This is a genomic window from Bacillus sp. SA1-12, assembly GCF_000981385.1.
Lineage (GTDB): Bacteria > Bacillota > Bacilli > Bacillales > Bacillaceae > Metabacillus.
This window is the reverse complement of record NZ_LATZ01000119.1, coordinates 1-230,686: the sequence shown is the minus strand read 5'-3', so window position 1 is coordinate 230,686 and position 230,686 is coordinate 1. Positions and strand designations below refer to the sequence as shown.

Sequence of the window (230,686 nt, the reverse complement as noted above, 5' to 3'; positions counted from 1 at the left end):
GCCTGTAATTCTATAGCTGGATCTACTTTTTCTGAATCAATATAGTGATGTGCCCCAAGTTGACGTACCAATTCTTCTTTATCACTACCGCGTGAAATGGCAACGGTGCGATATCCTGCTTTCTTTGCGTACTGAACAGCTAGGTGTCCAAGTCCGCCAATGCCTTGGATGGCTACAAGATCGCCAGGCCGAGCTTTGCTGTTTCTTAGCGCACTATACGTTGTTTCACCCGCACACATAAGTGGTGCTGCTTCTAAAGAAGATAATTCATGAGGAATGCTTGACAAACGATCCTCATAGGCCACCATATATTCAGCGTAACCACCGTCCATTGTCAGACCTGTTACATGGTTGTCCCCTCCATGATATCCAATGCCGACACGTTCACCAATTTTCCATTTCGTCGAACCAGTGCCAAGTTTTTCAACGATACCAATGACTTCATGACCAGGAATGCGGGGATATTCTGGAGCTCCCCCTTTAATGGTCCCCGAATCTCCGTTACATACTCCGCATGCTTCTACGCGAATCAGCACTTGTCCTTCTCCCGGCTGGGGCACCGGAATCTCTACTAGTTTCATCTTTTCTCCCTTGGACGAAATTTGCATAGCTTTCATCATTTTCATCATATCCTGCCTCCACATCATTATTTAATAGTATTGAAAATATGTGTCATAAAGGCTTATTATTTAAATGAATGATTTCAAAAACTGCCTGTTCAGCTGACTGAAGTGCACCTTCAAGATGTCCGCCAAATTGTGAATTCGTCTCTGAACCAGAAAAAAACATTTTCCTTTCCCATCCCCCTGCGATTGGTGGTTGACCATAACTCGGAAAATCTCTAAGCGGATCCAGATCTTCCTCAACAGCTGTTTCGGAATCATTGGCCCAATCCTTGTAAAGGATCGCACGTACGTTTTGAGCCGAGGGGCCAAAAAGCCTGACCAATTGGTCAATGACCAATTCTAAAACCTTATCTTCTCCCAGTTCTCGGCGCATTTTTGCTGGCATTCCGAAGAAACCAAATAATGCACCAGAACCTATTTCAGGAGAAGCATCGTGGATTTCCTGCAAGGGTCCAACCCAGCTCGATACGAATCCAGAGAGTCCTGATTTCCTCCAAAAGGGACGATCATAGATGGCAACTGCCTTGGCCTGTCCCGCCATCCATGTCGGTTTGTTTACAAGATCAGTCATAAGATCTGTAGGGAGAGAAGGAGAGAATTCAATATGACGCGCCGCAATTCGCGGCGGCAATGCAAGGATTACAGCACTTGCAGGAACTTTTTCTATCTTTCCATCAGCACGGCCTGCTTCAAGTGTGATAGCACCAGCCTTATCTAGTCGAATTGCTGTTACTCGCGTTTCTAGCTCAACTATGCCTGGCGGAAGAGTATTTGCAACAGCATCGATAAGGGATTGCACACCTCCTCTGAATCGCACCGACCTTGCAACAGAGTTTTCTGGTAGTACATAACGCTCTGGCGGTTCCTTGTGGTATCGCTCTGAAAGCATTGCGCCTTCGGTGTACTGGTCAAAAGTTCCTACATTCAGTTTTTTGACAAGATTAGCAATCGTCCTCTCATACTGAGGCCAGAACCATGTAGGCCCGAGATCAAATTTACCCAAGTCAGGCCTGTTTGGACTTAGAGTGCTCAATACTCTTCCTCCAATCCTATCTCTAGCCTCCAGCACCCTACATTTGATGCCTTGTTCAGTAAGCAGAGACGCAGCATGAAGACCACTTAAACCAGCGCCAACAATAACTACAGGATTGTTCATATTCTTACCTCCTTCTTATCGTGTGTGTAGGCTTTCTAAATGTGCTTACGAAAGAGTTCTTCCTCTTAGTATTAGCCAGTTAAATTGACTCATCGAATGCAATTAATGCATTTACTCCATGTGCAAGGGCAGATCCTGCTTTTAGTGCAGTAGCAACCATTATAGATTCAGCTACTTCTTCCTTCGTCGCTTTTGCTTTTTTAGCTCCTTTAGTGTGAATATCGATGCAATAAGGACACCCTGTTGTATGTGCTACGGCTATTGCGATAAGCTCTTTTTCCTTAACAGTAAGTTCTCCTGCTTTCATTGCTTGTTGATCAAATGCAATAAATGCTTTAAAAGTGTCTCCGTTTAACTGAGAAAATTCTTTTAATCGATTAAAATAAGCTGCTCTATACAATTCATCATCATCAGTTTTATCATAAGCATTAAGAGCGTTAACTCCATGAGCAAGTGCCGAACCTGCCTTAAGGGCAGTGGCAATCATCACTGCTTCAGCCATTTCCTCTTTTGATGCTTCCTTGTTTTTTGCCTGCTTGACATGAAGTTCTATACAATAAGGACACCCTGTTGTATGTGCTACAGCTATTGCAATAAGCTCTTTTAACTTCGAGCTTAATTTCCCCTCACCAAGCGCCTTCTTGTCAAAGGTTACAAAAGCTTGAAATACATCAGGAGACAATTTACTAAATTCACCTAAACGTTTAATATTTGATTTTTTATACAGACTATCTTTATTCATTATCATTTCTTCTGCCTTTATCTAAATATTCAGAAAATTATCTACCTACCGGTCAGTACAAAAAGATTTATAATAAACTTTAAAAATTTATAAATGAAAAATGCATGTCAGTAAGAAAGGTAGCACATTTTATAAATCACATCGATGATAAAATGTATTATAAAATTTGTCTTTTCAAATATAAACTACTAAAAATGCATTATTTATTACTTTGTCCATTCTTACTGACATTATAAAGCAATATTTTTGTCTTTATCGTGTATCGAGACTCGCTATTACCCAAGTTGTGAATACAATTTGCAATGTTTTTTGTAAAATCAATAAAATACAAATTGAAAGCATATGAAAGTTCATAAGCTATAGTGCATGTAGTCATGAAATATCTATTAATGTTTTTGTTCCAGATACTTCTGCCATTCATGAATACTTTCTGCCATACGGTAAGCCATAAACCCTTGCTCTTTCATTTTTTGCGCAGCAATAGCAGAAAAAGCACAGAACTGCCCTCTACAATAAGCTACAACTTCTTTATCTCTCTGTAATTGTTGAAGATATAAATCTAACTTTTCCATAGGAACAGAGACCGCACCTTCTATATGCCCAGCGTTATATTCTTCTGCTGGACGCAAGTCTAGGAGGACAACATCTCCGCTATTTAACTTTTCGTACACTTGATCCATCGTAAGTGTATATAAACCTTCCATACCACCTAAGAAATCTTCTTTAATCCTAGTGATATCTGAAAGTTGATTTTCCCCAATATGCCATAAGGAAAATAATAACTCAACAACAGATGGATCAGCCAATGAATAAATAGCATATGTTCCCTTTTTAGTAAACTTAACTAACCTTGAATCATTTAGAACTTGAAGATGACGAGAAACATTAGCCAAATTCATACCTGTATCCTGCGTCAACTTTTCAACTGTTTTTGGACCTTGAGCCAGTAAATTTAATATCTCAAGGCGTTTGTCACTCGATAAACATTTTCCAATTCTTGCTAGTTGTTTATACAATTCATCTTTATAATCTTTTGCAGAAGAAATGAGCTCTTCCATACTAATCATCCTTTATTATTCAATTATTTACATTGTTGATGATACTATAGTTGAAGTAAAAATAACAAAATAATAATTTTATTTGCTCATACTCATCTGCAAGAGAAAGCTATGTGTTAAAGAAATGATTATAGAGATTGCTTTCCTTATGCAGGTTAGCCGGAATTAACAATATCATCGTTTACAATATAGATCCATTGATATTACTGTTTCTAAATTATTATGGTTAGATACAAGGGTACTGATTAAAATGTAGAAAACTTATTACCACTTTTTTATGATTGCTCCTTTTTTATCATTATCTTAATCTAGCTGTAACTCCACCATCAAGTGGCATAATAACACCTGTAATCCATGACGATGAATCATCCGCAAGGAATAAAACTGCATTTGCTACATCGTCTGGAGTACCATTGCGCCCAATAGGATGAAACGCATTAAAAGTTGGTAATACTTCTGCTACCTGTTCTTCTGACATAAAAGTATTATAAATTGGTGTTTCAACAACTGCAGGTGCTACTGCATTTACTCGAATGTGATCACCAGCAAATTCTACGGCTAAATTTCTTGTTAACGCATGTCTACCTGCCATTGCAGCAGAGTATGCAGATGAAGGAGTTGCTTCCACTGCTTGAATTGCCCACATAGAACCAGTATTTACAATTGCTCCACCCCCACGTTTTTTCATTTCTGGGATAACTGCTTGAGAAGGATAGAATGTTCCTTTAACGATTGTATCTAAATAGGATTGTAGATCGTCCTCTGTGTGGTCAAGGAATGGTGTTGGATTAAATTTCCCTGTATTATTAACTAATATATCTACACCACCAAACACTTCTACTGCTTTTTCAACCAAATTCTCCGAAGTTTCTTTTTTACTGATGTCACCGGCTACATATAAAACTTTTTTGCCAGTTGGGTCAATTTCTAAAGCCGTTTCCTTTAACACATTTTCTCTGCGTCCATTAATAACCACATTTGCTCCTTCTTCAAAAAACCTTTTTGCAGTGGCTTTCCCAATCCCGGTACCTCCACCAGTTACGATTACAGTTTTGTTTTCAAATCTCATTATCATTCATCTCCATTTTTATTATTTCGTTCAGTTGATGCATCAATCACATTATTTACTGTTTTTAGTTACCAATTACTAATTCATTTACAATAGGTAACTCTATTAACTACCTACTAAAGGTTGATTTAATTTAAAACATTTATTTCCAATTTGTGATTAGACAGCCCTATGTTCATCTTGAAAAATTCATGTGATTCAAATCTAATTATTCAATTGATTAATTGAATAAGAGCATAAGAATTCCAACTAGTCTATCAAATTTATTTACCTAATAAGAATAAAGCTTATTTCTTCTACAATTGGAATTGAACTTTACATGGCCCCGCACCAAGGAGCCCGGAAATCATCCAATGTCACGCCTGAACCTGGTTTTGAAATGTCTCTTTTATCAGTTTTTTTATTGCCCCTATAGAAATAACCTCCTCTATTTTTCTACTATTATTAATGAGATACAACTAATTATCATAAATATAATAATCAATTGATTAATTGAATAATACAATTAAAAATGCTTTTCGTCAACCCAAATAAAAAGTTGTCTTTTAATAAAGGAAAAAGTATTAACGTCTATAACTATCTAACTAAATAAAAAACCACAAAGGCTTATAAGATGTAGATGTTATAATAATGATTACGATAAAACACAAAAAAGCGATTCTATAAGCAATCGCTTTGCAACATTGAGTTATTAAGTTATATGGCGAACAATAATCAACATAAGGAAATGGATATAACATATAAAACTGGAGCACAAGACATTATTTCTCTGGGGTGTCTTTCTCGATCAAACTGACAACTCTGAATTATAAAAGAGTTGTTTCTTTTTCTAATTCGCGATGCAATACTTCTCCCATACGCTTCATACCTTCAATGATTTTCTCGTTAGACATGTTTGAGTAATTTAAACGAAATGTACTTTTTTGTGTACCATTTGGAAAAAATGGCGCACCAGGAACACAAGCAACATTATTTTTCAAGCACTCGTTAAATATATGCGTTGAATCAACGCCCTCAGAAAGCTCAACCCAAATAAATAATCCGCCTTCTGGCTTACTGTAAGACAAATTCTTTGGGAAAAATTCTTCAATACAAGTTAACATAGTTGTACATCTTTCTTTATAAACAGCTTTGATTTTCTTAATATGCTCTTCGATATCATAAATTTCCATATACTTCGCTGCCATTCTTTGAGCAAAGCTGTCAGTATGTAAGTCAGCTGTTTGCTTAAAAGCAACGTATTTATGAATGAAAGATTTGTCTGCACAAATCCATCCAAGCCGAAGACCGGGAGAAAAAATTTTCGAGAAAGTGCTTATATAAATGACTCGACTCTCTGTGTCAAAATGTTTCACGGGCGGGAGTTCCTCACCGGCAAACCTTACAGTTCCATAAGGATTATCCTCTACAATCAGCACATCATATTGATTAGCAAGCTCAATCATTCTTATCCGTCTTTCGAGTTTTAGTGTGCGGCCTGTAGGGTTTTGGAAATCTGGAATTGTATAGATAAGTTTTGTGTTAGGATGCTCTTGAAGTTTTTTCTCTAGCTCTTCCATCACCATTCCATCATCATCCATAGCTACTTCAACAAATTTGGCATTATATGACTTGAATGCGTTAATTGCTGCAAGGTAGGTTGGGCTTTCACAAATAATCGTATCTCCCTCATTGATAAATAATCTTCCTGTAAGGTCTATTGCTTGCTGGGATCCTGATGTAATAAGAACATTTTCTATAGTAGAGTTTATTCCAATACTTTTCATCCTTTGACAAATAGCTTCTCTTAATGGAATATATCCTTCTGTCGTACTATATTGAAGAGAAGCCGCACCTTCTTCATTCAATACAGCATTACATACTTCCTTAAGTGCTTCTACAGGAAACAACTCTGGAGCTGGCAGTCCTCCCGCAAATGAGATGATTTCTGGTCTTTCTGTTACTTTTAGTATTTCTCTTGTCTCAGAAGATTTTATGAAACGAGCTCTCTCAGCAAATTTATTTTCCATATATAAACCTTCCTTTTTTTATTTTTTATACTGTTTAGAATTTATTTTATAAGTTTAGTAGGCTGCCCTTACTCTATTAAAATGTCGAATTTTCAGTTACTTCTATTTTTTCAATCCTAGTCTTTTTTCTAGTGGCATAAATAATAATTGGAATAAGCAGTAATGAGAGTACAGCACCAGCAATGGAAAGTGCTCCATAACTAGAATGTGCTACAACGATTCCTGATAAGCCTCCACCTAATGCTCCTGACAAAGCAATCCAAACATCGACAGAACCCTGCGTCTTAGCCCTAGTAGATGGCGGAGTTGCATCAACTAGGATTGCTGTGCCGCTAATTAAACCAAAATTCCAGCCAAGCCCAAGTAAAACAAGTGCTGTAATGAGGACGACCATCGAATCAGCAGGTCCCATAGCAGCTAAAATGCCTGAAGCAAGTAGCGTAACAGCTGAAGCAATGGCCATAGCAGAACGGCCAATTTTATCAACAAGAAAACCAGTTACTAATGAAGGCAAAAACATAGCACCAATATGAAATCCAATAACAAGCCCTACTTCATTCAAACCATGTCCATGGTGTCCCATATGAATAGGTGTCATCGTCATAATTGCCGTCATTACAAATTGAGTAAGAACCATTACTGATGCACCTGCAAAAATTCCTCGTCTGTTTATTGATAACATAGTAGATTTTTCTTCTAATAGGCTGTTTTTACTTTGAGTATCTGATATTGCTTTTGCAACAATAAAGGGATCAGGACGAAGAAAAATTAACAGAACCAAACCAGCAAGTATATAAGCTGTGGCAGCTAATATAAATGGACCAGCTAAAGAAGGAATTCCTATGGATTTGGCAAACCCACCCATTACATCCACCAGGTTTGGGCCTGCAACTGCACCGAATGTGGTGGAAACCATAGCCATACTAATAGCCTTTGCCCTTTGTGTGGAGTTTGCCAAGTCAGTTCCTGCGTAGCGTGCTTGTAAGTTTGTTGCTGATCCAGCTCCATAGATAAGCAGTGAAATAAATAAAAGGAGAATGCTATTTGTTAATGCTGAAATGACTACGCCAATGGCACCAATGCCTCCAGCCAAAAATCCTGTCGCAAGTCCGGAACGACGTCCAAATCGCTGAGAAAGACGTCCCACAAGCAGTGCAGCCCCTGCTGACCCTAAAGTGAATAATGTCGTAGGAATTCCTGTTACACTATCTGTACCTAACATGTCTTGGGCTAAAAGTGCCCCCACTGTTATTCCTGCTGCAAGTCCTGCACCTCCAAAGATTTGGGAAATGATCACAACTATTAATGTTCTTTTATATAGTTGTTTTTGTTTTTCTGAGGAACGAATGTAGACTTGTAACCAATCTGATTGAACATCTGACTTTTTTACGCTACCTTGTAACACGATCTAACCTACCTTTCTAGAAAATTAATTTTATTTTATTTAATCCTTCAACTAGATTTTAAACATCTTATCACTATTAAAAAAGCCACACAATATTATAATTGTATGGCAAACAATTTTTTAACAATCTTTGAAAAAATAACCATTATTGTTATGAAGTGAGACTTCCATCCGACAATAACCATTGTAATCTCTAAATATGGTAGCACACAAAAAAACCATACAATTCTATAATTGTATGGAAAACAACATTGTAAATATACGGAAAATAATATTAGGTAAGATCGTTTAGTAAACGCTTAAGGATCATCAATCCTTGCTCAAGCTCCTCAAGCGTTTCTGGTGCACAGACAGCAACCCTTACAGCCCGCTCTGGACAACTATTTCCAACGACAAAACGTTCTGCCGCATACACTTGTACCCCATGTTTTGCAGCTAATCTTTCAAATTCAGCGCCTGAGATTTTGCCTGGTAATAGTAACCAGCGAAAGATACCTGTATCAGAACCTAAACAGCTATAGTCTGCCAAATATCGATTTACCACTTGATTTCTTCGACTGGTTTGTTCCCGATGAACATCAATGATCGTTTCAAATTGATTGGAAACAATCGTACGTGCAGCCAGTTCTGCTAGTAATTGGGAAACGGATATATTTAGATTATAAAGTGCCTTTGAAATAGGCTCCTTAAATCGACTCGGTACTGCAACATAGGCTAATCGTAACCCCGGTGCTATTGATTTCGATAAACTCGCAATATAGATAACCTGTTCAGGTGCAAATGCTGCAACTGCTGGAAGTGGTTTTTCGTTGAGTAGATGATACGTCGCATCTTCAATAATGAACTGATTATACTTTTTGGCAATTGCTGCAATCGATTTGCGATTCTCAACAGACATACAAGAAGCTGTAGGGTTATGATAATCTGGAATCAAGTAAATACCTTTTATATTGTCATTTTTACACGCATATTCAAAGGCAGCTGGACTCATTTCATTGTTCTCTGATTTTATCGGTACTATTTTCACACTAAGCATCGCTGCAACAGTTTTTAAACCAGGGTATGTATGATCATTAGCACCAATACGGTCTCCAGGCTTACAAAGACTTGCTAGTGTTGCAGCCATCGCATTTTGGCCCCCATTAGCAAATAAAATGTGATCAACGGTTGTTTCAAAACCACCTCTTCGGATTAACTTTATTGCCGCATCCTTCAGCCAAAGGCTTTCACCTGCCCGACCATAACCAAACCATCTTTCATAATCTGGCTCTTGCAGCATACTTTTTAGTTGCAGCAGCAATGGCTCATAAGAAGCATTATCTGGAAGTGTTGCCCCCATTTCAATTAATTGCTTTGGCTTTGTATCTTCAAGTAAATATGCATTCGATAACGCATCATACGATACAAATGTCCCACTTCCTACCGATGCACTTAACAACCCCTTTAACTCACACACTTTAAACGCTTTTGAAATGGTACTCAGATTTAAATCTAAATAATCGGCCAGTTCTCGCTGTGGGGGAAGTTTTGTTCCTGGTAATAAAACTCCGTTTAAAATATCCTGTTCCAATTGCCCTGCGATTGCTTGATAAATTGGCTTTTTCGTTTTATCAATCGATGGTTTCCAGCTCATCGGATAGTTTTCAAAAGAATTAATCGGCATAATACGCATCCTTTTTCATACAATTATATGATTGTGTGGTTTATAAAACAATTATAATTTTCTTTAATATTAATGCCCTTAATGAATTTCAAAGTAGCGATTGTTTTTACTTAATGGTTTCGAAAATAACAAAAGCTAAAACTAAGTATTTGGATAGAATGAATTTACTCTTCAAGATAGAAACTGTGAAAGGCTAGGAGGGTAAACTCATGTCAATAGAGGAGATATTAGCTCTTGGCAACCCTGCTGCCTTAAAACCTACGATTGTTGGAATCTTAGAAGCAATTAATCCTGGTGTCATGCCTGCTAAATTAACCGCATCATTAAAAACTGTTGTTGTGATCCATCCCTTACTTGTTACCCTCATTTTCTAAGGAAGCATTGCATAGCCTCCACCAAGCAATAACCATGCAAAGTGCTAAAGAAAACGGTGCCTTATCAATTAATGCAATTTTTAACTCAACATACACAAACAAAGCGAAAGTTGCTCGGCTACCTAAGAATTCTAATTCAACATATGGGTTTTCTTAAAAGTTAGAAAGCACCCCAAGATATAAGTTTAATCAAAAATGTAGGAGGTAATGTTGCAGCAATAACTCCACTTTAACCAGATGGCTGATAAGGATGGCTGCATTTACTGCTATAGCACCTGTATTGTCCCTGTAATGGCAAAAACATCTTTGAGATTCTAACTTTTCACCCATTTTTTTATGAACCACTTCTTTTTTAATTAATGGAACCATGACATAACCACCACTAGAAGTAACAGGTCCTATCATGAAAAAGACCAAAAAATTAAGAGACTTTTTTCAATTCTCCCTTCATATAAATTCCTTCTTTCTTAGTTTGTTTAGATTTGTTTACTTTATTGTATCTGCATTTACAATAGGACTGCAGATTCGTAAGGTAAATTAACAAATGCATAGGTAATAACAGATAGTTATACGAATTTAACATACCTGACAAGTAGGATTTGAACATTTACTCTCAACATATAAAAAGCTCCAACTCTTCTATTCAAAGAGTTGAAGCATTCAGTGAAATAATATAAAAACTTGGGTCATAACACTCTCAAATTATCTTGTCTGCATAGAAAAAATTATCAGGGGGTTGGAATGTTGCCTCTCCGCCATCAACATTCTAAATTCAAAATAACTTTTCCCGTCTTAAGTAAACTGCTTCGTTCGTGTAATAAAAAACCGATCCTCCATGATAGAAGCAACCCACCAGTTAGTTGAAGAAAATCCAGAAGGGTACGAGGTTCCTTCTATACCCTTGCTTTTTTGTTAGATTTTTATTGTTTTTGTAGCAATTGTCTTTTGGAAAGTATGATCATGTTCTACAAAAACCATAGTGGGATTAAATGTTTGGATAAGCTCTTCAATTTGCATACGAGAGTATATATCAATAAAATTTAATGGTTCATCCCAAATATATAGGTGAGCATTTTCACATAAACTCTTAGCGATAAGTAACTTTTTCTTCTGTCCACCTGAATAATAGGATATATCTTTTTCAAACTGTATTCGATCAAAATCCATTTTTCTTAAAATCGACTTAAATAACGTTTCATCAATCTGATATTCCTCGATAAAATCAGTTAGCATCCCCTTTAAATGAGAGGTATCTTGTTGAACATAAGAAATTATGAGATTTGAACTTGTATTTAGCGTACCTGTATGCTGAATTGGATTGCCTAAGATTAATTTTAAAATACTACTTTTTCCACTGCCGTTCTTACCATCAAGTACAATTCTATCTCCTTGTTCAACATTAAAACTTATTGGTTTGTTAATAATTTGACCATCATATGTTACAGACACATCAGTTAATTGAATGAGCATCTTAGATTTAAATTCCAATGGTTCTAACTGTAAGGATTCCGTTTTTTCAACGTTTTTTAAAAGCTTCGATTTTTCTTCAATCGCTTTTTGCTGTCTAGCCTCAAGGTTTTTAGAGCGTTTCATCATTTTTGCAGCTTTATGCCCTACAAAACCTTTATCCAATTTAGAACCTGAATTCGTTGTTCCATTTTTAGTAGCTTCGACTTGATTAGACCAACCTGCTGAACGTTTTGAAGCTTGTTTTAACCTTCCAATATCCTTTTGTAGACGTTCATTTGTTGCTTCTTCATGTTCCTGTTGGCGGTCAAAATTCATTTTCCAAGTAGAATAATTTCCACTTTGAACTTCTATATTTGCTCTATTTATTGACAAGATATGATCAACGCAACCATCTAAAAAGTTACGGTCATGAGAAATTAAAATAAATCCTTTCTTCTTCCTCAAATAATTTGAGACCATCTTACGAGCTTCAGTGTCTAAATGATTCGTTGGTTCATCAATTAATAAAAATTGTCCTTCGTTTAAAAATAAAGCGGCAAGTAGTACTTTTGTTTGTTCACCGTTTGATAAGGTTTCAAATGGACGGTACATTGCTTCCGCATCGACATTTAAGTAAGCTATTTCTCGAAGAAATTCCCAATCTTCTGCTTGAGGGCATATTTCTTCTAGAATTTCATGAGTATACTTACTTTTATCTTTTACTGGAAAAGGGAAATAATTAAAATCAACCGAAGATATAATTTTACCGCTGTATTCGTATTTCCCTAATAATAAATTAAAAAAAGTTGTTTTCCCTCGGCCGTTTCTGCCTATGAAACCTAGCTTCCAATCTGTATCAATCTGAAAGCTTACTTTTTCAAAAATATTATCAAAACTACTCGGATAAGAGAAAGTTAAATTTCGAACTTGTATCATTGACATATTAATTCCTCCTTTGTATTTCATGCTTTCTTTAAATACAAAGTCGGTATATCCATCTCGTTTACTTTACTCCGTATAAGTTTGATGGAGTATAACGACTTATACGGAGCAATTCATGTGTAACATCCAATTCTAAAGACATGTTATCTCTCCTTTTCATTAGAATGCAGTTAAAGGTTTATGAATTATATTCTTTTATAAAAGAAAATAAATATCCTTCCAAAAAATTTGGAAGGATTAATCATATCTCATATTTAAAAGCCCCTAATATACCAATACCATTTAGCACATTAGGTTTCACAATTGAATTATAAAAATGATCAGACTAATCCTATTCCTTAATGTTTGAAACTATTTAATTAAATAGGTTATGGATTAGTGAATCATTATTATAAGTTCAGTCCTTTTATTTTGTTTATAAAAATATGCCCTACGTTCTTTTAGAAAAGGGAAATTTATAAATACGTTTCAATTGACGCTGCTTTTTTCAACTCGAGAACAAAGGCTTTATCTTTCTCTGCTCGCTTTTCTTATTCAAGGATAACACGAAAGTATTTCTTTTGCATATCCCCTTTTAAGGTGATTTTTGGTGTTCGTGTTCAACCTTTCTTTGAATACACTATTTTACAATTCCATGGATTACTTGCACATGGTACACCATTTAATACCTATCCTGTTCCGCTATTCCGTCTTATATCTTTATTATGTTCGTTCAAATTAAGTAACATAGTTAAAGATAAAAAAGCCTCCTGCCATTTTGACAGAAGTGCTTCACCAATTAATTGTCTATTCCCTATTGGTCTGCCAAAGTGGTTTGTAATGCCTCAATAGCCAGCTTGGAATCATGTCCTTTTGCATATAATTTAAGGCTTCCTAAAAAATCATGAAGCTCGCTAGTGCTTAAATAGCTTTTAGCATTTAATGTCTTCTTTCCAAACTCAATTAAGATATAGCTATCAAATTGGTTTGCTTTAGAAACAATTCGAATAATTTTTTTGTGATCGATTTTTTTATTCAGTAAACAATTTACAGCTGCAATCAAATTAATCCCTCCTACGTTAATTTTTAAAATTTCATATGGAGCAATTAAAAAAGGAAAATATTTTTGTGTTAAGAGTTGAAATGAGGGACATTATTTTGCAAGCTCCATATGACATCATTTATTGTATTTTTAGCTTACAGAAAAATTTTACCAATGGCTATTTTTTTGTTATGTTTCATGACGTACATTTTATTTAGAAGGAAAATTTCCGTGACAAAACATTACATTCTAGCAGTTATTGTTTATAAAAAAAGAGGCTGCTTCAAAAGTTCACACTTTTTGAAGAGCCTCTCTCATTTTTAGTGGCAATATTGCTCAGCAATCGCCTTGATTCTGTTGATTCCATCCCATAAACTCCCCGGACCATCATAAACTAATGTAATCGGGCCTTTGTAACCACTGGATGCTACCAAGTCTAACGATTTTTTGTATTCGGATTCATCAATTTGCCCTGACTTGTCATAATTCGCTTTTGCATGAACAGATTCTGCATAAGGCATAAGGGTTTCAATAGAGTGATATTTCTCTTGGGGTGAAAAATTCCCAAAATCCACTGTTAATCCAAGCTGCTCTTTATTTGAGTTGAGAAGTTCCAGACAATTTTCTTTTGTGGAAGCAAGTTGTTTAAAGTTTTCGGTTACAATCATTATTCCTTTAGGTTTAGCGTATTCTGCAAGTTGTTGAAAACCATTCTTTGCGAGTTGGATCGCTTCTTTGTTATGTGGATTCGCCTCACCTGCAATGACACGGACACTTTTTGCCCCTGCAATTGCAGCGACATCAATCCATTTTTTAATAAATTCAATATCAGAGCTTCGTCTTTGAGAATCTGCATTGCTAATATCTCCATAGTCAACTAACAGACATTGAAAAGTAATACCAGATTTCGCAAGGACATCATTAAGCTTATGTAAATATTCAGGTTCTGTGCTCGGAAAATGGAAATGGCATATTTCTAATGAACGAAAATTTTGCTTCGATAATTCATGAGGTAAATCCAAAAGGGCCATATTTTCAGGTTGTTCTTCAATTCTAGTTTTTTGAATGCTTTCGTTTTCATCCCAGTATGTCCATTTTAATGGACCAAGTTCTCTATGAAGACTCCAAGTTGTTAGAGATAGATGCGGCATGTTGCTAACCTCCTTTTTAACGTTATATGTAAATTCAACAGATCTAACGGTTGTTCCTTCTTTTCTCTCAAAAAGAAAAACGAGCAAATGAAAAAAGATTGTCTCAGTTTAAGGCCATTTTGAGACAACCTTTACTATAGAGATTTTATTCAATTTTTCAAAAGAAATTTTTCACCATTTCGTAAGTATGATCGCAATTTAAACAATGGTAATAAATTGACATATTATCCTCAGTAATTTCATGCTTAGTTTCTTTCCCGCACTTTTCACAAACCTTTTGTTCATAAACTTCCATTGTACACACTCCTTTCTTGATGGTGATATGGTGTAATACTTGTTCCCGGATAATAAAACTGAAGAATTTCCTTATACGTTTTTCCATTCTCCCCCATTATACTTGCTCCCCACTGACTCATTCCTACACCATGGCCATACCCTTTACCTTTCACCGTGTAAACTCCTTTTTTTACTTGTAAGGAATCAATTAAATAGCTTTTGAATACATTACCGCCAATCATTGAGCGGATGGTCTTTAGTTTTACGTCAACAAGATCAACAGATTCATACAAAATGGTACCATCAATTAACCGATGCAAAAATTCAATGGTTATAGAACCATTCTCAGTTCGTTTCGACTGAAGCTGTTGGTTTGATAGCTTTAAACGAGGAATGGATAGGATTTTAATATCACCAGGAAATCCGTTTTTTTGCAGCCATAATTTTATTGTCGCCGTTATTTCTTCATCCTGCTCTTTCAACCGGTTCCACCAATTAGGATGATCCCAGTTTATCTTACCGATATTTATTTGTGTTTGGTGTAATGTAAATGTCCAAGGATAGCCTGGATCATAAGGGTCCAGCTTTATTGGAAAATAAGATATTGGTTTCCCTCCCCATACATGTGCATTATTTTCCGTGACTCCTCCATTACTTGCAGAATATAGAGCGTCAATAAGATGGCGGTGAAAAGTAATCACTTCATCGGTTGTTTCATCAACGGCTTTGATGGTTCTTTTATTCCAAGTATATCCGCCGTAAACCTGATAAAAAATTGTATCGTCCAATACCTCGTTTATATGTGAATAGGTATATGTACGCGCAGCCAGAGCCTGTGCTTTCAATGTTTCCATATTCCAGGAAGGATACACTTCAAAAGGGACAACACCTTTTAAATAATCCTCTACAGCTAATTGGTTGATTGGACGAATCACCTTATTTTTTTCTAAACGGAATTCCATAGAACCTAAATATGGACGGCCATTTACATATATTTGATGTTTTCGATCATAAATACCTGGAATAATGATCAGATTTTCTTTCAGTTGATAATGCTTACCATTACCTTTTAAATGGATCTGTCCCTTTTGTACACTTATACGATAATTAACATTTTCCTTTAACGAAAGAGCAGGATCCAGTGTAATATAATCACCTTTAAGAGCGATATCTAATTCCTGTGTATCCCCAATATAGTTTATTAATTTTACTTTAACCATTTCTTCTGCATTTATTTGTTTTGGTATTATGATGATGAATAACAGTATAAGCAAATATCTCATAGTTTTATCATGCCGATGAAAGTATAGGATTATTCATTAGCAACCTTCATCCAAAAAAGAAGGGGACAGTCCCACAGCACAATATCATGAACCTATTGTGCTGTGGGACTGTCCCCTAGATAAAACACGTTTATTAAATTTAGACCAGAATTATTGAAGTTTTTTTGCTACTTCATGGTCTGGTGACGTTCTATTGCCAGACGAAGCCTCATAACCAACCTGATAAGTACCTTTTTTCGATTGTTTTACAGCTTCCGGCATTTTGTATTGCTCCAAATCATCTTGAAATTGTCTTGCACTAGGTTCTTTTTGCATGATTTACCCCTCCAGCTTTTTTATTCGCTATTATTGAATAGGAGATCCAGTTGAGGTGTGCTGTACCACCCATTCACGGGTTGTTTCAGCAACATTTTGCCAATTTGGAATCATCGTTTGATGTTCTTGAATCCAGCTCATGCAAAATTGCGGATCAATGCTATGCTGTTCACATTCTGCTAAAAATGACTGAACTGTTGATTCATTACAGTTCTCCCATGTCCCACACGTTTTCTGCCATATCTGTTCCATTTTCCCTTGGACAGAACTATCGATTGATGTACGATAACCATTTTGATCAGTCATGTGAATACCTCCTGATTTCATGATGCATTCATAAAAGTACATCTTCATTTTGTCCCAATTTATTAAAAAACATGTGGTTAAAATAGGAAACACAAAATGAGATTGCAATCGATATAAAACAAGAATATTTGGAGCTTGTTAGAGCATATTACTTACAAACAAGCTGCTTTGTAAATCACTTTCAGATTTTTCATCACTGCTTCTTATCCACTTATCAAAAAGTTGGGCCAATCCTCCAAATCCCAAAGTCATGCTGCTTAAGAATTTCAGATTTTGTTAACTTACCAGAGCTTACTAAACCGATTTCATTAAAAATCCTTTTTCCAACTTCCTCAACAGTTTCTTTACCTTCGATAATGGTCCCCGCGTTTAAGTCCATATTTTCCTCCATTCTTTCAAACATTGGTGTATTTGTAGAGATTTTAATTACTGGAACAATTGGAGAACCGGTCGGGGTACCTCTGCCACTTGTAAACAATACAACCTGTGCACCACCGGCAATCATACCCGTTAGCTGCTCGATATCATGGCCTGGCGTATCCATCCAGACAAGCCCCTTCTCTGTTGGCTCCTCTGCATAATCAATTATTTCCTTTAAGATACTTTTACCAGCTTTATTTGCTGCACCAAGGGACTTTTCTTCTAATGAACTAAGCCCCCCTGCAATATTTCCCGGACTTGGGTTGCCTGTTCGAATATCTACTCCCATAAGAATGGAGCGATTTTCCATCGCATTTATGATTTCATATACTCGTTTTGCCACCTTGTCATTAGCCGCACGGTTAGCAAGTAAATGTTCTGCCCCAATCAATTCTGTTGTTTCGGCAAGAATAGACGTACCGCCTAATTCAACAATCATATCGCTAACAGCACCCACAGCAGGATTTGCAGATAATCCAGAACACGCATCAGAACCTCCGCATTCAGTTCCAATGATAAGTTCACTGAAATCACACCACTCTTTTGCTTGAGCAGAAGCTTCTTGCACAAGCTTAGCAGCGGCCTTTGCACCTTCTGCTATTGTTGATAAAGTTCCTCCATGGTCTTGAATCGATATCGTCACAACTGGTTTCCCTGACTTAGCAATTTCTCCAGCAACACTTCTGGCCTGGTGAGTTTCACAGCCAAGACCTAAAACTACAACCCCATAAACATTTGGATTTTTCCCTAACCCAACATATGTACGAAACGTCTGTTCATAATCCACGCCAACCTGTGCACATCCATGCTGATGGATGAACGTAACTGTACCATGCACTAGCTCTGTTATTCGCTGTGCGGTTTGTGTCGCACACGTTATGGTCGGTAGGATTAATACATGATTGCGCACACCTACTTTACCATCTCGACGTCGATATCCTAAAAACTTACTCTCATTCGTTTGTACCAACTTTGTCACCTCTTCCTCTTGTTCCTTCTAAATTATGAACATGAACATGTTCACCTTTCTGGATATCTCTTGTTGCTCTGCCAATCACTTCCCCATACTTTAAAATATCAGAGCCCTTTTTTATGTTTGTTACCGCGAATTTATGCCCAAAAGCTATTTTACTGTAAAGCGTAATTCTGGCAGTTTGTTCTTTAGAAACATTAACAACCACCTCTGTCCCTGAAGGAATATCTTCAAGAGCTACGGCAACATCATCCATTGGTTTCATCATAATCGTTCGATAACTATCTTTACTCAAAGTCTATCATCTCCCTTTGTTGATCAATGCCCTTCACACAACAAAAAACGAAATATAGCGTTTTAACTAGAATGATATAGTTGGTCCACTTTTGGTTCGGCAGTACTAAAATAATTGAACACCAACTCTTTCGGTTTAATGCAAATACTTTTTTTAAAACGCTTACAAAATTTAAAATTGGTTCAGACCATCAAGCAGCGTGATATAGAAACGGTAAAAACCCATTGACCTTAACTTTACGAGGGCTAAACAATTTTATGGAATGGTGAACGAAACATGTTTATTCAGCAAAGGCTGTCTCAAGGGTCGTATCTTTTCCGACATTGAGACAACCTTAACTTGTTAAGAACCTTTAACAAAAACTGTTTTTATGGAAGTGAAGAATTCAATTGCAGCCTGGCCTTGTTCACGGGAATGCGAACTTGATTGTTTCATCCCACCAAATGGCGCTTGCAATTCGACACCTGCACTTTCTGCATTAATTCTAACAAGTCCGGCATCCATACCTTCAATAAAATGAAGCATTTTTTGAATATTAGTTGTAAAGATCGAGGCGCTTAAACCGAACTTAACATCGTTAGCGACATTTAATGCCTCTTCCATTGATTCCACCTTAATCAATGCAAGAACAGGTCCAAATATTTCTTCTTGGGCAATTGTCATCTGATTATCAACTTCATCAAAAACTGTTGGTTCAACATAGAATCCATTTGCACAATCCTTATCTAAATAGCGGTTCCCGCCAAGAAGCAGTTTTGCTCCTTCTTCCTTCCCTTTTTCGATATAAGATAAGACAGTGTTAAGTTGGTTTTCACTTGCGCATGGTCCCATCCATACGCCTTCCTCTAAACCATTGCCAACCTTTATTTCTTTGACTTTCGCTACAAGCTTCTCTTTAAACACGTCATAAACATCACGATGAATAATAACACGACTTGTAGCGGTGCATTTCTGTCCAGTTGAACGGAGACCTCCACTAATGGTACCCTCTACTGCTAAATCTAAATCCGCATCCTCTGCAACGATTACGGGGTTTTTACCACCCATCTCAAGTTGGTATTTAGCCCCGCGTGCTAAGGCTCCCTGTCCAACCAGCTTACCAACTGCGTCCGATCCAGTAAAGGTGATACCATTGATCCCTTGATGCTCTACAAGCCCTTGGCCGATCACCGTACCTGAACCTGTCACCATGTTGACGACTCCAGCAGGCAGTTGTGCTTCTTCAAAGCATTCAATCACTTTTGCTGCGGTTACAGCTGCTTCCTGTGCAGGCTTTAATACAACTGTATTGCCATAAATCAGTGCAGGTGCCATTTTCCAAATAGGAATAGCAACAGGGAAATTCCAAGGTGTGATTACTCCAACCACACCAAGCGGCGTTCGAGAAGTAAACATAAGGGCTCCTGCATCTGAGGAGGGAATCACTTCGCCAACCTTTCTCATCCCTTCTCCTGCATAATATCGCAAAATCGCGACGCCACGAGCGGTTTCTCCTTTAGCCTCTGGAAGTGTTTTTCCCATTTCACGAGTCATTGTTTTTGCAATTTCATCGATCCGTGATTCAAGAATATCTGCTACTTTAAATAAGTAATTTCCTCGCTCAGCACCAGACAGTTTTCTCCATCTTTTTTGTGCTTCTGTTGCGGCCTCAACTGCTTCATTTAAATCCTCTTGTGTTGATTTTTGCACATATCCCACAACCTCATTGTAATCTGCCGGATTTATGCTTGCGTCAACTTCTGAATTGGAGGCTTTCACCCATTCACCATTCACAAAATTAAAATATGTTTTTACTTCCGTTTTCGTTGCCACTTCTCCATTCCTCCTCTATTTATTTGGCTGTCTCATTTCAACAGCAAGAACTTTTTGTTATGAATTATTTACTACTGCTGAGACTTGACTTTTCACTGGATTACGTAAAACACCGATGCCTGAAATTTCGATTTCAATGTGATCCCCATCCTTTAAAGTGAATTCATTCGGCGGAACTACACACGTACCGGTAAGCAAAACAGTTCCAGGAAAAATGATATTATCTTTCTTTAAAAAGCTAACAAGTTCATCAAATCTACGTTTTAACTGATTCGTGTTGGCCATCCCTTCAAATGCTAATTCTTCATTTCGATAAATCCTACAAGATATTTCAAATTGGTAAGGATCTTCCACACTTTCTGCAAGAAGAATGGCTGGGCCAATTGAACAAGAGTGTGACCACATTTTTGCTTGCGGCAAATAAAGAGGGTTTTCACCTTCTATATCACGGCAGCTCATATCGTTGCCGATTGTATATCCGATGATTTCGCCATCGCTACTAAGGACAAGACCTAATTCAGGTTCTGGTATTTGCCAGTTTGAGTCACTTCTAAGAAAAAGCTCACCTTTTGGACCAATCGTTCGGTCTTTTGTCGATTTAAAAAAGATTTCCGGTCTTTTTGCGTCATAAACTTTATCATAAAAGGTTGTTACATCAAGCTTTCCATTTGTTGCTTCATAATTGCGGGCTTCCTTACTTTTTAAATAAGTCACTCCAGATGCCCAAACCTCTGGTGCTTCGATTGGAACAAGAAGCTGTATATCTTCTAAACGTTCATTTAAAGGCAAGCTATCATCAATTAATTCATTAATTAATTCAACTGCAGTCACTTCTTTCTCTTTTGCATGCTCCGCTAATTCAATCGCATTTTCATAAGGGAGTGAGAAAAGTTTATTTTGGTTCGTTACTGCTGCTAGAATCACCTTTTTTTCCTTTTTAAACCGGATCAATCTCATATTTACCCCTCCGTTTGTTTTATTATATAAAACTAAGTTTTTATTAATGGATATAAGAATTTATGTAAAAATCCTATTTATCCATGCACCCATACCCTAACTTTTTTGACAATTCCTTTGCTTCTCTTTTTAATAGGTCAATATGCATCAAGATTTCTTCCTCATTAAAACGCATAAAAGGACTTGAAATACTGATTGCTGCAATTACTTTTTTAGAATAATCATAGATTGGAACAGCTACGCAATTAACTCCTGGTTCATTTTCTTGTTGATCACGTGAAAAGCCTTTTTCCCGAACCTCTTCTAGCTCCTCTAAAAAGCTTTGTTTGTTGGTGATGGTATGGTCAGTCCGCTTGACAAATTCATAGCCAGCTAGAATTTCCTCAATTTCTCCCATTGATTTAAATGCTATGAGCGCTTTTCCAACCGCACTGCAATGAATGGGAATCCTTCTGCCAATTTTCGAATAAAGTGCACTTGAGGTAGCCCCTTCTACTTTATCAATATAGACCCCTTCTTTCCCGTCAAGAATGACAAGATGAACGGTTTGAAGTGTTTCTTTTGAAAGGGTATCGAGATGGGGCTTCGCAAGGGGACGAAGATCCATACTTTGAATAACAAACTGGCCGCGCTCAAAAAGCTTCATTCCTAAACGGTACTTCCCATTTTCGGGATTTTGTTCAATATAATGGTGAGCCTGTAATGTCTTTAACAGAGAGTGAACAGTACTCTTATGTAGCTTTATTCGTTCACTTATTTCGGTTATTTTTAATTCAGTTTCATATTCATTAAATAAGTCTAATATTGTTAACGCTCGTTCGACAGATTGAATAATAGGCAACGGTATACCCCCTCATAAACATACGTTCCTTCATCAGATGATCTTGTTAACCTTTGCAATATCTATTAAAAGGAGTATACTAGTCAATATTTATCTATTATGTTGACTTGTTCGGCACCCCCTATCATCATGCATTGTTATACAAAGCTTTCATCAATGTGATGATGAAAAACACATTGCTGTTTTACATTATAAAACCTAGTTTATAAATGTCATCTACACTTGCATTATATTTGAAAACACTTACATAAGTCAACCAATTTGTCAGAATGTTCTTTGTATTTATCTAATTATTATCGCCCCTATAAACTCTTTTTATTTAATGAACAAAACAAATTATGAAAGACCGGAATGTATACTTCCGGCCTAAAAATGTTCAAGCATCCTCTAATGCTTTTTTTAAATCCTCAATTAGGTCTTCTGCATCCTCAAGACCTACAGAAATTCGGATTAACCCTTCTGTTATGCCTAGTTTTTTCCGTCGTTCTTCAGGAATGGAAGCATGTGTCATAAAAGCTGGTATTGATATAAGGCTTTCTACTGCTCCAAGGCTTTCGGCCAAAGTAAAAAATTTTATATTCGAGAGTAGTTTATTCGCATTTTCAGCACTGCCCACATCAAATGAAATCATGCCTCCATAGCCTCCAGCTTGTTTTTTTGCGATTTCATGACTTGGATGGGTTTCTATGCCAGGGTAATAAACTTTTGAAATTTTATGGTGATTTACCAAGAAAGCAACGATTTCCTTTGCATTTTTCTCGTGTTCTTCCATCCGAATACCCAGTGTCTTAATTCCACGTGTTAATAACCAGGAATCCTGGGGACCAAGTACGCCTCCTGTTGAGTTTTGAATAAAATGAAGCTTTTCGCCCAGAACTTCATCCTTAACAACAACAATTCCGGCTACGACATCACTATGTCCCCCCAAATACTTTGTTGCACTGTGAAGCACTAGATCTGCTCCTAATGTCAAGGGATTTTGCCAGTAAGGTGTACTAAAAGTGTTATCAACAATTGTTAATAGACCATTGGCTCTTGCAATATTTGCCGCACCTTTAATATCGGTGATTTTTAATAATGGATTAGTAGGCGACTCGAGGAAAATGGCCTTGGTGTTTTCTTTAATGCCTTCCGTTATGTTGTTTAGATCACTTGTATCAACAAACGTTGCCTCAAGGCCAAATCGGTTCAGCACTTTCGTCATCAGCCGGTATGAACCGCCATAAACATCATCAGTAAGTAAAATATGGTCTCCATGGTTAAACAACATCATGACTGCCGTCATCGCAGCCATACCAGAGCTAAAGGCAAGTCCTCGTTTCCCTCCTTCCAATTCTTTCATCAGCTCTTCTAAAGCATGCCGAGTAGGATTACCCGTCCTAGAATATTCATACCCACGATGATCTCCAGGCCCATCTTGCTTAAAAGTACTAACTTGATAGATAGGTGTGGACACTGCGCCTGTCTGTTTATCTCCAACAATGCCTGCATGAATCAGTTTTGTCTTTTTCTTCATACTACTGTCCTCCCTGGTAAATCGCTTTGCTTACATATCTCTCACTTGAATCTGGAAAGATCACGACTATATTGGTATCCATTTCTGCTTCTTCTGCTTCTTTTATTGCTGCACAAAATGCAGCACCTGATGAGCTCCCAACAAGCAAACCCTCTTTGACCGCTAATTGTCTAACCATTGAGAAAGCGGCATCGTCATCAATGGTATGGACAGAATCGAAATAGTTTTTATCCATATAAGATGGGAGAAATTCCATCCCGATACCCTCTGTTTTGTGGGGTCCAGATGGGCCGCCATTTAAGATGGAACCATTTGGTTCAACAATTACAGTTTTTATCCTCTGATTTTTTTCTTTTAAATACCTCGCTGTTCCCATAAATGTCCCTCCCGTACCTGCTCCAGCTACAAAAATATCAATCTTTCCATTTAGCTGCTGCCAGATTTCAGGAGCCAAGGTCTTATAGTAAGCAGCCGGGTTCGAAGGATTTTCAAATTGTTGAGCAAAGTAAACATCAGGAATTTCTTTTCCTACTTCTTTCGCCTTTTCAATTGCTCCTTCCATACCGAGCTCTGTAGGGGTATGGATAATGGTTGCGCCAAGTGCTCTCATTAATTCTTGTTTTTCAAAACTAAATTTTTGCGGAACACAGAAAATCACCTTTATTCCTTTGTTTATCGCTGCTATCGCTAAACCGATTCCAGTATTCCCGGCAGTAGCCTCAATAATGGTCCCGCCTTCTTTGAGTGCCCCGCTTTTTAATGCTTCCTGAAGCAGCTCTTGTCCCAGCCGATCCTTAATACTTCCGCCGGGATTAAAAAATTCTAATTTAGCAAAGATACGCACTCCTTTAGGAATTGGAAACTGTGTTATTTCAAGCATCGGGGTCTGACCAACTAATTCATGAATGCTGTGCACCACCTTCATGGAGTTCACCTCTTTTTAAAGATTTTTATTCCTCCTGAGGGATCATTCCTACTCACTTTCCCTATACTTTTAAAGCTTCTATAATCCAGACAAACCGATTACATCTATGGAATGAAACTTGAAAATCATTTATTTCAAGTATCTGTTGCAAGAAGGGAATGGTCGTATAATATTCCCTTTGTAAATCCTCAGCAAGTGTAAAAAATTTTTCTGTTTTCGCTTCTTTTATCGCTTTTTTATGATCGTCATTTGTTGTGAAAATCGTATCTGCAAATACCAATTTCCCTCCCGACTTTAACAGTCTGCCAAATGTATCAATTGCTTTGGTTTTTTCTTCATTTGTTAAATGATGGAATGCATACGTACTTACAATTGAATCAACATATTCAGGCTTTGGAAAATTCAAAAAATCACCATCAACTATTTTTACCTTCCCATTTAACTTTTCATTAGCAATTTTTCTCATAGCTTGTGATGGTTCGATCGCTGTAACCTCGTAACCTAATGTGAGTAACTTTTTTGTCAGATTTCCTGTTCCTGAACCAAACTCTAAAACATGACCATGCGAAAGTTCTGCAACTCTTTCTAGAATGTGATCGTAATTTTTAAATACTTCCCGATATTCAATCTCATTTCCTGTGACAGTATGATCATAAGTTGTTGACCATTCATCAAAAAGTTCGATAAATTCTCTTCCCATATTTATCACCTATTCAGCAAATATTAATTATTCATATAGGTATAGTATGTTTTAGTGGTTTAAACGGTTCTTCTTTTAGATAATAAGGATTTTTTCAATCTGATTTGCTTACTTTATAATTGAAAGAGGGATTTTTGACAAAAAAAGAAAGGGTTTATGTAAGAAAAAATATTATATGAGGAACAAGACTAACTCGAGTTAGCTATTTTGAGTTAGTCTTATGAAGGAAATATACACATGAAGTGCCATACTATAATTAGCTACCATTTATGTGTCTTAGTTTCTCGGTGTTTTTCTTTAAGGCAAATCGATATTTTTCGCCTTTCTCAATTTGAGTTACCTGGGAATCATGTACAGTGATTTGCACAGTACCATATTCAATGCTTTCCAATAACGAAATGATTTTATTAATAATTTCTTGGTCAATCTTATTTTTTGTAGACAATGATGATCTCCCCTTCCAATAAATGTTTTCTGTAAAATAGTGATTTTAAAGCATTGTATATTCGAGTGCATTTGAAATGTTATCTTTAACTAAAGATGAAAAAGGTTTTATCAATACAAGTGTTTTATATGAATTTTAATATACTATTCCGTTGGTGTAGGCCAAATTCTAACAACCAGCAAGACATACCCGCCTGCCTTTGAACCTTCTCATTTTTTCCCCATTTTAACTATTGAGTGAACCAGTCGACATGCCCTTTTATTAGTTTGAACTAAGATCAAATTTTAAGAATCATTGAATAAATGATTAAAAGATCAGTTTTCAAAGAAAAACCCTATAATACCAAGCAATTCGATGGGATATATTGGTTTTCACTAATCATATTATGTATTTATGGTTAAATCAACCACAAAAAATTTTTTCATTTTTTGAACAACATTTATTAGTACCGTACATATTACTTGACTAAGAGAGGTTATCTCAACACCTGAGGATAAATCCATCTGAGACAGCCTCTTTATTATAGGGCTTCAATTTTTTTTAAGTTCCTTTTCCCCAATAACTTGGACATATATATTATGGAGCTTGTTCATATTCGCTTTTGCAGTTTAAGGAATTGTTTGCAAATTAATTGACATAGAACTTTTCATAACTGTCTATAAATCAAATATTTTTTAAAACTAGTATGTGTTTCTTACATATAGGGGTTTCCTTCATCCCAAGATTTCTCATTTGCATGATTTGATTCAGATGGACTTGGAACCATATAGCAGCAGTTTATTAAACTATTAAATTGCAATAATATTAACTTTTCTCATCAATTTAGTCGGATTTTAACGGTCGTTTATTCATCTAAGAACATACCTTCTACCCTTGAAAGTAATTAATCAAGATCTTTCACAATGTAATCTGAATAATGGCCAAGAAAACAAAAATGATAAAATCTCAAGCACTACAATTAAATTATTGGCCTCGCATTAGGCATTCCCTATGAAACCTTGCTGCAACTAGCCTTTAAGTATGAACCTCTTTTTATTTTTTTCATTAAACTCTGCCAATTTTTCAAAAGTAGGCTAAAGTCATTTTTAAATCAAAGATGTCATTTATTAGAAATAATATCTGCATATCCGTTTTCTTTATAACGGAAATAGACGGATGTGAACTCCTTTAGTTTCATTGTCAGTCCGCCATGGCCAAATCTAATAAATTTTTGGGTGTCTAATTCAGCACTGTTTTCTTTTACAAATCCCAAAAATGCTAAAATGTAAATTCTTCTATAAACAACATGAATAATGCCGTATTCATAAAACCAGTTATCAATTGTGTTGTATACTCCTTTATTTATATGAAATTGCTGTTTGCATCTGTTATAAAAGGTTAAATCAGGCAAATTCAAATACTCATTTTCTAGCAAGCTTTTTTTCCTTCTGTGCTGAGGTATATCAAATATGCTAAAATGATTTTTAGCCATATGAAATGATCCTCCTTTGCGGATTTATGTAGTTAGTTAAAGTGGCGGTTGCTGCGGTTAAATGGTCTTTTCCTTTGTCCTTTCGTAAATGGCATACTTACCCATCTCAGTACACAATGAGAGAAAGAACACAGCTTTATTTAATGATTTTAACCAAGGTCTTTTGTTATCAATTTGGCTTTTTCCTTTTTATTTCATTGTGGTATTCTGTTTCAATTTCAGATAATGTTAATTCATAAAGATGGTGTTCTTCCTTTTTATAAATTCCTAAGGCTAATAGCTTTTGAATTAATTTTTCTTTTCTGCGAAAAACTGCTTCACGCAACTGGCTCATTGATTGTACCTCCCCTTAATAATCATGACTCTAAAATAAAAGAGACTTACAGTACATTTAACCTCGTTATCCAGTTGATTTCATTTCATGTATTATATAGAAAAACAGTTAACCTATCGTTATAAAACAACCTCATATTTTTTAATTGTATTGATAAATGAATCAAGACCTTTGTTTAATCTTTGAAGAGCTTCTTCATGAAGTGAGAATTGATTTTTATCAACACGTTCTATTTGATGATCAATTGTATATACACCATTTACAATGTGGTTAGCTCCTAATGTGGATAGGATGGGATTTAATGCATACTCAATTGTCAAGAGATGACCAAACGATCCTCCTAAAACTAGAGGGAGTACAATTTTATTTTCTAAGCCCTTCTGAGGAAGTAAATCAAGATAGGTTTTTAATATCCCTGAATACGATGCCTTATATACTGGTGTTAATATAATAACTCCTTCCGAATTTTCTACTTTCTTATTAGCATGAATTATTGCGTCACTATCAAACTTAGCCGTAATTAAATCTACTGCCGGCAAGGTATGCACCTTAATAATGTCAAATGAAATCTTTTCTTTTTCTAGTGCAGTAATTGCAAAATTCAATATTCCGTTTAAACGTGAATAATCATTTGGGGAACCTGTGATGATGGATACTTTTGCCAATTAAATCCTCTCCTCTATACATTTTAAGTATTTTTTTATTTATCACAATCTAATATTTTTTATCTAATCACTTCTTTAGCAACAAATATAAAGTGATATTGGTTAATTGATTCCTTGTTATCTTTCATTCCTTCTAATGTCACTGTAAGGGTGAACCGCACTCTTTTAGAACACTTCGATTATTCGGTATCAGCTAAAAAACGACCTGAAGCAATATTCTTTTTCAGATTAATTTCAATAGAAAAGCTGCTCATCTGCCTGCTGCCGAAGCATAATGGCTTTGCTTCACTTACGAATCTATAAACAACACCCTTTCCCCAGTATTTGCATTTGTAAAAAGACTCCCATTTTACGTAATAGGATTCACATAATCTGAGAGCCTCTAGCTTTCTAGTCGGCTTAGGAATCTAATTCAATTTTTTGATCTTTTTTACCGTTTCCTATTTTTAATAACACATATATAATACCTGTAATCCAGAGAATCGTTATTCCTATATAAACTGCAGGATAAACGGCAGGATCTTCAATCCATGTCTGTAGGATTGTTCTCGCATTTACTAAAATGATAAATCCGCCAACAAGGACACCCATTAATTGAGCATGTATTTTTTGTACGAGCCATGCTGCAATCGGAGCTGCAATAACTCCACCAACCATTAAGGCACCGACCCATAACCAATTTACTTCTTCCCAACCTAAAGAAATCAAAAAGCCTATAGTTGCAGAAACCGCTATAGCAAATTCACTTGTATCAACCGTACCAACGACTTTCCTAGGGCTCATTCCTTTTTGTGATAACAAGACAGGGGTGGCAATGGGGCCCCAGCCTCCGCCTCCTGTTGCATCGGCAAAACCTGCAATTAATCCTAATGGAATTGATTTTTTTCGTGTTAAAGTTGATCCTTCTTTTACTTCATTTGGACGAAACTTAAATAGAAATCTTATAAGTACATAAACACCTAATAATAGCAGAAAAATAGAAATATAAGGTTTTGCCAAATCCCCTGGTAAATTACTTAAAAAGGTAGCCCCCAAAAAGGCTCCGATTGATCCAGGAATGATGAGTCGATAGACCGTTTGTTTGTCAACATTTCCAAATTTAATATGCGACGCCCCAGAAGCGGCAGTTGTCACAACTTCTGCAAAATGAACAGAAGCAGAGGCTACTGCAGGTGCAATACCGAATGCCAGCAATAGCGAAGATGATGTGACGCCGTAGGCCATTCCTAAAGCACCATCAATAAATTGTGCAAGTAAACCGATTAAAGCAAAGATGATTAACTTTTTCATTTTTATACACCTCATTGTGTTGTTATCTGCTAGTAAATGAAATAAAAAAGGCCTAACCCTTTTGCAGAAAAAGAGTTAGGCCTTCGGTCTTCCGATCGGCTTCTTATTTCGTTACTAATTAATCAGATTATATATCCCATTAATCCTACCTGTCAACTCAATTTTAAAATAAATTCGAAGTTAATCTAAATTTACTTGCTCTATGTTCATTTTTTGTCACTACTGTTATGTATCAATTATTAATCAAGGACTCTTACCTTCACCGTTTTTCTTCCCCATTGGAGGGCAGTGTTTTCCGTCGGGAAAAAGACATCTATTTCATTACCTGTAATACCTCCGCCAATATCAGCTGCAATAGCAGTTCCATAACCTTCCACTTCAACAGTTGATCCTAAAGGTATAACATTTGGATCGACAGCAATTACCTTACCGTCTGGATATTTCTTTAAATCGACTCCCATCCTTGTTACTCCAGAGCAGCCATCACAGTATGCAGTATAGGCAGTACTTGTAACAGATAGTTCTTTAACAGGCTGATCGGCAGCAGATGCTTTTTGATTTAATTTACTAAATGTTTGCGGACCTGCTATGCCATCATCTGTTATGCCCGCTTTACGTTGAAATTGGGCAACAGCATTTTTTGTTCCATCCCCATAAATCCCATCAATAACTCCAGTATAAGAACTCCATACTTTTAGAAGCTGTTGAAGCTGAATTACCGGCTTCCCCATATCTCCTTTTCGGAGTACTTTTATTTTACCGATTGTTTGCGGACCAGCAATTCCATCTACTTGAATACTTTTTTCTGATTGAAATTCTCTTACAGCATCCTCTGTTATTTCACCATAATAACCTGTAGCAGTATGATAAGGAAATTCTCCTTTTGCTAATAAATACTCCTGCAATTCTTTTACATCACTATGTGCCATTCCCTTTGATAAGGTTCTGTCTCCCAAAGCTGCTTCACCTTTTTCGGGAAAAAACAATCCGAAACTCGTAAATGCAAGCAGCGTAAATCCCCATTTCTTTTTCATTCCAACCTAACCTCCTCGTTTCTTTCAATAAAATATACGGTGGAGTGGAAGAATTTTTAAGGTAAACAATAAATTTCACGAATTAAGACCTAAATAATATGAAATAAATGTCAAATTATGGTCAAGTTTTAGTGGGGAATAATGACAATTTTACCCAAAAACCAACATGATTTGGTGATCATTACAACATTAAATTCTCAAAAATGAGTTAATTCAACAACTTAACAAAAAAAGAAAAACTCTAAGAAAAGAGTCTTTCATTTTTGTCAGTTTCCGCAGAAGCACATAATTACATTAAGGTGGAGTTAGAAATCTAAGTGCTAACTAAAAAATTTTTAAAACATTTCATTCATTTCCCAAGATTCAACTGTTAAATAAGCGGTATGGGGATCCATTCCTTTTCCAATTAAATAGGTCATTGCTGCAACTTCCTGTAATGCATGTGGATATGATGTAGCTTTCGCTTCTTTTAATCCATATTTTACAAAAGGGTCAATGATATATAATACTTGTTGTTTTAAATGAGGGTACAGAGGTTTTTTGGTAAATTGCTCTGCCCATAATTCGGATTGAGGGAATTGCGGAAACTGGCTAGCATGCTGTTGTTGATAAGAAGACATGTGATATGGATATAAATGGCTCATTTTTTACTCCCCTTTCTTGATTATTTAGTCCATTCAAAAATATACTATGTTTTACAAATGTCCCAGGGGATAGGCATTTGCCTTGATCTTTAAAATTTGAACAGAGAAAGGGACTATCCCTCTTTGGATAGCCCCTTTATAATTCGTTTATTGGATTTTATTGTTCTTATTTACCATATTAGGAAAAACCTCTTCTCCAAATTCATTAGCAAAATTCATTTGATTTTGTATGGGTATCCTAGTATTATTTCGAAGGTTATTAAAGCCTTCTTGAATTTTTTGTCCCCAATTTGTATTTCGGCTTCCAATCACTCCAAGAGCTGTTAATCCAAGTAATGACCATACAAGCAATCTGCCATTATTTGTTCGCTTATTGCCAAATAGTTTCAATAATTGAACATTTCTTCTTCCTCCTAAAAATGAAAAAAGAGTGATTAAATTGTTCATTATGATTACCCCCTATTTCTATTTTGTAACATTTATATTCTGTATTTAATTAAAAGAAAATAATGTTGGTAATTTCTTATCATTTGTTTTTTGTATAAGATATAACAGGTGTGATTTTTTCCTAGGATCAGTAAAAAACTTGCCTGTTAGTTGTCGCTAAAGGTACTCATCTTAAGCGGGTGGTAAGGAGAGAAAATCAGCCGTTCCATTCAATGAGTGGCAAATTAACAATTGCTTTACAATTGCTTTATTAATGATAAAACCCAATCTTTTAAATCAACGATACGGGGATTTTTCGGCTTTACATCAGTACCTGTAACAATCATCGGAACAAGTGAATCTTGCTCATGCAATCCTCCGTGGCTAGCCCCTCCTACATGAGTTGGTGATGATTCTGCCAAAAATTCATATCCCGGCTTTGCATTAACAACAAGATAATCCCCTTCATGCGAATAAAATGTTGTATAAAGTCTTGCCAAGGCATCTGGATATGTTCCGTACTTAATATTTTTTTCCTTAATTGATAGGTCTAATATTTCTAGATCTCCTTCTATTGACCATTTTTGCCCATACTCATCTATAAAATTTCCTTCAGGACGAAAGATAATCTGTCCAGCTTGAATGCCAGAAATGACATAGATGCTATTACCTTTTTTCCAAGCGATAACATCGATCCTTTCATCATTTTGTAATGTCTTTGCAAGTTTTTCTAGAGATACACGATTAGAATCCAGTGTATAAATAAAAGTCATTCTTTCATTTGCACAAAGTATAACCTCATCTGATGAAGTAATTCTATCCCTTAATTTTGGTATTCGATATGTTTGTAGTAGTTTTCTTAAATCAATTAATGCTTTCTTACGGTCATTTTCAATCCATGCTTGACCATTATCCCCTAAAATAATCCAAATATTATTCGTTAATGCATCTTTCCAAGTAGGATATGTATTGAGTATGTCTTGAAGTTGCTTGTCAACTTTTTCAATTCCTTTACTATTCATCCTCCCTTTTTTATGTATACGCTGATCTAAATCTGGAAAGTATGCAATTGTAAATGCAGGGTGCATATCCTGTTGGATAAGATATTGCAATTCCTTTGCAGAAAATTTGTCATTAAACCCATATTTCTGCCAAAAAAAAGAGTGACTTTTCGATGGAGATAATTTAGCCATAGCCCCGTATGAAAACAAATAGGGAGCGTAAGCGAAAATTTTTCTTCTCATTCCTGTAAACATTGACATAAGAAAAGGAAATGTAATTTGTACAGGTTCGTTTCCCCTATACATTAAAGTATTGATCGACGCAGTCTGTAAATCTTGATCCTTTAAGATTTCATGAATCGTTTTATGCTTTTTGCTTAAATGGTTATGATTTAAATTGTAAAAAATATCTTCCATAGATTGTTTCAAGCCTAGTTTAAAGAGTTCTCTAACATTACCTCCATAATTAATAATTCTATTTTCATTTTTATTAAACCACACTAAACCAGGTACTTTATGTTGATCACTGTAGACACCCGTAAGCAATGAGCTGTCTACATTAACAGACATGGTTGGAAATGGGCTGACAAGGTTCGGGATTTTATAGCCATTTTCAATAAAAAATTGAAGTGCAGGTGCTTTTCCATTCTTTAACGCTTCTTGTAAAGTCACATCCATTAATGTATCAACTATTATCATAATGATTTTTTTCTTTTCTGGTGAAGTTAAAGTCATCGATATCTCGTCCTTTCAAATGATACATAAAAGATAATAGGAAAATTTCTCAATTATAATTACTAAAGAAAAATGACAAATTATTATTGAAAAGAGGAGGTAAGAAATATGCGCAGCTATTTACTTACATTTTGGAATATACTTGATCCTTTATATTTCCTATTAACAAGATTAAATTACATTGATCGTCATTCAAATATTTTCCGTGTACGAATAACCAAATATAAAGGAAAAGCTGTGGTCTTAAGTGATGGAACCATGATAAATAAAAATGATACATTGCTAAAAATTCATTTACACAATGTTAAACTTTTAAACGAGTTGAAAAACGTAAAATGTTCTGTAAGAAGAGGAAGAATCATTTTTCAGAAAGTACATATGTCGATGCCTCTTATTGCAGAATATATCCATAACCATAAAGACAGAAATGATATTAAAGGAGTCATCGGCATAACTATGCTGTATAAAGGGGCAGATAAACTTGGTTTTGAAACTGTTCGGCCAAACAGCTCACTTTACATTTTTTATAAATGGTTAACTCAAGCCCCTCTTTTTTTATTATCTGCAGAACGAGCAAATATCTTTAAAATACCTGATCCTTATTATTTATTTATGTCAAAGGAAAAACTCGAACAGACTTATAATAAAAAAAGGAATACAAATTGAATATTTATTAATTTTTCATTGGAATTAGTTAAACTTTCTCTTATTTTCACTTTAACCAGGTTTGTATTAACTAGAATGCTTCTAGCTAAATTCTATTCCTAGAAGCTTTCAGTATATTTTGGTTTTTCAACCTTCTTGGAAATTCCTTCAAAATTAGGTTATATAAAATCGAGTAAATTATACGTTATTTTTAGCATACCAAGCATAAAAGGAGATCGTTTTATGGAAATTAATGTTTTGACCTTTAATATTCATCATGGGGTGGGGATTGATAAACAAGCAGATCTATCGAGAATTGTTCAAGTAATTGAAAAAAGTCAAGCAGATATTATTGGCCTTAATGAGGTTGATAAACATTTTTCTAAGAGAAGTCTTTTTGAAGATCAGACTAAGTGGCTTGCAAAGCAATTAAATACTGAGTACTTTTTTAGTCCCTCTCTCTCATTTAAATCTAAAAACACCAATAAAGTGCGACAATATGGGAATGCTCTTCTGTCCCGATTTCCTATCCTTTCAAAAAAAAGCCATTCATTTAACTATATACCAGGACTAATTGAAGGAAGGTCATTGCTTGATGCCACTATTCAGATAGATAAAAAATTATATCAAATAATGGTCACTCACTTAAGCCTTAATCCCTTCCTTCATAGAAAGCAAATTAATTTTATCATAAACCAATTTCATAAATATCCCCATCCTATTATTATGATGGGTGATTGGAATATGAAGCCAGGAACAAGAGGTTGGAGAAAATTAACTGATAAAGTTATAGATTCTTGGCATGTTTCAGGAATGGGACAAGGTTACACATATCCAGCGTCTCTTCCAAAGATGAGATTGGATTACATATTTGTCAGTCCTGAGCTACAAGTTGTAAAATCAGAGGTCATAACACATTCACTTAACGCTTCAGATCATTTGCCTTTAAAAGCAACAATATCTTGGCATTGATACCTTTTTTCTTTAAATATAGTTCTTCTAATTCTTAAGATATGGTGTTAATTTGTTTAATACTTCATCTACTTTCATAGCATTTTTATGATACATTTGCTTTGTTTCCTTAGAATCTGTAGCCAAAGAGAATAACTCCAAATCCGCTTGACATTTCTTTATCATTGCTAACAGCAATGGTTTTTCTTGAGGTGTGGGTACTTTTAGTTTGTCATCAAATAAGTCGACTGTTAACTGGCCATAAGTGTCAACCTGAGCTAAATAGACATTTTCAATGCTTACATTCAACTTGTCCAACTCTGTTTCAAGCCAACGTCTGTTTCTCCCTGCATTTGCAAGCGGTTCGTCTAACACTTCACCGTCCATTATAACCGTTTGAGGTTCTTTTTCAGCAATAGCACTTAACCCAAGATCTTTAGCTGTAACAGGTCGATTTTCTTTTTTTAAAAGAACACTTAAATCACCAGTTGGTTCTAATACAGCAAATTCAACGTCTGCAACTTGGAATACATTTTTTCTCCGGAGAAGTTCAAGTAATTCATCAGCTGTATATCTTTCTTTCTTTAAATTATCTTCCATCACTTTACCATCTTTAATAAAGATTGTTCCTTTTCCTTCAACGTAGTCTCGGAATCTTTTGCTTTTTAGAGAAAGTATCCCTACTATGAACGGAACAGAACCAAAAATGAAAATAGAAACTACACCATTCCACATATTCCCGTCAAGTCCCATAATAACTTCCCCAGCAATGCTTCCGATAGTAATACCAGTCACATATTCAAAAAATGATAATTCAGTTAACTGCTTTTTCCCCAAAATTTTCGTAATTAAAAACAAAACGGCTAAAAAGAGAAAAGATCTTAAGATCACTTCCATCCATTCAGGCATCGATTATCACCTCTTGCAAGATTAAAATCCTTTATACTGATATTCTTCTCGTTCCAATTGTCCAACACGCATTTTTACATCCTCTTTCACTTCCTCCATTTTCATCATCATTTCATGAAAAACTCTTTTTGCCTCTTCATCTTGCGAGGTAATAGCAAGACTTGATAAGCTTGCCTCAATGCTTTTCAAAGTCGATAAACATTGTTTTACTTGTGAACCAACGGTCACAAAAACACCCCCCTTGCATTATCCTTTAGGTTTAAAGATTAAGGCTCCAATCAAGCCAAAAATAATCGCTGCTGAAATGCCTGAGCTAGTTACTTCAAACATCCCCGTAATAACCCCTACAAGTCCATGTTGCTCAGCCTCCTGCATGGCCCCATGCACTAAAGAATTCCCAAAGCTAGTAATTGGAATCGTTGCACCTGCTCCAGCAAATGCGATCAATGGTTCATATAAATTAAAACCGTCTAAAATTGCTCCAACTACTACTAACGTACTTAATGTATGTGCAGGAGTAAGTTTAAAAACATCAAACATGATTTGACCTATCATACAAATTAATCCGCCTATGATAAATGCCCAGAAAAAAATCATACTCATAAGCCTCCAAACTCAATCGAAACTGCATGTGCAATGCAAGGAATTGTTTCTTTTTGTTGAAATGTTAGAGGCGATAATAATGCACCAGTTGCAACAACGAGTAACCTATTAAATTCGCCCTTTTTCATCCGATTAAGTAAATGGCCGTATACGACAGTTGCAGAACATCCTGCACCACTGGCACCTGACAGAACCGGTTGTCCTTCACGGTAAATCATCAGTCCGCAATCCTGAAATTGTTCTTCTTTAATTGACAACCCATGCTTATTTAAAAGGTCGAGGGCAACTTCACGACCAATGTGTCCAAGGTCACCTGTTACAATTAAATCATAATACGACAAATCTACTCCTCTTTCTTTTAGGTGAATTTCAATCGTATCCACAGCCGCGGGTGCCATTGCACCGCCCATATTAAAAGGATCGGTTAATCCCATATCAATGACGCGGCCAATCGTAGCAGAGGTAACTCTTGGACCTTCCCCCTCATTCTTTAAAATGGCAACACCAGCACCTGTAACAGTCCATTGGGATGTCGGCGGTTTTTGCCCTCCATATTCCGTAGGGTATCGAAATTGCTTTTCTGTAGCAGCATTGTGACTTGAAGCGCCTGTCATCAGGCATGTTGCGCCTCCATAATTTACAATAAATGCTCCCAGTGCCAACCCTTCCATAGAAGTTGAACAAGCACCAAATAAACCTAAATAAGGGACTCCAAATGTTTTTATCGCAAAACTAGTAGGAGTAATTTGATTGATCAAATCCCCCCCAAGGAAAAATTGAACAGCTTCTTGTTGAACCTCTGCTTTTTCCATTGCCTTTTGGCAAGCTTCCTCAATTAAGACTTTTTGAGCCTTTTCAAATGAGTCTTGCCTTAACCAAATATCATCATGTAACAAATCAAAGTCTTCCGGAATTTTCCCTCGTGCTTCAAATGGTCCGCCTACTGTTCCAGTTGAAATAATAACAGGACCATTTTTAAACAACCATGTGCTATGTCCACTTAACATTACAAACCACCCAACCCAATTAAAATTGTTTTAATGGTTGCAATCACAAAAGCCGAAAACACACCAAACATAATAACTGATCCTGCTAATTTAAACATATTTCCTCCAACACCAAGGACATACCCTTCCGTTCGATGTTCAATTGCTGCTGAAATTACTGCGTTTCCAAACCCGGTAACCGGAACCGCTGAACCAGCACCACCAAATTGAGCAAGCCGATCATATACACCAAAGCCTGTTAAGAGCATTGAGAGAAAAATCATAACTGCAACCGTAGGATTTCCGGCAGTTTGTTCAGTGAAGTCGAAATTATAGATAAAAAAAGTTTGTATCGCTTGTCCAACTAAGCATATAACCCCGCCAACAAAAAATGCTTTTATACAATTTCTTATAATTGGACGTTTCACTTCGCGTTCTTCCTGAAATGACTGGTATTCCTGCTGGACAGGAGTTAAGTTTTTCTTTTTGTTATTTGACATTCATTCACCTTCTTTATGTAAGTTCCTCTGAAAGACTTTTGATTCTATTTAGCTCTTTTTTAAGTTTTTTTTTGCTGATGTTTGTTTTGTTGACTTGCTTTTCTAACTCACTGAGTTCGAGCAATATTTTTTTGTCAGTTGATAGGGTCACATGATGATTTGGGAAATGATCTTCGGCTAATTTTTTCAGTTTTTTCTCAATTTCTTTAATACGAAATCGATCCATCTGTTTAATTTGAGCAGCTATAAATAGCTCTTTGTCAGAATTGATTACTTTGACATCGCTAACCTCTTTTTGCTTCATTAATAATTGTATAACTTGATTCGACACACTCATATTCTTAGATTCACTAGTAACTTTTCTTATGTTTTGTTCATTCTTTTCATTGTCAATAGCAGCACCATTACATCCGGATCCTACAATGATTAACACTAATAAAATTTGTGTAATTATTGTTCTGCCATGTTTCATTTGAAACACCTCATTCTTTATTTGAAAAAAGGTTGGTTTAAAACCAACCCTTTGATCAAGCATTTACTGTTTATATTGTGGTTCTTCTTGTTCGATTTCACGAAGGCGAGGCTCGATACTATCAATGACCGACTGTGTTTGCTTTGCTGCATTTTCGTATAAAGTCTTAGCTTGCTTATTATCAGTTCCTAAAGCAAATGTTTCAAAACTAGCTTGTGCGCTTTTTAACCCTGCTAAAGTTGTTTTCACTTGATTTACCACTGTCATGATTTTCTCCTCCTAAAATTTGGTTAAGCACAATAATAGAATGCTTAATTGTTAAATATTTATTCGATTTTTTTCTAATAATTTTTCTGCAAAATGTAAGACGGAAATTCAAAGAAAAATCCTTATTTTCGATGAATTGTATATGTTTTTGCTTAGGTAAAGCTAAATTTAATAATTCTCCATGAATGTTTCAAATAATTAGTTATTATCGATCATGTTTTTTTGTAGTACTTTTATTATTGTTTCAGCTAAAACCTCATTTTCTATTGAGTTTAAATACTTGGCTACCTGTTTTAGGTGCCGATTCATACAGGTTTGAGAAGTTAAGTAAGCAAGGATTTGATCCTCTAACTCTTGATGATCATTTTCCAGCAGAAAAACGAGCTCATTGTTTTTTAAATTGCGCAAATTGATTTCTTCTTGACCTGGTAAGACAGAGTAAATAAATATTGGCAATCGTTTTCTTAATGTTTCACTAATTGTTACTCCTCCAGGTTTCGTTATGATCCCAGAAGCATCGGAATAAAGCGCATTCATTTCATGTTTGCATGTAATATATGGTAATGGAATGATATTATGGTTTTTAATTGATTGTACGAACTGAAACAACTTTTTATTTTTACCACATAAAACTATGTAATGAATCTTTCCTGATGGATTTAGTTTTTTTAACAGCTTTTTTATGTTGCCAGTACCGAGACTTCCGCCGGAAATAAGTAAATTTATCCTTTTATTTTCATTTGCTTTTTGTTGTAAATCATTCTTTAAATAAGAGGGGTGTACAGGAATTCCCGTTACAAGGATTTGATTGTTTTTCACTCCTTGATTACTAAGGAATTGTTTTACTTCTTGAGAAGGAGCAAAATGATAATCAATATGTGACAATCCCCAAAGTTGATTGACAAATAAATCCGTATAAACATTAATAACAGGAACTGTTTGACATGATTGCTGTTTCAGTTTATTTAATAAATATGATGGAAGGGCATGAGTACATATAATTAAATCTGGATTACACTCATTAAGCACCTTTTTCATAGATCGGAGAAATAATAATTCATATAGGAAATATCTTTTTGTTTCATATGTATCGTTGAAAGAAACTTTTCGGTATAACCAGCTGTAGAAAGCAGGACATACCATTATCGCTTTTAGGTACGTACCAGTAATAATCGTTTCTAAAAATCCCAAACTATAAGATAATAGTTCAACTTTTTCAAATTCCCATTCCAAATTACCTTCTTTTAAGGATTCCATAATACTGTCAGCGACCTGATGATGTCCAGAAGACATTCTTAACAAAGGCATAAATAAAATTTTTTGCATACTCTACCCTCAGTTCTGGATTTTTAAGCATAGTTTCTTTATTTTATTAAAAAATATAAGTGATTACGATGTTAACCATTACTTCCCACTATTCTTACCTTAACTCTCCTACTATACTTTTATATAGGAGGGGATACTTTTGATGTTTTTATTACTAGTTATTCTATTAATCGTCATTATTCCTGTTTTATATAAAGCAAATAATAATACAAAAGATATTTCTATAAAAAATATTTCTCTTAATGAAGAAGAGAAATTTCTAAATACACAACTAAAGATTCTTCATTTATCAGACTTACATTTAGAAAATATATCAATATCGCCTGAAGAACTCCATAAGCTCGTTGAAAATGATTCAATCGACTTAATTGCTATTACAGGAGATTTCTTAGATCGTAAACGGAGTATTCCAAAGCTAATTCCTTATTTAGAAGTTTTAAGAAAAATTGAACCTAGGTTTGGAATGTATGCGGTGTTCGGTAATCACGATTACGTCTTAAAAGGAAAGAATTTTGAACGTTTAAAGAAAACGATCGAGGAAAACGGTTGTATAACATTGCAAAATGAGCATCTTACAATCGATGTGGAAGGGAAAAAGCTTAATATTATCGGGATTGATGATTATAGTACGAAAAGAAGCAACCTTCTTAAATCGTATAAAGGGTTACAAAACGGCTATAATTTAGTCTTAACACATGATCCGAATATTGTGTTAGAAATGAAAGATTTTCACTTTGATTACCTCTTGTCAGGACATTTTCATGGGGGTCAAATCCATTGGCCCAAGCCATATCACTTAATCAAAATGGGGAAATTAGTTCGAATGAAAATGGTGAAAGGATTACATTATCACAATGATAAACCATTTTATATAAGTGAAGGTCTCGGACAAACAGGGGTAAATATTCGTATTGGAAGCAGACCTGAAATTACATTCCATAACCTTTCTTAAAGATATTGGATTGTATCAAACTATATGTAAAAACCCCCGCTTAGTTTTGGGGGTTATTTAATGGTTCTTACTAAACCGTGCCAACAGTATTGCACCGATTCGGCCTTTTTTGCAGCATATTGCAGTACCCAGCCAGATATATCCCGAATGCTCCTCTCCTCTTCTTTCAATGGTACAATTCCTCTTCCCATCTCCAGCATAATGAAAATAACAGGCTTTTCATGCATCTTCTCTAATTCGCAAATTTCATCAATTTGTTGGTAAAAGTGCTCCTTTACTTCATCTATAGTTGAATATAAATACAAATCCTTCTTAATCCAATCTTCCCATCCTTCTAATACAAGCATTGAGCTTGAACTAAATTTTATTTTCCAATCAGGCAACAGATCATTATGATACGCACTGTGCCATGATATTTCACCACATTGATCTCTTATTATTTTTCTTTTCCCTGAATAGGCACCTCCGACCACGAGTTGCAAACCCATTTCCCCCTTTGATGTTGAAATGACAAACAATAGGCTGTTCCATGTTTAACTTGTATATCCCAAAACGTCATGATTAACTTCAGGTGTTTCATTAATGCACGAATAACCCCGCCATGTGTTACGATCAAAATCTTGCTATTGGATGCGTTTTGGCGTGATTGTAATTCTGCAAGGAAAAAATTGATTCTGTCATTAAATTGCTGAAACGTTTCTCCATTTGGCGGTGCCTTCTTTTCAAAATCTGTTAACCAGGCCTGATACATGTGATCTCGTTTGAGATCCTCATATGTTAAACCTTCCCATTCACCAAAATGAATTTCCCTTAGCCTGGAATCTAAACAAACTAGTTCATTTGGTAGTAAATACTGAAATGTTTCTATACATCTCTTAAGATCACTGCAATAATAATAATCAAAAGGGATATTCTCAAGTGCTCTTCGCAATGGATATAATGTGTGAAGCTCTTGAGCTAACAATCGTTCATCAGAATGACCCATATATCTTTTTTCAATATTCCATCTCGTTATCCCATGACGAACAAAGTATACATCCATAGAATGAAAAGTCCCCATAATTCCCCTCCTTCGATCGAAGCACCGAGTATATCTCCATTAATTCCCTTAAAGTTTTTCAAAATCCATCTTCTGAAGAAGAAGAAATAGAGTAAATAAGAAAAGCAAATCAACAGCATGTTTGGTGAAAGCAGTGCAAATAATATGACAATTACAGTTCCAACGATAACTTCACGAACGGATAGATGCTGCTTCCAGTAATAAGCTAAACCCTCTTGTTTCATAACTGGTACAAAGTATAGTAAGAAAAGCGGGACTAATCGGCTGCATGCTGCGATCACGCATAGACCAACAAAAAGCTGCATAATTTGCCCATTAATCTGTAAAACGATTCCAAAAATAAAAGCCGTTTTCCATACGAGATGAAAAATGACCGTGAGAACGGCAAAACTTCCAACTTGAGGATCTTTCATTATTTGCAGTTTTTTTTCAATAGGAGCATTTGATCCAATTGCATCAGCTACATCCATTAATCCGTCTAAATGCAGTCCCCCTGTTAAAATCACCCATAGTGTTACAATAAATAGGGAAATCATCCATAAGGGAAATACAAGGTCTGTAATCGTATAGCCCAGTGTTAAAATTCCTCCGATAATGAAACCAATAATACCAAATGATGTAAGTGCTCCTTTTATAAATTGCTTTTCCCATGGACAATTAATTGGAATAGGAATACGGGTTAAAAACTGCAATGCTAAAATAATTCCAAGAACGAATTGCTTCATTCTGATCAGCCTTTCCATTGAATCGGATTGCCTGCGACAACTTGATAAACCGATTCTGCATTTGAAGTAATAAGTTGATGCACTTTTTCTAGATTGTAGATATATTGGTTTACAAACAAATTGTCACTAGGTATTCCTTCATTAACATCATTTGAGACAATGATTAATTGTAGCTGTTGCTGTTTCGAAAGATGGATACATTTTGAAACTTCTTTTAAAATCAGCATGATATCAGCGTTTGTCTTATACATGATGTTATTTATCCAAACAGTTAAGCAATCTAATACGATAACATCATGCTCATTTACGTTAAGTAATGCATTGGTTATATCCAAAGGAGCCTCAAGTGTATGCCAAACCGATTCTCGTTCTTTAATATGACGTTCAATACGTTTTTCCATTTCAGGATCCGTCCGTTCTGCTGTTGCGATATAAAGTAACTTTGCCTTTTTACTAGTCTTCATACCTTTATTGAATAGTTGAAGAGCATACGCTTCTGCAAACGAACTTTTTCCCGAACGGGCGCCGCCGGAAATAAACGTTAACATGTTTTTTCTCTCCAATTCCTTAAGGTTTCCAGTAAATATTTGTTTTCTTCAGCGCTGCGGACAGCCATCCGCAAATATTTACCATTAAGACCTTTAAAGGTATGAGTATGCCTAGGAATAATCTTATTATTTAGTAAAAATTCAAATAACTCTTCTGTATCTGTACGCTGCTCAAGATCTTTTAGCAGGTAAAAATTAACGCATGTTGGTGAATAATAGAAGCCAAGGTTAGTTAGCTCTGTTGTTAAAAGCTCCAGCTGCTCTTGCAGCCATGATTGCGTTGTTTCGATAAATACGTCTTGAGTAACTAAGCTTGGCAAAAATGAAGCGACAACCCCATTAATACTCCAAGGTATTTGGTTTTTCTTTAAATGTCCGATTACATTTGGTTTAGCAATCACATAACCTAGTCGCAAGCTTGGTATCGCATAAATCTTTGTCAACGATCGAAGTAAGATCAGATTTGTATATGTATCCATTAAATGTGTCAAATCAGTTATACCTGGTGGGAGAAAATGGATAAATGCCTCATCAACGATAATGGTGGTTTGGCACTCCAGCCCTTTTTCCAGCAATGCTTTCACATCTTCAATAGTAACCACCGTACCTGTTGGATTGTTAGGCCGGCATAAAAACACGACATCCACTTCTTCTAGATTGGATAATACCTTTTCAAGAGGAAACGAGAAATCATGATCAAGCCGAAGTGAAACATGAGATACTGAAAGCTGGTAAACTTGACACGCTCTTTCATATTCAGAAAAGGTAGGCTCAATAATCAAAGCCTTTTTACCAGAAAACAGCTGAGTAACAAGGAAGATCGCTTCAGAGCCGCCATTCGTTAACAATACTTCATCCCTATGTACCCCTGCATGAGCTGCGACCAGATTTGTCTCTTCATGATAGTCAGGGTCAGGGTATTTCTCGAATTGATCAAATGCTGTCAGCAAGTTCGCTTTTAGTTCATGTGGAGGACCAAGGGGATTAATATTGGCACTAAAGTCAAAAAAATTATGATCATTGGTTTTGCCTTTCAATGCAAATATTTTATTCGGCTGTCCTCCGTGTTCCGGCCACTTCATAACCATCACTCCTATCTTTCATTTCATGATATATTGATTGTAACGAGGAAAAGAAAAAGGATTAATATGATCCAAGTACCATGCATGTAAACAATCATTCTCTTAATATCATTTGGTTCTAGGCTCCGAATAGGATTCCCCATCTTTGCCCGATTTGAAACAACACCTTTGTAACGGTTTTGTCCGCCTAAGACAACGCCTAAAAGCCCTGCTCCCATTGCTTCAGGCCAGCCGCTATTTGGACTTGGATGTTTTTTGGCATCTCGCAATGTTACTTTATATGCATTTCGCTTAAACGAATAAGGAACAAACCAGGAGAATAACCACATGAGAAGTGCAGTTAATCTAGCTGGTATCCAATTGATAACATCGTCAAACCGTGCTGATGCCCAGCCAAATTTCTCAAATTTCTCATTTTTATACCCTACCATCGAGTCCAACGTATTTGCAGCACGATATGCCATTGCCATTGGCGCACCTCCAATAATTGCCCAGCATAATGGCGCAATTATGGCATCAACTGTATTTTCGGCAACTGTTTCAACCGCTCCGCGTGCCACTTCTTGCGGAGGCAAATCTTCTGTATCCCGCCCAACAATATAGCTCAACTTTTTCCGAGCTAGTTTAAGATCTCCTTTTAACAATGGGGCAGCAACTTCTTTTCCAGCAATATGTAAGCCCTTCATTGCAATCGTTGAGGAAATAAGATAGATTTCAATCACTAGCTTTGCAATTGGATGGATGAAATTGATAAGGGAAAGCAGGATAAAGGTGCAGCCATATGCTCCCCCAACAATAGTTACGGTTAACAAAACACCTTTTAGCTTTTTCTGTCTCCCTCTATTCCATTTACCTTCGAAAAAGCTAATCATTTTTCCTATGATTATGACAGGATGCGGAAACCATCTTGGATCTCCGATGAGTAAATCTAATAGAATGGCGGCTGATATAAGATAAAAGTGGAAAGCAAGTATACTCATAGCTGCTGTTCACTTCGTTTTTTATATTTTTGCAGAGCTTCTATCAATGCTTTATAAACAGTCCTGCCAATCGCCTTGCCGATTACGGTACCTGACCCTGCATAAGTTGTGGGCTCCCCGTTTTGTGTTGCGGCAACGAGTGTGCTGTCTGTAGATGTACCACTTGCAATGGTTCCCGTATCCTGATCTTTAATCTCTAGATCAACCATTGCCTTCGTCTTTGCTTCTGTTACTGATTGAATCGCATTTACTAACGCTCCGTCTGTCAGATGGGCATCGATAAATACCATAATATTCACTGTTCCAATACTAAAGCCTAAATCTATAGGCAATTTTGCTGTAATATCAACCGCATTTCCCACACCAGCAGTTAAGACAACTAAAATTGAAATATCTCCATACTTCTCTTCTATTATACTTCTGTCTTTCAGGTTAACAGCTGTCATCATTCCTGCAGTATCATATTCTGAAATCCCTGCTTCTCTTAACCAGTTCAAAATATCTTTTTTCGGAGATGAACAATTATAATTTTTATCAACATGAAAATTGCAAAAGTTCCTTTTCCATTGCAAGCCTTCACCCAAAACACAGTTTGAGATTGTCCTAAGCGGACCATTAAATTCAAGGTGAATATAATGATCTGTTTCCTTTAAATCATACTCTATGTCAGATACCTGCAGTTCCCGCTGATTTGGTATAACGGAAAGTTGTGGTTTTGGAAGGACAGGGTGATGATTGGTTTTTACTTCTACCTCATATATCCTGGTAAGCAATTCTTCATTCTGTAAGATAGACACATCACCTGTATCAACCAATTCCCCTTCATTTAACAGCCCAATCTGATCTGCAAACAGAGCTGCCGTATTCAAATCATGTAAAATAGCAACAATTGTAAGCTGACGTCTTTGCTGATATTCCTTTAGTTGTTGAAGCATTGTTACCGTATGCTTCATATCAAGGTGGTTTGTAGGTTCATCTAAAAAAAGAATCTTTGGCTCTTGAGCAAGGGCTTTAGCTAATAAAACGCGCTGTTTTTCTCCGCCGCTCAATTGCTTAAATGGTTGTTTGCGAAATTGATAGACATCCGTTTGCTTCATGATTTCTTCAACCACGAGATGGTCTCTTTTTGATGAATGCTTAAAAAAGCCTGTTTGATGCGGATATCTGCCAAGCATGACAATCTCTTCAACGAGAAAATCAAATTCGACTTGAACCTCCTGGGATAAAACCGCTATAATCTTTGCTCTTTCCAATGCTTGATAGGACTTTATTGATGTCTCAAAAAGGGTAATCGAACCTTCTTGAATCGGCAGCACACCAGTTATTAATTTAATGAGAGTTGTTTTCCCGCTCCCATTTGGGCCAATAAGTGCATAAAATTTACCTGTTTCGATGGTAAGTGTCAGATTCTTTATGATTGCTTTCTGCTGGTAGCCGCCGGTAACATTTTGTATGTCAATCATGCCGATCCCCTTCCAATTCGTTCTCTAATTAACAGCAATGCAAAGACTGGAGCACCGATTAATGAAGTAATAACGCCTATGGGCAATTCACTTGGAGCAATTATTGTTCTCGCCACCAGGTCTGCAAGAATCAAGTATCCTCCACCTACTAGCATCGATAAAGGCAGAACATGCCGATGATTTGGTCCGCATAATAACCGAATAAAATGAGGAATAACTAACCCGACAAAACCAATTGAACCAGATACAGAAACGGCAGCACCTGTTAAAAGAGAAGCACCGACTAAAATAATAAGCTTACTGCGCTGTATATCAACACCTAAATGCTCTGCTGATTCCTCCCCTAAAGCAAAAGCGTTTAATTCTCTTGAGCGTGATAGTAAGACAATTGCCCCAATTAATAAGAAGGGAATCATGAGTTTTACATGGCTCCAGCCTCTCATTCCAACGTTCCCCATTAACCAATATAAAATTTGCCGAACATCTTCTCTTTCACTTAAGGAAATAATGAGCGAAATAATAGCACTGATAAAGGAACTGACGATGATCCCTGCGAGAATAATCGTTTCGATTGAAAGCTGACGAGTAGATAAGTGGGTAACCCCAAAAACAATAAACATTGTAATAAAACCGCCAATAATAGCGATCACAGGTAATGTATAGCTCCCTAAAAACGGGATTGTCAGTTGAAAATACAAAACCATTACTGCGCCTAAGGAAGCACCTGAAGAAACTCCAATTGTATATGGGTCTGCAAGCGGATTTCGCAACAGCCCCTGAAAGGCAGCACCTGCAAGGGATAATGCAGCACCTACTAAAAATGCCAATAAAACACGAGGATAACGAATCTCCCAAATTATGGTCTCTGCTGTTTTTCCTCCTTCACTTTCAGAAAAAGATAGACCAAACAATTTTGTTGATAAAACATCTATGATCATAGCAATTGGATATTGAACACTGCTTATGAATAAACCAAGGAGTGCTGTACATACGACAAACACTCCGCTTAAAAGATACATACAACTTATTTTATTCGCCAAATACTTCCGGATAAATGAGCTTTGCAAGTGTCTCAACCCCATCAATTAATCGTGGTCCTGGTCTAGTTACAGTGTCATTATTCACATCAAAAACCTGCTTATTTTTAATTGCCGGCACTTCCTTCCATCCAGCTCGATTTAATACTCCCTCTTCTGGATTATCAACATAATATCCATATGTCGTGATAATAACGTCTGGATTTAATGTGACAATTTCTTCTTCAGTCATTTTTACCCAGCCAGTTTGTTCACCTGCAACATTTTCTGCATTTATAGCTTGGAGCATTTCATGCATAAATGTATCTTGTCCTGTTGTAAATATATCTGGAGCAGGTGAAACTTCAACCCAAACTTTTTTCTTTTCTGTAACAGCCTTTGCCTTTTCTTTGATCTCAGCTACTGAATCCTTCATTTCTTTCACGACCTTATCCGCCTCATCAACTGCACCTGTTACTTGACCGATCAGCTGGATCGTATTATACACATTTTCAAAAGATTCGGCACTACTTACAACAATAACATCAATACCAGCATCTTTAAATTTCTTTAAGATATCTGGATTGTTTTCATGTTGAAAATCCGTTACTAACGCTAGATCAGGCTTTAATGCTAAGATCTTTTCAACATTCAATTGCTGGTCTCCAATTTTTTCAATCTTCTCCACTTCAGGAGGATAGTTACTATAATTATCAACACCAATTAGCTTATCTCCTTGGCCTAAAGCAAAGGTTATTTCCGTATTACTTGGGATAACAGAGACGATCGTTTCCGGTTCCTTCTCAATAATTACTTCCTCACCAGTACCATCAACAACCGTCACTGGAAAAGCTGTATCCCCTTTTCCTTCTTCCTCGGTCTTTGTTTCAGCTGTATGATCTTTTTCAACTGTCCCTTTCTCTTCTGTCGCTCCGCAAGCAACTGTAAATACAGTTAACATGGTCAATACAAAGCTTAGAAAAAGCCATTTCTTCATATTTGTTTTCATTTTGACACTCTCCTTGATCTTTTTGCCCACAAAAAAACGCCTATTCACTTGGAAAAGGCGATAAATGCAGAATGAAATGATGATTCTAATAAAGACAGAAAACACCAGCATTAAAAAGCCATCCTTTTCCTCGAAGGATCGTTTATCTTAACAATAGGCAGGTCTCCTGGCTTACGCATCATCATGTACACTTTCCCTTCCCATATTAAAGAATACAGTGGGATCTATTAAGTGTCATTCTACGTTTACAGTGGCGGGACCGCGTTGGATTTTCACCAAACTTCCCTATTACCCTTAAGTACGATTACTTTAAGGACCTATTGTGAAATTATTCGTTTTTTTGTGACTCGCCTTATTATAAAAGAAGAATTTGGACCTGTAAATGAATATTTTCTATAATTTGTCCTATTGACTTTTGGTTGCTATGCCAGCAGATTGGAAGGTCGCCATTTCTTTCATCATTCGAGCAGCTGCCTCAACTAATGGAAATGAGAGAGCAGCCCCGGTTCCTTCTCCTAATCGGAGTTCCAGATTTAAAAGAGGTGATTTATTTAAAAAAGCTAGAGCATGGGCATGCCCCTGTTCATTAGATAAGTGACCAGCAATGAGATAATCACTCACTTTTTCTTCTAAAAGACATGCTAACAATGCGGCAGATGTACTAATAAATCCATCAAGCAGAACCGGTATTCTTTGTTCAGCAGCCCTAATGATGGCGCCAGTCATTCCACCGATTTCAAGTCCTCCTATTTTTGATAAGATATCCAAGGCGATCTTTGGATCAGGCTTTCTTTTCATCAATGCTTTTGAAAGAATGGAAACTTTCTTTTGCAAACTTTCATTCGTAAGCCCTGTTCCTTTACCAACTGCTTCTTCAATTGAACAGCCTGTTATAACTGAGGTAATTACACTTGCACTTGAGGTATTTCCAATCCCCATCTCACCAATGATAAGGCATCTTGCTCCTTCATCAATCAGTTGCTTAGCTGTCTCCATCCCAAATAAGATTGCTTGATTAGCTTCTTCTTCGGTCATCGCATTTTCAACGGCAAAGTTTTTTGTACCATACCTTACTTTTTTTTCAAGCAACTGTTCATGCTGCAGTTCGGCAGCTACTCCAATATCAACAATTTTGAGGATGGCATTAATTTGTCTTGAAAACACATTAATCGCTGCTCCTCCATTTAGAAAGTTGTAAACCATTTGTGTTGTCACTTCTTTTGGATAAGCTGAAACTCCCATATCACTGATTCCGTGATCTGCTGCAAATACAGCAACGCCGGGACGGCTGACAACTGGAAATACTTGATTCGTTATACCTGAAAGCTGAATCGCAAGTTCTTCTATTTTCCCTAAGCTGCCTATTGGTTTTGTTAACGTATTTACATATTCCCTTGCATGTTCCATTTTTTCTTGGCTAAGCGGTTGGATAGATTGTAAAACCTCTTGAATTTGTCCATTTGTATTCATCTGGTCTCTCTCTTTCTTAATGCAAATTGTTCTATTTTTTGATTCAGCTGGTTAACATCGATAGCCGCTCGTACATGCTCTGCTAAGCGGTTATATTCATTAGCTTGTCTTTCTTCATAAGATTCGCGGAGAGTGACAGGCTTGAGGCCTTTTCTAATCAAAAGATTATTTAGAAACGACCACCTGAACTCATCATTATGAAAAATCCCATGAAAATAAGTACCTATGCATGTTTCTTCTTGATTTTTACTGCCATCTACACCATTGGTTAGTTGAATCAAAGGGGATAGACCGGTTAAGCAGGTAGTCTTTCCCATATGAATTTCATATCCTGTCACATCAAGCTTTTCTCCACTTACTTCCACAGTACCCCTTGATCTTATTGTTGTCTTTTCTTTAGTTAATGTTGTGTGGATAGGGAGCAAACCTAAACCTTTTATCCTTTTAGTATTAGATTCCACATGATACGGATCCTCTATCATCTCGCCAAGCATCTGGTATCCACCGCAAATTCCAAAGATGACTGCCCCATTTCGATGGGCTTTGAGAATCGCCTGATCAAGCCCTTTTTCTTTTAAAAACATCAGATCCTCAATTGTATTTTTACTTCCGGGCAGAAGGATAACATCAGGCTTTTCTAGGTGACTGACATTTTCCACTAACCGAACATGACAATCAGATTCATAATCGAGAGGGTCGATATCTGTGAAATTAGAGATTCTAGGATAATGGATTACCGCAATATCCAGTTCTTTAGCTTGATCTTTGTGAGTATTGTAGTTACTTAAGCTTAAGGAATCTTCTGCCTCAATAACTAAATCATTTATAAATGGTATAACGCCTAATACAGGCTTTCCCGTGTATTCTTCAAACCATGCTAATCCTGGTTCAAGCAATGAGAGATCTCCGCGAAATTTGTTAATGATCACACCAATTATACGGTCTCGCTCCTCTTGGGATAGAAGCTGCAATGTACCAACGAGACTTGCAAAAACTCCGCCTTTATCAATATCGCCTACTAAAACAACTGGGGCATCTGCCATCTTAGCAATGCTCATGTTAACAAGCTCACGGTCATTTAAATTCACTTCAGCAGGACTCCCGGCACCTTCTATGACAATTCTTTCAAACGAAGAAGAAAGGTTTTGGTAAGACGTATTAATAATGGCTTTAGCTGTTTCATAATAATCACTGCGATAGCTTTTCGCTTCCATGTTTTTAAGAGGTTTCCCATGTACAACTACTTGGGATTCATGATCCCGGGTAGGTTTAATTAAAATGGGATTCATGTCTGTAGTCGCAATAACTCCTGCTGCCTCAGCTTGAATTCCTTGGGATCTGCCTATCTCTTTCCCATCAAGAGTAATATAAGAATTTAATGCCATATTTTGTGATTTAAAAGGTGCTGTATGATAGCCATCCTGAGCAAATATCCTACACAATGCAGTTACAAGAATACTTTTACCTGCGTCAGAATGCGTCCCTTGGATCATGATCGGAACCGCGGACTTAATTTTTGCCATTGTTTTTCACCTCCAAGCATTTTCGGATAAAATTTTCAACCAATTCTGGACATGAAGCGAAATGTAGATGGGTATAGCCCGCAATGACATTGTTTGTTAAGCAGCCATCAACTCCTTCGCTAAAGGATCCTTTAGTATGATAAGCAAAAGGTAAAGGCTCACTCTCATGATAAGAAGAATAGTGAAATTCATGTCCCCGAGCAGTAAACTTGTTAAGAAGCAAGTAATTATCATGATTGCCCGACACTTCTCTGTAGCCAAAGCCTGCAAGCTTTTTACCCATTTTTATTGTTCCAGGTATAACTCCTACCATTGGATAGACTGAACCGTCAATCGTTTCAATTGTTTTTGCCAAATACATATAGCCGCCGCATTCAGCTAATGTTGGAAGACCTTTAAGTATTCTCCTCTTGATCGAGTTCTTTACTTCAACTTGATTCGCAAGATCTGCAGCAAATTGCTCAGGGAAGCCTCCTCCTATGTATAATCCGTCCGCTTCATCAGGAATTGCTTCTCCACTCAAAGGGGAAAAGTAGATACACTCAGCTCCATATGCTTCAAGTAATTCAAGGTTTTCTTGATAGTAAAAATTAAACGCTCTGTCCTTCGCGATCGCCAGCTTCACATCTTTAAGTTTCCGTTTTTTGAAAATTGACTTTGCCGGATCTTTCTTTAATGGCTTTTGCTTGCTTAATTCTACAAGCAGATCTAAATCAATGGTTTCTTCAACTAAATTTGCTAATTGGTCAAAAAGGCTTGTTAAATCACCGTGTTCAATAGAAGGTATAAGCCCTAAATGCCGTTCTGGCATTTGAATGCTTGTATTCTCTAAAAGATAACCGCACACCGGGATGCCGCACTCCTGTTCAACCGCCTCCTTAATGATCTGGAAATGCCCCATACTTCCCACCTTGTTTGCAATAACACCGACAATATTTACGTCAGGCTCAAGTAGCTGAAAACCTTTCACCATAGCGGCAGCACTTCTTGCCATTTTGCTGCAATCAACAATTAAAATCGTTGGGCAATCAAGCAGCATACTTATTTCAGCTGTTGAACCTTGATTTGAGAGAGCCGTCTTGCCATCGTAAAAGCCCATAACCCCCTCGATAATCGAAATATCTGCACTATCACTACCATTTATAAAAACTTCCTTTAGCACATCTTTAGAAAACATCCAACTGTCCAGATTCCTTGACGGCCTTCCTGTAACAGCGGAGTGAAAGGTAGTATCTATGTAATCGGGACCACATTTAAATCCTTGAACATTCAAGCCTCTTTGTTTTAGAGCAGACAGTAAACCAATTGTGATCGTAGTCTTGCCCACACCGCTGGAAACTCCTGCAATCACTAGTCGCTGTGAAGTCATATCGCTCCCCCCTTAATTATGCTAGTATTCTATTCCTTTTACCGCTGGAATCCCTGTGTCATAATAATGCTTTTCAACATCGACAACAGAAACAAGATCAGCGAGCTCTTTGATTTCTGCTTTTGCATGTCTACCTGTTATAACTAAATGTACATGTGGGGGTCTTATATTAATCAGTTCCTTGACTTCATGAATTGGGAGAACATCATCAATTGGAAATGAATCGATTGCTAGTGCATTATTTAATTCGTCTAAGACAACAACATCATATTCCCCTGACATTACCGTTTCTTTTGCTGTCTTCCATGCTGATGCGAGTGCATTCCGGTGTACCTCAGGCGTTTTAGTCCATGTAAATCCCTCACCAAGTTGAACCATTTCAACACCTAACTTTTCTAACGATCTCTGTTCGCCATATGATCTGCCCTTTGACTTAATAAATTGCAGAATCTTTACAGACATTCCCTGCCCGATTGCACGTACACATAGGCCAATCGATGCGGTCGTCTTCCCTTTTCCATCACCAGTAAAAACAAGTGTTAACCCTTTTTGTTTTTTCATATGACTCCCTCCTTGTTTTCTGAAAATAAAAAACGCCTTCCATTATAAGGGAAGACGAGAGTTTAAAAGATTAAGAGAAAAAGTGTAGAAAATCCTGCATCACACAAGTACTCTTGTTCTTTCAAATTCCCTTTCCTCGAAGGTTACTTGAACCAAACAAATAGGCAGGTCTCCTGGCTTACACTTCCTTGCGAGCACAACTCCCTTCCCATAAGCATTTGGTTACAGTGGGTATCTGTCATGCAGCTCTGTGATTACAGTGGCGGGACCGCGCTGGATTTACACCAACTTCCCTATTATTCTTAATCTTGTTAAGAACCTATTTGCGAAATCGTTTTTAAGTTGAATCTACGTCATTATAAATGTAGGTTTAAGAGTTGTAAATATATCTAGAAGAAAAAAGACAGATAACTAAGATCCTTCTTTGTTAAATATTATGTAAAGTCACTATGTGTTGGTTGAACCGTAATACTTGAATCACGCAACAGGAACTGGAATAGGGAGACCAAAGCAGGCGGTGTACAGCGCACTTAGGATACTCCCTACCTTCCGCAAAGGAGAAACGCCTGCAGGTAATCAACAATTTTTTAAAAGAATCTTATTTTAAAAAACCACAAGCTAAGGAAAAATTTTTCGATAAAGAAAATAGAGGATTTATACCAGCCCCTTATATTCTCTTCTAATTTTTCTCAACAGCATGTCCGCCGAACTCATTTCGTAGTGCTGCAACAACTTTTCCTGTAAATGTATCGTTTTCTAATGATCGGTAGCGCATTAAGAGTGACAAGGCAATAACTGGTGTGGCGGTTTGCAGTTCTAATGCTGTTTCAATCGTCCATTTTCCTTCTCCGGAAGAATGCATGATTCCTTTAATATTTTCTAATTTTCCATCCTTGGCAAATGCGCTTTCTGTTAGCTCCATCAGCCATGAGCGAATGACCGAACCATTGCTCCAAACCCTTGCAACTCTTTCATAATCATAAGCAAAATCACTTTTTTCTAAAACCTCAAAGCCTTCTCCAATCGCTGCCATCATGCCATATTCAATTCCATTATGAACCATTTTTAAAAAGTGACCGCTGCCTGATTTACCTGTGTATAAATAACCATTCTCAACTGCTGTATCTCGGAAGATTGGTTCAACCTGCTCCCAAGCCTCTAAATCGCCACCAACCATATAATTTGCACCGTTTCGTGCACCTTCCGTTCCGCCTGACGTTCCCGCATCTAAAAAATACAAACCTTTTTTCTTGCATTCAGCATAGCGTCTAATTGATTCTTTATAGTAGGAATTTCCAGCTTCGATGACAATATCACCAGCATGCAACATCGGAGTAAGATCATTTAGTATTGAATCTACTACAATATGCGGCACCATGATCCAAAGTATTCTTGGTTTTGATAATGACCCAACAAGCTCCTTAATAGTTGACGCCCCGCCAGCCCCATATGTTTTTATATCATCTACTGCATCTGGATTGATATCAAACGCAACAACTTCATGATTGTGATCGATAAGATTTTTACTAATATTTAGGCCCATTTTACCTAACCCTATGACTCCGACTTTCATTCTGTACCTCCTCATGAACTCTTATAAGGTTCCATCATTGCCCAGATTTTAATGTTTCCGCTTCAAGAGTGTGTTTATCTAACCACCAGCCAAAGCCATTTTCTTCAAGTAATTTGTGTGAGGCAGCGGGTCCAAATGACCCAGAAGGATAAAAATGGAGCGGGATAAGATTGTCATCAAATGCTTCTAAAATCGGTTGTACCCACTCCCACGATTTTTCAACTTCACTCCAATGAGCAAAAAATGTAGAATCCCCTTGAAAGGCATCTAACAATAACAGCTCATATGCTTTTGGTACATCCACTTCATCTACCTTGAAATCGATAGTAATTGGTTCAATTTTTCCATCTTTTAAAGGATTTTTACTATTTAACTGCAACGAAATTCCTTCATTTGGATTGATTCCGATGACTAACAGATTTGGAGTAGGCTGTTCTTGATTTGGGTACAATTCCTTCAATGAGTTTTTGAATTCGATCACTATTCGGGTAGATTTTTGCTTCATTCTTTTCCCTGTTCTGATATAAAAAGGTACTCCTTTCCAAAAAGGATCGTCTATCCATAAACGAACTGCAACAAATGTATCTGTTGTAGAAGCAGGATCGACTCCAGGTTCTTCTCTATATCCAACTACATGCTTATCAATGATTTCACCTGATTGATATTGGCCTCGTATAACGTCTCTTCCTACGTCTGTTATTTTTAGCGGGCGGATTGATTCAATTATTTTCCTTTTTTCATTGCTAATATCTTCAGGTGTAATTCGTTTTGGCAAATGCATGCCCGTCATCATCAATAATTGAAGCATATGGTTTTGGAACATATCGCGAATGGCCCCTGCTTTGTCATAATAGCTTGCTCGGCTTTCGACACCAACGGTTTCACTGGCTGTTATTTGAATGTTGGCGATATGCTGGTTGTTCCATAATGTTTGAAAAATCGGATTAGCAAACTCTAATGCTTCAAGATTTTGCACCATAGGCTTTCCTAGATAATGATCGATTCGGAAAATTTCCTCTTCCTTAAATGCCGTGCTTAATTTTTTATTTAGCTCTTGAGCTGACTTCAGGTCGTGGCCGAAGGGCTTTTCAATAATTAAGCGCTTCCACCCCCTTGTTGTGCCTAACCCGCTATTTTTTATATGTAAGGCAATAACATCAAAGAATGCAGGGGCTACCGACATATAAAACATTCGATTTTCAGGAATATCACGTTCCTTTTCTTGTAAGCGAACAAGTTCAAGCAGTTTTTTGTACTCATCTTCTTTTGTAACATCTACCTTACAATAGCGAATGATTTCAAGAAAATGCTTCATTTTTTCATCGCATAAAGTTTCATCTGAAAATGTATGAATAGCTCGCCTAATATGTTGATGAAATTCATCATCCGATAAATCGGTCAGACTTGTGCCTATAAATGAAAACGCTGGAGGAAGCTTTTGTTCAACAAAAAGACTATATAAAGCTGGTATTATTTTTCTTTGAGCTAAATCACCTGTTGCGCCAAATAAAATAAAGGTTATTGCATCCATAAAATGTCCCTCCTGTTGATTGAAATAGCGGTTTTATCTGGAGTTTTTAGTTTGTCCAATAGCGCTTTAATTATTTTCCAGGCAAACAAGGATTTCACATAAATAAGCAGAGATACGCTATTCTTACCGTTTCCTACTTAAAGCGGAGAATCCCTAAAATAAGGAAATAACGCTGATAAATGATTGAAGTGCGTTAATAAAGTACTAAATGATGCAAAAACACCCAAAAACAAATAGAGCCCCAATAAGGTTTCAGGACTCAGAAATGATGATGTGTATGAGTTTTGAATGTTACATAGATAATGCTTTATTTGCCATTGTTATATCGTTTTTTAGAAGTTTTTTTAGATTATATGAAGGATAAAAACCTCTTTCATACATATAGTTATAAATTCTCGCATGGCATACGACAGCTAATTGCAATTGTTTTGCTAAAACATTTCTCAGTTCAGGTGTTGCCGTTTCAGTAATTGCTACTGCATAATTTCTAACTGCTGCTTTGGAAAATGCCAATAAATCCCCAGCATAAAAAGCCTTTTCCATATCCCGAAAATCACTTTCACCATCACGCGGTTGCGGTGCTAGTGCATAAAATTTCAATAATTCTCTAATATTCCCCTCTAACTCTTTGATGGATTGGATATAGATCGACTTTAAAGTAGGGCATTGAATGTCTTTTAATGCTTTTTTTAATTTCATTAACCCAATTGATGAAAATGCAACTAGCTCGTGAAGTTCCATTGTTTCATGCCAAGCAAGTTTTCTTGGGTGCTGCATTTGGGTTTGATATGGATTATGATGCATTGTACTCCTCCTAATTCATTAGTCTATACACTAATATTCAGAGAAAAGATGATCGTTAATTGTCCCTGAACAAATGGGCGAAATGATTGCTAATGGCTATTTTAAAGTTATATATAATAATATTATGTAAACTATAAACATAGACAAAAAGCCCGACTATGATGATACTAGAGTCGGGCTCAATTCCATATATGACCACCACAAACTGCTCGTTTAGTGGTGATTTAAAACTTTTTCATATTTTCGTTAAAATCTTCAACCAGATTTTAACCATTTAAAAAACCCGATAGTTCCCTTCCCTTCACATGAGGAACATGAAATGACACCTTCACCAGAACATGTTTTGCACTTGTGATTCCCGAAATCAAACCCTTCACCCGAACAGTTTTGACAGTTTATAAGTCTAGTTCCGTTACAGCCTTTACACTTCATGGGTTTCCCTCCTGCTTACTGTGATTAAGGAGCAGTATAAATCAAAAAAATAAAATAAATGGTTAGAATTTTGCTCCTATTACAGTATATTTGCATTTAGGAATTGATATGATTTCCCCAAGTTACAAATAAATTATATAATTATTACAATATTATAAAGCTCAAAGTGGTCCAGTTTAATCTCACAGGTTGACAATAACTGACGAATCTTTAGTCTATTGTCTATTTTTGCGCTTGCCTGGGAAATGTCAGTTTGAATCTCTCTCTTATCTTTTTTCAATTTTTAAGCAATCCAGAGCTTGCTTTGCTAATTTCTTCGCGTTATCAACTGTGTCTGAGGTTGAAAGGGCTACAGCCATTCTTCTTCCAGTCTTGGTTACCGGTTTTCCAAATATTCTAAGCTGAGTGTTCGGAACAGATAATGCTTGATCCGCTCCTTCGATTGTGTAATCATTCATTTCTCCTTGGGCTTTTAATGGACGACTTGCACCTGGTGCCAAAAGGGTAATTTCAGGAATCGGAAAGCCTAAAATTGCTCTAACATGGAGAGCAAACTCTGATAAATTTTGACTCACTAATGTAACTAACCCCGTATCATGCGGGCGCGGTGATACTTCACTGAAATATACTTTATCTTTTGCAAGGAAAAGTTCCACACCGAAAACACCATATCCGCCAAGTTCATCGGTTATCGCTTTGGCAATCACTTTTGCTTCTTGAAGTTGCTGTTCTGTTATATAATGTGGCTGCCATGATTCGATATAATCGCCATCTTTTTGTACATGACCTATTGGTTCACAAAACATAGTCCCGTTAACTGCTCGAACGGTTAATAGGGTGATTTCAGAGTCAAATGGAATAAATTCTTCGATGATGACTCGTCCATTTTGCACCCTTCCTCCTTCCATGGCAATTCTCCAGCACTCCGCAATCTCTTCTTCTGAGTGACATACACTCTGTCCCTTACCAGAAGAACTCATTAGTGGCTTAATGACACATGGAAAACCAATTCCTTTAGTACCTTGCACAAATTCCTCATAAGTATCCGCAAATTTGTATTTAGCAGTTGGAAGCTCAAGCTTTTCAGCAGCAAGACGGCGAATTCCTTCACGATCCATTGTCAGCTTTGCAGCACGTGCATTTGGTATGACCTGAAAACCCTCATCCTCTAATTTGATAAGTTCTGAGGTTGCAATGGCTTCGATTTCCGGAACGATTAAATCAGGCTTTTCTTTCTCAATAACTTCCCTAACTTCCTTTGGGTCAAGCATATCGATTACATAGCTGCGATGTGCTACTTGCATCGCAGGTGCGTTCTCATATGTGTCAACTGCAACAGTCTCTATGCCAAGACGTTGTGCTTCAATCATAACCTCTTTACCTAACTCGCCTGAGCCTAATAAAACGATTTTCTTTGTATGGTACATGATACCAATCCTCTCCTATCTAGATAAAGTTATTATAAACGAACGTTCTGTAAATAAAAAGAAGTTTTATTCGTATTTTCTTCCACAGACTATGTTTAAAAGATAAATTTCCTTTATTAATTTCAGATTAACCGTAAATTTAACACAATCCGTTAAAAGATAGAAAAGCAATCTGGAATTCACAGATTGCTTCTCCTCCCTTTTTACCATTATAAAAAGCAGACAGGCTCCTTCCCGTCTGCTTCATATATTTTTATATAAAAGTTAAAGTTGATGCTATCTTTAATAAATGTCCTTTATCTGCCCATAAAATAAAATATTGATAGGTTTCTTCATTAATTTTGATCGGCTGCGGATATGTGACAATCAATGCAGACTGCCCCTTCATTTCCTGTCGCTGATCACTAGAAGGATAAATAAAACATGCATTTTGATTCTGAATTTTAGCCTGATTTATTTTTGGCTGAGACCCATATGGCATTAATTGATGAAAAGCTTCATTATGGCAGACTTCATTAATTGAGGAGTCTGAAGCAATTGCAGAAATTTGGAAAAATCCGTTTAACCCTTCAAACCTTTCATCACTTACCTTTATCCAGCTAGCAGGATAAGTAAATTTTACTTTATAAGTATTGTTTATATATGTTTTCCATGTTTCAATAGATTTCCGCAGCGGTGACCATTGTAAAGATGTAATTTTCAAATCTTCAAGTAAGCGAATAGGCGCAGGATGTTTAATGTCAACAACCCACATTTCACTTGCTGTCCCTTGATCATTGCAGCCTGAAAGATAGGCAATTTTTCTTCCGTCAGGCGACCATGTGACAGGGGTAGCAAAACAATCAGAAATAGCCCACGTTCGATCGTTTTCCCCTATTCTTCCCGAAGAACGAATAAACGAATAATACCCTCTGTCTTCAAATGCAGTTGCACTATATGCGAGTTGCAGCGAATTTGGTGACCATTCTGGAAAGTAATTTTTCGCCAACGGTCCCCCGCTCACTTCGACAGTATTTCCAGTCGCTATTTCAATAGTGTGAATGATGGATATGCTTGCACCTGGAGTAGTATATAATGCATACGCTCCGTCTGGAGATAATCGCACATTATTTAGACGTCCCTCTGTATTTCTCGTTATAAGCCGCTTTTCTAACCTATTTGTATTGATCCTGTAAAGCTGGCTAAAACCTGCAGAATCCGGTGCTTGAAACAGCAATTCATCACCGTTAGGAAACCATTGGACATCAGTAGCCGCAGGCTCCCTTATCCTTTGTGCTTGATGGAGGATTATATCATATAAAACAATCTCACCATTCTCTGTGTAGGTAAGCTTTTGACTATTTGGCGACCAATCCAGGAAAACTCCGAGCCCTGTCTCAAACTGGTCGATTTTCGCCACATTTCCGTCATCTAAATCAACTACATAAAGGATGTTATTCCTTCCTACAAAAGCAATTTTTCGGAGATCACCAGACCAATAGGGTACTGAAAAACTGTCTGCTAAATGATTTGTTAACCTTACTTTCTTTCCACTGCTTGGGTAAAACAACCAAATATCATAACCATCTCCACGATTAGATGTATAAGCGATTATTCCACTTACGAAAGGTGGTGTATATGGTATTTTCAACTGCATGCCCGGGTAAATCACATTCGTTTGCAGCTGGTTTACAATCCTTATCGGTTCAGGGTTAATATATCCTCCTACAATGACATTGAAGCGTTTTGCAATCTGATAAAGGGTATCTCCTGGCTGAACCGTGTAGTAGGGAACACCTGGCGGAACGTTTAACAGATCACCTGCTTGAATGATATATGGCGGCTGAAGATTATTTTCTTCGATAATAATGGATTGAGGTATACCAAAATATTGTGAAAGTTTAAAAAGTGTATCACCTTCCTTTACTCGAATGGTTGTAACACCTGGCGGGATTGAGAGCTGATCCCCGATATAAATCGTATAGGGCGGAAGTAAATTATTTGCAGCTATAAGGGAATCGACCGGGAGCTCCCAACGTGTTGCAATTTGAAACAGTGTATCCCCTGAGTGCACAGTATAAAACACTTGCATGCTTATCCCCCCTTAGATCTTCAATTTATTAACTATTTTCATTATTTATGGAGTTCATCTATAAGGGAATATACTAGCTTAGGGAACCTACTAGCAGAAATCTATATCTTTAAAGTATATTCGTTAAGAAAGATGTCCTAAACCAAATTACTCAAAAATTGATTTAGGACATCTCTGCGGTTATAAGGGACATTTATCGAGCTCCCGAGGTTATTATTATTCTCCTGTAAAATTAGGAGGACGCTTTTCTTTAAAGGCGTCAAGGCCTTCTAACCGATCTTTAGTTGGAATCGTTCGTTCATAAGCACTTCTTTCAATTAAGAGTCCAGAATGTAAATCAACTTCAAATCCATTATCAATTGCAAATTTTGCTTGGGTAATGGCAATTGGTGCATTTTTAACAATTTGATTTGCAATCGATAAGACTTTATTTAGCAAAGATTCCGCCGGAGACACGTATTCAACTAATCCTATGTCCTTTGCTTCATTTGCATCTATCCTTCTTGCGGTATAAATCAATTCTTTTGCTTTTCCCTTTCCGACTAATCTTGGCAATCTTTGTGTTCCGCCTGCGCCAGGGATAATGCCAAGTGAAGTCTCAGTAAGAGCAAGCTTTGCTGTTTCTGAAGCAATACGAATATCGCAGGCCAAGGCCAATTCTGTTCCCCCGCCAAATGCTGATCCGTTTATAGCTGCAATCACTGGCTGCGGCAATGCTTCTAAAGCATTTATTGTTTCGCCTATTTTTGCAACAGCCATTTTGACTTGATTTAAATCCATTTCTGCTCGTTCCTTTAAGTCCGCCCCTGAACAAAACATCCTCTCACCTGCACCAGTAATGACCACACATCTAACCAAAGGGTTGAAATTTAATGAAGATATAACCTCTTGTAGTTTTTCTAATAGCTGAAGAGATAAAGAATTGCCTGCCTCAGGGCGATTTAACGTAATCATCACAATACCCTTGTTTAATTTCGTTATTATTAACGGTTTATTCATTCAATTCCTCCTAAGACATTATCCTACTATCTACTATCCTAATTTTCTGCTTATTCCAATCTAAACGGTTTGAAAAACCCCACATCAAGATTCGAGGAGTAAATCAGATGATAAGATGGTGTTAGCTGCCGTAAAGAACTGAAGATGGATTGATGTCCAAAAGATGCGAACGCTAACATATTGCCGCGGCAGTTAAGCGTGATAAGTTTGGTATATCATCAGCGGGGGATGAAGGACTGACTTCGCCACTCCATCGTCTAAGTTGCACTTGTAAAACCTGTCCTTCGAGAAAAACCCCACTGTTAGAAGTATCACTTAATAAATTGTTTTACAAAGGAGGTTGTTGTATTTCCAGACCTAAATTCAGGATGTTCAGCAATTCTTTGGAGCATCGGAATATTGGTTTTAATTCCTTGGATTTCATACTTTGCGAGCGCTGCTTGAAGTCTATCAATTGCCCTTTCACGGTCTTTCCCTTTTACAACAAGTTTTGCAATCATTGGATCATAAAAGGGGGTTACCATTGAGGAATCATGAATACCGAGCTCATGACGGATACCTGGTCCCTGAGGGATATTTAGCTTCGTTATTTTACCTGGTGATGGATAGAACGTTTTAGGGTCTTCTGCATAGATTCTTACTTCTATCGCATGACCATCTTTTTTAACATCTCCTTGTGTAATTGTTAAAACTTCCCCTGCTGCAATACGAAGCTGTTCAGCTACTAAATCTAATCCTGTTATTTCCTCCGTGACAGGATGCTCGACTTGAAGCCGGGTATTCATCTCCAGAAAATAAAAATGCTTCTGTTTATCGACCAAAAATTCAAACGTCCCAGCATTTTTATATCCAATGGTCTTTGCAGCAATTACCGCTGCCTCTCCCATTTTCTGACGGAGAGCCTCATCTAGAAAAGGTGATGGAGCTTCTTCCACCACTTTTTGGTGACGACGTTGGATTGAGCATTCACGTTCCCATAAGTAAATTGTATTTCCAGTTCCATCGGCAAGAATTTGTATTTCGATATGTCTTGGGTGATCAATATATTTTTCCACATACATCGATCCATCGCCAAAGAAATCTTTTGCCCGCTTTTGATTGCCTTCAAAGGCTTTTCGAATTTCATCATCACTTCTTACAATTTGCATTCCGATTCCACCGCCACCCGCTGACGCTTTGAGCATAACCGGGTAACCGATTTGTTTTCCGGCAGCAACAGCCTCCTCTGCATCTGCTAATGGGGAGGATATTCCTTGCACAATTGGAATACCAGCAGCTTCCATTGCCTTTCTTGCTTCAATTTTGCTTCCCATGAGTGCAATCACTTCATAGGATGGTCCGATGAAAACAATACCCAATTCCTCACAGCGTCTGGCAAATTCAGGATTTTCGGAAAGAAGCCCATAGCCAGGGTGAATAGCGTCAGCTTTTGTTCGTAATGCGATTTCGAGGACTTTATCAATATTTAAATAGCTCTCAGCAACTCGTGAACTGCCAAGTAAGCAGGCCTCATCAGCCAGTTTCACATGCGGGGCATCTGAATCAGCTTGTGAGTAAACACCAATCGAATAAATACCTAATGATTTGCACGTTCGCATAATTCGTACCGCAATTTCACCTCTATTAGCGATTAGTACTCTTTTAAACATCCATTCACTCCCTTTTTGCCTAACACCCTATTTGTTTGGCTATTACCATCCGCTGAACCTCAGACGTTCCTTCCCCGATTTCAAGCAGCTTGGCATCTCGGAAGAACCGTTCCACTTGATATTCCTTCATATAGCCGTAACCGCCATGAATTTGGACTGCTTGATCACATACCTTCATACACATTTCTGATGCAAATAATTTTGCAATCGCCGCTTCCTTTTTAAATTTTTTTCCTTGATCCTTTAACCATGCTGCTTTATAGACCATATTCCTGGCAAGTTCAATATTCATTGCCATATCGGCTAATTTAAATTGGATTGCTTGAAATGCAGAAATGCTTTTACCGAATTGTTTGCGATCCTTCGCATATTGAAGGGATTTTTCATAGGCACCCTGGGCGATGCCTACTGCCATAGCCCCAATACCAATTCTGCCTCCATCTAAAGTTGCTAAGAATTGTTTAAAACCATTCCCATTTGTTCCAAGAAGATTTTCTTTAGGAATCGTGACGCCTTCTAATATGAGTTCTGTGGTATTTGAGGAATGCAGTCCCATTTTCTCGTAATTATTTTTCACCTTAAATCCGCTTGCATCGGTTGGAATAATAAAAGCGCTAATTCCTTTTGTTTCATTTGCCAGGTCTGTTACAGCCGTAATGACCAGATTTTTTGCATAGCTCGCATTTGTAATAAAGCATTTTGACCCATTTATCACCCAATGATCTTCATGAAGAACGGCTTTTGTTTCTGTTCCTCCTGCATCAGAACCGGCATTAGGTTCTGTTAGACCAAATGCACCTAAATATTCTCCTTGGCAAAGCGGTGTTAAATATTTTTCCTTTTGATCAGCCGTCCCGAATAAATGAATTGGTGCTGCACCTAAGGAAATATGGGCTGAATAGGTAATACCTGTTGAAGCACAAACTCTGCTTAATTCTTCCGTTACTATGGCGAAGCTGATGGTATCTGCCCCGCTTCCTCCATATTCTTCAGGAAATGGGAGACCCATCATCCCTAGCTCTGCCAATTGCTCAAAGATCTTTTCAGGAAATGCGCCTGTTCGATCTCTTTCATCGGCTCCAGGGGCAACTTCCTCCTCAGCAAATTCATGAATCAAGTTGCGAATCATTTCTTGTTCATTTGTTAAATCAAAATTCATCGCGCTTCAATCCTTTCTTATTTGCGGTCAGATAAAAATCTGTTTCTATTTAACTAGAAAGCTCCAACCTTAGTCCGGTCGTCGATGATTAAATCCGGCTCCGTAACGGATTGAATATCTTTTACCGAATATCCCTTTGCCGTTTCAACAAGTCTTAAGCCTTCACTTGTTATATCAATCACAGCGCGTTCTGTAATAATTCGATTAACAACCCCTTTTCCTGTTAAGGGAAGTGTGCATTGTTTTACTATTTTTGCCTCACCTTGTTTTGTTGTATGATCCATAATGACGATAATTCGCTTTGCTCCATGAACAAGGTCCATTGCACCGCCCATACCTTTGATCATTTTTCCGGGAATCATCCAATTGGCAAGATCGCCATTTTCTGATACCTCCATGCCTCCTAATATCGCTACATCAATATGTCCGCCGCGAATCATGGCAAATGATTCAGCACTGTTAAAATAGCTCGCACCCTGGATGGCTGTCACCGTTTCTTTGCCTGCATTGATTAAATCTGGGTCCATCTCAACATTTTCTGGATAAGGTCCGATTCCTAGAAGACCATTTTCCGATTGCAGTACCACTTGCTTGTTAGAAGGAATATAGTTTGCCACAAGAGTGGGCATTCCGATCCCAAGATTTATATAAAAGCCAGCTTGAATCTCTTTTTCTGCCCTTCTAGCAATCTTTTCTCTACTATTTGCAGACATATTACACCGCCTTTACTTTATTTCCTTTTTTTATGTCGAATTGTTAATCGTTCAATCCTTTTTTCTTGTTTTCCAACAAGCAATTTTTGAACATATATTCCCGGTGTATGAATATGATTAGCCGGCAGCATTCCTTTATCCACCAAATTTTCGGCCTCAGCTATTGTCACTCTACCAGCAGCAGCAATCATCGGATTAAAGTTTTGCGCGGTTTTATTGTAGATAAGATTACCGCTTTTATCTGCTTTCCAGGCACGGACTAAACTGAAGTCTGCTGTCAGCGCTTCTTCCAGTAAATATTCCCTACCATGAAAAATCCGAGTTTCTCTTCCCTCCGCAATCGGTGTTCCTACACCTGCTGGCGTATAAAAGGCAGGAATTCCTGCACCACCGGCACGAATTTTTTCAGCCAATGTTCCTTGCGGGATAAGCTCAACTTCAAGCTCACCGTTCAATACCTGCCGTTCAAACTCCTTATTCTCTCCAACATAAGAGGAAATCATCTTTTTTATTTGTTTCGTTTTTAACAGCAAGCCAAGTCCCCAGTCATCAACACCGCAATTATTTGAAATAACGGTGAGGTTTTTGACACCGGTATGACAAAGGGCCTTGATTAAGTTTTCTGGAATACCGCAAAGCCCAAATCCGCCTACCATTATGGTTGCACCGTCTTTGATTTCACTCACTGCTTCCTTAAAAGACGATAATATAGGTTTCAATCTGATTTCGCTCCTTCTCTTTATAATGCTAAACAGGATATACAGGGTGTTTTCTCTGTGAAAAAGGGAGATATTTCGTCCGATAAGCCTCAAACCGTGTTAGAAGTTCTTTTCTTAGTGAGTTGGCTGGGATGATTCCATCAATAATCATTTCAGATGCAAGTCGATAAAGATCGATATCTTTTTTGTATTCTTCCCGCTTCTTTTCAATAAAAGCCTTTTGTTGATCTTTTGGCAATTCTGCAATCTTATTCGCATAAACTGCGTTTACAGCGGCCTCTGGTCCCATTACCGCAATAGATGCTGTCGGTAAAGCCAAGCAGCAATCTGGTTCAAATGCAGGGCCCGCCATTGCATAAAGCCCAGCCCCGTACGCCTTGCGAACAATAATTGATATTTTTGGAACGGTAGCTTCTGACATAGCGGAAATCATTTTCGCCCCATGACGAATGATTCCTGCTCGTTCCACCTTCGTTCCGATCATGAAACCTGGTATATCTGCCAAAAATAATAAAGGAATATTAAACGCATCACATAACGTAATAAACCTTGCCGCCTTATCTGCTGAATCATGGAAAAGGACACCGCCCTTTACTTTTGGCTGATTTGCTATAATCCCGATCGATTGACCATTTAACCGACAAAAACCTGTAATAAGTTCCGGAGCAAACAAAGCCTTGATTTCAAAGAATGAATGCTGATCGATAATTCGATCAATTAAATCCTTCATATTAAATGGCGCATTCTGATTTTTTGGAATGATTTCTTCTAATGATTGATCATGTGCTTTAGGAGGGATTGCGTCTATTACTGGTGGTCTTTCTGAAAAATTGGCAGGGATATAAGAGAGATATCTGCGTGCTAGAGAAATGGCTTCTTCTTCAGTATTGGCTAAAATGTCACCACAGCCTGAAACAGAGCAATGCATTCTCGCTCCTCCCATCTCTTCAAGCGAAACGCTTTCGCCAATGACCATTTCTGCCATACGCGGTGATCCTAAATACATGGATGCATTCCCATTTACCATGATCACAACATCACAAAAGGCAGGGATATAGGCTCCGCCAGCAGCAGATGGTCCAAATAAAATACAAAGTTGCGGTATTTTTCCTGATAGCTTTACTTGATTGTAGAATATTCGCCCTGCACCGCGTCTACCAGGAAACATCTCAATTTGATCTGTAATTCTTGCTCCAGCAGAATCAACCAAATAAATCAGTGGTACACTGAGTTTTTCCGCTGTTTCTTGGATTCGGATAATTTTCTCAACTGTTTTTGCCCCCCATGATCCGGCTTTAATGGTCGAATCATTAGCCATAACACAGACAGTTTGCCCATTTACTTTCCCGATTCCCGTGACAACACCATCTGCGGGTAAATGCTCTTCCATACAATTAGCGAGCAAAGCGTCTTCTAGTTGTAAACCATTGTCAAATAGTAATTCAATTCGTCTTCGTACAAAAAGCTTTCCCTTTTCCCCATTTTTGTCGTGGTATTTAGGTGCACCTCCTTTTTTTATAGTTTCCAGCTTTTCTTGCAATGCTTTTTCAAGTGACATAGCCGTTCCCTCCTAAAAAGTTCCATAGCATTTAGCATGTAAAGAATTTCATCTGCTGCTAGATGACCTTCTGACCAAAATCCCAATGTTAAATTGGGATTAAAAATAAAAGGAAGCGTTTTCATTATTTTTTTCTTTCGTAACATCGTACTTTCTTATATATGTCGTATGTTACATTAATTCAATTAACACATCACCATCGTCTACAAAGTCACCCTCATTTATTTTTATTTCTTTCACTTGGCCTTTCATATCCGCAGAAATTGGGATTTCCATTTTCATTGATTCAAGGATGATAACATCCTGACCTTCTTCAACTGTATCTCCAACTTCAACTAAGATTTTCCATACACTTCCCGCCATATTTGTCATAATCTGCATTCATTTTTAGCTCCCTTCATTTATGTTCAAAAACTTTTATAATTTAAAAATAACTGCCTAGTTATATACTATTCATGTAAAAGCTAGTTATAATCAACAATGAATTTTTGAATTATTTAAACTTTTTGAGCTAACCATTTAAAAAGAAAAAAGTCAACGTTTTACACGTTGACACTGTCAGCTAAGGCTAAAAAAAGTACCCTATTTATCTCGGCAATTTTTGCATACATTTAGCATTTGATTCCCTTCTTTTCTATATGGATATAATAATTTAATTCTCGTTCTTCCGCAAACCGGACACGTACCTCTGCCTTTAGACGGTAATTTTTTCAATGATTTTCCGCGATTTCTTTTCGCCATTCCCCTTCATCCTAACTGTTTTTAGTATCAATTTATTTAATGATAAAAGGAACTAAAAATTGTTAGGCATTTATTAGGGTTGGCCAAAAATACTTTTCTATTAAAACGTTTCTTGTTCTTTGCGTACTTCTAAGCCCCTTGAATTAATAGAAAGCTTGTAAATAGCATCTAATACCCTTGTCCCAATAAATTGACAAAGGAATGCGTAAATAATAATGTCCCATGAAACAACAAATCCTGTTATACCTAATAAAAGTGCATTAATCAAAAAAAGTGCTTTGCCTGGTGAAAATCCTAAAGTCTTTGAAAGAATTAGGGCTAAAATATCCATTCCGCCTGAGGAGGCTCCCATTCGGAACAATATTCCTAAACCTAAACCAAAGACAACTGATCCTAAAGCAATGTCAAATAACACATAAGATAATGGATTTTTTATCAGCGGGGAAATCAAATTAATTACTGCAGAGGTGACCGTTACACAGTACATTGTCCAAAGCGCGCTGCTTTTACCAAGCCATTTTACTGCTGCAAGTAACAACACGGCATTTAAAAACCAAAGTGAGTAAGCATAAGGAATATTCAATAGGACATTTAATAATACACCAACACTAGCAGCACCACCTGAGGGAATAAAGTGCGGAAATAAAAAAACGGCCATTGCTATGCCTTGTACAGTTGCGGCAATTCCAAGTATGATACATTTGACAAGTATATTCATTAGCAGATCTCCCAGCTGTCATTAAAAATTGAAAAATATAAGACAATTTATTTTAACATAAACAATAAATAGACGTACTCATCTTTTTGGTACATCCTTTCAATGATGAAGTTTAGTGTTTATGTCAGTAAAAACATTCTAATGAATAGAATATGTATTGCAAATTCTTTCATTAAACGTAAATTAAGATTAACTCTGTTTAGGATCTTTTGTAATAAGATTTAATTGTCATTCAGGATTTTATATCCTTGAAAATAAATGAAGTCGGTTAATTTTATTGGAGGCAGCTCATAACAAATGGATAAAAAAGCTCACGCTCACCTCATGTTAAATTGCCAAAATAATTATTATTTTTCCTTTCACTTACATTCTCTTTTAAACTAGCGCTTTAACTTTATGATAAATAGTTGATGAGACTTCAACAATCTTAGTAAAACTTAGCTGATTTGGATGTTTCAAAGAAATCGTATCCATATACTTTTTAAGAAAAGGATAAGAATGCAATTCTCCTTTATATTCTAATTGCAGCCGATCTGCTTGCATTAAATCTTGTGGTGTTACAAGTGATAGCGGCTTATCAACAAGGGATACCCTGCTCATTTTTAATATAGTCACCACAAATTGTGAACAAAAAAAAGCGTTTTTTCTTTCAATTACTTTATTGAATACAATTCCAAAGAGTCCAATGATGTTATATTTATAACAATGCTCATTTTGTTTAATTATTTGGATGTTAATTTTCAATTGATTATATTCACTTTCAGTTACCGAACAACTGTAAACGGCACATTTTGCCCCTTTAAATAAATCCGAATGAATATTTTCTTTCACAAAGCCTCCAATAAAAGGATTTTTCGGATTTTTACGTCCAAAGCTATACATTTCCTCTAATTCTTTATCCAATGCAATCGATGCATGATTTAATGAGTTTTTAGTATATAATTTGATCACTCTAGTAAATAATGTACCTGTATCAGTAAGAAAAATATAAACTTTTTTATTATTCATAAAACACCCTCCAGATGATATCTTGAAGGGATTTTTCATGGCTCAGTTAAACTTGCCTGTTAATTTCTGTGTCAGCTGTTCGCTATATAGTCTGCCGATAAGGAGCCTCATCACCCTCTTTATGTCTGTCGGGTCTCCCTTTGGCATGTTAGCTGCTACTCCATATAGGTTCCACTCAACTTAAACTCATGAACAAGCATGACATGTATTGGCCTGACATATATTCCCTTCCTTTTTATCTTAGCGAACTATTTTATTGAGCATAACAACCTTGAGCGTTAAACATGAGTAAGGCTTAAGACGTATACGGACTTAAGACCAAAAAAATAAGCTGCAACTTATAGGTGGCAGCTTAACCGATTAACAGAGGAAACCTCTTCTTATCCATTTACATACTTATTCTTACTATGTTTCAGGTGATGGCTATTGTTTGCTTTCTTTTCGATTTTATTGATGATGACAAATAACATACCTAATTCTGCCAACATACCAATTGATTGTGCTAAAGCACCGATCTTTCCGTTCCAGTATGGAAATAGACTTGAAGTAAGCAATAATATGAGAAAAGTAAACAATAAATTGGTTGACTGGGAAATAACCATAATTTTTGTTTGCTTCCTTACCATTAACAGTCCGTTACAATAATCGATAAACGGAAAAGCTAGTGTCATTAGCATAAACACTTTTAAACTATCCAAGCTTGCGGCAACTAGGCGTTCATTAGCACCTATTGCGTGCTCAATTATATATCCACCTATAGGTGTAAAGCAAAAAACAGCTAATATACAAGTTGGAATGAATCCAATCATTAACGTAAACCGCTGCACTTTTTGTGGATGATCCTTATAAAATGTTAAAACAATTTGATGAATATAACTAAAAAAACTTAAAAATAGCTGAGCGATACTTAAAGCAATTGCATATGAAGCAATCGCTAACTCGATTTCACTCGTTTTACCTAAATAAGCATTAATAATTGGTCCTACCATAACAATGATGAGGGATGAAAGAATCAGCGGATTGTAAAAATTAAAAATTTGCGACTTCTTCGTAATCGTATGTTGTTCATCATTGTCCACCATTTTTTTGACTAAAGTTCGCCCCTCAATAAAGCTTACCAGACATTCAACGATCATTCCTGATAAAAAGATGATAGCGCCTGTCTGAGCATTAATATTACCCGATCGGATAAACAGAAGGGATAATCCATACATAACAATTAACCGAATGATCATGCCAATTGTCAACCATTTAGTTTGTCTATTTAAGATAATTACCCCTTGAAATAAACAGCGAATCGCAGAAAAAAAAGTGACGATAATTAGAATTTGATAAACATCGACTATTTGAACGATCATATTGGAATCTGCAGCAAAAAAAGTTGAAAAAATCCACTTTCCTGCTGGAGTGTAAGCAATTGTCCCAGCCACAATCATTAAAGCAGCTACGACATATGCTGCAACAGCAGACATGACCTTAAACGATACCCTGTCTCTAACTAGTGCCGAGCATGCATTTCTCAATAATACACCGAGACGTTCTGTTATCCCAAATAAACTCATCGCGATGACATAGCTGGCAATGACAACCTCAGCGTTTTCTCCTCTTGTTAACGTTCCATTAATAATCATGTGAGAAAACGTTACTAAGCTAGCAGATAACCCTAAGGGGATAAAGAACCTTAGAATTTTCTTCGTCGACAGCCCATTTTCTATTTGATCAAATATTTTTCCCATCTCCCTTTTAATTAAAAAACTGGACAACCTTTTTCTTGTTTTTAATGATTTTATCAGATAATGAAAACGCATTCTATAATATTATCATTATTTTTTTCTTTTAGAACTTTATTTATCTATTTTCCCTCTCAAATAGATAAAGGGTGAGAATTACATCTCACCCTTCAGATCTAGATAATCGTTCAATAACGGTGGCTAATAATAATGTCCGCTCCACTAAACTCGGTATTTCCAAATATTCTTTTTCACTATGAGCATTTCCGCCAACAGGACCTAATCCATCAATGGTTGCTACACCAAGTGAAGATGTATACGAGGCATCAGAACCGCCACCAGTAGCTGTGTCTTCAATCTCGACCCCTAATTCTTCGCCAACATCTCTAATAATACTAAGCAACGCGCAGGTTTTTTTATTTTTTTCCATTGGCGGGCGATTCATTTCACCCTCAAGGATGATTTTTGTACCAGCAACATCAGATGATGAACAAATTTTTTCAAGGCGCTTTTCCAATAATTTCACTTGTTTCATTTCCTTAATACGTACATCAATATGGGCCTCAGCATGATCTGAAACGGTATTAACACTTGAACCGCCTTCAATCAATCCGACATTTACACTGATGCCTTTTTCATGGTCGGAAAGTTCATGTAATTGAATGATTTTATGGGCTAATTCTTCAATAGCACTTCTGCCTTTTTCAGGTTCAATCCCTGAATGTGCTGCTTTCCCTTCTACAATAAGCGTATAATTTCCTTTTCCTCTTCTGGCAGAAACAATTGAACCATCTTTTCTTGCCGGCTCTAAGACAAGAGCATATTTTTTTCCCTTTGCTTCTCTTTCAATAAGTTTTCGGGAAGAAGGTGAACCGATTTCTTCGTCACTATTAAAGACAATGCGAATGTCTTTATGGCCATGATACCCTTCATTAATCAATGCCTTTACTGCATATAAAAGAGCCGCATGACTTGCTTTCATATCAATCACACCTGGACCATATGCACGATTTCTTTGAATTCGAAATGGTCTTTCCACAGCCGTACCTTGTGGATATACAGTATCCATATGAGCGAGAATAATGATCTTTGGTTCTTTTGCATCTTTGTGCTCAATGATTAGGTGATTGCCATATTCTGCTTGCTTCTCTAAATAAACATTAAACCCAAGCTCCCGGTAGCATCTTTCTAAAATTTGTCCTATTGTATCGACACCTTTCTTGTGATAAGAGCCACTATCAATATTTACAAGTCTTTTGATGAATAGCAGCATTTCTTTTTGATGGTGTTCTATAAACGATTCCATGAAGCCATTGCCTTCTTTCTTTCCTGCAAATGAAATATAATTATATAGATTTTATCAGAATGAAGGTAAATAGGTAAGTGTTCAAGACTGAAATTTTTTAAAAATAAATGCTGTCACACTTTATTGAATTAAATTTTTTATGATTTACAAGATTTTTATAATGGATATTTTATTATTCATAATTTTATGATAAATTAAATTATACTATTTTGAGAGGAAGCAAAACTATGCCACAATTTAACAATATTACGATTGATAAAAAAGCAAATATTTACTTTGAGGGTAAGGTTACAAGCCGTACCATTTTATTTTCAGATGGTACTAGGAAAACATTAGGCATTATGCAACCAGGTGAATATGAATTTGCAACAAATGTAAAAGAAGAAATGGAAATTGTCTCAGGAAAGTTAGATTATAAGCTTAACGGCGAGGAATGGAAAACAATTGAAGGAAATGGTGTGTTCTACGTTCCTGCAAATGAAACATTTCAAGTAAGAGCAAATACAGTTGTTGATTATTGCTGTTCTTACATAAATAAATAAATCATGTAATGCGGATTTCTCAAAAGGTTCTGCCCCCTCTAACAAGCACTAAAAAGGAAGTTCCAGTTAACTAGAACCAATTATTGTGATAGAGGGGTCTGATCCCTTGTTTTTTAGATAATCCCTTTCTCTTCCTCCGCTGCTTCGACTAATCTAAAAAGAAAACGATAAATGATACACATTGCCTCACCTAAAGTGATCTCCTCGTTAAAACCTTGAAGACCTTCCAATGAAACATTCAAATCCCACATGCCATCCTTTTGATTGAACATTAGGTCAAATGAGCCATTTTTACAAATAGAATTTTTATTAAGATATTCTCGAATCACCTTTTCATGCTTTTTCTGAAGTTTAAGACCAAGCAAGGCATCATATGTTTTGAAAACATCATCTACCTCTAATGAAATCGCATCTACCCCAATTAGTTCAAGCCACCTTGATTCGATATAGATGAATTCATCCATATGCTCTTTTAAATAAATAATAGGCCGGGTTAAGAACGAGGATGTCTCAGTATCTATTACTTCTTCTGTCTCCTTTAACCCCCGTTCTATATATGCATCATCAAAACGAGTGATAGGCTTTTTCTCTCGAAAGGTAAAGGTATCTTTAAGTTCATCAATAAATGCATGTCTTTCTATAAAGTCTTGTTCCTCTTTGTAAATATCAATTATTGCGTCCTTTTCTTGGTTCCTTTGCATTTTTTCAATTTCTGTTTCGATAAATTGTTTTAACACATCTTTTAACAAAATTTTTATCCTCCAGCAAATATTTACTTTTTTTCCATCATTATACCCAATTACATCTCATTAAATGAAGGCTCAAGTTCAATGAATACCGGACAATGATCACTGCCGAAAACGTGACAATGTGCCTGAGAATCTTTTAAGTAGTTTGCCAATTTTCTTGATAGAATAAAATAGTCAATTCTCCAGCCGATATTTCGTTCCCTGACTTTGTTCATATAAGACCACCACGTATAGACATCCTGCTTGTCGGGATAAAGAAAACGAAAGCTATCAATAAAGCCGGCATCTAATAAAGAGGTCATCTTTCCCCTCTCTTCTATTGTAAATCCAGAATTTCCTTGATTCGATTTTGGATTTTTCAGATCAATTTCCTGGTGTGCGACATTAAGGTCACCGCAAAGTATGACGGGTTTAACCTTATCCAGATCAAGTAAATATTTGAGAATTTTGTCCTCCCATTGTAACCGGTCATCAAGCCTTGATAAATCTCGTTTAGCATTCGGTGTATAAACAGTGATTAAAAAAACATGTTCAAATTCTAAGGTAATGATTCTTCCTTCTGGTTCAGAATCTGCATCACCTATTCCGTAGGAAACAGATATCGGTTTATGCTTTGTAAAAACCGCGGTTCCTGAATACCCCTTACGTAAAGCATAATTCCAATATTGATAATACCCTTCTAGCTCTAAATCAATTTGGCCTTCCTGTAATTTTGACTCTTGGATACAAAAGATATCTGCATCAATTTCTTTAAAATAATCCAGAAAGCCTTTTTTTACACATGCGCGAATTCCGTTAACATTCCATGATACAAGTTTCATTAATAATTGCTCCCCGCTACCATTTTGTCCTATTATTATATATATTTAGTGGAAAAATTGCTATTTTTATATACTATATATAATAATAGTTAAGTTATTTTGTAACAGAGTTAAAACTTAAGCTAGTTACGAATACTATAATGAGGAGGGTTCCATACTGGAGGTTTACCCTACATCAAGATTGGATAAATACTCATATGATTTTTGGAAAAAATAATCAAAAGACAATAGGAGAACAAATATGATAGTACAGCCAAATTCATTTATCTTTAATTTAGCAGTTGCAACTATTTTATCTATTATTATCGGACTGGAACGCCAGTTAAAGAAAAAACCATTAGGTTTAAAAACATGCTTAGTTATCGGAATCGTCAGCTGCTTATTAACAACTGTTTCAATTGAAGCTTCCGAAAAATTTGCTGAATCCTATGTGAGACCAATGGATCCTTTGAGGCTTGCAGCTCAAATTGTTTCCGGAATTGGTTTTCTTGGAGCAGGTGTAATTTTAAGAAGGAACAATGATATGATTTCAGGTCTTACCACCGCTGCGATGGTTTGGGGTGCAGGCGGAATAGGAATAGCTTGTGGAGCAGGCTTTTGGTTTGAAGCAACGATCGCAACCATGCTGTTAATTGTCAGTGTAGAAATAATCCCGTTTATCTTTAAGTTTATTGGCCCGAAATCCCTTAGAGAAAGAGAATTAAAAGTAAAAATTATTGTCGATGAACACGATAAAATGACTGATATACTTAAGGAGCTTAAGCTTAAAAAAATGAAAGCGAAAAAAGTAAGGGTAAAGGATATAAAAGAAGGAGAGATGCAGCAATTAGAGCTGATCTTGAACGTTAATGAAAATATATATGTGACAGATGTCTATTATTCATTAAAACAAATCAAGCATGTCATTAATGTTGAAATGGAATCTCTCTAACATGAGCCCCCAGTGATTGATCTATCCACCTGGGGGCTCATGTTTATTTTGGTTGTTGCAAATGAACACCGCCAATCCACCAATCAATACCGATTAAATCAAGGCGATTTGCTTCCCCGGACAAAACAAGTTCGCCAAAGGAGGTGATGGTCAATGTAGGATTATATCGCTCTGACCCATACTTTGGCAGCAAACCATCGGTGCTTAATAATGCTTGATCACCCTTAATGAATTCATTTAACATTTCAGATAGTTGCAGATCACTTAAGCCTTCATCCTGTAAAGAAGGGGAAATATGTTGAAATAAATCCCGAAAAGATACAGATTTTGTTTTAATAGCTTTAAGAGCTATATACTCAATCTCGTTTGATCCTGTATTAACTGAAGGAAAATAGCTCTCAAGTCTCTTTAACACATCCAACAGAAAAGGCAATTCATGATCAAGGTTTGTTTCCCATTCTTTTACTTCCCCTCTTTCAGACGAAGCATAAGCACTCCACCCTGCTTGCCTGAGACGCTTTTTCTGCAATGAAATAGTTCCATTAACTGATTACTATGTAATTGACTTAATCCGTAAAAAGGAGTGATTCCTGGATAAGAATTAACGCTAACCAATCGATAAATTTTGGTGATGGCGATTCGCTAATTGTGTAAGAATGTACATGAGCATGGTTTGATCATAACGGTCATGCTCAAACCAGAGGACAACTTCCTCATCTTGTGTGATCTCATTCAACTGAGCTAATTGTTTGTAACAATTTGTAATAAATAATGACGATGGGATCTCTAGCTTTTCCTCAAAAAAATCGGCTCTCTTTTTAATCAACTCCTCATTTGACCATGACGAATGTAAGGGACCAAAATCATACATTTCTCTCCAATTAATAATTTTACCGCTTATTCCTTGTAACTTACTCGCCAGAATATCACCATTAACGATATGTATCATCTGTTTATCATCCCAAGTGTAATACTAACAGCTTACAAAACAATAGGGACAGTCCCCAATGAGGGGACATTCCCTAACTTAATTTTTTGTTTATTATTTTTCTATCGTTTCTTTTTTTAGTAAATCTGCTATCGTTAACCATTTTCTTGTTTCAGAGGAGCGTTCAACAGCTTCCAGAATAGCTTGATTTTTAACCCCATCCTCAAAATTAGGTGAAGGGCTGTAACCGTTGTGAATTCCGTTTAGCAATTCGACAATTAAATTAATAAACGTGTGCTCATACCCAATAATATGGGCAGAAGGCCAATAAGCACTAGCATAAGGGTGAACTTCTTCAGTACAATTGATCGATCTAAAACCTTGTAAACCTGGTTCATCGTCGTGGAAATAGACGTCCAAATTGTTCAAATTTTCGACATTCCAACGGATAGAACCTTTTTCCCCATTTATCTCAAACCGATTTCCATTTCGGTTTCCCGCAGCAAAACGAGTCGCTTCAAATGTGCCAATTGCCCCATTTTCAAAGCGGGCAATAAATACACTTGCATCATCAACATCAACTGCTCCCATCTTCTCAGCAGAAGCTTTTCCGCTCAATCCTGAACTTTCTTCAACAATTGGACGCTGTTTAATAAATGTTTCTAATATTCCATTAACCTCTTTAAATTCTCCAACTAAAAATCTGGCAAGGTCAATAATATGGGCCGCTAAGTCTCCATGTGAACCAGAACCGCAAGTTTCTTTGCTTAATCTCCAAACGAGAGGGAAACTCGGATCCATGATCCAATCCTGTAAATAAGCGGCGCGAATGTGATAAATTTTCCCAAGCCTTCCGCTTTCAATTAATTTTTTTGCATATTGTACAGCCGGGGCAAATCGGTAATTATGATTAATCATGTGAAGCACGTTATTTTTTTGGACTGCTTCAAGCATTCGCTTCGATTCTTCCAGTGTCATAGCCAATGGCTTTTCACAGTAGACATGCTTGCCTGCTTCGGCCGCGGCAATGGCAATCTCAGCATGGCTGTTGTTAGGGGTCACAATGTCGATGAGATCAATATCATCGCGTTTAATCAGCTCTCGCCAATCCGTTTCATAACTGTGCCATCCCATCTTTTCGGCTGCTTGCTTCACTCCTTCTTCATTCCGCCCGCAAATGGCCTGCATAACAGGTTCAGCCTTTGGATCAAAGAAGAAAGAAACATCTCTATAAGCATGTGAATGTGCCTTACCCATAAACTTATATCCGATCATTCCGATTCTTACTTGTTTTTTTGTTAAGCCCACCACAGCTCTTTTGCTCCTTCCTTAATTAGTTTATCTTGTAAGAATTCAACCGCTTTTGTGAAGCCCTCTTCAACGCTCATAAGCCCGTCTTCATGTTCGATGCTGATCGCGCCATCATATCCGATTGTTTGCAAGCTGCTAATGATTTCTCTCCACGTATCTTCACCATGACCATAGCCTACTGTGCGGAACACCCAAGAACGATTTGCGATATCCTTATAGCTTTTTGTATCTAACACACCGTTTAACGGATTGTTTTGTCCGTCGATTCTTGTATCTTTTGCATGGAAATGGAATAATGCATTTTCCTTACCAAGAGCCTTTATACATGCGACAGGATCCATCCCTTGCCAAAAGTAATGGCTTGGATCAAAATTAGCGCCAATTTGCTCACCGCATTCCTGTCTCAAACGAAGCAATGTTTCAGTATTATAAACGGCAAATCCCGGATGTGGCTCAACTGCAACACGAACATTGTGTTCTTCTAAAAATTCATGTTGCTCGCGCCAATAAGGAATGACCTTTTCCCGCCATTGCCAGTCAACAACCTCTGAAAAATCATTTGGCCATGGACATGTAATCCATACTGGATGCAAAGAAAAATCCGATTCTCCAGGGCAGCCAGAGAATGTTACAACATTTTCAATACCTAGTTTTGAGGCAAGTCGTACTGTATCTTGAAAAACTTGATGATGCTCTTTAGCAATTGCCTTATTCGGATGCAGCGGATTACCATGGCAGCTCAATGCACTAATCTGGATGCCGCGTGACTTGAATGCACCTCGAAACGTTGCCAGCTTTGCTTGATCAGCCAATAATTCTGCAGGATTGCAATGTGCATTGCCTACATATCCACCTGTACCTATTTCTACCATTTCAAGACCTGATTCCTTTATAAAATCTAATGCCTCATCTAACGACTTTTCTGAAAACAATACAGCAAAAACTCCAAGTTTCATCTTGATATCTCCCCTACCTTCATTGAAAATATTGTATATGCTATTTCCTATCTATTAAATTAATTCTTTCTTTATTTCTCAGATCCTGCTGTGATTCCGCTTACAATGTATTTTTGTAAAAGAATAAACATGATAATAATTGGTGCGGCAGCAATTGTTGACACTGCCATCAGACCGTCCCATTGTGTTCCATATTGACCAATAAATTTTGTCAGTCCCATTGTAAGCGGCCGAATTTTTTCATCCGTTGCAAGGGATAAGGCAAAAATCAAATCACCCCATGCAAATAAAAAGCTGAACGTACCAACAGTTAGTAATGTTGGCTTTGTTAACGGTAAAACAACTTTTACAAATGCTGTAAACCGATTACAACCATCTATGACGGCTGCATCCTCCAGCCCTTTTGGAATAGATAGGAAAAACGGTCTCATGATCAAAATTGCAAATGGCAATGCAAGTGTTGTATTTCCGATAATTAATGCTGCATAACTATTTAGCAAATTGAATTTACTAAACATGATAAATAGCGGCATCGCTGTCATAATCCCAGGCACCATTTGCGTTACCAGCAGAATGAGCAAAAAGATTTCGCTCCCCTTTAGGCGAAAACGCGCCATGGCATATGCTGCAGGCAAAGCGAGCAGAAGAGTAAGAACTGCTGTGCCAACTGCGATGATGAATGAATTTTTTAAGTATAATAAGATGCTTTGATCCTCAATGATATTTTTAATGTACGCATCAAACTGAACCGTCTCAGGAAAAATCATCGGAGGAGCAGCAAACACGTCTTGTATTGGTTTTACCGATGTTGTGATCATCCAATAAATTGGAAATAGAAACACTAGCGTTATGATCAATGCAATGAAAAACATCCCATATTGTCTTGCTGAATACTTCATCACAAGGACTCCTCCTTCCTGATCAAATATAAGTAAACAAGAGAAATGCAAGTTAAGATTAAGAGAATGACGGTCGCTACTGCACCGCTAAGTCCAAACTTAAAGTTTACAAATGCCAGCTCGTATCCCAAAAACGGTAATACTTGTGTAGCATTCACAGGCCCTCCCCCAGTCATGATCAGGATAATATCAAACACTTTAAATGTGTAAATGATCCCTAGAACGAGAATAACCAAGATTGCCGGTTTCAAAAGCGGAATTGTTATTTTAAAGAAGGACTGAAGCCTTGAAGCACCATCTATTTTTGCCGCCTCATACACATCATTTGGCAGCGCTTGCAATGCTGACAATAAGAGAATCATGTTAAAGGGAATACCTATCCAGATATTTGTAATAATAATCGCTAGCAGCGCAGTGCTTTGTTGCCCCAACCAGTTGATCGGCTCATTGATCAAGCCCATTTGGACAAGAAAATAGTTGAAGACACCATAATCTACATCATAAAGCCATTTAAATAACGTACCGGTTATGACTAGCGGCGTCATCCAAGCTAAAAGCAAAATCGAACGAAAAAAGTTACGGAGCGGAAATCTCTGATTAAAAAACAATGCTAATAAAAATCCTATCGAAAGCTGGAAAACGATACATGAAACGGTATAAATCACTGTGTTTTTCAATCCTGGGAAAAATCTTTCATCTTGAAAGATTTGCCTGTAATTTTCCAATCCTATAAACGGTTTTTCGCCTTTCAAATTATAGATCGTAAAGTCTTGAAAGCTAATAAATAGATTATAGAAAATTGGATAGAGCATAAAAATGACGACAAAAAGAAAGGCAGGTATAATAAATAGATATTTAGGCAGTGTTTTTTTTATAAATGGTCCGAACTGCCATTCAGTACCAACCCTTTTATTCGTTTCAATTCTTGTATCTGCTTCCATAGTTATGCCTCCTTTGCTTACTCCTTGTAAGATACTTTTATTTTTAAGCAATTAAAAACTTATTGTAATAAAGGCGCTATTTTCTCAGCAGATTCTTGCATTATGTTTTCAACATCCTCACCAGAGATTGATCGTTGAATCGCTTCCTGAACTACGGTTGAGATTTCAGGATATTTTGTTCCGTAAGCACGCGGTTTTGATGTTTTAATTTGTTGGACAAATACTTGCAATTGCTCATCTTTGTTCCACTCATATTGTTTATCTCCGGCAACATCTTCTCGATTTGGCAAACGACCGCCAAGTTCATGCATCGGTCCTAATACATCAGGCTGTTGAGACCAAGTGATAAAATCAAACGCCTCTTGTTTATGTTCTGAAGTAGCAGAAATAGCCCAGTTTTCACCTCCAAGGATCGAGGCAGATGTTTTTCCTATTGGCATAAGTGTGACATCCCAGTTTAAATCCTTCGATTCTTCTCTAAGCGTAGGTAACTGCCAGGGACCATTTACCATCATAGCTGCTTTACCAGTTTGAAATTGAACAAGAACATCTTGCTGATTCCAATTCACAATATTTTCTGACATTGAACCTTCCTTCACCATGTCCTGAATAAATTTCATTGCCGAGATTGCTTCTGGACTGTCCATGGAATTTAAATCTGCACCTGCCTGCCATAAGAAGGGAAGAAATTGAAATGTGCCTTCTTCGCTTTTGGTGGCCGCCATGGCTAAACCTTTTCTATCAGTAGTTGTTAGTTTTTTTGCGACATCTTTTAATTCATCCCATGTTTTAGGCGGTTCAGATATTCCCGCTTCTTTAAACAAATCTTTATTGTAAAAAAGGGCTAGAGCATTACTGTTATTAGGGATGCCATAATACTTTCCTTCTAACATCGTTGAAGCTTTTGGACCTTCAAAATATTGATCTGCCTGTCCCCATTCTGCCACTTCCTTTGAAATATCTGCAAATACCCCAGCTGATGCGAAGGCTTGATGATCAGGATTATCGATTAGCACGATATCTGGTAATTCACCACCGGCAATACCTTGAAGAAGCTTTGTTTTTAAATCCGCAAATGGAAAATACGTTCGCTCAAACTTAATATTCGGGTGGTTTTCTTCGTAAGTACGAAGCAATTCTAATTGCTCTTTTTCCGATGGAGAATCTGGGCTCAAATAATCCCAGACCCTTAATGTAATAACATCATGCTCACCCCTGTCATTACTTGCTTCATCGCTGCAACCAACAAGTGCAATGACCACTAATAATAAAAGACCGCTTAACATCTTCCATTGCGCCTTCATTAATAATGCCCCCTTTATTTTATTGCTTCAGTGCTTTTATTCTCCAAAACAACAACTTCTGCTCCTTTTTTAATCGACTTTAAAGCTCCGCCTACTATTGCAAAACTCTTAAGATTATCTTCAATATGTGTAATTGGCTTTCGATTTTCCTTTATTGCTTCAATCATCTCGTAGATGGAAAATGCCCGATCTGTATAGCGCATTTTTGGCAGTTTCAGCTCTGTTGTCATACCATCTTCAAGTGTGAGCATTGGTACATCATTTATGAGTTCTACGATTCCTTTACTGCCAACAAGACGAACCTCTCCGTTCCATGAAGTCTCATTTCCGCGAGTAACCCAGCTGCCAAAATAATTGATTAAGATATCATCAAACTTAATGATAGCGCTCGCAACCCCATTGCCGCCGAACCAGCTCCATGAAGGTTTCATGCTCTTTGCATAAATAGATGAAGGTTCTTTGCCTAAAATATGTCTTAATAAATCAAAGTGATGAATGCTCATATCCTCTATTAAAATCTCACTATATTGATCACGCCAGCCGCCAAATTTTGTCGCTCTTCTAAAATTCCATTCTCCGTATTCAACAGCTCCTATTGTTCCTGCTTGAATACAATTTTTGATCGCTTCAATTTCTGGTCTCCAACGGTAATTTTGGCTGATCATAATAAATTTCTCGTATTGTTTTGATTGATTTGCTAGCTCAATCGCTTCTTCAAAGGTGTGGGTAATAGGTTTTTCCATGAAAACATACATTCCTGCTTCTAATGCATCGATTGCTAACTGCTTATGGGTTTGCGGAGGAGTAATAATAATGGCAATATCTGCTTGAACCTGTTCAAAGGCTTCTAAATGATTTTGGAATTTGAGGACAGTTTCATCGTTTAGAGCTTTTATTGCATTTTGAATATTATTCTCATCAACATCCACTATGGCAACGAGCTCGATTTCGTCAAAATCCTTCAAAATGGTCAGCCAGGATTGTCCGAAACCGCCAACACCAATTTGGATCACTTTTAACTTGTTCATACAACTATCACTCTCCTAATTTAGTCATTCTATGAATCAATTAATCATGTTACGAAGTTTTGTTATGCACCACATCCTTTCAAGAAAAATTGATTATCGTACCTCATTTTTGTATAAAACTCTTTTCGCAAACTTTTTGCAAATTAGCAAGCAGTGCGGAAGGTTGATCTCCGTTTAAGAAGCAAGCTTACCGCAGGGAGGACGGAGAGCCTTCTAGGAGTAATCGCCTGCATCAGTCTCACCTGTCCATCTGCCTTTCAAGATTCTCGCAACCAGCTCCAATTTACATGAAACAGTTTCTCAAAGAGCCTTTTTAAAAACTGCAATCTCATAGAAAAGGCCTAGAATAAACATGGGATAGATCTTTTATTATGATCATTAAAGAGCAGCCTATATATTTTCGCTTATAAGGTACGATTATCAGTCATGAATATAATATTTCACATTACCCTTTGTAACGATTTCAAGCTTAACAATATCCTCAACTACCTTAATTGGTTCTTCCAGCATTAAATGATCAAAAGCCTTTCTGACTGCTAAAGCCCCTTGATATACCGGGTCTTGGCAGATCGTAGCTGTAATAACATCATTTAGGAGATAATGGTGAATTTCTTTATTCATATCATGGCCAATTAAAATTGGTTTCTTCGATAGTTTCATTTTCTCTATTTCGCGAGCCACTTCTGCAAGAGCACCTGTAGCAACATAAATACCATCAACTTGTTCTATGTCTTGCTTTAATTCCATAATCAAATTAGACAATTCAGTATTACTAATCTTTAAGGGCCGTATAGATTCCATTCCATTGCATTGTGTTAAGTAATCAATAAACCCAAGTACTTTTTGCTGCATTTGAAATGTATTCATTTTGTCGGTAATTAATGCAAATTTCTTGGAGTTATGTGTAAATCGTTCCAATAACTCACCAGCTAAACGGCCTGAATCTTGATAATCTGCACCAACATACGATATTCTTTTACTTAAAGGAGAATCATTATTGAATGTGTAAATAGGGAAACCGCTTTCAATTCCAGCATTTATAACTTGCATTAATGGGGCTGCATCATTAGCTGAAAGAACCAGTCCATCGTAATCTCCGGAATTAATAATGTCTTGCACAACCTTTACTTGTTCCTCGATATCAAATTTCTTAGTTCTTATAATATCAATTTCAAATCCAAAATCACGTAAATCTTTATAGGTTTTCATGATTCCGATTTCGATTTCTTTCCAAAAATATTCAGGATAAACTGGAAAAACAATCGCAATAAGTATCTGTTTCTTTCGGGAAAGCAAGCTTGCTGACATATTTGGTTTATAGTTTAATTCCTCTGCTTTTTCTAACACTTTTTTCAAGGTTTTTGGACTTACCTTTCCCCTATTGTTTAGTGCCCGATCGACAGTGGCAATGGATAACCCAAGCTGTTCAGCAATTGTTTTAGCCGTAATTTTCATGTTTATCACCACATATCCTATAAAGTGAGACTTCCATCAGCTAGTTTTAGAAGGACATGATACACAAGTTTGGCTATGCCATTGGACGTGGCAAAGTTAGCTCGCTAACCTCTCTGTTGGTAGTGCTGAGACTCATCATGGTTAAACTGCCGCAACTATATGTATTACCTGACTTGGACAACCACCCTTCGTCCGATTTTTTCGGGCAGTTTTATCCAGCACTTATTTACTTCCTTCTTTATTCTGAAGTATGTATTTTTTTCTGTCCTTTAAGATTGAGTAATATCTTCTGCACCCTCAACTAGCTAATTAGATATATATCATATGAGAAAAGTCGAAGTCAATCTATTTTTAGAATTTTTTGATTATTGAGGTACGTTCATCAAGATATGTTTTAAGAAGGTTTTGTGTTGTGGTTAATCTGTTATTATTTTAATAAAATGTAATTTAATAATCTATATGATCATATTTTATCAAATTGATTATTTTTCTGCCCTTGATAACTTACCACAATTTTTTTAAGTTGGTCATCCCCCGTTCCCTCAATGATTGATTAAAAAAGTAAGAACAAAGGAGGAAACCAACTTATAAAAATCAGCTCACGTTATTGAAGTGAAAATTTTAGCTCTGGCATCCATTGTGACATATGTTTTTTGATTTCTTCATAAACTTCAGTTTTGCCTTTTACCTGATGAAGAGGAGCAACAATATACTTTTGATTCACAAAAGTTGGTAAAAACGCAGGATCTTTTAATGTAATTGACATTTTTCCATTTACCTCAACCTTTTCAACCTTTATCTGCATAATCCCGCCGAGATCTTTATAGTCGTTAGTTTGTCCTGTTAAAAAATTACCGAGTGAGTAGGCGACAATTGTACGTTTACCATCTTCTCTTGTGATCCATTCAATCGGCTGCAAGACATGCGGATGATGGCCGATAATGATATCAGCACCGGCATTTGCGGTTTGACGAGCTATTTGCTTTTGCTCATCATTTGGCAGCCTCTCATATTCCTTTCCAAAATGAAGGCTTACCACCACGACATCAGATATCTTTTTAGCAAGTACAATCTCTTTTTTTATCTTCTCCATATCTATTAGGTTAACAAGATATGACTTACCCTCTGGTATAGAAATCCCGTTTGTCCCATAGGTATATGCTAAAAAAGAGAATTTAATCCCATTCTTCTCTATCGTTCGAATGGTCATGTGATCCTTTGGTGAGACAAACGAACCAGTATAAAGGATTCCTATCTTATTCCAGTGGTTAATAGCATTCTGAATCGCTTCTTCTCCCCGGTCTAACGTATGATTGTTAGCCATGGTAACAATATCTACACCGCTTTCTTTTAATGCATCCCCCACTTCATGAGGACTGTTGAACGAAGGATAAGTTGAAAGTCCAATTCCTGCTCCGCCAATCATTGATTCTTGATTTGCAACAGTTACATCAGAGGTTCCGATAGAGGATTTAACAGGTTCAAGCAAGGGCATAAAATCATACTGATCGTTACCAAGATGTTGCGGGTTATATACCCGATCATGAATAAGCACATCTCCAATAGCAGATAGAGTTGCTGCAGAGGCTGCAATAGGTGTTTCTGACAGCTTAGCTGGCTGCTCAATCTCTTCGATTGGTTGTTTCTTTCTTGAATCGGTATTCTTCTCTTGAATCGATTTGTATTGAACAAATGAATAAATCGAAACGATAATAAGCAGTGGTACTAGTATCCAACAAAATAATCGTATTTTCATCATCATTCTTCCTTTTTCTACTTAAACCTCCTTTAAATTTACCATTTTTCTCACTAATTGACAAAGGTCGATTTGTCAGCTTTTTATTTAAACGATTGTGTTTAGCATTATTTTTACATTCTTTATTAAATAAGCAAAGGAGTTTGATTCATAATGTCGAATTTGACTACTACATTTATTTTTTTGATATAGAGAGGATGTTAGGTTTGTCAGCAAATTACTGTTTAAAATGTGGAGATGCATTAGAGAATCGGGACATCGATGGAACATTCAGAAAGGCATGCCCTAGCTGTGATTTTATTTTTTGGGGTGACTATAGTATCGGTGTCGGAGCGTTAGTAATAAAAGACGGTAAATTTCTATTGGTAAAACGCGCACATAACCCCGGAAAAGGTTACTGGACAAATCCTGGCGGATATATTGAGCAATTAGAATCAATTGAGGATACAATTGTACGTGAGGTTGAAGAAGAGGCAGGTATTAAAGCAAAGGTAAGAAGCGTTGTAGCAATTCGTGACCTTCCGCGTAGTGTGCATAATCTATATATTGCTTTTGCAATGGATTATCTTGAGGGAATTCCTAGTCCAGATGGGATAGAATCAGATGAAGCCGGCTTCTACAGTATAGAAGAAACCGAATCAATGAATGTCGCTCCTTTCACAAAATGGCTCATCCATCTTGCTTACAATGGAAAAACCGAAGGATTGCTTAAAGATACTAATCCTTTTGTACCACTTGATGACCATGTCCTATTTCGAATCTTATAGCAATTTAATAACTAGAGAGGGGAATCCCCTCTCTAGTCCTCTTCATCCATTAATTCATCAAATGCAGCTGAAACCTTATCAAATTCCTCATCACTTTCAATTGGTGAAAAGTCACCTTCCTCATCCACCATTAAAAAAAAGACGTCGATGTCCTCTTCTGATTCATTTTGTAAATCTTCGACAAAACCAACAGCAACATAATCAGTACCATCTAAATTGATCGCAGCTAAAACTTCGACTTCATTTTCCTGATCGTTTTCGTCTGTAATCGTAAAAACTTCCCCTATTTGAATTTTATCCATTGATAATCAATCCTTTCTAAACGTACATCTTCAAAAAATTACTTATATAGTTTTTCCATAACGAAAACTTGTATTCATAAATTATCCTGAAGCATACCTTTGTATAGAACATTCAATCCTTTTCATTGGTAAATCGGTTATTAAAAAGAGAGGATGTTATTCATGAATTATTTTCAAACACCATATGTATATTATCCTTCCTCCGAAAGATCTTTTAGACAGATACAAGGTAAAATGTCTGTTGATGGAGCTGGACGGTTAACTGTTATACCTGACCAAGCAATCATTAATATCGGGGTAATGACGGAAAATAAAGATGTTGAGGCTGCACAAAATGAGAATTCCAAGCGTTCGAAACAAGTTATTGAGGCGCTTAAAAAGATTGGAGTGTCTGATGATGATATTCAAACATTATCCTATACCATCCAGCCAATCTATGACTTTGTCGAAGGAAAATCAATTTTAAGAGGATATCAAATCCAGCACGTATTCGAACTTACTGTTCGCGACATTGAAGATGCTGGCGTCATTTATAAAACAGCCGTCTCGGCTGGAGCTAATATGGCAGGAAGCTTACGGTTTGAAGTCACAAATGAAGAGACCTACTACCAAAAGGCGTTACAGCTTGCAATGAAAAATGCTACTGAAAAAGCGGTAAAGCTTGGAGAGCAGTTAGGTGTTACAGTCAAGCAGCCGCCAGTGAAAGTAACGGAAGTTCCTTCTGCTATCTCGCCAAAGGAGTTAAGTTTATCTGCTGCTCCAGAATCATCCTTTCAAGCAGCTCCACCAATTCAAAGGAGAGAAATCGAAATTGAAGCCAGAGTTTCTACCGAATTTCAATATTAAAATGAAAGGCGGTCAAGAGATATGACCGCCTTTTCAAGCAAACTATTTCTTATCAATAAACATCTCAATTTCCTTCAAGATGTTTTGTTGAATCTCTTCCACCTTTGAAAAATCCATGGCTGCTATATAATATGCCTCTAGCTTATCCCGAAGTACTTTTGCTTCTGCCAAGTAGGAAATAGCTTCCTTCATTTTATCTTTGTATGCTTTCGTTGTTCTTGCAATGTCTTCTGCATATTTTTCGTCTGTACCAGCTGTAATGCATCTTTCATACATATCGATGATTTCGTCTGAATCACGATCAGGAAAATATTCATGCGGAGCCGTACTGTCAAATATGGCAATACCTTTTTCCCGCAAAATAACCATATCAAGACTATTAGGGTCAAATCCGCAATGGTAGACTTCTACATCAAAGCCTTTTTCTTCACCAGCGGCAACAATTTTCTTAAGCATTGTTGATTTACCAGACCCAGCTCTACCTTTAATAAAGTAACGTTTTTCAATGTCTTCCGTTAAGTTCTGAATAAAATCAACTGCTCCTAGGGGAGTAGCGGCACCTAAAAACCGATGTTTAATGCTTGGTTTTTTATCTAGTTGGTCTTTACCGTAGAAAAGAGAGACCAAATCTTGTGAAAGCTTATTTGCTTCGGCAAAGTCCATATTTGCGATATATATTTCCTCAATGTCATCATGAGCACGTAACGCTTCGGCGAATGTTTCATAAGCCAAAGCAAATTTATTAGAAATTTCCTTGTTTAATTGGAGAATCGCTTCTTTATTGACTAAAAGCTGCTGTGAATTCCAAGCAACCCCAAGGTTTACATACTCTTCAATAACCCCAGGTGCTTTAGGTTCAATGATATGCGGGGCAGTGCCATCGACAACACCAACCTTATAGGCAGGGAGAATGACCCCATCAATTGAATGATTATCGGATGCACAATGCAGATATTCAATATCAAACCCTTTACCTTCCATATGTTCGCCAATTCTTTTCATAAGCGAGGATTTCCCAGTACCAGGACCCCCCTTTAGAATAAACAAACGTTCAACATCCTCTAATACTGAATCATAAAGACTATAAAATCCCTTCGCTGTATTCCCGCCAGCATAATAATGACGAACATAAGAACACATTAATTTCACCCTTTCACGCCTTTTCTCCTAACATATGTAGATTATCTCACAAGGGTGAATGCCTATTTTCAAATAGTATGTTAGATTATTGTAAGTTCAATCAAATGAAAAGGACTATCTCAAATCTACTGAGATAGTCCTTTTCTAAGAACATTATTTTAATATCTTTTAAAAACTAATGTTGCATTATGACCGCCAAACCCAAATGAATTGGATAAGACTACATTTACTTCCGCCTTTTTTGCTTGATTTGGCACATAATCCAAATCAAGCTCGTCATCTGGAGTTTCAAAGTTAATCGTTGGAGGGATGACCCCTTCCTTGATTGCCATAACCGAGAAGATTGCCTCAATGGCACCAGCAGCGCCCAGTAAGTGACCTGTCATCGATTTAGTAGAACTAATAGCAAGTTCATATGCATGTTTTCCGAAAACTTCTTTAACTGCCTGAGTTTCATAAAGATCATTATAATACGTGCTTGTCCCATGTGCATTAATATAATCCACATCCACTGGTAAGAGATTAGCATCTTTTAATGCCAGATTCATTGCACGTTGACCGCCTTCACCTTCTGGTGCCGGAGTTGTTATATGATATGCATCACCAGTTGCTCCATATCCAATAATTTCTCCATAAATTTTAGCACCACGTGCTACCGCATGCTCAAGCTCTTCTAATATCACAATGCCTGAACCCTCAGCAATAACAAATCCATCACGATTTTTATCAAAAGGACGGCTGGCTGTACCAGGGTTTGGATTTGTAGACAAGGCTGTCATGTTTGTAAAACCAGCGACTGTCATCTCAGTAATTGCTGCCTCTGTTCCTCCTGTTACCATCATATCTACTTGACCATTTTGAATAACACGAAATGCATCCCCAATGGAGTTTGCTCCAGAGGCACAAGCAGTGACTGAACAGTTATTTATTCCTTTTGCCCCAAGTTCAATTGAAACTCTGCCTGCTGCCATATCAGGAATAAACATTGGAATAATAAACGGACTTACCCGCTTCGGTCCCTTTGCTAAATATCTCTTGTGCTGCTGTTCAAATTCATCAAGTCCACCAATACCTGATCCAATCCATACGCCTATTCGCTCAGGATCAACATCCTCACCAATACGTACACCAGCATCCTTAATCGCCATCTTACTAGCTGCTACTGCAAGATGGATATATCTTCCCATTCTTCTAGCTTCCTTATGATCAATAAACTCCTCTGGAACAAAGTTTTTAACTTCTCCAGCTACTTTAACATTGAATTTTTCAGCATCAATTCGGGTTAAAGGCGCGATACCAGAACTCCCATTTTTTATCTGATCCCATGAAGAAAATGCATCATTGCCAACAGGCGTAACGGCTCCGATGCCAGTAATAACGACTCGTTTTTTCATTTTTGTTTCTCCCCTTCATCTCTATCTTTATTCTAGTATATTATCATTTAATGATCATTTAAAAATTATTTTAATATAGTTGTTACTTGGTCTTAGTAGCAAGTATATTTTATACTAATTTTATATAAAAAAAAAGTCTCACAGAAGTGAGCACGTTTAAAATTCCAAGTTCTCTATTGAATCCATTAATGAGGTAATCTCATTTACTGTATTCATTATTTCAGAATTCTCAAGCTCTTCAAGAACTAATTCTCCGTTCTCCATCGCTGTATTGATTTCTTCTAATAATTTTTCATTATTGACTACGATATCTTGATGAATATCCTCTGCAATTGCAGGAGGCTCTAATTCATTGAACGCATTTAATTCGTCAACTACTATATTCAATTGCTCTTCAAGTTTTTGTCTAGCCTCTGAATCAACTGCAGCATCTTGGACCAGTTGAGGTGCTTCCTGAGCGAAATCACTTAATGACTCAAGATAATTTTGTGCTTCACCTGCATAATCAACTGAATTATTCACATCCTCTAAAAAAGAACAGGCACTTAACAACATTACTGCGAAAATTACTGCAACAGAAAATAATTTTTTCACCATTAAACTCCTCTCGTTAGGGGGTATAACATTAATACGGGTTACTATATGAAAAGTTTCAAATTTTTATCATCTAACTGAAAATATTTAGTGTTATGAAATAGGCACTTTACAAAAAATTATAGTCTTTTTAGGTACTCTAAACTAGTCTGTTGGTTTTACGCGCTCTCCATCTTAAGCAGGCGGGACGGGTGCCACTTATTTGCTATGCACCTCCCTAGGTTCCCACTGTCTCGATGCTGCCGCAGAGACTAGCAAATCCGATCCAATCAACATGTGACATAAATACAAAGAGATTAAATTCCCCTTCAAAGTTTATGTTTGCAAGTTCGATCATACGCCGCTCATTGCTAATGATTCTACCATATGCTTCAAGTAAAACACTATAATAATCACTTCTTTGTTCAACTAACAACAAGTTTCGAAAACAACACAAAAAAAGAAGCTGTCTCATAATGGTCAGTCCTTTATGAGACAGCTTAAAACAAAGTTATGTATAGATTATTCTTTGATCACAAGCCATTTCAAAAATTCTTGTTCAGATTTCGTTAAAAATCTTCCCAATTCTTGTGAAAATTGCACATATAATTCTAAATAGCGCTTCGCTTTTTTTTCCATCCTTAACCCCCAAAATATAGATAAGAGCTTTTCTATTTTATCACGTTTTAATGGTCGATGATGCTGTTTTTTCAAAATATTAAAAATATAATCAATTTCTTTTATATGTGATTTCTAAATTTTGAGTAGTTGCCACATAATTCATTCAATAATAACACAACCTACATACACACTTGCTATTTAAAGGTGGTGATGAATGCAATGAAAAAGCTATTGGTTCTTTTACTTGCTGGTATTCTGGCAACATCTGTTGTTGCTTGTGATGATGCTCCCGGTGAAGATGAAATTGGTGATGGTGAAATCAATGATGAAGAATAAAGCAAGAGCTATCGGAACTTATGGGCAGTTATCCCACATATCATACTTCTTAAGTTTCTTAAAATAAGGTTTTTTTGCCCGTTAAGATTGTGATAAATCGAGGGTTCAATAAGTGGGTTTTACTGTCTAAGATTGCGAAATAAAAACAAAGGGCTGACACGAATCTGCCAGCCCCATATAATAACTATGTTATATAATCTACTTCACTTCTATACAGGTGCATCAATTTCTAACTCTTCAATCCGTTTCTCTAAATATTGTACATCCTTACGGGCATTAAATTGATCCGCCTTCTCTACTTTAACTGTAATATTATAATCAGGAATACCAGCGTATTTTTCATACCTGCCTCTTGGCAATAAGAAATTCCCTTCTGGAAAGTGAACCTCTAAGTTCCCTCTTGCTATTTCGACAAATTTTGCTTTGCCTTGGAAAACACCGAAACCATTATATACAACAATCCCTTCGCCTTCTGTAATACTTAATTCTATGGCATCCTGCTTATTCATTAAAACATCATAACGATTTGCTCCATTAAATGGATCGGTTTCTTTATAGACCATTGAATTAAATTGTTTTCCTCGACGTGATGTTACAACAAATTGTCCTTCCTTTTTCCCTAAGTCAGGAATATCCACTTGAATTAAATTCCCTTTGCCATCTGGTGTTTGACAAATTCCGCCCTCACATAACCATGCTCCTCCCCATTGGAACACATCACCTTGATTCTTAAGATATTGAATTCCTTCATAATCTCGGTTCGCAATAGCAATTTCATCTCGAATATCTTGACCGGTTTTAAAGTCAACTAAATGGGCAGATTCAGGTTTTACCCGTTTGGCAAGATCTATATAGATCTTCCATTCTGCACGAGCTTCCAAGATACTATTTTTGTTACCATTAATTTCTGGAGAAAAATAAACCATCCGTTCAGTTGAAGTGGATGTCCCTCCCCCTTCTTGTTCATAGCGTGTTTTCGCTGGGAGAACAAGAACTGCTTCCTTTGCATCTACTAAGGTGGAAGTGTTTAGGATAATATCTTGGTGAATACGAATATCCAGTTCAGATAAAGCTTTTTCTACGAAATCTGGATCAGGCATAGTTTCCAGGAAATTTCCTCCTGATAAATAGTAGAGCTTGACTTTTCGCTCATTCATGTCCGGCAGCAGGATATTTTCTAAGGTTACACCAACGATATCACCTTGCCAGTTTGGAATCTCAAACCCCCATATTTGTTCCATCCGCTTAATATTCTCAGCATCGAACCCGCTTCCTGGCAATACAAAGGGATCAGCACCCATTTCTCCTGAACCTTGTACAGAGGAGTGTCCCCTAAAAGGCATTAATCCATTATTCTTTCTTCCTAAGAAACCTCGTAAAAGAGCAAGATTCGCTACTTGTGAAATATTATCTGTAGCAAAAGAGTGCATCGTTAAACCTAAGGCCCAAGCAAATACAGCATTCTTGCTCTCAGCTAACAGCTCGGATAATTCAATCATTCTTTCTTTTGTAACCCCTGAGGATTTAATAACATCAGTCCATGAATGCTCTTGAACCTTTGACTTTAGTTCCTCATAGCCATTTACATGTTCATTAACAAATTGGTGGTTAACGGCAGACCCATATTCCGCTTCTTCCATTTCAAACCAATGCTTCATTATTCCGTACATAAAAGCAATATCTCCGCCGATATTCACCTGGTAGAAGTCATCAGCAATTTTTGTCCCGAACAAGGCTGACTCCATATTTGAGGGAATCCAATATTGATCCATTGCTGGTTCTTTATATGGATTAATCACAATGATCTTTGTTCCTCTTTTTTTGGCTTCAAGCATATATTTTGTTGAAACAGGTGAAGAATTTGAAGCAATACTTCCCCAGAACACAAGAACATCCGTCCCAAACCAATCCTGATAATTGGCAGTCGATGCGCCAACACCGATTGAACGCTTTAATGCAGTTTTACTTGGCGAATGACAGATCCTTGAAGCATTATCTATATTATTTGTCCCTAAAAAACGCGCTACTTTACCTGCAACATAATAAGATTCATTAGTAATCCCTCTTGCTGTTAAATAAAAAGCATATTGTTTCGGGTCCAATTGCTTCATTTTTTTTGCAATGAGATCCATTGCTTCATCCCAGGTTATCCTCGAAAATCTTCTTTCACCATTTCGACGTATAAGCGGATATGGAATACGGCCTAATTTACGCAATTCTGTACTGCTATATTTTCGCAATTCATCAATGTCAGAATGAAGGATTTCTTCTTTCACTCCCGGCATTGTATTTAAACGAAGAACGTTTAGTCGGGTCGTACAAACATGCGGTCCTTTAAGTGTCTGATCATAAAGCCCAGAAACTCCTAATGCACAACCATCACAAACCCCCTGTGTTAAAATCCGTGTAGCATACCCTATATTATCTCGATTATCCCAGGCAATTTTCATTGTATCGCGGAAGTGCTGAGGTTTTACTTTTCCTAGACCGAAGGGAATTGGACTGACCCAATGTTCAGGTTGTGGTGTTTTCGTCGCTTTTATAGGACCTTGATGCTTTGTCTTTCCCATTATTTTCACTCCTAATCTATTAAAAAAGAAAGTCTGAGATTTTACTTTTTAGAATAATTATTTCTGCAAACTTCTATCTATTCCTGCCCTAAAAATAGGGTCTATTAAACTTCCTGTTGTTCTCTTCATAAGGTTTTATCATCGAAGCGGGTGGGACGGAAACTCCTCTGACCTGTGGGTTTTCATTCATTTCACTTTACTTAGCAGAAGGCCCGCCCGTACAAATTAACATAATGTTTCAATCAACCAAAAGGATGAATTAGCTGAAAATAAAAAACCACCGTTTCCTCGCAAATCTCTTTGTTGGAAAAACGGTGGTTAGTCTTTTGCAGGGTCGCTACCAAGTGCCATACCTATTTATTTACAATATTTTTCTTGTAGATCTTCATCAAAAACGAATATTGACATTCCGAAATCTCTATCAATATCTATATCAACAAATAGATCAACAAATTTACAGCCTAAAAATTCCTCCATCTCAACTGGTGGATTCTTTTTGTACATTTGCTTTACCATTTCAGTTCTTGCCTCTCGCAATGCTTGTTTTCCTTCAGTTGCACTTGCGATAAATTTTTCAACGGGGGATAGATTCCCTTCCATTTCACATATGGCCCAGTTTTTACAAAAGGTTGTGGTGATTTTACTTGGCCCCTTACCCATATGCTTTTTTCTAAATGACCTTACGATATTACTGAATTCTGCCTCGTACTTATTCATGAAATCCTCCTACTTACTAGAGGTAATAGCATGAGGTATTTTACCATATTATTGATCCTTTTAAAACTAATTTTATCCAGCAATAGTGCTCTTTGTCCCAGCAGATGAACTTTGCTTCTCCAGTTTCTGAATGTCGCGTCTAACTAAGATGGATACGATAAGCGCAATAACAAACAATCCGGCAAAAAAAGTTAAGCTTGAAGCATAACTTCCAGTTGTATCCTTCATCCATGCAGCGAACATTGGCCCGGCTAAACCCGCAGCTGCCCATGCTGTAAGAATATATCCATGAATTGCACCAAGCTGCTTTGTGCCAAATAAATCGCCAATATAGGCTGGGATCGCCGCGAATCCTCCCCCATAGCATGTATAAACCACAGCTAACATTACTTGGAATAGGATAGCTTCAGACGTTTGCGGCAGTAAAGCAAATAAAACAATCTGTAAAACAAAGAAGGTGGTGTATGTGTTTGGTCTGCCAATATAATCGGAAATAGATGCCCAGCCAATGCGGCCAAGCCCGTTAAATATCCCCATAATCCCTACAAGTGCCGCAGCTTCAACTGTTGAAAGGCCAATGCTTTCCTGTGCTAATGGCTTCGCAGCCGAAAGGATCGCAATCCCGCAAGTAACATTTATAAACAGCATGAACCATAAATAATAAAACCTTGTTGTTTTTACAGCTTCATTTGCAGTTAATTGGGAAAGATCTTGTTTAATTCTAGACTTTCCAGATTGGAGCTTCTCTTTGAACCCTTCAGGAGCCCAATTAGCAGGAGGTTTCTCTAAATATAAAGAAGATAACAACATAATGACAAAATATGCAGCTCCTAAAATATAAAAAGTATTAGCTGTACCAACCGTTTTAATTAGTGTATCCATAATAGGGCTGCTAATTGCCGCAGCAAAACCAAACCCCATAATGGCTAATCCTGTTGCAAGTCCTCTCCTGTCCGGAAACCATTTCACTAATGTTGAGACAGGTGCAATATAACCAACACCTAAACCTATTCCACCTAAAACACCATATGTCACATAAAGAAACGGCAGTGAGCTCAGATGAACAGCTAGACCAGAACCAATAATACCTGCACCGAAAAATCCAGCAGCAAGCAATCCGGATGCCCTTGGTCCGTACTTTTCTACAAAATGACCAAGGAAAGCAGCAGATAAGCCAAGGAATAAAATAGCCAAACTAAATGTTAATTGGACCTGCTGGGCTGTCCAGCCAAATTCTTTCATTAATGGAGTTGTAAAATTGCTCCATGCATATACAGATCCTATTGAAATATGGATTCCAACAGCAGAAGCAGCAATAAGCCAACGATTTTTTGTTTTTTTCACACATTCATCCCCTTGTTATTAACAGTGGTTTGGCTCCTTTTCTTATCACAGAAAAAGCAAACCTATAAAAAGATTCTAATGCATTACTTTCATCAGTGGAGGATTCCTAAAAGTATTAGACGTACAAGTGCCGACATAGGCACAGGACATTGAAAAGAGTTACTCGGCTATCCTCCACTTTTTATATCAGATCTTTACGGACAATCACCCCTCATTTATCTATTTAAATTATTATTATCAATAAATGGGGGCTGCTGCCCGTTAAAACCAAGAAAAAATCTTTCAAAGACTACATAAGAAAACCGCCAACCTCCAATAAAATATGCGTAAAAAGCGCTGCACATCTTAATGGTAATTGACGGTTAGTATCAAGCAGGATTCGCTACTATCGGACCAACAGTTAATCGCTTTCAAATATGTACCATGCTGAATCGTAGACAGGATCGCTATCACGAGACAAAATGTTACAAAATCATGAACTTGTATAAAAATACTACCATTTTATTTGTGGTTCTGCAAGCTCATTTTATTATGTTTTTATCTTAATCCATAAGTATCCAAATTTTATACTTGTTTAATAATTTAGATTATGTTTATACTTTATTAATCTTAAAATTCAGGTGAATCGTATGATAAAAAAAATAAGTGTACAGCAGGAAATAAGGAAATATACAAACGGTCAATTATTTGATACTGTAGATGATATCGTAACTGAATTTCCTTTAACTATCTTCATTAATAATCAAGAATTCGCTACTATGGTCTGCACTCCTGACCATTTTGAAGAGATTGTTATCGGTTTTTTGGCATCAGAAGGTGTGATCCGGTTTCTAGATGATATAAAGGCCTTAACGATTGATGAACATGCCGGTTATGCCCATGTGACTTTACATGCGAACGTTACAACCAGCCAGCAATTTTATTCAAAACGGTTTATTGGTTCTTGCTGTGGTAAAAGCAGACAGTTTTATTTTCAAAATGATGCCCGAACAGCAAAAACGGCAACGACTAAACTAACAATTAATCCTGACCAATGCATAAAGCTAATGAATGATATGCAGAATAGCAGTACTGTTTTTCAAGCAACCGGCGGTGCTCACAATGCATCATTGTGTACCCATGATCAGATCATTGTTACTCGGACAGACATTGGCAGACATAACGCCTTAGATAAATTATTTGGATATAGCATAATGAATCAACTTTCTGTACGTGATAAAATCATCGTCTTTAGTGGCAGAATTTCGTCAGAAGTGCTGGTAAAGGCTGCAAAAATCGGGGTTGGTATTGTTCTTTCTAAATCAGCACCAACTGATCTTGCTATAAAACTTGCGGATGACTTAAATATTACCGCAGTTGGGTTTATCCGCGGGCAATCATTCAACATTTATTCACACCCTGAGAGAATCACTGAATGATAAGCTAGATTGTATAATACCGTCTGCAGAAACGTTATAAAAGGAAGGGAGGAATGAATCTTGAAAACAAATAACTCCATTTATGACCACTTTAACCGCCCGCTTCGTGATTTAAGAATTTCAGTTACCGATAAATGTAATTTTCGCTGTACCTATTGTATGCCTGCAGAAATATTCGGACCAGACTTTCCGTTTTTAAAAAGAGATGAGCTTCTATCTTATGAAGAAATTGTACGTCTAACCAACATTTTTGTTCATTCATTAGGGGTGCAAAAGATTAGGATTACCGGCGGAGAACCCTTAATGAGAAAGGATTTGCCAGCACTCATTAAAAACTTAAGCCAAATTAATGGTGTAGAGGATATTGCAATGACGACAAACGGCTATTTCCTTCCTAGATATGCTAAACAATTAAAAGAAGCTGGCTTAAAACGTGTATCCATTAGTTTGGATTCTTTACATGACGAATTGTTCGGAAACATAAATGGCCGCAATATTCCTGTTAAGTCAGTTATTGAAGGAATAGATGCCGCGGCAGATGCGGGATTAAAGGTAAAAATCAATATGGTTGTAAAACGCGGAATGAATGAGCATGAAATTATTCCTATGGCTAAATTCTTTCGAAAAAAGGGCCATATATTACGCTTTATCGAATTCATGGATGTTGGCAATACCAATCAATGGAACCTTAAAAAAGTTTACCCTAAAAAACAAATTATCAAAGATATCCATCAAGTCATGCCACTTGAAGCAATCGAACCGAATTACACAGGTGAAGTGGCTACTCGCTATCGGTATATAGGTTCCAATGATGAGATAGGTGTTATCTCCTCAGTATCGGATGCTTTTTGTTCAACATGTAACCGTGCGCGTCTATCAGCCAGCGGTACATTGTATACATGTCTATTTGCTTCTAAAGGCCATGATTTACGTGCTCCCATAAGATTAGGCCATTCTGACCAAGAACTAACAGAGCTTCTTAAAACAATTTGGCATGACAGAAAAGACCGTTACTCAGTTGAACGCAGTAAAGCTTCAACTAAGCGGAAAAAAATTGAAATGTCCCATATCGGGGGGTAGGAGGATTGAAAGGTGAGCTATTGTACCATTGATCATTCATTAGAAGATGTGAAGAAAAAACTTGAGGAACAGTCCCCGTTTCTTTTACCGGAATTAGCGGAGAAATGTGCTAACTATTTAATCGTCCCTCGGAGCCAAAATGAACTAAATGAACTGTTCCATTTCCTAAAAAAGTATGATTTGGCCACAATGGAGGAAAGAGAAATTCGCAACAAAAAAATCGCTGCATTTATTGAAAATTAATTTTTTAAAATAGCAATTGCATGTTTAGAATTAGAATATGAGTGAAATCACCCTTTACAGAAAGACGATTATCTGTAAGGGGTTTTTATTTTTTCTAAATTAATTAGATATTTCATTGACATTATTAACAACTGACTCTATAATTTATTTCAGAGTAATAAATCTTTAAATCAAGATATTTTAAATCGAGTTAGTTATGGAGGAGATAAAAATGGCTAAAACAAAATGGAACATTGACCCAGCACACAGCAGTATTGATTTTTCTGTAAAGCATATGATGTTTGCAACAGTAAAAGGTGGTTTCCAAAGCTTTCAAGCAGAAATTGAAGCTGATCCGTCTGATTTAACAACTGCTGAAATCTCATTTACTGTTGATCTTGCAAGTGTTGATACAAGAAACGAAGATCGTGATAATCACTTACGCTCTGCTGACTTTTTCGATGTTGAAAATCAACCTACTTTAACATTTAAAGCAACAAACATTGAAAACACGGATGAAAATGAATACGTTGTTACAGGTGATCTAAACCTTCACGGTGTGACAAAGCAAGAAATCTTCACCGTTGCGTTTGAAGGGACTGGAATTGATCCTTGGGGAAATGAAAAAGCAGGCTTTGCTGCTGAAGGAAAAATCAAACGAAGTGACTATGGGCTAACTTGGAATGCTCCGTTAGAAGCTGGCGGAGTTTTAGTTGGAGATCAAATTAAGATTTCATTACAAATTCAAGCTGCTAAACAAGCTTAACAATGAAAGCACATGCGCCTTGCTCCGCCCCGAAAATCATAAAACAATTTAGAATAGAATGCGCGCTCTTTACCTTCAATTCTAAATTGGCTTATGGCTCGGGGGCTAGGTGCTGGAGCTAAACACCCAGCAAGGGACAATTTTTTCCTTTCTTGTGCTTATTAAAAAGGTGTATAGATTCATTCCTTTCCTCTCATTTATATTAACCTACTGAATATTTTTGCCATAAAAAATTTCATCCATCTCTCGTGTTAGACGGTCGGTTATTTCCTCTTGTTCCTTACTGCTTAATTTTTCCTTTGTATATCCAAACAAATAATTATTTAGATCAAATTTTTTCAACTTACATTTTGTATGAAAAATATTCTCTTGATAAATATTAACATCGATCATATCATACTGTTTTTTAATTTCTTCAGGTATATAATTTTGGATGGAGCTTATATCATGATCGATAAATAATTTATCCCCATTTATATCTCTTGTAAAACCCCGAACACGATAATCCATTGTCATTATATCTGTATCGAATGAATGGATTAAATAGTTAAGTGCTTTCAATGGGGAAATCTCTCCGCAAGTCGATACATCAATATCTGCCCGAAAGGTACTAATTCCTTCATTTGGATGGAATTCTGGATAGGTATGGACTGTAATATGACTTTTATCTAAACTTAGAGCAACTGCCTCTGGCAGCGGCCCAGGTGATTCATCATAGGATTCTGTTGGGACCTCAACGATAGGTCCTTCAGACACTAAGATCGTCACACTTGCTCCTTGAGGAACATAATCTTGTTTTGCGATATTAAGTACATGGGCTCCGATAATATCTGTTACATTTTTTAAAATATTTGTTAATCGTTCTGCATTATATTGTTCATCAATATAATCAATATACGCCTCTCGTTCTTCCCTTGTTTTTGTAAAGCAAATATCATACATATTAAAACTTAGTGATTTTGTTAAGTTATTAAATCCGTGTAGCTGAATTCGCTGCTCTGGAGTTAGCATGATTCTTCTTCCCCCTTGTATGGATTTTTCACCTGTACAATTCTCCGAATCTTTACAAGTCATATATATCTTACCCTTTTCTAGGAAAAGAAATCAGCATGTGATGAAATCGGATAAATTGAGGCTTATACGAATTTCAAACGTTACACCGTTATGTGTCACCTACTTGATGCTTGTCCCGAGATACCTTTATTTTGTGATGATCCCCAAACAACTTCATAGATACTGAACGATATTCAAGTGAGACCTTACTTTCTTTCGGTTAAGATTTGGACAAACTAACAATCGCCTCCCTTGCAAGTAAGGAGGCGATTGGTCAGTTATTATTTATTTAAATTGTTAATTATATGGACTGCCTGGTTAATCAAGATTTCTTTTGCATCTTTAGTAATATCATTATTCAGGGAAGCATCATTTAAATGAGCGATAAATTTATTAACAAATAAAATCATTTGTTTTTTATTACCCTTTGCTTCATGGTGTTGTGCTTGTTTTAATGTACTGATTAGCTGTAATGCTAGCGGTCCTTTTATCTTTTTCATTTCAATATTTGTATTAAGGATATTTTGTAAGATACTTATTTTACTCGGTGTATCTATTATAGGGACAGGTATTTTTGCCCAATCCGTATCTGAGGCGAAATAATAGCTTGTATATGCTGGTTGATTATAGCCTGCATTTTGCCAAGAAATACCCGTTCTATATTGCGGATCATGCATTAAAGTATATAATTTTCGATCTGTTACTTCAGTACTTAGGTAAATTCGGATTGCTTGACTATCAGCTGTACGAACAAGGAGTTCTTCACGCCAATCACCAAAAATATCAGCTACTAAAGAAGGGTTCCCTTTAGTGTGATTATTTGTTCGTGTATTTTCTGCTGTTAAGACCGTTCCTTTTTTCCAATCATTAATTGTTGGGGTACTATCGATTGAACCGTTGACAATTTGAGTTGTCATATCTTTAGACCACTTGATATTCATATTTGTACCTGGTGCCTGGTCGCTGAGCTTGGCACCGTTTGCTGACCATAACCCAACTGCCCAAGTCTCTAACCCTTTCGAGTCAGGTTCTACATCACCGACCATTCCTCGACCTGTATCCTTACCTGTATATCCTCCGTAAATAATCTCTCCTGTTTTTGCATCCCTTAGTGAATATCCGTATGGTGCATATCTCCCGCCTTCGTGAACCATAAAGATTTCTAAGCCTTCTCGTTCTGGATCAATATCTGTAACATGTAAGGCATCGCCATGGCCTAAACCAGCTGTTACACCAGGAGTTGCACTTTCAGGCGGCATGACATCGCTGGAACTGTAAAGTAAGGAACCATCATGATCAATTGTTGCGGAACCATAAATGATTTCTTGTTTTCCATCACTGTCAACATCTGCTGTACTTAATGAATGCGCACCTTGTGTTGTAAGAGAACCAAATTCCTTACTTGTCCCTAATCTGCCATGAGGACTATCATTAAAAGGATTGTTCATTGGCGTCCATCCGCTATCAACTGACCAATTTTCCTTTAGGTGTTTACCGTCCCAGCTATACGTAACCATCGTGGATCTTGTATAGTACCCTCTTGAGAATACAGCGTAAGGCTTTTTCCCGTCTAAATAGGCTACACCTGCCAGGAATCGGTCAACACGATTTCCTGGTTCAATTCTTGACATCGCATAGTCTCCCCACATTAGTCCATCATCATGACGATCATACTTATAATGAATGGTTTCTAATTCTTCACCTGTTTCACCTTCAAATACAGATAAATACTCTGGACCAGAGAGGATAAATCCTTCAAAATCTCTTAAATCATTGCGACTGCTTCGGCTAGGTGCATATTCATCAATAAAATAATCAGCTAAGCTTTCAGCATCTTTTCTTGATAACGGGTATTGATATTGCTTTTCAATCCCAAAGCTTTCTTCTAGGGTTGCCGGCCAATTTCCATTAATCACTTCCTCATGGTTATGCCAGTTCATAAACATTTCGACCACATGTTGATAATAATCTTCACTGCTCATCCTGTAATCATCTTGGTGACTATAGCCTGCATTTTGATCCTTTTTAGGCATCGTAATATAATCTTCGTTTTTGATATTGCCTTGCTTATCATATTTCATTACCTTTGTCCCAGGTGCAGTTTTAAACATTAATTCGGATTTTCCATCTCCATCGAAATCATACACTAAAAATTGCGTATAATGTGCTCCTGAGCGGATATTGACACCAAGATCTATACGATATAACAATGTGCCGTCAAATGTATAACAGTCAATATATGTTCTTCCGGTATAGCCTTTTTGTGAAACATCCTTCGAGTTTGTAGGATCCCATTTTACAAAGAATTCATATTGGCCATCACCATTAACATCCCCAACACTCATGTCATTTGCCGTATATGAATAGGTTTCACCGCTTGGGGTGAAACCATCTGCCGGCTTCTTTAATTTCAGATCGTAATATGTATGTTCCCATGGTGTTGTTTCTCTGCTTTGATCAATTTCATTACCATTTTCAACCGCCGTTACATAGTATGTTGAGTTCTGAGTTCCATGTGCATCTAAATAGTTAGTACTATCCTTTATTGTGGCAATTTTTTTACCATCACGATATAGATTAAAGTTTACCCCTGCTAAACCAGAATCTGAATGGCCGGTAATCTCATCTGCAAGCAGCCTCCAGCTTAGAAAATTCCCTTCAGAACTTGCAGCTGCAACGAGACCACGATCAAGGTATTCTAATTGGATTCCTTTTATTGGCTTTTCAGTTATTGCCGATGCATTACTTTGAAACCCTGACATTAATAGAGGCACTGCTAGGGATGCTGCTAAAAACTTTTTTGCTAATGATCGTTTTTTCACGTTCTTGTACATCACCTTTCGGTTAAGATTTGAAACTTTCTAGTTCATTTGATCATGAGGCATACAGAAATAAATACTTTATATAACAATTAATTTGTAATTAGATTCAAAAGATCTGCTTTTTAATTGATATTAATACCTGATTAATCACCTCCTGGTTTAGAGTAATGCCAATTGTTGTAAGCGCCTACATTTTCAAAAAAGCAGAAATTTAGAATTCAGCCCAATTATAAGACAGTGAATTTTACACTTACATAAAAAAATCAGTCTTTTACTTATAAAAAACAGTGTTTCTTTAAAAAGCTATGTCAGGCTAAAAGTAAAGGGCGCATTAAAAAACCCTTATACAGAAAGAACTCTTTCTGTGTAAGGGTTTAAATACATTTTTTTCTTAAAGCTTCTTCAATGCATCTGAAACAGAATCTTCTCCAGTTACAAGGTCAAATGAACGGTGATATGTATGCTCTTCATTTAAACAAGCTATAATTGTGCGTGCTACGTCTTCACGAGGAACAGTTGATCTAGATAGATTTTCTCCAACTGATATTTTACCTGTACCAGATTCATTTAGTAAGCCTCCAGGACGGATAATAGTATAATTTAAATTTGTTTTCATTAGGATTTTATCAGCATAATGTTTCGCAACATAATAAGGTTTTATTTTTTCATTCCAATTTTCTCTGTTATGGGCCTGTAGAGCACTTACCATGATGAACCGTTTTATACCTGCCATTTCTGCTGCTTCCATTGTTTTCACCGCACCATCAAGGTCAATTAAAAGGGTCTTATCTGCACCGGTATGTCCTCCTGATCCTGCGGTAAAAACGATGGCATCACAGCCGCTGGCAGCTTTTGCGATCTCTTTCACACTGCCTTCTAAATCGGCTTTTACTGCCTCGATTCCATTTTCAGCAAACATGTTTATTTTTTCATCTTTTCGTACCATTGCTCGAACAGTGTGTTCTCCATTTTCTTTTATCATTTGAGCAAGCTGGTTACCTATTTGCCCATTTGCCCCAACAACAAATACCTTCATAGAATCCATTCCCCTCCTGCTTAATAGTATCATATACGTCTCTTCTATTATTTCAAAGATAAAGAAACGATTCAAAAAGTCTGCTTGTCCAATTAATAATCACCATTCACGATTACATTCACAATTTCCTCTTCCACTTGTTTTCCTTCTGCTTCATTATGTAGATGATTAAGGAGGATAGAGAAAATCACCGTTTCACCTTTCTTGGTCTGTACATATCCGCAAAGCGATGTCACATTTGTGAGTGTACCTGTTTTCGCTCTGACATGATTTTTTAAGGGCGGTCTCGTCATACGTTTCCGTAAAGTACCGCCAATCATCTTTTCCTTGGCACCGGAAATAGGCAAAGAATTCAAAAAAACTGGAAACCACTCCCGCTTTTTCACTTGATAAAGCAAATTTGATAATTCATTTGCTGAGGTCAAATTCAAGTGTGAGATCCCTGAACCGTCCCTAAACTCTATGTTACTCGTATTGATACCCAGTTCTGCCAGGGCAAGTTTTTCAACCTCCAGCCCAGCATCCCAGCTGCCATTATTTTTAAATACCTTTCCCATTTCCTTAATTAAGATATCTCCATGGCTATTGTTGCTTAATTTTATAAAGGGTATTAGCAATTCTGATAAAGGCATAGAACGATGAGAAAGGATTAGTTTCGCTTTATCAGGTGTTGCTCCCAATTTTGCATCGCCTATCAATCTAATTCCTTGCCTTTTTAGCGAATCTTTCAATAGTTCTATAGCAAGAGCAGTTGGTTCCCAAACGGCAATCGATTCTTTTTGTTTAGGTGTATGAACTGGTATAGTTCCCTCAACTGTTATTAGATTTGTACCATGCTCTCTGGAGATACTTATGGTATTTTCCCCTTTTTCTGAAACCGTGTTTGTTTTGTTCATAATCATAACTACATTCGTTTTCGGAAATACATTAACCGTTGCCTTTTTGTTCGATTTATTACTAGGGATAATCTCAATATTAATTGTCCCTGGGTTATACTCCCTATCAGGTGCAATTGTTAAAGCAGAGATTTGAGCTCCATAATAAGCAACTTCATCACTCCAAGGGACATCAATTGAATAACGCACATGATCATACCAAGAATCATCCCCAATTAAATCTCCTTGTATCATCTTAACGCCTTTCTTTTTTAACTCTTTTGCAAGCCGATCAAAATCTTCAGGTAAAAGAGTCGGGTCTCCTTTTCCTCTTACATAGAGATTTCCCATTAATACTTTCCAATTGATAGAGCCATCTGTTAGGAATTCAGTATGGAATTGATAATTCTTCCCTAATGTTTCTAATGCCGCTGCAGCGGTAAACAGCTTTCTGTTAGATGCTGGAGTTAAATCAAGGTTGCCATTAAAAGAATAAAGTAATTCACCAGATGACGATGAACGAATGCTTACTCCAGAAATTGCTCTTTGTAAAGTTGGATGATGGATCAGCAGTTCATTTAATTGTGTTGCGAGATCTGATGTCTGGTTCGTTGCACTTATATGAAGATTGTTTGTTGTAAAAAAAGTAGACACTAGACAAAAAAACAGACAGATCATCAGTTTGGCCATATCTGAATAGACCTCCTAAATATGTATTCTACTGATTAATCTTTTCAAGTCCTAACTTTTTTATCCCAATCCTAACCAGTAAAGAACCTCCACTGAAGAGAGTTTTTAAGGCTAGTATTTGAAAGGAAGTTATATTTTGCTTTATTATGGAAGATATAAATAGATTAGTTTATAAATGGTGGTGTTTATTCATGTGCGGGCGATTTTCGTTAGCTACAGATCAGATCATTTTACAGGAGCAGTTTGAATTTATCATCCACGAGGAAATAAATTACCGCTTTAATATTGCCCCTTCCCAGGATATATTGGTGGTTGGATCAAATGGGCGAAATAGGGTAGGAGTTTCGATGCGCTGGGGACTTGTCCCGCCTTGGTCAAAGGATTTAAAGATTGGGAATAAGTTGATAAATGCAAGGGCGGAAACGATTGACCAGAAACCAAGTTTCAGGCAGGCGTTTATGAAAAAAAGATGTTTAATCTTAAGCGATGGCTTTTTTGAATGGAAAAAAGAGAATAACACAAAACAACCATATCGATTTATCATGAAGGATCGTCTGCCTTTTGCATTTGCAGGACTTTGGGAACGTTCAGATTTAGGTGGTGAAAAACCGCTGTACACCTGTACAATTATCACTACCACACCTAATCAATTAACAAAAGATGTTCATGATCGAATGCCTGTCATTCTTTCTCCTGACACATATGATCGTTGGCTTGATAAGGACTTCCAGGACATGGATACTCTCCATTCCTTTCTTAGCCCGTATGACGCAAATCTTATGGATGTTTATCCGGTTTCGGACTTCGTCAATTCTCCGCGTAATGATTCTGAACTTTGTGTAGAACCGTTAAACAGCCTTTAATCCTTCAACAAATATAAGGAGGCTCCTTTACAGCCTCCTCAATTGAATTATTTACTTGATCCAAAATATTGATCATACCATTCTTTGGCTTTTTCAATCTCTTCTCTTGTAAGCTGATGACCGGCATTTCCCCAGTGTTCTGTAACGATTGCGTTCGCTTCACGCAATACATTCGCTAACTCCTTCGTTTCTGCTTGGGGAATCAACGGGTCATTTGTTCCGGCACCGATGAAAATAGGCGTGTTTGCTAAATCCGGAACTTCAACTCCTCTCCTTGGCACCATTGCATGTAATAAAATCGCGCCATTTATTGCATTTTTATGATGATACATGAGACTCGCAGCGATGTTTGCACCATTAGAATAACCGATTGCAACAAGATTGTTTCGATTAAACTTGTATTTGTCCGCCATTTCTGATAGAAACTTGTTTAATTCTTCCGTACGGAATATTAAATCCTCCTCATCAAATACACCTTCTGCTAATCTACGAAAGAAACGCGGCATGCCATTTTCTAAAACATTTCCTCTGACGCCCAGCACTGATGCATCCGGGTCAATCATTTCAGCAAGTGGGAGTAAATCCCTCTCATTTCCACCTGTTCCATGAAGCAGGATAAAAGTTGGTACGTTTTTATTTTTCCCTTCAATAAATATATGCTGCATTCTGTCTCCTCCTTTATAATTTTTATTCTTTTGTATCTAACGGTTTCAATTGTGCTTCAATTTCTTTTCGTCTCTCTTCAAAATATGGCGGAAGTGCCAGGTTTTCACCCAGGTGTTCAAAGTCCTCATCACCTTCAAATCCAGGTCCATCTGTCGCAAGTTCGAACAAAATACCATTTGGCTCCCTAAAGTATAAAGAACGGAAATAATAGCGTTCAACAAATCCGGAATTCGATAGATGGCTTTCATTTAACGCTTCGACCCATTTATTTAATTCCTCAACATCCTCAACACGGAAGGCTACATGGTGAACACTTCCACGCCCTGGTCGCTCGCGGCTCATTTCTTCTTCTTGAATAATGTGAATCTCTGCTCCAGAACCGCCTTCACCGGTTTCAAAAACTCGTACTTGCTTTTGGTCAAGCTCTCTTTTATAGCCTGGTTTTTCCCTAAATCCCATCAAATTTGTTAATACGTTTATCGTCCGCTCCGGCCTAGAGACTGTCAAATGAACCGGACCAAGTCCAGTAATCCCCTTTTCTTGTGGAATTGGACTTTTATCCCATGGGATTCCGCCAGCCACACCTTCGTTTTCTTGATCTGATACAAGTATTAAGCGCTGACCTTCATGATCACGAAATGCAAGGCTTGCACGGCCACTTTCATAACTAATTTCGTCATGGTCAATCTGTAATTTTTTAAAGCGAGTCTTCCAAAATTCTAGTGTTTGATCATCTCTCACGCGTAATGATGTTGCACTTATACTGTTTGTTCCTGGATGTGTTCTTCCTGCATAAGGAATTTCAAAAAAAGTTAGATCTGTACCAGGATTTCCCCGCTCATCAGCATAAAACAAATGGTATACAGAAGTATCATCCTGATTAACCGTTTTTTTTACTAATCTCATTCCTAAAATCTTTGTATAAAAATGGTAGTTCTCTTTCGCTTTTGCTGTAAGTGCGGAGACATGGTGTATTCCTTTAAGTGGTTTTCGATTCATAATAAGCTTCCTTTCTCCGTTACTGTTATCTCAAATAAAATAATCTTGAATTCAAGATAAATTATAAATGAATTTGATTATGTATGTCAACCCATTAAGATTTAGCAAAATATGAATGGGTTAATTAAAAAAATATAGGGTCAACCCCCTAAACACAATATAAACGGAATATATCGGTGTTTTTTGGACGGTCAGACCCTTTAGACAGCCTATATCATATTATTGTTAAATATATTGTCTGTTTTGTTGGTAACTTTGATAACTTGGTAACTGTTGTGGTTGTTGTTGAAATCTTTGGAATGATGGGTCAACATTATATGCTGCACCTTGAGAAATTTCCTGCTGCATCTGATTGCAAGTGTTTAAAATTTGCTGACATTTTTGGACTGCTTGTTGATGGCCTTGCAGTGCTTGTTGAATGTTTTGGACAGCTTGCTGCTCACGTTGAACAAGCTGTTGCAGCATTTGGGCATTTTGCTGCTCTTGTTGGAGCATTTGTTTGTACAATTGGTTTCCTTGTTCTGTTTGGGCGATTAATTGTTGAACAATTTGACGACATTCATTGATTTGTTGTAATGCATGTTGTTGTGTATGCATGTGAATTCCCTCCAATTATTATCAGTATTGTTGTTGAGACGGATTACTGTATAAACTGCTTGGCTGATAGCTGTTCATTAAAGAACGAGTAGTTGTTTGATCAAATGTCGGAACTTGGTAATAGCCTTTTTTATTCATATAGCCCCATGTTTCATAAGCTTGATCTGCGCAATTTTTTGCTCCTTGAATCATCATCTCTCTTATTTGCGGATCTGTACACTCTAAAGATGCATGCATTTTAAATACAGCACCAGCTTTATGGCAGCCCAGCATCCCCGAAGAAATATCGCGGTCATTTATTTGGTTTATTGAGGCATTGGGTCCTTCTGGAACCGCATTGCTGCTTACACCGTAGGTTGGTGAAACATTGACCTGAGATTTTACACTTGGTAAGTGACCAATATTGGACTTTTGTTGAAGCACATTGACAAAAGTATTGTATTCATTTGTCATAAATGAAAGTTGATTATTTAGAATGTTTTTTAATTCTTGGTCTTGGCAATACTGCTGATATAGTTGGAAATGATTGATTCCGTTTATCATGCTGCTAAGAACCTCATGACATTCCATCATTTCATGTGCGCCAATGTTGATTTGGTTCATTTGGTTTTGCATCACAATTCCTCCTTAAAACTATTTTGTAAAGCCAAAGTTAAAATCCCACGAAACAAAATGTTTTATTCATATGAAACTTCAACTTGTTAAATCGTTTTTTAACAAAAAAGGGCTGTCTCTATCTAAAGGATTTGACCCAAAAAACCACAATATAAGAAACTAATCCAGTCCTTATATGAGTAGTTTTTAGGAGGCAGATCCTTTTCAAGAGACAGACCCTTATAATGAAAATGTATATTTAATCATTCCATTCGGCTGAACAATAATGGAAAAGTAACTATGATGTTTTATTTGTCTAGATAAAGAAAAATGGCTCCCATCCCAGTCTAAGTTCCAATTCAATGGGGCACTTGCCTTTAAATGCATGAATTGATGCTTGAAGGTATTATATTTGAGCGATAAAGGAAAGCTTTCTTCTTCTATTGCATACCACAATTCCATCAAGAATTTTTTTGCCTGAATTGATTCCGTATCTTCAATAATTTTATTTACTGATATATAGTTCACTTTATCTCCTCTCCCTCTAATAAATACATTAGTTGAGATTCAATAAAAAAACTACCCTTAAATGTTTCCAATCAAGGGTAGTGTTAACTATTGTTTAATGGATAGGATGATCTGCTATCTCCTCTTCCTGATCTCGCTGCATTTCTTTTATAGGTGATTTTTTATATCGACCAATAATCGAACTAGCAATGAAAATACACATAATCGATAACAGTGCTTTATCCCACCCCACCATTGTTAACGCAAGGATAATAATTAAGGAATCGGATATAAATAAAACGAGTCCTCTATTAATGCCGAATTTCTTATCTATATATAGGCCTAAAATATGGATACCGCCAAGCGATGAACCGTTATTCAAAACGAACGTGACACCGATCCCTATTAGCAGACCTGCAAGGATTGCAGCAAAAACAAGATTCATTTCAAATGCAGGGATAAAAAGATCATACCACTCACGCAGCAGTGAGATTCCGGTTATAGATAATAAGCTTGATATAGTAAAAAATTTTCCGAGCTCCTGTATGGAAATAAGGAAAAACGGCAGGTTCACAATGAAAAATAAAGCTCCCCATGAGATCCCTGATGCATATCCTAGGATAGTTGCAATTCCTGCCGTCCCTCCGAAAGTTAGTAAATTATCTGCTAAAAGCTTTATTCCAAATGATGTTATTACAAGTCCAACTATCACAAATAAAAGCCTTCTAAAAAGAGTCATAAAGATCCCCCGATCATTGTTGTCCTCTACTAACTTATAGCATTAGATAACAATGGTCAATAAGCTGAGAATTATTCGGAAACTTAAGTTTATTGCGACATTTCTTTTTGTGCGAGTACCTTTATTCTAATTAATTTAGTGATTCAGCGTTTAAAATTTAACAACTGAATAAGACAGCCATTTTTCCCAACTTCAGTAATAGGAAATGAAATAGTATAGTTTTGTAATAGAGGAGATAATCATGGAATTGCTGCTAATAAAAAACTAAAAGATAAGAAATAAAGCCCCTTTGTAATAGCAAATTGCTAAGTCATGACTCAAAACCATTTCGAGGAACAATATGGCAATCAGGCTAAGCAGGTTTCAAGCTATTTAGAGGAACTATACTAAAGCGTAGGAATTCAACTAATAAGTATTATAGAGCCGTCTAATTACCAACACATCAATAAATACAGCTAGTAAAATTCCTATACTGTATCTTAGTAAATCGATCCAAAGAAATCCTCTGCCTAAGATGAGACCGCCAATACCTGTATTTCTTATGCTGTTTATCCAATCAGCTTGATAAAGCTGACTATATTCAATCCCAAATGAAAACAGAATGCTAAAAATTAACGCTAAGAAGAGACTTTTTTGATGTATCATGACTCTAAATAAGAAAAACACCATACTTGCCCAAAAAACATCACCTAGGTGGACCGATAAATTACTTGGGAATGCATCTGACATTCTTGATAGTAATCCTAAAAAAATAAACAGTAAGACCATTAGAAAATAGAGGATATATTTTGACATACCTTATCTCCTTTCATTCTCTTATTTATACAATATAAATGGCGGGAAGTTTTATGTTTTTAAAGAATACTTAAAATAACTGAGATTTTTTCTCTTAACAAAAAAGCTGTTAAGAGAAAAAATCTCTTAACAGCCATATCGTGTTTATCCCAATCTTTCAGTAAGATCTAGCTCATTAAGAAGGTAAAACCTGTACCTTGATGCTACTCTCCTGAATATAACTCGCTTTATTGTTTTGGTTCTTCAACATTTTTTTCCGTCATATGATTCGTATAGTCGTAATTAGATGGATCAATTGGTTCAAACCCTTCTGGGGTGTAGAAGCGCAATAAATCTTGATTAACAATTTTATCCGAAATCTTGAGCTTCATTTGAGTTATTTTATCATACTTTTTAATTACTTCATTTTCTTCAATTGGTTCTCCCGTTTGGGTATCAAAATATTTGCCATTTATCCCTGTTACTTTTTCGGTTACAAAGTCACCATTACGGAATGGTACAATTTCTTGGTGATCTTCTGATAATAAATCTGTTCCTAATTGAACAAATCCTTTTGTATCAATACCTAGTAAATGAAGAAGTGTCGGCATCAAATCAATTTGTCCGCCGTATTGATGCATTGTACCGCCGCCTTCTTCTCCAGGAATGTGAATAAATAACGGTACCCTTTGAAGCTGAGCATTTTCAAAATCTCCTACTTCCTTACCCATTACTTTAGACATCGCCTTATTATGATTATCGGAAATACCATAATGATCTCCGTACATAACAATAATCGAGTTATCATACAATCCTGATGTTTTAAGATCAGCGAAGAATTGTTTTATGGCTTCATCTAAATATCTAGCAGTCTGGAAATAGCTATCAACTGAATTATCTCCAGTTGTATGCTTATCAATTGTTGCTAACTCCTGATCAATTGGATATGGGAAATGGTTCGATAATGTTATAAGTTTGGTATAGAACGGTTGTTCTAATGATTTCAGCATTGGAATAGATTGTTGGAAAAATGGTTTATCCATTAAACCATAATTCACAATATCTCCTTCTTTTGCCGTATAGTAACTCAAATCAAAGAACTTATCATAGCCTAATGATTTATAGATCTCGTTGCGGTTCCAGAATGTTTTCGTATTTCCATGGAACACGGCTGATGTGTAGCCGTTTTGTCCTAAGATAGCTGGAGCTGCCTGATATGTGTTACGCCCTTTCGTAGAAAAAGCAGATCCTTGCGGTAATCCGAATAATGAGTTTTCTAGCATAAATTCAGCATCCGCTGTTTTACCTTGACCTGTTTGATGGAAAAAATTATCAAAGTAGAACGTACTTGAATCTCTTGTCAATGAGTTAAGGAAAGGTGTAACCTCTTCTCCATTTAACTTGTAATCAATGATAAATTCTTGCAAAGACTCTAGATGAATATAAATAACATTTCGATCTTTTGCGATTCCAAAATACTTAGAATTTGGTTCAGCATACATCGCATTTGTATAGTTTGTCACTTCTGTAATGTCATCAGAATCTGCCATCGCACGTTGTGCTGAAGCATTCGTACTATTAATGGCATCATATATAGTAAAATTATACATTCCTAAATATTTCACAATGTAGTTACGGTCAAATGTTCTTGTAAGCAACTGAGGTCGATCTGCTTCTGCTAAACCTAAATTCACCGCAAATAACGCAATTGCTGCAGAAAAAACGATTCCTAACGTGCGTTTTTTCATTTTAACAGGCGCAGGTTTTACCACCTTCATCAAGACTAAAAGAACTAAAATAATCGTATCTAAGAAATACAAAACATCGTAAGGCTTTAACAATGCTTCAATACTTTGGCCCAAATCACCGGCATTTCCTGTTTGTGTCAATGTTGGTAGTGTAATAAAATCAGAGAAAAAACGGTAATACACAATATTTGCATATAACAAGAATGATAATAGGAAATCAATAATGATCATCCATATTAATGATTTTTTGCCCTTCAAAAATAGAGCAAGACCTAAAAATAAGATAGCGGAGCTTGCAGGGTTAATAAATAAGAGAAACTCCTGCAACTTATTATCAATACCTAAGCTAAACTCTACTCTATACGCAGAATAGGTTTTAATCCATAAAAGAACAACAGCAAGAATAAAAAAAGCAATTGGTTTATTCAGTATCGAAATTAATTTTGTTTTCATTTAAAACACCTCTTTAATTGAATAAAAAATTTACAATTATCCAATTGAAATTTACATTTAATTGATTTGAAATTTACATTTAACTAATTAACAGTAATAAATATTAGCGTATTTTTTGCTAGATTGCAATCTTTTAAATATTACAGAATGTCGATGAAGCTATGTGCCGACTGGATTTATCTAAATTATTAACAATTTATGAACGGATTATTCCCTTTAAAACTATGTAAATTCCCCTTTTTATTACACCGTTTTTAAAGGGAAGGAGTGGTGTTTTTATGGGGTGTCATGTTCGTTTCAATTCCAGCAATAGCTAAAATCGACTTGAAGAAGGATAATTGAAGAAGAAATACTTGAATAATTTTTGTTTAGGAATATTGACACAAGTCATCATCTTACATAACAGACTAATAGCCTAATTGCCTAATCATCGCTGAAATATTGCCGAGAAAAAAGGTTCCATAAGTAACAATATGGAATACCCATTCAATAATTATTGATTCCAATGGAAGACAGGAATACTCGTTTCTATATCCTCCTGACAAATGAGATTGGATTTATCATTTTCTGATCGTTCACCATTCAACATTTCCGATTCTTCTACAGAATTACCTTCCAGTTTTTCTAGTATGTTGGACTAATGAAAATGCTTCACTCATATCCCAAATATTACATCTAGCCAGCTATGATCTACACTATTAATGTGGGTTACGACTTTTTGACTTAAGATTTTTCTTTTTTGATTTTAGATGAACTATGAAAATCAAGCCTAAATGAGCTTTTTTTAAAAATTAAAAGAGGCTGTCTCAAAAGGGTTGCAATCCCTTTTAAGACAGCCTCTTAGCATTAAAATAGTACGATATAATTTGAAGTTTTTATATAACCTAAAGAAATATACATAAAAAATGAAGCTACTCAACTTTTTCAGGCTCTGGATAATCCACTCCAAATGTTTCCACCGTTATATGTTTGATTTTCTGCTCTTCTAAAGGCTTGTCTTGTTGATCAGTTTCAACATTCACTATCTGATCCGCTATATCCATTCCTTCTGTTACCTTTCCAAAAGCAGCATATTCCCCATCTAAATGACTAGAATCCTCTACCATAATAAAAAATTGCGAGCCAGCTGAATTAGGCTCCTGAGTACGCGCCATCGAAATGACGCCTCGTTCATGCTTCAAATTGTTTTCAAAGCCATTCGAAGTAAATTCTCCTTTAATACTGTAATCTGGACCCCCTGTACCTGTACCATCCGGGTCACCGCCTTGGATCATAAAACCAGGAATCACTCGATGAAAAATCACCCCATCATAAAACCCAGATTGGGCAAGACTAATAAAATTATTGACTGTATTAGGAGCAATATTAGGATATAATTCAATCTTTATGGCCTGATTACTTTCCATTGTAATGGTGGCTACGGGGTTTTTTTCTATAGCTTGTTTAGGCTTATTTGATTCGGAATCACCTGATTGAACGTCTCCCGATGCTCCACATCCACCTACAATTAAGGTAAAAAGAAAAATTAGTAAAAATCGGACAAGCTTAAAACGGTTAATCATGGGTTTACTCCCTTCTTGTTGTAACCTTTCATTCATTGTTTCGACAAGGATTTCTAAAATCCTTCATTTACTATATACTTCAGTCCTTCAATATTAGACCTGTTCTATATTACGTAAAAGTATACTTGATCATAAAAGGTGGTGTCTAACATCCCTAGCATAGAATTTAATCATCTTTTAAAGGATTACCACCCTATTAACCGATTTCAGCTTAAGGTAAAATAAACTACCTTACCAAATTGTAATGGGGATCTTGCCATATCCTTCATTGATATCCCTATTAGAAATTGGCAGTTATAAATAATGAGCTATTTATATCAATGTAGCAAACATGAAGAAGGGGCTGTTTTAAAAAACAGCCCCCCTTAAAGCTATATTTTTTTATAAACAGCAGCTTTTGTTTCAATCTCTCCTATTTGAAGGTCTGTTATATGTGAAAATGCATATACACATCCATACCTATCTATATCAAATAATGTCATTTCCATAAAATCAACTGGCAGCTCGTGTAAATGCTTTAAAATGAGTTCATTTTCTGATCTGTGAAGAAGGTCTCCCTCCTGTAAATAGTGAACAAAAGGATTAGTTTCAATAAGATGTTCTGAAGGAAAGTTTACAAATTTCATTTATAAGCACCTCACGTTTCTTTTTTCTTTATTTTCTTTATTTTCTGATTATTTATATCATACACGATTATCTCCCACTTGAAAACTATTTTTTAAAAATTTCACGTTGTCAATTTTTACATATTCCTTTCTTCCTATCCCTTTGTTTCTTTTTCTATGACACTCGGTTATAAACCTATAAGTTTAAACAAATGATACCAATTACCTTTATCGTCATCCATGATAAAATAAAAGCAAGGATGTGACATGGATGCTAAAATTACGACAATTTTTTATTATATTAGTATTAACATTTCCCATTCTTATAAGCTTTGATTCTACAGGATTAGATGGGCGAGAAATTGCCTCTTATCAATCACCTGAAGGAATTCGATTTGTGAGCTATTCAAAAGATTGGGGTCAAGCAAAACTAATCGATTTGTATCATCAACTATTAAAAAACAAACATGGGAAAGAAATATACTATTTACAAGAGGTCACTATTATTGGAGGAACACATTCAGCTTCATCGACTAAAGGGAGCTATCATGCTTTGACAAGTACCATTACATTGTATCAAGGTGATACTTACACCAACCCTGCTGACTACAATGAAACACTGTCACATGAATATGGTCATCATTTTGCATATTTCTACTTTCCTTCACACCATCTCCCGTTTTCTGAATGGCTCTCTGTAAGAGGGCTCAAAACACCTGAACTACAGTGGGATGCCTTTTGGAATTATAATGAGAGAAATCATGCATACTACCCGCAGGAGATTTTCGCAGATGACTATGTCTTATTATTTGGGGCCACAAATAAGGTAACGATTGAAGATATATATAATAACGAGGCTTTCTATTTACGAACAGAGCATGAAAACAGCCAACTTCCAAATGTGCTTGAAAATAGTACGCTGCATTCCTATCTTGAGGAAGAAAGTGGCATAAAAATTGATGAGAGCAGGCTTCTTCAACTGCCAAAACTAGCTGATTGGAATTACTCAAAACTGTCCTTTCATATTTCCGATAAACCAGATGTTGCCTATCGTCTCAATATTGAGTTTCACCAATCTGGAGATTCGTCAAGTGAAGAATGGGAGCTTTATGAGATTACAACAGATAAAACAACTAATATCATAGACTTTTCTTTAGAGGAGATTAACCAAGATGTGATAGCCTCTTCAGATTACGTGACTGCTTCAATTGATGTAGTAGATTTATCTACTTCGATTGGGTTTGAAACCGAAGAGATCAAACTAGATCTTGCAAAAATAAGCGATAACCATATGTAATTTTAAATAAATGAGAGGCTTTGTCATCTGACAGAGCCTCTCTTATTTTATCCTTATTTAATTGTTACAGAATTGCCCTTTTTGATTTCAAGGTTTTTACTTTTCACCATGTTGTTAATCGAACTGAATAAAGCTTTTACAGATGAGGTCATAATATCAACATCAATTCCGCATCCCCAATACACGTTTCCATTCTCAGCGGTAATCCCTACATAAGAGACAGCATTGGACTTTGAACCGATTTCCAAAGCGTGTTCCTTATAAACTAAATCAGTGTAAACAATCCCTAAATTAGATTGCAAAGCATTACTGATTGCATCTAGTCTTCCGTTACCTTCACCTTCAATTTCATGCATTTCTCTGTTTATGGTAATGTTTACAGTTGTATGGTAATCATCATATTGGGTAAAACGATAATTCTTAAATTCGATAGGTGATTGAATATTTACATATTGGTTTAAGAATATGTTATAAATTTCTTCAGGCATAAGCTCTTTATTTTCACGATCAGAAACATCTTTGACACTATAACCAAAGCTTTCCCGCATTTTTGGCGGAAGATCAAGACCATATTGTTGTTCAAGCACATAGCCGATACCGCCTTTACCAGATTGGCTGTTAATTCTAATGACATCCCCTTCGTACTCTCTCCCAATATCCTTAGGATCAATTAACAAATAAGGTACTGTCCAATGTTCACATTCTTTTTCCTCGCGCCATTTCATTCCCTTCGCAATCGCATCTTGGTGAGAACCAGAAAATGCAGCGAAAACAAGTTTGCCGCCATATGGTTGTCGGTCATACACCTTCATTTTGGTCATTCGTTCATAAACCTCAATGATTTCTGGAATGTTTTCAAAATTAAGCTCTGGGTTTACCCCATGTGAATACATATTTAATGCAAGTGTAACGATATCGACATTACCTGTTCTTTCGCCATTTCCAAACAGCGTTCCTTCAACCCTCTGTCCGCCGGCAAGCATTCCAAGCTCCGCATCAGCTATTCCGCTTCCTCTGTCATTATGCGGATGAAGTGACAAAATGACATTTTCTCTATAATTCAAATGTTCACTCATGAATTCAATTTGACTTGCGTATACATGTGGCATTGACATCGAGACAGTTGCCGGCAAGTTAATAATCACTTTGTTTTCAGGAGTAGGCTGCCATACATCAAGCACGCGATTGCAGATCTCAAGTGAAAATTCTACTTCTGTGCCAGTAAAGCTTTCTGGTGAATATTGAAACTTAAAGTTCCCTTCCGTTTCAGCTGCATATTTCTGCAATAATTTTGCTCCAGATACAGCAATGTCTATAATTTCTTCTTTTGACTTTTTAAATACCTGTTCACGTTGAGCAACTGAGGTGGAATTGTAAAGATGAACGACTGCATTCTTAGCACCTTTAAGAGATTCAAATGTTTTCTTGATAATATGATCCCTCGACTGTGTTAACACCTGAATTGTCACATCATCAGGAATTAAATCTTGCTCAATCAAAGTACGAAGAAATGCATACTCTGTTTCTGAAGCTGCTGGGAAGCCCACTTCGATTTCTTTAAAACCAATTTTTACAAGTAATTGAAAATATTCCAGTTTTTCTTCCAATGTCATTGGTACAACCAGAGCCTGGTTCCCATCGCGAAGATCGACACTGCACCAAGTAGGAGCTTCAGTTATATACTCCTTTTGTGCCCATTTCATACTCTCCACTGGAGGCATAAAATAACCTCTTGTATACTTGTTAACATTTTTCATCTTTTCCACCCTTTCATTTATCATTCATATTATTAATAAGTGCTGTTAGAACACAAAAAAAGCCTTTCATCTCTAATAATAGAGACGAAAGACTGTTATCATCTTACGCGGTACCACTCTAATTCATACCAAATTGATATGCACTTTAAGCAGATACGGGTTTTTAAAACCTTATATCCTCCTACTGTAACGGTTAGGCTCCGTCTCTACCTACTCTTGTTTCATTTCAGCGAGCTACTTCAAGGTGAGTTCGGATTCCATCCACGTCTGTTTTGCACCAACCAACAGCTCTCTGTTCGCTTTAAAAATCCTACTAGTCCTCTTCAATGTATTTAAATATTTAGAATATTGTACCAAAAAAATTTTTCCTTATCAAGTCATTTATTTCATTTTTTATTATTGCTATATTACATATATATTAATAATTTTAGCAACTTATGTCGTTTTTTCATATATGTATTCTTTAAATGAAAAACAAAAAAGTTTACGTTTAATTCTTCCTTTATTCCCAATAAGCCGGAACCAGGATTGGCGAACATAAAAAGGATTTGAAATCATCTTATCTATTATATAAGTAATGCTATCTTCTGCTTTCTTTTCCTCTATTTTCGCTTTACATGATAACGATAAAACAAAATATGACTTATCAACTTCCAGCTCAAGCAACTGAAAATGATAAACTCCTTCATGTGATTGATTTATTTCCTTCAACACTTTTTCGATGCTTTTTTTGACATCAATTTCATATTTCTCGGCTTCGTTCCAACTAGATAAAAGCGAATCGTAAAGTGATAGAGTGAGGATATAATGTGAGGCGTAATCATCAGGATCAAATTTTTTTTGCTTTATTTTTTCTTCTTGCATCGGTATCAAAATATATTCTTTATAGTTAGCAAAAAAATCCTTGCTCATATCCACTTACCTTCCTTCTTAAAAATATCATATTTTTACAAAGTACGACTAAAAAATAATCTTATATGTTACTTCTTTTTCATACACTCTAATCCCTTTTAAGAATGAAAAGTTATTTAAAAAAGATTATTTTGAATGGCTGTTTGTACTTTGTTGCTATTTACCAAATAATTCAGAGTGGTTGATTGCATCGAGAGAAGCTCGCATTCTGCATAAATAGCGGTGAGCCTACCGGCAAATAGGCTGTATAGGTCTCACCTGTCCAGCTATACTCTAAGCAGGAGTTTTGCACTTTCTCTCCATTAAACCTTAACCAGTAAATCATCAAAAAGCCTTTTTAAAGAGCCTTTAGAAAATAATATGTGAAATAAAAAGGACAAACTCCCCCAACTTGGAGAAGTCTGCCCTCTGTGTAATTTATGCCCTTTGGCTCCCTTTTTTTTCGTAAAGCACGGTTAAGCTAATCAATGTTACTAATATCGTGGCACCCATATCAGATAAAATAGCAATCCAAAGTGTTAACAAACCGGGTATGGTCAAAAGGAGAGCGATGAGTTTTAAACCAAGGGCCAATGCAATATTCCACTTTATGATCGCATTTACACGTTTTGCAGTGCGAATCGCTAATGGTAGTTTCCCTAAATGATCTTGCATTAACACAATATCTGCGGTTTCGATTGCGCTGTCAGTCCCTTTGCCCATCGCAATTCCTAAATCAGCAGCCGCAAGTGCAGGTGCATCATTTATTCCATCACCAATCATAGCAACCTTTTCCCGTTTCGCAAGTTCTTTAATTTTTGCTACTTTCTCTTCTGGCAATAAGCTGGAATAGTAGGAGGTTAAACCTGCTTGTTTTGCAACTTTTTCGGCGGTTTTTTTATGGTCGCCAGTTAGCATAATCGTTTTATTGACACCTAAGGCAAGCAAGCTGGAAATGACAGATGAGCTTTCCTCACGAATCTGATCAGAGATGCCCATTATTCCTAGGATTTTTACCTCATTTGCTAGGATGACTAACGACATTCCAGACTCTTTTAATGAAGCAATGTCTTTTTGTACATGCTCTGGTATAGAAAGATGCTTTATTTGTGCTTCATTTCCTAAAAAGTATGTTATATTATTCAATTTTGCAATCATTCCGCTTCCCGATACTGTCGAAACCTCATCGGGTTCTTCAAGCCTTAACGCTTCTGCTCTTCGTACTACCGCTTTTGCAATAGGATGGGAGGATTTCTTCTCAATTGAAGCAGCAATTTGCAAAAATGCAGGGTCATATTTTAGTACCTTCTCTACATATGGCTCACCTTTTGTAATCGTCCCTGTTTTATCAAAAGCTACTGCAGTAATCTTACCTAATTGTTCTAAAAACACACCGCCCTTAATCAAGATCCCATTTCTTGCATTTTTCGTTATACCTGAAACAATGGCGATTGGTGAGGCTAACACTAAGGCACAAGGACAACCTACGATAAGGACGGCCAGACCTTGATAGAACCATTCTCCCCAGTTGCCAGCAAACAATGGAGGAATAACCATGACGATGGCGGCTATAATCATGATAATTGGCGTATAGTATTTGGCAAATTTATTAATAAACAATTCAGTCGGTGTTTTGGTTTCTTGAGCTTCTTCAACAAGATGAAGGATTTTTGCTAGGGAAGAATCTTCATAAGCTTTTGTAATTTTTACTTTTAAAATCCCCTCATTATTAATGCTCCCCCCAAATACCGGTTCACCTATTTCTTTTTCAACCGGCATTGATTCACCGGTTATAGCTGCTTCGTTAACAGAACTCTTTCCTTCGATTACAACACCATCTGATGGAATTCTTTCACCTGTGCGAACTAAAACAAGTTGATTTATTGCAAGAGATGATATTTTCACCAATTTTTCCTGTCCGTTTTCAAGTACTGTTGCTTCTTTCGGTGCAATTTCCAGCAGCTTTTCCATCGATTTTCTTGCTTTTTGCATGCCTAAGCCTTCTAAATACTCATTTAATCCAAAAAGTATGGCAACAAGAGCCCCTTCTTTCCATTCACCAATACTAAGTGCACCAATTAGGGCAATGGTCATCAGCGTTTCAATATTGAATTTTACTTTAAATAAGTTTTTTAAACCTTTTAAGAATGTTTGATAACCGCTTAGAACTGTAGCGGCAAGAAATAATCCAATTGCAATGTTTTCATTGCCCCAATATTCTATAAGATAAGCAGCAACGTAGAAAATTGCTGAAAGAGATAAAAGCGCAATCCATTTCACACCAGTATGATGCTCATGTTCGTGTCCTTGTTCTGTCTCATTTACGATATATGCTCCATCTGAAGATAAAATCTGATGGACTTTATCCAAATCGACCGAGCCTTCAACCCGCAGTTTCCCGGTATTATAACTTAAGGAAGCTGTTTCACCAGAAGGAAGTTTATTAATCTCCTCCTGTAATTCTCTTGTACAATTGGCACAGGTTAGTCCCCTTACTTTATACTCATTCATTTTATTCCACTCCAAGTTAAGGCTTAATGATGCTGAGCATGATGGATCGTTTGTTCAAGTACATTCATCACGTGATTATCATCAGGTGAATAAAATAAAGTTGTCCCTTCTCTTCTATACTTTACCAAACGCAAATTTTTCAAAAAACGGAGCTGATGTGAAACCGTTGATTGCAGCAATGAAAGCCTTTCAGCAATCTCATTAACTGAATACTCTTGATTTGATAATAAATGGAGGATTCTAATTCTGGTTGGATCCCCTAATGCCTTAAATGTTTGGGAGACAATAAATAGTGTTTCCTCATCAAGCTGTTCATTTTGTTCTTTATTATTGTTTTGTTCATCCATCATGTAAACTCCTCTTTCATATAGTCTATTTCGAAATATGAGTATATGTTCATATTATATAATTAAATAATAAAAAAATTTTTGGCTACTGTCAATCTTAGCCAAAAATAAAAATGAGTCCCGCTATAGTAATTCCAGTTAATAAACAAAGAAAATGATAAAATCGATAACTTTTTCTTAGCAGGGGATAAAACAACTCAAACATGGAAACAAACCAGATTGTACTTATGGCGATACCTAGAAGCACCCCAAGTATAGGTTCAGTATTTATCGGGAGCATCTTACCGAATACTGAAAATCCTTCCAAGCTTAAGCCGACGACAGCGAAGCAAGTAAGTAATTGGTGAATTTTTATTGATGAGGCGAAAAAGATCATCATTAATGTCATACCTTCTGGAATATGGTGGTACACTACTAAATGGTATAGATGATTGGAATGATCAACATGATTACCCAAGGCTATTCCAGAAGGAAGATTATGTAAGATAATCGCAATGACAAGATAATAAAACGAAGCCGTTTTGTTGATTGGTCTAGTAAGAGAATGAGGATGAACCAGCTTATCGATAAAATACATGAGCGGCAAACCAATAGAAATTCCCAGAAATACAGGAATTACCCCAAAATCAGATAAACTATGAGGTAACAATTCTAAAAATAATACGCCACATAATACTCCTGCACAAATAGATAAAATATAGTCAATTTTTACCTTAAACCATTTTGAGATGAAAATGGACAAGGCGGCCCCTGTTAACAGAGAGAAAAAAACATTTATACTTAATGAAAAAATCATCCTTTTCCCCCTCCATCAGCTTATGTAAACCCCTATCTATATAAGGTTTATGATGTCGGGCATTTTTTTAGTACAAGTTATGAAGACATCTGGGACAATCTGTCTTTCACTTTAAGGGTATTCGATTAATTGTCTTAGAAAATAATCGATAACTGCTGTTGAGGATAAACGGGCAGCTACAAATGGCGGTCTTATACCTACTGAAGCATCAATCGGAAGACCAAGCCATAAATATTGGTTGTCAATAATGATAAATGGAAATGAGATTGAACTATCATAAACCTGATCGGCAAATGACTGTCGATTCTCAGTCTTTGTCATTAATATTAATTGAACCTGCCTATGTCTGTCTCTCATGATGGTCAGCCATTCTTGATTTAATTCTTTTCCAGAAGGTAATCCTATATAAATTGAACAGTTTGCCGATTGAATATCCTTTTTCAATTGTTCAAGCTTTTTAGCATGCATCCACATTAATTTCGGGTGTTGATGTTTAATCCATGTGCCAATTTGATGTGGCAGAACTTCTTGATTCATTTGGAATTGATGATCTACGAGCTTTCGAATCATTTTATTTCGATAGATGTTAGAGCGGATGAATTGCTGATCACATATATGAATAAATTTTCCCTTTGTTCTTGTGATCGCAACATTTATTAGTCGCTCACTATCCTTGCCAACTATTAGCATACCTGGTTGTTCCTGCGGGTAACTATCAACTGAATCAAATAGGATAACATCACGCTCACTGCCTTGCAGGCGATGAACTGTGGCAGAAATGATATCCGCTTCTTGACATTCTTTGGTATATATATCTGTCAGCAGTATGTCCATTAAAGCGGCTTGTGCTCGATATGGTGTCACATAACCAATTGATTTCGTTCCCGCTAAGTAGGATTCATGGATGAGTTGAAAGGACAGGAACAATTGCCACAAGTTAAACCTTGAATGTGTTGATTTTTCCCGAAGACAATGATGACCGGTAAAACTAGTATCAACTAGTATGGAAGAGCGATTAACAAACGGTGCCCTCTCGACGATCGCATTTCTGGATGTTTTGACACTTGGATGGTCACCAACAAGTGATTCATAAATATAATTGTTTGTAAAAGAGGAAATATCCGGATGCATTCTCCTCTGTTCACTTAATAAAAACAGGTTTGGATGAAGAGATTTCCTTTCATTAAATGAATCCACAACCCCTGACTTATGAAAAATATCCTGCTTCAACCACTCATATACTAAGGCATTCTTTGCAGAAGCAATCGGCGGAAGTTGTTTAAAATCACCACAGATAATGATTCTTTTTCCCAATGAAGCTGCGAAAGCAATTTGCGGAACATATGCCATACTGGCCTCATCAATCAAAACAATATCGTAATCCTTTTCATAAATCGCTGGATCAGTGGCAGCTTTAGATAAGGTTGTTCCAATCATAACGGCATCTCTTACTAATTGCATTTCTTGTTTACGAAATTTTTCTAATATATTAACCAGTTTTGCTTCAATCCTTAATAAGCGCTCTGAGTCTCTTTGACTAAAAGATCGTCCCAAGTCCAACTTGATCAATCTTCGCTCCTCTTGCAAACTGATTCTTTTTTCAGCTAAATCGGGATCTCTCTTTTGAATTAGCTCATCTGTTGATAATGTCCACCCTGACACGATTGTAGACTGTGATCCATATCGTACAATCTCTCCCTCATTAAACCTTCCCTTTTTTCCCACAAACCGAACGATTTCAGTCATTAACACATCAACAGCCTGATTGCTTTGAGCAAGAACCAGCACATTTTGTCCCTTAATATATTTGTTGCCAGCCACTCTTGCAAGCGTATAGGTTTTCCCGGTGCCGGGCGGACCCCAGACAAAGGTCACTGGATTATATTTGCTTCTCAGCACCAACTCATGTACATTCGACTTTATATTATCAAGTGGATGATTTGCTTCATTAGGAGGATTCATTAGCCTTTTAATTCTCGCGCGTTTTCGTTTGTTTGATAGTATTTCATATAACCTTTCATGAAGTTCATCCAATAGCTCCCAAGGATCATGTAGCAGGAAAAGCCCCGTTACATTAGGAACAAGCTTTTCATTAAGGGATATAATGACACTTTTCCCTTCAGAAGATAAAACAGTTCCAGTTACTGTCACAGGTTCAATTCTTACCATTGCCCCAACAGGAATCCGAAAATAGCCTTCTGTTTCAAAATAATAGGTAAACATGGATCCGTCATTTCCAATAAATTGACCATTTGTAAGGGAATATTTTGTACTTCCATATTTCTTTAAATGCATGATTTCAGCTTTTAGCGCCTTTTGCCATAGTTTTATATAATGGTTCGTAGATTTCATATGATGATCTTCCTCTATGTATGCTTCTTTTTACCGAAACATACTATACCATCTATAGGAGGGAAAATCTATTTTTTAATAAAAGTGTTTACGAGGTGTTTAAGTTTGCGGTGTAGAACCGAAGTGATACAGTGCCCATAAGAAAGGAAACCCATAGGAATTGACTCGGGTCTCTATGAAAAGGACACTGCAAAATGAAAAGATTACGTGCAAGTGTACCAAGGACTTGATTAGAGCATAAAAAGAGTGACTACCAAAAAGTTGAAGCGACAAAACTAAAAGACGGAATACCGCCACTAATTACTAGCATTCTTTGTTTCTTCACTGTCAGTACCTTGGGTTTCACTCATGTCGTTTGTTTCGCTTTGATTACTACCTCCACCGTTTACTCCGCTTCCAGAAATCGATTTACTTATACTTTTTGGTGAAATGGTATAGGTGTCGCCAAAATTTATGACTCCACCATTCATATTATTAATTTTTATTTGACCAATAATAATACATGGCATAAGAACATCCCTTTTAATGAAGTTTAACCAACTATTTGATACTATATGAAGTGAATGAAGAGCTTGTATAGTTGAATAGTCTATAAATAATAGAATTCAGTAATTCAGTACTCCATATACAAGAAAAAAGACGTGTAAAATCACACGTCTTTTTTCTTGTATATATGATATACCCCAAATTACATAGATACTTCTGTCGTTTTATTTGGACAAGTACATTCAGCTAGGCTGTAACCTGTTACATGAAATCCATGTTTTTGCAAAAATCGAATACCGATATTTATTTCAAGTTTATTTGAGGCAATTACATGTACATATTTACTTGGTATTTCATGATAATATCTTTTTAAATAAGGGATAGGAATAAATATTGCATCTTGAAAAACAAAGCTATTTGATAAATTATTATAATCCCTGAAATCAACGATCACCTGTTTTCCATCCAGCTGACCTTGCCTTACATCAACACAAGGTACACGTTTGATTACACTATTTCGCTGATAAAAGAAAAGGCAAATCAATAACATAAAAATAAGTCCGATAATTAAATAAATAATATGATTACCCTCCTTTAGAATTCCCATATCTTTTTTACCGGATAAATATTCCAAGTATACTATATAGTGGGAAAAGCCATTTATTCAAGTAATTGCACTTCGATTATAAACAATTTTTATGAAATATTCAGTTTATTATAAGTTCGAAACAAGGCTGTCTACTGACCCTTTTGTCAGTAGACAGCCTTATAGAATCATATAACTTGCTTGTTGTTAAGCTTATCGATTATTTCAAAAAGCTCTTCTAAGTGTGTAATTTCAAAACTAGGAATGACTTCATTTCTTACTTTATTATGTCGATTAATCCAAACAGATTTCATTCCGACCTTTGAAGCTCCGAGAATATCTGTCATTAAATTGTCTCCTACCATAATCGCTTCATCTTTTGTCAAATTCATTTTTTCAAGAGCATGTTCAAAAATGGATGCATCTGGTTTCCCTCTGCCAAAAGCTCCTGAAATAATAATTTGTTCGAAATACGGTACAAGCTCAGGAGTTATCTCTAATTTTGTATTTTGAAGATCTGGAGAACCATTTGTTAATAAAAGCAGACGGTATTTTCCCTTTAGCTCGTCAAGTACTTTAAATGTTTCTTCATAAACAAATGGATTTTTTCTTCTTTGTGCTGGAAATTCTTCAGCTAAAAATGCTCCGTAATCTGGTTCATCAATTCCACAAGCTTGTAATCCTCTTGTCCATGCATCCTTGCGATATCCGGGAACGATTTCAGCCATCTTTTTAAAATTCTCTTCGTCGTCTAAAAAATTGCCCCAAAGTCCTTCAAATGGATTGATCCCAATCATTTGAGTAAAATCATAGGTTTCATATGAAGAATAGAGCTCCCTAGCTGCATTTCGAACAGCTTCCTCTAGTTTTTCCGAATCAACTCCATATTTTTTTTGCGCGATCTTACAGGTCGCAACAAAAGCTTCTTTTACACTTTTTTGATCCCATAACAACGTATCATCTAAATCAAAGAAGATTGCTTTAATCAATTTTATTTCCCCCAATTTCTTTATACTACATTTAAAAACTCACACTATTCAAACAATAGCTTACATAGATTTGCTATAGAAGTAAATAGCATTCATAAAATAAGTGAAATGACAAGAAAAAAATCGTTGAAAATTAAATGATTTTTTTCTTGTCATTTTAAAAGTAAAGATTATTTATGCTTTTTTTTTCTATTAAGATCTATCCATTAAATATTATTTATCACCCTTCGATCCGATATCACATTATTTTAAAAATGATACTATTACCAATAATCCTGGTCATTTAACAAAAGCCCCTAACTTTCGATTGAATAAGCTCAGCCATTATACTTATGGCAATTTCTCGCGGTCCTTCTGCACCATTTGATAAACCAGCAGGAAAAGGAATCCACTCTGGAATTTTTACATTTTTTAATAATTTTTCAGCACGTGACCTCGAACCTAAAATACCTAAATAACCTAGTTTTTTATTTAGTATAAGGCGTAAGAATTGTTGATCTTTTTCATAAATGTTATATATTCTAACAATAAGATTTATTATATTTATTTTAAAACCCTTTTTCTTGTTTGTCATTGGATAAACCAATAAATTCACCTTTGTCATTTAGTTATTATAAATAAAAACACTCCTTTTCGAGTTTTATCCACGTTATATTTTCTTACATTTATAATGGAGGAGAATCATCAAAAAACCATACATACAGCTTCGTTTTCAAAAAAAAAGCTGATCTCAAATGAGATACAGCCTTAATCATTAGATAAATTCAATCATTATTATCATTCTTTAGGATGAACGATCACGATTAAACCAATAATGATTTCTTAAGTATAAAATCTTCAACAACTTTTGCCACGCCATCATTCATATTTGTATCAGTTACAAAATTAGCAATCTCTTTAATATCTTCTGGAGCATTTCCCATCGCGACGCCAAGACCAGCAAACTCAATCATTGCTAAATCATTATAACTATCGCCGATAGCAATCACTTCTTCTCGCTTGATGCCAAGGAGTTGTATTAACTGATTTAAGCTTGTTCCTTTTGTAACACCCTTTTCGGTAAATTCCAAAAAGTACGGCTTTGATCGCATCACACTAAATTCTGACTCGAGTTCTCCTTGAAGCTTTGATTCTAAAATTTTTAATTTTTCAGGGGCTTCGACCATTAATACTTTAACAACCGGTTCTGTAACACCATTAATAAAAGAATCTACAACTTTAATAGGTAAGCCTGTAAGGTCTGACTCAATCGTTGTATAAGGATTTTCAGTTTCCGTAATAATTTCTTCTCCGAGATAGGTGTGAATAAAAACACCTTCACGGCGACTAATTTGATAAAGATCATGTACAGCTTCAGGACTTAAAGTACTGCTAAATACATCTTCAAAGGTTTTGCAGTTGATAATTTTTCCTCCATTGAAAGAAAGGATAAAACTCCCATATTCTGCCAGAGAAAGCTCCTGTGCAATATGTTTCATACCAAATGTAGGTCGGCCTGATGCTAGTACAACCTTCACACCCATTTCCTGCGCGTCCATAAGAGCTTGTTTTGTTCGAGTTGAAATAGAATGATCATCACGAAGCAATGTATCATCTAAATCTAACACAATCATTTTATAAGACATTTTTAACAATTCCCTTCTCTTCTTTGCTTTATCTCTAATCCTACTACAAATCGACAAAGAAGGGATAATTTTTTAAAAATTTTACTCTTTTACTATATTAAGATTTTAGTCGTATTAAATTAAAACTTAGTAAATTAGTTTATGAATTCCCGTTTAAGACGCTCGATTTAAACGGCAAGATAGACAAAATTTCATAGGATTGCGAGAATAATCTCCTTAATAATGAAGAAAAAAACTTCGTAGGATAGGAGAAAGTTTTGTCCTTCACAAAGCTGGATGGGATAGTAAACGAGTTAATGTGAAATAATAAAAAGAAAAAAATACATCACTATATATAAGTGATGTACTTAATTTCTTTAAATTGTATATGTGTAAAGACAATCCCAAGATAGTACAAAAGAATATACCTTTACTTGTCTTTATTTTAACCGTGTGCCTTACCTATGCTTGTTTTGAGGCTAAGACTTGAACCTCAATAGTACCCGCGTTTTTGTCTACCATCGTTTTAATTATAACCGGATAATCTTTATTATTCATAAATTTAAAGTCGGGACCACCCCAGGATACTGTCGCATCCCTTCCGGCAGGAACATAACCAACTGATAATGAATGAGAATGCAATTCTAAAATTTCAAGCCCTGCTTCGGCAACAGCATTATATAAAGTTGAGGATGTTTGGCAAATTCCCCCGCCAATTCCTTCAACAAATTGTTTATTTACAATTTCCTTTGCTTTTTGATAACCTCTTTCAGGAGTACGTTCCCCAACAACTAAATTAAAATAAAAACGATCCCCAGGGCCTAATATAATTTGATTGATTGTGTCGGCTGATAGAGCGATGTTCTCACTTCTCCCCTTAACACTTGGATCAAACTTTGTTTTATAGCTTCCGATGACAACATTGTCAATTCCTTTTATTGTCTCCATTGTAACATTTGGAGGATTTTCTTGAATTGGCATTGCGATCGATTTATCTAAAGCACGGATATTTTTTAACGAGTTTACTAGCTTTTCCTCGTCAAGTACGACACGGCTTTGCCCATTTATTAGCTGCCCATTGCTTAATTTTACAGGCACCATCGGTTGATCTAATTGATTTGCTAAATCATTTGCTAGATCTTTTAGCACCTTTTCATATGTTTTAGGATCAGGATTTAACATTGGCTTAAATGAATGAATAATTTTTTCAGTAGTCGGATGGATCAAATCAACTGATAAATCCATCGTTTTTTTCACTAATTGGGAATTGTTCGATACCATAGTCCCCACCGGTAATAGTTCCTCTTTTTGACTACCGTTTGCCAAGTTTGAGCTGCAACCAGTCACCAACATCAATAATAAGATTGAAGAAACATATTTTTTATACATTCTCTCTCCCACTTTTCCAACTAAAATAATCTCTTTTTGCTAAAAATAATTGATTCCCCGTTAAGTCGTTCTTTGGTAAGCACCCCTTATAAACATGTTTAGTGTATTTCTTTTTCCAAACATTTCATTTATATTTTCATTATAACAAAAATATCCTACAAAATGTTAAAAATTACCTTAAACTAGTAAAAAATAATCTATTTCGTAAAAACTATTTTACTACACATTTTATTCAAAAAACTTCCTGTAAATATTTTTTTACCTCTTGTTCATCTATATGACGGATAAGGTTTCGAAAATGTTTCATAAATAACTTTTTTTCAAAAAAAAATAAAGACCACAAACTCGTGGCCTTTAAGGTATTTCTTTAAAGTCTTTATTTTACTTCAACAACCCAGTTAAATACATCTTCATGAGATCCTGTTTGAATACCTGTTAACGTATCATACAATTTCTTTGAAATCTCTCCAGTTTCACCGTTGTTAATCACTAATTTCTCTTCGTTGTAGTAAAATTCCCCGATTGGCGAAATAACAGCAGCTGTACCAGTACCAAATGATTCTTCTAATAAACCTTCTTTATATGCTTGATATACATCTTCCATGGATAATTTCCGTTCAGAAACCGGAATACCCCAATGTTTTAATAATTGAATAATTGACTTTCTTGTCACTCCTTCGAGAATACTCCCATTTAATGCTGGGGTCACAACTTCTCCATTAATCTTAAAGAAAATATTCATGCTTCCAACTTCTTCAATATACTTCTTCTCAACCCCATCCAACCAAAGAACTTGGGAATAACCTCTTTTTTCTGCTTCTTCTTGTGCTTTTAAGCTTGATGCATAATTACCGCCTGTTTTTGCTTTACCTGTTCCACCATCTACAGCACGTACATATTGGTTTTCAACAAAAATCCTTACAGGATGGATGCCTTCTTTGTAGTAAGAACCTACAGGTGAAAGAATAATCATAAAACGGTAATACTTAGAAGGTGCAACTCCTAAATAATATTCTGTTGGAATAATAAACGGCCTGATATAAAGTGATGTTCCCTCCGCAGTAGGTATCCAGTCTTTATCAATGTCAACTAACTGTTTTAACGCCTCAACCACAAATTCCTCATCAATCTGGGGAATACACAGTCTATCATTTGATAAATTTAATCGTTTCATGTTTTGATCCGGTCTAAACAAAAGTACATTGTTTTCCTTTGTACGATAAGCCTTTAAGCCTTCAAAAACAGTTTGCCCATAGTGGAACACCATTGTGGAAGGGCTTAGAGAAATTGGTTGATATGGAACAATTCGAGGATCATACCAGCCTTTCTCAACACTGTAGTCCATTATAAACATGTGATCTGTAAAGACTCTTCCGAATTCTAATTGGTCAGCTTGTGGTTTTTCTTTTCTTGTAGTACTAAGTGTAATGCTAATTTTATTTGTCATCCTAAACTCTCCCAGCTCAGATAAAATAATAAATGTAGTAGTAGCGAATAATAACTCTAAATCTTATAAATAACGGAAAAATTCAATTAACTTTATTAACCTATTTTATAACTTTTATGAACAATTTAACAACTGTTTTTCGACAAAAGATTCAAAATTATCTATAAAAATATTATTCCAATTAAATTTTATTACTATATTTATATAAATGATAATTTAGAAAAGAATTAAATTCTCGGAAGCATTCCCTTTATCAGAGCATCAGAAAATTAAGATGAGGCTATCTCCCTTTGAGACAGCCTCGACATGACATTATTCTTTTATTTCCTTTATCTGAGCACCTTGTCCTTCAATTACTTCTCTAACCTGATTGGTTCCGACCCTATCTTCATTGAACTCAACTTTCAAATCTCCATCATTGACATCAATTAGAGCCCGTTCAATTCCTTCCATCTCTATAAGGGAAGTTTCAATTTCTTTATACATATCCCGATTTCCATTTTTAAGTGAAAAGGTTACTGTTTTCATTCTATTCTTGTTTCTCCTTTCAATAACAAGCTAATTTGGTCAAGCAATCTGCTTTTATATTCCCCAATTATTGAAAAAAGTAACAAAGATCTAAAAAAGAATGTGTATTGCTCTTAGGCTAAAATATTTGCTGCTTTAATAGAAGCAATTGCTTTTCTTAATAGTTGTACGTCTTGAACTAACGCAATCCGGACAAAGCCCTCGCCATTTGGTCCAAATGCTTGACCTGGTATTACGACAACATTTGCCTTGTCAATCAAAGCATATGTAAAGTCAAGGGATGTCCAGCCTTTAGGAATTTCCGCCCAAATGAACATCCCCGCATCTGGCTTTTTCACTTCCCAACCGATTTCGTTTAAACCATTCACAAGGAGATCCCGTCTTTCTTCATACACCTTACGGCTGCTTTGACAAAATTCTTCACCATTTTTCAGCGCTTGGATCGCCGCCTTTTGAATTGGCAGGAAGACCCCGTAATCTAAATTACTCTTTAATCGATTAAAAGCTTGAATAATCTCTTTCTTTCCAGCTACATATCCAATTCGACTGCCTGCCAAATTATAATTTTTCGAAAAGGAAGATATTTCTACACCAACATCTTTTGCACCATCAATCGATAAAAAGCTGATTGGTTTTTTCCCTTCAAAATAAAGCTCTGAATAAGCGAAATCATGAAGCACGAGAATGTGATGCTTTTTAGCAAATGCAACAACTTCTGCAAAATACTCTCTGTCTGCAAGTGCTGGAACTGGATTACCCGGAAAATTTAGGATCATCAGCTTTGCTTGCTTGGCAATTTGTTCCGGAATAGCTGAAAGATCTGGCAAAAAGTGATTTTCTTTTTTTAAAGGCATTAAAAATGGTTTGGCATCTGCCATTGCAATTCCCGCAGTGTAGGCAGTATATCCTGGATCCGGGACTAAAATCATATCACCTGGATTAGCAACCACCATAGGAAAGTGAACAAGTCCATCCTGTGAACCCATGACGAGCGTGACCTCTTGATTATCAGTTAAATCAACCTGGTGATGTTTTTTATAAAAAGCAGTTACTGCATCGTGAAATTCTTTTGTCCCAGTCATTGTATACCCATATTGATTGGGTTTAAGCACCTCTTCTGATAATGTTCGTGTAATAAAAGAAGGTGGCGGCAAATCTGGACTTCCAATACTCAAATCAATAATTGGTGCACCTTCTGCTAGTTTTTGTTTTTTATAAAGCGCCAATTCACTAAAAATTGATGGTTGAAAAGAATTCATTCTGTTTGCTAATGTTATATTCATGCTGAAACCCCCTATCACAGCGACCCCTTATAATATTTTCATATCTGTATTTTTTAAAAGTAAGTGTATCATATTTAGACTTTATAGAAATCATAAGTTTTCTTAATTAACAAAAACTGTCTTGTTTCTCTATAATGGTATTGAAAAGTCCATACACAAATAGATAATAAAAAATGGAGTTTCAGCGAAATTTTGTATCTTTTTTCATACTTGCAGATAAAAGATAAGATAGCAGCGATACATTATGGGCATTTCTTAATGAAAAATAATGAGGAATTGAAAATAGGGCATTAATTGTTTTTTTGATGGTGAGCTAAAGAGAATGGTGAAAAGAAAAGCAGCCTGAATAGAGCAAGTCACTCCGTTATTTAGATCGCCAATATCTGATAGATTTCCTTAGATGGTACGTGGATAAAGGAAGACATCTTTGTAGACATATTATGGACGTAGATCCCGCAATCCAACAGGATATTACTATGTTCCTCTAATAGTTTTTCAACATGCCTGCTTTCACTTTGACCAATAAATAAGACATCATCTTTAACATCTAATCCTCTTAAATAGCCTAGTCCTTTAAATATTATGTCTTTATTTTTCTGTACGAGAAATTTCTCTGATTGGCAATAGAATAAACCTTCATTGTAAACCTTTACACTATGAGGTTGGAATAATTGTTTCGCCATAATTTTGTTTGTTTTCTTTTCTAGTAAGGAATATTCGATAATAACCCCCCGGATTTTACTTTCTTTTATCAAAAAACCTTTCTTATTATGATAAAAAAACATTGAGATATAGGCTTTATCTCCTTGAATAAATATATCGTTAATATGGCAAACATCATTATTTTGAGGTGAAAGTTTAATCTCATCCACCCTTTCTAAGCCTTTATTAAGATCATATATTCCAATAGAATTTGTTTTCGTTTCAACAATAAACACTTGATCGTTATAAATAGCCACTCCATGTAAATCGAGTGCTAGAGTCAGAATTTTTGTTTTGATTACTTCAAACTCAGAATTAAGAAGCGAAATTTTATCATTACTGACAATCACATACATTTCTTTATATTTAGCAATTCCCCGATATTCGTCGGGTAACAATTTTTTCAATTCATATGTTCCATTTTTAATCGTTATGTTATAGAGTCCTCCCCCTTGGTTACAGCAGGTTACTAGCAGTTGGTAGTCTTTCATGTTAATCAAAAGAAGCAGTCTCCTTTCTTCTCACTCGGGCTCTATTCAATACTGCTTAATATTATCTTGATTTAATAGATTTTTTTATAAATATATTATTCAACAAAAAGAAAAGAGTACCATACCAATCAATTGATTTTGAGAGTAAATCATAAACGTCAGAAATAGTTTAATCAAATTTTTCAGTACTTAGTATGTTTTGATACACATATTCTTGTATTGAGCAAATAAGTTGGTTGTAAATCCACTATATAATGGAGTGAACGATATGTATAAAAGTTTTGATGTTATTATTACCGGAGCAAGATGTGCTGGCTCTTCCCTTGCTCTTTACCTTGCTAGAGCAGGCTTTCATGTGCTTTTAGTAGATCGCTCGGCATTTCCAAGTGACACATTATCAACCCATGCTTTTTTCAATAATACTGTCGCTTTACTTCGTGAGCTTGGTGTCATGGATACAATTCTTGAAACGAACCCAACTCCGGTAAAAGATATAAAATTTCAATTTGAAGATACCGTAATCGAAGGTGTGATGCCTAAGGTGTTCAATGAGGAGTATTGCTATTGTATTAGAAGAACATATCTTGACAACATTTTACTTGAACATGCCAAAGCTCAACATAATATTACTGTATTAGAAGAATTCCGAGTAATTGATGTTATTCGAGATGGAGATAAAGTAATCGGTGTAAAAGGTCTAAATAGCCACAATGCTGAGCAGGAATTTTTTGCTTCATTAGTAGTAGGAGCAGATGGCAGATATTCTACGATTCGAAAATTAGTAGCGAGTAAACTAAAAATGAGCGTTCCTAGCAAGGTTGCTATTTATTACGGGTACTTCTCCAATTTGCCTCATGATCATACTCCAAAGTTTGAGGTTTATAAAACGGGCGATCATACAGCGATTCTCTTTGCAACCAATGAGGATGCATATGTCGCTGTTGGGATTTTCCCAATAGCTAATAAAGAATTAATGGCAACATTCAAGTCAAATCCTGAAAAAAGCCTTCGTGATTTTTTGATGAACGAGTTTAAAAACACCTCCATAGGTGACCGTTTAAAACAGTCAACACTAATCGAACCGGTTAAAGGAATCATTGGATATGAAAGTTATTGGTATCAAGGAATGGGGAGAGGATGGGCATTGGTCGGTGATGCGGTTTGCTTTAAAGATCCTGGAATGGCACAAGGAATCCATGATGCGATCTATGGGGCACGGTTATTAACACACTTGTTTACAAAAGATAAAGACAAACCCTATCAATGGGAAGCATTAGCAGATCAATATCAAATAGCACTAGAAAATGAATTTATGGTTCGGTTTCAAATCGGCTGCAAGATTTCACAGAATGAACGAATCAATGAACAGCAGGATACAATCAACAAACTGATTAGCTCGGATTCGGAAGCCATTAAAAAGTTTTTAGGCATATACAATTATGTATTTGAACCAGCTGAGTTAGAATCAGAGATCGCAAGAATCATTCAATCAACGAAAAAATCCAAATAATTGACTGCTACTAGATTTTTACTATAGTATTTTTTACGAAACAGGAACAATACCGAATAATGTATCGTTCCTGTTTGTTTTGGTGTTTTATTTTGTATTTAAAAGTCGCTTCATAAAACCAATATACTGTCTAAAAGCGATTTCCGGCTCTTCAATTTCGGGACACCACATTTTTTCCCATTCAAGAGTTAGGTACCCATCATAGCCCTCTGTTTTTAAGAGATTGGCAATTTGCTGTAATGGCAGATCTCCTTCTCCAAGTAAACAAAGCTGATAGCCCCGTTTTGTATTACTTTTTAGATAGGAATCCTTCCAGTGGGTATATTTTACCCATTTCCCTATCGTCCCCCATGTATAAGAAGGATCCTCTCCCTCTGTTCGATAGGGATGATGAACATCCCACAAAACATGAAGATGATCTGATTGTACTCTTTTCATTACCGCCTCGACGTACTCACACTTCGTCCAGTCATCATGTGTTTCAAGCAAAAGCTCAACCTGATGTCTTTCGGCAATTTTCAACATCTCAGTAACGTTTCTTACAGCGATCTCAATCGCTTCATGTCGATTTGTCTCTCCAATCGAACCGCCAAACACACGAATATAAGGCGTATTGAATTCCTTACATAACAGTGCGTAGCGATTTATTTCATGACTAAAATGGTCGAGTTCATTTTTTGATGTAGTAAAGATCCGCACTGAACTTGAAAAGCAAGATATTTCTAATGATGCTTCACGAAATTTACGTACGGTCTCTTTTACATCACTCGAGAATTCAGGAAGATGATATATCTCTAATTCTCCCAAATAACCTCGAAAATCAACACCATCGTATCCATTTTTTACAGCCTGTGAAATAATCGTTTCCAAATCCCATTGGGGACATCCTAGTGTTGTAAAAGCAAGCTTCATCTCTTTACACCTCAAATTACGCTAATTAGTATAGAGCATTTTATACATGATTTAAAAAACGTTCCTTCATTTGGTTTAGTACATCATCACCTGGTCGGTTCCAAATTTCTTCATTAAAAATTTCAACCTCAATTGGCCCATTGTATCCAGCTTGTTCAACTGTATGCCTAATTTTTCTAATATCGATTACTCCATCACCCATCATTCCACGCCCCATTAATAAATCAGGAGTAGGCACTATCCAATCCGATACATGAAAGCCAAGAATACGTCCTTTTGCAGCATCGATCTGATGAAATAAATCCGGATCCCACCATACGTGAAAAACATCAACTATTATTCCAACTTGCTCAGGGCTGTACTGTCTTGCAATTTGATTAGCCTCGGCTAATGTAACAATGACACAACGTTCGGCAGCATACATTGGATGAAGCGGCTCAATCCCAAGCTTTACACCATATTCTTCTGCAAAGGGAACAATTTGTTCGATTCCATCGGAGACCATTTTCCTCGCCATTGCGATATCCTTATCAGGAGATGGTCCACATACTAATACAAGAATATCTGTACCAAGCTCGGCGGCTTCTTCAACCGCCCGTTTATTATCATCGATTTGTTTTTGCCGTTCCAAGGCCGTAGCAGCAGGGAACATTCCGCCTCTACATAAGCTTGAAATATGGAGACTTGCATCACGTACCAATCTCTTGCTCTCTAAAAGGCCAACCTCTTCAACTTTATGACGCCAGAGCGCAATAGAAGGAATTTCTGCCTTCACACAACCCTCTACAGCTTCACGAATGCTCCACTTTCCTGTAGTAATTTGATTTAGGCTTAATCGATCAATAGTTTGTAATTTTTCCATTGTCCCCACCTCCTATTTTACACCAGATAATTCTAAAATGAGCCTCATTCTTTCAGCAGCAAGCTCTGGATTCACGAACAAACCAGCCTCATCTGCAAGAATAAACAGCTCAGAAAGATGAGTGATTGACCTTGCACTTTCCGCTCCGCCAATCATCCGAAAATGGGATTGATGGCCATTTAAAAATGCCATAAAAACGATCCCTGTTTTGTAGGAATAAGTAGGATGCTGAAATATATGCCTTGATAATGGAACGGTTTTTTCTAAAATTGACTCAAAGCCCTTCACATCACCAGCATCAAGAGCATGCAGTGCAGATGCTGCTGCGGGGGCAATCGCATCAAAAATGCCGAGTAGTGCATGGCTGAAACCTTGTTTATCTCCGCGAATGAGGGCTGGATAATTGAAATCATCACCTGTATACATAAGGACACCATCTGGCAATAAACGTCTCATTTCAATTTCCCGGTCGGCATCTAAAAGCGAAATCTTAATGCCATCAACCTTTTCTTTATTATCCCAAATGATGTTTAAGCATACCTCCATAGCATCGCTAATATCCTTATGTCCCCAATAACCTTTTAAATGAGGATCAAACATATCGCCAAGCCAATGTAGAATGACAGGCTGGGACACTTGCTGGAGAATCGTGCTATAAACGCGATGGTAATCTTCCGGCCCATCCGCACACGCAGCAAGTGCTCTGCTTGCCATGAGGATAATTTGCCCTCCCTGCTCTTCAATAAAACTGCATTGCTCCTCATATGCTGCGATCACATCATTTAGCTTAATGTTTGGACTTGGTTGCAGTTGATCAGTACCTGCCCCACACGCAATTCTTCCCCCAACAACCTTTGCCTCTGCTACAGAACGGCGAATTAATTCCTTTGCTGCTGGCCAATTTAGACCCATTCCCCGCTGAGCCGTATCCATTGCTTCTGCTACTGATAGGCCTAGTGACCATAGGTAGCGGCGATAGGCCAATGTGTCCTCCCAATCAATTTGCGGATGAAGAATTGGATCCTCTTTTGCAAGCGGGTTGCAAACGACATGGGCTGCTGAAAAAGCTGTACGGCTTGTAAATGGATGTGCAGGAATGTCAAATAACTCTGCTCTTCTTGGTTTATACTCAGTAAATGAGCCGTCAGCCCTTGGTAACTTCAGCTTTTTTCCCATTTGTTACCCCTCCGATTGTCAATTCCGGAACATCAACCCAACGGCGCTCATTCCATGATAACAGGCCAAGTTCAGCAAGCTGTGTTCCCTTTGCTCCCTCCAATAAATCCCAAGAAAATGGATCATCATTCACAACATGTTTTAAAAATAACTCCCATTGAACCTTGAATGCATTTTCGACATGATCATTTGTCGGAATTTCCTGCCATTGTTCAAGGAAATTGATCGGATTAGGAATATCAGGGTTCCAAACAGGCTTTGGTGTATTCACACGATGTTGAACCTTGCATTCTCGCAACCCAGCTACGGCACTTCCTTGGGTTCCATCGACTTGAATGGTTAGCAGGTCATCACGATTTACTCTTACAGTCCATGAAGAATTTGCTTGAACGATTACACCACCTTCTAATTCAAAGGTTGCATATGCTGCATCATCTGCAGTACAAACATATGAATGACCATTCTCATCCACCCGCTTCGGAATATGAGTAGCTCCAATACAGGATACGGCCTTCACGTTCCCAAAAACATGATCAAGAACATAACGCCAATGAGCAAACATATCGACAATAATGCCGCCTCCGTCTTCTTGCCTGTAATTCCAGGAAGGCCGCTGAGCAGGCTGCCAATCCCCTTCAAACACCCAATATCCAAACTCCATCCGGATAGAGAGAATTCTGCCAAAATAGCCTGAATCTACGAGACGTTTTAATTTTAATATCCCTGGGAGAAATAGTTTATCTTGAACAACTCCATTTTTTACACCCGCTTCAAAAGCCAAACGTGCAAGAGAAAGTGACTCTTCTAAACTAGTTGCAGTGGGCTTTTCACAATAGATATGCTTTCCGGCATTAATTGCCCTTCGAACATCCTCAGCCCGGCGATTCGTTGTTTGTGAATCAAAATAGATTACATTTTTCTCATCTGCGAGGCATTCATCCAAATCAGTACTCCAACGATCAACCTTATGTTTTTCTGCTAAGGTTCTTAATTTGTTTTCATTTCGTCCCACTAAAATAGGATCTGGCATAATGACATCACCATTTGAAAGTGAAATCCCTCCTTGTTTACGAATAGCAAGAATCGACCGAATTAAATGCTGATTCGTTCCCATGCGGCCAGTCACACCGTTCATGATAATACCTACTTGAATGATAGACATTTGAAAACCCCTCTCAATATGTTTTGTCTTACATACCTCTATTTTAGAAGAGAAAAATCTGCCAGTCTTATCCATATGCGAAACAAATTTGCAATTTCGGAACGAACCATTTTATTGGTTTATCGTACGAAACTTATGAGGTGATACCCCTACTAAATTTCGAAAGGAGCGGTAAAATGGTGAAAGAGTTTCATAGCCTATTTCAAAACAAATTGAAACAATTTCCAAATCTGTTTCGATTAACATCATTTTCGCACGGTTAATTCTTATTTTTTGTAAATATTGCAAAGGGGTTTCATGGAATTTTGTCTTAAAAATAGTGTTGATGTATCGAGGCGTCAATTCAAACTTTAAGGATAAGCTTTCGGCTGTAATTGTTTCAAAATAGTTTCGATCAAGATAGTCTCTTATTTGAATCGCTCTCATATCATTTAAATCGTACGAAACTTCTTCTGTTTGTAACCGTACAAGGATTAGTAACAATTCAGATAAATAAACTGGTAAGGCTAATATGCATAATGAATCATAGCTCGTTTGCTCAAATAACATTTTTCTAAGTAATTGTCTTACCTCACTCGCTCTTGCCATGTTTAAGTCATAAAAAAGAGAGCCATCTTGTAAAGCCTGTAATAGACCATTATTTAGTAATGTTCCAAATGCATCCTGAGAGAACGCTAATACAAGAACTGTTAATGGTGATGTAGCGTGAATCGAGTGGATCGAGTTCGGAACAATTAATACCATTTGATCTTTACAAAAGTTATAATTCTTGCCATCTAAGTTCATTTCCCCTTCACCATCAAGCGCATAGAGAATTTGAAAATGATCATGATAATGTCCTGAAATAGAGCTCCCTCTTTTATGCTTACTTTCATAAAGATTAACTCCAGTATTTGACAGCTTTAGCTTTTGAAGATTCATTTCATCCTCCTGTAAAAAATTCAGCTATTTTTTTAGATAATTTGTATGATCCTGAAATGCAATCGTTGTAAAATCTTTTATATTGCAATATTTTTTACGATATTCTAATGGAGTAACGCCCATTTTCCCTAAAAAATATCGGCTAAAATGGGAACAATGTTTAAAACCAGATTCCAAGGCAACGTCTAACACGGATAATTTAGGCTCTGTTTCTAGTAATCTTTGTGCGTGATTAAGACGGCAGCTCATAAGGTATTTCATGATTGTCCCGCCTGTTATTTCTTTAAAAATATGTGATAAATAATATTTACTTATATTTAGACTCGTGGATAGCTTATCTAACGTAATATCCTCTTGATAATGTTCATCAATCCATGCCGTAATCCTTCTAACATGAAGTTCTTTTTCTGTTTCGACATGGATATGCTGATTATGATGAGTTTGACTAAGTTCATAGATTTGAAATAAAAGCTGCATTGTTAACGTTTGCATTTTTGCATTATAAAAACGAGAATTTAGAGTAAGATCTTCGCATTTACTGGCTATTATTCCCTTCCCGTTAGCTAACTCTGATATGGCTTTAATTGATTTTTCAATTTGCTGCAATAAAACATTATTGATATTACGAAAGATACAATTATTGAACTTGGTAAAAGGTTTTAGCAACTCTGGAAATTTCATCGTTGAAATAAGCTGCTGTATACGGTCTTGTGAAATATGAACGACACTTCTTTCATAGATTTCTGGAGGAAACGGATTTGCCCGATGCAGTGTTAAACCATTTAATAGAATGAGATCATTCGGCTGTAAATGAAATACCTTATTTTTTATTAAAAAATTACAATTCCCAGTATGAAAGAGGTAAATTTCAAACTCATTATGTGAGTGGAAATCATTCAAATCCCAATCTATTCTTGGATCACAAGCCTTCCGATAAATTGAATATTTGCAAATGTTCACAATTCCACCTCTTGGAACTTTATAGTATTTATTAAAAAAGCCCTGAAAAATACCATTAAAGAGGGCTTTTAATAACCACTTAAATAATTTTTTTCTATTTATTTAATACCTGTTGTGACAAACGCTTCAACAGGATGTTTTTGGATGAAAAGAAAAATTATAGATGTCGGAATTAATGAAGCAATCGACATTGCGAGATCCTCACCAAACAAAATCCTATCATAAAAATACGAAGAAAAATGTCGCTTTTTGTTCTCTTTCTTTTATTTGTCCCTTCTGATTCGTAATACACCTATGCAGATGAGGACTTAAATTTAAGTGCTGTGAAAATTCCTCTGATAAGGAGTAAGATCCAGGCCATCACCTATGCTATACCCCTTGGTTTGCCGCCATGACTTTCAGAAATTCCCCTTGTTCTCCATCATATCTATCAATCTGTCTGCACGGTTATAAATTTATGTATATAACCTTACTAAATCGATCTTTTTACTATAAGCAGGCTGCTTATTTTTTAGCATTAACCATCTTGTTTTTTAGATCAGCCAATTAATCCAGCTATTTTTAATCAAAGCAGAAAATAAAAAAAGTCTGACAAATTTGCTAAAGAGCATTTTGTTCAGACTAAGAACGGCTATTGTATATTTTCATTTTTGTTGAAATTAACCTATCCTTGTATATGACAAGATTTTAGCTGTAAGCTTTTAAAAACAGTAAAGTTTGTAGAAACCGACATGTTAAGGACAATCTCTTTGCGGGTTAAGATACAATAAACTGTACTTTAACAGTATAAGCTTTCTCCTTTCACCATGAGCCAGCTAATCTTTAATACTTTTTCTTCTCCTTGATAAAAATATCCTTTCCAAAACCCATTAAAAATCGGAGCAATTTGCTGTTATCAGTTAATACCTACTTCCAAACAAGGAGATTTCCCAGTGTGCCCTCTCCTTCAGCTTCGGCTTTATGTAACCTTGCAAAGAGGTTGTTATTATCAAATTCTGTTACCTAAATAGCTGGCATGGCTTCGCTTCTAATGATACTTATCTAATCCTATAGTGAAGCACTAGGGCTATTACCATCATTCAAAAATATCTCCATTGTAAAAAATCAGGCAATAGTTTAAAACATAATATCATTTCTTATCATTAAGAAAAGCATACTAACTAAATTGATTTATTTTTTTCCGTTTTCGTCATTTGCTGCGAAATCGGCTTTTGCTTCAAATAAACTTCTCTTGTATAAACCCTTTTTAATGAGAAAATCGATTTTCTCACAAATGGTAACCGTTCTGTGTAACGGTCCCAGCAGGCAACAAAGATGACAATCAATAATGTTGTCTGAGGGGAAACAAGCGGATGATCAAAAATGCCTGTTAGCAATAGAATTGGAAGTGATAAGAGAAAAAATTCCAATAACACTTTCTTTTTCTTCCATTTGTTAAAAAATAGGTAACAGAATTTAAATGAAATAGCAGCAAATACTAATAGAAAGCCAAGCCCTCCGACTGTACCATATTCAGAAAAAAAACCTAAGATAATATTATGTGCATGTGGTACAGGTTCACCAAAGTGGCTATATGCATCATAAAAGCCTAAAGATGTCGTTCCAAAATAGGGATGTTCCTTCCATATTTTAAAACTGTTTTCCCATATTTCTTTCCGCACGAAAGTAGAGCTTTGAATATGCTCAGACCTTGGGATAAGTGTCAGCATATGAATATTTATCAAAACTATTATTGATAAACAGAATATCCCAATCTTAGGGGCAAGCCTAAGCAGGAATAGAACAATCATAATAAACATTGTGGCTACTCCAGCTCTTGACTCTGTTTGAAATATACCTGCCCCGAATATCAAGATAAGGCTGAGAATTGGGAGTAACCTCCTTCTCTCCTGCAGTCGTTTTAAAAGATCAGCAAGAAGGAAGGATAATGAGATTAACAATAAAAAGCTTGTAAAGTTAGGGTTATATGCACTCCCAAATAATCTCCCGTTCGCATCCTCAGACGTGCCTATAAATGTAGTTCCTGTAAGCAAACCAAAGAAATGATCAGAGATATTCATTTGATTGATGATATTTCCAATAATGATCAAATAGATTCCGCCAATAATGAATAATTGTTTATAACGATAAAAAAAAGAAATCGTAACGCGATCTTTAATAGATAAATACAGCCCCAAATACCCTAAAATCAAAGCGAATTCAAGGAGATAGCTCCCATTGCCATGCCAAAGAGCAGCACCGGACGTTGCCAGTGCCATACAGATAAAAAAGAAGCTCGTCGAATTAATAGAAAAAGAAACTTTAAAATTAATAACCTCGTTCAAATGGTTCCATCCTATCACCATGAGCCACAAAATTCCTATTGGCGGAAGAATAAAACATAGCAGGATCCCTATTTCTACTGAATACTTTTTCAAATATTCCTTGATAAGTGTTGTCTGTAAGTTAATCATATATCTTCCTTTTCCTATCTGTCGTATTTACCTTAGAAAATAGCGAAGGTTTTTTGCTGCTAATGCTAAATATATTTAATTTCTTGTTAAAATTGTAAGTTTTTCAAGAATCTTAACGATAAAATTACATAATTAACCTACAGTTAATAATTTTTTTACATTAAAATTTGGGACTATTTGTTAGAATTAATTTGTTTCACTTAGCTGATAAGTATAAAAAGACATGTAAGTTCAAAAGATAGGATAAAAACAAAGCGAAGGAAATCGTATGAAATTTGGCTGTCATATAAGTATTAGAGAAGGATATTTAGGGGCTGCCAAACAAGCATTAAAAATCGGCAGCCTGGCTTATCAATATTTCCCTAAGAACCCTAGAAGCTTATCCATCAAGGAATTTGACAATGATGAGGCAGAACGGTGTAAGGAGTTTTGCCTGGAAAATAATATTCTGTCAGTTGCCCATACTCCATATCCGACAAGTATAACGCCTTCCGATGAAAAAAGAGAGCTTACAGTTTTGTCATTACTGAATGATTTAGACATCGCAAATGCATGTGGTTCAATTGGGGTAGTCGTTCATTTTGGAAGCCAAATCAGTCAGAGTGATCTGCTTGCAAGCTATCATCTTATGATTGATATGCTAAATGAAGTACTTGAGCAATGGGATGGGGATTGCAAAATACTCCTCGAAAATAACGCAGGAAAAGCAGGAACAATCGGAACGACTCTTGAGGAGCTTGTACAGGTCAGAAATTTATCAAACTATCCTGAGAAGATCGGGTTTTGTTTTGATACATGCCATGCCTTTGCAAGCGGACTTTGGAGTGGTGATAATAATGATAAACTGTGGAAAAAAGGATTTGAATTGGGGTATATAGAACATTTAAAAATTGTTCATTTAAATAATTCTAGGTTTCCTTTGGGTTCTGGAAAAGACCGTCATGCCAATATATTTAACGGAGGATATATAGATAAAAAGCAATTTCACGATTTTTTAACATTGCCATTTCTAAACAACTTGCCTTTCATTTTGGAAACTCCCTCTGATGCAGGGATTTCACATGAGGAAGAGATTACTATGCTGAAGAATTTCCATATGATGACCAATTGAAATTGACCGTATATTTCTCACTTAAAGCAGCGCAGGTTTTTAGAGCCTGCGCGTTTCAAATGATAGGAAAAACGATCTACAAACGAGCCTCTTTCAGCACATTGATCATCATGTTCGCATTAGGATAATCTCCTTCTAAGTATTGATCAATGACTTTTTGAATAGTAAAATCGACCCGTTCAATCGAAACACTAAAACCGCCTTCATTGATATGAACCATCCCATACGATGACTTTGTTAGTCCGTCAAACGGCAATCCAACACTGCCGATATTCATTACAACCTGACCATTGATAAATCGAATATATGGCTTATGTATATGGGCATAAATATAGATTTGTGCGTTTGCTTTTGACATTAGCTTTTCCACTATACCTTCATCATCTGTGTTTGGAAGAACGACATCAAATAAATTATTTGGTGTTGCGTGAAAAGCATGTATTCCTATACCATCAATGTCAAAATGAAGCTCCTCTGGCAATCCCTTTAAATAGTCCAGATCGGATTCCTGTAGTTTGGAAACCGTCCAATTTCGTTCCGTATTCATCATGCCTAACACTTTATCAGGAACTTCACCCTTCTGTACTCCCCTGACCACCCATTCGTCAGCATTCCCTTTTATGACTTCAGTTTGTAAAGAACGAACAAGATCAAGAGATCGTTTTGGCTGCGGTCCCCGATAACAAATATCACCAAGAACACAAACCTTATCAATGTTTTTCTTTTTTACATCGTCTAATACTGCCTCTAATGCGACAGCATTCCCATGTATATCAGAAATAAATGCAATCTTCATGAATGATCTGCCTCCTTCTTCTAATAAATATTTTCAATTATACTATACCATTTCACTATGTAGAAACATGCTTCATTCATTTAAGAGGAGCAAATTAATGGATTAAGAAAGAATTCACAATATTTTACTGTTAAAAGATTTAGAAGGATTTTATTGTATCGATGAAGAATATTGTTAGCCAGATAGTTGAATGAAATGATAGATTAATTTTCAAACATCTATTTAAATTTTGTAAATAAACTAGTAGTTTCTAACTATATTTCGAAAGCGCTTCAGTATCCCCAGGACCATACCGACTTTATGAGGAGAATCAACATGTGTAACAATCATGAAATGAACAGAAAAAGATCGATGCTTGAAGGAATCATCCCTTATAATCATAAGCTTGCACCATTATTTATTCGCAATACGCTGTATTCACTTATTCCTGAGGGCACTGAGCATATTTATGTAATAGGGATCGGTTCCAATTTAATAAATGGCGACAGTCTTGGTCCATTTGTCGGCACACTGCTCCATGATTTATACCCAAAACACTTATCAATACTTGGTAATCTCCAATCTCCATTAGATGCAACAAACCTTGTCCCCAAGGTTTCACAGTTCAATCTTCCTGAAAATAGTTTTGTCATTGCAATTGATAGTGTATTAGGTTCAGAAGGTATTGTGAATTCAATTGTTATTCGTGATGGTTCTATGCAGCCTGGAAAAGGCCTTGGCCACAACCTGCCTTCTATCGGGGACTGCAGCATTATGGGGGTTGTTCTAGAAAATAATCCTGGATTAGAGACATCTTTATTTTATACAAGCCTTCATCTCATTTATAAGATGGCAACAAATATCGCAAAAGGTATCTCACTTGCAATAAGGCAATTTTTCCATTATCCTTCCAATCATCCACTTTTGCTTATGAGCTAGTAATCATTTAATTTAATTTACTAGGAGAGTATGGTACCGCAGATAGATAGAGAAAGGGGCAATCCCTTAAGAAAGCCCCATCCTCTTTAAATTTGGCTGTTTTCGCAAACTTTATTGTTATTAACCTAGTAATTAGGAATAATTGATTGCAGCGAGATGCTCGCTATTTGCTGGGCTGACAGTGAACCTTCTCCGGTGTTTATGCTGCAAAAGTCTTACCTGTCCCTCTTTTCTTCCGTAGGAGTCTCACAACCAACTTGAATCAACCTTAATTAAACAGCTTCGTTTATATAGTACCTACAATTTCGTAATAAAGAGCCTTAAATGTAGATTAGGATAATTTTGCTAAGATTTCACGAATAAACGCAGGTTCATCATCTGGTGTACGAGAAGTAACCAAGTTTCCACTGACAACGACTTCATTATCGTGGTAATCTGCACCTGCTAGCTTTACATCATCACGAATTCCGATGTAGCTTGTTGCTGCTTTTCCTTTTAGAACATCAGCACTTATCATTACCTGTGGTCCGTGACAAATGCCAGCAATTAACTTGCCTTGCTCATTTATTTCCTTCACAAAACGAACAACATCTTCATTCACACGCAATGCTTCTGGAGCGCCACCGCCAGGTATAATGACAGCATCAAATTCCTCTGACTTTGCTTCAGATGCGCCAAGATCAGCCGTGTATGAGACCGTCTCTTTTTTTCCATCGCATTGTGCACCTTTTTCCAAGCCTACAATTATTGCTTCATGTCCTGCTTCTTTTACTGCATCAAATGGATTTTTCATTTCAGAATCTTCAAATCCGCCTGCTAATAGAAATGCTACCTTTGCCAAATTAAATACCTCCAGTTTAAAAATATTTACAAGATTACTATAATCTATTACCCAATAAAATGGAAAAATATGCGTTTAAGAACAAAAAAGCAGGTGCCTTGATATCATCCTAGGGCAAACAAAACGATTTGGAATAGAAGGAGCTGTTTGCTGGAGCTAGATGCAGTGCGCTAATCCACAGTATAAGAATTCCATAATTTCCCTAAGGAGAACAAAAGAGCAAGCGCCTGTATCGGCAAAAAAGCTCATGAATAAAAAGTGTACAAAAGGATAAAAAAAAGAGACTGCCTCAATTGAGACAGCCGGAAATTATTCATTATCACTCATGGAAATTCGTACCATCAGTCGTTGCTTTAATGATACCAGCACGAATCACAAAGTCACCAAAGTGCTCCCCATCTTCACGTTCCTTCGCATAGCGTGGTAGGATAACTCGCAATTCATTTAAAATTTCTTCTTCACCAATGTTTTCCCGGTACATTTTACTTAGACGGCTTCCGTCAAAAGCTGCCCCAAGATACATGTTATATTTGCCAGGAGCCTTTCCTATAAAGCCAATTTCACCGAGTGCATGGCGTGCACAGCCGTTCGGACATCCTGTCATACGGATGGTAATTTCCTCATCGCGCAATCCATTTTCATCTACAATTTCATCGATTTTGTCAATTAAAGTAGGTAAGTAACGTTCAGCTTCTGCCATTGCCAATCCGCATGTAGGAAGGGAAACACACGCCATCGATCCGCGTCGAAGTGCTGTATATTGCTTGCCATCGGTTAAACCGTATTGTTCAATAAGTTCAGTGATTTGCTTCTTTTTCTGGCTTGATACATTGGCAATAATCAAGTTTTGGTTTGCTGTTAAGCGGAAATCACCAGTATGAATTTTAGCAATTTCACGTAAACCAGTCATCAGTTTGTAATGATCAAAATCTGTAACACGGCCGCCTTCAACGAATAGAGTAAAATTCCATTTTCCTTTTACTCCTTTTACCCAGCCATAGCGATCTCCGTTATGATCAAAGTGGTATGGCTTTGCTTCTTCAAGGCTCCAGCCGAGACGATTTTCTAATTCTTCCTTAACCGTTTCAAGTCCTAGACGATCTACAGTATACTTGAAACGGGCATTTTTACGAGAAGAACGATTTCCGTAATCACGCTGAATCGTGATGACTTTTTCCGATACATCATATAATTGCTCAGGTTTACAGAAACCAATCACTTTTGCAAGCTGAGGATATGTTTCCTTATCACCATGTGACATACCCATACCGCCGCCGATTGCCACATTAAATCCAATTAGCTTTTCATCCTCAATAATTGCGATAAAACCAAGATCCTGTGAAAAGACATCAATATCATTTGATGGCGGCACAGCAATACCGATTTTAAATTTACGTGGTAAATAAAGCGGACCATACATTGGTTCAACTTCTTCAATATCAGGTGTGCTAGCGACCTTTTCTTCGTCAAGCCAAATTTCATGATAAGCTCTTGTGCGCGGCAATAAGTCATTACTTAATTTTTTTGCCCATTCATATACCTCTAAATGGATATCTGATTGAAATGGATTTGGGTTGCACATAACATTTCTGTTTACATCCCCGCACGCCGCAATCGTATCCATTAGGGCTGCATGAATTCCTTGGATCGTTTTTTGCATATTCCATTTTAAAATACCGTGCATTTGAAATGTCATACGTGTGGTAATTTTTAAAGTACCGTTCCCGTATTTATTTGCAAGGTCATCCATAACAAGCCATTGCTCAGGTGTTGCCACACCGCCAGGCAAACGAACACGCAGCATAAACTGATAAGCTGGCTCAAGCTTTTGCTTTTGCCGCTCATTCCGCAAATCCCGGTCATCCTGCAAATAGCTTCCGTGAAATTTCATTAATCTGTTATCATCATCATTAATTCCGGCACTAATCTGATCAAGCATTGCCTCTTTCAACGTGCCCCGCAAATAGTCACTTTCTCTTTTTATACGTTCAACATCACTTGGCGGGCCATCCGGTGCTTTTAATGTATTATTCACCATGTTGATAAACTCCTTTCATGTAAAAATCAGTATACATCTCGTTGATAACGTTTTTGCTGCTGCATATCGGCCAGATACGCTTCTGCTTGTTCACGGCTCATGCCGCCTTCTTTTTCAATAATATCAATGAGCATGTTATGAACATCATGTGCCATATTCTTTTCATCACCACAAATATAAACTGCTGCTCCTTCTTGAAGCCACTCGAATAATTCTTTGCTGTGTTGAAGCATGCGGTGCTGAACATAAACTTTTTCGTCACTATCGCGAGAAAATGCAATATCCATTTTTGTTAGAACTCCATCTTTAAGCCACTTTTGCCATTCTGTTTGGTAGAGAAAATCCGTTACAAAGTGCTGATCACCAAAGAATAGCCATGATTTTCCTTCCGCTCCAATTTCCTCGCGCTCTTGCATAAATGCACGGAATGGGGCAATGCCTGTACCTGGTCCTACCATAATAATCGGGGTTTCAGGGTTAGCTGGGAGTTTGAAGTTTTGATTATTCTGAACATAAACTGGAAGTGTGTCACCTGGTTGCAGGCGCTCAGCACACAAAATTGAGCAAACACCTTTTCGTTCACGTCCGTGAGCTTCGTAGCGCACCGCGCCAATTGTTAAATGAACCTCATCAGGATTAGCTGTTAAGCTGCTAGAAATAGAATAAAGGCGAGCAGGTATCTTACGTAAAATTGAAACGAAGTCCTGTACTGTTCCATTCCAAGGAGCAAAATCTCGTACCAAATCAAGAAGATCACGTCCATCAAGGTACGATTTTAATTTTTCTTCATTACCTGGAGATACAAGCTCCTGAAGCTCCTGGTTTGCAGAAAGCTTCGCAGCCTTTTCAACAAACGGTTTTGTTAATACCGTAATTTCAAAATGTGATATCAGCGCTTCTCTAAGTGCTAGACTTTCACCTTGTTTATTGATAGTCACATTTTCTTCCGGATTCCATTTCATTTCCTCAAGAAGCAAATCAACAAGCTCAGGATCGTTTTGCGGGTACACGCCAAGACTGTCACCAGGTTCATAAGACAAGCCTGAACCTTCAAGGGAAATTTCAAGGTGACGTGTTTCTTTGTTAGAACCGCGGCCATTCAAGTTAATACTCTCAAGCACTTCTGCTTTAAATGGGTTTGTTCGTGAATAGACAGATTCCTCTGCTTGCGGGGCTGCAGCAGCTACCGGTCCAGCAGTTCCGCCCTGTGCTTCGTTTAATCCGCCAAGAACGCCTTGGATCCATTCAGCAGCTGGCTCATCATAATCAAGATCACAATCTACACGATCATAAAGTCTTTTGCCGCCGAGCTCTTCCAATCGTTGATCAAAATCTTTTCCAGTTTTACAGAAGAATTCGTATGAACTGTCTCCAAGTGCTAAAACAGAGAACCTTAGTTCGTCAAGTTTTGGCGCACGTCTTCCATTAAGAAACTCATGGAAAGAAAGTGCATTATCCGGTGGATCGCCTTCACCATGTGTACTAACTATGATGAGAAGATTTTCAACCTTCTTCAAATTGTTTGGTTTAAAATCACTCATTGACGAAACGGTTACATTAAAACCATTCCCTTCAAGTGTCTTACCTGCTTTTACAGCAAGACCTTGTGCATTTCCAGTCTGGGATCCGTAAAGAATCGTTACGTCTTTTGAGATTGGCTGTTCAGTGCTTCCGACTTGAACTTCTTGAGTTGGCACACTTGGAGTGCCTACAGCAGAAGCAGTTTGGGAAGCTGCTAAATAACCGCTTAGCCAAACCTTTTGAGATTCACTTAAAGTTGGCAGAAGACGGTTTAGGAGCTCTGCCTGCTCTTGGTTAAACGGACTGTTTATTACCTGAAGTTGCAACACTTTCCACCTCACAAAAGTTATAAGTATATCGTTAACGTCATTTGTATACAATGACTGGCTTCAACATTTTTCGCTATTTCTCTGTTGATATCTTACCTTTTCCAGCATTGGTACATATTAAAAATATTCTAATAAAACTTTACCAGAAGATCATAGATTAGTAAAATACATATAAATAATCATAGTTATTAAAATTATTAATAGTCAGGTGGGATTTTTTTGTACTATGACGCCTTAAAGACATTTGTAACCCTTGCAGAGGTGAAAAACTTTACGAAAACGGCTGAAATCCTTCGCATGTCACAACCCAGTGTTAGTTTGCATATAAAAAATTTGGAAAAAGAGTTGCAAACAAAGCTATTTATACGGTCTCCAAAATTCCTGAAAATCACTCCAACTGGAGAAATTTTATACGATCGCGCCAAGCAAATGATCACCATTTATGAACAAACAATACAGGATATTTTGGAGCATCATAATTCAATAAAAGGAGAGTTAAAGATAGGAGCAAGCTTTACAATCGGTGAATATATTTTGCCTGCATTGCTTCTAGATCTTCAAAGGGATTACCCTGAGCTTGAGCTGCAAGTAGTTATTGGAAATACAGAGGAAATTGTTCAATCTGTACGGATGTATGAAGTTGATATCGGATTAATTGAGGGGCAAACAAATGAAAAAGAGCTTTCTGTTCATGCTTTTATGGAAGATGAATTATACATTGTTTCTTCACCTAATCATATGCTGGCACAAAGAGCAGAAGTTACAATTGCTGATCTGCAAAACCAAGCTTGGGTGACAAGAGAAGTTGGTTCAGGAACCGGAGAATATCTTAATCATGTTTTTCGGACCAACGGCTTAAAGGTACAATCACTACTTACAATCAGCAGTAATCAAGGAATCAAAGAAACACTGATAAATGGTATGGGGCTGTCTCTCTTATCTAGAAGTGTAATTGAAAGGGATGTCCAGCATCAAAATCTGTCCATTTTAAAAATGCAAAATCATACCTTTAAACGCACACTTTCCTATGTTTATTCACCCATAATGGCCGATAAAAAAAATGTGAAGACCTTTATTTCAGCTTTAAACAAAAAGTGGCCAAATGATATCAAATCATCTTAATGCTATTGTCAAACATAAAAAATATGTCGAATAAAGTTATACAGCTGACTTAAAATGAATCAATTCTGCTTTTAAGTCAGCTCTTCTTTATCTTTAACCAACTAAGGAATAATCTTTTCACCGATTTTTTCAATAATCGCTTCCGTTAATTCTTTCGTAATCTCTGACAGGTTTTTCTTTAGTTTATTATTGATCATTTTCGCCATCTTGCCCTCTGGTATGATTTCAAGAAAGCCAGTCATACAAGTGCTGTTTTCAGCGATCGCTTCTGCTTCAAAGTAACCTTTTCCTGTCATTTTTTCATTTATTCCGGTTAAATTAAAGGTCACCTTTGTCGGCTCAACCCAACTTGTAATCTCAACTTTCAACTCGATTTTTTTCTTTATCATCCCCAGATCTGTTTTAAATTTCCAAATGGACTCCCTTTCACTAACTATTTCATGTTCTATATAACCCTGTATAAGTGGTGCCCAGTTATCCATATCACTTACAAATCTCCAGATCGAATAAATTGGCAAGTTTGCTTCTACTTTATATAATTCACTCGGCATGTGATATCCCTCACTTTCACTTTGCAATTATTTATTATTTACAGACATTCTGCCTATTCGTCAATTAAGAGCCTATTCATAAAATCCATTCATTATGCCAAATAGATTTGCTGTATACACAATTATGTAAATTTGTGCCAAATTGGAAGCATAAAAAAACGCGTGAAACAACATTAGCATCCAAATAAGGATACCGTTTCACTGCGTTCATGTAGCTATTATGATATTAAATATTTTTTAATACCAATAGCCATATGGATAATAAGGATATGGATAATAAGGATATGGATAGCCATAATAAGGAGCGTACAATAATGCGCTGCCTAATAAACCACCAAGGACTCCCCCCAAAAATGGTCCACCGAAAAACGGTCTTCCAAAAAATGGTCTTCCAAAAAACGGTCTTCCAAATGGTCTCCCAAAGATTCTTTCATCACTTCCGTTGAAAATCTGGAAATTATGTTGCATTGGCTTTTACCTCCAAATAGGTTTTTTAACTACTTTAGTACACAATATGTAGGGGACTTATTCGATTCCTTAGGTTAATTACCTATTTTTTAAACAAATACCTATACTATTAGGAATATCCCATTTTTAATTGAGGAAATTAAAAGAATTAAAACGCGAAAAAAAAAAGCCTTCAAGAAATAGTGGTATCTTGAAAGCAAAAACATGTTTCAAAAAGTCTCTTTTCTATGCATATATTTTTATAAATAGATTCTTTAACAAAACTATTTATGGTGATAGAAGGTGGTTGTGAGACTCCTCCTTAGCATAGCTGGACAGCTGGTAAAACTGATACAGAGGTTTAAGAAGAAGATGGACACCGCCCGCCATGCGGAAAGCGAGCATCTCTCGCTGCAAATAGCATCAAAGTTTACGTGGACTGCATTAAAAAGATTATCTGCTTAATTTTGCTTCATTACTTTTACATCTGTACCTCTGAAGGTGATGCAGGTTCGATAAGGCTGACGTCTAGTTCATTAATACGAGTAATCGTGTCTTTCCATGATGGACTGATAAATATGAACCGAATGGAGGTTGTTTTGACGGCATCAAAGTTCAGCAGTGTGAATTGCTCCATAAAGGCATCCTTGTCGTTATTTCTAACTTCGGCCAAGGTTTTCCATTCAGAACCATCTAAATATTCCAGATTAAAATCCTTAACTTGCCAGCCTGCCGAGCCGGTGACCGGCACATGCCCGCTCCAAAGCTTAACTTGATTGAGTGTTTGAGCGGATGACCAATCCAGCTTAAGAAAAGAAGGGGTCTGTGTTCCACTGGATAACCATCGTGTAGATAAGTTTCCGTCAACTGTTCCTTCCTTTATATTAGTGCCAAGAGTGGAGTCAACCGACAATTGAGCAATTGCAGCAAGGTTATTTGTAATGCTTAAGGTAATTGTACCGCTTTGCGTTACACCATCCAATGTGACTGTTACCTTAATTACAGCATCGCCTTCCTTCAGTGCTGTTACTTTTCCGCTTGTGTCCACAGAAGCAAGCTCTGGTGTAAGACTCTCATAGAGAATCGTGGCATCATCTAAGGTAACAATAGTTTCCGTATTCATTTTTCCTGTTACATGTAATGGAGTTGAAGTATTAGGTATAAGCTGAGTTTTATCTGCAGTGACATTTAGACTGGCCAATTGAACAAGGGGATAAGTTTCCACCCTTAGATAAGGGCGCATATTACTCTCGGAGCCATTATACAGTTGAGTAAGATACCCAGTCTTTGCAGGATCCTGGGCAATGGCAAGCGACACCATCTTATCGCTTTTTAATTGGTCTTTCACAAACATCGTAGCATCGAAGATATACCATGCATCAACACCATCATTTCTAATAGGCAGTGTAGAAAGATGATCTCCAAGTTCAGGCGGGGCATGACTTGAATTCCACATTAAATTATTTCCACTCCATACATCATCATCGACACTGTACAAGGTATTTGAAACCGGCATTTGCTTGCTATTGCTTTCTAATGCCCTTCCATGCACGTAAAGCCAAGCTGTAGCAATCTCTCCATTCAGTTCACTTAAATCATATTTTAAATAAGTTCGAATCGTGCAGTCATCATCACCGCCTTTAATAAGTAGTTTTGAAGGATCCAAAGCATATGATGAATTTTTTTGAACACTTCCGGATTCTCCTGCAGACAACTTTGTAGCTGTGACCATATTGTTAATATAATCTGTTCCGCTATTATCGCTTATCTCATTTCCGGACAACAGAATATTGGTTCCATGCAAAATACCTATTCCATTCGTGTTGCCCGTTACACGATTATTCTGAATGACGATGTTCTCAGGAATGCCTGCTCCATTACCAGCGTTCTTTGGATCCCCATCATCTTTCATCGTAATAATACCCCAGAACTCAATGGCTTTATTGTCATATATTTTGTTGTTTCTAACTATGGTATCAGGTGCATTCTTCAGTCTAATCCCCTGGCTTCCCTCTTTCGTAAAATGAATGATCGTATTGTTTTCAATCACGGTTTTGGGAGAGCCTAGATAAACTTGGATACCGTATTTATCTACATTCTCGATCACATTATCATGAATATAGTTGCCCGGGCCTGCTGCATCATGTGTTTCACCAGGATTACCTACTCCGATGGCTGCTTCTCCGCCTCCAACGATATGGTTAAAACGAACCTCGTTCATATATTCGTCTTCGCCATGAAAGTCAATTGAATCTAATGAAATGTTTTCAAATTTGTTGTTTTCAATGAGATTATTATGGGTGTAGAATTGCATTAATGTTCCATGACGCAGATTAGGTCCAATAAAACGATTATTGCGCACAACATTAAAATAGGAATCGTCTTCTCTGCCAAGGCGGCTTTCTTTTGGCTTTCCTTCAATAGAAACACCGTAACCGCTCCCTCCATCTGCAACATCCGTTGCGTTCCTAAATAAGGAGTTTTCCACGACCACATCGCGACTATTAGAAATTATGACACCTGTGCGCTGGAATTTTTCAATTGTTAGACGGTCCAGAGTAATATTGGAAGATGCCTTCCCGCGAAACGAGGTAATGTATATTGCTTGTTTAGGTCCGCCTCTTTCAGGGTTGGGAGTTCGAGTGTCGGTGGAATAATTCAGGTTCCAGCTCGAGGTAAGGGTCATATTACTGATTTTTATATCGGTCTTCCCTGCAATCCTGATAATAATCCCATAATTAGTAGCGTGTTCTCCGAAATCGTTCGCATGTTCTGAAACGAGCAGAACCTCGCTCTGGCTTTCTCCGCGGAGCTGGACGCCCGATTTTACTGTTAAGTGAGAGACGCCATCATAAGACGTGCTTGATAATTGATAATGACCATTTGGAAGATAAACCTCGTCGCCAGGCTGTGCTTCCTCCAAAGCTGCACGGATAGCTCTCGCATCATCCACTCCGTTATCCGAAGGGTTCGCTCCATATACAACCACATTTAGTTTTCTTCCCTTTACATTTGGTGGCTTATGCGGATTATGCGGCGTACCGTCCGCATTATATAGTCCAGGCTTGGTTGGTATCGGTGCATCAGGGTCCGGTCCGGTAGGCGGTATTTCCAGTTCTTTTAATACGTACCCATCCGGATGGGGAGGATATACATGAATTTCGGTAATGCTGGTCCATTGATTCTCTCCGCGACCTGCAACACGAACATAACGGGCTGTTACTGGCTCGAAGCCGAATGCCTCTAATTGAATCGTTGTACCGCTGCTGGTACCGTTGTATACTTTGGACCAGGTCGTTTGATCGTTGGAAACTTCGATGTCAATTGTTTTAGTCCGATTATCCCCTCTGTAAAAAGCAACGCCTAAATATGAGATCTCCTTTTGTGATCCTAGGTCCAATTCTATCCATTGTCCATCACCGTAAGCAGACCAACGGGAGGTAATATCGTCATCGATCGCATATCCCGGTATATTGGCATCGCTGCCACTGGCACGGTGTCCAACGATCGAATAAGGAGTTGCAGAGTCGCCGCTTGCGACAGCAGCTTTACCCTTACTAATCTGACTTTCGTCAGCTTGAACCTGTACTTCCCTAAAACTAAAAAAACACGTGACTAGCATACATAAAATTAAGATAAAGGTTATTGGTCTTTTGGCTCGTTTTCTCATTATCCGCAGTCACTCCCCCAATAATTAAATTAACTTAATTATTGTAAATTTAACCCAAAAACCCCAAATAAGGGCATACGGGTAGTGCCAAGACAAATCAAGACTTTAGGCAACGAGCTTGAATGATTGTAAAATCATGTTAGTGTATAAGTAGACCGCTTTTTAAGTAGATGAATGCAAACTTTTGTTTAAACAACAATTGAGTGAAAATTACAACGTTACCAGGTGTTTAAAGAATGTTTGCAAACAATTTCTTATCCGCTTTGAGATGCTGCCAAACACTTATTGTCTTTAGCAGGTTTAAAATAAAGGAACATTCCTAACATTAATTGTAATACCTCATTAAAAAGGTAATCACCAAAATCTTTTTATACATAAATGAACATGGCCAACTACTGGATTCCATTTTGTATTTATAAAAACAGTTTCATAGTTTAAACTCACATTGCTGAAATAGATTTTTGTAAGCGCTTTAATTATTTTGATTGCTGCTTTTTCTTTCTAAACAGGACATTGTCTTCTTCTAGTTGATTATAAGAGACTCAAGTACTTGTCACTATAAGATTTTTCTGTTTTAAAGAAATTCCTTCTCTATACTTGCTTGGAATTCATTCGCTGACCTCGATAATGAAACTGAATAAATCACCCCCTTTCTGAACCAATCGTACGGCTTTCTTTTTATGAGGTATAGCTTGCAAACTTATTTTTTAAATATTTTATGCTCATTTCAATACTTTCTAAAGGGTGGCGCTTACATTGATCTTGTTCTACAATCCACCACTCTACCTTAGATGCTTTTCCTTGATTCAGAACTCCATCAAGATCAACACCTCCAGTACCCAACTCTGCAAAAAATTGTTCTCCATCAGTTGTCATATCCTTAATGTGAACAAGAGGTGTTCTGTCTTGATACCGTTTCAACCACTCAACTGGGTCTTCACCCCCTCGGGTTAACCAATAAACATCAAATTCTGCTTTTACCCATTCCGAGTTTGTTTCATCAAAGATTGTTTCAAGTGCCGTTCGTCCATCAGCAAATCGAAGCAGTTCAAAATCATGATTGTGATAGCAAAGTGTAATCCCCTCTTTATGACAAGTTTTCCCAATGCTATTTAATAGACTAATAAACTCAAAATAATCTTCTTCTGTTCTTCTTTCGTGAGGTAAGTAAGGACAAACAATTTTAGTACTGCCTAATGAATGTTGATAATGAATGATATCTTCTAATTGATTCTCTAACAATTCAAGCGGTATATGGCTTGAGACAGCACGCAAACCAAGATCATCAAGGATTTTTTTCAACTCCTTAGAAGCCATATTTCCATACCCCGCAAACTCCACACCCTGATACCCAAGCTCAGCTACATTTTTTAACGTTCCTGCAAAGTCCTTCTCACTTTCAGCTCTTAATGTAAACATTTGCAGTGCAACAGGAATATTCGACATTTCCTTTCTCCCCCTTTTCAAAAAATATAACTATAGAGTTACTTTCTCCGATGGCGTTATCTCTAAATAAGCTCCCTGTTCTAGCAAGGCGGACTGTAGTTTTCGAATGTTCAATTCTTGAACCCTTACATTTTCTCTTGCTGCAATGGCAGCTGCAGCTCCTCCTGCATGACCTATTGCACCGGCAGTTGGTGTTGTTCTGACGCCCGCTTGCGCTTCAAAAGTTGCAGAGAGACATCTTCCAACAACTAATAAATTGTCTATTTCTTTCGTAACAAGACATCTATATGGTATTCCGTAAATCCCCCCCCATTCTAATTTCTTATGGGAAGTGCCTTCTCCATCCGGACTGTGAATATCGATTGGATATCCTGAGTGGGCAATAACATCATCAAATTTGCGTTGTTCCAATAAATCCTCTGCCGTTAAAGTATATAATCCCTTAATTTGCCTTGAGCTGCGTACACCAATGGAAGGACCGGTTGAGACAACAACAGCATTTTCAAATCCAACCATATACCTTTTCATAAAGTACTCGAGTTCACGGCATTGTTTCCTGCCTTCAATTTCAGCTTTGCTTAAGCTCCAAGGGTCAGTACTGTCAAATCCTAATAATCTAGTCGTGTTAAAAATGACTTCTCCTGGATTATTGGTTTCAAAAAACAAGACATCCTCTCTTTTTATCGTAATGTCCCCTTTTTCTTTAGCTTCTTTAAACTCTTTTAAATAACCTACAACTGCTAATCGCTCAACTTTATTAAAATCTTCAATGTTTTCTGGTACTCTAGTAAAGTTATCAGGATTTTCTTTTACATATTGCTTAACTCGATTAATATCAACGTTTCTTACTTTCATTTTTAAAGTCATGGGCTGGGCAGCACCATCTGATTCTCTTCCTTTCGTAAACTTGACGCCTGACCATGCTGCTAAATCTCCATCACCTGAAGCATCAATAAAGATCTTGCCGCTAATTTCAGAAAGACCAGCTTTATTGCAAACTTTTATCTTTGTTATCTTATTTCCTTCTTTTATTACTTCAGCTAATACTGTGTGGTATAAGATCTCTGCACCACTTTCTACTAGCATCATTTCTATTTCATGTTTCATTGCTTCAGAATCAAATGGAGTAACAGAGTATGTGTAATTTGTTAAATCCTTTATGTGGCCAACAGATTTGCCGATTTTTTTCAACCGCTGAATAATTTCATCTGTTATTCCTTGAATAGCTTGTTTTTTTCCAGCGTGAAAAGTCATCATAGGACCTACTCCTGCAGCAGTCAGCATTCCACCTAAAAATCCATAAGATTCAATGATTAATGTTTTGGCTCCTAACCTTGCAGACGCTATTCCTGCAACCGCGCCTGAAATGCCCCCGCCCAAAATGATCACATCAAATTCCCTCATAAAAACACTCCTCAAAAAATAATGAATACTTAACACATATAGCTAAAAACACATTTATACATAACGTGGCTTTAACTCTCTATTATTTTGCTTCTTTTTGTTATCAATGATTGACTTTCCTTGTTTTCGATAGCTAAATTAGCAATCCACATAAGGGCAAATGCAAGGTAACTGAAGCTGAAAAATGGGAGAAGACCCGGAATAGCCTGCATGAGCAAGCCAAAACAAAACAAAATAAAGAACATTGAAATCACATGGAATGGATAAGAGATAGCCATCATAAAAGATATCTTAAATAATTGAATGACCTTAAGATGATAATGAACAAAAACAGGTGCGATAAAAAGTAATGTCATCAAATAGAATAAGCAGACGGCAAACATGAGAAAAAAGAAGATTACCGAAGCAGCCCCGCTCTGAGCTTGAAAAAAACGCAAGTAAAAATAAGAAATAAAACCAACAGCTAGTGCAATCCCGCCAACAGCATTAGCTTTTAGAAAATCTTTTTTATAAAGCTGCTTAAATGCAGGAAAAAGGGAAATGTCAGTCTGTCCACGAATCCACTTTCTTGTTACTGCAAACATCGCAAAAGTCGCTGGAAAAAAACCAAAACCGATGAAGCCTATGACAGTAAATATTGCCCATAAAAATTGCAAATACACAAAGCGTGATATCCACTCCATTACTGTGTAAATGCCTCCAATCTTGCTTTTCTCATGCATATTCGTCTCTCCTAAAATGTTAAAGTTGTTACAAATATCTTTGGATTTATTGTATGGGAATCTGCCTTTTCCCTTTTAATCAAAAAAAGGATTCCAATCCAATAAATCTTTCCTCTTTTCTATTTATATTTGTTAGAAAAATGGCTGCCTCAAATAGATTTTAAAGTTGTTTGAGGCAGCCTAAATTTGTTACCAGTACATTTTCCAATCCTTTAATAATCGAACAAGTGCTTCCATGTAGTAGTAATCGCCCCAAATACAGCATTCATCAACACCTGTATTTTTAGGTTTATGGTAGACTGCGTGTTTTAAAACTCCATTCGCATATGGCATATCTTTTGTTGTGTAGTGTTCAGCCAGCGAATAGATAATGTGAAGCGCACTATTTTCATAATATCCTTTCATTTCATCAGTAAGGGGCAATCTTTTACTCATTTCAAGGAGACCGCAGGCGGCAATGGCAGCAGCAGAACTATCTCGTTCCTCTTCACCTTGTGTGAAAACTAAATCCCAATAACAGACGTGATCCTCTGGGAGGCGATTAAGAAAATAGTTTGCTAGTTTTTTGCTTAGTCTGATAAACTCTTCATCCCCTGTATAGTGATAGCTGAGTGGGAATCCATACATCCCCCATGCCTGACCTCTTGCCCAGCAGGAATCATCTGAAAATCCTTGATGTGTATTTCCGTATAGAGGTTTTCCCGAATCTGGGTCCATATAAAACGTATGGTATGTTGAAGAATCTAGACGAACAATATACTTAGCTGACTGCTTAGCATGATTATATGCAATTTGCTTGTAGGTTTGATTTCCTGTAACTTCAGTTGCCCAATAAAGAAGGGGCAGGTTCATCAAACAATCAATGATCATCCTACCTTTTTGTTCAGGATCTGCTAAATCCCCCCATGCTTGAATGATTCCTGCTTTTTCAAAGTAGCGGCTAAGAAGGAGTTCAGCTGCTTCAAGTGCAGCTTCCTTTCCTTCATTATCGCCTATTAATTTATATGCGCTGACAGATGAGAGGCTGTACAAAAACCCCATATCATGATGGTTGACAGCTATTTTGTTTTTGACTCTCTCTTTAAAACTCTTGACATGCTTTTCAGCTACTCTCCTTAATTTTTCTTCACCGGTATATTCAAAACCAAGCCAGAGCATACCGGTCCAAAAACCTGTTGTCCACTCTACATTGTCTATCCCACGATAAACCAAATTGCAGCTGCTGGAACTAGGAAATTTAACTGTAAAAGCCTCAAGGTTCTGATTGATTTTAATTAGTACATATTCTAGTGCTTTTTCATAAAAAGCGCGGTCCACAGGAGGTCTGCCTGAAAATCTTTCTTTTCTTATAAGGCGTTCTTCAATCACTTGTTCGGTCTTCTGCATCAAATCTTACCTCCTATTATTATTTCTTAACCGATCGATCATACGCTTTTTGATGAAGATCAATATATTCCTCAACACCAAGGTTTTTAAGTTGATTCTTAAATTCCTTATAATCTATCTTTTCTGCACCTAAGACCCATTTTTGCATCATTTCATCCCTGTACGTTTTTAAATCGGCTGCAATTTCAGTAATCTTCTTTTCTTCTTCTTCAGAGAAAGAGAAAGGAGGCAGCGGTTCTGCAAAATAGTTCTTGGCAGAATATTCTTCTATCCCTTTTAAAGCAATTGGATTTAACCATTGTTTCTCATACTCAAAATCCTGATGATAAGAAAAAAGTGTTTGGACTCCATACTCATGCAGTTTTGTCGGAACATCTGGCGAACTCAAAATTTCTTCTTTAAATACAGGTTTTCCATCAACTAAATCGTAAGTTTCTCCTTCTACTCCATAGTTCATCAATCGGCGTCCTTCTTCGGAATAAAAGAAATCGAGATATTTGATTGCTTTTACAGGATCTTTTGTTGAGTATCCAATCGCGACTCCTGCTTTGTCACCATATGGATCTCGGACAGTAGGTTCAATTTTTTCCCCTTCAGAATTTCCGGGAGGAGCAAATGTTTCAAACTTAAACCCGTCTACTTGATCTTTTAATAAATTGTTATAGCCTGCTGTGCTTCCAAACCAATCATGCGTTATTCCGCCCTGATTGTTACCTAGCAAGATATCTCTTGCTTTTGCTCCTCTAGTAAAAATTTCTGGATCAATTAACTTTTCTTCATACCATTTAGCTAATTCTGATAGAGCAGTGCCATACTTATCTTCATATGGGCCGTATTTAATTTTATCGCCATCTAAAAAGAGGTCATTGCGAGCTCCCCATAATATTGTGAGTTCTCCCAAACTTTCCGATATCCTTGAAAAATATGGAATTTCATCTTGTTTGCCGTTCCCATTTGGATCCCTTTCTTTGAACGCTTTTAACACTTCATATAGTTCATCTGTTGTTTGCGGTGCTTTAAGCCCGAGTTTATCCAGCCAATCTTGTCTGACAAACCAACCTTTCTGAGCCTCACCATCTGCAATGAAGGGAACAAAATAAAGATTTCCATCTGATGCTGTTGCATATTCTGCTAAGCCTTCCTTCTCATCAAGATATTTTTTAATGTTTGGAGCATGCTCTTCAATTAAATCATTAAGCGGAAGAAATGCTCCTTCTTTCCCATACTTCATTAAATCCGCCTTAGTACCCTGGACAAAATCTGGTATTTCACCAGAAGCAATCATCAGGTTAAAAGCTTCCTGACTGTCCGTAGATGTCTTTGGAGCCACTCCTTTTAAGCTGACATTTGTTAATTCAGCGGCCTTCTTAAAAGTCGTCCAATCATCATTAAAAATAACCTGGCCATCAAAATGGTGTAGGTGAATTTTCATATCAACAGGTTCTTTCGATACCTGATATCCTGTAAGCCCCTTTTCACTTTCTGAGTTATTATTTACATCAGCTTCACTTGATGTACTATTATTGGAGCATCCGCCAACAATTACAAGAAAGATTGAAAATATGATTATAGTGATCTTTTTCAAGAAAACTCCTCCTTATGCTTTCATACATATTTTTAAAAAGATTCTATGATTGCAGAGTTAGACGAATAGAGTAATCAAAACCTTTCTTTGTCACAGTTACAAAAACAAAATTTTAAAGCCATGTATGATAAGTAAATCTTCATCTCCTATTCCTTTATCCCTCCGATCATCGTTCCTTTTACAAAGTACTTTTGCAAATATGGATAGACCAGAACAATTGGAATAATTGACACAATGATCGTTGCATAAATAACGGTTTCTGCTGAGTATTGAGAAGTTGTATCAAGTGAATTGGCCATTTGTTCCTTTACACTCATATCCACAACCAATTTTTTCAAAAGTACCTGAAGAGGAATTTTACTTTCATCATTTAACACAATCATTGACCAGAAGTACCCGTTCCATCTGCTGACCGCATAAAAGAGTCCAACTGTTATAAGCGCTGGTTTTGATAAAGGCAAAAAGATTTTCCACAATATTTGAAGATCATTTGCTCCATCTACTTTTGCCGACTCTTCTAAAGAATCAGGAACAGATTGAAAAAAGCTTCTCATGATAAAGACCAAAAACGTTGAAACCGCAAATCCTACAATGATTGCCGTCCGAGTATCAAGCAGAGCAAGTTCTTTTAAATTCAAGTAAGTCGGGATGATCCCTGCATTAAACCACATCGTGAATGCGATAAAAAAAGCGAAAAAACTTCGGCCTTTTAATCGCTTTCTAGAAAGCGGGTATGCACCGCAAACCGTTATAAACATACTGAACACTGTTCCAACAACTGTATAAAAAATGGTATTTCCGTATGCTACCCAAATCCCGGGCTCCTCAAGGACCCGCTTGTATGCTTCAAATGTAATATCTTTTGGGAATAAGAGCACATCTCCTCTAAGAACAGCATCTGATGAGCTTATTGAAGCAGAGAGCACATAAATGAAAGGGTAAATGCAGATAATGGCAATCAATCCGACTACAGCATAGATAATGAAATCGGCTATTTTATTTCCAAAATTCTTCATTTACCACAAACCTCCGCTCTCGCTGAATTTTTTCGTAATTTTGTTCACTGTTACGACAAGCACTAATCCAACAACTGCGTTAAACAAGCCAGCTGCTGCCCCAAGCTCATAGTTTGCTCCTTGCAATCCCGCCCGGTATACATAAGTGTTTATAACATCCGCTGTCTCATAGGTTGCCGGTTGATAGAGCAGGATAATGGCTTCGTACCCAACCTCCAAAAAGCTTCCAATGTTCAAGATTAATAAGATCAAAATCGTCGGGATAATCCCAGGCAAGGTGACATGCCACATTTGGTTCCAGCGGCTCGCCCCATCCATTCTGGCTGCTTCATACAACTGCGGATTAATTCCGCTGATTGCCGCAATATAAATAATTGCGTTGAACCCAACATCTTTCCATATGTTCATTCCAATAAAGATGGAGCGGAAATATTCTGGATTGGTCAAAAAATATATTTTTTCTCCGCCAAATTTTTCAATGATGATGTTGACTAGTCCGTTTGATGGTGAAAGAAAATTGGTGACAATCCCTGCTACAACAACGATTGATATGAAATAAGGTAGATATGTTGCGGTCTGAGTAAACTTTCTGTAGGTTACCGACTTAATTTCATTAAAAAGAAGCGCCAAGATAATCGGTGCCGGAAAGGCAAATACCAAGGTGTATAAACTAATGAGGACAGTGTTTTTTAACGTTCTGAAAAAGTAATCGCTTTCAAAGAACTGCACAAAATTTTGAAAGCCGACCCATGGACTGGCTTCAATCCCTTGAAAAATACTATAATCTTTAAACGCAATCTGAAGTCCATACATTGGGCGGTATAAGAATAGAATGTACCACGCAATAAATGGGATCAGCAGCAAATACAAATATTTATCACGGCTGATTGTTTTTTTGATTCTCTGAAGGTGTGAAACACCTATCTTTTGTGTCATTTGGGGGATTTGTTTTTTCTCTTCAGATTGAATTTGTCCATTCATGCCTTTCCTCCTTTTCTTTTTTTCATCTCGTTGACTGATTTGTTCGGTTACCCCCACTTTACTTGCCAATAGCCCATTTTACTATCACCAGTTTTTTGTATTTATCTCCTTTTTTACTTAATCATAAGAAATGTAGATGGATCACAAAAAGTATAGATACAATTGAAACAAATTAAGATGATTTCTCATATTGACCCGGTGAGAGCCCAACATATTTTTTAAAGGTACGGATAAACGTATTAACATTGTTAAACCCGACCATGCTCGCCACTTGATTAATTTTCACATCCTGTGCCGACAAAATCTCTTTTGCCTTTTCCACACGGTACAGATTTAAATATTCTTTAAAGTTTTCTCCTGTTTGTTCTTTAAAGACTCTGCTTACGTAACTCGAGGTTAAATTAAAATGCTCGGCTAAATCAGATAGAGAAAGATCCCTTTGAAAATTTTCATGAATAAAATTCATCAGTTGATCAGCTACTGACAAATCTGTCTTTTTTGTTTGTTCTTGAATATTTTCAAGAAGCTCCTCAAATAGACTTGTGATCGTTTGCTCAAGCTTTTCTTTACCACGAATATTTTGAAGTCTTTGATAGACCGTTTCATCTTCACCAAAGATTGTCCTTTCTTCCTGATTAGTCTGAGATAATATTCTATGAATAGTGGCGAGTACTTCAAATACAAGGCTTCGGAGTGCAGATTCATCAAGTTGTCTAACATATAAATTATCGTTTAAGATGATTTTTAGAATGGACATGGCCTTCTCCTTCTGGCCTCTGCAACTAAAATTAATTAAGTCTTTTTCCATCTCGAGCGGGTAATAGTAGCTCTTTTGCTCAAAACTCTCAATATCTTCTGTTGTCACAATGTTTTTTCGTTCAATCGCATACCTGTATTCAAGCAGGTTTCTTGCCTGTTTATATCCTTTTTCAAAATCATAAAGTGCTGCTACCGGTTCACTGATCGTAATAAACATTGTAGCATGCAGACGTTCGTCTAACCCTGCGTTAAACGAATTTAACCAGTCTCGAATTTTTTGCAAATTCGTTTCACTTGTTAAGATTGCGAGTTTTTCTGCCTCCATCTCAATCATTTCATAAGAGATGTTCTTTTCGATATGTTCCTTTAAATAGGTTAACAGCTGAAGCTTGATGGTCAGAATCCCTTCACGTGTAACCGATTCCTCCCACTCCTTATAATGTGTGAATTCAAAGAGGATGACCCTTCCTTGTTTTAGCCTGCTAAGACCGAAAAGCTCAGATTTCTCCTTCACTTCCTCTTTCTCGGCTAATCCAAGAAGCAAGTCTTTCATAAATTTTTGTTTCAGCGACAGTTGGTGATGATCAATCGTAGAAAGCAGTTTTTCGTTCACTTTTTTCATATTAGACGTTATTTGCTGAATAAAGGCAAACTCATCTCCTTCGATGCTCTCCTCTCCATCTTTTAATATATGAAGAACTTTTTTCACAGGCTGATACGTATAATTCACAAACACAACTTGAACTATGAGCCCTGCTAATAAAAAAAGTAAATAAACAGGCAAGGAATCCACCAGTAGGGCGGCAAAGGATGTTTCAGTTACGTGTTTAGGGGAAATATAAAGATACTGCCAATCTTTTAACACTTCAGAGGATAAGGATTTAATTTGGTAGCCTGAAGCTGTTATTTTTTGATATGGGATTGGCTCTTCATGAGAAGGTTTCAGATGTTTTAATTGATCCCGAGTCAAGATGTAGGTAATCGAATGATTCTGAAAAGTTGTTCGATGACTTAAGATACGGTTCCCCTCCACTAAGGCGAATCCTCCCTGATCAACTGAATGTATAGCAGGGTACAGGTTTTTCGTATAGAAGGAAAGAAAAAATACTACATTCTTGCCTTCAGCTATCCTCTCTTTTTTCAAAAGGGTAATATACAGATTATCTTTCTTTGAATTCATAAGCGAAAATAATTTATACTGGCCAAAGCTGTTGTTTTTTTCCTTTAAATAGTTATCCACCTGTTCCTTTTCTTCATTATTAATTTCAAGTTGCTGAAAGTACCGTTCTTGATTAATTGTCATGTCGGGTGTCACAATCAAATCTTCATCTGTCTTCATCACACCTAGCTTATACTCAAATTGACTAAAAGCATTTGAATTATTCTGCAGCTCTTTATACAGTTCATTAACATAGTAATGCTCCAACTTACCATTCGTATTTTGACTGAAATTCTCAAACGCTTTTGAAGACTTGAGCTGGTTAATACCGCTCAATGCAACCAGTAAACGATGATCGACTTTTTCCTTCACCTGTTTCAAGAGCTCCTTCTGGCTCTGTTCCAGCTCGTAATTCGTAAACTCCTGATTTTTTATATAATAAACGAATGACAATGCTGCTGTATAAATAAAAATAACCGCCATCATACATATAAATAACTTCCAATAAAATTTTTTCTTTTTCATTGCTCTCATCCCCCGTTCTTATTAAATTGGTAGCAACATAGCTTCCTATTTTTATATAATTTTACTTTTGTCTCAACTTTCTTATTACAATAAAACCATTTATCCTCTTGATAAGGTCTGGTTCTATGTTTTGTTTAATTACTCTACACAAAGTCAAATTCTCTTCACAACTTCGATTTGCTCCATTATAATTCCTTCTTTTTACAAGGACACTGCCAAAAACAAAAACACCTCTTTTACTTAATTTTGGCCTTTCGTTCGTATTAACATAGGTCAATACCTTCCATACTCCAATTAATTTCATGACAAAAAGCCTTCAAAAAATAAATTTCTAGAAGGCAAGATTTCCCTAGATATTGAAAAGCCTAATCTATAGCTCCTTAATGAATAAAAAACATGTCCGACATGATCTACATCCATTTTCAAGGGTCGGTTATACAACTAATCCCCTTTCCTTTTTATAAAGCTATTTACAATTGTTCACATATGGAAACAGAGAATTAGATCACTATTTAGGGGTGAGGGTAACTAGTGGTAAAATATACAGGAAGCTCGAATCTTTAGCAGCAGTAAAAAAAATAGAGGGGAACTAATAAGATTTGCTGATAGAATTAACGATTTCAATGTTGACTAAGTTCAGTAAAGAGATTAAGGAAAATGGCTAGCTCCGGTAATCATTCTATAAGCGGACTACTTCACATCCACCTAAGAGCAATTGTCAGATGACAGCATTCTGATCCCCCTACTCGTGCAGAAAGCTTTAGATTAATGCCATCTGGGTTAAACGATGTTTCCACCTCGGATTTTATCCCTGTAGACTTAATTAATCTTTCGACTTCCTTCATATTTGATTGTTTGGCTGCATACATGACCTTTTGGGCAAATGGTTTTGATTGTGCAAATCTATCTAATATCAAACTTGCTTCTCTCATTAATTTTTGCATTGATTTGGCAGATTGCTCGAATAATGTAGGATCAACATCTGGATATTGTCTATTTAAATACCGATGGTTGTTCGTTAACGAAATCATATCTAACTGTCTAACAGGATAACCATAACCATGATAAAATGGGTGATACATAGGTTGACAATGAAATGGATACAAGTTTTAGCAGCTCCTTTTCGTAAGTTACCACTTATACTATACGATTAAAAATGTCTACTGGTGTTTGTCTTTTTAAGCTTCTCATCTGGATAAGCGTAAAAATAAAAGCTGTCTCATAAGAGGAAATAGCTCTTTATTTGAGACAGCTTTTTTATTTTTTTATAGGTAGAACAAGGCTAACAGTTGTTCCTTCATTAACTTTACTTTTAAAATCAATTTTTCCTTTATGAAACTCAACAATTCGATAACTAACGGTTAATCCTAAGCCTGTCCCTTTTTCTTTCATCGAATAAAATGGCTCACCAAGATGTTTTAATCTTTCTTGATTAATCCCACAACCATTATCTATAAATTGAATGCAAATATGTTCCTGATCAAACATTTCAACAGTAACTTGAATTTTATTTGAAGATGCTTCTATTGAATTTTTAATAATATTAATAAATAATTGTTTTAATTGATTTGGTTCACAATCAATAGGCGGGAGCTTTTCGTTTGTTATGATTTCCAGCTCTGCACTGTATAGATTCGCTTCAGACTCTAATAATGATTTTACATTCCTTAATAGCTCATTAATATCGCGTGTTTGAAATTGTATTTGTTGGGGCTTAGCTAATACTAAGAGCTCGCTTGCTATAATATTAATCCTCTCAAGTTCATCAAGCATAATTTTATAAAACTTTTGATTCTCTTTACTGGAGGTTTGAAGAATTTGCACAAATCCTTTTAACGATGTTAAGGGATTTCTAATTTCATGTGCAACACTTGCAGCCAATTCACCCACAACTGATAGTTTTTCTGTTTTTAGAAGAAGCTCCTCTGTTTCTTTTTCTTTCGTAATATCAACAGCATAGCCAATTACTCCAACTGTCTCATCATTTATGATCATTGGAACAGCTGTACAACGTAATATTTTTTTAAATCGGTCTTTGGTAACCATTTCAATTTCTTCATTGATCCATGGTGTATTTTCTCGAATCACCTTCTGATAAGCTTCTTTTACCCGAGAACGATCTTGTTTAGCAATAAGGGATATGATTGAATTTTGTAAAAATGCCTCTTTTTGATAGCCTGTGTATTTGAAAAAATGGTCATTTACATTTGATAGCTTTCCTTGTAAATCAATCATATACACTAATGCTGGGTTGAATTCAAACAAAGACTTATATCTTTGTTCACTTTCGGCAAGTTTCTTTTCAGCCGCAATCCTGTCAGTTACATCACGCCCCATTACCACAAGCTCTTTCCTGGATCCGGTTTCATCATCAAAGATTGGAATCTTGATCGTATCAAACGTTTTTACTGTTCCGTCCGGTTTCTTTATTTCTTCTATACAGCGGCTTACTTTCCCTTTTAACCATGCTTCTTCATCCGATATTTCACAGTATCTTAGCGCTTCAGAATAAAATTCACTATATTCAGCCAGATCTGAATCTTTCTTTCCACGGTAGTCAACATGTTCAATTTTAAACAACTTTAAAGCAAACTCATTGGCCTTTGTCCATCTTCCTTCACCATCTTTAAAATTAACAAAATCAACCATGGAATTGATTAAGATATTTAACTTATTCTTTTCTTCCTTTTCTTTTTCATAAGCCTCTTTTTTCAGGATTAAATAATAGATAAAGATACTTGTAAAGATGACAAATAATGTACCTTTAATATTTTGGAGAATTAAGTGAATATCAGTTGGAACATTAATAAAGACAATTAAATTATCAGTCACAATTATCCATAAAAAGCTGAATACTATATATAACAATAGCCATTTTATTTTATTAGCCATGATACTCTCCTTGAATATAGCGATTAATGACTATTTTACTATAGTTATTCTCGGATTACATTACTATTTAAATAGAAATTTTTTCTTAAGAAATACAGAAAAGAGGCTGACTAAACAACCAAAGGGTCAATTCCCTCGTACACTTTAAATCGTTATTTGCGGAAGGGATTAGATCATTTAGAGACAGCCTCTTCTGTTATTCATTTTTAATTGAACTTACTTATCGATAAAGGCGTTAAAACCTTGTTCATTTAATTTCTTAGCGACAATTCGAGCGAGTTGTCTTGCTCCCTCCCGATTAGGGTGTAAGCTGTCACCAGACATATAAAGGTTTTTTGTCGCTTCAGGACCAACAGATGTAAAGTATTGGGAGCTTAGGACATTTAGATCAACCAATGGAACACCTTCCTCCTTAGCTAAAGTAAGAATGGAATGTCTATACCATCTATTTTCTGAGATATGAACATTATCAGAATTAAAATCAGTCGCTCTGCCCTGTGGTGTAGATAAAACAACCATTGCTCCTTTTTCCTTGACCTTTCTAATCATGTCTCGCATAATCTCTTTAAATTCTGCTTCGGTAGTATTATTCTTTGGGTTTGTATCATTAATTCCTAATTGCAAAAGAAAATAATCACCTGGTTTAATATACTGCAAAATGGCCTCTAGTTGTCCATCATCTCTAAAGCCCCTAGCAATTTGACCTCCTGAAGCCATATTTCTAACTTGGAATTTTTGCCTGTCAACAAATTCAGGCAAAAGCTGACCCCATCCAGCTTGGACACTGCTTGCTAATGGATAGTAATTGCAAACGGTCGAGTCCCCCCCTATATAAATTGTGGGATTTGTAATAGGATGTTTAGATATTTTTTTGATCGTTAACGCACTGAGAGTAAACTTTGTACCAACTTTCCCTTCTGTTACAAGCAGGTTTAATTGATTATCGGTAATAGGGATTTGAAATGTATCTGTTGCTCCATTTCCAGTCATATTAATAATTTGAAAGACTCCTTCTGCTGCAACACTTGCTCTTGCAGTATTTCCTAGTGTTACCGTTACCTCGTAAAGACCGTTTGGTAAATCAACATTAAAGGTGTTCGTACTTTTTGTACCAAAAGTTAAAAATTCAACTGCATCACTAGCAACTCCCGTTCCATTTGCTGCAACATTTTGCATGTTTTCGGGTGTATTAAATCCATATCCCTGTTTCTCATTATAACCATCTGTTGCACTAACCCCTGTATACCCCTTTTCCACAGGACCATCGCCAAAATCAAATTGATATTTCTTTGGTGCAGCTTGTGAGGCTTGTACTTGGGGTGGTGTCGAAATACCTAGCACAAAGACAACCAACAAAAGAACTGATAAAACTAGTTTCCATCCTCTACCCTTTTTCACGCTTTGTTCCTCCAATTTCAAATTATTCCGTAAACAGAATTACTTTTCCCGAATCTTAAGAGGAAGTAAAAACCCACTTAAAGTTTCCAGTATAGCTAAGAAGAGAAGTGAAGGCTTGCCACTCTCTCTAGATTCAGTACAAAGGCTACAATTGCCTATCTTATCCTTCAGAAAAATCACTGATGGAAGTCTCACTTTTTCCCATCTAAACAGACAGTATCATCTTCAGATTCCAGAAAACTATTATATTTAATTATGTAGAAAGTGAAGGAGCAACTGTCCGTAAAGATCCGATTAGTTTCGCTAACCATCAGTGGCAGATCCGACTTACTTTGCTATGTTCAATTAAATCGTCTATTGTTCTATATCCTATTACTTTGAAAAAATCACTGATGGAAGTCTCACTTTTTCCCTTCTAAACAGACAGTATCATCTTCAGATTCCAGAAAACTATTATATTTAATTATGTAGAAAGTGAAGGAGCAACTGTCCGTAAAGATCCGATAAGTTTCGCTAACCATCAGTGGCAGATCCGACTTACTTTGCTATGTTCAATTAAATCGTCTATTGTTCTATATCTTATCACTTTGAAAAAATCACTGATGGAAGTCTCACTTTATGGTAATTGTATCTTCACTTGAAAAATGATTCCCATTTTCCAAGATACCTGATACGGTAACATCTATTTCCCCCAACTCGCCATTAAGTATATTGATGATATCCGGTTGTTTAAACTTGACGATGTTTCCTTGAACCTCTCCTTCTACAATCTTGCCATTAACCTTCAGCTGTACTTCCGAAATTCTTTGTTTAAAAGGCAATGTCACTTTTCCTGTTACAGGACGTTCACTAGTATTTTGTTTTGCATTTAGGACATGTGGTGATAATTTAATACCTGCGTTAGTAACGACATACATATGTGGCTGTACTGGTTTCGTCATGTTATTTCCAAGATGGAAGCTTGTATGTGGTGGTTGATTATAGGCAACATTTTGCCAGGCAACACCTAAACGATACACCCGATCATGCATAAGTGTATGGATGCGTTTATCCGATACATCTGTTGTCGTATAAATGCGAAGCTCACTGTTATCTGCTGATCTCCAGATTGCTTCTTCACGCCAGTCGCCAACTAGATCAGCCTGCAAGCTTGGATTGCCTTTCGTTGAGTTACTAGAGGCTGTGCCTTCTGCCGTTAATAGATTAATCGTCGTGTTCGTTTCAAAATCCCATTTATCAATTTTTCCTGTTCCGTAGCCATTCGTTGCATCCCACTGATGATCTAGGAGCTCTCTTGATAAGTCCCCATCCCACCAAATACCAAAGTTCGTCGATGACGGCATCGCTTCAGTTATTTTCTGACCTGTACTTGTATAGACTCCACCTCTTGCCCATACCTCTTCACCTGCATATCTCGGATCAATATCGGCTGCCATTCCTCTTCCAGTATCCTGACCTGTAAAAATCCCCCATAAAACCTCACCTGAATCAGCATCACGATATTCCATACCATATGCCGCATTTTTACTTTCATGGACTTGGAAGACCTCCATACCAGGATGATTTGGATCCAAATCACCTAAATGCATTGCATCACCATGTCCTAAACCAGTTGTGTATAATCCGGTGCCATCATCGTCAATAGCCATTGCACCATAAATAATTTCATCTTTTCCATCATCATCTACATCGGCAATACTTAAATTATGATTTCCTTGACCAGCATAGCCTTCGTTACCTGATGTATCACTATCAAACAACCATTCTTTTGATAATTCTCCATCACGATAGTTATAGGATGCGATCATTGTTTTTTCATAATAGCCTCTAGCCATTATCAGACTAGGCCGTTTGCCATCTATATATGCAATTCCTGCTAAGAAGCGATCTACACGATTACCGTAGCCATCACCCCAATCTGTTACGTTTCCTCTTGCTGGTTCATAATCTGTTGTGACAAGCTCCTGACCAGTTTCTCCAGCAAAAATAGATAGGAACTCAGGCCCTTCCAACACTCTGCCTTCAGCATTTCTATAATCTGCATTCGGGTCACCGATTACCTTTCCGGCAGCATCCGTTGTTCCATCTGCCGTTTTTAATGCAACCTCTGATTTTCCATCTCCATCAAGGTCATAAACCATAAACTGTGTATAATGGGCACCGGCTCTTATATTTTTCCCAAGACCTATCCTCCATAAGTGGCTGCCATCCATTTCATACGCATCGACAAACACTTCACCAGTTACACCATTCCTTGAATTATCTTGTGAATTTGATGGATCCCATTTTAGGACAATCTCATATTGGCCATCACCATCCAGATCACCGACACTTGCGTCATTTGCATGATACGTATAAGTTGTTCCATCTGGGTTGATTCCATCAGCAGGTTTTTTTAGTGGTACTGAAAGATAATTTTTCCCCCATACGTCAACAGCTTTTGATTTGGAAGGTACTTCACCATCTTTAACTGCATGTACTGAGTAAATTGAATCTGATTTACCATGAAGATCAAGAAAGTTTGTACTTGATTTGATTGGCGAGGAATTTATCTTTTCCCCATCACGATATAGGTTAAAGGCAATATCATCCGCTTCATTTCCCAACAATCTCCAGCTTATGAAAACACCGTTATCAACTTTTACAGCTACTAGACCACGATCTAAGTATTCCATTTGATAGGTTTGCTTTGTTTGTTCTTCTTTTAGTGAGTTACTAGCCATTGTTCCATGTGGTGCAAAAATTGAAGCAGTTAGGATCGAGCAAATCATTATTGTTTTTGTTTTCTTTAATTTACTTCCTCTTATTAACATAGGCAACCTCCGATTAGGTATTGATGAAGCGCTTTCATTATTGTCAAGCTTAATAAAAAGATCCTTACCTCCTTTCCTTTGCTTGATTAATCTAATGAAAGGTTCCTTTTTAACCTAACTGAATCCTGACTTACAAACAAGCTCACTTTTTTGCATAACCATTTTACTTAGCAATTTGCACTTTTTTGTTAACCGAGAATCTTTTGATGAGAGGGAAAAGGCTGCCTCTATAGATTAAGACAGCCTATAAGTCTACTTTTGGAGAGCGATCGTTTCTTGTTTTTTTTCAATTTTTGAAAAAGCAATAAGTGCAGACCACATGATTACAAATGCGAAGAGGCTTCCGCTAAAGATAGGAATTAATCCTGGTATGGTGATCATTAAAGAATAAATGGCAATTGCACCTACTACCATCATGATCGTTGATAACGGGTGTAAAATCATAATCAGAAACGAATTTTTGAGTACTTGGAATATCTTCGTTTCATAATGAACAAAGACTGGGAAAACATATAAAGAGGTCAACACATAACCTAAAAAGATCATTAGTAATGGAAGGTATAACAGCCTAATCATTCCAGTTGCTTCTCTAACAATCGTAAGGTCAAAATATAATATATATCCAACAACAAACATCAAGATCCCAATCATATTACTTTTCAAGAATTCTTTCTTGTATGCGGCAAAAAATGTTTTAAAAACAGGGATATCTGTATCTCCCATAATCAACTTCCGTATGACCGCAAGCATTGCTGCTGTTGCTGGAAAAATTCCAAATACAATTAATCCAATAAGTGAAAACAACATCCATAATAAATTTACATAAGCTAGTTTCATAACCCATTCGGAGATTTTATAAAACCCTCCTGCCAACCCATTCATTTGCATTCATAGCTCCTCCTTAAACTACCATCGTTTCATTTACTTCTTCTCAATTATAATGACACTTGACTGCCGCCAGGTATCTTTGTTATGTTTCCATCAACATTTAGCCAAACAGGCAATACTTGAGGATTATAAACAAGGTGACTGTCTGCAGAAAACTTCAGATTTTGAAAGGCCTTCAGATAATCAACAATTTCAATATTAGTTGCATACCAAATATCTTCTCTATTACCGACTACTTGGCAAAAACGTTCGATCAAATCCCAATTTTGATCATGGTCAAACTCATAGCTATGTCCCCAAACATACAGCAAATAAAGGTATTGCTCTTTATGAAGGTTAATAAACGTTTCGGTTAGCTTCATTAACTCTTTATTGTGATGGCATGTTGGATTCCATTCATATAAATCATCAGGGATCGAAAAATTACCAGTGGAATGCACCGTTCTGCCATACTCTATTCCAAGATAGGGGAGAACCTCTTTAATATGGCGATTGTATGAACCATTTGGATATGACATTCCTCTAACAGGATAACCGACAATTCTTTCTAACCCTTTACGGTCTTCGACTATTTCTTCAACCAGCTGTTCTTTTGGCGACCTTGCAATGGTCGGATGTGTAACCGTGTGTACAGAAACTTCGTGACCTTTATACAACTCTTTTAATTCCTCATGTGAGATGCGGTCCCCTACTCCTAATAGCCCGGAATTTATATGAAAGGTACCCTTAATTCCATACTGATTGAAGATGTCTACTAATCTCCTATCAGCTGCCTTTCCATCATCAAAGCTTAATGTTACAACTTTATGTTTCCCTTCAGGAAACGCTAACATTACTTTTGGCATTTTACCATTCTCTCCTTTTTGATCCCCTTGTGAACTTGAAAATGTCGATAATCTCCCTTCATTGGAGCCATTCTGCCTAAAACCAATTTTCGCTCCAGATAGGATGATTCTATACTCCTTACCATTATCAACCCATTCAAGCACTGGGTAACTCAATGATACTTAATTGCACAATGCCTTCATACGTAACTAGCATAATAGTATATGTTGAGATGGCATCCTAAACAGGGGGCAGGGGATCCGCTCAGATTGGAGCTATCCTTGTATCGTTAAAGACTTGAAGTTATATGGGATAGTATTGAAATCTATCCATCTTTTTCAATCTTCATTAAATTACGGTCTTGATGCAATTTCCGATATTGGCTTGGCGGTATGCCCATTTGTTTCTTAAAGATGCGGTTAAAATAGCTATGGCGATATCCTACGCTTTCCGCAATATCATTTATCTTCATTGTTGAATGTAAAAGGAGTTCCTTTGCTTTTTGGATCCGCAAATCTGTTAAATAATCAATAAAATTAATCCCTACAATTTGTTTAAATGCTTTGCTGAGCGAATAAGGATTGGTACCGGCTTCTTCAGCACAGCTATCTAACGAAATATCGTTCATATAATTTTCTTGAATCATACAAACCACTTTTTCAACGATTCGCTTTAATTCCATATTCATCCTGCTTTCAAGTCTTTGGTTAAAAGGCAGAATAATCGAGTTAATAAACCATTTTGTTAACCTCTCGATTGTGTGGATTTGGGAAAGTTCTTCATACATATCTTTGCCGTTAAATAAATCATGCGGATGGATGCCAGCATGCAAAATTTCATGCTGGATACTGCTATACAATTGCCTTACACCTTGTTGGATATTTACTTCATTCATTCCATTTTTTTCGGCTATTTCCTCTAAAAACTGTTGAACTAATATCTCAATTCCTTCTAATTGCCCCATTCTTATCGCTTGAATGATTTCCTTTTCAATTGTAAATGGATAACGAAAACTATTGATATCATTTAATGATCCAATCTCCTGGATATCAAGAATTTGATTTTTGTTTTCAAAAATTCGGAGACGTTTACACTTGTCCATTTCTTCAAAGAGATGATAAATGTCCTTCATTTTATTTGTCGGTTCGCTAATGGTGATAATGACCTTCAGGTTCATTATGTCATTAACAGCTTCCGTTACTTTATTCGCAAATTGAAGAATATCCTCTTTAATTAAAATGCCTGATGGATAAACAATTAAGACACCAACAGATAAATCTGAGAATTTCATCACATTGTATTGTGAAAACATCTCGCTGGCGATATCTTCCATTATATTGGCGGTTAAGAAGGTGACAAGACTTTCATCATTATTTGAAAAACGGTCTTTTGAATCTACCAGACCTGTCAGATTTACATTAATTGCAATATAATGATGATTATCAATAATCCACCCATATCCTTTCATCCGTTTCTCTAAATCTTCTTCTTTATAATGAAAAAAATACCCTTGAACTAGCTGAAGCACAAAACTATTCTTTATTTCTGTTACCTGTTTCGAAAGACGGTGTTGTAATAAATTGCTTCGTTTAGATAACTCTTCCCATTGTTGTTCAATTAGCAAAAATTCGTCAGTGCCAGTCGGTTTCCATTTCTCAGCTGATTCGTTCATCAATTTCCCCATTAACTTTCTAATCGGTGTATATATACGGTAAGATGCAAACCAAGACATAATAATAGCTAGAATAAGAGCGGACGCACTAATTACTAATATGATTCTTGAAACAATAACGAGAGGTGCTGTAATAGACGACATTGGTGCGGCTGATACATAAGTCCAATCTGAATCAACTCTTGATAATTGACCAATAGAAACAGAATAGATTTGATTATTAAATGTAAATTGAAACGATTCCTTATCCTCATCCAATTTGGTTAACTTATTTTTTAAAGCGTTTACAAATGACTGGTTATTTGTATTGTTTGCCGATAGTATGACCTGTTTATCGTGATTTAAAATGAAAGTTGCACCTTTTCCGTACGGTGTTAACGTTTTCAAAAGTTCCAGTGCTTGTTCCTGATTAAGTGTAATAATAATAGAGCCAAATGGATGTTTACTGGCTGCTGGAATGGTATGAATGAGAGCTAAGCCTGATCCAATTTGACTTTTTCCAGGATATTGACCCCAGTAAATATTTTTCCCCTCTAACGTTTTGTGAAATTGACTGACTTCCTGTTTGTTGATAGAATGATACTCCGTATTAAACAAGACATTTTTATCTCCCTCTATATAGAGATCAACATTTTTAATAAGTGGATGTGTTTCTTGTAAGCGTACAAGTGTCTTTGAAATATCATATGACTCTGTAAAGTGTTCAACAAGGTCCATACTTCTTAATGATTCACTAAAGCGAGGTTCAATCGCCCATCGAGATGCGGAATACTCCAAATTCCTGAATTGTTCATCAATATTTTTTGCTCTTTGTACAATTTGTTCTCCATGAAGTTTACGAAGCTCGTCTTCAACCGCGCCAACAGCAAGCCAGTAAATGAGTATTCCGGTAATTAACCCTGGAATACTGGCTATAAGCAAAATGAGGATAAAGTTTTTCCGATAATGACTCCCGCTCCACTTCACTTTTTTTAGCATGTTGCGTATATTCTTTATCCCAATAAAATCCCCCCTATTCAAACATAAAACAAAAATTATCACTTCTATTATTGCACAATTCAGACAATAAAAGAAAGCGGTTTATAAAATTCGACAAAAACGTAAATAACATTTTTTTAACTATTTCTTTATTCACGTAAAAAGGACAATTTACTGTATGTAACAAATAAATTGCCCTTCTATTTACTAACCTTTTACAGAACCTAATAACATTCCTTTAGCAAAATGCTTCTGGAGGAAAGGATAGACAATCAAAATCGGTAATGTTGCCACAACAACGACAGCAAGTTTTAATGATTGCTCAGGGGGTTCTACATAATCTGTACCCATTGAGGCCGGATCGCTTAACATCGATTGCGATAGAAGTATGATTTGTTGAAGCAATACTTGAACAGGCCATTTCGTATTGTCATTGATGTATAATAATGCACTAAAGAAATCATTCCAAATCGCGACGGCATAAAAGAGTGCAAAGGTTGCAAGTACTGGTTTTGACAGAGGAAGCATAATTCTCCAGAAGATCCCAAACTCAGTACAGCCATCAATTTTAGCTGATTCTTCTAATTCTGCAGGGATATTCTGAAAAAACGTTTTTACAATAATTAAATTAAATGGATTAATCGCTGCAGGCAAAATCAATGCCCAATAAGAATCCAATAATCCCAATGATTTTACAACTAGATACGTAGGGATCATTCCCCCGCTGAATAACATTGAAAAGACAATAAGATTCATAATGGTGCTGCGCCCCATTAAGTGTTTTCTAGATAACGGATATGCCATCGTAAAGGTAAAAAACAGACAGACAAGCGTTCCCACAACTGTTACACCAATTGATACTAAGATGCTTCGCGTGAATGTAGCAGTAGAAAAAATATATTTATAGGAATCCAGTGAAAATGTTTCTGGAATAATAAAAAAACTTCTTCTCGTTAATTCTGCTTCTGTAGCAAATGATCCAGCAATGACATATAGGAATGGACAAACCATGATCAATCCGATGATCCCTAAAATAATAAAGTTGAATACATCAAATACTCTTCCAGCCGGAGTATTATGCATTTTGGGCATTCCCATTTGTAACACCTCCTCTAATCTATGAACAATTATTAAAAAATTCCATCTTGCCCTAATTTCTTCGCCAGTTTATTCGCCCCTAAAACCAGAATAATTCCGACGACTGATTTAAATAAGCCCACAGCTGTACTATAGCTATATGCACCTTGGGTAATCCCGACAAAATACACATAGGTATCAAAAACATCCGCCACACTGCGGTTTAATGAATTTGACATTAAGTAGATTTGTTGAAAGCCTGTATCCAGAAAATTACCTAGTCGCAAAATAAGTAATACAATAATTGTGCTTCTTACTGCCGGCAACGTAACATGCCACAATCTTCGGAAACGGCCTGCTCCATCTACAATCGCGGCTTCATACTGTTCTTGGTCCACAGTGGCCAATGCAGCTAAAAAGATAACCGTTCCCCATCCTGTTTCTTTCCAGATTATTTGACCCATGATGAGCGGGCGAAACCACTCTGGTGATGATAAGAAGTTCATTTCCTTCCCATAAAAATAGGAAACTATTTCATTCATTACTCCGCCGCTGGTGGTAAAGAAAATATACGTGATACTTGCGATAATGACCCATGACATGAAATGTGGTACGTAAATAAAGGTTTGAATTGTTCTTTTATACGAATTAATTCGTAATTCATTTAATAGTAAAGATAGTATAATAGGTGCGGGAAAAAAGAAGACCAGGTCTAAAACTGCTAAAATAAATGTATTTTGTAACAATCTAAAAAAATCCGGGTTTTGGAAAAAGTCTTTAATATTTTCAAATCCTACCCATTCGCTGCCAAATACACCTTTAAATGGAGAATAATCTTGAAAGGCAATGACTACTCCCCACATCGGGGCATATTTAAAGATCAAAAAATAAAGAATCCCTGGTATTAATAAAAGATATAACCATCGGTCTCTCTTTAACCTCTGCATCTTTGTAATTGTAGTCGTTTGTTTTTTACTAACTATATTTGCAGAGTGATTGTACTCTTGGTTGACATTTTGTGTTTTAAGAAATGCCATTTCTCTCCCTTCCTTCCTATGAAGTACGATTATTTGTTTAAAGTTAGGAGGTGAGATAAGTATGCACCTCCTTACTTTTTAAATTATTTTTTTGCCTCTTTGTATAATTTATTTATTTCTTCAATATAATCGTCTCCACCAGTGCTGCGCCATAATTCAATGGCATCCTTAAATCCTGCTTCATCAATTTGTCCGACGATAAATTTAATTCGCGCATCATTGATAATATTATCTAATTGCTGACCTTTTTGAGCATAAACTTCAGAAACCAGTGCTTCAGCAGGGTTGGGAACAACGATTTCTTCATTTTCTTTTTTAACTTGTTCTTCCTTTATTAATAATGGTGTTTGTTCCGCTTGTATAAACCGATCCTCGGGTATTCCAGTCTGGAATTGGTTAAGGTCTGTAAACTCATTTATGAGCGCTTCATTATTTTCTGAAAGGTCGACTAGGTTTCCATCTTTCATTTCATAATGACGTCCTTCTAAGCCATTGTAGGCTAAAGTTTGGGCTTCCTCTTCACTTAACTTATCAATAAACGCTAATACTTTTTTCAGTTCTTCTTCTGTTTTTACGCTGGATTTAGGAATGGCAAGCATTCCTGAATATCCAGAGGTAGGAAGGTTGTGAAGACCAGTTGGTCCTTCAACTGCACCAATTACATCAATTGGCTCTTTTAATTTAGGCTTTGCTGCAAGCATATCTTCCTCAGCACGATGGGCACGGTCCACAACATCGACAATAACACCTGCTTGTCCATTTAGTAGCGGATCACCCCATTTTTGTGGGTCCATGACCGCAAAATCTTCATTAATCAATCCTTCATCATAAAGGTTCTTAAAGAATTTTAATGCATCAAAATATTCCTCTGTCATAAAATCAGGCTGCAAGTTTCCATCTTCATCCTCACCCCACTTATTTGGGGCTCCAAACCATGTTTGCATTATATCCCAAGGACCTGTGTATTTTGAAACAACCATTCCATAGGTGTCATCTTTTCCGTTTCCATCTGGATCCTTTTCCGTGAACGCTTTCAATACATTGTAAAAATCATCGATTGTTTTCGGTGTTTGTAGCCCGACTTTTGCTAACCAATCTTTTCTAAATGTAATCCCGTTTCTTCCCAATGGGCGACTGCGATAGATTCCATAAATCTTTCCGCCAATAGAGCTATTATTTAACGTAATTTCATTTGCTTGACTTAGATTAGGATAATCCTTTAGGTAAGGTCCAAGTTCCCAAAAAGCATCATCTTTCACTGCACTTATGAAACTAGGTAATTTTGAAGGAATCATCATAATATCAGGCAGCTCTCCAGATGCTAATGTAATATTCAATTTGTCTGAATAAGAGCTGTTAAGAACCCAATTTACTTTAATATCTGTTTCCGTAAATTTTTCAAGCTCTTTTAATACCGGGCTTTCGTCAGATGGCGGTTCTGGTGTATAAGCAGTTGTCATAATTGAAATTGTATTATCTGACTCGCTTTTTCCATTTTTATTACTAGTTGTTTCAACATTACTGCATGCTGCTAATGATGATGACAGCAGCATTGTTGAAAGTAATGGAAGGACAATTTTTTTCTTTTTTTCTTTTTTACCTTTTACCATTTTAAATCCAGCCCCCTGTAATGAAAGTTTTTTCGTTCGGATCAATCCTTTTACTTCATTGATTAGTTTGACCTCTGTCATTACCATAATTCGTTTCTATTTTTCTTACAATTATCATTTTTTGTTTTCTTAAAAACCATTGGTCTTACTGTATTTGCAGTGTGAATTTCAACTTTTTTGACGTAGTAATACTTTCTTGTAAACGTTTATTAAATTGGTTAGCAGTATTTTAATGTCATCATTTAAATTCTATTTTTCTTCACTTCTAATTTTCATTTTTCCATCAATCATTAAAAATGAATCTGATGTGATAAGTATTCTCCAATCAACTCTAACTCCATGATTGTAATGAAACATTGTTATGAGGTTTTGTTTGTGAATCATTTTGTCCATAAGCAACCTTTATCATTTCAATACTTTTTTGTCAGTGAGTATTTTTTTGCAAGAAAAAAAATACTTAGCCATAGCTCTATTTTTATTCTCAAGCTTTTTTACATAAGCTATTTAACTAGTTTATTATTTTGTAAGATTGGCAAGGTGTCAAACGCTGGGACATCCACTAAATAAACGTTTCCATATCCGCTCATATCACTTGTAAACAGTATTTTCGTTCCGTCAGGACTAAAACATGGGTGAACATGAACTTGCTGGATGTGAAAACTGCCGCGATGTTTACAAAGTACTCTTGGCCCCTCCATTAAATCATTATGCTTTTTCCATAAAAATAAACAGTCTTGATAAAATGAACCATGATAAGCAGTTGTTTGCTGGCCATCACCAACAATCAATTCATTATCTTTCGAATGAATATGCATATTTTGATAGGGAAAATGGTACCTTTCGCATTCTGTATTATCAAATTTAACTGAGCCTAAAAATTTGCCATCTTTCCTTTCCAAAGAATCGGTGAACCCATGATAACCAATCCGTAAACCATCTGCATGCCAATATTCATGTCCGGCATATTGGTTTGGTTCTCCTTCAGCAACTTTCCATTTACGTCCTGCATCAATATCAAGCAACCAAATTCGATGGTCTACTTTCTCCCAAGGTCCTTCATGACAAAATGTAATCAAGTTAGGCTGTGTTGGTGATGCATTAATGTGCCCAATCCACAGCTGATCTTCGTGAATAATCTTTACATCTCCCGTGTCGAGCGTCAGTAGCCAAATTTGGCAATGCGGTCTTGCCGCTTCCGTTTCCTCAAAACCAATATATCCGCCTGATAAGTTGCTTTTTAAAGAATGTGATAAATCTTCTGTAAGACCAAAACATAGATGATTCCCATCAGCAGTACAGCTTAAATTACTAAAGTGAAAGCCATGTGGGAGTTCAAATAATGTTTTCTCTTGATAGGTTTCCAGATTGATGGCAAAAATGTTTCTATCTAATGTAAAGTAGGCTTCCATTTTAATCGGGTTAATAAATGTGCCTTGAATGCTTTTTTTCTGATTTCGTTTTAATTCTGTTAGCTGTGTCAGTTCGCCACTTAGCAGGTCAATACTATATAAATTTGTGCTGTTTTCCCTATCTGAACCAATTAATAATTTTGTGTTGCTGTCATACCATGCATTATTAGTAAAATACAGATGGTAACTATGTGCGAAATAATCAGTTAGTTGTGTAATTGCAGCACCCGTTATCGGATCATGAAAGCTTTTTCGTTCGGTTGGCCATATTCTTCCCTTTGTCATCGAGTTCTCCTCCAGATATTTTTAAAGTTGTTTCGGCAATTTTATTTCCGTTTATAAGAAATAGCACCTTAAACTATTTTATTATTAATAAAAGCGATTTCATTTTGCAGTTTAGACATTCCATTTTCTTACAATTGTTCTACTTAACCACTTTTAAAAGTTCTAATTCTATTTCATATAACCCTTCAACTACTAATTTAGCCATTTCTTTTGCACCCTTTTTAGTAAAATGAGTAAAATCTGTCTTATTAATAGATGCCATAAAAAGCTGAAGTGATTGTTCATACCCTATTGATTGAAAGTAACTCAAACTTTTTTCCATTAAATCGACAATCTTTATCTTTTTAGCTTCTGCAAGTTGTTTCATCGCCTGACAATAATCCGGAAAGTCATTTATAAATTTTCCATTCTCTACATGGAGTCTTGCAACAGGGGTAATGAGAATTGGTGTAGCATTAACCCTTTGAGCTCCTTCGATATACTTTGTTAAGTATGCCTTGTATGTTGAATATGGTTCTGTATATCGTTCTGGTTTCGATTTTGTTGCATCATTGTGGCCCATTTGGATTAATAAATAATCATTTCCTTTCATTTCCTCAAGCAGTCTCTGAAGTCTGCCCTCCTCTACAAATGATTTAGCGCTTCTTCCACCAATCGCATGATTCAACACTTTAATTTCTTCTGGAAGAAATTGAGTTAAAAATTCTCCCCAACCACCTTGTTTACTGTCCTTTTCTTTATAAGCTTGGACAGTTGAATCTCCTGCAAGAAAGATGTTCCTGCTATTTTTCCCCATAAACCTTCTTCCCTTCATTTGATAAACTGATATACTCTCCTACATAGTAAGCAGATGAAACTTGGTTAGACAATCATACAATTTTGATCAGGCATTATTTCTTCTTTCATACTTTTTTGCAAGTTTACTATTTTATTGCAATGATAGAGAAGAGCAAAAAAAAAGCACAAAGTGTTTGTTAGCAAAACACTTTGTGCTTTTTACCTTTTAATTAAGATAATAAGTTACGCTAATACTGTACTGCCCATTAAATAATGATCAACTTCACGTGCTGCTTCACGGCCTTCATTGATTGCCCAAACGATTAAGCTTTGACCGCGTCTTGCATCACCAGCTGCAAAGACACCCTCAACATTTGTTTTGAAGTCGCCATATTTTGCAGCAACAACATTTCTAGCTGTTGTTTCAACATTAAATTGTTTTAAAACTGGTTGTTCTGCACCCTCGAAACCAATTGCAATGAAAACTAATTGAGCTGGCCAAACCTTTTCTGTTCCAGGAATTTCCTTAAAGTAGTATAAACCATTTTCATCCTTAAGTTTTTCCATTTGAACAGTATGAAGCTCTTTTAAGTTACCATTTTCATCTGCAACAAGCTTCTTTGTTTGGATGGAATATTCACGAGGATCGTTGCCAAATTTAGCTTCTGCTTCCTCATAAGCATACTCCATGGTAAACACATGCGGTGCTTCTGGCCACATATTTTCTTTTGTACGAGACATTGGTAATTTAGGGTGTTTACCAAATTGAACAACACTTTTACAGTTTTGACGAAGAGAAGTTGCCACACAGTCAGCACCTGTGTCTCCACCGCCAATAACGATAACATCTTTACCTTCTGCATTGATGAACTGTCCATCTTCAAAGTTAGAATCAAGATAGCTCTTAGTTGAAGTTGTTAAATAATCCATTGCAAAGTGAACACCGTTTGCTTCACGGCCTTCGATCACTAGATCACGTTGCTTTTGGGCACCTACACAAAGGATTACTGCATCATATTGCTCACGAAGTTCTTCAGAGGTAATATCTTTACCAACCTCAGTATTTGTAATAAAGGTAATTCCTTCTTGGCTTAATAAATTGATTCGGCGCTCAACAATTCCTTTATCAAGCTTCATGTTTGGAATTCCGTATGTTAACAATCCGCCCGGACGGTCTGCACGTTCATAAACTGTTACATAGTGTCCTGCTTGGTTTAATTGGTCAGCACTTGCTAAACCAGCCGGACCTGATCCTACGATTGCAACTTTTTTACCGGTACGTTTTTCAGGAATACGAGGTGTAATCCATCCATTTTCAAAGCCCTTATCGATAATTGCTTTTTCGATATTTTTAATCGTAACAGCCGGATCAGAAATCGCGACATTACATGATCCCTCACATGGAGCAGGACAAACTCTTCCTGTAAATTCCGGGAAATTATTTGTTTTTAATAATCGGTCTAATGCTTCCTTCCATCTTCCGCGATAAACAAGGTCATTCCACTCAGGAATTAAGTTATGAATTGGACATCCTGAAGTGAAACCATTGATTTCAGTACCAATATGACAGAAAGGAGTAGCGCAATCCATACAGCGCGCTCCTTGTCTGCTTAACTTTTCCTCAGAGAAAGGAGCTGAATACTCTTTCCAGTCATTTAAACGTGTCATCGGCTCACGTTCTGCCGCCTCTTCACGCTTAAACTCTAAAAATCCTGTTGCTTTCCCCATCTTCCTCTCCCCTTTCTACTGTACTACTGCTTTGGAACGTGATGCAGTTGGCGTTCCCTTTTTTTCAGATTTTGCATTGGCTTCAAACGCACTCATAATCGCTTCTTCATTCGTTAAACCAGCTTGCATCTGTTCTGCGATTTTTTCCATCATTCGTTTGTAATCTTTAGGAATAACCTTTACAAACTTAGGTAATACTTCATTCCAGTGTTCTAATACATACTCAGCCTTTGGACTGTTCGTATAACGGAAATGACTTTGAATCATATCTTCAAGATCTCTAATTTCCTTGTTATCCTTTAAGCTTTCAAATTCAATCATTTCTGTATTACATAGTGCTTTAAATTCTTCATTATTATCCGCAAGGACATAGGCAATACCACCTGACATACCTGCACCAAAGTTCTTACCTACTTCACCAAGGATAACGACGCGGCCGCCGGTCATATATTCACATCCGTGATCTCCTACACCCTCTACAACTACATTAACACCAGAGTTCCGTACACCAAAACGTTCGCCGGCACGGCCATTAATATATGCTTCACCGCTTGTAGCACCATAGAATGGTACGTTACCAATAATTACATTATCAGCTGCAACAATACTTGATTCAGCTGGCGGAGCAACAATGATTTTTCCGCCTGAAAGTCCTTTACCTAAATAGTCATTTGCGTCACCAGTTAAGTGCATTGTTACACCACGTGGAACGAAAGCACCAAAGCTTTGACCCGCCGAACCAGAGAAACGCAGTGTAATTGTGTCTTCAGGCAGACCTTCTTCGCCATAGCGTTTAGAAATTTCACTACCGACAATTGTACCCGCAACACGATTTATATTTTTAATCGAGAAGGATGCATCTACAGGTGTTCCTGTTTCAATTGCTTTTGCAACAGCAGGTAAAATTTCAACCATATCCAGTGATTGATCAATTTTATGATTTTGTTTGAATTTTGCAGTACGAGCTCCTTCAGGTTGGTATAAAAGAGTAGATAAATCTAAGTCTTTTGCTTTCCAATGTGCATTTGCACGCTCGCTTACTTGCAATACATCTGTACTTCCGATCATTTCGTCCATGTTTCTGAAGCCAAGCTCAGCCATGATTTCACGAACTTCCTGAGCTACAAAACGCATATAGTTAACAATATGATCAGGGTCACCAGTAAATTTATCGCGAAGTTCCGGATTTTGCGTTGCAACACCGACTGGACATGTATCTAAATGACACACACGCATCATGATACAACCCATAACAACAAGCGGAGCAGTTGCAAATCCATATTCCTCTGCACCTAAGATCGCTGCCATGACAACGTCACGACCTGTCATTAATTTACCATCTGTCTCTAGGACAACACGGTCACGGAGTCCATTAAGCATTAATGTTTGATGTGCTTCCGCTAAACCAAGCTCCCAAGGAAGACCAGTATGCTTAATACTTGTTTTTGGAGATGCCCCAGTACCTCCATCATAACCGCTGATTACAATAACATCAGCAACTCCCTTGGCAACACCTGCAGCAATTGTACCTACTCCAGCTTTTGCCACTAATTTAACACTGATACGTGCATCGCGATTTGAATTCTTCAAATCATGAATCAGCTGTGCTAAATCTTCGATTGAGTATATATCATGATGCGGTGGAGGTGAAATTAGACCAACGCCAGGTGTTGAACCACGCACATCTGCTACCCATGGATATACCTTATTTCCTGGTAATTGACCACCTTCACCAGGTTTAGCACCTTGAGCCATTTTAATTTGCAGTTCTTCCGCATTTACCAAATAATGACTTTTCACTCCGAAACGGCCTGAGGCAATTTGTTTTATCGCACTGCGGCGGAAGTCACCATTTTCATCAGGTGTATAACGATTCGAATCTTCTCCACCTTCACCGCTGTTGCTTTTCCCGCCTAAACGGTTCATCGCAATCGCCAATGTTTCGTGAGCTTCTTTACTTAATGATCCAAAGGACATCGCACCTGTTTTAAATCGTTTAACAATAGAATCTACCGTTTCAACCTCATCAATCGAAATTGCAGATCTGTTACTGTTAAATGCAAACAAATTACGTAAAAACCCAAGTCTTTCTTCATTTGCAGCATTAGAGAATTTCTTAAAGAGTTCATAATCATTTTTGCGACAAGCCCATTGCAATGTGTGGATTGTTGTCGGATTAAATGCATGATGCTCTCCATTTTTTCTCCATTGGAAGTCACTTCCGGAATCTAATGTCTTATCCACTTTTTCAGCAAATGCATCTTTATGGCGTAAAACAGCTTCTTTTGCAATTGTCTCAAGGCCAATTCCGCCAAGTTGTGACGCAGTTCCGGCAAAGAAGCGGTCAATGACATCCGAACCAATACCAACTGCTTCAAAAATTTGAGCTCCGCGGTAACTTTGTACAGTGGAAATTCCCATTTTAGACATTACTTTTACTACACCTTCTGTAATGCCTTTAATGTATTTTGCAACTGTATCTTCATAGCTAACTGATAAGCTTCCATCTAATACTGCTTCCTTATATGTTGCATAAGCTAGATAAGGGTTAATTGCATCAGCACCATAGCCAATTAAAGCTGCAAAATGATGTACTTCTCTAACTTCACCTGATTCAACAATAATGCTTGCTTTCGTACGAGTACCTTGACGAACCAAGTGTTGGTGCAATGCACTAACTGCTAACAGCACAGGAACAGCTGCTTTTTCTGAATTCATTGCACGATCAGATAAAATAATGATATTAACATCTTCGGCAATTGCTTTTTCTGCTTCAGCGAATAGCTGCAGTAAAGCATCTTCTAAATCTTCTGTAAATAACGTGTCAATTGTTTTGCTCTTAAATCCAGCGTATAGATTTAAACGCAATTGTGATAACTGATCGTTTGAAAGCACAGGGGTGTCAAGCTGAATTCTGCGGGCATTCTCCTTATTTGGATGAAGGATATTCCCTTCTGTGCCAAGCAACGTCATCGTTGATGTCACAATTTGTTCTCTGATCGCATCAATTGGCGGATTTGTTACTTGAGCAAATAACTGTTTAAAGTAATTGAAAAGTGATTGCGGACGATCTGAAAGTACTGCTAAAGGTGTGTCATTTCCCATTGATCCCAGCGGATCTTTACCTTCTGTAATAATAGGAAGCAAATACTTTTTGATATCTTCATATGTGTAACCAAATGCTCGTTGACGATCAGCAAGATCTGTCACAACTTCCTCTACTAACATTTCTGTATTATTTAGCTTAATAAGCTGCTCATTTAACCATTCTTGATATGGCTCTTCTTTCGCCATTTCTTCTTTAATTTCTTCGTCTGAAATAATTCGTCCTTCTTCTAGGTCAATAAGAAGCATTTTACCTGGACTTAAACGATCCTTGTAAAGAACATTTTCTTCTTCAACCTCGATTACACCTACTTCAGATGAGAAGATAATGTAATCATCTTTTGTTACATAGTAACGTGCTGGGCGTAATCCGTTTCTGTCAAGAATCGCACCGATTTGTTTTCCGTTTGTAAAGGAAATCGCAGTCGGTCCGTCCCATGGCTCCATTAAACAGCTGTGATATTCATAAAAAGCTCTTTTTTCAGGGCTCATATGGGGATTCTCTGTCCATGGCTCAGGAATCATCATCATTGCTGCATGTGCCGGCTTTCGGCCAGCTAAAACAAAGAATTCAAATGCGTTATCTAAAATTGATGAGTCACTGCCATCTGTATCTAAAATTGGCAGAACCTTTTCTAGATCTTCACCAAATGCTTCAGATACGAATTGCTGTTCTCTCGCTTTCATCCAATTCATGTTTCCACGAAGTGTATTTATTTCACCATTATGAATTAAATATCGGTTTGGATGGGCTCTCTCCCAGCTAGGGAAAGTATTTGTACTAAAGCGTGAGTGAACTAATGAGAAGGCAGATACAAAATTTTCATCTTGTAAATCTAAATAAAAAGCATCAACCTGTTCTGGAGTAAGAAGACCTTTATAAACAATAGTGCTGCTTGAAAGACTAGTAAAATAAAAACGAAGTTCACGTTCTGCAGCCCATTTTTCTGCTTGTTTACGGATTACATATAATTTACGTTCAAAAGTAATATTATCAGTAATGGAATCATTTGCACCAATAAAGACTTGACGAACTACAGGGCAGCTTAATTTAGCAACAGGTCCAATGGCTTCTACATTAACAGGAACAGTTCTCCAGCCTAATAATGTTTGACCTTCTGCTTCAATTAAGTTGTTAAGTTGTTCCTCAATTTGTTCTCTCTCGTTGTCGTCTGTTGAAAAGAACATCATTCCAACACCGTAACGGCCACTTTCAGGAAGAGTCATTTCCTGGCAAGTTTTTTTGAAGAATGCATCAGGGATTTGCACCATTAAACCAGCGCCATCACCTGTAAGCGGGTCACTGCCTTGTCCACCCCTGTGGTCTAATTGACAAAGCATGTTCAGTCCTTTTTTTACAATATCATGTGTAGCGTGGCCTTTAATATGAGCGTATAAACCGATACCGCATGCGTCATGTTCAAACTCAGGACGGTAGAGACCTTGTGCTTTAGGAATTTGATTGTAAGTCATGAATATCTCCCCCCGTTAGATTATCTTACACCCGATAATTTTCAGATAATTACATTATATCTATGCAAATTGATATTAACAATATATAATTTAGATAAGATCTATCTAATATTGATATAATTCGATAGGAGGACACGATGGAATTACGCCAATTACATTATTTTATGGAAGTAGCTGAGCGTGAACATGTTTCCGAAGCTGCACAATTTTTACATGTTGCCCAATCTGCTATAAGCAGACAAATTGCAAATTTAGAAGCGGAGTTAGGTGTAACGTTGTTTGAAAGAGAAGGTCGAAATGTAAAACTAACTCCAATTGGAAAGGTATTTCTTGAACATACAAAAACCGCAATCAAAGCGATTGACCATGCCAAAAAACAAATCGATGAGTATTTAGATCCTGAAAGAGGTTCAATAAAGATTGGATTCCCTACAAGCCTTGCAAGTCATTTATTGCCAACTGTCATTTCGGCATTTAAAGAAAAATACCCAAATGTTGCTTTCCATTTAAGACAAGGATCATATAGGTTTTTAATTGATTCCGTAATAAACCGCGAAATTGACTTGGCCTTTTTAGGACCAGTTCCGCAAAACATCCCAGAAATCGAAGGGACCATCTTATTTTCTGAAAATATTTCAGCACTGTTGCCATCTGGACATCCATTGGCATCAAAAAAAAGCATTCTCCTAAATGAACTTAGGAATGATCAATTTGTCTTATTTCCAAGAGGCTATATTCTCCAGGAAATTGTCATTGATGCATGCAAACAGGCTGGTTTTGTCCCAAGCATCTCCTCAGAAGGTGAAGATTTAGATGCGATTAAAGGATTAGTGTCCGCTGGGATGGGTGTTACTTTATTACCCGATAGCACATTTCACGAAACAATCCCAAGATTCACGGTAAAAATACCGATTGAGCTTCCTATAGTTAGAAGAACAGTCGGAATCATAATTTCTAAAAAAAGAGACCTCGCTCCTTCTGAGAAAGTCTTCTTTAAATTCGTAAAAGAATTCTTTTCAATGCTGGAGCAATATCAATAAAATTGGAGACTTCCATTAGTGACTAATTGGGCTAAGGAATGTACAACTCACCCCACAGCTCTTAGTGAAGTTAGCTTGCTGTCCTAATATTTGACCTCACTTAGACAAAGGAAGTTATTCACCACTTATTTCTTCTTACTTCTCCTTCTTTCTCTTATAAATTGGAGGAGTTAAGATTTGATAAAATCATGGTCATGGGCTGTCTCAATAGAGGCGGCTTTTTCTTTTTTGACGACCTCTATTTCCATCATAACAAATTTTTTAGGCTGCTTATGTAAGTAATAAATGGTAAAGCAAGCCTAGTTTCTACTATTATATATATACATTTTATCCATTAACAAAAATGGGAATGAAAATCCTTACATTTGATCAAACTACATTCAAGCGAGACTTCCATTATTGGAAGTTACCTGCCCATTAAGAAAACTGGATAAATTTTTCTTGGAGGCCTAAAACCTATGAAAAAAGAGAACTATCTTACAAACGCGCCTAAAAAGGAGCAAATAACCTTACAAACAGACGGAAGTTTTCCAAATCAAAAAAATATTGATGGGGATTCTGTAAATGAACATAAACATCAAGAAGTAGCTAATTCTTTAATTGCTGAAAAAGAGATTGGTCAGCAGCAAGCAAACAATTAAGCTGCACTGAACAAAAGTGCAAGCGCCTTGTACAGCCTAAGGCAAACAAGGCTTTTATGAGTAAAAGAAGTATTTTACCTCCTAAGCTTGATTGAGGCGCAAGGCGTCAAATCCGCCCGTCTGCCCTTGTATGTCCTGGGCTTAGGAGTTGGATGCCGTGTGCTTAAGAATTTTATCATCTCTTTACAAACAAATAAAGGGTGACCCTATTTTTGGCATTTGCCATAAAGGATCACCCTTTTAATAAGCATGCTTTCACCTATATATAATCTGGAAAATCTGTAATAATTCCATCTACCTTTGCTTGCTTCAAGGCTTTTATTGCCTTCTTATCTCTAGCCGTATAAGGCATAACCTTCATGTGAAAAGAGTGTATTTTATTAACCAGCCGTTTAGTGACAAGGGCTTTATTCGGATTAATGTATTGAACAAGCTTCGACCATTCTTTTAATTGTACATTTGATATGCCTTGGACGCGATATTTTACAAGGAGCCCTAATGGAACATTCGGTGCCAACTTATTAAATTTCTCTAATAACTCAAAGTCAAACGACTGTATGATCATTTTATTCTCACCTGGGCTATCAAGCGAATTCCTTTTTAGTTCAGCTGCAAGCCTTTCGGCTATGGCAGGATATAAATTAGCATGTTTAATTTCTATTAAAAATCCGATTTTTCCATGAAATTCATTTATAACCTCTTGAAAAGTTGGAATCCGCTGTCCTGAAAATTTTTTATGAAACCATTCCCCTGCATCAAGCCTTTTTAGCTCTTCATATGTAAAATCGCTAACATGACCTGTACTGTTCGTCGTTCGGTCAACAGTCGCATCATGAATAACGACAATCTCACCGTCTTTTGTCATTTGAATATCAAGTTCTATATAATCAGCTTTTAATTCCAATGCTTTCCTAAACGAAATCATCGTATTTTCAGGTGCATAGCCAGAAGCACCCCGATGGGCAATATTTTGCAGCTTTTGACTAGCTGTGCTATATTGTTTGATTTGCAGAATTTTTTTTAACAAGGAGTTCATCCATTTTCCTCTCCTGCCTGCTTGATTTCCTCTAATCGTATTAAACGGATACCTTTTACATTTATTTTACCAAAAAAATTCATATAGTAGGTTTACAAGGTAATGAAAAAAGGTATTTCTCGATATGTTCATTCAAATTAAAACAATAGTAATCCATCGGATGGCGGGGAATAAACTTGAACAAGTACATGCTAAATGTTAGTGGCATAGAAGAAGCAAAACATACAGAGATCTTGACAAAAGAAGCAAATGAAATCGAGGATATCGAAAATTGATTTTAAAATATATATCGCAGTATAAAAATTCGAAAAAGAAAAACGCTAATTAATATAGGAGGCTGTCTCAATACTAAAATTTTATGAGAAAGCCCCTTTTTTATTTTATTATGACTGGGAATGTTTTATCTCTTTAAATTGTTTTATAAAATTTTCTGGACTGGTTTTGACTGTATAAGAGTACATTCCTTTGGTTGTATGCAAGTAAAGGAAGCCGATATTTTCTGAAAAATATCGAAATGAAACATCTAGAACTTCCTTCAATAAAAATGTATCAAAGGTTGTGCATATCTGCTCAGTTGTGAGGACTAATTCATGCTCTACTTCCTTATGAAATTGACGATTTTCTTCAATGATTCTCGTTACCTTGCTATATGGCAGATTTGCTAAAAATTCCACTATGTTCCTCCTCATGCAGGTTAGGTTTCTTCAATATAAAGATGCGTTGGTATTTCGGCAATAAATGGTGTAACTTCATCTTTATAAAACACAAAAAGCTCATGCATCGCCCTTGTACATACTGTATAAAACAGCTTTCTTACATTTTCATGACCATATTTTGATTTTGAACCATCAAAGATGATGACAGCATCGAATTCAATACCCTTCGCTAAGTATGAAGGGATAATGACAACACCTAAGCCGAACTCATTGCTGCGTTTATCCACTAAATTCACAGGAATATGCTTTCTTAATAACTCGTATGCCTCTTCACTTTCACTTGCTGATTTACAAATAATTGAAATTGATTTGTAAGACTCAAGTAATCTAACTTTTAATACAATCGCTTTTATGATCTCTTCTTTATTTTTTCCGCTGATCAAAACAGGCTTGATGCCGTCTCTGTTAAAAGGCACAATTTCATTGCCGTTCTTCATAAACGCTCTGGTAAATTCCACAATTTGTCTCGTTGAGCGATAGCTTCTATTTAGCTTGATGATTTCTGTTCGTTCTGATGTAAACAAACTCTTTAGTTCTTCAATGTTGGTTAATGATTCATGTGTGTAAATAGCTTGATTCAGGTCACCTAGTACAGTAAATCTGGCATTAGGAAATAGGTTTTTCAAAAAGGCAAATTGAAAGGCCGAATAGTCTTGTGCTTCATCAATAAACACATATTTTACACTTGTATTTACCTTAAAGCCTTCAATTCTTTCCTTTAGATATAAAAATGGTGTTGCATCCTCATAAGGCAATTTGTTTTGTGAAATTTCTTGTACTGAATTTTTACATATCTCTTTCCAAGACGCAACTGAAAGGTCTAATGAAACCGACTTCATTAATGTTTCAAGCGGAATTTCAAATAATTTCAGATAAATCGCCTTTAGATTAATAAAACCAAGGTTCCTAATTAACCTTTTGACAGGTTGAAAGTGACGTTTAACTACATATTTGCTCAGCATTTCCTCCTCTCGATCAAAATCATCAAATGTATCTTGAGAAAATCTCTTCTGTTTACTTAGCTTTTGAAAATAATGTTGATATTCCTCTTTACTTAAAAACTGTATTTCTTCTTCAACCCAATCCTTTTTTCTTTCATTTTTCTCGGCTTTCTTTATTTCACCTAACATCCATTCCGACACAAGCTTCATGCGATTGGTAATCGAAAGGGTATTGCTTAATGAGTAGAAATACGAATAAATTGCATCTGAACAAAATAAAATTTCATCTCTGAAGATAACATCTTGAAAAATCAGTCCTTGATTGCCTAAATAGCTAAGATAATTTTCAATTAGATTCAAATAAAAAAAGGAAGACTTATACTTGATTGTTTCTAGTTTACGTATATAATCGTTATCTTTTTCAGCAGTTAATAAATATTCTAATTGTGAAAATGGATCCTCCACCGTATAGGTATCTCCAAGTGAATACTGTAAATATTGTTGAAAGGTGGATTGCTGCATGTTCTCTTCACCTAGTTCTGGTAAAACATTTCTAATATAACTGTTAAACATCGGATTTGGAGAGAACAAAAGAATTTCTTCGGAGATTAACGTATTTCGATATTTATAAAGTAAATAGGCGATCCTTTGCAAGGCTGCAGATGTCTTGCCACTTCCTGCCGCGCCTTGGACAACAAGCAGTTTTCCCTTTTCATTTCGAATAACTTTATTTTGTTCTTGTTGAATAGTAGCAACGATGGTTTTCATCTGAGAATTTGACTGTTTTCCAAGCACCTCTTGAAGAAGTTCGTCCCCAATTGTGATCCCTGTATCAAACATACCATCAATATGTGCATTCCTTACAATGAATTGCCTTTTCAACAGGATCTCACCACTTACAATGCCACCAGGAGCAATAAACTCCGCAGGCCCAGGACCAAAATCATAATACATACTTGAGATTGGCGCCCTCCAATCATAAACAAGAAATTCATCTGTTTCATGGTCATGATAGGTAGCTGTTCCTATATAAATATTTTCTACCTGACTTTCTCCCTCTTCCGAAAAATCAATCCTTGCAAAATATGGGGCATCAATTAGCCGTTTTAAATTTTTTATGTTTTTAATTAAGTGTCTATGCCGATGCTCTTGTTCGGATAAAAATTCCGCTTGTTGTTTTATACTTGCAGCAGTCTCAGTTACTTCAACTGCATCATCTAAATTAACTGTTACATCCTCCCAAAAATTCTTACGTATTGTGACAATGTCAGTTTTCACATCAGATGTATGTTTTGTTATAGAGGACATTTCAGTTTTTATTTTATTTACAACCAGATTCATTCTTAGTTGTTCCGCCTTTTGTTCTTTCTCAAAATGATCCATTAAATCCCGCCTTTTACCTTCTCTGTCGTAAATTATATAAACTGTTAGTCTTATATCTTCGCGATATGAATTGAATTTCCCTACATTCACCATTAACTTATGATAAAAAGTCGGAATTCAAGCCATTAATATTTTTTAATTTCCATTGCCGGAAATGAATAAAAACAGGGTCAGACCCCGGTAGTTGTGGTCAGACCCTTTGAATTTTTGATTTTTATGGAAACGTAATATACAACTATTATAAGTCAAATTCAGATAAAGAATCCATATGACTAGCAATCATAGCAATAATTGTACTAGCCTCTTCTTTGCTGAAAATAAAATTTGTCTCATCTTTTATAATGTCATCCTCTTCGGTTCGGATCCGGTTAATTCTGCGAAGCACGCCATCACCTGTCTCCTGTACAACACCAAATTGATAAGTAACTTCGACTTCATCCTTATAGGTAAATGCTGTTACTTCTGGAGTCTCCCATTCCACATCGATTTCTTCAAAAAGCTCGGAATCTTCTTCTACATACTCATAATCCATTTCGTCATCTTCTTCATTGACATCATTCAGATAAAGATGAAAGCTCTCATGAATGGCATCGACTATGTCTTCAATATCGGAAAGAATCGTTCTAGTGGTTTGCTCGTATTCAAAATCAAACGTTTCCATATAGAATTCTTCATTAAGAGGATCAAAAAACAATGTACAAAAATAATCGCGTTCATCATCTTCTGTTTCTACATAAAATTCAATTCTTGGATGCTTTGCACCTCGATCAATTGACATATGACCGATTTGATCATATTTTTCACAAATTGATTCAAGTTGATCCTGCAACTCACCACATACACGGTCAAACCATTCTATACTCATCCTTCATCCACCTTTCCTATTTCATCCTCCATAGTATGTCCTAGCCTTCATGAAAACCTACATATATTTGACTAAGAAAAACTGTTATCAAATCATTGGGTAAGCTCATAAGATATTAACATCACTTCCGACTGTTATGAGAGGGGGAGAAAATGTGGTTTATATAAAAAAGGAAGCAGAACCTTTTATCTATAAAAACCCTTCAAAAATCGATATTTCATCAAACCAGGCTTCGTTTCGCAAAAACTATCTACAGGAATTTATCATTCAGCAGAATCAAATCAATTCGACATTAAAACATGCCTCTGATAAAGTAAATTGCTTAGTAAATGAAACAAAGATTGAGCAGCAGCAGCAATTTAATCATGTCTTAACAAAACTAGAAGATCAGGAAAAACATACCGCTCCATTAGTTGAGAATATTATGAAACAGGATGAAGCATTTAAAGCCTTGATAATGAGGTTTGAAGCAATTGATGAATTTAATAAAGAATTAATGAAAAGGCAGGATAATGAAGGAGTCGTTAACCAAGCAATCATAGATCAGCTTACCATCCAGGATACTGCTATAAAGCAGCTTGCCAAAAAAATTGAACTCTTTGGCGGACTACATGATCATTTCAGTGATCAGCTAGCAGAACAAAATAACATAAACGAACACATCCTAAAAACGCTTGAATTACAAGAATCCTTTCACAAAACGATTTTAGAACGTTTAGATCATCAAGAAGCCATTAATCAGAAGGTGTCAAGAGACTTAGATAGCCTAAAAGCAACATTATTTGAAAGGATTAGCTATGTAGTTGAAAAGATCGAAGAAAATTATCAACAAATCACAGGGTTTGTCACGCAATTATTGAGCAAATATGGAATCTTCCATCGAATCACACTTGATAAAGATAGAAAGGAAAAAGAAACAATTAAATAAATGGAAAACTTTCAAAACTGACCTAATCGTCCAGAAATAATCAGGATTAGGTCAGCCTTTTTATTTTAACAATCTTGATGCTCACCATACACCATTCTTAGCATCTCATTCGAATCATTTGCAGATATATGTTCGTAATCTTTAGCAAAATGCTTTAAACTATCGCAGAACCCCACATTATCATCTCCAACACTTTCCGTCCAGCTAACAAAATTATGATAATCTTGTAATGGATCATATGAATTAAAACTTGCAATAACATCCTGAGAATGTCCAAGAGTTGTTACTTCGATTCCTTTATACGTTTCCGGATTTTGTTCATCGTATTTAACACAAGCATAAAAAATCATCGATTGATCTCCTTTACCATATCTTCTTTCTAGTTTTGGTCCGTCAGTGTAAAATTATGTTTTTTAAATTAATCTCTTTTAAAAATAATTGTTGTTATAAACTTAGTTACAATTAAAATATCTGTTGATATTCCCTGAAGCTGCTTTTACTTTGAGGCAGTTCGGAAGCTTCTGAGCCTTATGAGTCAGGTTTGGTCTTTCCGTGTCCCATTGCACTCACAGAAGGATCACTTTCCATTCCAATCAAAAGTGGAAGGATCAACACTTGGCACTAATTCAGTTTTAATTATAGAAAACATGTTTTTACGCCAACATATAGGTAAAAGATAAAATGGTAAGGAAAGATAGGAGGAAGGAAACATGCCAGAAAAACTGCCTGAATTTGTAAAAAGTGAATATTTTGTTGATGAACCAGGAAATTGGCATTTAAAACCTGGAGCTCCTGAGGAGTTAAAGCGGGAGTTTAAACAATATCTTGATACTCTTAGCAATATCCAGGATGAACCTGGAACGGTAGACAGTATTCATGTGCCATATCCTTAAAAAATAGTTAAAAAAACCTAGAGGATGCTCTTGTCTTATTTCGAATGAGACATCCTCTTGAAATCTATTAGTTAATTGTAAAGATGAATTTTGTCGTTGTTTTATATTCATCACCAGCATCCAGAATACAAGGAGAAAACTGTGGATGATGGATAGAGTCTGGAAGCCCTTGTGTTTCTAAACAAATTCCTAAATACTTTCTTGCTTGCACATCTCTTATTCTAAAGTCACCTAACATATTTGATGTGTAAACAACAACGCTTTGTTCTTCTGTTTCAACAATTAGCTTTCTTCCACTTTCCTCATCAAGTAAAATGATTTCCTTCTTTTGATCATCATCTAATAAAAATGGATGATCAATTCCTTGTCCAACTAATTGAACCTGCTTGTGATCTGCTAAAATCGCTTCACGCAGTTCTTTTTCTTTTAGGAAATCAAATGGAGTATTTTCAACATCAAGAAACGTTCCAGTTGGAATGAAATCCTCATTAAGTTCTAGGAATTTTTTGCTATTTATCTTTAATTTATGTGATAAAATATCATTTTTTATATTACCACTTAAATTAAAGTATGTATGGTTCGTTAAATTCACTAAAGTTTTCTTATCTGTTGTGGCAGCGTACGTAACAATCAATTCGTTTTGATCTGTTAATAAATACGTTACTTTTACAGTTAAAGTACCTGGGTATCCCTCTTCCCCATCTTTACTAATATAATTAAATTCTATTCCTGTCCCACCGTCTGTTTCAAATGGCTCTGCTTCCCAAAGTTTTCGGTCAAAGCCCTCAAGTCCTCCATGTAAATGATTGGCGTTTTCATTTTGTGGTAATTGATAGGTTTCTCCGTCTAATTCAAAGCTACCGTTTTTAATTCTTCCTGCAACTCGGCCTACTACTGCACCAAAATAAGGGGAATTTTCAAGATAATTCTCAACATCATCAAATCCAAGAACTACATTTTCAAATTGTCCCTCTTTATTTGGGGTAAGGATTTCAGTAATAATACAGCCAAGATTAATACAGGTTACCTTCATTCCGTCTTTATTTTGAAGTGAATAAGAATAAACCTCTTCACCTTTGTATTCACCAAATTGTACTTTTACAACCCTCATGCTTCTCTCTCCTTCAGCTTAATTCCTTATTATGTCTTTATTCGTTAAATAAAACATCAATCTATATACTATTAGTTATTTATTTGTTTTTTCCTGCTATAAGTTTAAATTTTTTCCTAATTTACATATATATTGAACGATTTCTTCATTCACCGACTTCCATTTCTTAGTTGGAATTTGATGATTTACATGTTTAAACAGGACTATACGATCATTAACTGAGCGATTTCTATAAAATTTTTGGTATAAATTAATGGCATCAGATCTAGTTCCATCCATCCAAAGTAATGGAACACGTATCCCTACAATATCGTTTGTTAAATTCATATTAAGAACCTCTTGGTAAAATTTATACCATACATCTTGTTGTGCTTTGTTCATATGTGAAATCAAGAGCTCTTTTAGATTTTTATTTTTGGTATGACTGTTAGCTATAATTTTGGTTAACAAATTTCTATGTTGCTTAACCATATACATTCCTAGTTTATGTTCCGCTTTTAGCGAAGGATTTAAAACAGCTGGATATCCCCCAATTAAAATTAGTCCTTCCACCCGCTCCTGGCTATGGGAGCTTATCAATTGTGCAATACCGCCTCCAGCGGAATAACCGCAAAATACGGCAGACTTGATCTTTAATTCATCAAGTAAAGCCAAGATTTCTTTACTATAATACTGGATAGAAATATCATTTACATCTGCAGAAGAACTATCTCCATGACCTGTTAAATCGGGGATAATCACCCTCATCTTTTCACTTAGCTTCCGTTGATAATAAAAAACATGCCTCCCCATTCCAGGTGGATGAATAAAGATTATAGGTGTCCCTTCACCAAGGTCGTCGTAAGTTATTTTTTTGTTATTCTCTAATGTTATCGTCGTCATAAGATCTACTCCTACTCAAAAGTTATTGCTAGTATTATTCCACAAATTCATAAAGATAGTTCTCTTGCAGTTATTGGAAATACTTACTAAACAGCAAATAGAATATTTCGAGCAGATGGTGAAATATTATTATCAACAAATCTTTACAAATCATTACCTAGATTTTAAAACGGGTTAGCCTAGTAGGTTAAAAGCTTGGTGCAAATCCAACTTAACCCACCAATTACTCATTTATAAAGGAGATGGATCAATATGGCAAGCAACGGTAATAGCTCAAACCAACTTTTAGTACCTGGTGCTGCTCAGGCGATCGACCAAATGAAATTTGAAATTGCTTCAGAATTTGGAGTAAACCTTGGTGCAGAAACAACATCTCGTGCAAATGGATCTGTTGGTGGTGAAATCACAAAACGTTTAGTTTCTTTTGCTCAGCAACAAATGAGTGGCAGAGTACAATAATTTCACATTTCATATAAGTTGGCTAAAAGGTACCTTATTGGTACCTTTTTCATATTTCAACCACGTTTCATGAAACAATTAAAAATCGGTTAAGATAGGTTGGAAAAACTTTATTATTAGGAGATGATCCTTATCATGGTGAATGAAAACTTTAACCAATTTATTAAAACAGAAGCGAAGCATAAGTCTGAGTATCTTGGTTCTGATCAAAAAAATGCACATGAAAAAAATACGGATATAAGTAGCAGTATCAATTCTAGGGCTAATACAGATATGTCTGTCGGGGCGATTGGCCGAGATGTGTTCGAAAATAGGAATAAAAAAGAATAGTTTCTAAAAGAGGGAGCTTTCTCATAAGGGCCAAAACCTTAGTTTGCTCCTTTTTTTATTTTCCCTGAAGGATTATGCCTTTGAACATTTTTCCTTTCTGGGATTGTGATAAAATGAACAAAGGTTGACATTAAAAGTAAAAGAGGGCAGTGAAATGAATGATCATCAAAACAGGATCCAATTGATAGATATCATTCGCGGGTTTGCGCTATTTGGTATTTTGTTAGTAAACATGCAAAGCTTTTATTCACCTGAATTTATTGAGATGTATTATGGTAAAACTAAAACCTATTATGGGTTAGAACTTATTCTAGCACTATTTTTTCAACTTTTTATCCAAATGAAATTTTATCCAATTTTTTCTTTTCTATTTGGTGTTGGTTTTTATTTTTATTACAACAAGACAAATGGCATAAACCTTTTTATTCGGAGATTACTTATTCTTCTCATGTTCGGTCTTTTTCACTTAGTTTTTATATGGTACGGCGATATCTTGCATCTCTATGCACTAACTGGGCTTTTTCTGATATTTTTTCATAAACTTTCAAATCGTTCTATTATTTATTGGGCTTTTTTTTTCATCGTTCTTTATCATGTTTTGCTTGGTGCAAGCATTTTTTATATTCCGAATGAAGCTCAGTTTAATAAACATTTATTTGAAAACATTGTTTTAGAATATACATCCGTCTATATGGAAGCCAGTTATCCTGAATGGCTTTTATATCGTTTGAAGATTGAGATCCTTCCCATTCTTTTACAAATTCCTTTTGCTATGATCCCGGTTTTAGGGATGTTTTTGCTGGGTCTTTATACAGGAAAGAAGCAATTATATGTACATAACGAAAATAACGATTTTCAAATAAAAAGAATATGGACATGGAGTTTTATTTTCAGCATCCCTTTCCTTGTGGTGAACGGGATCATCTTAACTTCCACTTTTTCCTTAGGTTTATCAGCGGAAGGGCTGAGCCAATTTCTAACAAGTATTAGCGGAATTATCATGAGCATTTTATATATGAGCTCGTTTTATTTTCTTACAAAAAAAACGAGAGCTTTATTTCTCTTTCGTTTTATTGGAAAAATGGCGTTAACCAATTATCTTTTGCAATCGATTATATGTATTAGTTTTTATCGATTTTTTCATTTATATGGTGAGATTGGATTACTTCAAGGAACCCTTTTTAGCTTCATCTTATTCTCAGGTCAATTATTATTTAGCTATTACTGGCTTATTTATTTTCATCATGGACCATTTGAATGGCTATGGCGCTGCTTCACTTATGGGAAACTTGTACCTTTCAAAAGAAAGCCTGATAACAATCGTTTAATCAATGAATAAAATTAGGATAAAAATTATTTATCTGGCAAAAAATAAAATAAAGATTTTTACAGTATAAACAATTAAATTAGGAGGAATAAAATTGGATATAAATCGAGTGAAACAAATCCTTTCTTCACCAGCAGATATCAAAGTCATGTACCACGGTACCTCTGTCTGGATTGATGAATTACATGAAGATCAGGAAATGGTTACTTGTCATTTAAGGGGCCCGCTTGAGGAAAGAACTCAGGTTCCTGTTGCAGAATTAAAAGAAGTATAATTGAAGATTTTATTCCTTTGACTGGTCGTAAGCATTTAACAAGACTTGGAAGGATTTTAGTAAGTATTATACATATTGTGAGGAAAAATGTGTATAATGTATGTAGTAGTTAATCTCCTTACTAAAGGATGTGTTTAAATGAGATTTCAACAGCAAGTCGAGAAGCCACCAGAGGTAAACTTAAAGATATGGAATTGTGGATCAGAAGAATGCAATGGTTGGATGAGAGATAATTTCAAATCTAACGAGAACCCAGATTGTCCGCTTTGTGGACATGCTATGGTTGAAGATGAACGTACTTTACCAGTTGTAGAGAACTTTTCAGCAGTAAATGCAAAAAAGGAATAATTGGATTTATAACGAGTTTTTCGTTTTTTTTTAATAAAATCCCATGTGCATGCATGGGATTTTATTTTGCAATAAAGCGCACAAACTTTACCTCAGGTTACTGTGAGATGCACTTCACGAAAGTTTAGTGCTTATTTAGCAGAGGTGTAAAAATGAGTTGGATAAAAAATGAACTAATAAAAAATGTTAAGATTATTAGTAAAGATCCTTACGATCCTGTCTATGTAACAAACATTCCAAATGGATGGAAGATAATTGGAAAGGGAAATTTTGCTGCTGTTTTTACCCACTTTTCACTTGATGGCAGAGTTGTAAAAGTATATGCAGAAAATCGATATGGCATTAAGGAAGAAATACTCGCCTACAAAAAACTAGGCAATCTTACTGCTTTTTCAAAACTTTTTGAATATGGTGACCGTTATCTCGTTCTGAAAAGATTAAACGGCATAACACTCTATCAGGCGTTAATTGAGGGTGTATATATTCCTCACTCGGTTATAGAAGATGTCGACAAAGCAATTGAAGATGCAAAACAACTTGGATTAAATCCTACAGATATCCATGGAAAAAATGTGATGATGAAGGATGGAAAAGGGTTTATTGTTGATGTGTCCGATTTTCTAAAACCATACAATTGTCCAAAATGGAAGCATTTCAAAAGATTTTATTACTTTCTTTACCTTCCCTTATTCAAAATTATGAACATTCCTATTCCATATTGGTTCTTAGAAATCATTAGAAAAGGCTATCAGCTGTATTTATTATTAAGCGGCTTTAGGAAAAAACAGGAATATTATAATGAATATAAGTAAAAAAGACGTCTAAAAGACGTCTTTTTGCGTATTGAGGCGAAAGACTGCACGCCACATCGTGCATTTTGCCAGTTGGCATGTCTCTCGACTTACACAATTCAGCTCATCGCTTTCCTAATATAACATAATATCAGATATTAGGAAACCCTAAAGATTTAAATTTTAAAATAAAAAACTTAGCATTTGTTTAACAATTGCTTACCTCATTTTAGGAAAAAATAACTAATTAGCAATAATTCATTCACATTTAAAACTTTTAGACAAGTTCCACTATTATATATCATATAGATAAGTAGAAATGCTACACGAGGAGGGAACGTTATGAAGTTTGTCATCATTAAAAGAAAGTGGTTGTTGCTAGTTGTTGCAGCTATTGTAGTTGGCGGATTATATTATTATACAAATGATGCCATTCCAACATTTCAAAATAGTCAGGAACAGAGCAGTGATCTTGTCATTAACATGGTAACCGGAGAGTTCACCTCAACAACAGCTGATGGGAAGAAGATTGAAGCTTACCGGTTTGATCCAGGTACTATTGTCATCCCAAAAGATAAAGATGTATCTTTAAGTATTTTTGGTGTAAATGGTGAAGAACACCCTTTTTACATTGAAGGAACTGATATAAAAGGCACTGTTAAAAAAGGAGAAGAAACGATTGTTCCTCTACATTTTAAAGAAGAGGGCACTTATAGACTAATTTGTGATACGCATAGTCATGCTGGGCATGGCATACCGATGATTGCTACGATTGTAGTGGATTAAGCATTGATTAAAAATAGCACTAAAAAACTAGTTTACATTCTATAAATGAGGGTAACATATAAAAAAATTAGGAGTATAAAGGTGGTTTTTTAGTGGAAGTTGTTATCTATAATGAGGAAATATACGAAGTATTTTACACATACTCCAGTGGCTATTGTGAATTAAGAAAGCTAGAATCAGAGATTAATGACATAATTCTAGTACACCGAACAGAATTATCACAAGTGGAACCAGCATAGTTTTACTAAATAAAATCAACTTCTGAATAACATAGCCGTTTGAAAAGTAACCAAAGGTAACTTAAGATGAAAGGGTCTGCTCACAAACACTACATAATAATTTTGAAAGGTCTGTCATTCGTATTTGTTGGTGAAGCATGACCCTTTATAAGACAACCCCCTGCCCCATTATTTTATGCGGTTATACGACTCGATTAAATAACTTATTAGTTTCTCATCCTTCGTAAGTCCTGCTGAATAGGATCTTTTTAAAAATCGTTCTGCCAATTCAAAGGTTAGGTATTTTTCTGATAGGAGAACATGATTTTTTTCAATTACCCATTTACCTTTTGCCTTTTGATAAATGAGAAACTGTTCTTCTTGTCTATTTTCGAAATGTGCACAACGTTCCTTTTTATTATATTGGTTATGCCGTGCATCCTCTAATAACGGTTTAATGGTGAATGGTTTTTCAATAAAATCATTGTAAGCTTCTTTTGTGATTGAACATCCAGCTGCTTTCGCATGACCTCCCCCGCCATAGGTTGAGGCAAGTTTTGATACATCTACATGATCATGAATCGTACGAAAACCGATTTTTTTACTCCCCATGTTTAAAATCACTATACAATCCAAATGAGGAAATTCTTTTCCTAATGCATTCCCTAATTCTGAATGATAGGACTCAGCATGGACGATCCCAACGCAAAGCTTTCCTATATTTGCTTGAACCAATTCCTTTGTTTTTCGACGAATATAACGATCTGTTTTTTTCTCTTCTATGTCTAATACTTTTTCTTCAAATTCATCAAATGAAAAATGAGCATTTTGCGAAAGCCTTTCAAGCATCTTCCCTTCAAATTCTTCAATGGATTGCATATATAAAAGATCATTTAATCTTTTTGCGTTGATATTTCCATGTTTCTCCCATTCCCATGTATCGTATTGACGGACTAATTCGACGTATTCATTTAATGAAGGTTTTGCCTTTATCATCTTTTCTTCTATTAAAAATTGATAAAATAATGAAGTAGCAGAAGCTAATTTTCCTTCTGTCTCTTCTACCTGTATATGTGACCAGTTATATTTATTTATATGAAGGGCAGATTTGTGATGATCAATTAATTGTATTTTTCCTCCCTTTATTGCAAAATCATTTAATCTTATTTCATTTTCGTTATTAACCGAAAGGTCTGTTATGTAAAGATTTGATGTTGTTTTCTTTCCTTCAGCTTCATTAAGAAATTTCTCCACATGATAATTTAAACTGTTTACAGAATGATAATACACCTCTATCTTTTCTGCTAATGCATACTTTGCCAGGATCCCGCAGCTTACTCCATCTAAATCATTATGAGTTAACAATAGATTTTGCATAATCTCACCTTCTAAATTAACTTTTATTAAATGCCTTACTTTAAAGCCTTTATTAAGTATTTGTTTTAAACAAAGAAAACTATTCATTAAAGTAACATTAGATGACATTTTACTGCATGCTGCGTTTGAAATAAAAAAAAGATACAAAGCAAAAAGCCTGTATCCTTTTTGTTCTTATTGAACGATTCGTTTCCCAAGGATTATTAAATCTCTTTCCACCCCTGCCATGTCAGCTATTTTCGGCAGATGGGCCCATTTTTCAAAATTGTACTTTTGAAACAGTCTGATACTTGGATTATTATGACCAAAAACAAAAGCAAGCAAAGTTTTAATTTCTAATGTAGGACATTCTGAAATTGCCTTATCCATTAATACACGTGCATATCCTTTTCCATGAGCCGATGGATCTAAATAAATACTAACCTCTGCTGTTGCATTGTAAGCAGGTCTTCCGTAAAAGGATTGAAAGCTTAACCAGCCAACTATTTTCTCGTCTTCCTCTAAAACCCATAAAGGACGATGTTGGGAATTATGGTCATGAAACCAAGCTAATCTGCTTTCTACAGAAACTTCTTCCAGATCAGCTGTTGCAAGTTGTCCCGGTATAGATGAGTTGTATATCTCAACAATTTTCGATAGATCTTCAAGCTGTGCATCCCTAATTTGTACATTTGTCTCACTCATATATGTCTTTCCCTTCTTGATTTAAAAACCTGCAAAATCATTCTATTTGAACGTGCATGGTATCTAGTTTTCTACAAACATTTTAAATGATTATGTATTGGTTATACTAAAAAACTTAGAGAAATACAAGATGATCTTCATTTACTTTTTAAAAAAAGACAGTTATCGCAAACTTTGCAGTTATGTAATAAGCATAAGCCTTGGTGTTGATTGATTGCAGCTCCAGTATGATCGCCTTCCGCGGAGCGGGAGGTGAGCCTTCTCAGCGCATAGTGTCTGCATAAGTTTCACCTGTCACGATACTCCCTTGTCTTTCTCCAGTAGCTAGAACTTAGAGGGGGTGAACAGGCACTTCCGCATTTCGAATCAGGAGACTCGCATATACAGTCCAATCACCCTAAACAGTTTTTGTTTAAAGAACCTATTAAAAAACAACCATTATTTTGTTAAGAACCTAAAAAAACACTATAATTAATTAAAATCGCCAGCTTAAACCCTATTTCATTGGCTCAGGAATGAATATACTTGCAATATGTCTCACTTTCCTATTTTCTGCTGGTTCGTTCTCAATGACATTTTTCATTAGTGCTGACAGCTCCTTGAGGAATTCCTGAAACTCTTCATCAGATAAATAAACAAGCGCTTCTTGAAAACCAACGCCATCCTTATATAAATCAATTTCTCCTTGGTTTAAATAACTCTCGTATTTACCAAGTAAATGGGTCATAAAAGTAAGAAACAAGGTTAAATGTTCTTCGCCAGTTACATCTTCCAACTCCTCTTGGCCGCTTAAATCACTCTCACCTAGCGAATAGATTTTTTCTACGGTCCCGCGAATTTGATTTTCTTTAACAACCTGAATCACTTCAGCTTCTACTAATTTATTTAAATGGCGATAAAGAGTCGCCTGTGGAACATCCGTTAATTTTTGCGCAATTTGTTGTACATTTAATTCCCTGCCACCTATTAAGGTTTGAACTATTTTCATTCTTACTGGATGAAGGATTAACTTTGCCTTTGAATACATATTCAAACTCCTTTGTAACAAATTTCATAATGATATTATTTTCACTTTTGATAATAAAATCACAAAAAATAAGTGCCTTTCTTTTTCAAGCAAAAAAGGATGATTATTATTCATCCTTTTCATCCTATCAAAAGATTATTCTTCAAAATAATCTTTATAATAACCGCCAACTTTACCTGTATTATCAATGACAAAGTAAAATTCTTCTGTTTCATTTTGTACATCATACTGTTTACCTGCCGTTAATGCACGATTTACCATATACTTAGCAGCATTTGTATGAACACAAGTAACTTTTTTAAGAGGAGTTTTTTTTTGCCATGTTTTATGTATCATATTATTTTCAATCCCTTCTTCTTTCTTCATATTTTACTATTGTTTTAAGCAAAATGCCAATTATCCTTTTATTGCCCGTTTTTGCTTATTTAAAAAATTTAAAATTTATACGATTCATGATAGAAGTTAAGAAGAAACATATCCTTATTTCTATTTGAATATTCATATAGGTGAGGTGATATGTTTATGATCACAGATGTGATGATAATTGATGAGATGAAAACAAGAATTGATGAATTAACCAAGTTTCAGCAAAAGGATGGTTCTTGGTCATTTTGCTTTGAAGGAGGACTCATGACCGATGCTTTTATGATCATCCTTCTGCGTTCTTTATACATTGAGGGCGAAGAACATCTTATAAAAAAATTAACAAGGCGAATTATTGACAAGCAATCTCATAACGGACTATGGAAAGCATATCCCGATGAACGGGATGGAAACCTTTCAGCAACTGTTCAAGCTTATATAGCCCTCCTATATTCTGGCCACTTTAAACGCGATCACCCTTCCTTAAAGAAGGCAGAGATGTTTATCCGGAAGAAAGGGGGATTATCAAAGTCTCATTTTATGACAAAATGGATGCTTGCCGTAAATGGCTTATATCGATGGCCAAAGCTCTTTTATATACCGATGACCTTTCTTCTCATTCCCTCGTCGTTTCCAATAAATTTTTTTCAATTAAGTACCTACGCACGAATTCATTTCGTTCCAATGATGGTAGCAGCAAATAAAAAATTTATGATCAAATCGCCATTCACTCCAAATGTTGATCATCTATTTTTTCGCACTTCTTCTACTCAATTCGATGAATGGGATTTAACTTCATCTACTCGATCGATAAATTACCTTACACAAGAAATGAAGAAGTTATTAAATGCTCCTAGCTATCTTCATCGATTAGGATATGAGAAGGCAGAAAGGTATTTGCTCAAAAGAATAGAAGATGACGGGACCTTACTTAGCTACGCAAGTGCTACTTTCTTTATGATATATAGCCTGCTTGCATTAGGATATAAAAAGAATTCCCTGCCTATTCAAAAAGCTGTTAACGGTCTTAAAGGATTGGTCAGTGACAAATGTGATGGAATTCATTTAGAAAATTCAACTTCCACAATTTGGGATACAACATTAATTAGCTACGTGATCCAAGAAGCAAATGTCGGCATTGACTCAAACGTTATAAAAAAAGCTTTGAAGTTTCTTCTCTCTAAACAACATGTTAAAAAGGGGGATTGGGTGCTTCATAATCGCTTTATTGATCCAGGTGGGTGGGGATTTTCCCGAAATAATACAATCAATCCTGATAACGATGATACATCAGCAGCATTAAGAGCGATCTCTCATCGTGCCCTTTCCTCACAACAATATCAAGCAGCTTGGTATAAAGGTGTGACCTATTTGCTATCTATGCAAAATGAGGACGGCGGTTGGGCTGCTTTCGAAAAAAATACTGATTTCGAATTATTAACATACTTACCACTTGATAATGCTCAAGATGCAGCTATTGATCCATCAACTGCTGATTTAACAGGCAGGGCATTGGAGTTTTTTGGAAATTTCGCAGGATTAACCTATCATCATCCTAGTATAAATGCAGGTGTTTCCTGGTTATTAAAGAACCAAGAATCAAATGGCTCATGGTATGGCCGTTGGGGGGTGTGCTATATTTATGGAACATGGGCAGCAGTAACTGGTCTTGTAGCTGTTGGCATTTCCCCTGCCCATCCAGCAATAAAAAAAGCAATAAAATGGCTGGAATCAATTCAGCATCAAGATGGCGGATGGGGTGAGTCCTGTTCAAGCTGTGTACTAAGGCAATTTGTACCTCTACAAATAAGTACTCCTTCACAAACTTCATGGGCATTGGATACACTTATTCAAGCTGGTTGCCGTAAACACCCGTCTGTTAAAAAAGGGCTTACGTATTTAATACAGGATACAAAAAGTAAAGAGTCACTAACATATCCAACTGGTATAGGTCTGCCTGGTCAATTATACATTAATTATCATAGCTATAATTATATATTCCCATTATTAACTTTAGCACACTACACAAACAAAATATAAAGTACTTGTTTGCTTCATTTTAAATTTACCTATTAAAAATTGTGGTACTTCTAATTATAACTATTGATAAAGGGAAATCTCCGCGAAGGGTTTCCCAATTCTTATTAAGCAAAGATAGTTAAAATTGTCTAAAACACGTTGCTTTAAAACGTTATATTGTTTTTCATTGGTATCCGTAAATGCTTCCTTTCTATTTGATGGAATATCCATGTACACAATTTCTTTTTTAAATTGAGAAACGGTAAAATCAAATCTCTTACCTTGAATAAAATTATAATAATGCCAACCGTCAGGCAGTTTTGTTTTCCTTATTTCCCTTCCTTCTATATTATTTATTACTAATGCGGTTACTCCGCATTGTCCTTTTGCAGGGTTCTCCCTACTCCATTTTAAACTTAATTCTATAGACCTCGATTTAGAAAATGCTTTAATTAAATTGTTCTATATGTTTAAAGTAATGAGGCTCCAAAATAATCTGCCTTTTAACTGATCTACATATTTGAATTCTTGTACATTCATTTACTCTTAATTGTGTCACTCTTTAAATTGATCTAAGAGATGTCAAAATTTATTACTATGTCGTCCATTATATTAAGTATTTCTGAAAGCAACTCTTTACTCTCCTTTAACCTGAGTTAACCATTCTAAAAAAGAATCAATCTTCCCATTTAGTGCATATATTGACTACGAATGATTGCAAGGAGGGTTTTGATTGTCTAAAGAATACATTACTTTAATGAAACAGTGGTGTGCAGAGGTTTTAGAAAGTTACAGCGGTTCACTTAACGAACTAAGGGAGCATATTGATTCAAATACATTAATTGAATGGAAATCGAAAGTAATCCAATTCCAGGAGGAGCTTATAAACGGGGAAGATCTTGAGGAAGCAGATCTTTTTGAGCAGGCAAATGAGCTATACTTAGAACTGGAAGAATATTTTGATCAGGGTAATCATCGTGATGAGAATGAGGATGAAGAATTGAGGATTCAAATGAATTCAGGAACTGTACCAATCGGTATGCATATGCTCCCTCCGTTGCCATATGCATATGATGCATTAGAACCTTACATCCACCAGGAGATTATGCGATTACATCATGACAAGCATCATAAAAGTTATGTAGATGGATTGAATAAAGCGGAAAAGGAAATGCAAAAAGCACGGATGACTAATAACTTTGATCTAATAAAACATTGGGAAAGAGAAGCAGCGTTTCATGGAGCGGGACATTATCTTCATACGATTTTTTGGAGTATCATGAGTCCTAATGGCGGTGGTCAACCTTCTGGAATGTTAATCAGAGAAATCAATCAAAGCTTTGGAAATTTCCAAAATTTCAAATCCCACTTCTCAGAAGCAGCAAATAATGTCGAAGGGGTTGGGTGGGCAATCTTAGTTTGGTCACCACGTTCAAGACGTCTAGAAATTCTTCAAGCTGAAAAACATCAAAACTTAAGCCAATGGGATGTTGTTCCGATTCTTGTTCTTGATGTATGGGAGCATGCCTATTATCTCCAATATAAAAACAACCGCAAAGAATATGTCAAAAATTGGTGGAATGTTGTAAATTGGCGAGAAGTTGAAAGACGTTTCCATGAAGCACAACAATTAAAGTGGAAACCTTATTAATTCAAAAACGCGGATAACTGACCTTAGCAGTCGTTCGCCTTTTTTGGTTGTAGGATATTCTTGAGCGTCCTTTTTACCCTAGGCTGATCAAGGGGCGGTTGGTTTTGTTCTTATATGTTGCCATAAGCATCTAAAAATTCTAAAACAATCAAAATTGATGAAACTTATTTTATCAGTATATAGCAGATGAAAAATACCTTTAATAAGCCCCTAATTGTATTAAATTATTACTTACAAAAAGGCAGCTGCATCAAAGATCAATTTGTCAAATATTATAAAATGAATTAGCACGATGAAGATGCAAAGGATAAGGATCATAGGCTTCTCCGAGATTTCCCCATTCAAACACTGTACCAATCCACATACTAATAGAATTAATTATTTGTCTTATCTAACTTAATTTATAAGACACTAAAGAGGCTGCCACTCTAGACAGCCTCTTCTTAATTTATTATCCTTCTAATAATAAAGATTCTGGATCTTCAAGAAGTTCTTTCACTGTTGCAAGGAAACTTACTGCTTCTTTTCCATCAACAATGCGGTGGTCATAAGATAATGCAATGTACATCATCGGACGGTTTTCCATTCTCTCTTCGTCAATAGCAACTGGACGAAGTTGGATTTTGTGCATTCCGAGAATACCAACTTGTGGCCCATTTAAGATTGGTGTTGATAACAATGAACCGAAAACACCGCCATTTGTAATTGTAAATGTTCCGCCTTGTAAATCTCCTAAACTCAATTTATTATCACGAGCTTTTTTAGCCAGGTTTAAAATCTCGCCTTCGATACCAGCAAAGTTCAAACGGTCAGCATCACGAACAACTGGTACTACTAAACCCTCTGGAGCTGAAACAGCAATACCGATATCATAATATTTTTTAATTAACAACTCATTGCCTTGAATCTCTGCATTTAATAGCGGGAATTGCTTTAATGCTGCAACAACTGCTTTTGTAAAGAATGACATAAATCCTAAACGAACATCATGCTGTTCAAAGAACTTATCTTTACGGCGTTTACGGACCTCCATAACTGCTGTCATATCAACCTCATTAAATGTTGTTAACATTGCAGCTGTTTGTTGAACCTCAACTAAACGATTTGCTATTGTTTGTCTGCGTCTTGACATTTTTACCCGTTCAACTGGCTTGCCTGGTTGATCTTGTTGGACAGAAGCCGATGTTTTAGGAGCTTGTTTCACTGGTTCTGGTTGAGCTTGTTTTGCAGACCCTTGATCTGAATGTGCCGCCACGTCTTGCTTGCGAACACGGCCTAGTGGATCTACCGCTTGTACCTGCTGCAAGTCTATACCACGTTCACGAGCAAGCTTTCTAGCTGCAGGTGAAGCGATTGTGCGTTGCTTTTTATCTTCTTCTTTATCTGTTCCTTCATTTTGCGGAGCAGCTGGCTCTACAGTTTCAGCCTTTGGTTGCTCTGGTGCAGATGCTGATGCATTTCCACCCTCATCAATAATTCCAATTGTTTCTCCAACCTGTACAGTGTCTCCGGAATCTTTGTGGGTTTCCTTTAAAACCCCAGAAAATTCAGCTGTAAGTTCAACATTTACTTTATCGGTTTCTACCTCTAACAGATATTCACCTTTTTCAACTAAATCACCGGGTTGCTTTAGCCATTGAGCAATTGTTCCTTCAGTAATAGATTCTGCTAGTTCTGGTACTTTAATCTCAGCCATGTCGGTTCCCCCTTGAGCACTTGCTGCGAGTTTTTTAAGAAATGAGGCTCTCATAAAGGTCTAACCCTTTGGTTTTGAGTCAGCCCCATCTATAGTAAATTAGGCAAGTATGCAATATTATTTAGAATTTACAAATGATTTATCTAGTACAGTTTGAGTTAATGCTTCTGTTACAATTCGCTCTTGATCCTTTTTATGAATATTAGGATCTCCTTCAGCAGGACTTTGTCTTCTTCTTCTTCCAATATATCTTACTGGCACGCCCTGAGGAGCAATTTCACGCAATCTAGGATCAATATACAACCAAGCTCCCATATTTTGAGGTTCTTCTTGTACCCAAACAATTTCCTCAAGTGATGTCAATCGATCAATGATAGAAGTAATAATTTGTTTAGGGAATGGATAAAGTTCTTCTACTCTTAGGATGTGTACCCAATCTGTATCACCTTCAAGAGTATTTAATTTATCAAGTAAGTCAATTGAAACCTTACCGCTGCATAATACAAGTCGTTTCACTTTTTCAGGAGCATTTCCTAATCCTGACTGTTCAATGACCGGCTTGAATTCACCTTTACTTAATTCAGTAATATCTGAAACAGAATGAAGATTACGTAATAAGCTCTTTGGTGTCATAATGACTAATGGTCGAACTTCCTCACGTTTCAGCAAGTCTGCTTGGCGGCGTAAAATATGAAAATATTGAGCTGCCGAAGTCAAATTGGCAACCTGCCAGCTATCCTCAGCTGCAAGCTGCAGATAACGCTCTAAACGAGCACTTGAATGCTCAGGTCCTTGCCCCTCAAATCCATGAGGTAAAAGCATAACTAACCCGGATTTTTGTCCCCACTTCGCACGCCCTGCAGCAATGAACTGATCAAAGAATACTTGAGCTGCATTTGCAAAATCACCAAATTGTGCTTCCCATAAAACCAATGTTTCAGGAGCGAACACATTATATCCATATTCAAATCCAAGGACAGACCCTTCAGATAATGGACTATTATGAACAGCAAATGATGCTTTGGCATTTGACAACTTGTGAAGCGGTGAATAATTTTCTCCGTTTTCAATATCATGGAGAACAATATGTCTATGGGCAAATGTACCGCGCTGTGAATCCTGTCCAGTTAACCTTATAGGTGTACCATCTTCTAAAATGGATGCAAATGCCAGTGTTTCACCTAAAGACCAATCTACCTTGCCATGCTCAGAAAGTGCCTTCCCTCTTTTTTCTAAAATCTTTTTCAGCTTAGGAAATACTTTAAAGTTCTCCGGCCATTTAACCAGCTCTTCGTTTAATTGAAGCAATCTCTCTTTATCAACAGAGGTTTTTAGCTTAGGCAGTCCGCTGTTAACAAATTCAGGAAGTTTAATTTCATGTACTTGAGCAACTCGGTTATCCGGTACTTTTTGATGCGCTTTTTCAAGTGTTGATTGAACTTCTTCATTTATGTTTTGAAGGTCTTCTGACTTTAAAACGCCTTCATTTACTAGCTTTTCCCCGTATAATGCACGGACTGTTGGATGCTTGCGAACTTTTTCGTACAGCTTTGGCTGTGTCATAGAAGGTTCGTCCATCTCATTATGACCGAATCGTCTGTAGCCAATTAAATCAATTAAGAAATCACTCTTAAATTTATTTCGGAATTCCATCGCTATATACACTGCAGCTAAACAAGCTTCAGGATCATCTGCATTAACGTGAACAATTGGAATTTCATAGCCTTTAGCTATATCACTTGCATATTTTGTCGAACGGGAATCACGGCTTTCCGTAGTAAAACCAATCATATTATTAGCAATAATATGGATCGTTCCACCTGTTTGATAACCTGTTAATTTATTCAGATTAAGCGTTTCAGAAACGATTCCTTCTCCAGGGAATGCTGCATCACCATGTATTAATATAGCCATGGCTGCACTCTCATCTTGCTTAGGATAACCCTTTTCAGTACGCTTTTCCTGAGCAGCGCGTGTATAGCCCTCTACAATTGGATCAATGAATTCCAGATGGCTAGGGTTGTTTGCTAATGTAACTTTTGCACGAACAGTATTTTCATCTTTGATTTGTTTATTTGCGCCTAAATGATATTTAACATCACCGCTCCAGCCGTAGTTGATACCGATCGAGCCTTCAGAAGGCACTAATTCCTTATTTGGAGCATGCTGGAATTCAGAGAAAATAATTTCGTAAGGTTTACCAAGCACATGTGCCAAGACGTTCAAGCGGCCGCGATGCGCCATCCCTATATTGATCGTATCCGTACCCGATTGAACAGCACTGGAGATCAATTCATCAAGAATAGGGACAAGCATGTCCAAGCCTTCAATAGAAAAACGTTTTTGTCCTACGAACGTGCGATGAAGGAATTGTTCAAAGCCTTCAACTTCTGTTAATCTTTTTAAGATTGATCTGCGTTTTTCATTTGTTAAATCCTTAAAAATAGCACCGGACTCTACCATTTTGAGAAGCCATGTTTTTTCTTCGTAATTATGGACATGGCTAAATTCAAATGCAATTGTTCTTTTATAAACATCCTTTAAGTATTGATACGCTTCAAGCCCGTTTGTTACATGCTCTGGGGCATCCTTACATAAAAGATGAGCAGGAATGTCTTTTAAGTCCTCTTCAGTCAAATCATATTCTTCTAGTTGAAGAAATTCATTCTTTTCACTGCAGTCCTCGAACGGATAAATAGACGCATTTAAGTGTCCATGTCTGCGAATATTTGTCACTAGATTGACTGCTTCTGCAATTTTAATCATTTTATCAGCACTAATATAGTCATGATCGGCTGATACTGTCATTTGATTAGTCTCTATAGAAGGAGAGCCCCAGGTATCAAAAATTTCCTTTAATTCTATATCAATAGAGTTTGGATCAATTTTATATTGATCGTATTGCTCCATGACATAGCCGAGGTTTGGACCATGGAAATCTTCCCAAGGGAATTTTCTCTTCAGTGAACCTTCTTCTGACATCTAACATTACCCCCAACTATTCATAAGTGTTTCAGAAAAACTTTTCTGATACGTAGGAAAAAAATTATTATCCTACAATATTAACCAATGCTATTAGTATAGTAGTATGATAATTAAACGCTTCCAAACCCTATTTTACCACTGCTATCCCCACATTCCAAGCATAGTTCAGTAAAATTTTTAAAAAAAATTCAATCTTTTACCGCTTTTTTCACCAATTTGTTTATTTGTTTGAATTGTTTGAATAATCATACTAATTACTTGTGTTTCCTTACTTCTATCATACAACATATTAACTGGAAAAAAGATCAATTTTTATTTTTTTAAAGTATTTTTTTGATTTATTAAACGTGTCTCCTGAATTTTGCTTATTCGCCAACTTTAAGTGTGTGGTTTAGCAGCTGCCTTGCCAAGCAAATTCTCTACCTTTGTTCCCTCAGGAATCTCAAGCATCTTATAAAATCAACAATACCCTTTACTATAGCTTATTACTTTACAAGCAAAAAGGATAAAGCTTTCTACATAAAAAAGAGCCACTAGTATCTCAGTCAGAGAGCTAGAGGCCTAAACATTAAATCGTTTTTAAAAGTAGTCTTTTTAATAATGGGAACAGCTGCTCTGGAAGCTCATCTAGTTTATCTACAAAGATACTATACTTTCCATAGATGTTCTGAATGGTGTTTTTGGTGGTTTCTTCAATTTCACCACGTGATAAAAATACGTTCATTACTTCTATACCCATTTTTCTTGCTTCTAAAACAGCTTCATGTGTATCGATGATACCATTTCTTTCATATCCCATTGCCGCGGGTTCACCATCTGAAAAAACAAGGAGAAATTTCTGTTTTTCGTTTCGCGTCAATAATTGTTTTGACATGTGTCTAATTGCATAGCCATCACGATTATCCTCTTCTGGAGACAGCTGCATGATCTCAGGACCAGCCTGAGGATCCAGAGAATCTTTGAAAGAAATAACGGTATTAAAATGATTAGGTTGTCTTGTTTTGGATGCTTCATTTGTATCTTCCCAAAATCCAACAATTTGGTGTGACACTCTTACAGACTTTAACGTTTCGTGAAATAATGTGATTCCCAGTTTAGTTTGTTCCATTTTATCAAACATTGATGCTGAACAATCTACTAAGAGCGTAAATACAGCATCAATTTGAGGTGACTTTTCTTGTTTTTTATAGAATAGCTTTGGGTTATCATCTGTTAAAATTCGCAATAACTTTTTATTTAACCTTCCGATATGAAGATCGGTTCTAGGCAGTGTCCGTTTATGTTCTAATGTTTTCTGGATCATTAGCTTAAGCTTTTTTTGAAACAATAAAATGTTTGAACGATCTTTTTTATATTGTTCGATTTCATTTGGAAGTGGTGATTTCGCTTCAATAAATACTGGTATGGCAAATTTATTTTCTTTTCCATAAGCATAATCAGCAGTCATTGCACGTTCTTCACTTATATTTTCCATTGCTTCAAGCTTAGAATAATCGTTCTTTTTTGCTTGTTTGGAAGTACCTTGCACCATCGCAAGCGCCTGATCACCATCGTCTCCTTCTCGGACTATGCCGTCTCCACTGATGGTGGTGTTCGTTCCCTGCTCTAAATCGAATTGCAAAAAGCTCTTTGTCGGCTTGCTCGTCTCACTGTGCCAGGTTGGTAATTTATCACCATGAACGTCTTCATCACCTTTTTTGGCATCAGCTAGCTTATCCTTATTTTTCAGTTTTGATTTACGTTTTAGCTCATCGAAAAGACTATTTGCTTCAAACGATTCATACGGCAAGTCAGCTAAATAGAAATAGGTATTTAACATATCTTTTTCAAGTATTTCTTCCAATACCTCCATAAGGTCAAGAACAATCCGAATGACTTCCTTCGTTGATTTCACGTCGTAGGCTTGATAGAGTTTAGATTCAATAAAAGGAAATGCGCGATCCAAGTTCTCTGATAGTCTTGGCAGCTCTTCTAATGGAGAACGAGCAGTTAATTTTAAGTATAAAGAATTAAACAAAGCATCCGTTAAAATACTTCGTTCTTGATGAATAGTAAGCTGACTTTTAAAATGTTTCCGATATAACTTCCTTCTTATCTCAAAAGCCCTTTTTGTTCCTGGTCTTTCTCTTTTACTTATTTCCTCAAGACGTAAATCTTCCATAAGTATACATAATTGCTTTGCAAAGCTTTCCAGCTTGAATTTTTTCGCCTGTTCAATAAATAATCCGATATCGCGATAATTTGTAAAATAAAAGTTTCCAATACATCTTAGATAAATATCACTTTTCATCGCCAGAATCATATCGTTTTTTTCACGATGGTCCCAAAAGTGGCTAACATAGATTTTTTCTTCAAAAGGATCCAAATAAGATTGGACACTATAGTCAACCTCAAATTCATTTTGTTTCGTAAGTGCTTTGGCAAGGTCAGATAATTCCATAAATAGAAAGGAATCGACTTGTTGGTCGTTGAACTTAATAAATCTCAATGTAAAAACCTCTCTAATCGAATAATGTCTCCGCTAAATTGCGAATAGCAGCCTTTTCCCTTTCATCCTCCAGCTTATCAATAATTCCTCTTTCAATAGCGCGAAGTGGTGGTAAAAATCTTGCTAAATCACAAGTATCAATTAACGCACGGATAGATGCTGCTTCTTCAGATACTTGTCCGTTCTGTACAAGTGTAAGAAGATCTGCAGATAATCGTGTGAAAGTCGTTAATAATGCATCGTCGGCAAGCTTAGATTGACTTTGCAAAACATTTTTTAATTCTTGACCTTGAATATATGGGACATCAATAACAACAAAACGGTTTTTTAGTGCTTCATTTAGCGGGACAGTCCCCACATATCCTTCATTAATTGCAGCTATTACCCCGAAGTTTTCATTTGCCTTGATTACCTCTCCTGTAAATGGATTTGTAATCATTCTTCGATAATCAAGGACCCCATTTAAGATAGGCAGAGTTTCAGGTTTTGCCATATTTATTTCATCAATATATAATAAGTGTCCGTCTTTCATCGCCTTTACAACAGGTCCTGAAATAAATTCAATTGAAGTGGATCCATTATGATTTTCAATGGTTTTAAAACCTAAAAGCGCTTCTGCATCCATATCTATCGAACAATTAATACTGTGCATTGGTTGTTGAAACAGAAAAGAGAGGGTTTCTGCAAGCTTTGTCTTGCCAGATCCTGTGGGCCCTTTTAACAGCACATTTTTCCCCAATGCCAGGGCAATCATGGCATCAAGTAAAATCGACTCATCTGCTGGTGTAAAGCCGCCCTTCCCAATTAATAATAGCTCTTCTTCATTATAAGAAAGGGATGAACGATTTTGTATCACAGTTTTTATTTCTTGAGGTAACTGAAGAGTAAGTAGTTGATCCATCTATAATCCTTCTTTCTAACTTATCTATTACGTTTTAAAAAACTTAGTCCAAAAAAGAGTATACTAGAAACTTACTAAGTATACAAAGAGAAGGGTTTTTCCAGTTAATAACAGAGTTTAACATTTTAGAAAATACAAAAAAGAGCCTAAAAAGGCTCTTTTCTCATATTTGTATTATTTTAGAAACGCTTTGCACCCAAATAGCGCTGCTTCCAATATGAATTATTTAAATTGGAAATCGTAACTCCTGAACTGCTAGCGTGAATAAATTCATTATTTCCTAAATAAATTCCCATATGTGAGGGACCTGCTTTATAGGTTGTAAAATAGACAAAATCACCTACAGAAGGCGTACTTACCGACTTCATCATATCCCAATAGCCCGCAGTGCTTAAGCGGGAAACAGATGTAACTTTATTTAGCACATAATAAATGAATCCGCTGCAATCAAATCCTGACGGCGTATTTCCGCCCCAGCGATATGGTGTTCCCATTAATGCTTTTGCTTCACTTATCATTTTATCAATCTTACTAACAGATGTAGATTGCTGAGACCCTTGTGAACCAGAATTATTTGCGGAAGGTTTGCTGACTTCACCATTCACCTTTAGGACTTGTCCAATCATAAGCAAATCAGACTTTAGATTATTTGCAACCTTTAGTTCTGCAATTGTTATGTTAAACTGATTGGCGATTTTCCAAAGTGAATCACCTGATTTAACCGTATATGTGGAAGATGACGATCCAGAGTTTGTTGGTCGCTCTTCTTGTTCACTTGTTTGACTGTTTCCTGTTGTCGTTTGACCAGCCGTTTTTTTCACGATTAAACTTTGACCGACATAGATTAGGTCACCTTTTAAGCCATTTAGCTTTTTTAATTCACTTACAGATGTATTATACCTTCTAGCAATAACCCACAGCGAATCTCCAGCTTTCACTTTATAAGCGGATGTGGAAGTTGTTGGTTTTGTTTGTGTTGTACCTTTACTAGAACTTGAGTTTGAAGATAAAGTTTTCTTTGGTCCTGGAACCTCAATAACTTGACCAACTCTCAAAAAATCTGAGCTTAACCTATTCAAATCCATTAGTGTCTTAACTGAAGTGTTATAATCTCGAGAAAGTTCCCAGAGTGTATCCCCACTTTTGACTTTAATACTCTCGGCAGCGGCAATTGATGTAAATAATGAAGAACTTACTACAGCAGTTGCTGTTAATCCAATCAGTTTTTGCTTCATTTCAACTAGTAACCTCCTAGGTATGTATAAATTAATAGTTTATCGGATTAATAGACGAAAAACTACAAAATGACAAGAAATATATTACAATTAGATAAAAATTTCTCCAATAATATCATACATAAACTTACAGTTATAGACAATCATTTCTTTTCTAGGAAACTACATATTTTTTTGGTTATGTTAAAAATTTCTGTTGATTTCCGTAAGGTGTTTATTTTTTGGATGGTGGTCCGTGAGCCTCCTCAGCACTGTGGCGCCTGCATTTCTCTCCCCTGACCATAGTACTCGCACGCATCTCCAGCCTTCTCTCCCTACACTCCAATTATTTTTAAAAAAGAAAAAGAGACTGACTTAAAAGTCAACCTCATTGTCTAACCTACTATAGCGAATGGGTTATCCTACTGATTTTTTTATCTTCCTATTATTTAGAGCACATTCTAAAAGATCCAATCACTTCTATCCTCTAACACCTGTCTTTTACCTTTTATTTAGTATATCTCCGTTCTGAAGTCCTGCATCAGTTGAACTTATTGGATATAGCGTGCCATCTAATGCAAATGACATTTTACCTGTTTCTTCTGATACAACTAATACAAGGGCGTCTGTCACTTCGGAAAGACCGATTGCAGCACGATGTCTTGTCCCTACTTTTTTATTTCCAAAATTTTGCTCAGTTAAAGGCAAAACATTTGCAGCAGAAATAATATAATCCCCTTTGATTAGTACTGCTCCATCATGAAGCGGGTTACCCGGAAAAAAGATGCTTTCAATAAGTCGGCTCGATAAATTTGCATTAAGTTGGATACCGCCCTGGAGAAGGCTGCCAACTACTTGATTACGCTCAATAACAAGTAATGCTCCATGTCGGCGGTCCGACAAATTTTGAATCGCTCTTGCAATTTCTATGTAATTTTTTGTGTAGTCGGAGATATATGCCTTTAAGTAAAAAAATGATGCCGATGACTGAATTTCATTAAACCGGTCTCTAATATGCGCAAGCTCGCATAGTAAACAATAATCCTTTTCACCGATTGAAGATCTCATCAATTCTGCTTCCTCGATAATTTGCTCTAGGTGAAAAGAAATATGGTTTTTAATGTCCGTAAATGGATTGCTCTCTTCCAACTGATCCACCCTCCTTTGTATTAGTTTTATTATTTTTAATAATAATATGAATTATTTTTTACTCATCATTCATTTATCTTTACGTATCTTTTTTCATTTTCACCTCATACTAGTAATGGGAGGTTTTGCCAATGATTACACAAAAAATTTTTCAATATACCTTTAGTATCCTTGGAGTACTTTCACTAGGCTTTTTTTATTATCAAATGTTTAAAGGTGAATCTCGGAAAGAAGATAATTAACTTTACACGAGTTACATTTTGTTTTTCATGATATAATTCTCTAGTCAACAAGAGGAAACGAGGATATATTGATGAAAACAACATTTACAAAACGTGAGAAAATTCTTCAATTTTTGAGTATATTATTCCCTATTCTTATTACGCAATTGGGATTATATTCGATGACTTTCTTTGATACAACAATGTCCGGAAAGGTTCATCCTCATGATTTAGCTGGAGTAGCAATTGGTTCAAGTTTATGGGTTCCAGTTTATACAGGACTAAGCGGGATCTTACTTTCCGTTACACCTATTGTTGCCCAATTAGTAGGAGCGAAAAAGAAACACGACGTACCTAAAATCGTTATACAAGCTCTTTATTTAAGTGTGCTCCTTTCAGTTATGATCGGTACTATCGGATATTTTTCATTAGATCCGATTTTAAACAATATGGAGTTGGAGTACGAAGTAAAGCAAATTGCATACGGCTTTTTAGTTGCCTTATCTTTCGGAATTGTCCCATTATTTTTATACTCAGTTTTAAGATGTTTTATTGATGCGCTTGGATTTACAAGAGTTTCCATGCTGATTACTCTTACATCATTGCCAATTAATTTTGTACTCAATTATTTGTTAATCTTCGGAACTTTTGGCTTTCCAAAGCTTGGAGGAATAGGCGCTGGTGTTGCATCTGCTATTACATATTGGTGTATAACAGCGATAGCTGTATATATTATAATAAAGCAGCCGCCTTTTAGGGATTATAATGTATTTACGACTTTTTTTAGACCTTCATTAAAGAAATGGGGGGAACTATTAAAGATTGGGGTGCCAATTGGACTCTCTATTTTTTTTGAGACAAGTATATTTGCAGCAGTCACCCTGTTAATGAGCCAGTATAATACAGTAACCATTGCATCACATCAGGCTGCAATGAACTTTGCTTCATTTCTCTATATGCTTCCCTTAAGTATCTCAATGGCTTTAACAATTGTTGTCGGACATGAGGTTGGAGCAAAGCGGTTAAAGGATGCAAAACAATATAGTTATATTGGAATCTCCATGGCTGTCCTTCTATCTTCCTTATCTGCAGCATGTATTTATTTTTTCCGACCAGAAGTAGCATCAATTTATACATCAGATCCAGTGGTATTAAAGCTGACTCAGGAATTTTTATTATACGCGATTTTCTTCCAACTATCAGATGCAATTGCTGCACCCATTCAAGGAACATTACGAGGTTATAAGGATGTCAATGTTACGTTTATTATGGCATTGATTTCCTATTGGGTAATTGGCTTACCAGTAGGTTATTTGTTGGCTAGCTATACTAAATTAGATGCTTTCGGTTTCTGGATAGGTTTAATTACAGGGCTTGCAGCAGGTGCAATTGGTCTTTCAATACGCCTCCGAATGATTCAGAAACGAAATGAAATCTTGCTATACAAAAAAGCTAATTCTATTTAGAATTAGCTTTCAGACCGTAGACAAACCCCATTTCAAATCCTTGATTTGAAATGGGGTTTGCATTTTCTCTTTATTTTCTTAGGCTGGGCATGGATACTTCCATGCCCAGTTTGCCATTTTCTTGAGATTCATGGCAGCAAAAGTTAGCATCGCCTGCATGGCCACTTTTTTAATTCCTCTTAAAGTGGTCCATCGCATACCATGCTTTTCTTTAGCATCTGCAAAGACACGTTCTATTGTCTCTTTTCGTTTAGCGTATATGCTTTTATTCATTTCTGTATGCCGTAAATGATTAACTTCATCAATGTTATCTTCCCAAATATGTCGGTGAATCATTTTCCTCTTGTTCTTACTTTGTGTACAGGAATCAAGGAGTGGGCAATCCTTACAAATGGCTGGATTTGATGCGTATTGTCTGTAACCATCCCTGGTCGTTGTACGGTAAGGAAGTATTTGATCCTTCGGACAAATATAACAATCATAATATTCATCGTAGACATATTCATATTTTTTCATGAATTCATCTTTAGTGTGGGGTCTTGTGTAAGGCATAACAGGTCTAATTTCTTTGTCCATTAAATATTTC

At 36.4% G+C, this 230,686-nt stretch carries 208 protein-coding genes, 2 riboswitches and 1 other annotated feature (1 of these 211 cut by a window edge); of the genes, 32 read left to right on the top strand and 176 right to left on the bottom strand.

The features are described 5' to 3' along the window. The 33 genes from WQ54_RS20540 to WQ54_RS20395 form a co-directional block, all read right to left on the bottom strand. A protein-coding gene (locus WQ54_RS20540) for a zinc-binding dehydrogenase (RefSeq protein ID WP_084822212.1) crosses the window boundary here: on the bottom strand, positions 1–626 show its 5' portion. It extends 337 nt beyond the left edge of the window; the window shows 626 of its 963 coding nt (coding positions 1–626); the start codon lies at positions 624–626; its stop codon lies off the left edge, out of view. Positions 627–672: 46 nt separating this feature from the next. Beyond that, positions 673–1,782, bottom strand: a complete 1,110-nt coding sequence (locus WQ54_RS20535) for an FAD-dependent oxidoreductase (RefSeq protein ID WP_046586850.1) — start codon at positions 1,780–1,782, stop codon at positions 673–675. Between the two features lie 79 nt (positions 1,783–1,861). Next, positions 1,862–2,524, bottom strand: a complete 663-nt coding sequence (locus tag WQ54_RS20530; protein ID WP_046586849.1) for a carboxymuconolactone decarboxylase family protein — start codon at positions 2,522–2,524, stop codon at positions 1,862–1,864. A gap of 386 nt (positions 2,525–2,910) precedes the next feature. Next, entirely contained in the window at positions 2,911–3,582 is a 672-nt protein-coding gene (locus WQ54_RS20525) for a metalloregulator ArsR/SmtB family transcription factor (protein ID WP_046586847.1), read from the bottom strand. A gap of 298 nt (positions 3,583–3,880) precedes the next feature. Then, positions 3,881–4,651, bottom strand: a complete 771-nt coding sequence (locus tag WQ54_RS20520; RefSeq protein WP_046586846.1) for an SDR family NAD(P)-dependent oxidoreductase — start codon at positions 4,649–4,651, stop codon at positions 3,881–3,883. Positions 4,652–5,457: 806 nt separating this feature from the next. Further along, positions 5,458–6,660, bottom strand: coding sequence for a PLP-dependent aminotransferase family protein (locus WQ54_RS20515; RefSeq protein ID WP_046586844.1), 1,203 nt, complete (start codon positions 6,658–6,660; stop codon positions 5,458–5,460). 76 nt (positions 6,661–6,736) lie between these two features. Beyond that, positions 6,737–8,068 (bottom strand): MFS transporter, encoded by a 1,332-nt coding sequence (locus tag WQ54_RS20510; protein ID WP_046586842.1) that lies wholly within the window; start codon positions 8,066–8,068, stop codon positions 6,737–6,739. Positions 8,069–8,339: 271 nt separating this feature from the next. Further along, on the bottom strand, positions 8,340–9,728 hold the full coding sequence (locus WQ54_RS20505) for a PLP-dependent aminotransferase family protein (protein ID WP_046586840.1): 1,389 nt from the start codon (positions 9,726–9,728) through the stop codon (positions 8,340–8,342). A gap of 193 nt (positions 9,729–9,921) precedes the next feature. Next, positions 9,922–10,029 (bottom strand): hypothetical protein, encoded by a 108-nt coding sequence (locus WQ54_RS35700; RefSeq protein WP_369094759.1) that lies wholly within the window; start codon positions 10,027–10,029, stop codon positions 9,922–9,924. A gap of 262 nt (positions 10,030–10,291) precedes the next feature. Beyond that, positions 10,292–10,471, bottom strand: a complete 180-nt coding sequence (locus WQ54_RS20500; RefSeq protein WP_046586838.1) for a hypothetical protein — start codon at positions 10,469–10,471, stop codon at positions 10,292–10,294. Between the two features lie 543 nt (positions 10,472–11,014). Further along, positions 11,015–12,493 (bottom strand): Lsa family ABC-F type ribosomal protection protein, encoded by a 1,479-nt coding sequence (locus WQ54_RS20495; protein ID WP_046586836.1) that lies wholly within the window; start codon positions 12,491–12,493, stop codon positions 11,015–11,017. Positions 12,494–13,286: 793 nt separating this feature from the next. Then, positions 13,287–13,535, bottom strand: coding sequence for an HPr family phosphocarrier protein (locus tag WQ54_RS20490; RefSeq protein WP_046586834.1), 249 nt, complete (start codon positions 13,533–13,535; stop codon positions 13,287–13,289). Between the two features lie 299 nt (positions 13,536–13,834). Continuing rightward, the gene (locus tag WQ54_RS20485; RefSeq protein ID WP_046586833.1) at positions 13,835–14,665 is read right to left on the bottom strand and encodes a sugar phosphate isomerase/epimerase; all 831 of its coding nucleotides are present in this window, start codon (positions 14,663–14,665) and stop codon (positions 13,835–13,837) included. Positions 14,666–14,946: 281 nt separating this feature from the next. Then, the gene (locus tag WQ54_RS20480) at positions 14,947–16,224 is read right to left on the bottom strand and encodes a SpoIID/LytB domain-containing protein (RefSeq protein WP_046586831.1); all 1,278 of its coding nucleotides are present in this window, start codon (positions 16,222–16,224) and stop codon (positions 14,947–14,949) included. Between the two features lie 150 nt (positions 16,225–16,374). Beyond that, on the bottom strand, positions 16,375–16,539 hold the full coding sequence (locus WQ54_RS34360) for a hypothetical protein (RefSeq protein WP_197089636.1): 165 nt from the start codon (positions 16,537–16,539) through the stop codon (positions 16,375–16,377). Between the two features lie 30 nt (positions 16,540–16,569). Further along, on the bottom strand, positions 16,570–16,845 hold the full coding sequence (locus WQ54_RS20475) for a hypothetical protein (RefSeq protein ID WP_046586829.1): 276 nt from the start codon (positions 16,843–16,845) through the stop codon (positions 16,570–16,572). A gap of 214 nt (positions 16,846–17,059) precedes the next feature. Further along, the gene (locus WQ54_RS20470; RefSeq protein WP_046586826.1) at positions 17,060–18,235 is read right to left on the bottom strand and encodes a UxaA family hydrolase; all 1,176 of its coding nucleotides are present in this window, start codon (positions 18,233–18,235) and stop codon (positions 17,060–17,062) included. Then, the gene (locus tag WQ54_RS20465; RefSeq protein ID WP_231597594.1) at positions 18,219–18,533 is read right to left on the bottom strand and encodes a UxaA family hydrolase; all 315 of its coding nucleotides are present in this window, start codon (positions 18,531–18,533) and stop codon (positions 18,219–18,221) included. The genes WQ54_RS20470 and WQ54_RS20465 overlap by 17 nt, the downstream gene beginning before the upstream one ends. Before the next feature lie 342 nt (positions 18,534–18,875). Further along, positions 18,876–20,345 carry an alpha-ketoglutaric semialdehyde dehydrogenase GucD gene (gene gucD / locus WQ54_RS20460; protein ID WP_046586825.1) on the bottom strand — a complete coding sequence of 490 codons (1,470 nt, stop codon included), beginning with the start codon at positions 20,343–20,345 and terminating at the stop codon, positions 18,876–18,878. Between the two features lie 57 nt (positions 20,346–20,402). Beyond that, entirely contained in the window at positions 20,403–21,302 is a 900-nt protein-coding gene (locus tag WQ54_RS20455; protein WP_046586823.1) for a fumarylacetoacetate hydrolase family protein, read from the bottom strand. 73 nt (positions 21,303–21,375) lie between these two features. Then, complete coding sequence (locus WQ54_RS20450; protein ID WP_046586821.1) at positions 21,376–22,143, bottom strand: IclR family transcriptional regulator; 768 nt, start codon at positions 22,141–22,143, stop codon at positions 21,376–21,378. A gap of 376 nt (positions 22,144–22,519) precedes the next feature. Further along, on the bottom strand, positions 22,520–23,659 hold the full coding sequence (locus tag WQ54_RS20445; protein WP_046586819.1) for a bifunctional cystathionine gamma-lyase/homocysteine desulfhydrase: 1,140 nt from the start codon (positions 23,657–23,659) through the stop codon (positions 22,520–22,522). 1 nt (position 23,660) lies between these two features. Continuing rightward, positions 23,661–24,584: a PLP-dependent cysteine synthase family protein gene (locus WQ54_RS20440; RefSeq protein WP_046586816.1), complete on the bottom strand. Its 924-nt coding sequence runs from the start codon at positions 24,582–24,584 to the stop codon at positions 23,661–23,663. A gap of 61 nt (positions 24,585–24,645) precedes the next feature. Next, entirely contained in the window at positions 24,646–25,284 is a 639-nt protein-coding gene (locus WQ54_RS20435) for a class I SAM-dependent methyltransferase (protein WP_046586814.1), read from the bottom strand. 256 nt (positions 25,285–25,540) lie between these two features. After that, complete coding sequence (locus WQ54_RS20430; protein ID WP_046586813.1) at positions 25,541–25,729, bottom strand: YezD family protein; 189 nt, start codon at positions 25,727–25,729, stop codon at positions 25,541–25,543. Between the two features lie 1,099 nt (positions 25,730–26,828). After that, a complete protein-coding gene (locus tag WQ54_RS20425; protein WP_046586811.1) occupies positions 26,829–27,200 on the bottom strand; it encodes a hypothetical protein in 372 nt (123 codons plus the stop codon). Between the two features lie 169 nt (positions 27,201–27,369). Next, on the bottom strand, positions 27,370–27,534 hold the full coding sequence (locus WQ54_RS32930) for a Fur-regulated basic protein FbpA (RefSeq protein ID WP_084822210.1): 165 nt from the start codon (positions 27,532–27,534) through the stop codon (positions 27,370–27,372). A 119-nt stretch (positions 27,535–27,653) separates the two neighbouring features. Then, positions 27,654–28,199, bottom strand: coding sequence for an NADPH-dependent FMN reductase (ssuE, locus tag WQ54_RS20420; protein WP_046586809.1), 546 nt, complete (start codon positions 28,197–28,199; stop codon positions 27,654–27,656). Positions 28,200–28,598: 399 nt separating this feature from the next. Beyond that, positions 28,599–29,489 (bottom strand): sulfite exporter TauE/SafE family protein, encoded by an 891-nt coding sequence (locus WQ54_RS20415; RefSeq protein ID WP_046586808.1) that lies wholly within the window; start codon positions 29,487–29,489, stop codon positions 28,599–28,601. Between the two features lie 239 nt (positions 29,490–29,728). Next, positions 29,729–30,523 carry a peptidoglycan-binding protein gene (locus WQ54_RS20410; RefSeq protein ID WP_046586806.1) on the bottom strand — a complete coding sequence of 265 codons (795 nt, stop codon included), beginning with the start codon at positions 30,521–30,523 and terminating at the stop codon, positions 29,729–29,731. A 335-nt stretch (positions 30,524–30,858) separates the two neighbouring features. Continuing rightward, positions 30,859–31,167 carry a hypothetical protein gene (locus WQ54_RS20405; protein ID WP_046586804.1) on the bottom strand — a complete coding sequence of 103 codons (309 nt, stop codon included), beginning with the start codon at positions 31,165–31,167 and terminating at the stop codon, positions 30,859–30,861. A gap of 147 nt (positions 31,168–31,314) precedes the next feature. Then, positions 31,315–31,614: a hypothetical protein gene (locus WQ54_RS20400; RefSeq protein WP_046586802.1), complete on the bottom strand. Its 300-nt coding sequence runs from the start codon at positions 31,612–31,614 to the stop codon at positions 31,315–31,317. 236 nt (positions 31,615–31,850) lie between these two features. Beyond that, entirely contained in the window at positions 31,851–33,329 is a 1,479-nt protein-coding gene (locus WQ54_RS20395) for an alkaline phosphatase family protein (RefSeq protein WP_046586800.1), read from the bottom strand. 108 nt (positions 33,330–33,437) lie between these two features. Between WQ54_RS20395 and WQ54_RS20390 the strand changes: the two genes are divergently transcribed. Beyond that, positions 33,438–33,995, top strand: coding sequence for a hypothetical protein (locus tag WQ54_RS20390; protein ID WP_046586798.1), 558 nt, complete (start codon positions 33,438–33,440; stop codon positions 33,993–33,995). 135 nt (positions 33,996–34,130) lie between these two features. Then, entirely contained in the window at positions 34,131–34,946 is an 816-nt protein-coding gene (locus WQ54_RS20385; RefSeq protein ID WP_331435146.1) for an endonuclease/exonuclease/phosphatase family protein, read from the top strand. Between the two features lie 27 nt (positions 34,947–34,973). On the opposite strand, the gene WQ54_RS20380 is transcribed toward WQ54_RS20385, so the two are convergent. The 8 genes from WQ54_RS20380 to WQ54_RS20345 form a co-directional block, all read right to left on the bottom strand. Further along, a complete protein-coding gene (locus WQ54_RS20380) occupies positions 34,974–35,834 on the bottom strand; it encodes a DUF421 domain-containing protein (RefSeq protein ID WP_046586795.1) in 861 nt (286 codons plus the stop codon). A 21-nt stretch (positions 35,835–35,855) separates the two neighbouring features. Continuing rightward, the gene (locus tag WQ54_RS20375; RefSeq protein ID WP_046586793.1) at positions 35,856–36,062 is read right to left on the bottom strand and encodes a DUF1657 domain-containing protein; all 207 of its coding nucleotides are present in this window, start codon (positions 36,060–36,062) and stop codon (positions 35,856–35,858) included. A gap of 18 nt (positions 36,063–36,080) precedes the next feature. Next, positions 36,081–36,431 (bottom strand): stage V sporulation protein AE, encoded by a 351-nt coding sequence (spoVAE, locus tag WQ54_RS20370; protein ID WP_046586791.1) that lies wholly within the window; start codon positions 36,429–36,431, stop codon positions 36,081–36,083. A 2-nt stretch (positions 36,432–36,433) separates the two neighbouring features. Further along, a complete protein-coding gene (spoVAD, locus tag WQ54_RS20365; protein ID WP_046586789.1) occupies positions 36,434–37,444 on the bottom strand; it encodes a stage V sporulation protein AD in 1,011 nt (336 codons plus the stop codon). After that, positions 37,444–37,923 carry a stage V sporulation protein AC gene (gene spoVAC / locus WQ54_RS20360; RefSeq protein WP_046586787.1) on the bottom strand — a complete coding sequence of 160 codons (480 nt, stop codon included), beginning with the start codon at positions 37,921–37,923 and terminating at the stop codon, positions 37,444–37,446. The genes spoVAD and spoVAC overlap by 1 nt, the downstream gene beginning before the upstream one ends. 13 nt (positions 37,924–37,936) lie before the next feature. Further along, positions 37,937–38,395 carry a YhcN/YlaJ family sporulation lipoprotein gene (locus WQ54_RS20355; protein WP_046587320.1) on the bottom strand — a complete coding sequence of 153 codons (459 nt, stop codon included), beginning with the start codon at positions 38,393–38,395 and terminating at the stop codon, positions 37,937–37,939. Between the two features lie 63 nt (positions 38,396–38,458). Beyond that, on the bottom strand, positions 38,459–38,662 hold the full coding sequence (locus tag WQ54_RS20350) for a DUF1657 domain-containing protein (protein ID WP_046586785.1): 204 nt from the start codon (positions 38,660–38,662) through the stop codon (positions 38,459–38,461). Positions 38,663–38,860: 198 nt separating this feature from the next. Then, a complete protein-coding gene (locus tag WQ54_RS20345; protein ID WP_046586783.1) occupies positions 38,861–39,988 on the bottom strand; it encodes a glycosyltransferase in 1,128 nt (375 codons plus the stop codon). Positions 39,989–40,127: 139 nt separating this feature from the next. On the opposite strand from WQ54_RS20345, the gene WQ54_RS20340 reads away from it, so the two are divergent. Beyond that, positions 40,128–40,940 carry a metallophosphoesterase gene (locus WQ54_RS20340; protein ID WP_231597593.1) on the top strand — a complete coding sequence of 271 codons (813 nt, stop codon included), beginning with the start codon at positions 40,128–40,130 and terminating at the stop codon, positions 40,938–40,940. Between the two features lie 53 nt (positions 40,941–40,993). Here the strand turns inward: WQ54_RS20340 and WQ54_RS20335 are convergent, their stop codons facing one another. The 30 genes from WQ54_RS20335 to WQ54_RS20195 form a co-directional block, all read right to left on the bottom strand. Beyond that, positions 40,994–41,413: a bifunctional adenosylcobinamide kinase/adenosylcobinamide-phosphate guanylyltransferase gene (locus WQ54_RS20335; RefSeq protein ID WP_231597611.1), complete on the bottom strand. Its 420-nt coding sequence runs from the start codon at positions 41,411–41,413 to the stop codon at positions 40,994–40,996. Next, positions 41,377–42,000, bottom strand: coding sequence for a histidine phosphatase family protein (locus WQ54_RS20330; RefSeq protein WP_046586778.1), 624 nt, complete (start codon positions 41,998–42,000; stop codon positions 41,377–41,379). Before WQ54_RS20330 ends, WQ54_RS20335 begins: the two co-directional genes overlap by 37 nt. Beyond that, the gene (cobS, locus tag WQ54_RS20325) at positions 41,952–42,725 is read right to left on the bottom strand and encodes an adenosylcobinamide-GDP ribazoletransferase (RefSeq protein ID WP_046586776.1); all 774 of its coding nucleotides are present in this window, start codon (positions 42,723–42,725) and stop codon (positions 41,952–41,954) included. The genes WQ54_RS20330 and cobS overlap by 49 nt, the downstream gene beginning before the upstream one ends. A 5-nt stretch (positions 42,726–42,730) precedes the next feature. Beyond that, complete coding sequence (locus tag WQ54_RS20320) at positions 42,731–43,273, bottom strand: bifunctional adenosylcobinamide kinase/adenosylcobinamide-phosphate guanylyltransferase (protein WP_046586774.1); 543 nt, start codon at positions 43,271–43,273, stop codon at positions 42,731–42,733. Continuing rightward, entirely contained in the window at positions 43,267–44,355 is a 1,089-nt protein-coding gene (locus WQ54_RS20315; protein ID WP_046586772.1) for a histidinol-phosphate transaminase, read from the bottom strand. Before WQ54_RS20315 ends, WQ54_RS20320 begins: the two co-directional genes overlap by 7 nt. A 23-nt stretch (positions 44,356–44,378) precedes the next feature. Continuing rightward, positions 44,379–45,335 (bottom strand): adenosylcobinamide-phosphate synthase CbiB, encoded by a 957-nt coding sequence (cbiB, locus tag WQ54_RS20310; protein ID WP_046586770.1) that lies wholly within the window; start codon positions 45,333–45,335, stop codon positions 44,379–44,381. Beyond that, a complete protein-coding gene (locus tag WQ54_RS20305; RefSeq protein WP_046586768.1) occupies positions 45,332–46,798 on the bottom strand; it encodes an adenosylcobinamide amidohydrolase in 1,467 nt (488 codons plus the stop codon). Before WQ54_RS20305 ends, cbiB begins: the two co-directional genes overlap by 4 nt. Next, on the bottom strand, positions 46,795–47,865 hold the full coding sequence (locus WQ54_RS20300) for an iron ABC transporter permease (RefSeq protein WP_231597592.1): 1,071 nt from the start codon (positions 47,863–47,865) through the stop codon (positions 46,795–46,797). Before WQ54_RS20300 ends, WQ54_RS20305 begins: the two co-directional genes overlap by 4 nt. Continuing rightward, positions 47,828–48,823, bottom strand: coding sequence for an ABC transporter substrate-binding protein (locus tag WQ54_RS20295; RefSeq protein ID WP_231597591.1), 996 nt, complete (start codon positions 48,821–48,823; stop codon positions 47,828–47,830). The genes WQ54_RS20300 and WQ54_RS20295 overlap by 38 nt, the downstream gene beginning before the upstream one ends. Before the next feature lie 138 nt (positions 48,824–48,961). After that, a riboswitch (cobalamin riboswitch) is annotated at positions 48,962–49,159 on the bottom strand. Positions 49,160–49,228: 69 nt separating this feature from the next. After that, positions 49,229–50,293 carry a nicotinate-nucleotide--dimethylbenzimidazole phosphoribosyltransferase gene (cobT, locus tag WQ54_RS20290; RefSeq protein ID WP_046586765.1) on the bottom strand — a complete coding sequence of 355 codons (1,065 nt, stop codon included), beginning with the start codon at positions 50,291–50,293 and terminating at the stop codon, positions 49,229–49,231. Continuing rightward, positions 50,290–51,816, bottom strand: a complete 1,527-nt coding sequence (locus WQ54_RS20285) for a cobyric acid synthase (protein ID WP_046586764.1) — start codon at positions 51,814–51,816, stop codon at positions 50,290–50,292. The genes cobT and WQ54_RS20285 overlap by 4 nt, the downstream gene beginning before the upstream one ends. After that, positions 51,803–53,185, bottom strand: coding sequence for a cobyrinate a,c-diamide synthase (locus WQ54_RS20280; protein WP_046586763.1), 1,383 nt, complete (start codon positions 53,183–53,185; stop codon positions 51,803–51,805). Before WQ54_RS20280 ends, WQ54_RS20285 begins: the two co-directional genes overlap by 14 nt. Before the next feature lie 21 nt (positions 53,186–53,206). Next, positions 53,207–53,746, bottom strand: coding sequence for a cob(I)yrinic acid a,c-diamide adenosyltransferase (locus WQ54_RS20275; RefSeq protein ID WP_046586761.1), 540 nt, complete (start codon positions 53,744–53,746; stop codon positions 53,207–53,209). 145 nt (positions 53,747–53,891) lie between these two features. Further along, positions 53,892–54,084, bottom strand: a riboswitch (cobalamin riboswitch). Positions 54,085–54,425: 341 nt separating this feature from the next. Then, on the bottom strand, positions 54,426–55,319 hold the full coding sequence (gene gnd / locus WQ54_RS20270) for a phosphogluconate dehydrogenase (NAD(+)-dependent, decarboxylating) (RefSeq protein WP_046586760.1): 894 nt from the start codon (positions 55,317–55,319) through the stop codon (positions 54,426–54,428). A gap of 34 nt (positions 55,320–55,353) precedes the next feature. After that, the gene (zwf, locus tag WQ54_RS20265) at positions 55,354–56,850 is read right to left on the bottom strand and encodes a glucose-6-phosphate dehydrogenase (protein ID WP_046586758.1); all 1,497 of its coding nucleotides are present in this window, start codon (positions 56,848–56,850) and stop codon (positions 55,354–55,356) included. A 291-nt stretch (positions 56,851–57,141) separates the two neighbouring features. Next, the gene (locus tag WQ54_RS20260) at positions 57,142–57,627 is read right to left on the bottom strand and encodes a spore coat protein (RefSeq protein WP_046587316.1); all 486 of its coding nucleotides are present in this window, start codon (positions 57,625–57,627) and stop codon (positions 57,142–57,144) included. A 725-nt stretch (positions 57,628–58,352) separates the two neighbouring features. Next, complete coding sequence (gene purT, locus WQ54_RS20255; protein WP_046586756.1) at positions 58,353–59,513, bottom strand: phosphoribosylglycinamide formyltransferase 2; 1,161 nt, start codon at positions 59,511–59,513, stop codon at positions 58,353–58,355. Between the two features lie 253 nt (positions 59,514–59,766). Then, entirely contained in the window at positions 59,767–61,584 is a 1,818-nt protein-coding gene (locus tag WQ54_RS20250; RefSeq protein ID WP_046586754.1) for a LysM peptidoglycan-binding domain-containing protein, read from the bottom strand. A gap of 216 nt (positions 61,585–61,800) precedes the next feature. Further along, positions 61,801–62,583 carry an enoyl-CoA hydratase gene (locus WQ54_RS20245; RefSeq protein WP_046586752.1) on the bottom strand — a complete coding sequence of 261 codons (783 nt, stop codon included), beginning with the start codon at positions 62,581–62,583 and terminating at the stop codon, positions 61,801–61,803. A 311-nt stretch (positions 62,584–62,894) separates the two neighbouring features. Further along, positions 62,895–64,232 (bottom strand): acetyl-CoA carboxylase biotin carboxylase subunit, encoded by a 1,338-nt coding sequence (locus WQ54_RS20240; protein WP_046586750.1) that lies wholly within the window; start codon positions 64,230–64,232, stop codon positions 62,895–62,897. A 19-nt stretch (positions 64,233–64,251) separates the two neighbouring features. Next, positions 64,252–65,391, bottom strand: coding sequence for an acyl-CoA dehydrogenase (locus WQ54_RS20235; RefSeq protein ID WP_046586749.1), 1,140 nt, complete (start codon positions 65,389–65,391; stop codon positions 64,252–64,254). A gap of 53 nt (positions 65,392–65,444) precedes the next feature. Beyond that, positions 65,445–66,104, bottom strand: a complete 660-nt coding sequence (locus WQ54_RS20230) for a CoA transferase subunit B (RefSeq protein ID WP_046586747.1) — start codon at positions 66,102–66,104, stop codon at positions 65,445–65,447. Between the two features lie 17 nt (positions 66,105–66,121). After that, the gene (locus WQ54_RS20225; RefSeq protein ID WP_046586745.1) at positions 66,122–66,823 is read right to left on the bottom strand and encodes a CoA transferase subunit A; all 702 of its coding nucleotides are present in this window, start codon (positions 66,821–66,823) and stop codon (positions 66,122–66,124) included. Positions 66,824–66,851: 28 nt separating this feature from the next. Then, on the bottom strand, positions 66,852–68,381 hold the full coding sequence (locus tag WQ54_RS20220) for an acyl-CoA carboxylase subunit beta (RefSeq protein ID WP_046586743.1): 1,530 nt from the start codon (positions 68,379–68,381) through the stop codon (positions 66,852–66,854). A 171-nt stretch (positions 68,382–68,552) separates the two neighbouring features. Beyond that, positions 68,553–68,762, bottom strand: a complete 210-nt coding sequence (locus WQ54_RS20215; RefSeq protein ID WP_046586742.1) for an acetyl-CoA carboxylase biotin carboxyl carrier protein subunit — start codon at positions 68,760–68,762, stop codon at positions 68,553–68,555. 201 nt (positions 68,763–68,963) lie between these two features. Further along, positions 68,964–69,122 carry a hypothetical protein gene (locus WQ54_RS34355; RefSeq protein ID WP_197089635.1) on the bottom strand — a complete coding sequence of 53 codons (159 nt, stop codon included), beginning with the start codon at positions 69,120–69,122 and terminating at the stop codon, positions 68,964–68,966. Between the two features lie 100 nt (positions 69,123–69,222). Beyond that, positions 69,223–69,840, bottom strand: coding sequence for a YitT family protein (locus tag WQ54_RS20210; RefSeq protein WP_046586740.1), 618 nt, complete (start codon positions 69,838–69,840; stop codon positions 69,223–69,225). Between the two features lie 375 nt (positions 69,841–70,215). Then, complete coding sequence (locus tag WQ54_RS20205) at positions 70,216–70,848, bottom strand: hypothetical protein (RefSeq protein ID WP_197089634.1); 633 nt, start codon at positions 70,846–70,848, stop codon at positions 70,216–70,218. A 380-nt stretch (positions 70,849–71,228) separates the two neighbouring features. Continuing rightward, on the bottom strand, positions 71,229–72,584 hold the full coding sequence (locus WQ54_RS20200; protein WP_046586738.1) for a multi antimicrobial extrusion protein MatE: 1,356 nt from the start codon (positions 72,582–72,584) through the stop codon (positions 71,229–71,231). A gap of 157 nt (positions 72,585–72,741) precedes the next feature. After that, entirely contained in the window at positions 72,742–73,884 is a 1,143-nt protein-coding gene (locus WQ54_RS20195) for a M20 family metallopeptidase (RefSeq protein WP_046586736.1), read from the bottom strand. A 227-nt stretch (positions 73,885–74,111) separates the two neighbouring features. Between WQ54_RS20195 and WQ54_RS20190 the strand changes: the two genes are divergently transcribed. Then, positions 74,112–74,426: a pyrimidine/purine nucleoside phosphorylase gene (locus tag WQ54_RS20190; protein WP_046586735.1), complete on the top strand. Its 315-nt coding sequence runs from the start codon at positions 74,112–74,114 to the stop codon at positions 74,424–74,426. Between the two features lie 113 nt (positions 74,427–74,539). Here the strand turns inward: WQ54_RS20190 and WQ54_RS20185 are convergent, their stop codons facing one another. Both WQ54_RS20185 and WQ54_RS20180 read right to left on the bottom strand, forming a co-directional pair. Continuing rightward, entirely contained in the window at positions 74,540–75,175 is a 636-nt protein-coding gene (locus WQ54_RS20185) for a hypothetical protein (protein WP_052737886.1), read from the bottom strand. Between the two features lie 50 nt (positions 75,176–75,225). After that, positions 75,226–75,996, bottom strand: coding sequence for an exodeoxyribonuclease III (locus WQ54_RS20180; RefSeq protein WP_046586733.1), 771 nt, complete (start codon positions 75,994–75,996; stop codon positions 75,226–75,228). A gap of 241 nt (positions 75,997–76,237) precedes the next feature. Here WQ54_RS20180 and WQ54_RS20175 point away from each other — a divergent pair, with 241 nt between their 5' ends. Continuing rightward, complete coding sequence (locus WQ54_RS20175; RefSeq protein ID WP_046586731.1) at positions 76,238–76,927, top strand: MgtC/SapB family protein; 690 nt, start codon at positions 76,238–76,240, stop codon at positions 76,925–76,927. A 43-nt stretch (positions 76,928–76,970) separates the two neighbouring features. On the opposite strand, the gene WQ54_RS20170 is transcribed toward WQ54_RS20175, so the two are convergent. The 10 genes from WQ54_RS20170 to WQ54_RS20125 form a co-directional block, all read right to left on the bottom strand. Continuing rightward, positions 76,971–77,456: a hypothetical protein gene (locus tag WQ54_RS20170; RefSeq protein ID WP_046586730.1), complete on the bottom strand. Its 486-nt coding sequence runs from the start codon at positions 77,454–77,456 to the stop codon at positions 76,971–76,973. Positions 77,457–77,534: 78 nt separating this feature from the next. Further along, complete coding sequence (locus tag WQ54_RS20165) at positions 77,535–77,876, bottom strand: DUF1835 domain-containing protein (RefSeq protein WP_046586729.1); 342 nt, start codon at positions 77,874–77,876, stop codon at positions 77,535–77,537. A gap of 93 nt (positions 77,877–77,969) precedes the next feature. Continuing rightward, the gene (locus WQ54_RS20160) at positions 77,970–79,130 is read right to left on the bottom strand and encodes a Gfo/Idh/MocA family protein (protein ID WP_046587311.1); all 1,161 of its coding nucleotides are present in this window, start codon (positions 79,128–79,130) and stop codon (positions 77,970–77,972) included. 23 nt (positions 79,131–79,153) lie between these two features. Further along, positions 79,154–80,122 (bottom strand): sugar phosphate isomerase/epimerase, encoded by a 969-nt coding sequence (locus WQ54_RS20155; RefSeq protein WP_046586728.1) that lies wholly within the window; start codon positions 80,120–80,122, stop codon positions 79,154–79,156. A 71-nt stretch (positions 80,123–80,193) separates the two neighbouring features. Continuing rightward, the gene (locus WQ54_RS20150; RefSeq protein WP_046586726.1) at positions 80,194–81,021 is read right to left on the bottom strand and encodes a carbohydrate ABC transporter permease; all 828 of its coding nucleotides are present in this window, start codon (positions 81,019–81,021) and stop codon (positions 80,194–80,196) included. Then, positions 81,021–81,962, bottom strand: coding sequence for a carbohydrate ABC transporter permease (locus WQ54_RS20145; RefSeq protein WP_084822203.1), 942 nt, complete (start codon positions 81,960–81,962; stop codon positions 81,021–81,023). Before WQ54_RS20145 ends, WQ54_RS20150 begins: the two co-directional genes overlap by 1 nt. A 59-nt stretch (positions 81,963–82,021) precedes the next feature. Continuing rightward, positions 82,022–83,266 (bottom strand): sugar ABC transporter substrate-binding protein, encoded by a 1,245-nt coding sequence (locus WQ54_RS20140; RefSeq protein WP_046586724.1) that lies wholly within the window; start codon positions 83,264–83,266, stop codon positions 82,022–82,024. A gap of 14 nt (positions 83,267–83,280) precedes the next feature. Continuing rightward, positions 83,281–84,294, bottom strand: coding sequence for a Gfo/Idh/MocA family protein (locus WQ54_RS20135; RefSeq protein ID WP_046586723.1), 1,014 nt, complete (start codon positions 84,292–84,294; stop codon positions 83,281–83,283). A gap of 420 nt (positions 84,295–84,714) precedes the next feature. Continuing rightward, positions 84,715–85,749, bottom strand: coding sequence for a LacI family DNA-binding transcriptional regulator (locus tag WQ54_RS20130; RefSeq protein ID WP_046586722.1), 1,035 nt, complete (start codon positions 85,747–85,749; stop codon positions 84,715–84,717). A gap of 604 nt (positions 85,750–86,353) precedes the next feature. After that, positions 86,354–87,511 carry a CapA family protein gene (locus WQ54_RS20125; RefSeq protein ID WP_046586721.1) on the bottom strand — a complete coding sequence of 386 codons (1,158 nt, stop codon included), beginning with the start codon at positions 87,509–87,511 and terminating at the stop codon, positions 86,354–86,356. Positions 87,512–87,702: 191 nt separating this feature from the next. Here WQ54_RS20125 and WQ54_RS20120 point away from each other — a divergent pair, with 191 nt between their 5' ends. Further along, positions 87,703–88,272 carry an NUDIX domain-containing protein gene (locus WQ54_RS20120; RefSeq protein ID WP_046587306.1) on the top strand — a complete coding sequence of 190 codons (570 nt, stop codon included), beginning with the start codon at positions 87,703–87,705 and terminating at the stop codon, positions 88,270–88,272. 32 nt (positions 88,273–88,304) lie between these two features. Here WQ54_RS20120 and WQ54_RS20115 read toward each other — a convergent pair whose 3' ends face one another. Continuing rightward, positions 88,305–88,574, bottom strand: coding sequence for a DUF1292 domain-containing protein (locus WQ54_RS20115; RefSeq protein ID WP_046586719.1), 270 nt, complete (start codon positions 88,572–88,574; stop codon positions 88,305–88,307). A gap of 162 nt (positions 88,575–88,736) precedes the next feature. On the opposite strand from WQ54_RS20115, the gene WQ54_RS20110 reads away from it, so the two are divergent. Continuing rightward, complete coding sequence (locus tag WQ54_RS20110; RefSeq protein ID WP_052737885.1) at positions 88,737–89,420, top strand: SIMPL domain-containing protein; 684 nt, start codon at positions 88,737–88,739, stop codon at positions 89,418–89,420. Positions 89,421–89,462: 42 nt separating this feature from the next. On the opposite strand, the gene WQ54_RS20105 is transcribed toward WQ54_RS20110, so the two are convergent. From WQ54_RS20105 to WQ54_RS20075, 7 genes are all read right to left on the bottom strand, one after another. Beyond that, positions 89,463–90,560, bottom strand: coding sequence for a PRK06851 family protein (locus WQ54_RS20105; protein WP_046586717.1), 1,098 nt, complete (start codon positions 90,558–90,560; stop codon positions 89,463–89,465). Positions 90,561–90,718: 158 nt separating this feature from the next. Beyond that, complete coding sequence (fabF, locus tag WQ54_RS20100; protein ID WP_046586715.1) at positions 90,719–91,954, bottom strand: beta-ketoacyl-ACP synthase II; 1,236 nt, start codon at positions 91,952–91,954, stop codon at positions 90,719–90,721. A gap of 156 nt (positions 91,955–92,110) precedes the next feature. After that, positions 92,111–92,551 (bottom strand): DUF6376 family protein, encoded by a 441-nt coding sequence (locus WQ54_RS20095; protein WP_046586714.1) that lies wholly within the window; start codon positions 92,549–92,551, stop codon positions 92,111–92,113. A 214-nt stretch (positions 92,552–92,765) separates the two neighbouring features. Next, a complete protein-coding gene (locus WQ54_RS20090; RefSeq protein ID WP_046586712.1) occupies positions 92,766–93,002 on the bottom strand; it encodes a hypothetical protein in 237 nt (78 codons plus the stop codon). A 691-nt stretch (positions 93,003–93,693) separates the two neighbouring features. After that, a complete protein-coding gene (locus tag WQ54_RS20085) occupies positions 93,694–96,054 on the bottom strand; it encodes an FdhF/YdeP family oxidoreductase (protein WP_046586711.1) in 2,361 nt (786 codons plus the stop codon). 357 nt (positions 96,055–96,411) lie between these two features. After that, complete coding sequence (locus WQ54_RS20080) at positions 96,412–96,771, bottom strand: DUF2294 domain-containing protein (protein WP_046586709.1); 360 nt, start codon at positions 96,769–96,771, stop codon at positions 96,412–96,414. Between the two features lie 72 nt (positions 96,772–96,843). Then, entirely contained in the window at positions 96,844–98,115 is a 1,272-nt protein-coding gene (locus WQ54_RS20075) for an OFA family MFS transporter (RefSeq protein ID WP_046586708.1), read from the bottom strand. 629 nt (positions 98,116–98,744) lie between these two features. Between WQ54_RS20075 and fdhD the strand changes: the two genes are divergently transcribed. From fdhD to WQ54_RS20055, 4 genes are all read left to right on the top strand, one after another. Further along, the gene (gene fdhD, locus WQ54_RS20070) at positions 98,745–99,533 is read left to right on the top strand and encodes a formate dehydrogenase accessory sulfurtransferase FdhD (RefSeq protein ID WP_046586706.1); all 789 of its coding nucleotides are present in this window, start codon (positions 98,745–98,747) and stop codon (positions 99,531–99,533) included. A 60-nt stretch (positions 99,534–99,593) separates the two neighbouring features. Further along, positions 99,594–100,613, top strand: coding sequence for a GTP 3',8-cyclase MoaA (gene moaA, locus WQ54_RS20065; RefSeq protein ID WP_046586704.1), 1,020 nt, complete (start codon positions 99,594–99,596; stop codon positions 100,611–100,613). A gap of 12 nt (positions 100,614–100,625) precedes the next feature. Next, complete coding sequence (locus WQ54_RS20060; protein ID WP_046586702.1) at positions 100,626–100,856, top strand: hypothetical protein; 231 nt, start codon at positions 100,626–100,628, stop codon at positions 100,854–100,856. A 211-nt stretch (positions 100,857–101,067) separates the two neighbouring features. Next, a complete protein-coding gene (locus WQ54_RS20055; RefSeq protein ID WP_046586700.1) occupies positions 101,068–101,601 on the top strand; it encodes a YceI family protein in 534 nt (177 codons plus the stop codon). A gap of 207 nt (positions 101,602–101,808) precedes the next feature. On the opposite strand, the gene speD is transcribed toward WQ54_RS20055, so the two are convergent. The 4 genes from speD to dacB all read right to left on the bottom strand — a co-directional run bounded on the left by speD (position 101,809) and on the right by dacB (position 108,077). Next, on the bottom strand, positions 101,809–102,615 hold the full coding sequence (gene speD, locus WQ54_RS20050; protein ID WP_046587302.1) for an adenosylmethionine decarboxylase: 807 nt from the start codon (positions 102,613–102,615) through the stop codon (positions 101,809–101,811). Between the two features lie 320 nt (positions 102,616–102,935). Then, positions 102,936–105,416 carry a rhamnogalacturonan lyase gene (locus WQ54_RS20045; protein WP_231597610.1) on the bottom strand — a complete coding sequence of 827 codons (2,481 nt, stop codon included), beginning with the start codon at positions 105,414–105,416 and terminating at the stop codon, positions 102,936–102,938. A 451-nt stretch (positions 105,417–105,867) separates the two neighbouring features. Further along, complete coding sequence (locus WQ54_RS20040; protein WP_046586696.1) at positions 105,868–106,512, bottom strand: SDR family oxidoreductase; 645 nt, start codon at positions 106,510–106,512, stop codon at positions 105,868–105,870. 92 nt (positions 106,513–106,604) lie between these two features. Next, positions 106,605–108,077: a D-alanyl-D-alanine carboxypeptidase/D-alanyl-D-alanine-endopeptidase gene (gene dacB / locus WQ54_RS20035; protein ID WP_052737883.1), complete on the bottom strand. Its 1,473-nt coding sequence runs from the start codon at positions 108,075–108,077 to the stop codon at positions 106,605–106,607. A gap of 191 nt (positions 108,078–108,268) precedes the next feature. Here dacB and WQ54_RS20030 point away from each other — a divergent pair, with 191 nt between their 5' ends. Next, positions 108,269–108,940 (top strand): SOS response-associated peptidase, encoded by a 672-nt coding sequence (locus WQ54_RS20030; RefSeq protein ID WP_046586695.1) that lies wholly within the window; start codon positions 108,269–108,271, stop codon positions 108,938–108,940. 47 nt (positions 108,941–108,987) lie between these two features. Here WQ54_RS20030 and WQ54_RS20025 read toward each other — a convergent pair whose 3' ends face one another. From WQ54_RS20025 to WQ54_RS19980, 10 genes are all read right to left on the bottom strand, one after another. Further along, positions 108,988–109,605 (bottom strand): alpha/beta hydrolase, encoded by a 618-nt coding sequence (locus tag WQ54_RS20025; protein ID WP_046586692.1) that lies wholly within the window; start codon positions 109,603–109,605, stop codon positions 108,988–108,990. Positions 109,606–109,627: 22 nt separating this feature from the next. Beyond that, positions 109,628–110,605: a ring-cleaving dioxygenase gene (locus WQ54_RS20020; protein ID WP_046586690.1), complete on the bottom strand. Its 978-nt coding sequence runs from the start codon at positions 110,603–110,605 to the stop codon at positions 109,628–109,630. Between the two features lie 225 nt (positions 110,606–110,830). After that, positions 110,831–111,202 (bottom strand): hypothetical protein, encoded by a 372-nt coding sequence (locus WQ54_RS20015; RefSeq protein WP_046586683.1) that lies wholly within the window; start codon positions 111,200–111,202, stop codon positions 110,831–110,833. 21 nt (positions 111,203–111,223) lie between these two features. Further along, the gene (locus WQ54_RS20010; protein WP_197089633.1) at positions 111,224–111,817 is read right to left on the bottom strand and encodes a spore coat protein; all 594 of its coding nucleotides are present in this window, start codon (positions 111,815–111,817) and stop codon (positions 111,224–111,226) included. A gap of 219 nt (positions 111,818–112,036) precedes the next feature. After that, positions 112,037–112,324 carry a hypothetical protein gene (locus WQ54_RS20005; RefSeq protein ID WP_046586679.1) on the bottom strand — a complete coding sequence of 96 codons (288 nt, stop codon included), beginning with the start codon at positions 112,322–112,324 and terminating at the stop codon, positions 112,037–112,039. Between the two features lie 94 nt (positions 112,325–112,418). Next, positions 112,419–113,042, bottom strand: coding sequence for a YitT family protein (locus tag WQ54_RS20000; protein WP_046586677.1), 624 nt, complete (start codon positions 113,040–113,042; stop codon positions 112,419–112,421). A gap of 405 nt (positions 113,043–113,447) precedes the next feature. Next, entirely contained in the window at positions 113,448–113,837 is a 390-nt protein-coding gene (locus tag WQ54_RS19995; protein ID WP_046586675.1) for a DUF2809 domain-containing protein, read from the bottom strand. Positions 113,838–114,064: 227 nt separating this feature from the next. Next, complete coding sequence (locus WQ54_RS19990; protein ID WP_046586673.1) at positions 114,065–116,017, bottom strand: LTA synthase family protein; 1,953 nt, start codon at positions 116,015–116,017, stop codon at positions 114,065–114,067. Positions 116,018–116,928: 911 nt separating this feature from the next. Continuing rightward, positions 116,929–117,579, bottom strand: coding sequence for a peptidylprolyl isomerase (locus WQ54_RS19985; RefSeq protein ID WP_197089632.1), 651 nt, complete (start codon positions 117,577–117,579; stop codon positions 116,929–116,931). Between the two features lie 371 nt (positions 117,580–117,950). Next, positions 117,951–118,205: a hypothetical protein gene (locus WQ54_RS19980; protein ID WP_046586672.1), complete on the bottom strand. Its 255-nt coding sequence runs from the start codon at positions 118,203–118,205 to the stop codon at positions 117,951–117,953. 250 nt (positions 118,206–118,455) lie between these two features. Here WQ54_RS19980 and WQ54_RS19975 point away from each other — a divergent pair, with 250 nt between their 5' ends. Further along, on the top strand, positions 118,456–119,481 hold the full coding sequence (locus tag WQ54_RS19975) for a hypothetical protein (RefSeq protein WP_046586670.1): 1,026 nt from the start codon (positions 118,456–118,458) through the stop codon (positions 119,479–119,481). A gap of 53 nt (positions 119,482–119,534) precedes the next feature. Here WQ54_RS19975 and WQ54_RS19970 read toward each other — a convergent pair whose 3' ends face one another. The 16 genes from WQ54_RS19970 to WQ54_RS19895 form a co-directional block, all read right to left on the bottom strand. Then, on the bottom strand, positions 119,535–121,238 hold the full coding sequence (locus WQ54_RS19970) for a 2-isopropylmalate synthase (RefSeq protein WP_046586668.1): 1,704 nt from the start codon (positions 121,236–121,238) through the stop codon (positions 119,535–119,537). 77 nt (positions 121,239–121,315) lie between these two features. Then, positions 121,316–121,574: a binding site (T-box leader), on the bottom strand. Between the two features lie 99 nt (positions 121,575–121,673). Continuing rightward, on the bottom strand, positions 121,674–122,150 hold the full coding sequence (locus tag WQ54_RS19965; RefSeq protein WP_046586666.1) for a hypothetical protein: 477 nt from the start codon (positions 122,148–122,150) through the stop codon (positions 121,674–121,676). A gap of 417 nt (positions 122,151–122,567) precedes the next feature. Next, the gene (locus WQ54_RS19960; protein ID WP_046586664.1) at positions 122,568–124,640 is read right to left on the bottom strand and encodes a cation-translocating P-type ATPase; all 2,073 of its coding nucleotides are present in this window, start codon (positions 124,638–124,640) and stop codon (positions 122,568–122,570) included. A 23-nt stretch (positions 124,641–124,663) separates the two neighbouring features. Then, a complete protein-coding gene (locus WQ54_RS19955; RefSeq protein WP_046586662.1) occupies positions 124,664–124,990 on the bottom strand; it encodes a metalloregulator ArsR/SmtB family transcription factor in 327 nt (108 codons plus the stop codon). A 94-nt stretch (positions 124,991–125,084) separates the two neighbouring features. Beyond that, positions 125,085–125,783 carry a ZIP family metal transporter gene (locus tag WQ54_RS19950; protein WP_046586660.1) on the bottom strand — a complete coding sequence of 233 codons (699 nt, stop codon included), beginning with the start codon at positions 125,781–125,783 and terminating at the stop codon, positions 125,085–125,087. Between the two features lie 111 nt (positions 125,784–125,894). After that, the gene (locus WQ54_RS19945) at positions 125,895–128,135 is read right to left on the bottom strand and encodes an AAA domain-containing protein (RefSeq protein WP_046586658.1); all 2,241 of its coding nucleotides are present in this window, start codon (positions 128,133–128,135) and stop codon (positions 125,895–125,897) included. A gap of 296 nt (positions 128,136–128,431) precedes the next feature. Further along, positions 128,432–128,644 carry a spore germination protein gene (locus WQ54_RS19940; protein ID WP_046586657.1) on the bottom strand — a complete coding sequence of 71 codons (213 nt, stop codon included), beginning with the start codon at positions 128,642–128,644 and terminating at the stop codon, positions 128,432–128,434. Between the two features lie 179 nt (positions 128,645–128,823). Beyond that, positions 128,824–129,228, bottom strand: a complete 405-nt coding sequence (locus tag WQ54_RS19935) for a hypothetical protein (RefSeq protein WP_046586656.1) — start codon at positions 129,226–129,228, stop codon at positions 128,824–128,826. Between the two features lie 167 nt (positions 129,229–129,395). Next, entirely contained in the window at positions 129,396–130,196 is an 801-nt protein-coding gene (locus tag WQ54_RS19930; protein ID WP_046586655.1) for an HAD family hydrolase, read from the bottom strand. Positions 130,197–130,479: 283 nt separating this feature from the next. After that, positions 130,480–130,782, bottom strand: coding sequence for an XdhC family protein (locus tag WQ54_RS19925; RefSeq protein WP_197089631.1), 303 nt, complete (start codon positions 130,780–130,782; stop codon positions 130,480–130,482). Between the two features lie 217 nt (positions 130,783–130,999). Beyond that, positions 131,000–131,821: a Cof-type HAD-IIB family hydrolase gene (locus WQ54_RS19920; protein ID WP_046586646.1), complete on the bottom strand. Its 822-nt coding sequence runs from the start codon at positions 131,819–131,821 to the stop codon at positions 131,000–131,002. A gap of 441 nt (positions 131,822–132,262) precedes the next feature. Further along, on the bottom strand, positions 132,263–133,189 hold the full coding sequence (locus WQ54_RS19915) for a VanW family protein (protein WP_046586645.1): 927 nt from the start codon (positions 133,187–133,189) through the stop codon (positions 132,263–132,265). A 376-nt stretch (positions 133,190–133,565) separates the two neighbouring features. After that, positions 133,566–134,636, bottom strand: a complete 1,071-nt coding sequence (locus tag WQ54_RS19910; protein ID WP_046586643.1) for a branched-chain amino acid aminotransferase — start codon at positions 134,634–134,636, stop codon at positions 133,566–133,568. Between the two features lie 312 nt (positions 134,637–134,948). Further along, entirely contained in the window at positions 134,949–135,164 is a 216-nt protein-coding gene (locus tag WQ54_RS19905; RefSeq protein WP_046586641.1) for a hypothetical protein, read from the bottom strand. 113 nt (positions 135,165–135,277) lie between these two features. Further along, positions 135,278–136,447, bottom strand: a complete 1,170-nt coding sequence (locus tag WQ54_RS19900; protein ID WP_046586640.1) for an LL-diaminopimelate aminotransferase — start codon at positions 136,445–136,447, stop codon at positions 135,278–135,280. Between the two features lie 368 nt (positions 136,448–136,815). Then, complete coding sequence (locus WQ54_RS19895; RefSeq protein WP_231597609.1) at positions 136,816–137,640, bottom strand: DUF4915 domain-containing protein; 825 nt, start codon at positions 137,638–137,640, stop codon at positions 136,816–136,818. A gap of 268 nt (positions 137,641–137,908) precedes the next feature. Between WQ54_RS19895 and WQ54_RS19890 the strand changes: the two genes are divergently transcribed. Then, positions 137,909–139,150, top strand: coding sequence for an NAD(P)/FAD-dependent oxidoreductase (locus WQ54_RS19890; RefSeq protein WP_046586638.1), 1,242 nt, complete (start codon positions 137,909–137,911; stop codon positions 139,148–139,150). 87 nt (positions 139,151–139,237) lie between these two features. On the opposite strand, the gene WQ54_RS19885 is transcribed toward WQ54_RS19890, so the two are convergent. From WQ54_RS19885 to WQ54_RS19855, 7 genes are all read right to left on the bottom strand, one after another. Continuing rightward, positions 139,238–140,062 carry a sugar phosphate isomerase/epimerase gene (locus tag WQ54_RS19885; RefSeq protein ID WP_046586636.1) on the bottom strand — a complete coding sequence of 275 codons (825 nt, stop codon included), beginning with the start codon at positions 140,060–140,062 and terminating at the stop codon, positions 139,238–139,240. 40 nt (positions 140,063–140,102) lie between these two features. Continuing rightward, positions 140,103–140,924 carry a sugar phosphate isomerase/epimerase gene (locus WQ54_RS19880; RefSeq protein ID WP_046586635.1) on the bottom strand — a complete coding sequence of 274 codons (822 nt, stop codon included), beginning with the start codon at positions 140,922–140,924 and terminating at the stop codon, positions 140,103–140,105. Positions 140,925–140,936: 12 nt separating this feature from the next. Next, positions 140,937–142,100 (bottom strand): dihydrodipicolinate synthase family protein, encoded by a 1,164-nt coding sequence (locus WQ54_RS19875; RefSeq protein ID WP_046586633.1) that lies wholly within the window; start codon positions 142,098–142,100, stop codon positions 140,937–140,939. Continuing rightward, entirely contained in the window at positions 142,069–143,262 is a 1,194-nt protein-coding gene (locus WQ54_RS19870; protein WP_046586631.1) for a Gfo/Idh/MocA family protein, read from the bottom strand. Before WQ54_RS19870 ends, WQ54_RS19875 begins: the two co-directional genes overlap by 32 nt. 111 nt (positions 143,263–143,373) lie before the next feature. Beyond that, positions 143,374–144,183, bottom strand: coding sequence for an AraC family transcriptional regulator (locus tag WQ54_RS19865; protein WP_046586630.1), 810 nt, complete (start codon positions 144,181–144,183; stop codon positions 143,374–143,376). Between the two features lie 24 nt (positions 144,184–144,207). Continuing rightward, entirely contained in the window at positions 144,208–145,143 is a 936-nt protein-coding gene (locus WQ54_RS19860) for an AraC family transcriptional regulator (RefSeq protein WP_052737882.1), read from the bottom strand. Between the two features lie 1,160 nt (positions 145,144–146,303). Next, positions 146,304–147,596 carry an O-antigen ligase gene (locus WQ54_RS19855; RefSeq protein ID WP_046586629.1) on the bottom strand — a complete coding sequence of 431 codons (1,293 nt, stop codon included), beginning with the start codon at positions 147,594–147,596 and terminating at the stop codon, positions 146,304–146,306. A 268-nt stretch (positions 147,597–147,864) separates the two neighbouring features. Here WQ54_RS19855 and WQ54_RS19850 point away from each other — a divergent pair, with 268 nt between their 5' ends. After that, positions 147,865–148,707 carry a deoxyribonuclease IV gene (locus WQ54_RS19850; RefSeq protein WP_046586627.1) on the top strand — a complete coding sequence of 281 codons (843 nt, stop codon included), beginning with the start codon at positions 147,865–147,867 and terminating at the stop codon, positions 148,705–148,707. Between the two features lie 76 nt (positions 148,708–148,783). Here the strand turns inward: WQ54_RS19850 and WQ54_RS19845 are convergent, their stop codons facing one another. Further along, positions 148,784–149,503 (bottom strand): metallophosphoesterase, encoded by a 720-nt coding sequence (locus WQ54_RS19845; protein ID WP_046586625.1) that lies wholly within the window; start codon positions 149,501–149,503, stop codon positions 148,784–148,786. A gap of 315 nt (positions 149,504–149,818) precedes the next feature. Here WQ54_RS19845 and yyaC point away from each other — a divergent pair, with 315 nt between their 5' ends. After that, complete coding sequence (gene yyaC / locus WQ54_RS19840) at positions 149,819–150,421, top strand: spore protease YyaC (RefSeq protein WP_231597590.1); 603 nt, start codon at positions 149,819–149,821, stop codon at positions 150,419–150,421. A gap of 331 nt (positions 150,422–150,752) precedes the next feature. On the opposite strand, the gene WQ54_RS19835 is transcribed toward yyaC, so the two are convergent. From WQ54_RS19835 to WQ54_RS19825, 3 genes are all read right to left on the bottom strand, one after another. Beyond that, positions 150,753–151,262, bottom strand: a complete 510-nt coding sequence (locus WQ54_RS19835) for a type 1 glutamine amidotransferase domain-containing protein (protein WP_046586624.1) — start codon at positions 151,260–151,262, stop codon at positions 150,753–150,755. 319 nt (positions 151,263–151,581) lie between these two features. Beyond that, entirely contained in the window at positions 151,582–153,300 is a 1,719-nt protein-coding gene (gene cysI / locus WQ54_RS19830) for an assimilatory sulfite reductase (NADPH) hemoprotein subunit (protein WP_046586623.1), read from the bottom strand. A gap of 26 nt (positions 153,301–153,326) precedes the next feature. Next, entirely contained in the window at positions 153,327–155,147 is a 1,821-nt protein-coding gene (locus tag WQ54_RS19825; protein WP_046586621.1) for an assimilatory sulfite reductase (NADPH) flavoprotein subunit, read from the bottom strand. 222 nt (positions 155,148–155,369) lie between these two features. Here WQ54_RS19825 and WQ54_RS19820 point away from each other — a divergent pair, with 222 nt between their 5' ends. After that, positions 155,370–156,272, top strand: a complete 903-nt coding sequence (locus WQ54_RS19820; RefSeq protein WP_046586618.1) for a LysR family transcriptional regulator — start codon at positions 155,370–155,372, stop codon at positions 156,270–156,272. A gap of 101 nt (positions 156,273–156,373) precedes the next feature. Here WQ54_RS19820 and WQ54_RS19815 read toward each other — a convergent pair whose 3' ends face one another. From WQ54_RS19815 to gltB, 25 genes are all read right to left on the bottom strand, one after another. Further along, complete coding sequence (locus tag WQ54_RS19815) at positions 156,374–156,823, bottom strand: SRPBCC family protein (RefSeq protein ID WP_046586616.1); 450 nt, start codon at positions 156,821–156,823, stop codon at positions 156,374–156,376. A gap of 237 nt (positions 156,824–157,060) precedes the next feature. Next, positions 157,061–157,291, bottom strand: coding sequence for a hypothetical protein (locus tag WQ54_RS19810; RefSeq protein WP_046586614.1), 231 nt, complete (start codon positions 157,289–157,291; stop codon positions 157,061–157,063). Positions 157,292–157,751: 460 nt separating this feature from the next. Further along, the gene (locus WQ54_RS32040; protein ID WP_052737881.1) at positions 157,752–160,940 is read right to left on the bottom strand and encodes a discoidin domain-containing protein; all 3,189 of its coding nucleotides are present in this window, start codon (positions 160,938–160,940) and stop codon (positions 157,752–157,754) included. Between the two features lie 678 nt (positions 160,941–161,618). Further along, positions 161,619–162,386: a sugar phosphate isomerase/epimerase gene (locus WQ54_RS19800; RefSeq protein ID WP_046586612.1), complete on the bottom strand. Its 768-nt coding sequence runs from the start codon at positions 162,384–162,386 to the stop codon at positions 161,619–161,621. Positions 162,387–162,416: 30 nt separating this feature from the next. Beyond that, positions 162,417–163,790 carry an FAD-dependent oxidoreductase gene (locus tag WQ54_RS19795; protein WP_046586611.1) on the bottom strand — a complete coding sequence of 458 codons (1,374 nt, stop codon included), beginning with the start codon at positions 163,788–163,790 and terminating at the stop codon, positions 162,417–162,419. Between the two features lie 71 nt (positions 163,791–163,861). Beyond that, entirely contained in the window at positions 163,862–164,512 is a 651-nt protein-coding gene (locus WQ54_RS19790; RefSeq protein ID WP_046586609.1) for a YesL family protein, read from the bottom strand. A 189-nt stretch (positions 164,513–164,701) separates the two neighbouring features. Then, positions 164,702–165,898 carry a glycoside hydrolase family 88 protein gene (locus WQ54_RS19785; RefSeq protein ID WP_046586607.1) on the bottom strand — a complete coding sequence of 399 codons (1,197 nt, stop codon included), beginning with the start codon at positions 165,896–165,898 and terminating at the stop codon, positions 164,702–164,704. 19 nt (positions 165,899–165,917) lie between these two features. Further along, positions 165,918–167,483 carry an extracellular solute-binding protein gene (locus WQ54_RS19780; RefSeq protein ID WP_052737880.1) on the bottom strand — a complete coding sequence of 522 codons (1,566 nt, stop codon included), beginning with the start codon at positions 167,481–167,483 and terminating at the stop codon, positions 165,918–165,920. A 146-nt stretch (positions 167,484–167,629) separates the two neighbouring features. Continuing rightward, positions 167,630–168,499 (bottom strand): carbohydrate ABC transporter permease, encoded by an 870-nt coding sequence (locus WQ54_RS19775; protein WP_046586606.1) that lies wholly within the window; start codon positions 168,497–168,499, stop codon positions 167,630–167,632. After that, the gene (locus WQ54_RS19770) at positions 168,500–169,480 is read right to left on the bottom strand and encodes a sugar ABC transporter permease (RefSeq protein ID WP_231597589.1); all 981 of its coding nucleotides are present in this window, start codon (positions 169,478–169,480) and stop codon (positions 168,500–168,502) included. A 172-nt stretch (positions 169,481–169,652) separates the two neighbouring features. Beyond that, complete coding sequence (locus tag WQ54_RS19765) at positions 169,653–171,923, bottom strand: AraC family transcriptional regulator (RefSeq protein WP_046586605.1); 2,271 nt, start codon at positions 171,921–171,923, stop codon at positions 169,653–169,655. 695 nt (positions 171,924–172,618) lie between these two features. Beyond that, complete coding sequence (locus WQ54_RS19755; RefSeq protein WP_231597588.1) at positions 172,619–173,029, bottom strand: hypothetical protein; 411 nt, start codon at positions 173,027–173,029, stop codon at positions 172,619–172,621. Between the two features lie 151 nt (positions 173,030–173,180). Continuing rightward, a complete protein-coding gene (locus tag WQ54_RS19750; protein ID WP_046586603.1) occupies positions 173,181–174,815 on the bottom strand; it encodes a PAS domain-containing sensor histidine kinase in 1,635 nt (544 codons plus the stop codon). Between the two features lie 216 nt (positions 174,816–175,031). Beyond that, entirely contained in the window at positions 175,032–176,171 is a 1,140-nt protein-coding gene (locus WQ54_RS19745; protein WP_231597608.1) for a rhamnogalacturonan acetylesterase, read from the bottom strand. A 653-nt stretch (positions 176,172–176,824) separates the two neighbouring features. After that, complete coding sequence (locus tag WQ54_RS19740) at positions 176,825–178,936, bottom strand: rhamnogalacturonan lyase (RefSeq protein WP_231597607.1); 2,112 nt, start codon at positions 178,934–178,936, stop codon at positions 176,825–176,827. Between the two features lie 342 nt (positions 178,937–179,278). Then, positions 179,279–179,914, bottom strand: a complete 636-nt coding sequence (locus WQ54_RS19735) for a YesL family protein (RefSeq protein WP_046586601.1) — start codon at positions 179,912–179,914, stop codon at positions 179,279–179,281. Between the two features lie 47 nt (positions 179,915–179,961). Further along, positions 179,962–180,759 carry a polysaccharide deacetylase family protein gene (locus WQ54_RS19730; protein WP_046587282.1) on the bottom strand — a complete coding sequence of 266 codons (798 nt, stop codon included), beginning with the start codon at positions 180,757–180,759 and terminating at the stop codon, positions 179,962–179,964. A gap of 305 nt (positions 180,760–181,064) precedes the next feature. After that, entirely contained in the window at positions 181,065–183,389 is a 2,325-nt protein-coding gene (locus WQ54_RS19725) for an AraC family transcriptional regulator (RefSeq protein WP_046586600.1), read from the bottom strand. Between the two features lie 207 nt (positions 183,390–183,596). Further along, positions 183,597–184,481 (bottom strand): carbohydrate ABC transporter permease, encoded by an 885-nt coding sequence (locus WQ54_RS19720; protein WP_046587280.1) that lies wholly within the window; start codon positions 184,479–184,481, stop codon positions 183,597–183,599. A 38-nt stretch (positions 184,482–184,519) separates the two neighbouring features. After that, positions 184,520–185,413 carry a sugar ABC transporter permease gene (locus WQ54_RS19715; protein WP_231597606.1) on the bottom strand — a complete coding sequence of 298 codons (894 nt, stop codon included), beginning with the start codon at positions 185,411–185,413 and terminating at the stop codon, positions 184,520–184,522. Between the two features lie 173 nt (positions 185,414–185,586). Beyond that, positions 185,587–187,113, bottom strand: a complete 1,527-nt coding sequence (locus tag WQ54_RS19710; protein ID WP_046587276.1) for an extracellular solute-binding protein — start codon at positions 187,111–187,113, stop codon at positions 185,587–185,589. 500 nt (positions 187,114–187,613) lie between these two features. After that, complete coding sequence (locus WQ54_RS19705) at positions 187,614–188,807, bottom strand: oligogalacturonate lyase family protein (protein WP_046586599.1); 1,194 nt, start codon at positions 188,805–188,807, stop codon at positions 187,614–187,616. Between the two features lie 139 nt (positions 188,808–188,946). Then, positions 188,947–189,603 (bottom strand): rhamnogalacturonan acetylesterase, encoded by a 657-nt coding sequence (locus tag WQ54_RS19700; RefSeq protein WP_046586598.1) that lies wholly within the window; start codon positions 189,601–189,603, stop codon positions 188,947–188,949. 224 nt (positions 189,604–189,827) lie between these two features. After that, positions 189,828–191,312 (bottom strand): glutamate synthase small subunit, encoded by a 1,485-nt coding sequence (gene gltD / locus WQ54_RS19695; protein WP_046586596.1) that lies wholly within the window; start codon positions 191,310–191,312, stop codon positions 189,828–189,830. Between the two features lie 15 nt (positions 191,313–191,327). Further along, positions 191,328–195,890, bottom strand: a complete 4,563-nt coding sequence (gene gltB, locus WQ54_RS19690; RefSeq protein ID WP_046586593.1) for a glutamate synthase large subunit — start codon at positions 195,888–195,890, stop codon at positions 191,328–191,330. A gap of 137 nt (positions 195,891–196,027) precedes the next feature. On the opposite strand from gltB, the gene WQ54_RS19685 reads away from it, so the two are divergent. Together WQ54_RS19685 and WQ54_RS19680 are read left to right on the top strand one after the other, a co-directional pair. Next, positions 196,028–196,930 carry a LysR family transcriptional regulator gene (locus tag WQ54_RS19685; RefSeq protein WP_046586591.1) on the top strand — a complete coding sequence of 301 codons (903 nt, stop codon included), beginning with the start codon at positions 196,028–196,030 and terminating at the stop codon, positions 196,928–196,930. 458 nt (positions 196,931–197,388) lie between these two features. Further along, a complete protein-coding gene (locus WQ54_RS19680) occupies positions 197,389–197,571 on the top strand; it encodes a hypothetical protein (protein ID WP_046586588.1) in 183 nt (60 codons plus the stop codon). A 259-nt stretch (positions 197,572–197,830) separates the two neighbouring features. Here WQ54_RS19680 and WQ54_RS19675 read toward each other — a convergent pair whose 3' ends face one another. The 4 genes from WQ54_RS19675 to WQ54_RS19660 all read right to left on the bottom strand — a co-directional run bounded on the left by WQ54_RS19675 (position 197,831) and on the right by WQ54_RS19660 (position 202,512). Further along, positions 197,831–198,607 (bottom strand): glycerophosphodiester phosphodiesterase family protein, encoded by a 777-nt coding sequence (locus WQ54_RS19675; protein ID WP_046586586.1) that lies wholly within the window; start codon positions 198,605–198,607, stop codon positions 197,831–197,833. Positions 198,608–198,990: 383 nt separating this feature from the next. Then, positions 198,991–199,281, bottom strand: a complete 291-nt coding sequence (locus tag WQ54_RS19670) for a hypothetical protein (RefSeq protein WP_052737879.1) — start codon at positions 199,279–199,281, stop codon at positions 198,991–198,993. A 20-nt stretch (positions 199,282–199,301) separates the two neighbouring features. Continuing rightward, the gene (gene helD, locus WQ54_RS19665) at positions 199,302–201,647 is read right to left on the bottom strand and encodes an RNA polymerase recycling motor HelD (RefSeq protein ID WP_046586582.1); all 2,346 of its coding nucleotides are present in this window, start codon (positions 201,645–201,647) and stop codon (positions 199,302–199,304) included. A 238-nt stretch (positions 201,648–201,885) separates the two neighbouring features. Then, positions 201,886–202,512 carry a hypothetical protein gene (locus tag WQ54_RS19660; RefSeq protein ID WP_046586580.1) on the bottom strand — a complete coding sequence of 209 codons (627 nt, stop codon included), beginning with the start codon at positions 202,510–202,512 and terminating at the stop codon, positions 201,886–201,888. Between the two features lie 154 nt (positions 202,513–202,666). Between WQ54_RS19660 and WQ54_RS19655 the strand changes: the two genes are divergently transcribed. Next, positions 202,667–203,440 carry a hypothetical protein gene (locus WQ54_RS19655; protein ID WP_046586579.1) on the top strand — a complete coding sequence of 258 codons (774 nt, stop codon included), beginning with the start codon at positions 202,667–202,669 and terminating at the stop codon, positions 203,438–203,440. Positions 203,441–203,505: 65 nt separating this feature from the next. Here the strand turns inward: WQ54_RS19655 and WQ54_RS19650 are convergent, their stop codons facing one another. Next, positions 203,506–203,790: a hypothetical protein gene (locus tag WQ54_RS19650; RefSeq protein WP_046586578.1), complete on the bottom strand. Its 285-nt coding sequence runs from the start codon at positions 203,788–203,790 to the stop codon at positions 203,506–203,508. Positions 203,791–204,150: 360 nt separating this feature from the next. Here WQ54_RS19650 and WQ54_RS19645 point away from each other — a divergent pair, with 360 nt between their 5' ends. After that, positions 204,151–204,333: a hypothetical protein gene (locus tag WQ54_RS19645; protein ID WP_046586576.1), complete on the top strand. Its 183-nt coding sequence runs from the start codon at positions 204,151–204,153 to the stop codon at positions 204,331–204,333. 67 nt (positions 204,334–204,400) lie between these two features. Here WQ54_RS19645 and WQ54_RS19640 read toward each other — a convergent pair whose 3' ends face one another. Both WQ54_RS19640 and WQ54_RS19635 read right to left on the bottom strand, forming a co-directional pair. After that, complete coding sequence (locus WQ54_RS19640; protein WP_046586574.1) at positions 204,401–205,444, bottom strand: aldose epimerase family protein; 1,044 nt, start codon at positions 205,442–205,444, stop codon at positions 204,401–204,403. A gap of 96 nt (positions 205,445–205,540) precedes the next feature. After that, a complete protein-coding gene (locus WQ54_RS19635) occupies positions 205,541–206,326 on the bottom strand; it encodes an alpha/beta fold hydrolase (protein ID WP_046586572.1) in 786 nt (261 codons plus the stop codon). A gap of 252 nt (positions 206,327–206,578) precedes the next feature. Here WQ54_RS19635 and WQ54_RS19630 point away from each other — a divergent pair, with 252 nt between their 5' ends. From WQ54_RS19630 to WQ54_RS33800, 8 genes are all read left to right on the top strand, one after another. Further along, positions 206,579–206,785, top strand: coding sequence for an alpha/beta-type small acid-soluble spore protein (locus WQ54_RS19630; RefSeq protein WP_046586571.1), 207 nt, complete (start codon positions 206,579–206,581; stop codon positions 206,783–206,785). Between the two features lie 135 nt (positions 206,786–206,920). Next, the gene (locus tag WQ54_RS19625) at positions 206,921–207,115 is read left to right on the top strand and encodes a hypothetical protein (RefSeq protein WP_046586569.1); all 195 of its coding nucleotides are present in this window, start codon (positions 206,921–206,923) and stop codon (positions 207,113–207,115) included. A 154-nt stretch (positions 207,116–207,269) separates the two neighbouring features. Then, positions 207,270–208,454 (top strand): DUF418 domain-containing protein, encoded by a 1,185-nt coding sequence (locus WQ54_RS19620; protein ID WP_046586567.1) that lies wholly within the window; start codon positions 207,270–207,272, stop codon positions 208,452–208,454. An 82-nt stretch (positions 208,455–208,536) separates the two neighbouring features. Continuing rightward, entirely contained in the window at positions 208,537–208,716 is a 180-nt protein-coding gene (locus WQ54_RS19615; protein WP_046586565.1) for an H-type small acid-soluble spore protein, read from the top strand. Positions 208,717–208,854: 138 nt separating this feature from the next. Then, complete coding sequence (locus WQ54_RS19610; RefSeq protein ID WP_046586564.1) at positions 208,855–209,064, top strand: cold-inducible protein YdjO-related protein; 210 nt, start codon at positions 208,855–208,857, stop codon at positions 209,062–209,064. A 152-nt stretch (positions 209,065–209,216) separates the two neighbouring features. Further along, the gene (locus WQ54_RS19605; protein WP_046586562.1) at positions 209,217–209,876 is read left to right on the top strand and encodes a hypothetical protein; all 660 of its coding nucleotides are present in this window, start codon (positions 209,217–209,219) and stop codon (positions 209,874–209,876) included. A 321-nt stretch (positions 209,877–210,197) separates the two neighbouring features. After that, positions 210,198–210,641: a cupredoxin domain-containing protein gene (locus WQ54_RS19600; RefSeq protein ID WP_046586561.1), complete on the top strand. Its 444-nt coding sequence runs from the start codon at positions 210,198–210,200 to the stop codon at positions 210,639–210,641. A gap of 92 nt (positions 210,642–210,733) precedes the next feature. Beyond that, the gene (locus WQ54_RS33800; protein ID WP_156178027.1) at positions 210,734–210,880 is read left to right on the top strand and encodes a hypothetical protein; all 147 of its coding nucleotides are present in this window, start codon (positions 210,734–210,736) and stop codon (positions 210,878–210,880) included. 168 nt (positions 210,881–211,048) lie between these two features. Here WQ54_RS33800 and WQ54_RS19595 read toward each other — a convergent pair whose 3' ends face one another. The 4 genes from WQ54_RS19595 to WQ54_RS19580 all read right to left on the bottom strand — a co-directional run bounded on the left by WQ54_RS19595 (position 211,049) and on the right by WQ54_RS19580 (position 214,283). Beyond that, a complete protein-coding gene (locus WQ54_RS19595; protein WP_046586559.1) occupies positions 211,049–212,236 on the bottom strand; it encodes a DHH family phosphoesterase in 1,188 nt (395 codons plus the stop codon). Positions 212,237–212,410: 174 nt separating this feature from the next. After that, positions 212,411–212,920 carry a GNAT family N-acetyltransferase gene (locus WQ54_RS19590; RefSeq protein WP_046586555.1) on the bottom strand — a complete coding sequence of 170 codons (510 nt, stop codon included), beginning with the start codon at positions 212,918–212,920 and terminating at the stop codon, positions 212,411–212,413. Between the two features lie 496 nt (positions 212,921–213,416). Next, positions 213,417–213,947 (bottom strand): helix-turn-helix domain-containing protein, encoded by a 531-nt coding sequence (locus WQ54_RS19585; protein ID WP_046586551.1) that lies wholly within the window; start codon positions 213,945–213,947, stop codon positions 213,417–213,419. A gap of 135 nt (positions 213,948–214,082) precedes the next feature. Continuing rightward, on the bottom strand, positions 214,083–214,283 hold the full coding sequence (locus WQ54_RS19580) for a DUF6501 family protein (protein ID WP_046587274.1): 201 nt from the start codon (positions 214,281–214,283) through the stop codon (positions 214,083–214,085). A 180-nt stretch (positions 214,284–214,463) separates the two neighbouring features. Here WQ54_RS19580 and shc point away from each other — a divergent pair, with 180 nt between their 5' ends. Continuing rightward, positions 214,464–216,350: a squalene--hopene cyclase gene (shc, locus tag WQ54_RS19575; RefSeq protein WP_046586549.1), complete on the top strand. Its 1,887-nt coding sequence runs from the start codon at positions 214,464–214,466 to the stop codon at positions 216,348–216,350. 60 nt (positions 216,351–216,410) lie between these two features. Here shc and WQ54_RS34850 read toward each other — a convergent pair whose 3' ends face one another. Beyond that, positions 216,411–216,782 carry a hypothetical protein gene (locus WQ54_RS34850; RefSeq protein ID WP_084822193.1) on the bottom strand — a complete coding sequence of 124 codons (372 nt, stop codon included), beginning with the start codon at positions 216,780–216,782 and terminating at the stop codon, positions 216,411–216,413. A 280-nt stretch (positions 216,783–217,062) separates the two neighbouring features. Between WQ54_RS34850 and WQ54_RS19570 the strand changes: the two genes are divergently transcribed. Then, positions 217,063–217,980 (top strand): superoxide dismutase, encoded by a 918-nt coding sequence (locus WQ54_RS19570; protein ID WP_231597587.1) that lies wholly within the window; start codon positions 217,063–217,065, stop codon positions 217,978–217,980. 451 nt (positions 217,981–218,431) lie between these two features. On the opposite strand, the gene odhB is transcribed toward WQ54_RS19570, so the two are convergent. From odhB to cdaS, 6 genes are all read right to left on the bottom strand, one after another. Beyond that, positions 218,432–219,676, bottom strand: coding sequence for a 2-oxoglutarate dehydrogenase complex dihydrolipoyllysine-residue succinyltransferase (gene odhB, locus WQ54_RS19565; protein ID WP_046586547.1), 1,245 nt, complete (start codon positions 219,674–219,676; stop codon positions 218,432–218,434). A 117-nt stretch (positions 219,677–219,793) separates the two neighbouring features. Next, positions 219,794–222,658, bottom strand: a complete 2,865-nt coding sequence (gene sucA / locus WQ54_RS19560; RefSeq protein ID WP_046586544.1) for a 2-oxoglutarate dehydrogenase E1 component — start codon at positions 222,656–222,658, stop codon at positions 219,794–219,796. Between the two features lie 571 nt (positions 222,659–223,229). Next, positions 223,230–225,149: a nitric oxide reductase activation protein NorD gene (locus tag WQ54_RS19555; protein ID WP_046586537.1), complete on the bottom strand. Its 1,920-nt coding sequence runs from the start codon at positions 225,147–225,149 to the stop codon at positions 223,230–223,232. Between the two features lie 13 nt (positions 225,150–225,162). Next, positions 225,163–226,050, bottom strand: a complete 888-nt coding sequence (locus WQ54_RS19550; RefSeq protein WP_046586536.1) for an AAA family ATPase — start codon at positions 226,048–226,050, stop codon at positions 225,163–225,165. A gap of 179 nt (positions 226,051–226,229) precedes the next feature. After that, complete coding sequence (locus WQ54_RS19545; RefSeq protein WP_046586534.1) at positions 226,230–227,285, bottom strand: LysM peptidoglycan-binding domain-containing protein; 1,056 nt, start codon at positions 227,283–227,285, stop codon at positions 226,230–226,232. A 480-nt stretch (positions 227,286–227,765) separates the two neighbouring features. After that, positions 227,766–228,413, bottom strand: a complete 648-nt coding sequence (gene cdaS, locus WQ54_RS19540; RefSeq protein ID WP_231597586.1) for a sporulation-specific diadenylate cyclase CdaS — start codon at positions 228,411–228,413, stop codon at positions 227,766–227,768. A 313-nt stretch (positions 228,414–228,726) separates the two neighbouring features. On the opposite strand from cdaS, the gene WQ54_RS19535 reads away from it, so the two are divergent. Then, on the top strand, positions 228,727–230,100 hold the full coding sequence (locus WQ54_RS19535) for an MATE family efflux transporter (RefSeq protein WP_046586528.1): 1,374 nt from the start codon (positions 228,727–228,729) through the stop codon (positions 230,098–230,100). 78 nt (positions 230,101–230,178) lie between these two features. On the opposite strand, the gene WQ54_RS19530 is transcribed toward WQ54_RS19535, so the two are convergent. Next, positions 230,179–230,686, bottom strand: a 508-nt coding sequence (locus WQ54_RS19530) for a transposase (protein ID WP_046586527.1), incomplete at its 5' end; no start/stop codon positions are given.

What these genes read in the sequence shown, in the direction of transcription:
- WQ54_RS20535 (WP_046586850.1), bottom strand. Translation starts at nt 1,782, where the DNA reads ATGAACAATCCTGTAGTTATTGTTGGCGCTGGTTTAAGTGGTCTTCAT.
- WQ54_RS20530 (WP_046586849.1), bottom strand. Translation starts at nt 2,524, where the DNA reads ATGAATAAAGATAGTCTGTATAAAAAATCAAATATTAAACGTTTAGGT.
- WQ54_RS20525 (WP_046586847.1), bottom strand. Translation starts at nt 3,582, where the DNA reads ATGGAAGAGCTCATTTCTTCTGCAAAAGATTATAAAGATGAATTGTAT.
- WQ54_RS20520 (WP_046586846.1), bottom strand. Translation starts at nt 4,651, where the DNA reads ATGAGATTTGAAAACAAAACTGTAATCGTAACTGGTGGAGGTACCGGG.
- WQ54_RS20515 (WP_046586844.1), bottom strand. Translation starts at nt 6,660, where the DNA reads ATGGAAAATAAATTTGCTGAGAGAGCTCGTTTCATAAAATCTTCTGAG.
- WQ54_RS20505 (WP_046586840.1), bottom strand. Translation starts at nt 9,728, where the DNA reads ATGCCGATTAATTCTTTTGAAAACTATCCGATGAGCTGGAAACCATCG.
- WQ54_RS35700 (WP_369094759.1), bottom strand. Translation starts at nt 10,029, where the DNA reads ATGACACCAGGATTAATTGCTTCTAAGATTCCAACAATCGTAGGTTTT.
- WQ54_RS20500 (WP_046586838.1), bottom strand. Translation starts at nt 10,471, where the DNA reads ATGGTTCCATTAATTAAAAAAGAAGTGGTTCATAAAAAAATGGGTGAA.
- WQ54_RS20495 (WP_046586836.1), bottom strand. Translation starts at nt 12,493, where the DNA reads ATGTCAATGATACAAGTTCGAAATTTAACTTTCTCTTATCCGAGTAGT.
- WQ54_RS20485 (WP_046586833.1), bottom strand. Translation starts at nt 14,665, where the DNA reads ATGCCGCATCTATCTCTAACAACTTGGAGTCTTCATAGAGAACTTGGT.
- WQ54_RS20480 (WP_046586831.1), bottom strand. Translation starts at nt 16,224, where the DNA reads ATGAGATATTTGCTTATACTGTTATTCATCATCATAATACCAAAACAA.
- WQ54_RS34360 (WP_197089636.1), bottom strand. Translation starts at nt 16,539, where the DNA reads ATGCAAAAAGAACCTAGTGCAAGACAATTTCAAGATGATTTGGAGCAA.
- WQ54_RS20475 (WP_046586829.1), bottom strand. Translation starts at nt 16,845, where the DNA reads ATGACTGATCAAAATGGTTATCGTACATCAATCGATAGTTCTGTCCAA.
- WQ54_RS20455 (WP_046586823.1), bottom strand. Translation starts at nt 21,302, where the DNA reads ATGAGATTGATCCGGTTTAAAAAGGAAAAAAAGGTGATTCTAGCAGCA.
- WQ54_RS20445 (WP_046586819.1), bottom strand. Translation starts at nt 23,659, where the DNA reads ATGAAGAAAAAGACAAAACTGATTCATGCAGGCATTGTTGGAGATAAA.
- WQ54_RS20440 (WP_046586816.1), bottom strand. Translation starts at nt 24,584, where the DNA reads ATGAAGGTGGTGCACAGCATTCATGAATTAGTTGGTCAGACCCCGATG.
- WQ54_RS20435 (WP_046586814.1), bottom strand. Translation starts at nt 25,284, where the DNA reads ATGGGAAGAGAATTTATCGAACTTTTTGATGAATGGTCAACAACTTAT.
- WQ54_RS20425 (WP_046586811.1), bottom strand. Translation starts at nt 27,200, where the DNA reads ATGGCTAAAAATCATTTTAGCATATTTGATATACCTCAGCACAGAAGG.
- WQ54_RS32930 (WP_084822210.1), bottom strand. Translation starts at nt 27,534, where the DNA reads ATGAGCCAGTTGCGTGAAGCAGTTTTTCGCAGAAAAGAAAAATTAATT.
- WQ54_RS20415 (WP_046586808.1), bottom strand. Translation starts at nt 29,489, where the DNA reads ATGAAAAAGTTAATCATCTTTGCTTTAATCGGTTTACTTGCACAATTT.
- WQ54_RS20410 (WP_046586806.1), bottom strand. Translation starts at nt 30,523, where the DNA reads ATGAAAAAGAAATGGGGATTTACGCTGCTTGCATTTACGAGTTTCGGA.
- WQ54_RS20405 (WP_046586804.1), bottom strand. Translation starts at nt 31,167, where the DNA reads ATGAGCCATTTATATCCATATCACATGTCTTCTTATCAACAACAGCAT.
- WQ54_RS20400 (WP_046586802.1), bottom strand. Translation starts at nt 31,614, where the DNA reads ATGAACAATTTAATCACTCTTTTTTCATTTTTAGGAGGAAGAAGAAAT.
- WQ54_RS20395 (WP_046586800.1), bottom strand. Translation starts at nt 33,329, where the DNA reads ATGACTTTAACTTCACCAGAAAAGAAAAAAATCATTATGATAATAGTT.
- WQ54_RS20390 (WP_046586798.1), top strand. Translation starts at nt 33,438, where the DNA reads ATGCGCAGCTATTTACTTACATTTTGGAATATACTTGATCCTTTATAT.
- WQ54_RS20380 (WP_046586795.1), bottom strand. Translation starts at nt 35,834, where the DNA reads ATGCCTGAATGGATGGAAGTGATCTTAAGATCTTTTCTCTTTTTAGCC.
- spoVAE (WP_046586791.1), bottom strand. Translation starts at nt 36,431, where the DNA reads ATGATTTTTTTCTGGGCATTTATCATAGGCGGATTAATTTGTATGATA.
- spoVAD (WP_046586789.1), bottom strand. Translation starts at nt 37,444, where the DNA reads ATGTTAAGTGGACATAGCACATGGTTGTTTAAAAATGGTCCTGTTATT.
- spoVAC (WP_046586787.1), bottom strand. Translation starts at nt 37,923, where the DNA reads ATGTCAAATAACAAAAAGAAAAACTTAACTCCTGTCCAGCAGGAATAC.
- WQ54_RS20355 (WP_046587320.1), bottom strand. Translation starts at nt 38,395, where the DNA reads ATGAAACATGGCAGAACAATAATTACACAAATTTTATTAGTGTTAATC.
- WQ54_RS20350 (WP_046586785.1), bottom strand. Translation starts at nt 38,662, where the DNA reads ATGACAGTGGTAAATCAAGTGAAAACAACTTTAGCAGGGTTAAAAAGC.
- WQ54_RS20345 (WP_046586783.1), bottom strand. Translation starts at nt 39,988, where the DNA reads ATGCAAAAAATTTTATTTATGCCTTTGTTAAGAATGTCTTCTGGACAT.
- WQ54_RS20330 (WP_046586778.1), bottom strand. Translation starts at nt 42,000, where the DNA reads ATGGGGACTTTTCATTCTATGGATGTATACTTTGTTCGTCATGGGATA.
- cobS (WP_046586776.1), bottom strand. Translation starts at nt 42,725, where the DNA reads ATGAAGCAATTCGTTCTTGGAATTATTTTAGCATTGCAGTTTTTAACC.
- WQ54_RS20320 (WP_046586774.1), bottom strand. Translation starts at nt 43,273, where the DNA reads ATGTTAACGTTTATTTCCGGCGGCGCCCGTTCGGGAAAAAGTTCGTTT.
- WQ54_RS20315 (WP_046586772.1), bottom strand. Translation starts at nt 44,355, where the DNA reads ATGAAGTGGCCGGAACACGGAGGACAGCCGAATAAAATATTTGCATTG.
- cbiB (WP_046586770.1), bottom strand. Translation starts at nt 45,335, where the DNA reads ATGAGTATACTTGCTTTCCACTTTTATCTTATATCAGCCGCCATTCTA.
- WQ54_RS20305 (WP_046586768.1), bottom strand. Translation starts at nt 46,798, where the DNA reads ATGATTGACATACAAAATGTTACCGGCGGCTACCAGCAGAAAGCAATC.
- WQ54_RS20295 (WP_231597591.1), bottom strand. Translation starts at nt 48,823, where the DNA reads ATGAAAACAAATATGAAGAAATGGCTTTTTCTAAGCTTTGTATTGACC.
- cobT (WP_046586765.1), bottom strand. Translation starts at nt 50,293, where the DNA reads ATGAATACAAATGGACAAATTCAAGAGGTTTTACAATCTATCCAACCG.
- WQ54_RS20285 (WP_046586764.1), bottom strand. Translation starts at nt 51,816, where the DNA reads ATGGCAAAAATTAAGTCCGCGGTTCCGATCATGATCCAAGGGACGCAT.
- WQ54_RS20280 (WP_046586763.1), bottom strand. Translation starts at nt 53,185, where the DNA reads ATGACTTCACAGCGACTAGTGATTGCAGGAGTTTCCAGCGGTGTGGGC.
- WQ54_RS20275 (WP_046586761.1), bottom strand. Translation starts at nt 53,746, where the DNA reads ATGAAAAAACAAAAAGGGTTAACACTTGTTTTTACTGGTGATGGAAAA.
- gnd (WP_046586760.1), bottom strand. Translation starts at nt 55,319, where the DNA reads ATGAAAGTCGGAGTCATAGGGTTAGGTAAAATGGGCCTAAATATTAGT.
- zwf (WP_046586758.1), bottom strand. Translation starts at nt 56,850, where the DNA reads ATGGATGCAATAACCTTTATTTTATTTGGCGCAACAGGTGATTTAGCT.
- WQ54_RS20260 (WP_046587316.1), bottom strand. Translation starts at nt 57,627, where the DNA reads ATGCAGCACCCAAGAAAACTTGCTTGGCATGAAACAATGGAACTTCAC.
- purT (WP_046586756.1), bottom strand. Translation starts at nt 59,513, where the DNA reads ATGTACCATACAAAGAAAATCGTTTTATTAGGCTCAGGCGAGTTAGGT.
- WQ54_RS20250 (WP_046586754.1), bottom strand. Translation starts at nt 61,584, where the DNA reads ATGCAAGTGTTTTATACTGTGCACTCAGGGGATACACTGTTTCAAATT.
- WQ54_RS20245 (WP_046586752.1), bottom strand. Translation starts at nt 62,583, where the DNA reads ATGAATAAACCGTTAATAATAACGAAATTAAACAAGGGTATTGTGATG.
- WQ54_RS20240 (WP_046586750.1), bottom strand. Translation starts at nt 64,232, where the DNA reads ATGTTTAAAAGAGTACTAATCGCTAATAGAGGTGAAATTGCGGTACGA.
- WQ54_RS20235 (WP_046586749.1), bottom strand. Translation starts at nt 65,391, where the DNA reads ATGAATTTTGATTTAACAAATGAACAAGAAATGATTCGCAACTTGATT.
- WQ54_RS20230 (WP_046586747.1), bottom strand. Translation starts at nt 66,104, where the DNA reads ATGTCTGCAAATAGTAGAGAAAAGATTGCTAGAAGGGCAGAAAAAGAG.
- WQ54_RS20220 (WP_046586743.1), bottom strand. Translation starts at nt 68,381, where the DNA reads ATGTCACTTGAAAAAGCATTGCAAGAAAAGCTGGAAACTATAAAAAAA.
- WQ54_RS20215 (WP_046586742.1), bottom strand. Translation starts at nt 68,762, where the DNA reads ATGCAGATTATGACAAATATGGCGGGAAGTGTATGGAAAATCTTAGTT.
- WQ54_RS34355 (WP_197089635.1), bottom strand. Translation starts at nt 69,122, where the DNA reads ATGGCGAAAAGAAATCGCGGAAAATCATTGAAAAAATTACCGTCTAAA.
- WQ54_RS20210 (WP_046586740.1), bottom strand. Translation starts at nt 69,840, where the DNA reads ATGAATATACTTGTCAAATGTATCATACTTGGAATTGCCGCAACTGTA.
- WQ54_RS20205 (WP_197089634.1), bottom strand. Translation starts at nt 70,848, where the DNA reads ATGAATAATAAAAAAGTTTATATTTTTCTTACTGATACAGGTACATTA.
- WQ54_RS20200 (WP_046586738.1), bottom strand. Translation starts at nt 72,584, where the DNA reads ATGGGAAAAATATTTGATCAAATAGAAAATGGGCTGTCGACGAAGAAA.
- WQ54_RS20195 (WP_046586736.1), bottom strand. Translation starts at nt 73,884, where the DNA reads ATGGAATCGTTTATAGAACACCATCAAAAAGAAATGCTGCTATTCATC.
- WQ54_RS20190 (WP_046586735.1), top strand. Translation starts at nt 74,112, where the DNA reads ATGCCACAATTTAACAATATTACGATTGATAAAAAAGCAAATATTTAC.
- WQ54_RS20180 (WP_046586733.1), bottom strand. Translation starts at nt 75,996, where the DNA reads ATGAAACTTGTATCATGGAATGTTAACGGAATTCGCGCATGTGTAAAA.
- WQ54_RS20175 (WP_046586731.1), top strand. Translation starts at nt 76,238, where the DNA reads ATGATAGTACAGCCAAATTCATTTATCTTTAATTTAGCAGTTGCAACT.
- WQ54_RS20165 (WP_046586729.1), bottom strand. Translation starts at nt 77,876, where the DNA reads ATGATACATATCGTTAATGGTGATATTCTGGCGAGTAAGTTACAAGGA.
- WQ54_RS20160 (WP_046587311.1), bottom strand. Translation starts at nt 79,130, where the DNA reads ATGATCGGATATAAGTTTATGGGTAAGGCACATTCACATGCTTATAGA.
- WQ54_RS20155 (WP_046586728.1), bottom strand. Translation starts at nt 80,122, where the DNA reads ATGAAACTTGGAGTTTTTGCTGTATTGTTTTCAGAAAAGTCGTTAGAT.
- WQ54_RS20150 (WP_046586726.1), bottom strand. Translation starts at nt 81,021, where the DNA reads ATGAAGTATTCAGCAAGACAATATGGGATGTTTTTCATTGCATTGATC.
- WQ54_RS20145 (WP_084822203.1), bottom strand. Translation starts at nt 81,962, where the DNA reads ATGGAAGCAGATACAAGAATTGAAACGAATAAAAGGGTTGGTACTGAA.
- WQ54_RS20140 (WP_046586724.1), bottom strand. Translation starts at nt 83,266, where the DNA reads ATGAAGGCGCAATGGAAGATGTTAAGCGGTCTTTTATTATTAGTGGTC.
- WQ54_RS20135 (WP_046586723.1), bottom strand. Translation starts at nt 84,294, where the DNA reads ATGAACAAGTTAAAAGTGATCCAAATTGGTGTTGGCGGTTTCGGACAA.
- WQ54_RS20130 (WP_046586722.1), bottom strand. Translation starts at nt 85,749, where the DNA reads ATGAAAATTACGGCTAAAACAATTGCTGAACAGCTTGGGTTATCCATT.
- WQ54_RS20125 (WP_046586721.1), bottom strand. Translation starts at nt 87,511, where the DNA reads ATGATGATGAAAATACGATTATTTTGTTGGATACTAGTACCACTGCTT.
- WQ54_RS20120 (WP_046587306.1), top strand. Translation starts at nt 87,703, where the DNA reads ATGTTAGGTTTGTCAGCAAATTACTGTTTAAAATGTGGAGATGCATTA.
- WQ54_RS20115 (WP_046586719.1), bottom strand. Translation starts at nt 88,574, where the DNA reads ATGGATAAAATTCAAATAGGGGAAGTTTTTACGATTACAGACGAAAAC.
- WQ54_RS20110 (WP_052737885.1), top strand. Translation starts at nt 88,737, where the DNA reads ATGAATTATTTTCAAACACCATATGTATATTATCCTTCCTCCGAAAGA.
- WQ54_RS20105 (WP_046586717.1), bottom strand. Translation starts at nt 90,560, where the DNA reads ATGTGTTCTTATGTTCGTCATTATTATGCTGGCGGGAATACAGCGAAG.
- fabF (WP_046586715.1), bottom strand. Translation starts at nt 91,954, where the DNA reads ATGAAAAAACGAGTCGTTATTACTGGCATCGGAGCCGTTACGCCTGTT.
- WQ54_RS20095 (WP_046586714.1), bottom strand. Translation starts at nt 92,551, where the DNA reads ATGGTGAAAAAATTATTTTCTGTTGCAGTAATTTTCGCAGTAATGTTG.
- WQ54_RS20090 (WP_046586712.1), bottom strand. Translation starts at nt 93,002, where the DNA reads ATGAGACAGCTTCTTTTTTTGTGTTGTTTTCGAAACTTGTTGTTAGTT.
- WQ54_RS20085 (WP_046586711.1), bottom strand. Translation starts at nt 96,054, where the DNA reads ATGGGAAAGACAAAGCATCAAGGTCCTATAAAAGCGACGAAAACACCA.
- WQ54_RS20080 (WP_046586709.1), bottom strand. Translation starts at nt 96,771, where the DNA reads ATGAATAAGTACGAGGCAGAATTCAGTAATATCGTAAGGTCATTTAGA.
- fdhD (WP_046586706.1), top strand. Translation starts at nt 98,745, where the DNA reads ATGATAAAAAAAATAAGTGTACAGCAGGAAATAAGGAAATATACAAAC.
- WQ54_RS20055 (WP_046586700.1), top strand. Translation starts at nt 101,068, where the DNA reads ATGGCTAAAACAAAATGGAACATTGACCCAGCACACAGCAGTATTGAT.
- WQ54_RS20045 (WP_231597610.1), bottom strand. Translation starts at nt 105,416, where the DNA reads ATGTCAGGGTTTCAAAGTAATGCATCGGCAATAACTGAAAAGCCAATA.
- WQ54_RS20040 (WP_046586696.1), bottom strand. Translation starts at nt 106,512, where the DNA reads ATGAAGGTATTTGTTGTTGGGGCAAATGGGCAAATAGGTAACCAGCTT.
- dacB (WP_052737883.1), bottom strand. Translation starts at nt 108,077, where the DNA reads ATGGCCAAACTGATGATCTGTCTGTTTTTTTGTCTAGTGTCTACTTTT.
- WQ54_RS20030 (WP_046586695.1), top strand. Translation starts at nt 108,269, where the DNA reads ATGTGCGGGCGATTTTCGTTAGCTACAGATCAGATCATTTTACAGGAG.
- WQ54_RS20025 (WP_046586692.1), bottom strand. Translation starts at nt 109,605, where the DNA reads ATGCAGCATATATTTATTGAAGGGAAAAATAAAAACGTACCAACTTTT.
- WQ54_RS20020 (WP_046586690.1), bottom strand. Translation starts at nt 110,605, where the DNA reads ATGAATCGAAAACCACTTAAAGGAATACACCATGTCTCCGCACTTACA.
- WQ54_RS20015 (WP_046586683.1), bottom strand. Translation starts at nt 111,202, where the DNA reads ATGCATACACAACAACATGCATTACAACAAATCAATGAATGTCGTCAA.
- WQ54_RS20010 (WP_197089633.1), bottom strand. Translation starts at nt 111,817, where the DNA reads ATGCAAAACCAAATGAACCAAATCAACATTGGCGCACATGAAATGATG.
- WQ54_RS20000 (WP_046586677.1), bottom strand. Translation starts at nt 113,042, where the DNA reads ATGACTCTTTTTAGAAGGCTTTTATTTGTGATAGTTGGACTTGTAATA.
- WQ54_RS19995 (WP_046586675.1), bottom strand. Translation starts at nt 113,837, where the DNA reads ATGTCAAAATATATCCTCTATTTTCTAATGGTCTTACTGTTTATTTTT.
- WQ54_RS19990 (WP_046586673.1), bottom strand. Translation starts at nt 116,017, where the DNA reads ATGAAAACAAAATTAATTTCGATACTGAATAAACCAATTGCTTTTTTT.
- WQ54_RS19985 (WP_197089632.1), bottom strand. Translation starts at nt 117,579, where the DNA reads ATGATTAACCGTTTTAAGCTTGTCCGATTTTTACTAATTTTTCTTTTT.
- WQ54_RS19980 (WP_046586672.1), bottom strand. Translation starts at nt 118,205, where the DNA reads ATGAAATTTGTAAACTTTCCTTCAGAACATCTTATTGAAACTAATCCT.
- WQ54_RS19975 (WP_046586670.1), top strand. Translation starts at nt 118,456, where the DNA reads ATGCTAAAATTACGACAATTTTTTATTATATTAGTATTAACATTTCCC.
- WQ54_RS19970 (WP_046586668.1), bottom strand. Translation starts at nt 121,238, where the DNA reads ATGAAAAATGTTAACAAGTATACAAGAGGTTATTTTATGCCTCCAGTG.
- WQ54_RS19965 (WP_046586666.1), bottom strand. Translation starts at nt 122,150, where the DNA reads ATGAGCAAGGATTTTTTTGCTAACTATAAAGAATATATTTTGATACCG.
- WQ54_RS19960 (WP_046586664.1), bottom strand. Translation starts at nt 124,640, where the DNA reads ATGAATGAGTATAAAGTAAGGGGACTAACCTGTGCCAATTGTACAAGA.
- WQ54_RS19955 (WP_046586662.1), bottom strand. Translation starts at nt 124,990, where the DNA reads ATGATGGATGAACAAAACAATAATAAAGAACAAAATGAACAGCTTGAT.
- WQ54_RS19950 (WP_046586660.1), bottom strand. Translation starts at nt 125,783, where the DNA reads ATGATTTTTTCATTAAGTATAAATGTTTTTTTCTCTCTGTTAACAGGG.
- WQ54_RS19945 (WP_046586658.1), bottom strand. Translation starts at nt 128,135, where the DNA reads ATGAAATCTACGAACCATTATATAAAACTATGGCAAAAGGCGCTAAAA.
- WQ54_RS19940 (WP_046586657.1), bottom strand. Translation starts at nt 128,644, where the DNA reads ATGCCATGTATTATTATTGGTCAAATAAAAATTAATAATATGAATGGT.
- WQ54_RS19935 (WP_046586656.1), bottom strand. Translation starts at nt 129,228, where the DNA reads ATGGGAATTCTAAAGGAGGGTAATCATATTATTTATTTAATTATCGGA.
- WQ54_RS19920 (WP_046586646.1), bottom strand. Translation starts at nt 131,821, where the DNA reads ATGTCTTATAAAATGATTGTGTTAGATTTAGATGATACATTGCTTCGT.
- WQ54_RS19915 (WP_046586645.1), bottom strand. Translation starts at nt 133,189, where the DNA reads ATGTATAAAAAATATGTTTCTTCAATCTTATTATTGATGTTGGTGACT.
- WQ54_RS19910 (WP_046586643.1), bottom strand. Translation starts at nt 134,636, where the DNA reads ATGACAAATAAAATTAGCATTACACTTAGTACTACAAGAAAAGAAAAA.
- WQ54_RS19905 (WP_046586641.1), bottom strand. Translation starts at nt 135,164, where the DNA reads ATGAAAACAGTAACCTTTTCACTTAAAAATGGAAATCGGGATATGTAT.
- WQ54_RS19900 (WP_046586640.1), bottom strand. Translation starts at nt 136,447, where the DNA reads ATGAATATAACATTAGCAAACAGAATGAATTCTTTTCAACCATCAATT.
- WQ54_RS19895 (WP_231597609.1), bottom strand. Translation starts at nt 137,640, where the DNA reads ATGAAAGACTACCAACTGCTAGTAACCTGCTGTAACCAAGGGGGAGGA.
- WQ54_RS19890 (WP_046586638.1), top strand. Translation starts at nt 137,909, where the DNA reads ATGTATAAAAGTTTTGATGTTATTATTACCGGAGCAAGATGTGCTGGC.
- WQ54_RS19885 (WP_046586636.1), bottom strand. Translation starts at nt 140,062, where the DNA reads ATGAAGCTTGCTTTTACAACACTAGGATGTCCCCAATGGGATTTGGAA.
- WQ54_RS19880 (WP_046586635.1), bottom strand. Translation starts at nt 140,924, where the DNA reads ATGGAAAAATTACAAACTATTGATCGATTAAGCCTAAATCAAATTACT.
- WQ54_RS19875 (WP_046586633.1), bottom strand. Translation starts at nt 142,100, where the DNA reads ATGGGAAAAAAGCTGAAGTTACCAAGGGCTGACGGCTCATTTACTGAG.
- WQ54_RS19870 (WP_046586631.1), bottom strand. Translation starts at nt 143,262, where the DNA reads ATGTCTATCATTCAAGTAGGTATTATCATGAACGGTGTGACTGGCCGC.
- WQ54_RS19865 (WP_046586630.1), bottom strand. Translation starts at nt 144,183, where the DNA reads ATGAATCTTCAAAAGCTAAAGCTGTCAAATACTGGAGTTAATCTTTAT.
- WQ54_RS19855 (WP_046586629.1), bottom strand. Translation starts at nt 147,596, where the DNA reads ATGATTAACTTACAGACAACACTTATCAAGGAATATTTGAAAAAGTAT.
- WQ54_RS19850 (WP_046586627.1), top strand. Translation starts at nt 147,865, where the DNA reads ATGAAATTTGGCTGTCATATAAGTATTAGAGAAGGATATTTAGGGGCT.
- WQ54_RS19845 (WP_046586625.1), bottom strand. Translation starts at nt 149,503, where the DNA reads ATGAAGATTGCATTTATTTCTGATATACATGGGAATGCTGTCGCATTA.
- yyaC (WP_231597590.1), top strand. Translation starts at nt 149,819, where the DNA reads ATGTGTAACAATCATGAAATGAACAGAAAAAGATCGATGCTTGAAGGA.
- cysI (WP_046586623.1), bottom strand. Translation starts at nt 153,300, where the DNA reads ATGGTGAATAATACATTAAAAGCACCGGATGGCCCGCCAAGTGATGTT.
- WQ54_RS19815 (WP_046586616.1), bottom strand. Translation starts at nt 156,823, where the DNA reads ATGCCGAGTGAATTATATAAAGTAGAAGCAAACTTGCCAATTTATTCG.
- WQ54_RS19810 (WP_046586614.1), bottom strand. Translation starts at nt 157,291, where the DNA reads ATGCAACATAATTTCCAGATTTTCAACGGAAGTGATGAAAGAATCTTT.
- WQ54_RS32040 (WP_052737881.1), bottom strand. Translation starts at nt 160,940, where the DNA reads ATGAGAAAACGAGCCAAAAGACCAATAACCTTTATCTTAATTTTATGT.
- WQ54_RS19800 (WP_046586612.1), bottom strand. Translation starts at nt 162,386, where the DNA reads ATGTCGAATATTCCTGTTGCACTGCAAATGTTTACATTAAGAGCTGAA.
- WQ54_RS19795 (WP_046586611.1), bottom strand. Translation starts at nt 163,790, where the DNA reads ATGAGGGAATTTGATGTGATCATTTTGGGCGGGGGCATTTCAGGCGCG.
- WQ54_RS19790 (WP_046586609.1), bottom strand. Translation starts at nt 164,512, where the DNA reads ATGCATGAGAAAAGCAAGATTGGAGGCATTTACACAGTAATGGAGTGG.
- WQ54_RS19785 (WP_046586607.1), bottom strand. Translation starts at nt 165,898, where the DNA reads ATGCAGAAGACCGAACAAGTGATTGAAGAACGCCTTATAAGAAAAGAA.
- WQ54_RS19775 (WP_046586606.1), bottom strand. Translation starts at nt 168,499, where the DNA reads ATGAAGAATTTTGGAAATAAAATAGCCGATTTCATTATCTATGCTGTA.
- WQ54_RS19770 (WP_231597589.1), bottom strand. Translation starts at nt 169,480, where the DNA reads ATGAATGGACAAATTCAATCTGAAGAGAAAAAACAAATCCCCCAAATG.
- WQ54_RS19765 (WP_046586605.1), bottom strand. Translation starts at nt 171,923, where the DNA reads ATGAAAAAGAAAAAATTTTATTGGAAGTTATTTATATGTATGATGGCG.
- WQ54_RS19750 (WP_046586603.1), bottom strand. Translation starts at nt 174,815, where the DNA reads ATGGCTAATAAAATAAAATGGCTATTGTTATATATAGTATTCAGCTTT.
- WQ54_RS19740 (WP_231597607.1), bottom strand. Translation starts at nt 178,936, where the DNA reads ATGGCTAGTAACTCACTAAAAGAAGAACAAACAAAGCAAACCTATCAA.
- WQ54_RS19735 (WP_046586601.1), bottom strand. Translation starts at nt 179,914, where the DNA reads ATGCAAATGAATGGGTTGGCAGGAGGGTTTTATAAAATCTCCGAATGG.
- WQ54_RS19730 (WP_046587282.1), bottom strand. Translation starts at nt 180,759, where the DNA reads ATGCCAAAAGTAATGTTAGCGTTTCCTGAAGGGAAACATAAAGTTGTA.
- WQ54_RS19725 (WP_046586600.1), bottom strand. Translation starts at nt 183,389, where the DNA reads ATGCTAAAAAAAGTGAAGTGGAGCGGGAGTCATTATCGGAAAAACTTT.
- WQ54_RS19720 (WP_046587280.1), bottom strand. Translation starts at nt 184,481, where the DNA reads ATGCCCAAAATGCATAATACTCCGGCTGGAAGAGTATTTGATGTATTC.
- WQ54_RS19715 (WP_231597606.1), bottom strand. Translation starts at nt 185,413, where the DNA reads ATGCAGAGGTTAAAGAGAGACCGATGGTTATATCTTTTATTAATACCA.
- WQ54_RS19710 (WP_046587276.1), bottom strand. Translation starts at nt 187,113, where the DNA reads ATGGTAAAAGGTAAAAAAGAAAAAAAGAAAAAAATTGTCCTTCCATTA.
- WQ54_RS19705 (WP_046586599.1), bottom strand. Translation starts at nt 188,807, where the DNA reads ATGACAAAGGGAAGAATATGGCCAACCGAACGAAAAAGCTTTCATGAT.
- WQ54_RS19700 (WP_046586598.1), bottom strand. Translation starts at nt 189,603, where the DNA reads ATGGGGAAAAATAGCAGGAACATCTTTCTTGCAGGAGATTCAACTGTC.
- gltD (WP_046586596.1), bottom strand. Translation starts at nt 191,312, where the DNA reads ATGGGGAAAGCAACAGGATTTTTAGAGTTTAAGCGTGAAGAGGCGGCA.
- gltB (WP_046586593.1), bottom strand. Translation starts at nt 195,890, where the DNA reads ATGACTTACAATCAAATTCCTAAAGCACAAGGTCTCTACCGTCCTGAG.
- WQ54_RS19685 (WP_046586591.1), top strand. Translation starts at nt 196,028, where the DNA reads ATGGAATTACGCCAATTACATTATTTTATGGAAGTAGCTGAGCGTGAA.
- WQ54_RS19680 (WP_046586588.1), top strand. Translation starts at nt 197,389, where the DNA reads ATGAAAAAAGAGAACTATCTTACAAACGCGCCTAAAAAGGAGCAAATA.
- WQ54_RS19675 (WP_046586586.1), bottom strand. Translation starts at nt 198,607, where the DNA reads ATGAACTCCTTGTTAAAAAAAATTCTGCAAATCAAACAATATAGCACA.
- helD (WP_046586582.1), bottom strand. Translation starts at nt 201,647, where the DNA reads ATGGATCATTTTGAGAAAGAACAAAAGGCGGAACAACTAAGAATGAAT.
- WQ54_RS19660 (WP_046586580.1), bottom strand. Translation starts at nt 202,512, where the DNA reads ATGAGTATAGAATGGTTTGACCGTGTATGTGGTGAGTTGCAGGATCAA.
- WQ54_RS19650 (WP_046586578.1), bottom strand. Translation starts at nt 203,790, where the DNA reads ATGATTTTTTATGCTTGTGTTAAATACGATGAACAAAATCCGGAAACG.
- WQ54_RS19645 (WP_046586576.1), top strand. Translation starts at nt 204,151, where the DNA reads ATGCCAGAAAAACTGCCTGAATTTGTAAAAAGTGAATATTTTGTTGAT.
- WQ54_RS19640 (WP_046586574.1), bottom strand. Translation starts at nt 205,444, where the DNA reads ATGAGGGTTGTAAAAGTACAATTTGGTGAATACAAAGGTGAAGAGGTT.
- WQ54_RS19635 (WP_046586572.1), bottom strand. Translation starts at nt 206,326, where the DNA reads ATGACGACGATAACATTAGAGAATAACAAAAAAATAACTTACGACGAC.
- WQ54_RS19630 (WP_046586571.1), top strand. Translation starts at nt 206,579, where the DNA reads ATGGCAAGCAACGGTAATAGCTCAAACCAACTTTTAGTACCTGGTGCT.
- WQ54_RS19625 (WP_046586569.1), top strand. Translation starts at nt 206,921, where the DNA reads ATGGTGAATGAAAACTTTAACCAATTTATTAAAACAGAAGCGAAGCAT.
- WQ54_RS19620 (WP_046586567.1), top strand. Translation starts at nt 207,270, where the DNA reads ATGAATGATCATCAAAACAGGATCCAATTGATAGATATCATTCGCGGG.
- WQ54_RS19610 (WP_046586564.1), top strand. Translation starts at nt 208,855, where the DNA reads ATGAGATTTCAACAGCAAGTCGAGAAGCCACCAGAGGTAAACTTAAAG.
- WQ54_RS19605 (WP_046586562.1), top strand. Translation starts at nt 209,217, where the DNA reads ATGAGTTGGATAAAAAATGAACTAATAAAAAATGTTAAGATTATTAGT.
- WQ54_RS19600 (WP_046586561.1), top strand. Translation starts at nt 210,198, where the DNA reads ATGAAGTTTGTCATCATTAAAAGAAAGTGGTTGTTGCTAGTTGTTGCA.
- WQ54_RS19595 (WP_046586559.1), bottom strand. Translation starts at nt 212,236, where the DNA reads ATGCAAAATCTATTGTTAACTCATAATGATTTAGATGGAGTAAGCTGC.
- WQ54_RS19590 (WP_046586555.1), bottom strand. Translation starts at nt 212,920, where the DNA reads ATGAGTGAGACAAATGTACAAATTAGGGATGCACAGCTTGAAGATCTA.
- WQ54_RS19585 (WP_046586551.1), bottom strand. Translation starts at nt 213,947, where the DNA reads ATGTATTCAAAGGCAAAGTTAATCCTTCATCCAGTAAGAATGAAAATA.
- WQ54_RS19580 (WP_046587274.1), bottom strand. Translation starts at nt 214,283, where the DNA reads ATGATACATAAAACATGGCAAAAAAAAACTCCTCTTAAAAAAGTTACT.
- shc (WP_046586549.1), top strand. Translation starts at nt 214,464, where the DNA reads ATGTTTATGATCACAGATGTGATGATAATTGATGAGATGAAAACAAGA.
- odhB (WP_046586547.1), bottom strand. Translation starts at nt 219,676, where the DNA reads ATGGCTGAGATTAAAGTACCAGAACTAGCAGAATCTATTACTGAAGGA.
- sucA (WP_046586544.1), bottom strand. Translation starts at nt 222,658, where the DNA reads ATGTCAGAAGAAGGTTCACTGAAGAGAAAATTCCCTTGGGAAGATTTC.
- WQ54_RS19550 (WP_046586536.1), bottom strand. Translation starts at nt 226,050, where the DNA reads ATGGATCAACTACTTACTCTTCAGTTACCTCAAGAAATAAAAACTGTG.
- WQ54_RS19545 (WP_046586534.1), bottom strand. Translation starts at nt 227,285, where the DNA reads ATGAAGCAAAAACTGATTGGATTAACAGCAACTGCTGTAGTAAGTTCT.
- WQ54_RS19535 (WP_046586528.1), top strand. Translation starts at nt 228,727, where the DNA reads ATGAAAACAACATTTACAAAACGTGAGAAAATTCTTCAATTTTTGAGT.